Raw genomic sequence first — 222,132 nt, 5'->3', positions numbered from 1 at the left:
CTCGATTGCCGCCTGCAGCGCCGTGATGCTCTGGCTGGTGAAGGTGACGCGATGCTCCCGGCCGGCCGCCGCCAGCGCCTCGATCATGCGCCGGCGCCACAGGCAGGGCGCGGTGAAGGCGACGAGGTCGAGCGGCCGGTCGGGATCCGGGGCATGGTCGGGCGCGCACACCCATGGCAGCTCGACCGTCCAGGCGGCCAGGGCGTCGGCCTGCACCACCGAGGTCGGGCCGAGCATGATATCCAGCCCGTCCTCGCCCCACAGCTTGCCCAGCGCGACGCTGTGCTCGACCACCACGTCGAGGCGGATGTCGGGATAGGCGCGGTGCAGCCGCCCCAGCGCGGCCGGCAGCGCCGTGGTGGCCACCTCCTCGGCCAAGCCGATGCGGACGCCGCCTTTCATTTCCTTCTGCTGCAGCCGGGCCGCGGCCTCGTCGCCGAGGGCCAGCATGCGGGTGGCATAGCCGAGGAAGATCTCGCCCTCCGCGGTCGGCACCACGCCGCGGCCGGTGCGCTGGAACAGGTGCCGCTCCAGCAGCCCCTCCAGCCGGCGCATCTGCATGCTCAGCGCCGACTGGGTGCGGCCGGTCTGGGCCGCGACCTTGCTCAGGCTGCCCTGCCGGCACACCGCGACATAGGTGCGGAGAAGGTCGAGGCCGATCTGCTCGGATATCATCTTTGCTGAACTCAGATGTTGCCGATATCAGGCTACAGCGAAGTCCCACGGCGTGCCATCTCCCGGTCCTGAGCAGCGCAACGAGGGACCCATGAAAGCGATCCGAGTTCACCGCCACGGCGGCCCCGAGGTCCTGAGCTATGAGGAGGTCGCGATCGGCCGGCCGGGCCCAGGCGAGGTGCTGGTCCGCAACCGGGCGATCGGCCTCAACTTCGTCGACACCTATTTCCGCAGCGGCGCCTATGCCCCGCCGGGCCTGCCCTTCATCCCCGGCAATGAGGGCGCCGGCGAGGTCGTTGAGGTCGGAGAGGGCGTCGCCGGCTTTGCCCCCGGCGACCGCGTGGCCTATGTCGAGACCCTCGGCGCCTATGCCGAGCAGCGCATCGTGCCGGCGCATTTCCTGGTGCACCTGCCCGACACGATCGACTTCGAGACCGGCGCGGCGATGCTGCTGAAGGGGCTGACGGCGCAGTCCCTGCTGCGCCGCACGTTCAAGGTCGCGCCCGGCCACACCATTCTGATGCATGCGGCGGCGGGCGGCGTCGGGCTGATCCTGACGCAATGGGCGAAGCATCTCGGCGCCACCGTCATCGGCACGGTCGGTTCGCCCGAGAAGGCCGATCTCGCCCGCGCGAATGGCTGCGATCATGTCCTCGACTACCGGGATTTCGCCGCGCGGGTGCGGGAGATCACGGGCGGGCAGGGCTGCGACGTGGTCTATGACGGCGTCGGCCGCGCCACCTTCGAAGGCTCGCTCGACAGCCTGCGGCCCTTCGGCACCTTCGTCAGCTTCGGCTCGGCCTCCGGCCCGATCCCGCCCTTCGACATTACCCTGCTGATGCAGAAGGGCTCGCTCTTCGCCACCTGGCAGCTGCTGTTCGAGCATCTCCGGAAGCGCGAGGAGGTGCTGGCGATGAGCCGTGAGCTGTTCGACGTGGTCGCCGGCGGCGCGGTGACGGTCCCGGTCCACGCCCGCCTGCCCTTGGCCGAGGCCGCCGAGGCACACCGCCGGCTCGAGGCGCGCGAGACGACCGGAGCGACGGTGCTGCTGTCTTAGCGGTGGAATTGCCATGCCCCGTCCTCTCGGGCGAGGGGCATGACGCCTTGGCTTGCGTTCGTTCTCTATATGTTCCATACTAAGTCAACACTGACAACAAAGGAAGCGGAAGGCGAGCTCACTCTAGGAGGCTGGATATGCAGCACGTCTTCGATTTTCTGGGCCCTCCGACGAACCGGGATCGGCTGTTCTTCTGCGTGATGCCGGACGAGGCGGCCGGCGGCAGGGTCATGCGGCTCGGCGACCACATCTTCCTCCAGCATCGCCTGGACGGATCACGGCTGCGGCGGGACCGCCTGCACATGTCGTTGCACCATGTCGGCGACTATCCGCACCTGCCGAGCAAGGCGGTCTATGCGGCGCGCCTGGCCGCGAGGGCCGTGATGTTGGCGCCGTTCGACATCTGGCTCCGCGCCGTGCACAGCTTCGAGCCCGCGCCGCACAGGCAGAACCGGCGACCGCTGGTTCTGCTCGGCGACGGCGGCGAGGCCCTGATGATGCTGTTCCGCACCCTCGGCGCGGCCATGCTTCGGAATGGCTTGAAGGCGGCGGCCACGATCACACCGCACGTGACCCTGTCCTATGGCCCGCAACCGGTCCCGACGCAGTTGATCAAGCCGATCCGCTTTCAGGCGAGGGACTTCGTCCTGATCCGCAGCCGGCTCGGCCTCACCCAGTATGACGTGATCGACCGCTGGCCGCTGGGCACCTGATGCTCCAGCCGGATACCCGGGACCATGGACGGTCCCGGGCCGGCACCAGTCAGCCCGGGCGGGACTCCATCACCACCGAGCCGGTCTCCAGCAGCGACTTCAGGTTCGACAGGATCAGCGGCCAGCCGCCGGACACGGACTCGATGAGCTTCGAGCCCTCGCGGTCCATGCTGTGGGTCACGGTCAGCTTGACCGCCTCGCCGGCCGGTTCGATGTCCATGGTGCAGCGCGACCAGCCCTCTTCCTTCAACTCCGGCAGGAACTCGTTGCGCCAGCGCAGCGCCAGGCGCCGCGGCGGGTTGAACTCCAGGACCTCGCCGGTGTCGGCGACCCGGCCGTCCGGCAGGATCAGTTTCCAGGCGCCGCCGGCACGCCATTCGGCCTCGTGGCGGACGCCCAGCCAGTATCGCGGGGTAGCCTCCGGGTCGGTCAGCGCCTGCCACAGCGCGGCCGGCGTGGTGCGGATGAAGGTGACGTAGACGAAGGTGCTTCCAGCCATGACGTCGTTCCTTGCTGTTGTCTTGGTTGTTCGCGAGGCCGGGGTCAGGTGTCGTCGCTCTGCCGTTCGAGCCTCTGTTTAAGTTCCGACAGCGCTTCCAGCCGCGGCTGCTCGAATTTGCGGATCCAACGCTCCGCGATCTCGTGGATCGGCACGGGATTGATGAAATGCAGCTTCTCCCGGCCCTGCCGCTTCGAGGAGATCAGGTTGGCCTCCTCCAGGATCGCCAGGTGCTTGGTCACAGCCTGCCGCGTCATCTCCAGCCCGCGGCAGAGCTCTCCCAGCGTCTGGCCGCTCTCCGCATGCAGCCGGTCCAGCAGCTCCCGGCGGCTGGCATCCGCCAAAGCCCGGAACACGGCATCGTCGTCGCTCAGCATCATCGCAATATGCAACCTTTTGGTTGCTTGTCAAGATCAGGCGGGGTTCTATCGGCTGGGGCTGCGCTCCTGGGCCGGGCCGGGATATGCTCCGCGGATGCCGCTTCGCCTGCCGCCGCTCGCCGCCCTTCGCTTCTTCGAGGCGGCCGGGCGCCATCTCAGCTTCAAGCTCGCCGCCGCCGAGCTGAACGTGACGCCGAGCGCGGTCAGCCACGGCATCGTCGGGCTGGAGCGGACGCTGGGCGTCGCGCTGTTCGTGCGTGAGCCGCGCCGGCTGTCGCTGACGCCGGAGGGGGCGGATTACCTGCCCTATGTCTCCGAGGCGCTGTCGCTGATCGCCATCGGCACTCAGCGCCTGCCGCATCACCGCGAGCGGCGCACCATCACCGTCAGCTGCGCCCCGACCTTCGCCTCGCGCTGGCTGCTGCCGCGGCTGCACCGCTTCGGCGAGCGCTGGCCGACCATCGGCGTCACCGTCGACACCTCGCGCCGGCAGGTCGGCTTCCCGGTCGACGGCTTCGACTTCGCCATCCGCATGAGCCGCGCCGCCGGTGCCACCTGGACCCGGCTGTTCGGCGAAAGCCTGGTGCCGGTGTGCAGCCCGGCCTATCGCGAAACCATCCTCGGTGAGGATGGGGCCGTCGACCTGCGCCGGGCCGCGCTGATCCATGTCACCCCGGCCAGCGAGGACTGGCAGGCTTGGGCGGAGCGGACGGGCACCGAAGGCGTCGGCCTCGCCGGCGGCCTGCGGGTCGACACCATCCAGATGGCGTTCGAGGCGGCGGCCATGGGGCTCGGCATCACCCTCGGCCGGCGGCCGCTGGTCGACCAGGACCTCGCCTCCGGCGGCCTGGTCGAAGTGGGCCTGCCCACGATCGAGGCCGAGACCGCCTATTGGCTGGTCGCCTCCGAGGGGGCGGAGCGCCGGCCGGATCTGCTGGGCTTCCAGCGCTGGCTGCTGCATGAGGTCGAAGCGGCCGGGCAGGGCGCGGCCGGGAGCGGGCGCCGGACCGCCTGAGGCTGCCCTACACCGTCATTGCGAGCGCAGCGAAGCAATCCAGGGCAGCAAGAGCGGAGGCATGGATTGCTTCGTCGGCTTCGCCTCCTCGCAATGACGGTTGGGAGTTGCTTCTCGACATGGAAGACCAGACGAACGGGTGAAGATCCTTCACCCTTCGTCGAAATCTTCTCTTTTGCCGGCCTGTCCGTCGCTCACCATTGTCAGGTCGGGCGAGGAGGGCCCGGATGATGACGGCGATCGAAGGCAGGCGGCTGGCAACTCCCGGCATCCAGGCCGGGCTGGTGATCCTGGCTGGGGCCCTGATCATGAGCGCCGCCATGGGCTCGCGGCAGACCTTCGGGCTGTTCATCGGGCCGTTCTCCTTCGACCGCGGCATGCCGGTGACCCTGACCGCCTTCGCCATCGCCCTGCACAACCTGGTCTGGGGCTTCACCCAGCCCTTTGCCGGCGCCGCCGCCGACCGCTGGGGCTCGGCGCCGGTGGTCGCCTTCGGGGCCGTGGCCTTCGCCGCCGGCCTCGTCCTCACCGCCCTGGCCTCATCGGGCCTGATGCTGGTGCTCGGTCTCGGCATCCTGGTCGGCATCGGCATCAGCTGCACCACCTTCGGCGTGGTGCTGACCGCCCTGAGCCGCGCCGCGCCGCCGGAGAAGCGCAGCATGGCGATGGGCCTGGCGAGCGCCGGCGGGTCGCTCGGCCAGGTGCTGCTGGTGCCGCTGTCGCAATGGGTCACCGATCTCTCCGGCACCGCGGCGTCGCTGCTGGTGCTGGCCGCCTGCCTGCTGGCCGTGGCGCCGTTCGGGCTGGTCCTGGACCGGCAGGGCCAGAGCGCTCCGGCCCGGGCCGAGCCGGCGATGCCGCTGCGGGCGGCGGTGGCGCGGGCGCTCGGTCATCGCGGCTACCGCCTGCTGACTCTCGGCTTCTTCACCTGCGGCTTCCAGCTCGCCTTCATCGGCACGCATCTGCCGAACTACCTGCTGCTGTGCCACATGCCGGCCGGGCTCGGCGCCACCGCGCTGGCGCTGGTCGGGCTGTTCAACATGGCCGGCAGCTGGGGCTGTGGCTGGCTCGGCGGGCGGTTCCGGCAGCAGCAGGTGCTGGGCTGGCTGTACCTGATCCGCGGCGCCGCCATCGCCGCCTTCTTCCTGGCGCCGAAGAGCGAGGCGTCGGTGGTGCTGTTCGCCGCGGTGATGGGCCTGACCTGGCTCGGCACCGTGCCTCTGACCAGCGGCCTGGTGGCCAAGGTGTTCGGCACGCGCCATCTCGGCACGCTGTTCGGCGTCTGCTTCCTCAGCCACCAGATCGGCTCGTTCCTCGGCGCCTGGGCCGGCGGCTTCGTGTTCGACGTCACCGGCTCCTATTCCCTGGTCTGGATCGCCACCGCGATCGCCGGGCTGGTGGCGGCGGCGCTGCATTTCCCGATCGACGACAGGCCGGTGTTGGTCGCCGTTCCGGTGCGCCCTTGAATCTGCGCCCGAATCGCGATTGGGTTCCCACCCATGAGCGAATACCAGTACTACGAGTTCCAAGCGGTCGATCGGCCCCTCGACAGGGCGGCGCAACAGGCGCTGCGGGCGGTGTCGTCACGGGCGCGGATCACCGCGACGAGCTTCACCAATGAATACAATTGGGGCGATTTCCGGGGCGATCCGCGCCAGTTCATGGAGCGCTGGTTCGACCTCCACCTCTACTTGGCGAATTGGGGCACGCGACGGCTGATGCTGCGGGTGCCCGGCCGTCTGCTGAGCGTCTCCGACCTCGACCCCTTTCTCGGCGGGAGCGAGGACGTCAAGGTCTGGGCCTCCGGCGATAACCTGATCGTCGATATCGCCCGTGATGAGGTGGAGATCGAGGATCACTGGGAAGACGATAGCGACCGGCTGGCCGCAATCGCGCCGCTGCGGTCCGACGTGCTGGCGGGCGACCTGCGGCTGTTCTACCTGCTGTGGCTGGCGGCGGTGCAGGACGAGGTGGTCTCCGATGACGAAATCGAGCCGCTTCCGGGCATCGGCCCGCTGACCGATCCGCTCGAAGCGTTCGCCCGGTTTTTCGACATCGATCCGGATCTCCTGCAGGCGGCCGCCGAAACCGGCACGGCCGCTGCGGCGATGTCCCGGGACAGCCTGCGGGATGCCTTGGCGTCGATCCCCGCGGCCGAAAAGACCGAATTGCTGCTGCGGGTCGTCGACGGCGATGGCCACGTTGTCGCCGCCGAGCTCAAGCACAGGTTTCGCAAGCGCCCGGTGTCATCTGCACCGCGTCGCACGGCCGGTGCATTGCGGGTTCGGGCGCAGGAGATCGCGGCTGCCCGCGAACGCGCCGAGGCCGAGCGCCTGGAGAAGGAACGGCGCCGCCAGGCGGAAGAGGCGGCGAAGGCGCGCCGTGCCCGGATCGTCGTTCTCCGGCAGCGCGGCGCCGCCGTCTGGCGCGAGGTCGAAGTCGAAATCCAGCGTTGCAACGCCTCCGGCTATGACTGCGCCGTCAATCTGCTCCTCGACCTTCAGGCGCTGGCCGCGGAGGATGGAAGCCGGAGCGATTTCGATCGACGCCTCGCTGCCATCCGGGCTGCGCACGAGACCAAGCGGAAGTTCATCGAGCGGCTGGTCGTATTCGAAGGGGAGGAGAGGTTGGTTTGAGGCCTGCGGCGCCGTTCCGGGGCGCCGTCCCGTCTAGAACTCCTCGTCCATCAGCGGCCGCTTTTTCTTCTTCGGCCCGGTCCACACCACGCCGGGAAAGCCCTTCAGCGGCCGCAGCTTCTCACCCCTGTAGGTCCATTCCCGAGCCTGCTCGATGGCGATGTGGTACAGCGGTTCGCGGCCGGTGCGGGTCTCGAACAAAGCGCGCGGGATGTTCACCATCTGCGCCGCGTGCGGCCGCTCATACAGCACCGGCGTGCCGCAATGGCGGCAGAAGCTGCGAATCCGCCCGGTGTCCTCCTCGGTGAAGCGGGTGAGGGCGCTCTCGCCCTTGACGATGCGGACCCGGCTGCGCCAGCACCCGACATAGGTGGCATAGGCGGCGCCATGCGCCAGCCGGCTGTCCCTGGAATGGTCGTGCCAAGCCCAGCGCGCCGGAACCCCGATCTCGATCCGCACCCGGCCGCACAGGCACCGCCCTTCAGCCACCTCCGCCGGCGTCTTCCGAACCTTCCCGAACGTCTTGTTCATTCTGGCCTCGTCTGCTGCATCCGGAGAGAATACCGGGCCTCACCTGTCACGGAGTGTCAGCTATTCCGGGTCACCGGACCATCGCACCGGCGTATCCTGGCGGCGTCGGGCTGCGTAACGACGGCATCCACCCTCAAATCCGGATGGCGGCTTCATGGATTTCACCTCGGATCTCGACCGGCTCGGCCTGTTCGACACGCGCTACGCCGCCTTCCTGGCGACCGTGACGCATCTGCGCCCGCGGCTGCACCGGTACTGCGCGCGGATGACCGGCTCGGTGCTCGACGGCGAGGACGTGATGCAGGAGGCGCTGTTCGACGCCTTCCGCCGGCTGGACCGCTATGACGACAGCCGGCCGCTCGGCCCCTGGCTGTTCCGCATCGCGCACAACCGGTGCATCGACTTCCTGCGCCGGCGCGGGGTGCGGCAGGATGCGGAGGCGGCCGCCGCCGAGCCGGACATCGTGCTGCCCGTCGACCCGCCCGGCCTGGCGGTCGGACGCGCGGTCGAGCGGCTGGTGCTGCATCTCCCGCCCAAGGAGCGAGCCTGCGTGCTGCTGAAGGACGTGTTCGACCATTCGCTCGAAGAGATCGCGGAGTTGGTCGATTCCACCGTGGGCGGCGTGAAGGCGGCGCTCAGCCGCGGCCGGGCCAAGCTGGCGGCGCTGCCGGACACGCCCGCGGCACCGCCGGCCGCAGTCCCCGGGATGGCGAAGCTGCTGCGCCTCTATGTCGACCGGTTCAACCGGCAGGACTGGGACGGGGTTCGCGCCCTGACCAGCGCGGATGCGCGACTGCGCGTCGCCGACTGCTTCGCCGGACGTCTTGCAGACTCGCCCTATTTTATCGAGTACGAGCGCGGCGCCATCCCGTGGCGCATGGCACCGGGCGAGCTGGATGGCGTGCCGGTGGTGGTCGTGCTGCATCGGGATGCGGTGGGGGAGTGGGAGCCGGCCTCGGTGGTCCGCATCGGCGCGACGGATGGGCGGATCAATCGCATCGCCGATTACTTCAAATGCCCGTGGCTGCTGCCGGCCGCGGCGTCCGTATCCTGCCCGCCGCGGGAGCCGTAACGGAAGCGCAACCATCGCCGGCCGTGGTCGGCGACAGCAGGAGAGCGCCTCGATGCCCACCCGGATCGACTTCTATTTCGACTTCGTCAGCCCGTACTCCTATCTCGCCAGCACCGTCCTGCCACGCCTGGCGACGGAGCACTCCGCATCGATCCGCTATCGGCCGTTCGGCCTTGTCGATCTGATGCAGCGCGTCGGCAACCGCCCGACCACGCTGGAATGCCGCAACAAGTTCGCCTATGCCATCGCCGATCTGCGGCGCTGGGCCGGCAGCTATGGCGTGGCCTTTGCCCCGACACCTCATTTCGAGAGCATCGATTTCGCCCTGCTGGGCCGCGGCGCGCTGGTCGCGATCGACGAGGGCAGGGGCGCCGATTATGTCGGGGCGGTCTATGCCGCGGTGTGGGCCCACAGTGTCGATCTCGGCCGGCGGCCCGAGCTGGTCGCGGTGCTGGATCAAGCCGGCTTGAACGGCACCCGCCTGCTGGAAAGCGCGGGGTCCGAGGCGTACGGCGAAAAGCTGGCGGCGAACACCGCCGAGGCGGCCGAGCGCGGCGTCTTCGGCTCACCCACCATCTTCATCGGCGATGAGATGTTCTTCGGCAATGACCGCTTCGATTTCGTTGCCGAGGCGCTGAAGGCGGCCTGAGACGGCCGCGATAGGCTTTTGTTGCCTGACGCCGGGGGCTGCCCGTTGGGAGGATGACGGCAGCCCCCACCGCCCTTATCGTCGCTGCGGGATTCGAGAGAGCGAGCGGAAGCATGGCGAAGGCGGTCACGATCTACGGCATCAAGAATTGCGACACGATGAACAAGGCGCGGGCCTGGCTCGACCAGCGCGGCGTCGCCTATGCCTTCCACGACTACAAGGCGGCGGGGATCGACCGCGCCACGCTCGAGGGCTGGGCGCGGCAGGCCGGCTGGGAGGTGCTGCTGAACCGCGCCGGCACCACCTTCCGCAAGCTGCCGGACGCCGCCCGCGAGGGGCTGACCGAGGCCAAGGCGATCGGGCTGATGCTCGACCAGCCCTCGATGATCAAGCGGCCGGTGCTCGACATCGACGGCACGCTGCTGGTCGGCTTCAAGCCGGAGCAGTACCAGGCCGCGTTCGGCTAGGGCCCGGCGATCCGGCCTCCGGACGCGCTCACCCGGGCGGCCACAAGCTCGATGAAGGCCCGGACCAGGGGCGAGAGGTGCTGGCCGCTCGGGTAGACGGCGTGAAGGCTGCTGCCCGGCATTTCGTGCTCGGGCAGGACGTGGCGCAGCCGGCCATCTGAGACCGCGGCCCCGGCGATGCCGAACGGCAGCTGGGCGATGCCGTAGCCGGCGACCGCGCCGGCGAACACAGCCTGCATCTCGTTCGCGGCGAAGCGCCCCGACACCGCGACCGTCTCGCGGCCCTCCGGCCCCTCCAGCACCCAGGCGGCGCCCGCCGCCGACGGGCCGGCGATGACGCAATCATGGCGGGCGAGATCCGCCGGCATCGCCGGCACGCCGCGGCGTTCGAGATAGTCCGGGCTGGCGCACAGGATTCGGTGCGTCGAGCCGAGCCTGCGGGCGATCAGCGTGGAATCCGGCAGCACCCCGGTCCGGAAGGCGAGATCGATGCCGTTCTCGACCAGGTTCAGCCTGTCGTCGGTGAGGCGCAGCTCGACCCTGGTCTTCGGATGGGCGGCCAGGAAGTCGAACACCATGGCGGTGAGGAAGTGAGCGCCGAATCCAACCGGCGCCGAGATCCGGATCGTCCCCGACGGCTCCGCCCGCGCTTCCGCCAGCCGCAGATTCGCCTCTTCGATCAGCCGCAGCGCCTGGCTGCTCTGCTCGTAGTAGAGGCGTCCCGCATCGGTCAGGCTGAGGCTGCGCGTCGTCCGCTGCAGCAACCGCACTCCGACCGCGCGCTCGAGCGCGGCGATGCGGCGGCTCACCGTGGTCTTGGGCATGCCGAGCAGGCGCGCGGCGGCGGTGAAGCTGCCGGCCTCGACCACACGGGCGAACACCTGGACGTCGTTGAGATCGAGCATTGTATGTAGAAATGGGACAGCGTTTCCCGATTATCCTTCATTATGGACCGATAGGGGAGGCCCCAATTCTGCTCCGTTGGGAAACGAAGGAGCCAACCCATGAGCACCAAGCGACATGTCCTGGTCACCGGCGCGACCGGCCAGCAGGGAGGGGCGGTTGCCGCCGCCTTGCTGTCCCGGGGCCATCGCGTCACGGCGCTGACCCGCAAGCCGGACGGCGAGGGTGCCCGGCGGCTGGCCGCGGACGGCGCCGAGATCCTGGCGGGCGATCTCGGCGACGCGGCCTCGGTGCGGCAGGCCGCCGCAGGCGTCGACACGATGTTCCTGATGGGCAACAGCTATGAGGCCGGGCCGGAGGAGGAGACCCGTCAGGGGATCGTCGCCGCCGATGCGGCCAAGGCGGCCGGCATCGGGCATCTGATCTATTCGTCGGTCGGCGATGCGGACAAGAACACCGGCGTCCCGCATTTCGAGAGCAAAGCGCAGGTCGAGCGGCATATCGCCGGGCTCGGCATCCCGTACACCGTCAGCGCGCCGGTCGCTTTCATGGAGAATGCCGTCGCGCCCTGGGGGATCGGCGGGCTGCGCCAGGGGGTGCACGCCTTCGCTTTGCCACCCAGACGCGCCATCCAACTGGTGGCCGTGGCCGATATCGGCGCCTTCGCCGCCGTCCTGGCGGAGCGGCGCGAGCAGGTGTTCGGCCGGCGCATCGATATCGCCGGGGACGAGCTGACGGGCGAGGACGAGGCGAAGATCCTGTCGCAGGCCATCGGTCGCCCGATCGCCTATCAGGAGCTCCCGATCGCCGCGATGCGCGCGCAGAGCGAAGACATGGCGCTGATGTTCGAGTGGTTCGACCGGACCGGCTATTCCGCCGATATCGCCGGGTTGCGGCGGGATTTCCCCGAGGTCGGCTGGCACAGCTTCGCCGACTGGGCGCGCGGGTTCGACTGGAGCGTGCTCGACCGGGCGTCGTAGACGCTCATCGCCATCGCGAACCACGCAGCGGCGTGACGGCCTGAGCCGCGGGTGACAGCGCCGCGGTTCAGCCGGCCTTCCACTTGATCGAGCAGCCCATCGACGGCACCTGGTCGGCGGGGGCCTGGCCGGTCTCGGCGATCCGGATCATCGCCTCGACCAGCTCGCGCCGCGCATGCGGCGGGAGCGGGCCGGTGCGGCCTTCGTCCAGCCGGCCGCGATATTTCAGCTGCCGGTGCGAATCGTAGCCGAAGAAGTCCGGGGTGCAGACCGCGCCATAGGCCCGGGCCACCGACTGGTCCTCGTCATGCAGATAGGGGAACGGCAGGTCGTGCGCCTCGTCGAAGGCCTTCATCTGCTCGAAGCCATCCTCCGGATAGGCGGCGGCATCGTTCGAGCAGATCGCGGCGAAGCCGATGCCCTCGGCCAGCAGCGACATGGCGTCGTCCACCAAGCGGTCGATCACCGCCTTCACATAGGGGCAGTGGTTGCAGATGAAGACGATCACCGTGCCGCGCGGCCCGGCGACGTCGTCCAGCGAATAGGTCCGGCCGTCGGTGCCGGGCAGGCGGAAGCCGGGGGCCGGCAGGTCGAGGGCAAGGGGCGGGGGCGTGGTGGCCATGGCGCGTCCTTCGCTTCGAGGTCCGTGCCCTCAGTCTACCCGCAACCCGGCCTTCAGCGCCAAGCGCAGATCCAACTGGTCCCAGTGCCGGTCCTGGACGTTGCGGCCCTTGCCCTCACAGATCCAGGCCTCACGCAGGTTCGGGGTCGGCCGATGTCGCTGGTTCGGAGGGCAAGCCGGCGCGGCTCAAGCCGTCGAGATAGCGGCGCAGCAGGTCCGGCTCGAAATAATGCAGGGCGTCGGCCACGGCCGAGGCGGTGATCCCAGGTCTGGAAGCCATGAACTGCGCCAGCGCCGCCCGTGCCGGTTCGATCTGACCGGCATGGGCCAGGAAGGTGGCGAGGTCGCGAAACATCCAGGTCGCTGCCGGCTTCTGATGCAGTGCCTTTCGGGTCCAGCCGACCGCTTCGTCGGGGCGGCCCTCGGCGAAGGCGGCCAGGCCCAGGCCGATGAAGCAGTTGAAGCTGAACGGGTCGAGGGGGCTGAGCCGGATCGCCCGTTCGAAGCAGGGCCGGCCCGCGGCGGGATTGCCGCGATAGACGTGCAGGAAGCCGCGGCGCGTCCAGGCCCAGGCATGGTTCGGGTCCAGCGCCAGCGCCCGATCGACGAACTGCTCGGCCCGGCCGATGTCGCCGAACAGCAGCATGGTCGCCGTGGCCAGGGCGCTCAGCGCCGTCGCATCGTCCTGGGATCCCTCCGAAGCCTGCTTGATCAGGAGATCGCCGGCCGTCCGTTCGGCCGCATAATCCGCGGCCCAGTTGTAGGTGACCTGCTGCCCATGCGCCCAGGCGGCGAGGGCCGCGGCCCGACTGTATTCCGGATCGAGCCGTAGCGCTTCCCGCAGCAGCCGGATCGCCTCGGCATTCTCCGGCTTGCGATGGGCCCAGAGATGCGGCAGGGACCGCAGCATCAGATCGTAGGCCGCCAGGCTGTCGGGCCGCTTGCTCAGCGCCAGTGCGATCTCCGCCGCCCGGATCGAAGGGTGCAGCGCGCCGGCGACACCCTCGGCGATCCTGTCCTGCAGGTCGAACACCTCCTCGACCGTGCCGTCGAAGCGCCCGGACCACAGATGCAGCGCGCTGGCGGCATCGATCAGCTGGGCCGTGATCCGCACCCGGTTTCCCGATTTCCGCACGCTGCCTTCCAGCAGGTAGCGGACCTCGAGCGTCCGCGCGATTTCGCGGGGATCGGCAGGCCGTCCCGTGGCTCGATACGCCTCGGCCGAATGGCGGGCGATCACGGTGAAGTCGCGGATGCGGGAGAGCGTGGCCGTGATTTCTTCGACAGCACCGTTGGCCAGGACGGAAGCAGCGGGATCGTCCGACAGATTGTCGAACGGCAGCACGACGATCGACGGCAGATCATCTTCGTCATCCTCCGCCGCTGAGTCTGCCGTGGCCCGCTCGATTTCTGTCCCGGGAGGCGCCCAGATCCACACCTCCATCGGTTCTTCCATGTCTTTCAGCGTTTTCATGACCCGGACGAACGGCGCTGACAATGACTTGCCCAACTGCCAGCGCACGGAATGGGTGATGGCGATCCCGCCCGGCGGTGCCGCCTGCTGCAGGCGGACGACGAAGGCGACGGCCGCGCCGAAGCGATCCTCACCTTCGATGAAGACGTCGGCGAGTGCGATGCCGGCGCGCACCAGGATCGGCCGCTTGGGTCGCCGCGCGTTGCGGACCGCCATCGCCTCCTGGAACTCGACCGTCCAGCACACGGCGTCCTCGATGTTCGAGAACTCGATCAGAACGCCGTCGCCCATGGACTTGAATACATGACCATGCCGGGCCCGCAGTGTCGCGCCCAGAAATTCACGGCGGATTGACGCCAGCGCCGCCAGCGTGGCGCGCTCATCCTCCTGCACCAGCCGTGTGAAGCCGGCGACGTCGAGAGAGACGATGACGGTCAGCCGGCGCTGGGGAGTCATGGGCGGGGGTCTCCAGCAGCTGTATCAGCTTGATATGTGCCTACCGATCTCGCAACGCCGGAGAGTCGGTCCGGCGCTGCAGTGCATTCATCCAATAGTCGTAGTCGTGACCGGCGCCGATCACATATGCCAGCCGTGCTGCGGATCGGCCGTCGCCGGGTCGTAATGCTGGTCGATAAGGTCGATCAGCGCGCGGACGGTGAAGACCGACGCCAGCTCGTCGCGCGGCAGGTCGACGCCGAGCGTCTGCTCGATGTCCCAGGCCAGCCGCGTGACATCGGCGGGGGCGAGGCCGAGATCCTCCAGCAGCCGGTCGTCCGGCGTGACGGCGCGGCCCGCCGGCGCCGCCGTGCCCAGCACCCGCAGCACCTCGGCCTCAGCCCGGTCGCGCCCGCTCATGAGGCCGGCTCCAGCGACCCGAGCAGGGTCGGCAGCAGTTCGGACACCGTGGGGTGGATCGGCATCGAGCGCTGCAGCACGTCGTAGGGCGCCTTGGCGTACATCAGGTCCAAGAGCCCGTGCACCACCTCGTCGCCGCCGGTGCCGAGGATGGCGGCGCCCAGGATGTCCCGCGTCTCGGCGTCGACCACGACCTTCATGAAGCCTTCGGTCTCGCCCTTCTCGACGGCGCGGCCGACCCGGGTCATCGGCCGCTTGGCGACCAGGATGCGGCGGCCGGAGCGGCGCGCCTCCGCCTCGGTCATGCCGGCGCGGCCCAGCGGCGGGTCGGTGTAGAGGGCATAGGCCGTGATCCGGTCGCTGAGGCGGCGGGTGTCGCCGTCCAGCAGGTTGGCGGCGACGATCTCGAAGTCGTTATAGGCGGTGTGGGTGAAGGCGCCTCGGCCGTTGCAGTCGCCCAGCGCCCAGATGCCCGGCACGCTGGTCTGCAGCGTGTCGTCGACGGTAATGTAGCCGCGCTCGTCGGTGGCCACGCCGGCGGCCTCCAGCCCCAGATCGTGGGTGTTCGGCCGCCGCCCGACCGCCAGCAGCAGATGCGAGCCGGCGACCACCGGCGCGCCGGCGGTGCAGTCGACCGTCACGGCCACGCCGTCGCCGTGCCGCGCCAGGCTGATGCATTTCGCGTTGGCGCGGATCGCGACGCCCTCCTTCTCCAGGAAGCCGGCGACGGCGGCGGAGACGTCCTCGTCCTCGCGGCCGATCAGCCGCGGTCCCATCTCGATCACCGTCACCTGGGAGCCGAAGCGGCGGAACATCTGGCCGAATTCGAGCCCGATATAGGACCCGCCGACGATCACCAGATGCTCCGGCAGCGTGTCCAGGTCCATCATCGTGCTGTTGGTCAGGAACGGCACGTCCTTGATCCCGGGCATCGTCGGCACCGTGGCCCGGCCGCCGACATTGAGGAAGATCCGCTCGGCGGTCAGGGTCTCGTCGCCGACCTGGACGCTGCGTGGCCCGGTCAGCCGGGCATGGCCCTGGATCACGGTGCTGTTCGCCATGCCGCGGACCCAGCCCTCGACCCCGACCCGCGACTGGCCGGAGACGGCGTCCTTGCGTGCCTTGACCTGCCTCATGTCGACCCGCGGCGGGCCGGGCAGCACCACCCCGAATTCGGCGGCGCGCTGCGCCATCCGGGCGGCATAGGCGCTGGCGACCATGGTCTTGGTCGGGATGCAGCCGGTGTTGACGCAGGTGCCGCCGAAGCGCGCGCGCTCGATCACCGCGACGCGCTGGCCGGCGCGGCTCAGCCGGTCCGCCAGCGCCGGTCCGGCCTGGCCCGTGCCGATGATGATGGCGTCATAGCTGGTCATCGCCGCCTCCCTGTTGCCGGGGAGAAGGATAGCGCATCCGGCGGCCGGTGACCGGTCTCGCTTCGTCGGGTCCCGATTGAATTTTTACGACGATCCGTGGCGTTTCGCTATGATGTGCGGGTCCACGAGCGAAGGAGGCATTGCCATGGCCAAGGGTCAAGTGCGCAAGCCCAAGGAAGCCAAGAAGCCGAAGAAGAGCGCCCCGGAAAAAGCGAAGCCCGGTGCGCCCTCTTCGGTTGGCCTGACATCCAAGAAGGCCTGACATCCGCGGAGAACCGGGGCCCGGGCAACCGGGCCCCGGCCGCCGTCGGTCACAGGCTAGGGGCGGGGGGACTCTTGCTTGAGCGCTCTCGGGGTGATTGTGACGTAGCGATTCTGCGGCTCGGCTAGTCCATCCGCCGTCGGGACGAGCGGGTCGTCTTCGCCGGCCCCGCTGACGACAAACAGACTTTCCGGAGCGCCCCGGGCCACCAGGGCATCGCGCACCGTCTCTGCCCGGCGCAGCGACAATTTCAGATTTCTGGCGGCCGATCCTGTCCGATCTGCATGGCCAACGATCTCGACGCGGTCCATCCCTTTGAACCATTCGGCCGGCTGCGACGCGTCCAGCACCTGCGTCGCCAGGAGGTTCAGGCGAGCGCTGCCGGCGTCGAAGAACACCAGCCCGTTGTCGACAATGCTGATGACTTCCCCGGGTTTCAGGTTCTGCTCGAAGGGATCGGGCTTATCGGCATGTCCACAGCCGGAGAGCCCGGCGCAGATCAGTGCTATTGCAATTGAATGCCGCATTGTTTTCTCCCCCTGCGCGACGGTGAGAGGCGGCCGACCCGGTGTCAATCAGCGGCGCCCGCCTCACCCCCAAGGAATCGCTCCAGCAGCCGGCGCGCCGCGGCGGTCGGCAGCAGGCGGCCGGCGGCGACCTCGGCTTCCAGCGCCGGCAGGGCCTTGGCCACCGAAGGATGGCCACGCAGCGCGTCCAGCAGGCCATCGCCCAGCTCGCGCCACAGCCAGGATCGGGCCTGTTCGGCACGGCGCTCGGCCAGGGCCTCGCCCATCTGCGCGCGGAACGACCCGATGGTGTCCCAGACGGTGTCGATGCCGCGATTCTCCAGCGCCGAGCATTGCAGCACCGGCGGGGTCCAGCCGCCGCTGCCGCGCAGCAGCGCCAAGGCGTGGCGGTATTCGGCGGCGGCGTGGTTGGCGGCACCCTTCTGGCTGCCGTCGGCCTTGTTCACCACCAGGATGTCGGCGACCTCGACGATGCCGCGCTTGATGCCCTGCAGCTCGTCGCCGGCGCCGGGCAGCAGCAGCAGCACGAACACGTCGACCATCTGCGCCACCGCGGTCTCGGACTGGCCGACGCCGACGGTCTCGACGATGACCACGTCATAGCCGGCGGCCTCGCACAGCAGCATGGTCTCCCGCGTCCGCCGCGCCACCCCGCCTAAAGTGGAACCGGCCGGGGAGGGGCGGATGAAGGCGGCGGGGTCGCGGGTCAGCAGCTCCATCCGCGTCTTGTCGCCCAGGATCGAGCCGCCGGAGCGCTGCGACGACGGGTCGACCGCCAGCACCGCGACGCGGTGGCCCTGGCCGGTCAGGTGCAGGCCGAAGGATTCGATGAAGGTCGACTTGCCGACGCCGGGCGGGCCGGAGATGCCGATGCGGACGGCGCCGCCCGCAGCAGGCGCCAGCACCTCGAGCAAAGCCTCGGCCCGCTCGCGATGATCGGCGCGGCGGGATTCGACCAGGGTGATGGCGCGGGCCAGGGCCCGACGGTCGCCGCCCCGGATCCGCGCCGCCATGCCCTCGATCGTCTCCACCGTCACCCGCCGAATCCTTACATGCGTCGTCCCGCGCAGGGAGGCTAGGCGATTTGGCCCGCCCACGTCCAACCTCAGCCGGGCAGCCCGCCGATCTGTTCCGAGATGCGCCTGGCCGCGTCCTGCAGCGCGGCCAGGGCCCCCGCCGGCGAGATCGTGTTGCCGCGCTGCGGCAGGAAGGGCAGGGTCAGCGCGGCGACCGCCAGCCCCGAGGGGTCGAGGATGGGCGCGCTCATGTCGGTCAGGCCGGGCGCCGTCTCGCTCGGCGCCAAGTCGTGGCCGGCCGCAGCGATGGCCTCCAGCCGCGCCAGGATCTCATCGACCGGCAGCGCATCCCGCTGCGCCATCATCCGCACCATCTCGCCGCGCCGCGGCTCGCGCTGGAAGGCGGTCAGGATACGGGCGGAGACCAGATGCATCGACAGCGGGAAGACCGCGCCCAGCTTCACCGTCCAGCCCATCGGCCGGTCCGGCTCGGCCTGGGCCAGAATCAGGAAATGCTCGCCGCTGGCCATGCTGAGATGGCAGGCCAGCCCGACCTGGGCGGCCAGCCCCTCCATGACCGGCAGCGCCGCCTGCTGCAGCCGGCGGGTCGGCGGATGCTGGGTGCCGAGCTGGAACAGCCGCAGCGTCAGGCGGTACTCGCCGGTCTTCGGGTCGCGGGCGACATAGCCGCGCCGCTCCAGCACGCCGAGCATGCGGAAGATCTCGCCGACCGACCGGCCGACCCGCGCTGCCAGGGACTTCTGGTTGATGCCGCCGGGCTCGGCCGCCAGCGCCTCCAGCAGGTCCAGCCCCTTCTCCAGTGCAGGGGCGCCGGGCTTGGCCGCGTCCCGGTCGTCGGCGTTGACATCCTGGCTCATATGGCTTTCCATATTTGAAATCATACAAACACCAGTGGAATTGGTGCATCGCAAAGATGCCCGACATCGGAGGAGCCGCCATGAAGATGCTGTGCCCGGCCGCGGTGGAGCATCACCGCACGCATGGCTATGTCGCCCCGATCCGGGTGATGCCGGCCGACGAGGCGGCGCAGATCCGCCACCATCTCGAAGCGCATGAGAGCGTGCACGGGACACTAAAGGGGCCGATGCGCCACAAGAGCCATCTCCTGTTCACCTGGCTGGACGGGCTGATCCGCCACCCCGCCATCCTCGACGTGGTCGAGGACATCATCGGCCCGAACATCCTGGTCTGGGGTTCGAGCTTCTTCATCAAGGAGCCGCGCGATCCCGGCTTCGTCTCCTGGCACCAGGATTCGACCTATTGGGGCCTCGACCCGGCCGACATCGTCACCGCCTGGGTGGCGCTGTCCGAGAGCACGGTCGAGAACGGGGCGATGCGGGTGATCCCGGACAGCCACTTGCTCGACCAGGTGCCGCATCGCGACACCTTCGCCGCCAACAACCTGCTGTCGCGGGGCCAGGAGATCGCGGTCGAGGTCGACGAGGCGAAGGCCCGGATGCTCGAGCTGCAGCCCGGCGAGATGTCGCTGCATCATGTCCGATTGATCCACGGCTCCGACCCCAACCCGTCGGACAGGCGCCGCATCGGCTTCGCCATCCGCTACCTGCCCACCTATGTCCGCCAGATCGTCGGCACCCATGATGCGGCGACCCTGGTTCGCGGCGTCGACGAATTCCACAATTTCGAGCCCGAGCAGCGGCCTGAGGCCGACCTGTCCGAGGCCGCGCTGGCCTTTCATGCCCAGGTCACCGGCGCGCATCAGCAGATCCTGATGCGTGGCACCGCCCGCCCGCCGGCCGCCTAGCGGCCAAGGCACGCCGGCCGCGTCAGCTGCGTGGCCGCTCGATCACCCCGAGATCCGCCGTCAGGGACACGACCTGTCCGGCATCGTCGAAGCCGAAATAGGAGATGTAGTAGCCGTCGCCGAAGCCGGTCTCGAACATCGCGATGCTGCCCGGTCCAGAAGGCCGGACCAGCCAGGCCACGCCGCTTGCCTGGCGCTCGTTCAACGCTGCAATGAGCTGTTGCTTGGTGTTCCGGTCGGCGGCCGCCGTCAGATACGGCCCCTGGACGGCTGCATCCATGAAGCTGCCGGTGCCGGTCTCGACCGGGAAGCCGAAGGCGTAGTCCGTCTGCGAGCCGTCCAGGGACTCGCCCGGTGGCAGCGCCATCTCCCAGCGCACCGCCGGCCTGTCAGAAAACAGGATGCGGGCATAGGCAACCCGTTGCTCGCCCGATGGCGTCCGGGTCACCGCAAGCTGCACCGGGAACCGGCCGGTGGGAACGCGCCTGGTGAAGGGATTGCCAGGTTCGCAGGCGAACGGATCGCAGACGACCATGCGACCGCTGGGGATGTCGAGATCGCCGATGGCGACCATGGAAAACTCGACGGTCTTGCCGTCGGCGATGACCCGGGCTCTGGCTCCGCCCTCGAAGGCGCTGCCGATCAGGGCCGATGGCGGTATCTGTCCGTTCTCAGAGGCAACGCAAGCCGAGACCAGGGGTAGCCCCGCCAGGAGCGGGGCACGCCCTACCCATTCCAGAATGCTGTTCCCCACAATACCTCCCGACAAGCAACCCCATCTCTGACGGATAGGTCTGCCGAGACTATTTCCCCGCGCGCCACTCCACCACGCCGAAATCGGTGACCAGCGCGACCACGCGGCCGGCGCTGTCGAGGCCGAAATAGGACGCGTATAACCCGTCGCCGAAGCCCGAGGAGAACATCGCGACATTGGCATGCCCGTATGGGCGCAGCAGCCAGGCCCGGCTGCCGACCGGTGCATCGCTCAGGGCGTCGACCAGCCGCATCGTCGCGGCTTCGTCCGCTGTCGCAGCCAGATAGGCGGTCCGAGTGGCGGCGTCCATGAATGCGCCGGTGCCGGTGTCGACGCCGTAACCATGGATGTATCCCGGCCGGAGATCCTGCAGAGTCTGTCCGGGCCGCAGCGCCATCTCCCAGCGCACGGCCGGCCGGTCGGCGAAGAGAATGCGGGCGAAGGCCACCCGTTCGTCATGCGGCAGCTGCGCCATGGCCAGCTGGACCGGGAACTTGCCCGCCGGCAGGCGCCGGCCGAAGGCCTCGATGCCGTCACAGATGAAGGGGTCGCAGGCCACGATCCGGCCGCTCGGCACGGCCAGCTTGCCGATCTCGAGCCCCGAGAGCTGGATCGGTCCATCAGGGGGCGTGACGGTGAAGCCGGGGCCGAAGGCCTGCGAGAACAGCTCCGATTGCGGCAGCGGCCATGACGCCTCCACCGCCGGGGCCGGCGGGGAGCAGGCCATCGCGAGCAGCAGCAGGCACCAGGCGAAGGATCGGCTGGAAGGACGCATCAACCGGCTCCTGCTGCCGCCGCGCCGTCACGACGCCGAGACCATCTCCGGGTCGCGGTTCGGCCGGTCCGGCGTGACCAGCTCGCCGCGTTCCGCCGCCTCCTGCTGCCGGCGCCACATCTCGGCGTAGCGGCCGTCCTCGGCCAGCAGCTGGGCGTGGCTGCCGCGTTCGGCGATGCGGCCGTCGGCCAGGACGATGATCTCGTCGGCATCGATCACGGTCGACAGCCGGTGGGCGATCACCAGCGTGGTCTTGCCGCGGCTGACCTCGCGCAGATTGGCCTGGATCTCGCGCTCGGTGTTGGTGTCGAGCGCCGAGGTCGCCTCGTCGAACAGCAGGATCGCCGGGTCCTTCAGGATGGTGCGGGCGATGGCCACGCGCTGCTTCTCGCCGCCCGACAGCTTCAGCCCGCGCTCGCCGACCTTGGTCTCGTAGCCGTCGGGCAGGCGCAGGACGAAGTCGTGGATGCGCGCCATCCGAGCGGCGGCCTCCACCTCCTCGTCGCTGGCGCCCGGGCGGCCATAGGCGATGTTGTAGCGGATGGTGTCGTTGAACAGCACGGTGTCCTGCGGGACGATGCCGATGGCGGCGCGCAGGCTGGACTGGGTGATCTCGCGGATGTCCTGGCCGTCGATCCGCACCGACCCGGCGGTGATGTCGTAGAATCGGAACAGCAGGCGGCTGATGGTCGATTTGCCGGCCCCGGTCGGGCCGACGATGGCGACCGTGTGCCCGGCCGGCACGGCGAAGGTGACGCCCTTGAGGATCGCGCGGCGCGGGTCGTAGCCGAACTCGACATCGGTGAAGCTGACCGTGCCGCCCTGCACCTGCAGCGGCTGGGCGCCGGGCGCGTCCGTCACCTCCTGCGGCACGCCGAGCAGCGAGAACATCTTCTCGATATCGACCAGCGCCTGCTTCACCTCGCGATAGACGAAGCCGAAGAAGTTCAGCGGCAGGTACAGCTGGATCAGATAGGTGTTGGCCAGCACGAAGTCGCCGAGCGTCAGCCGACCCTCGACGATGCCTGCCGCGGCCATCCACATCACCGCGGTCAGGCCGATGGCGATGATCGCGGCCTGGCCGATGTTCAGCAGCGACAGCGACACCTGGCTGCGCACCGCCGCCCCTTCGTAGCGGATCAGCGACGCCTCGTAGCGCCGCGCCTCATGATCCTCGTTGCCGAAATACTTGACCGTCTCGAAGTTCAGCAGGCTGTCGATCGCCTTGGTGTTGGCTTCCTGGTCGGTCTCGTTCATCTGCCGGCGATACTTGGTCCGCCATTCGGTCACCCAAAGGGTGAAGGCGAGGTAGAGGGCGACGGTGGCCAGCGTCACCAGGGCGAACCACAGGTCGAGAATCCACCACAGCACGGCGACGACGAACAGGATCTCGACGAGTGTCGGCAGGATGTTGAACAGCATGAAGCGCAGCAGCGTGTCGATCGCCGCATTGCCTCGTTCGATCGCCCGCGACAGGCCGCCGGTCTGGCGGTCGAGATGAAAGCGCAGCGACAGGGCGTGCAGGTGCTGGAAGGTGGCGAGGCCGGTGCGGCGGATGGCGCGCTGCGCCACCTTGGCGAAGATCGCGTCGCGCAGCTCGCCGAAGGCCAGGCTCAGCACCCGGGCCGCGCCATAGGCCAGGATGATGCCGGCCGGCAGGATCAGCGGCAGCCCGCCCTTCACCGACAGGGCGTCGATCGCGCCCTTGTAGAAGATCGGGGTGTAGACGCTGGCGACCTTGGCCGCGATCAGCAGCACCACCGCCAGCACCACCCGGGTCCGCATCTCCAGCTGGCCCGCCGGCCAGAGATAGGGGGCGAGCGAGCGCAAGGGATGGCGGCCCTTGGCGGCGTCGAGGACGGAAGGGGGCGTGGCGGCGTTCATGGTGGGCACCCTAAGCAAGCGGCCCACGGGCGGGAAGGGCAAAGCCGCTTCGCCGATCCCGATCCAATATAGATAAAACTGCACGTATATGTTGCTCTAGGGCAACGCTGTGTGACTTTCACGATCGCTTCACGCCATAAGGACTCCTCTCTGTCCCGTGCCGCGCTACGTATCTGAAGATTGCTGGAGATCCATTGATGCGACGCTTCGTTGTCCCGCTATTGTCCCTGCTGCTCGGTGCGGCAGCCCTGCCGGCTGCGGTACAGGCCGGGCTGACGCCGGCGGCCGCGTCGCTGGACACCGCCTCCCTGTCCGACCCGCGCGCCGCGATCGAGGCGGCGATCGGCGATGCCGACACCATCACGGTCGGCGGCGTGGTGTTGAGGGCGCGCGAGCTGCGCGGCCTCTATGCGGGCCGCGGCTGGTTCCCGCTGTGGATCGACATGGACGGGCGGCTCGACCCGCGCGTCGGGCCGATCGTGGCGCGCCTGGCCAAGGCGCGGGAGGAGGGGCTGGTCCCGGCCGACTACTATGTCGATTCGCTGAAGGAGCTGGTCCGCTCCGCCGATGCCGACGACGTCGTCGCGACCGAGATCCTGCTCAGCGCCGCGGTGATGCGCTATGGCGTCGACGTCCATGCCGGTCGGCTGGTGCCGCGCGAGATCGATCCGACCTTCGACATCACGCCGAAGCCGGTCGACCGGGCGGCTTTGACCACCGCCGCCTCGATGCTGCCCGATCCGGACCGGTTCCTGGCCGATCTGGCGCCGAAGCATGCGCTGTATCAGCAGTTGAAGGGCGCGCTCAGCGGCTTCGAGACGCTGGCCGAGGCCGGCTGGCCGACCATCCCGGCGGGCAACAGTGTGCGTCCGGGTGAGGAGAGCGACCGGGTGCCGGTGCTGCGCGCCCGCCTTGCCGCCACCGGCGAGCTGGTCGGCGATCCCGCGGACCGGAGTCACCTCTACGACCCGCAGCTGGTGGCCGCGGTCGAACAGTTCCAGACCAAGCACGGGCTGAAGCCGGACGGCATTCTCGGCCGAGCCACCCTGGCCATGCTGAACCGACAGGGCCCCGAGCGGATGAACCAGATCGTCGCCAGCATGGAGCGGCTGCGCTGGCTGCCGGACGATCTCGGCCCCGACTACCTGATGGTCAACATCGCCGGCTTCACCATGGACATCGTCGCCGACGGCCAGCTGGTGCGGACCATGGACGTGGTGGTCGGCCAGCCCAAGAACCAGACGCCGCTGTTCAACAGCGCCCTGACCTATCTCGAGTTCAACCCGACCTGGACCATACCGCCGTCGATCGCCGCCAAGGAGTACCTGCCGAAGCTGCGCAACAACCCGGGCTACCTGGCCAGCCGCAACTACCGGCTGTTCTCCGGCTGGGGCGGCGGCTCGCGCGAGATGAGCGCCAACTATGTCGACTGGTACGGCGTCGGGTCGGGCACCATGCGGTCGATGCGCATCCGGCAGGACCCGGGGCCGGGCAACGCCCTCGGCAAGGTCAAGTTCATGATGGCGAACAACTGGAGCGTCTATCTCCACGACACGCCGTCGAAGAGCTACTTCCAGCGCGACAACCGCGCCCTGTCGCATGGCTGCGTGCGGCTGCAGGATCCGATCTGGCTGGCCGACTACCTGCTCGACGGATCGCCCGACTGGTCGCCGGCGCGGCGGGAGCGGGTGATGGGCAGTTGGACTCCGACGACTCGGATCAACCTGCCCGCTCCGATGCCGCTCTACCTCGTCTACCAGACCGCCTGGATCGATAAGAGCGGCGAGGTGGCGTTCCGCGACGACATCTACGGCATCGACGCCAAGGTCATCGCAGCGCTCCAGGCCCGTGAAACCCGGCGCGAACAGCTCGCATCTTCACGCTGAAATCATCGTACGATTCTAACGTTGCTCCAAAGGGCGGCCGAATTTCGGTCGCCCTTTTTTATTTCATCTTGATGATCTTGAGTTCGGGTAAAGTATATATTATGATTTTCTGAGTTTATACTTGTTCCTTGACCAAAAGTGCGACAGATCTACCACAATGTTGCCATTATGGCACAGAGTTTCTTTGTAGATCCGCGAAGAAACTGTTGATTCCCGCTTCGCCCTGCTTCACAAAGGACCGCATCGAACGGCCGGCGCCCAATACAGGCGTGTAAAGCGTCAGAAATGCCGGACGCGTAAAGAGTGATCGTTAGGAGCAGCGGGAACGATGCAGAGACGGCAATTCCTCAGGTTGTCGGCCGGGGCTGTTGCAGCCGCCGCCGTCGCGCCAATGGCACCACTCTCAGCCCTGGCCGCCACCAACCGACGAACGCTCCATCTCTACGACGCCCATAATCTCGTTGAAATCAAGGAAGAGTACTTCGTCGACGGCTGGTACAATCCGGACGTCCTGGCCAAGTTCAATTACTTCCTGCGTGACTGGCGGTCGGACGAGGTCCGGGTCATGGACCCGAAACTGCTCGACATCCTGAACTCGCTGCAGCGCAAAGGCGGGTCGAACGAGCCGATTCATGTCGTCTGCGGCTACCGCTCCCGCGCCACCAACGCCATGCTGGCCCGCCGCAGCCGCGGCGTCGCGCGCAATTCCCTGCACATCCAGGGCCAGGCGGCGGACATCTTCATGCCGAATATGAGCCTGGCCAGCCTGCGCCGGAACGCGGTCGGGCTCGAGGCCGGCGGCGTCGGCTACTATCCGCGCTCGAACTTCGTCCACGTCGACACCGGCGACATCCGCACCTGGTGACGATCCGGGATTGACGGGCAGGGGCCGCCGCAGGGCGGCCTTTTCCGTTCGGGCCTGGGCCGTCATGGCGAGCCCCGAAGGGGCGTGGCCATCCAGAAATCGAGCCGCTGGATCGCCCCTTCTGAACTCAACGGGGCGCTTCGCTCCTCGCGATGAAGGGGAAACAACCACTGTCCGGCTCATAGATCGATCAGCGCGTAGGGCCGGCCGCTCGGCTTCTCGATCGCCCAGGCAACGTTGTAGACCGGCGCCCCGGCGGGGGTGTGGCCCTGATACACGCCGCGATGAGCGTGGCCATGCACCACCGCGCTGACGGTGAACCGGTCGATCGTCTCGGCCAGGCGCGACGAGCCGAGAAAAGGATAGATCTCCAGCGGCTCCCCCTCGATCGTCTCGGAGATCGGGGCGTAGTGCAGCACCACCATCGCCCGCTGCGTCTTCACCGTCCGCATCGCATTCTCCAGCCGCATCGCCTCGGACACGGCCACGGCGACGAACTCCTTGGTCTCCGGCTCGCCGAAGGAGCCCAGCATCCGCCGGCCGAAGCCGCCGGCGAATCCCTTGACCCCGACGAAACCGACGCCGTCGATCTCGACCGCGTTGCCGTCGAGCAGCTTCAGCCCCGCCTCGGTCAGGATCGACTTCACCGTTTCGATCTCGCCGCATTCATAGTCGTGGTTGCCCAGCACGCCGATCACCGGGATCGGGCAGGCGCGCAGGTCCTCGGCCAGCCGCTCCGCCTGACGGACCGCACCGGTGTCGGTCAGGTCGCCGCACAGCACCAGGGCGTCGGCCGCCTTGGCGATCTCACCGAACATCTCGCGCAGCGGATCGGACTGGTCTTTGACATGGATGTCGCCGATCGCGGCGACGGTGAATTTGCCGTTCTTCGCCATGAGTCGGTCCCGTTCTCCCGTCTCGTGTCAGGCATCGCGCCATTCGCCCTCGCCGCCGACATCGGCGAAGCCCCATTCCTCGACCGCCATGGCGTAGTCGATCCGCGACAGCATCCGGCCGCGGCAGACCTTCATCTGCGGCGGCGGCAGGTCGAGCTGATGGCGCAGCCGGTCCATCAGCTCGTCCATCAGCCAGCGCGGCACCCGGTTGCGCTCGGTCGGGTAGGCCCAACGGAAGTTGAGCAGATGGACCAGCAGCATCTCCCAATGCAGCTCCATGTAGCCGAGCAGCCGCTGCCAATCGATCTGGTCGTGCTGCTTCAGGATGACATGGATGACGTCGGCGCCGTCGTAGCGGTGGCGCATCTGGATGAAGGCCTTGGACCAGACCAGCTCGGTCGGGGCGACGATCTGGACCTGGCTGCCGAAGACCTCGATCTCGCGGGCGTGCTCGAACCACTGGTCGTTCACCGGCATGGTGCCGTTCGACGAGGCGTAGATCACGTCGAAGAAGTGCCGGCCCTTGTGCACCTTGCCGAGCCACCGTTCGTCCTCGATCTCGATCGAATAGCCGAGGTCGTGGAACAGCCCGAGGATGCGCGGGCTGTCGCCGGCCTTGCAGAAGATGTCCAGGTCCTTGGTCGGCCGCGAGATGCCGGTATAGGCGCTGACGGCATAGGTGCCGGCCAGCAGGAAGGGCAGGCCGGTCGCCGCCAGCTCACGCAGGGCATCGGAGTAGAACGCCTCGGCCTGCGGATCGTGCAGCGTCGGCGCGGCGGCGGCGATGATCGAGGTAATCGGCCGGTCCTCCCGGTTGCGGCAGCAGGCGTTGCAACAACCGGATGTCGAGGGGATCGGTTCCGTCGGCCGTTCAGCCCCCGGCTGCGTGCTTGGCGCAGAAGCCTTCGGCGTCGAGCGTGCGGAAATCCTGCAACGCGTCGCGCAACCGGTCATGCGGCCAGTCCCACCAGCTCAGCGCCAGCAGCCGCGCCTCCACCGCCTCGGTCACCCGGCGGCGGATCGGCCGGGCCGGGCTGCCGGCGACGATGGTGTAAGGGGCCACGTCGCGGGTGACCACGGCGCCGGCGCCGATCGCCGCCCCGGTGCCGACCGTGACCCCGGGCAGCACGATGGCGCCATGGCCGATCCAGACGTCGTGGCCGATCGTCACCCGATGGTCGCGGCGCCAGGCGAAGAAGTCGGTCTCGTCGGTGTCCGCGAGGCCATAGGCGGAAGAGCGGTAGGTGAAATGATGCTGCGTCGCCCGCCAGGTCGGATGGTTCGGGGCGTTGAGCCGCGTGTAGGCGGCGATCGAGCAGAACTTGCCGATCTCGACGCACCAGGCCATCGCCCCGTCCATCAGATAGCTGTAGTCGCCGAGCGTGACCTCGTTCAGCACGGCGTTGGTGCCGATCTCGGTATAGATGCCGAGGCTGCTGGCGGAGATACGGGCGGTCGGGGCGATCAGGGGTTCAGGCCCCAGGGATTTGGCGCTCATCGGTCTCTCCGGGCGAGTGTCGTATAGAGGTCTAGACAAATTAGATGACGATTCTGCTGTCGTCCGGGTGACAATCCCGACGCCCCGCTTGTGCCGCAGGCGGTCTTCCCATTGAGTGCGCGAATGCCCGCATCCTCCCATCTCGGCCTGCCGCCGCTCAACGCCCTGGTCGTGTTCGAGGCGGCGGCCCGTCTGGCCAATTTCTCCCGCGCCGGCGCCGAGCTCGGCCTGACCCAGAGCGCGGTCAGCCGCCAGATCCTGAAGCTCGAGGCCTTCATCGGCGGCAAGCTGTTCCAGCGCACCCCGTCGGGCGTCAGCCTGACCCCGCTGGGCGAGAGCTATGTCGCCGAGGTCCGGCGCATCCTCGGCGATCTGATGGCGGTGACGCATGGTGTGCGCGGCTCGGCCGGGCCGCGCCAGGTGACCCTGGCCTGCTCGCACGGCATCGCCGATCTCTGGCTGATGCCGCGGCTGAAGGCGCTCGACGCCGCCCTGCCGGGGATCGAGCTGCGACTGCGCGTGACCGACGACGTCGTCCATCTCAGGCTCGACGAATTCGACCTCGCCATCTTCTACCGGCGCGAAAGGCCCAGCGGCGTGGCGCTGCATGTGCTGGGCACCGAGGAGATCGTGCCGGTCGCAGCGCCGGGCCGGCCGGCGCTGCAGGACGATCCGGCGCCGACCCTGCTGGCGATCGAGGATTCGCTGCGCGAATGGATGGACTGGCCGCACTGGTTCGGTGCCGCGGCCATGACGATACCCGCAAAGGCCCGGTTCTGGCGGCTCGGCTCCTACGCCCTGGCGGTGCAGGCGGCGTCACAGGGGCTGGGCACGGCGCTGGGCTGGACCTGGCTGCTGCGCGACCAGCTGGCCTCGGGCGCGCTGGTGCCGGCGCATGGCTTCCACCTGCGCTCGGAAGGCTCTTTCTACCTGATGCGGCCCTTGGACCGTCATGTCCGCCGGGTGGTGCGCCAGACCATGGACTGGCTGGTCGCCAGCAACGCCGGCTAAGCGGTCGCCGCCGGCCGCGTTCGCATCCGCCGCGCCTTCACCAGGCCGATGATGGTGAACAGCATCCAGAAGATCTGGGCCACGAAGGAGGCCAGGTTGAAGCTCCACAGCAGCGACTACATCACCAGCACGCCGCCGACGATGTTCAGCAGGGCAGTGCGCCAATCGGTAATCGCGAGGATCTGCAGCTGGGCCAGGGCATAGGCGTGCAGATAGGCCAGGACACCGACCAGGCCGACCACATCCGGCAGACTCACGATTCGACCTCGGGGCAACGAAGGCGCCCTGCATGGGGGCGGCTCCGGCAAACGGCATCGACTCCTGCTCATGAGGTCATGTCCAAAAATCATGTCCGACTTATTGCCGTCATCCACTAGGGTCCGGCGCTCAAGGCAGCGCGACGCAACGGCTGCCGCACCGGGCGCCGTCGAGCGTCCGATCATCCGCAAACAGGGATCGGCCATGACACGCAGCGACCTCCCGCAACTCGAAACCACGCGCCGCGGCCTGCTGCTGGGCGCCGCCGGCCTCGGCCTCGCCGCCGGTCTGGGTGGCCGCGCCTTCGCCCAGGACACGCCGCGCAAGGGCGGCGTGCTGAAGCTGGGCATGGGCGGCGGCGGCACCACCGACACGCTCGACCCGCGGGTGATGACCGACTGGGTGCCGCTGAACCAGGCCTTCATGCTGATGAACGGACTGGTCGAGATCGACCGCAACAACCAGGCGGTGCCGGAGCTGCTGGAGAGCTGGGAGGCCAAGCCGGGCGCGACCGAATGGGTGTTCACCCTCCGCCGGGGAGTGACCTTCCACAACGGCAAGGCGCTGACGGTCGAGGACGTGATCTACTCGATCAACCTGCACCGCGGCGAGACCAGCTCCGCCGCCCGCGCCATCGCCGAGCAGATCAAGGACGTCCGCAAGCTCTCCGACAACCAGATCGCGATCGAGCTGGCCGGCGGCAACGCCGACCTGCCGTTCCTGCTGTCCGACTACCATTTCCTGGTGGTGCCGGAGGGCTTCACCGACTGGTCGAAGCCGATCGGCACCGGCGCCTTCGTCTATGAGAGCTACGAGCCCGGCGTGCGCTCGCGCTTCACCCGCAACCCGAACTACTGGAAGCCGGGCTGCGCCAATGTCGACGCGGTCGAGGTCATCGTCATCAACGACGTCGCCGCCCGCACCAACGCGCTGATGTCGGGCCAGGTCCACGCCATCAACCGGCTGGACTTCAAGACGGTCGACCTGCTGAAGCGCAACCCGAAGCTGCAGATCGTGCAGTCGGCCGGCGGCCAGCACTTCACCTTCCTGATGGACTGCACCAAGGCGCCGTTCGCCGACGTCAATGTCCGCCTCGCCATCAAGCACGCTATCGACCGCGAGCAGCTGCTCAAGGTGGCGCTGCGCGGCTATGGCCAGCTCGGCAACGACCATCCGATCCCACGCACCGACCGCTTCTTCAACAGCGAGCTGCCGCAGCGCGCCTACGACCCGGACAAGGCGAAGCACTATCTGCAGCAGGCCGGGATGAGCGACCTGAAGGTCGAGCTGTCGGCCTCCGAGGCCGCCTTCGGGGGGGCGGTCGACGCCGCCGCGATCTTCCGCACCGCCGCGGCCAAGGCCGGGATCGACGTCTCGATCAAGCGCGAATCTCCCGACGGGTACTGGGAGAAGGTGTGGATGCAGGCGCCGTTCTGCATGGCCTATTGGGGCGGCCGCCCGACCGCGGACCAGATGCTGTCCATCGCCTATGCCTCCGATGCCAAGTGGAACGACACCCATTGGAAGAACGAGCGGTTCGACAAGCTGCTGCTGGAGGCGCGGTCGCTGTTGGATGACGCCAAGCGCAAGGAGATCTACTGGACGCTGCAGGAGATGATCTCGAATGAGGGCGGCGCCATGATCCCGATGTTCGGCGATTATCTGGATGGCGTGTCGACCCAGGTGCAGGGTGTGGCCCCGCATCCGATGTTCAACTTCATGGGCGGGCGGCTGGCGGAGCGCGTTTGGCTGGCGGCCTGATGACGGCCCTGATCCTGAAGCGGATCGCGCTCGGACTCTTCACCCTGTGGCTGGTGTCGGTGCTGGTCTTCGCCGGCACCCAGTTGCTGCCCGGCGACGTCGCCTCGGCCATCCTCGGCCAGTCGGCGACGCCGGAGTCACTGGCCGCGCTGCGCCGGGACCTCGGGCTCGAGGTGCCGGCGCTGCTCCGCTATGGCCAATGGCTGTGGGGCTTCGTCCAGGGCGATCTCGGCCGGTCGCTGGCCAACCAGCAGCCGGTGGCCGACCTGCTGTGGCCGCGCTTCTGGAACACCATGTTCCTGGCCGCCTATGCCGCCGTGATCGGCGTGCCGCTGGCGGTGGGCCTGGGCATCCTGACCGCGGTCTGCCGCGGCGGGGTGTTCGACCGGCTGGTGAACATCGTGGCGCTCGGCACCGTGTCGCTGCCGGAATACTTCCTGGGCTTGGTGCTGATCCTGGTCCTGGCGGTGCAGAATCCGGTCTTCCCCAGCCTGGCCGACGTCTATCCCGGCATGGGCTTCGCCGAGCGGCTGGACGCGACCACGCTGCCGATGCTGACCCTGCTGCTGGTCACCGTCGCCCAGATCATGCGCATGACCCGGACGGCGGTGCTGGCGGTGATGGATTCGGCCTATGTCGAGACCGCCTACCTCAAGGGTCTGCAGACCGGCCGGGTGGTGCTGCGCCACGCGCTGCCGAACGCGGCGGCGCCGGTGGTCAACGTCGTCGCCTTCAATGTCGCCTATCTGATCACCGGCGTGGTGCTGGTCGAGGCGGTGTTCAACTACAACGGCCTGGGCCGCTTCATGGTCGACGCGGTGGCCAAGCGCGACCTGCCGATGGTGCAGGCCTGCGCCATGGTGTTCGGCGCCGCCTATGTGCTGCTGAACATGACGGCCGACATCGCCGCCATCGCGCTGAACCCGCGCCTGCGGCATCCCCGATGAGACGCATTCCCCTGACGGCCTGGATCGGCCTGGCGATCATCGCCCTCAACCTGGCCGCGTTGCTGTTCGGGCCGCTGCTGGCCCCCTATGGCGAGGAGGACATCCTCGGCGGTCCGTTCGACCCGGCCACCGCGCTGAACTGGTTCGGCCTGGACCAGAACGGCCGCGACATGCTCTCGCGCCTGCTGTACGGCGCGCAGATGTCGATCGGCGTGTCGCTGGCCGCCTCGCTGCTGTCCTTCTCCGTCGGCCTGCCGCTCGGTTTCCTCGCCGCGCTGCGCGGCGGCTGGGTCGACACCGTGCTGTCGCGGCTGGTCGACACCATCATGTGCGTGCCCGTGCTGATCTCCGCTTTGGTGGTGCTGCAGGCGCTCGGCTCCTCGCTGCCAGTGCTGGTCGTGACCATCGCGCTGCTGGATTCGACCCGGGTCTTCCGCCTGGCCCGGATCCTGGGGCAGGGGATCAACGTGATGGAATATGCCGAGGCGGCGCGGTTGCGCGGCGAGGGCAGCTGGTGGCTGATCCGCAAGGAGATCCTGCCGAACGCGGCGGCGCCGCTGGTCGCCGAATTCGGCATGCGCTTCTGCTTCACCTTCCTGTTCGTCGCCGGCTTGTCCTTCCTGGGCCTGGGCATCCAGCCGCCCTATGCCGATTGGGGCGGCATGGTGAAGGACAACCAGCAGGGCATCCTCTACGGCCTCTACGCGCCGCTGTACCCGGCCGCGGCCATCGCGCTGCTGACCATCGGCGTCAACCTGGTGGTCGACTGGCTGCTGGCCGGCCGCAGCCGGCCGCAGGGAGAGGGACGATGAGCGACATCCTCACCATCCGCGGCCTGCGGGTCGAGGCGCCGGACGGCACCGTGCTGGTGCACGGCATCGACCTCGACCTGAAGCGAGGCGAGGTGCTGGGCCTGATCGGCGAATCCGGCGCCGGCAAGTCGACCATTGGCCTGGCCGCCATGGGCTGGGGCCGCGGCGGCTGCCGCATCGCCGGCGGCACCGTGGCGATCGGCGGGCAGCCGGTGACGGGAGAGAGCTCGGCCGGCCGCGCCAGGCTGCGCGGTGCCCGCATCGCCTATGTGGCGCAGAGCGCGGCCGCCGCCTTCAATCCGGCGCTGACCATCGGCCGCCAGGTGCTGGAGGGTCCGCGGCACCACCGGGTAATGGGCAAGGCCGAGGCCCGCGGCTGGATGCTGGAGCTGTTCCGGGCGCTCGACCTGCCGGAACCCGAGCGCTTCGGCGACCGCTACCCGCACCAGGTCTCGGGCGGGCAGCTGCAGCGCGCCATGGTCGCCATGGCGATGTCCTGCCGCCCCGACATCCTGGTGCTGGACGAGCCGACCACGGCGCTGGACGTCACCACCCAGATCGAGGTGCTGGCCCTGCTGCGTCGGCTGATCCAGCGTCATGGCACGGCCGCGCTCTACATCAGCCATGACCTCGCCGTGGTGGCGCAGATCGCCGACCGGATCCAGGTGCTGCGCCACGGCAAGCCGGTGGAGCTCGGGCCCACGGAGCAGGTGCTGGAGGCGCCGCGCGAGGACTACACGCGCCGCCTGGTCGGCGAGCGCCAGGCCAGCCTGTCGGGCGAGCCGCGCCGGCATGAGGGCGGCGCCGAGTTGCTGACCGTCGACGGCATCTCCGCCGCCTATCACAAGGTGCCGGTGCTGGCGGATGTCTCGCTGTCGCTGCGCCGGGGCGAGACCCTGGCGGTGGTCGGCGAATCCGGCTCCGGCAAATCGACCCTGGCGCGGGTGATCACTGGCCTGCTGCCGCCGACTTCCGGCACGGTGCGTCTGGACGGGCAGGCGCTGCCGTCCTCCTACACCGCCCGCAAGCGCGACCTGCTGCGCCGCATCCAGCTGGTCTACCAGCTGCCGGACGTGGCGCTGAACCCGCGGCAGACTGTGGGCGAGGCGATCGGCCGGCCGCTCGGCTTCTATTTCGGCCTCGAGGGGCGGGAGCAGAAGCAGGAAGTCGGCCGGCTGCTCGGGCTGATCGGCCTCGACCCGGATTTCGCCGGCCGGCTGCCCGGCGCCCTGTCGGGCGGACAGAAGCAGCGCGTCTGCATCGCCCGGGCCCTGGCGGCGAAGCCGGACCTGATGATCTGCGACGAGGTGACCTCGGCCCTCGACCCGCTGGTGGCGGAGGAGATCCTGCGCCTGCTGCGCCGGCTGCAGGACGAGCTGGGCGTCGCCTATCTGTTCATCACCCACGACCTCGGCGTGGTCCGCCGCCTGGCCGACCGCACCGCGGTGATGCAGCGCGGCCGGGTGGTCGAGCAGGGGGCGACGGCGGAGATCTTCACGCCGCCCTTCCACGACTACACCGGCCGGTTGCTGGCCTCCGTCCCCGAGCTGCGCCGCGACTGGCTGGACCAGGTCCTCGCCGCGCGCACCACCGCCTGACCCGCTTTCCCTGGAGACCCCGACATGCCGATCCGCGTCGAGGAGAACATCTGGATCCCGCTGGCCGACGGCACTCGCCTGGCCGCCCGGCTGTGGCTGCCGGAAGGGGCGGAGACCGCGCCGGCCCCGGCGGTGCTGGAGTACATCCCGTACCGCAAGCGCGACGGCACCCGCGGCCGGGACGAGCCGATGCATGGCTGGTTCGCCGGCCAGGGCTATGCCGCCATCCGCGTCGACATGCGCGGCACCGGCGAATCCGACGGCCACATGGCCGACGAGTACCTGAAGCAGGAGCAGGACGACGCGCTGGAGGTGATCGCCTGGATCGCGGCGCAGCCCTGGTGCACCGGCGCGGTCGGCATGATGGGCAAGTCCTGGGGCGGCTTCAACGCGCTGCAGGTGGCGGCACGCCGGCCGCCGGCGCTGAAGGCGATCATCACCGTCTATTCGACCGACCACCGCTATGCGGACGACATCCACTACCAGGGCGGCTGCCTGCTCAACGACAATCTGTGGTGGGGCGCCATCATGCTGGCCTATCAGGCCCGGCCGGCCGACCCGGCGATCGTCGGCGATGGCTGGCGCCGGCAATGGCTGGAGCGGCTGGAGCGGATGCCCTTCTTCCCGGCACTGTGGCTGCGCCACCAGCGCTATGACGAGTACTGGAAGCATGGCTCGGTCTGCGAGGACTGGTCGGCGATCCAGGTTCCGGTCCTGGCCGTGGGCGGCTGGGCCGACAGCTACACCAATGCCGTGCCGCGCCTCTTGGCTGGGCTGCAGGTGCCGCGCCGCGGCATCATCGGCCCCTGGGGCCATGTCTATCCGCAGGACGGCGCGCCGGGCCCGGCAATCGGGTTCCTGCAGGAGGCGCTGCGCTGGTGGGACCAGTGGCTGAAGGGCCACGACACCGGGATGATGGCGGAGCCGATGCTGCGCGCCTTCGTCGAGGACTGGAACGCGCCGGCCGGCACCCGCGCCGAGACCGAGGGCCGTTGGGTCGGCGAGGCGGAGTGGCCGAGCCCGGCGATCCGGCCGCGGCGCTGGGCCCTGAACGCGCCGGCCGCGCTGGCCGACGCCGCCGGGCCGGAGGCCGAGATCCTGGTCCGCTCGCCGCTCAGCCACGGCAAGGCGGCCGGCGAGTGGATGGCCACCGGCTGCCCCGGCGAGCTGCCGGTCGACCAGCGCCTGGACGACGGCGCGGCGCAGCTGTTCGACACCGCGACGCTGGACGAGCCGGTTGAGATCCTGGGCGCGCCGGAGCTGCTGCTCGACCTCGCCTCCGACGCGCCGGTGGCGCAGCTGGCGGTGCGGCTGTGCGACGTGGCGCCGGACGGGCGCTCGGCCCGGGTCAGCTACGGCGTGCTGAACCTGACCCATCGCGACGGGCATGAGGCGCCAGCGCCGCTGGAGCCCGGACGGCGCTATCAGGTGCGGATGAAGCTGAATGATTGCGGCCACCGCTTCCCCGCCGGGCACCGCATCCGCATCGCCGTCGCCACCAGCTATTGGCCGACCGTCTGGCCGGCGCCGTACGCCGCCACCCTGACCCTGCGGGCCGGGGCCAGCCATCTCGACCTGCCGGTGCGGCAAGGCGGGGCAGGGGATGCCGTGTCCTTCGAGCCGCCGGTCCGGGGCCCGGCCGCGCCGGCCACCCAGCTCTCGCCCGGCACGATCCGGCGCTATTCCAAGCAGGACCACGTCAGCGGCGAGACCACCTATGTCACCGAAGGCATCGGCGGCCTGTTCGGCGAGGGCATCCTGCGCTTCGACGAGATCGACACCATGGCCTCGCACAGCCTGAAGCGCGAGCTGGTAATCCGCGACGACGACCCGCTGTCGGCCCGCTATGTCCTGACCCAATCCTACGAGATGGGGCGCGAGGGCTGGCGCATCCTGATCGAGAGCCGCTCAGTGCTGACCGCTGATCTCGACCGCTGGCACCTGACCACCGAGCTGACGGCGAAGGAGAACGGGCAGGTGGTGACCGAACGCGCCTGGTCCGAGGACATTCCGCGCGACCTGGTTTAGGGGCGGACCGTTTACGCTGTATCGAGAGGCGCTAGAGTTGTCGGCCTGAAGCCAGCGGAACCACGTATGCCAGCCAGCGACGACAGCCTTCGTCCCGACGAGGGGCCCATACCGAGCCCTATCGAGGCCGCCTCTTCGGCCTTGTCCTCGTCATGGCGAGCGAAGCGTGGCCATCCAGTCGCGCCGTCTGAGCAGGCCCCGCCAACCTGGATGGCCACGCCCCTGCGGGGCTCGCCATGACGGGTCAAGGTGGCCTCACCATCCTCAGCGGGACCGCCAGCGGTCCCGTCGTCGCCATGGACGAAGGGTTGAGCTTCTGGGGCGGGGTCGACGCCGCCACCGGGATGGTGATCGACGTGCACCATCCCCGGCACGGCGTCTCGCTGGCCGGGGCGGTCGTGCTGATGCCCACCAGCCGCGGCTCCTGCTCGGGATCGGGCGTGCTCCTCGAGCTGGCGATGGCCGGCCGGGCGCCGGCGGCGCTGGTCTTTGCCGAGCCGGAGGACACGCTGACCCTGGGCGCGATCGTCGCCGCGGAGATGTTCGGACGGGTTATCCCGGTGCTGCGCCTGCCGGCCGAAGCCTTCGCGGCCGTGGCAGCCGCCGGGACGGCATCGATCACTCCGGAGGCGATCGAGATCGAGGGCTGGCGGATCCCGGTCGCGCTGCTGCCTGCCGACGCGCTGGCGCTGGAGGCGCGTGATCGCGTCATGCTCGACGGCGCGGAGGGCCCCGCCCTGCAGCAGGCTATGCGCATCCTCTGCGCCATGGCGCGTCAGCAGGGGGCGACTGCCCTGACCGACGTGACGCGCGCCCATATCGACGGCTGCATCTATGCCGGGCCGGCGAACCTGGTCTTCGCCGAGACGATGGAACAGCTGGACGCACGCGTCCGCGTCCCGACCACGATGAATGCCATCTCGGTCGACCGGCAGAACTGGCAGATCCAGGGCGTGCCGCCGGAGTTCGGCGGGCCGGCGGCACGGCTGGCCGACAGCTATGTGCGTATGGGGTGCCGGCCGACCTTCACCTGCGCCCCCTATCTCCTGGACGATCCGCCGAGCTCGGGCGAGCCGATCGGCTGGTCGGAATCGAATGCCGTGATCTTCGCCAACTCCGTGCTCGGCGCGCGAACGGCGAAGCACCCGGATTTCCTGGACCTTTGCATCGCGCTCACCGGCCGCGCGCCTTTGGCCGGCGCTTTCCTGGACGAGCATCGGCGGGCCAGGCGGATCATCGATGTGAAGCTTCCCGGTGGCGCCGGGCCGGAGGCTTGGCCGCTGATCGGCTATCTCGCCGGCCACGTCGCGCCCGACCGGGTGCCGCTGCTGCGCGGGTTGGCCGGGGCAAGGCCCACTCCGGATGATCTGAGGGCGCTCTGCGCCGCCTTCGGGACCACCTCGGCGGCGCCGATGCTGCATGTCGAGGGCGTCACGCCGGAGGCGGGGACCATGATCGATGCCAGCGCCGACCATGTCGCCATCACCTGCGCGCAGCTGGCCGAGGGCTGGGCTCGGTTGAACCAGGGGCCGGAGGCGGTGAATCTCGTCGCGATCGGCAGCCCGCACGCCTCGCTCGCGGAATGCCGCGCGCTCGCCGACGGCCTAGCCGGCCGCCGGCGGAAGCCGGATGTCGCGGTGATCGTCACCGCCGGACGGCAGGTGATCGCCGCCGCCGAGGCGGACGGCATGCTGGCGAGACTGCGGGCCGCGGGCGTCGACGTGATCCCCGACCTGTGCTGGTGCTCGATCTCGCGGCCGGTGTTCCCGGTGGGCGCGAAGACGGTCATCACCACCTCCGGCAAATACGCCCATTACGGGCCGGGCCTGTCGGGCTGCGCCGTGCGCCTCGGCACCCTCGACGACTGCATCGAGGCCGCGCTCACCGGGCGCGTTCCGCCGCGACGGCCAAGTTGGCTGTCCTAGGTTTTTAGTCGAGGTGCAACCATCCTGGGGCTGGGTTGCACCTTTTGCCCTTTTGATGGTACTACTCTCGCAGAACAAGCGCGGAGCAGGGCTATGGGCAGCACGACATTCGGCGTGAAGATCGATGACGAGCTGCGGGCACGGCTGAAGGCGGCGGCAGAAAAGCAGGGCCGCACCCCGCACTGGCTGGTCAAGCAGGCGATGCTGACGATGCTCGACCGGGTCGAGCGCGGCGAGACCTTCGGCGGGCCGGACGAGGCCGATGCCGGCGATCCGGCCGACGCGACGGCGGCAGAGGAAGCCGGGCCGCAGCCCTTCCTGGAATTCGCCCAGTCGGTGCAGCCGCAGACGGTGCTGCGCGCCAAGATCACCGCCGCCTACCGCCGGCCGGAGGAGGAGTGCCTGCCCTTCATCCTGGCCGGCGCCACCCTGCCGAAGCCGGTGACCGACGGGGCGCGGGGCATCGCCCGCACGCTGGTCGAGGCGCTGCGCGCCAAGGGCGTCGGCGCCGGCGTCGAGGGGCTGATCCAGGAGTTCTCGCTCTCGAGCCATGAGGGCGTGGCCCTGATGTGCCTGGCCGAGGCGCTGCTGCGCATCCCCGACCGCGCCACCCGCGACGCGCTGATCCGCGACAAGATTTCGTCCGGCGACTGGCAGTCCCATGTCGGCCAGAGCCCGTCGATGTTCGTCAACGCCGCCGCCTGGGGCCTGGTGGTGACCGGCAAGCTGGTCACCACCAGCAGCGAGGCCGGCCTGTCCGCCGCCCTGACCCGGCTGATCGGCCGCGGCGGCGAGCCCCTGATCCGCAAGGGTGTCGACATGGCGATGCGGATGATGGGCGAGCAGTTCGTCTCCGGCCAGACCATCTCCGAGGCGCTGGCCAACGGCCGCAAGCTGGAAGCAAAGGGCTTCCGCTACTCCTACGACATGCTCGGCGAGGCGGCCACGACCGCGGCCGACGCCGACCGCTATTATCGCGACTACGAGCAGGCGATCCACGCCATCGGCAAGGCGGGGGAGCGGCGCGGCATCTATGAGGGGCCGGGCATCTCGATCAAGCTGTCGGCGCTGCATCCGCGCTATTCCCGCGCCCAGGCCGACCGGGTGAAAAGCGAGTTGCTGCCGCGGCTGACCGCCCTGGCCGTGCTGGCCCGCAGCTACGACATCGGCCTCAACATCGACGCCGAGGAGGCCGACCGGCTGGAGCTGTCGCTCGACCTCTTGGAGGCGCTGTGCTTCGACCCGGCGCTGTCCGGCTGGAACGGCATCGGCTTCGTGGTCCAGGCCTACCAGAAGCGCTGCCCCTTCGTGATCGACTACATCGTCGACCTGGCCCGGCGCAGCGGCCATCGGGTGATGGTGCGGCTGGTCAAGGGCGCCTATTGGGACAGCGAGATCAAGCGCGCGCAGGTCGATGGTCTCGAAGGCTTCCCGGTCTACACCCGTAAGATCTACACCGACGTCTCCTTCCTGGCCTGTGCCCGCAAGCTGCTGGCGGCGCCGGACGCGGTGTTCCCGCAATTCGCCACCCACAACGCCCAGACCCTGGCGACCATCTACAAGATGGCCGGCGAGAACTATTATCGCGGCCAGTACGAGTTCCAGTGCCTGCACGGCATGGGCGAGGGGCTGTACGAGGAGGTGGTCGGCCGCGACAAGCTTGACCGGCCGTGCCGGATCTACGCTCCGGTCGGCACCCATGAGACGCTGCTGGCCTATCTGGTGCGGCGTCTGCTGGAGAACGGGGCCAACACCTCCTTCGTCAACCGCATCGGCGACCCGGGCGTCTCGATCGACGAGCTGATCGCCGACCCGGTCGAGGCGGCGCGCAAGGTGCAGCCGCTGGGCGCGCCGCATGCCAAGATCGCCCAGCCGCGCGCCCTGTTCGGCGGCAGCCGCGACAACTCCGCCGGCATCGACCTGTCGAACGAGCAGCGCTTGGCCTCGCTCTCCGCCGCGCTGCTCTCCGGCGTAGACGCCGTGGTCCGCGCCGTGCCGATGCTGGGCGACGGCGACCGCGACGGGCCGGCGCGGGAGGTCCGCAACCCGGCCGACCGGCGCGACGTCGTCGGCACGGTGGTCGAAGCGTCGGTCGATCAGGTCGACGAGGCCATGGCCCAGGCTGCCGCGGCCGCCCCAATCTGGCAATCCACCCCGCCGGCCGACCGCGCCGCCTGCCTGCTGCGCGCCGCCGACCTGATGGAGGCGCGGATGCCCACCCTCTTGGGCACCATCATCCGCGAGGCCGGCAAGACCCTGCCAAACGCGATCGGCGAGGTGCGCGAAGCGGTCGACTTCCTGCGCTACTACGCCGCCCAGGTGCGCGACGGCTTCTCCAACGACACCCATCGGCCGCTCGGCCCGGTGGTCTGCATCAGCCCGTGGAACTTCCCGCTGGCGATCTTCACCGGCCAGGTGGCGGCGGCGCTGGCCGCCGGCAACACCGTGCTGGCCAAGCCGGCGGAGGAGACGCCGCTGATCGCCGCGACCGCCGTGCGGCTGCTGCGCGAGGCCGGCGTGCCGGCCGGGGCGATGCAACTGGTGCCGGGAGCCGGTGAGGTCGGGGCGCGGCTGGTCGCCGACGGCCGCACCCGCGGCGTCATGTTCACCGGCTCGACCGAGGTCGCCAAGATCATCCAGAAGGTGCTGGCCGACCGGCTGGACCCGGAAGGCCGGCCGATTCCGCTGATCGCCGAGACCGGCGGCCAGAACGCGCTGATCGTCGACTCGTCGGCGCTGCCGGAGCAGGTGGTGGGCGACGTGCTGGCCTCGGCCTTCGACAGCGCCGGCCAGCGCTGCTCGGCGCTGCGCGTGCTGTGCCTCCAGGAGGATGTGGCCGACCGCGTCCTCACCATGCTGAAGGGGGCGATGGCCGAGCTGGCCGTCGGCAACCCGGACCGGCTGGCGGTCGATGTCGGCCCGGTGATCACCGACGAGGCGCGGACGATCATCGCGAAGCACATCGAGGCGATGCAGGCCAAGGGCCGCAAGGTCCAGGCCCTGCCGCTGCCCGAGGCGGCGAAGCACGGCACCTTCGTGCCGCCGACCCTGATCGAGCTGGACTCGATTGCCGAGCTGAAGCGCGAGGTGTTCGGGCCGGTGCTGCATGTGCTGCGCTACCGCCGCAGCCAGCTCGACCAGCTCTTGGACGCGATCAACGCCACCGGCTATGGCCTGACCTTCGGCGTCCACACCCGGATCGACGAGACCATCGCCCGGGTGTCGCACCGCGCCACGGCCGGCAATGTCTACATCAACCGCAACCTGATCGGCGCCGTGGTCGGGGTGCAGCCCTTCGGCGGCCACGGCCTGTCCGGCACCGGCCCCAAGGCCGGCGGCCCGATGTACCTGTACCGCCTGCTCTCGGTCCGGCCCGAGGCCGGGCCGGTGGCGCCCGATGCCGACGGCGCCGCGGCGGAGAAGCGCTTCCGGCCGCTACGCGACTGGGCGGCGGCCCTGCGCAAGGCCGGCCGGACGGCGGAGGCCGACCGCGTCGTCGCCTATGAGGCGCGCAGCCCGCTCGGCGTGACCCTGGAACTGCCCGGCCCGGTCGGCGAGAAGAACAGCTACAGCGTCGAGCCGCGCGGCACGGTGCTGTGCCTGGCGCAGACCGCGCCCGGCGCGGCGCTGCAGATCGGCGCGGCGCTGGCCACCGGCAACAAAGCGGTGCTGTCGGCCCCGAAGGGTGTCGCCGACGCCCTGCTCGGCGCGGCGCCGCCGTCGCTGAAGTCCTTGTTGTCCCGCGCCGACGACTGGGCCTCGGCGCCGGCCGACGCGGTGCTGTTCGAGGGCGACAGCGACGCGCTGCATGCGGTCAATCAGGCGGTCGCGGCCCGGCCGGGCCCGCTGGTGCCGGTGCAGGGCGTGACCCGCGACGATCTCGCCGATGGCCGCGCCGGCTACGCCCTGGAATGGCTGCTGCTGGAACGGTCGGTCAGCAACAACACCGCGGCGGCCGGCGGCAATGCCAGCCTGATGACGATCGGGTGAACGATGCGCGACGGGGAGCGTTGCCGCTCCTGCATCGCGGAGTCTCGCCGTTCCGGCAATTCTGAGTCCTGAATCGCGCGGAGATTGACATAATTTAAGCTTAGTTGTTTTCTAATATTTCCAAATAAATTGATAGATCAGAGGAAGATATCCGCATCCTGTGGATTTTCTCTGCAGAACAGAGAGAATTCCTGAAGCCCGAAGCTTCGGCCGTCTTTTCTGATGATTGGTGGTTGGCTTCGTTGCTGACGACTTTCTCTGCCGGGAATGTAAGGCGACGGTCATGGATATGGGGGCGGGCGGCTTTGCGCTGAAGCTCTTCGGGAATCCGCGGCTGGTCGGGCCGGACGGGTCCGATCGCACGCCGCGTTTGAAGAAGGCGTTCTGCCTCCTTGCCTATCTTGCCCTGCAACCGAACGGCCAGGCTCGCCGCGAGCGTCTGATCGGGCTGTTCTGGGGCGATCGCGGCCAGGCCCAGGCACAGGGTTCGCTGCGTCATGCGCTGCTGGAGCTCCGGCAGAGTCTCGACGACCAGGCCGACGACCTGCTCACGGCCGACCGTCTCTCCGTGCGGCTCGATATACGTGCCCTGGCCGTGGACGCGTTGGAGATGGACCGCCTCCTGGCGGTCGGGGCCGTTGAGGCGGTGCTGCAGGCGAGTGCCGGCTGGGCGGGGGAGCTGTTCGATGGGGTCGGGTCGGCCGGCACGGCCTTCGACCATTGGTTGGCGGCCGAGCGCGCCTCCCGTCAGGCCACCATTCTCCGCGTGCTGGAGGAAGCCGTCACGGAGGCGGAGAGATCCGAGCGCGACCGGGATGTGGAGGCGCTCGCCCAGGCGCTGCTCCGCGTCGATCCGGCTCACGAGCGCGGGCACCGGGTCTTGATCGATCTGCATGCGCGCAAGGGGGCCGTCGGGGCCGCGCTCCGCCAGTTCGAGCAGTGCTGCAAGGCTCTCGCCCATGCGCTCGACATCGAACCCTCCGCCGAGCTCCGGTCGCATATCGACGCCCTCCGGCGTGGGGAGGCGTCGCCTTCGAGCCCGACACGGGCTATCCCGCACCGCACGCCCGTGGTGGCGGTGTTCGTCCAGCCCGCCATCGGGCCGCCGGAGCTGGTCCGCGACCTGTCGCAGCTTCTGGAGGACGAGCTCGTCACCGCGCTGTCCCGGTACCGGACCTTCTCGACCCGCCTGATCGCCTCGCCCGAGCAGGCGGCCGAGGCCGGTCCCTATCTGCTGCGGATCGGCCTCCGGCACGACGGAACCGCCTGCCGATACGGCCTGCGCCTGTGCGACACGGCGACGAACCTGCAGCATCTGGTCGAGGTGCTCGCCTTTCCCTCGGCCGCGGATCTCGCCTCGGTGCTGCCGGACCTGACGAGCTTCGCGCATCGGGTCGACCATGTGGTCCGGACGGCGCGCATCCCCCAGCTTGGTGAGACCGCAGAAGCGTATGACCTCTGGCTGGCCGGCGACCGGATGGTAGAGACGTTCAGCAGCGAGGCGTTCGACGCCGCCATACCGCTGCTGAACCGCGCGGCAGCGGCGGATCCGGGCTTTGCTCGCCCGCTGTCCGGCCTTGCCTCGATCGAGCTCTCGCGGCAGCAGCTGGTGCCCGGCTCGCGCTGCGACCCCGAGACCTTCGCGCACGCGACCCGGCTGGCCCGGGACGCCATCGCGATCGATCCATGGGACAGCCACGGCCATATCATCGCCGCCTGGGCCTATCTGCGCCAGCGCATGCCGGAGCAGGCGCGGCGCCATTTCGAGCAGGGACGCGCGCTGAACCCCGATGACCCGATGACTCTGATCGCCTGTGCCGAAGGGCTGGCGCATCTCGGCTCGATCGACGATGCGATCCGATGCGGCGAGCGCGCCCTTGAGATCCATCCGGCCCCGCCGCCCTATTTCTACTGGTACCTGGCCGTCGCCTGCACGCATGCCGGGGCTTACGAACGGGCGCTGACATTGACCCGGCTCGGCCCGGACACGGTTCCCGAGCTGGTCGCCTGGCGGGCGGTGGCCCTGGCCTCTTCGGGGCGCGCGACGGAGGCCAGATCGGCAGGCGAAGAATTCTTCCGGCGTCTCGGTCGGACCTGGGGAGGCGAGGAGCCGTTCACACGGGAACGCGCCCTCTGCTGGCTCGACGAGGTTGTGCTCATCCCCGACGAAGCCAGACGACGGCAGTTCGTCGATGCCGTCTCGCGGATCACCTCATCCCGAGACGGGCCGGTCTCCTACCGGCATCCGCAGAGGACGATGAACCCGATCCTCCTGAGGTAGTCCTCCTTCTCCTGCGGGGTCCTTGAAGGTGGTCTGGACCTGCGGGATGACGACGTTGATCACGTCATCGGTGTCGACGACCACGTTGATGCTCTTGCCGGCGACGGCCTTGGGATCGAGCCCCTTGGCGAGGTTGGGCTGCTGCAGGATGGATTTCGCGTTGAGGATGAAGTTGGCCAGATCGGTCGGGCTCGTCGCCGCCTTGAAGACCTCCTCGCCGACGGCGAGCAACTGGTCCCGGTTGCCCAGGTCGATCACGGAAAAATCGTGCGGGGTGGCGATTGGATCGAAGCGCGGCATGGTCGTTTCCCCTGGCGCTTGTCAAATGAGATGACGGTGCGGCAGTCTGCCGGAGATGGAAAGCTCTCCAATGGGATGCGCGGGCCATATTCGGAAGAGGCTGGCGGCCGGAGGCTATGCATCGGGATCTTCATCAGCCCGTCAATGCGCTGCGGGCGATCCGATAGACGCCGATCGGTTCGGCCATGTTCCTGAGCAGGCATCGTCCGAGGGCCTCGAAGCCTATCCCGGTCGTGTCGGCAACCTCGGCGACCACGGTCTCGGACAGGTAGACATCCCCGGGCTCGGCCAGCGCTTGGAGACGGGCGGCGACATTCAGAGGATGCCCGAACAGCTCGCCATCGACGGCGATGCTGTCGCCGGTGCTGATGCCCATGTGCAGGCGAAGGCTCCGGTCGATGCCGGCTCCCGCCGGCTCGGCGTTCACGCCGCGCTGAAGTGCGACGGCGCAGTTCACGGCGTCCACCGGGCGCGGGAACGCGATCAGCGCGCCGTCGCCCGCGGAGCTCACCAGCCGCCCCCGATGGGCGAGGACGGTCGGCAGGATGAAACGTCGCCGGAGCGCACACAGATCGAGCGCCGTGGCGAGGGCGTCGAGCTCGACGAGCCGGCTGAACCCCACGACATCCGCGACCAGGATGGTGAGGCGTCGCCGCTCGATTCTGGGAGCATGGCGCAAGCCGTGCCGATGGCTGTATGTCGCGCCTTCTGGTGGGGTTAGGGGCCTGCTGATCGATCTGGTCGTGTACAAGAGAACCTCCCTGTCTCGGCATTCCCCTTGTCTGGGGTGTTGACAGGAGTCTCTCCGGAACAGCGGCACGCTTCGTGTATCGACCGGCCGTTCAGCGTGAAAAATGCGTGAGCCGAGGGGCGAAGCGGTCAATCGCCTCGCCCCCGAAAGATCCCGCCCTCGCGATCCGCTTGGATTGTCATTCCGCCGGCATCGGCGGCGCGGCGGTGTTGCGATCAGCCGTGTTCTCAACGGACCTCGAGCGCCGTGCCGGATTGAGCCGTTCGAAGGCCGCTAGCCCGGCCTGCAGGACGCGCTCGAGATGGGTCGCCAGCCTCGGCCAGAAGCGGCGGTCGAAATGCGAGGCGAAGTCCCGGTTGATTCGCACGACGCGCCAATACGTCTCCTCCCAGTCGTGGTACGCCTCGGTCAGCTCGCGGCTCTGCTGATACGAGATGCGAAGCAGGGCGCAGTCGCACTCCGCTTCGATCCGGGCGCTGCCGCCCAGCGGGTCGAATATCACTCGATGGCCGCTGGGCTTGTGGCGCAGCAGCCCGCGGCGGAGATCGAATTCGGCCGGGGAGGTGCGCAGTGCGACGATCATCGGGCTCACATCGAGATATGCCATGTCGATCCTCCTGAAATGCCTCGCGGCGGTGGAGGTGCTCAACCCACGGGAGATGCCGCCAGCATCTCCCCAACGGCGACGACGGGTTGCCCCGCATCGCGAGGCCATGGTCCCGGCCGGATCGTTCGAAGACGGGTTTCGATCCCGGCTTGTGATGGGCTCGGCCGCTATAGCCCAGTCGCACCCGCCCCCCCGACACGGGCCGAAGCGATGATGCCGTGGATGAAAGATCTTGGATCTGGAGTCGTCCGAGTCAATCGGCTTCGACCGTCGACGAGAACCATCGAAATTGAAGTCCTTGAACAAAACACATTGCGGCCACGTCTAATACAGAAGATTGACATTTTCTGCTGCACGATTATGTGGTTCTGACCGCCGCCCTGACGGCGGCAGCTTCCGGATTCATGCGATGTCGACGATCACCTTTCCCGGCGGCCAGACCGCTCCCCGCCTTGCCCCGGCGATCAATCTCCGCGTCGCCGGCCTAGCCGGGTTGGTGCTGCTGGCCGGAGTGCTGCTGCTCTCTGCGGTGATCGATGCCCGCCAGGCGGCGCTCTACGCCCTCGGTGCGGCGCTCGGCGTGGTGCTTTATCACGCCGCCTTCGGCTTCACCTCGGCCTGGCGGGTGTTCATCGCCGACGGCCGCGGCGCCGGGCTGCGGGCGCAGATGGTGATGCTGGCGGTCGCCGTGCTGCTGTTCTTCCCGGCGCTGTCGGCCGGCACCCTGTTCGGCCAGCCGGTCAGCGGCAACGTCTCGCCGCTCGGCGTCTCGGTGGTGGTCGGCGCCTTCATCTTCGGCATCGGCATGCAGCTTGGCGGCGGCTGCGCCTCCGGCACGCTCTACGCGGTCGGCGGCGGATCCACGCGCATGGTGCTGACGCTGGCGTTCTTCATCGCCGGCTCGGCGATCGGCGCCGCCCATCTGCACTGGTGGGCGGCGCAGCCATCGCTGCCAGCCGTGTCGCTGGTCACCAGCCTAGGCCTGTGGCCGGCGCTGCTGCTGAACCTTGCCGTCTTCGCCGCCATCGCGGGCCTGACCGTGCTGCGCGAGCGACGCGTGCATGGCGCCCTGGTGGCGCCCGAGCCGCCGGCGACGCGCGGCTTGCAGCGGCTGCTGCGCGGCCCCTGGCCGCTGGTCTGGGGCGGCGTCGCCCTGGCGGTGCTGAACTTCGTCACCTTGGCCCTGGCCGGGCGGCCCTGGGGCATCACCTCGGCCTTCGCCCTCTGGGGCTCGAAGGCGGCGGCGCTGGTCGGCTTCGACCCGGCCAGCTGGCCTTACTGGTCGAAGCCGGCCAGTGCCGCGGCGCTGAACGGCAGCATCCTGTCGGACGTCACCTCGGTGATGGATATCGGCATCGTCGTCGGCGCGTTGCTGGCCGCCAGCCTGGCCGGGCGCTTCGCCCCAGTCTGGCGGATCCCGGGCCGACAGGTCGCCGCCGCAATCGTTGGCGGGCTGCTGCTCGGCTACGGCGCCCGCCTGGCCTATGGCTGCAACATCGGCGCCTATTTCTCCGGCATCGCCTCTGGCAGCCTGCATGGCTGGCTGTGGCTGGTCGCGGCCTTCTTCGGCAATGTCGCCGGCACGTATCTGCGGCCGGCCTTCGGGCTCGAGGTCGAGCGGACGCCGCGCCTGACCGGCTGCTGACGTCCGCTCTAGACCGCTACAGCACGAAGTCGCCCGCGACCAGGTGGACCGCCCCGGTCAGCAGGATGTGGAAGTCCGAGGTGCCATCACCGTCGACATCGCCGGCGATTGTCGTGGCGCTGGCGGAAGTGGAATAGCGCAGCTCGCCGGCATGGTGGGTGTAGAGGCCGGTGCCGATGAATCGGAAGGCCTGGTTGCCGGAGACGTCCACATTGGCGTCGATCCCCGACAGGTCGATGCGGTCGCCCTGGGCGTGACCGAAGTCGGTGATCCGGTCGGCGCCGGACCCGGTCGGGCTCTGCGCCGCGCTGCTGTAGACGAAGCGATCGGCCCCGGCGCCGCCGGTCAGCGTGTCCGTCCCGCCGGCCCCGGTGAGGGCGTCGTTGCCGTTCCAGCCCTGCAGCGCATTGGCCCGGCTGTTGCCGGTGAGGGTGTCGCTGCCCTGGCTGCCGGAGAGGTTCTCGATGCCGGAGAGGGTATCGCCCTGCGCTTCGCCGCCGCGGCCGGTGCCGGTGGTCAGGCTGACCGAGACCCTGATCGCGCTGCTGTAGTAGCTCGCCGTGTCGATGCCGGCGCCGCCCGTCAGCACATCGGCCCCGGCGCCCCCGCGCAGCACGTCGTTGCCGACGCGGCCCTCGAGCGTGTCGTTGCCGGCGAGGCCGTTGAGGGTGTCGTTGCCGGCCAGGCCGAGCAGTAAATCGCCCTTCTGCGAGCCGGTCTGGGTATCGTTGCCGGCGAACAGGCTGTTGGCCAGGCCGGTGAAATCGCCGTTGCTGATCTGCGAATAGGTGGTCGCGGCGCTGAGCGACGTGCCGGTGATGGTGGCGATGGCGACGCCGTCCTGGGACAGCACCAGCCCGGTCACGATGCCGGTGACCCCGAACAGCCCGACGCCGAGGCCGGCGCCGGTGAGGTCGATCGACACGCCGTCGAACTCGATATGCCCGGCGGTGGAGGTGAGGGAGGTCACCCGTGGATTGTCGAAATCCAGCTGCGCCAGGGCGTCGAACGAAAACCCGGCGCCGTTGATCCCGTTCGGCGCGTTCACCGTCAGCGTCGTCATCTGCAAACCCCTCCTGGCCCCGGCCATCCGGGGCTCTCGTTTCGAATACGGGGATATGCTAGCGAGACCGGTCAGGAATCGCCATCGTGATTGCTGCGATGCGGCAATTAAATCTTCATGATCCTGATTCAAAATCATAAATATTTTGCTGCAATGCAAAATTTAGATGATTTTAAATCTTCTGAACTCTGGCTCTGGTTCGGCAATCCTTCCTCGCGGAGACCGGCGATACGGCTGCTGACATCAGGCCGCGATCCTCGCTAGTCTGGCGGCCAAGGATCCAGATCACGGGCGGTACCACGATGAGCTCCGAGACGCAGACCTCCGCCAACCCGCTGCTCGCGGATTGGGACACGCCGTTCGGCAGTCCGCCTTGGGAGCGGATCACGGTCGAACACTTCCGCCCGGCCTTCGACGCCGCGCTGGCCGAGCATCTCCGCGAGATCGAGGCGATCGCCGGCGACCCGGCCGAGCCCAGCTTCGACAACACCGTCGCGGCGCTGGAGCGCAGCGGCCGGGCGCTGCGCCGGGTCGCCGCCGCCTTCTTCAACCTGACCTCGGCGCACAGCAGCGACGAGCTCGAGGCGGTGGAGCGCGACGTCGCGCCGCTGCTGGCCCGGCACCACAACGCGATCCAGCAGCACCCGGCGCTGTTCCTCCGGGTCGACGCGCTGTTCGCCCGTCGCGGCGAGCTGGGCCTGACGCCGGAGCAGGACCGGGTGCTGGAGCGCTATCATCTCAGCTTCACCCGCAGCGGCGCCGGGCTCGACGAGGCGGCGAAGCGCCGGCTGTCCGAGATCGTCGAGCGCCTGGCCACGCTCGGCACGCAGTTCGGCCAGAATGTGCTGGCCGACGAGAAGGCCTATGCCCTGGTGCTGGACGGCGAGGCCGACCTGGCCGGCCTGCCGCAGGAGCTGCGCGATGCCGCGGCGGCCGCTGCGGCCGACCGCGGCCAGCCGGGCAGATATGCGATCACGCTCGGCCGGTCCAGCGTCGAGCCGTTCCTGCAGTTCTCCGCCCGGCGCGACCTGCGCGAGACGGCGTTGAAGGCCTGGCTCGCCCGCGGCGAGGGCGCCGCCGCCGACAACCGGCCGATCATCGCGGAGACCGTGGCGCTGCGGGCGGAGCAGGCGCGGCTGCTGGGCTACCCCAGCTACGCCCATTTCCGCCTGGCCGACACCATGGCCAAGACGCCGGAGGCGGCGCTGGGCCTGCTGAACTCGGTCTGGGCGCCGGCCCGGTCCCGCGCTTTGCGCGAGCAGGAAAAGCTGCAGGCGCTGGTGGCGGAGGAGGGCGGCAATTTCGAGGTCGCCGCCTGGGACTGGCGCTACTACGCCGAGCAGCAGCGCAAGCGGGAATTCGACCTCGACGAGAGCGAGCTCAAGCCCTACCTGCAGCTCGAGCGCATCATCGAGGCGGCCTTCGACACGGCGCATCGCCTGTTCGGCCTGTCCTTCAAGGAGCAGAAGGACGTGCCGGTGTGGCACCCCGACGTCCGGGCCTGGGAGGTGACCGGCCGGGACGGCCGCTTCATCGGCCTGTTCTACGGCGACTATTTCGCCCGGCCGTCGAAGCGCAGCGGCGCCTGGATGGAGGCGATCCGCGAGCAGGAGAATTTCGACGGCGAGGTGCGCCCGATCGTCGTCAACGTCATGAACTTCGTCAAGGCGGCGGAGGGCACGCCGAGCCTGCTCAGCTTCGACGACGCCCGCACCCTGTTCCACGAGTTCGGCCACGCTTTGCACGGGCTGATGTCCGACCTGACCTACCCGGCCATCGCCGGCACCAATGTGGCGCGCGACTTCGTCGAATTCCCGTCGCAGCTGTACGAGCATTGGCTGGAGCGGCCGGAGATCCTGCGCCGCCACGCGCTGCACTACCGCACCGGCGAGCCGATGCCGGAGGAACTGCTGCAGCGGGTGCTGGCGGCGCGCACCTTCAACCAGGGCTTCTCCACCGTCGAGTTCATCTCCTCGGCCCTGGTCGATCTCGACTTCCACGCCGCGGGCGCCGATGCGTCCGACCCGGCAGCGTTCGAGCGTGCGACGCTGCAGCGGATCGGCATGCCGTCGGCGATCGTGATGCGGCACCGGCCGCCGCATTTCCAGCACGTCTTCGCCGGCAGCGGCTATTCCGCCGGCTATTACAGCTATCTGTGGTCGGAGGTGCTGGACGCCGACGGCTTCGGCGCCTTCGAGGAGGCGGGCGACATCTTCGACCCGGCGGTGTCAGGCCGGCTGGCGGAGTTCGTCTATTCCGCCGGCTACCGCCGCGATCCGGCCGAGGCCTACCGCGCCTTCCGCGGCCGTCCGCCGGAGCCGGCGGCGCTGCTGAAGAAGCGCGGCCTGGCCGACGCCGCTTAAGCCTTATTTCGTCATGGCGAGCCCCGAAGGGGCGTGGCCATCCAGGGCCGCTCGCATCGGCCCCTGGATGGCCACGGCGCTGCGCGCCTCGCCATGACGATTCATTTCAGGCCTGCTCCTCCGCCCAAATCGCATCCAAGCCTTCCCGATAGCTCGGATAGGCGAGGTGCACTCCGAGCTCATCGATGATGCGGTCGATCTTCAGCCGTTTGCACTCGGAGTAGAACTCGCGGCCGAGCGGCGACAGGCCGGCCTGCTCGAACGGCACCAGCGGCGGCGGGTCGATGCCGAGCAGCTTGGCGGCATGCTCGATCGGGTCGTTCGGGCTGGACGGGTGGCCGTCGGCGACGTTGTAGACCGCGCCCGGACCGGGCTGGCGCATCGACGCCATCAGCACCGAGCCGATGTCGTCAACATGGATCCGGTTGAACACTTGGCCAGGCTTGTCGATGCGGCGGGCCCGGCCGTGCCGCAGCTGGTCGAGCGCGCTGCGGCCGGGCCCGTAGATCCCGGCCAGGCGGAACACCTGCACCGCCACGCCGGTGTCCTGGAACGCCGCGAACCAGGCGCGCTCCGCCTCCAGCCGCTTCCAGCCGCGCGGCGAGCCGGGGGTCGGATCGGCGCTTTCGTCGATCCAGGCGCCGCCATGGTCGCCATAGACGGCCGGGGTCGAGAGATAGCCGGCCCAACGCAGCGCCGGCAGTGCCCGCAGCGCCTCCGCCAGCGCCGGCACCGTCGGGTCGCCCGATTCCTCCGGCGAGATCGACTGGATCAGATGCGTGGTCCCGGCCAGGGCGGCGGAGTCGAGCGGCTGGTCCGGGCCGAAGGCATGGGTGTCGAATCCCTCGTCCTGCAGCCGCTCCAGGCGGTCGGCGTCGCGGGTGGTGCCGGCGACCTGCCAGCCGAGGTCGCGCAGCCGCCGCGCCAGCCGGGTCATGCTGTAGCCGAGGCCGAAGACGAAGAGCCTTCCGGGTCGCAGATCGTGCATGAGATGTCGCGTCGCCTGTTGCTTTCCAGGGCAACGCTATAGCAATGTGCCGGCCGGGACGTCGACGGTGCGTCCCGCGACGCCCCCGGAATGCTCGAAGCAACGGGGTTCCATCGGACGGATAGATCCAAGCGATATCCGCGCGTGCCGCCCACCGTCCGCTGCCGGTCCCTCGGGTCCGGCCGTGCCGGCATGGCGTGGAGCCAGGAGGCATGATGGCGGGCAAGCTGGGCGTGATGATCTGCGGCCATGGCAGCCGGGACCAGGGAGCCGTGGACGAGTTCGCCGCCGTGTCGCTGCAGCTGCGCCGCCGCCTGCCGCATTACGAGGTCGACTACGGCTATCTCGAATTCGCCCGGCCGATCATCCGCGACGGGCTGGACCGGCTGCGCGCCAAGGGCGTGACCGAGGTGCTGGCGATCCCGGGCATGCTGTTCGCCGCCGGCCACGCCAAGAACGACATCCCTTCGGTGCTGAACACCTACCAGGCGCAGCATCCTGGCCTGACCATCCGCTACGGCCGCGAGCTGGGCATCGACGTGAAGATGCTGCGCGCCGCCGGCGAGCGGGTGCAGGAGGCGGTGGAGATCGCCGATGGCCGGCGTGAGGATGGGCCGATCGCGCGCCACGAGACCATGCTGGTGGTGGTCGGCCGCGGCGCCTCGGACCCCGACGCCAACTCCAACGTCGCCAAGGTCATGCGGATGCTGTGGGAGGGCATCGGCTTCGGCTGGGGCGAGACTGCCTATTCCGGCGTCACCTTCCCGCTGGTCGAGCCGGCGCTGGAGCACGCGGCGAAGCTGGGCTACCGCCGCATCGTCGTGTTCCCGTATTTCCTGTTCACCGGAATCCTGGTCGACCGGATCTACGACGCCACCGACGCCGTCGCCGCCCGCCATCCGGGCATCGAATTCGTCAAGGCGCGCTACCTGAACGACCACCCGCTGGTGCTGCAGACGCTGGAGGAGCGGATCGCCGAGATCCTCGACGGCACCGGCAACATGAACTGCCAGATGTGCAAGTACCGGATGCAGGTGCTGGGCTTCGAGGCCGAGGTCGGCCTGCCGCAGGAAAGCCATCACCACCACGTCGAGGGCATCGGCGGCGGGGCGGCGCATGAGCACCACGACCACGGCCACGATCACCACCATGGCCATGGGCACGATCATCACCACCATGGCGATCACGACCATCCTCATGGCGACGGTCACCATCATCACGACCATTCGCACGGCCACGGTCATGAGCATGGCCACGACCATCCGCACAGCCACGATCACGGCCACCACCATCATCCCTATCCCCATGCCGATCACCCGCTGGGGCCGAAGAGTCTGAAGAAGGCCGGGTGAGGGGCGGGATGGCGCACGCCTATCTCCGCGACCCGGAGGCGATCTACCGGCAGTCCTTCGCCACCATCCGGGCCGAGGCGCGGCTGGAGCGGTTTCCGCCGGACGTCGCTGGGCTCGCGGTCCGGGTGGCGCATGCCTGCGGCATGGTCGAGGTGGTGGACGACCTGCTCTTCACCCCCGACGTCGCCGCGCGCGGCCGGGCGGCCCTGGTGGCCGGCGCGCCGGTGCTGGTCGATTGCCGCATGGTCGAGGTCGGCATCATCCGCACGCGCCTGCCGGCGGAGAATGAGGTGGTGTCGCTGATCGGCGACCCGTCGCTGCCGGAGCTGGCCCGCCGTCTCGGCACCACCCGTTCGGCGGCGATGGTCGAGCTGTGGCGCGACCGGCTGGAGGATGCGGTGGTGGTGATCGGCAACGCCCCGACCGCCCTGTTCCGGCTGCTGGAGCTGCTGGAGGAGGGGGCGCCGCAGCCCGCCGCCATCCTGGGCTTCCCGGTCGGCTTCGTCGGCGCCGCCGAATCGAAGGCGGCGCTGGCCGCAAGCGACGTGCCGTTCCTGACCCTGCCGGGCCGGCGCGGCGGCAGCGCCATGGCCTCGGCTGCGGTCAACGCCCTGGCGCGGGAGGGCATCTGATGGCCGCGCCCTGGCTCAGCGTCATCGGCATCGGCGAGGACGGGCTGGACGGCCTGTCACCGGCGGCCCGTGCGCTCTATGACGGCGCCGAGATCGTGGTCGGCGGCAAGCGGCACCTGGCGATGGTGCCGGAGGACGGCCGCCGCCGCATCCCCTGGCCGCCCCAGCTCGTGGCCCTGGTGCCGGAGATCGAGGCGCTGCGCGGCCGCCGGGTCTGCGTCCTGGCCAGCGGCGACCCGATGTGCTTCGGCGTCGGCGTCACCCTGTCGCGCCGCATCCCGATCGCCGAGATGGTGGTGCTGCCGGCGCCCTCGGCCTTCAGCCTGGCCTGCGCCCGGCTCGGCTGGCCGCTGGTCGAGGCCCGCATGGTGACGCTGCACGGCCGGCCGCTGGAGCTGGTGGTGCCGCACCTCCAGCCCGGCGCCAGGATCCTGGTGCTCAGCGCCGACCGCACCACCCCAGCGCTTCTGGCCGACCTTCTGCGCCGCACCGGCTGGGGCCGCAGCGGCTTCGCCGTGCTGGAGCGGATGGGCGGGGAGGGCGAGCGCACCACCCGGGCCACCGCCGCGGAGTGGGGCGATCGCGAGGTCGACGATCTCAACACCATCGCCATCGACTGCGTCGCCGGGCCGGAGACGCGGGTGCTGCCGGCCGTGCCCGGCCTGCCGGATGACGCCTTCGCCCATGACGGCCAGCTGACCAAGCGCGAGGTCCGGGCCATCACCCTCGCGGCGCTGGCGCCGTCGCCCGGCCAGCTGCTGTGGGATGTCGGTGCCGGAAGCGGCTCGATCGCCATTGAATGGATGCGCAGCGACCCGCGCTGCCGGGCCGTGGCGGTCGAGCGCGACGACGGCCGCCTGGCCCTGATCGCCCAGAACGCGGCGGCGCTGGGCACGCCCTTCCTCAAAGTGGTGCGCGGCGAGGCGCCGGGCGCGCTGGCAGGCGATCTGCCGCGGCCGGACGCGGTGTTCATCGGCGGCGGCATCACTACCGAAGGATTGGTCGAGTCCTGCTGGTCTGCGCTGCCGCCGGGCGGCCGGCTGGTCGCCAATGTGGTGACGGCGGAAGGCGAGGCGGTGGTGATCGGCCACCAGTCCCGGCTCGGCGGCGCCCTGTCCCGCATCGCCGTGTCGCGGGCCGAGCCAATCGGCGGCTATCACGGCTGGCGCCCGCTGATGCCGGTGACGCAATGGGCCGTCACGAAGCCGTGGGGAGCGAGTTGATGATTCTCTCCGGCTGCTTCGAAATCGGAGCCGAGCCCAACGAGTCCCCCCTCCCCCTGCGGGAGGGGGGTAGGGGGAGGGGGTTCTCTCGGTTTGCCCAGGCGGCGAGTTCTGGCGCATCGGAGATGCGGCGAGTCGGATTCCTTGCTCATTCGCGCGCGGACGCGCGCAGACCCCTCCCCCTATCCCCCTCCCGCAAGGGGCAGGGCTATCGCATGTGTGTAAAGAGTTCGAAGAAGAATTCTTTGCTCCATTTTGCGCGGCGCATTTTGCTGGCGAGAGGCTTGTCGAGGGGATGGGTCCGCAAGATGTTGTGGGCGAGCCGGCGGATGATGGCCAGGTTCTCCGGGCCGTTGTTCTTGCGGGTGCGGGCATCGTCCTCGTCGAAGACGACGTCGAGGGTCCAGTGGAGCTGGTTCTCGATAGTCCAGTGGGTGCGCACGACTTGGGCAAGCCGACGCACGGACAGAAGTTTCGACAGGGCGATGTATCGCACCGCCCGTTTGACCTTGCCGTCGCCGCCGGTGCGCTCGGCCTCGATGCGGCCGATCGCCTTGAGCCCGGGGAAGGACGGCGGATCGGCCAGCCGGTGGACCGGCAGCACCGATACCCGCCGCCATTCGGACCGCCCATGCGCCCGCTCCCGGGTCTCGAAGAAGGCGAGATCGCCGGCAGCCGCGAATGCCGCCTCGGCCGCGGCAAACAGCGGTCCGTGGTTGCCCTTCAGCCCCAGGGCATACTGCGCCTTGGCCGCCAGCACCGCTTTGGCCATGGCCGGATGGCAGTGCAGGGCATCGGCCGTCACCGTGCAGCCCTTCAGCGTCAAGCCTTTCAGAAGGTCGAGGGTGGCCTTCACCTCCGAGCCGCCCGGCGCCCGCGCCGCGGCCACCGCCAGCCGCGTCTCGCTGTCCCACACACTCACCATCAAGGGCGGCAGATGGGCCTTGCCCTTCTCGTATCCACGCCGCAGCGTCTTGCCGTCGATCGCCACCACCCCCTGCGGCGGCGGCAGCCCGAGCCCGCGCCGCAGCGCCGTCATGAAGGCCGCAAAGGCCCGCGACAGCTCCGCCGGATCGAGCAGCCGGAACACCCGGCTGAAGGTGTCGTGGCTCGGCACCCCATGCTCGAGCACCAGGATCTCCCTCAGCTCGTCTTCCCGACCCTCGCCGAACTCGGCGATCTCCACGCAACTCTTCGCCCCGCACAACGTCGCCGCCAGCGCCACGAACAACAGCTCCGCCAGATCGTGCCGGGCGTTCGCATCGCGCGGATCGCGAACCTCGCGCAGGATTGTAATCAGCGACGACATCGGGCCTCCTCCGCAAGAGAAAGCCTCTACAGAATCGATCCCTCTTCCTCCCGCAACTCCCTCCTTCATTCAAATGCGATTCCCCTGCCGCAAGGGGAGGGGGGACAAGGAAGGAGTAAGCCTGTGTGAGACTTCACGGGACGTCGGAAGCGCAAAGGAATTCGGCGCAACTGATCTGCCCCGGAGGAGGTCCGCATGACCGGCACCCTCTACGGCCTCGGCGTCGGGCCGGGCGATCCGGAGCTGGTCACGCTGAAGGCGCTGCGGCTGCTGCGGGCCGCGCCGGTCCTCGCCTATCCGGCGCCGGATGTCGGCGACAGCTTCGCCCGCTCGATCGTGGCGCCGCATCTGCAGGGCGGCCAGACCGAGATCGCCATCCGCGTGCCGATGCGGGTCGACCCGGCCCCGGCTCAGGCAGTCTACGACGCCGCGGCCATCGAGATCGGCGCCCATCTCGATTCCGGCCGCGACGTGGCGGTGCTGTGCGAGGGCGACCCGTTCTTCTACGGCTCCTTCATGTACCTGTTCGGCCGGCTGGCGGAGCGCCACCGGGTCGAGGTGGTGCCCGGCGTCTCCTCGCTGACCGCCTGCGCCGCCGCCATCGGCCTGCCCCTGGCCGCCCGCAACGACGTGCTGACGGTGCTGCCGGCGCCGCTGCCGGAGGACGAACTGCGGCCAAGGCTGCAGGCCGCCGAGGCCGTGGCGATCATGAAGCTCAGTCGACACTTCAAGAAGATATCACAATTGCTTGAAGAGAATGGATTGTATGACGATGCGCGCTACGTCGAGCGGGCCACGCTGGGCCATCAGCGCGTGCTGAAGCTGAGCGAGGTTGACCCCGAGACCGTGCCCTATTTCTCGATGATCCTGGCGCATCGGCGCGGGGCGGCGTGGCGATGACGGCGCTGATCACCTTGACCGCGGGCGGGCTTGCCACCGCGCAACGCCTCAAGCCGCTGCTGCCGGGGGCGACGATCCATGCGCCGTCCTGCCGCGTCACCGGCCCCGACATCGCCTTCGGCAAGCTGGCCGACCATCTGCGCACCCTGTTCGCGGCGGGCGAGCCGATCATCGGCCTCTGCGCCGCCGGCGCGCTGATCCGCATCCTGGCGCCGCTGCTGTCCGACAAGCGCAGCGAGCCGCCGGTCCTGGCGGTGGCGGAGGACGGCAGCGCCGTGGTGCCGCTGCTCGGCGGCCATCACGGCGCCAACGACCTGGCCCGGCAGGTGGCGCAGGCGCTCGGCATCGCCCCGGCCATCACCACCGCCGGAGACCTGCGCTTCGGCGTCGCGCTGGACGACCCGCCACCCGGCTGGCGGCTGTCGGACTCCAGCGATTACAAGAGCTTCGCCGCCGATCTTCTGGCCGGCGAGACCGTCCGCCTCGACGGCGACCTGCCCTGGCTGGCGGAGGCCGGCCTGCCGCTCGACCCCACCGCGCGCAAGACGATCGCCGCCAACACCCGGGTCCTGCCGGCCGATCCGGACAGGCTCGTGTTCCACCCGGCGGTGCTGGCAGTCGGCGTCGGCTGCGAGCGCGGCGCCGAGGCGGCGGAGATCGAGGCGCTGATCCGCGACACCCTCGCCGCGGCCGGGCTGGCCCTGGAGGCCGTGGCGGCCCTGATCTCGGTCGACCTCAAGGCCGACGAGGCCGGGCTGCAGGCGGCGGCCCGGGCGCTCGGCCTGCCGCTGCGGGTGTTCGATCCGGCGACGCTGGAGGCCGAGACGCCGCGCCTGGCCAACCCGTCCGAACTGGTGTTCCGCGAGATCGGCTGCCATGGCGTGGCCGAGGCGGCGGCGCTGGCCGCGGCCGGTCCGCAAGGCCGCCTCGTCGTCGAGAAGCACAAGTCGCGCCGCGCCACCTGCGCAGTGGCCGAGACGCCGGCGATCCTCGACCCCGACCGGATCGGCCGCAAGCGCGGCACGCTGGCGCTGATCGGCATGGGCCCGGGCCGGGCCGACTGGCGGGCGCCGGAGGCCGACCGGCGCATCGCCGCCGCCACCGACCTGGTCGGCTACAGCCTCTATATCGACCTGCTCGGCCCGGCCGCTTCCGGCAAGGCGCGGCACGACTACAAGCTCGGGGAGGAGGAACTGCGGGTGCGCGCGGCCCTGGACCTGGCGGCGGAGGGGCGGGACGTCGCCCTGATCTGCTCCGGCGACGCCGGCATCTACGCCATGGGCAGCCTGCTGTGGGAGCTGATCGAGCGCGGCGGCCGGCCGGACTGGCGGCGGGTCGAGGTCACCACCGTGCCCGGAATCTCGGCGATGCAGGCGGCCGCGTCCCGGATCGGTGCGCCGCTGGGCCATGATTTCTGCGCCATCTCGTTGTCCGACCTGATGACGCCCTGGCCGGCGATCGAGCGGCGGATCGCGGCGGCGGCGCAGGGCGATTTCGTGGTCGCCTTCTACAATCCGGTGTCGCAGCGCCGCCGCTTCCAGCTGGCGCGGGCCTGCGAGATCCTGCTGGCGCATCGGCCGGCGGCGACGCCTGTGGTGCTGGGCCGCAATCTCGGCCGCGACGGCGAGACCCTGACCGTGACCACGCTCGGCGCGCTGACCGTCGAGATGGTCGACATGCTGACTCTGGTGCTGGTCGGTTCCTCGGAGAGCCGGGCGCTGGTGCTCGGCGACGGCAGCCCGCGCGTCTACACGCCGCGCGGCTATGGCGACAAGCCGGAGGCGCAACGGGCATGAGGGGCTTCCAGCGATCCCTTCTTACTTCTGTCATTGCCGGGCTTGACCCGGCAATCCAGGGACCACCGAGAGCGGCTCTTGCCGCCCTGGATGCCCGGGTCAAGCCCGGGCATGACAAGAAGGGTGGGCCCAAGGCAATTCTCCAGGACGCGCACTCATGACCGTGCATTTCATCGGCGCCGGCCCCGGCGACCCGGACCTGCTGACCTTGCGGGGGCGCGACCTGATCGCCCGCTGCCCGGTCTGCCTCTATGCCGGCTCGCTGGTGCCGGAGGCGGTGGTGGCGCATGCGCCGGCGGAGGCGCGGGTGGTCGACACCGCGCCGCTGCACCTCGACCAGATCATCGCCGAGATCGAGGCCGCCCATGCCGAAGGTCAGGACGTCGCCCGGGTGCATTCCGGCGACCCGTCGCTGTACGGCGCGATCGCCGAGCAGATCCGCCGGCTGAAGGCGCTGGGCATCCCCTACACCATCACCCCCGGCGTGCCGGCTTTCGCGGCGGCTGCCGCGGCCCTGGGCACCGAGCTGACCCTGCCGGACGTCAGCCAGACCGTGATCCTGACCCGGACCACGATGAAGGCCTCAGCCATGCCGCCGGGCGAAGAGCTGGAGACGCTCGGCCGATCCGGCGCGACGCTGGCGATCCACCTCTCGATCCGCAACATCCCGGCGGTGCGGCGGGCGCTGGAGCCGCATTACGGCGCCGGCTGCCCGGTGGTGGTGGTCTACCGCGTCACCTGGCCGGACCAGCAGATCATCCGCGGCACCCTGGCCGATATCGGCGCCAAGGTGCGCGCGGCGAAGATCACCCGCACCGCGCTGATCCTGGTCGGCCGCGTGCTGGGCGACGATACCGAATTCACCGACAGCGCCCTCTACGATCCGGCGCATGTCCATGTGCTGCGCCCGAAGCGCGGCACGAAAGTTGCCTCGGTATGAAACGGATTGCCCCCCTTTTGTCATTGCCGGGCTTGACCCGGCAATCCAGAGGCCACCGAGAGCTGTTCGGGCCGCCCTGGATGCCCGGGTCAAGCCCGGGCATGACAGGAGTGGGGATTGCCTTGATGTCTGCATCCTGACCCTGGAGACCCTCGATGAAACTCGCCAAGACCCTTGCCCTGACCGCCCTGGCGACGCTGCTGCCGGTGGCGGCCTATGCCCATCCGGGGCATGACGTGGTCGGCTTCTCGGCCGGCTTCGCGCACCCGTTCTCGGGCCTCGACCACATCCTCGCCATGGTCGCGGTCGGCATCTGGGCCGGCCAGGTCGGCGGCCGCTACATCTGGCAGGCGCCGCTGGCCTTCCTGACCCTGATGGCGGTCGGCGGCATCGCCGGCATCCAGGACCTCGGCCTGCCGATGGTGGAACTCGGCATCGCCGGGTCGATCGTCGTCTTCGGCGCGCTGATCGCGCTGGCGGTGCGGCCGGTGGCCTGGGTCGGCATGGCGGTGACCGGGGTCTTCGCCGTGTTCCACGGCTACGCCCATGGCGCCGAGATGCACCCGGATTCCTCGGCCGTGACCTACGGACTCGGCTTCATTGCCGCGACCGCGATCCTGCACGGCATCGGCATCGGCGCGGCGCTGGGCCTGAACCGGCTGCGCTTCGCCCCGGTGGAGCGCGCGCTCGGTGCGGCCATCGCCGTGGCCGGCGTGGTCATCGCGGCCGGCTGAGCCAGTCGAGCGCCCCGGCGATGTCGGCCACGGCCCCAGTGGCGTCCGACATCGCCGGGGGCGCCGGGCGCCGGATCATGAGCACGGGGATAGCCGCCTCGCGCGCCCCCGCCAGCTTCGCCGCCGTGGCGTCGCCGCCGGCATTCTTGGCGACGATGGCGCGGATGCCGTGCCGGTCGATCAGCGCACGCTCGCCGTGCAGCGTGAACGGCCCGCGCTCACTCAGCAGCAGGCAGTCCGGCGGCAAGTCCTGCGCCGCCGGCGCCTCGATCGAGCGCAGCACGAAGCGCAGATCCGGGCAGCGTTGGAAGGGCGCCACCTCCTGCCGGCCCAGGGTCAGCAGCACGGCCGAGCCGGCCGGCAGCGCTGCCACCAGCCAGTCGGCCGCCGCGCCGGCATCGGCGACATCGATCCAACGGTCGCCCGGCGCCGGAGACCAGGCCGGGCGCTCGATCCGCAGCAGTGGCAGGCCGAGCCGGGCGCAGGCCGCCGCGGCGTTGGCGGACATCGTCGCGGCGAAGGGGTGGGTGGCGTCGATCACCCGGTCGATTCGTTCCGCGCGCAGATACGCCGCCAGCCCGTCGGCACCGCCGAAGCCGCCGATCCGCACCGCCCCGGGTAGCGCCGCCGGCGTCCGGGTGCGGCCGGCCAGCGAGGTGGTGACCGCCCAGTCCCCGGCCTCTGCCAGGGCCCGGGCCAGCGCCGACGCCTCGCCGGTGCCGCCGAGGATCAGCAGCCGCCTACCAGCCATCGGCGGCCCCCACCAGCCCGCCTTGGTGGTCGAACACCAGGATCTCGACTGCGACGCCGCTGCCCTCGACGACGCCCTGCGCCGTCGCCTGGGCCCGCCGGGCGACGAGGTCGGCCAAGGCGATGCCGGCGCCGGAGGCCAGGTCCAGCACCTGCTTGGCGGTGTTGGCCCGCCGTGCCTGCTCGACCATGCCGGCCGTGGCGCCGGCCTCGGCCAGCCGGTCGGCCAGCCAGTCGAAATCGACCTCGCTGCGGCCGGAATGGAGATCGAGGAACCCTTGCGCCAGCTTGGTCAGCTTGCCGAAGCCGCCGCCGATGGTCAGACGCGGGATCGGGTGCGCCTTCAGGTACTTCAGCAGCCCGCCGGCGAAGTCGCCCATGTCGAGCAGCGCCATGTCCGGCAGGCCGTAGCGGGCGACGACCGCGGCCTCGGAGGTCGCCCCGGTGCAGCCGGCGACATGGGGCAGGCCCAGCGCCCGGGCGACATCGATGCCGCGATGGATCGAATGGATCCAGGCGGAGCAGGAGAACGGCACGACCACGCCGGTGGTGCCCAGCACCGACAGTCCGCCGACGATGCCGAGCCGCGGGTTCCAGGTCTTCTGCGCCAGCCTCTCGCCGTCCGGGATCGAGATCTCGATCACCATGTCGCCGGGGTCGCCGTGCTCGGCGGCGATCCGGGCCACGGCCTCGGTCATCATCCGCCGCGGCACCGGGTTGATCGCCGGCTCGCCGGGCGGAATCGGCAGGCCGGGCAGGGTGACGGTGCCGACTCCCGGGCCGGCCTTGAAGGTGACACCCGATCCGGCCGCGCCGCGCCGCACCTCGGCGATCACCAACGCGCCATGGGTCACGTCGGGGTCGTCACCGGCATCCTTGATGATGCCGGCACGGGCCCAGCCGTCGCCGCGGCCTTCCAGCGCCAGGGCGAAGGCCGGAGTCTCGCCGCGCGGCAGGGTGATCGCCACCGGGTCCGGGAAGCGGCCCGTCAGCAGCGCGGTATAGGCGGCGGCGGTCGCGGCGGTGGCGCAGGCGCCGGTGGTCCAGCCGCGCCGCAGCGGTCCCTCAGGTTTACGGGCCATACGGGTTTCGATACAGGATGCATCGCAACCTGCCTAGCGGCGTCGCCGCATGGCTTCTAAGGTTCCGCTGATGGTTGATCTTCCCTTGTCCTTTCCAGAATTCCAGCCCGGTTGGGTCTGGCTGGTCGGTGCCGGCCCCGGCGATCCCGGCCTCCTGACCCTGCACGCGCTGCACGCGCTGCGCTCGGCCGATGTCGTGGTCTACGACGCGCTGGTGTCCGACGCGATCATCGGCCTGGCCGCGCCGGGCGTGGAGCTGGAATTCGCCGGCAAGCGCGGCGGCAAACCGTCGCCGAAGCAGCCCGACATCACCGCCAAGCTGATCCAGCTGGCCCGCGCCGGCAAGCGCGTCCTGCGCCTGAAGGGCGGCGACCCCTTCGTCTTCGGCCGCGGCGGGGAGGAGGGGCTGGCCCTGGTCGAGGCCGGCATCCCGTTCCGCATCGTTCCCGGCATCACCGCGGGCGTGGGCGGCCCGGCCTATGCCGGCATCCCGGTGACCCATCGCGACACCAACCACGCCGTCACCTTCCTGACCGGCCATGATGCTAGCGGCGACGTCACCGCCGGCGTCGCCTGGGACGCCATCGCCCGCGGCTCGCCGGTGATCGTGGTCTATATGGCGATCAAGCACATCGCCCGGATCGCCGCGCATCTGATCGAGGGCGGCCGCTCTCCCGCCGAGCCGGTGGCGGTGATCAGCCGGGCGACGACGCCGCAGCAGCGGGTGCTGGAGACCACGCTGGCCAAGGCGGCGGAGGATGTGGTGGCCCAGGGCATGGAGGCGCCGGCGGTGGTGGTGGTCGGCGAGGTGGTGCGGCTGCGCTCGGCGCTCGACTGGCTGGGCGCGATCGAGGGCAAGGCTCTGACTCCGGACCCGCTCGGCACCCGCTCGAAAGGCGAGGCGGCCTCCTAGCCATGCCTGCTCCCGCCCTGATGATCGCGGCGCCGGCCTCCGGCAGCGGCAAGACGGTGGTGACGCTCGGCCTGCTGCGCCATCTGCGCGACCGCGGCATGGCGGTCGCCTCGGCCAAGTCCGGGCCGGACTACATCGACCCCGCCTTCCACGCCGCAGCCAGCGGCCTGCCCTGCGCCAACCTCGACGCCTGGGCGATGCGGCCGGAGACGCTCGATGCGCTGGCGGCGCGGCAGGCCGAGGGCGCCGATCTCCTGATCGTCGAGGCGGCGATGGGGCTGTTCGATGGCGCGCCCGGCCCCGGATCGGTCGGCGACGGCTCGGCCGCCGACCTCGCCGCCCGCTTCGGCTGGCCGGTGGTGCTGGTGCTGGATGCCGGCGGCCAGGGGCTTTCGGCCGCCGCGGTGCTGGCCGGGTTCAAGAGCTTCCGCGAGGACGTCCGGATCGCCGGCGTCATCTTCAACCGGGTTGGCAGCCCCCGGCACGAGGCGATCCTGCGCCGCGCCGCGGCCCATGCCGGACTGCCGGTGCTCGGCCTGGTGCCGCGGCTGCCGGCCCTGGCGCTGCCCTCCCGCCATCTCGGCCTGGTCCAGGCCGGCGAGCATGCGGGATTGGAAGCGTTCTTGGCCGCGGCCGGAGAGGCGGTCGGGGCCGGGGTGGATGTGGAGGCGCTGACACGCATTCCCCATACTGTCATGCCCGGGCTTGACCCGGGCATCCAGGGCGGCTCGTTGTGGCCCCTGGATCGCCGGGTCAAGCCCGGCGATGACAAGAGGGAAACGGGGGCGCTCATCATCCCACCCCTCGGCCAGCGCATCGCCGTGGCGAAGGACACCGCCTTCGCCTTCGCCTATCCGCATCTCCTGGCGGCCTGGCGCGAGGCGGGGGCGGAGATCCTGCCGTTCTCGCCGCTGGCCGACGCGGCGCCGGATCCGTCCGCCGATGCGGTCTACCTGCCCGGCGGCTATCCCGAGCTCCAGGCCGGCCGGCTGGCGGGCAATCGCCGCTTCCTCGACGGGCTGCGCGCGGCGGCGGGGCAGGGCCGGGCGGTCTATGGCGAATGCGGCGGCTACATGGTGCTCGGCACCGGCCTTACCGATGCCGAGGGGCACCGCCACGCCATGGCCGGGCTGCTGCCGGTCGAGACCTCCTTCGCCGAGCGCAGGCTGCATCTGGGCTACCGCCGCGCCGCGCTGGCCGCCGCGACACCGCTCGGCGCCGCTGGCACTCTGTGGCGCGGCCACGAGTTCCACTACGCCTCGATCCTGTCCGAAGGACCGGGCGAGGCGCTGTTCGAGGCCTGGGATTCGGAGGGCGCGCCGCTCGGCCGCCTCGGCCGTCGCGCCGGCTCGGTCTTCGGCTCCTTCTTCCACCTGATCGACCGGGCATGAGCATGGTTCCGCATGGCGGCGATCTGGCCGCGGCCGAGGTTCGCTGGGGCCGCCCCGCCGAGGGCTGGCTCGACCTCTCCACCGGCATCAACCCGGTGCCCTATCCGATCCCGGCGATCGACCCCGCCGCATGGCAACGGCTGCCGCAGCACGACCGGCTGCGGCAACTGCTGGAGACCGCGCGGTCCTGCTACGGCGTCCCGGCGGACGCACCGGTCGTCGCCGCGCCGGGCACTCAGATCCTGATCCAGCTGCTGCCGCGGCTGCGCCCCAGAGCCAGGGTGGCGATCCTCGGCCCGACCTATGGCGAGCACGCCGCCTGCTGGGCCGCCGAGGGCGCGGCAGTGGCGACCGTCGGCTCGCTCGAGGAGGCCGCGGCTGCCGAGGTCGTGGTACTGGTCAACCCGAACAACCCGGACGGCCGCATCGTCGATTCCCGGCGCCTGCTGGCCCTGGCCGACACACTGGCGGCGCGTGGCGGCCTGCTGGTGGTCGATGAGGCCTTCGCCGAGGTCACGCCGGGCGCGAGTGTCGCGTCCGAGGCCGGACACCCCGGGCTTTTGATTCTCCGATCGTTCGGTAAATTCTTCGGCCTGGCCGGCATCCGCCTCGGCTTTGCCCTGGGCGCGGCGGCCGAGATCGAGCGGCTGGCGCGGTGGCTCGGTCCCTGGGCGGTGCCGGGCCCGGCGATCGAGATCGGCATCGCGGCCTTGTCGGACCGCTGGCAGGACGAGACCCGGACGCGGCTTTTGGCAGCTGCCAAAAGGCTCACCGATCTGCTCACAGCCCATGGCTTCGCCGATCGTGGCGGCACCGACCTGTTCCGGCTGGTGGAGCACCCGCAGGCCGCAAAAGTCTGGGACCGGCTCGGCCGCGCCGGTATCCTGGTCCGGCCCTTCCCGGAGCGGCCGACGCTGCTGCGCTTCGGCCTGCCCGGCGACGAGGCCGATTTCGCCCGGCTCGCCGCCGCGCTCGGCTAGGAGTCCGCCTCGGGCCGTGGCCAGGCGTTGCGGGCCCAGTTGCCGACATAGCAGGCCAGGACCAGCGAGACGCCGGTGCCGATCCAGGTCGACTGGCCCTGCAGGTGGAACCAGATGACGAAGACGGCGAGCCCGGCCGAGGCCGCAAACAGGAACAGCGCGGGCAGGCGGCTGCCGACCCGGATGTCGGCGGAGGCGGACATCTCGGCGCCCGGGCCGGTCAGCCGCGTCGTCCGGCGCGGTTCGCTCTCCTGCAGCTCGACCGTCACCCGGCCTTTTCGGGCCCTGGCCGTGCGGCGGCCGCGGTCCGAGGTGAGCGAGACCAGGATCATCGACCCGACCATCGCCGCCACCGCCCAGTCGAAGGCGATCACCATCACCAGCGCGGTCGACGGGCGATGCTCGGTCCACCAGAGGTGCCGCGCCAGCAGGAACAGCAGGATCGCGCCGACCGTGAACATGCCGCCGACCAGCAGCATCGCGGAGGGCATGCGGGGTTTCGTTCGCTTCGGCATGCTGCGACCATAGTCTTGCCGGCCGCCGGCGCAACCCGAAGCAAATCTGTTTTAACCTTAAAGCATTTCATGATTAGATGGATGCAATCGCTTCCGCCCGACGGAGGCGCGTGAAAGACTGGCGGCGCGATCGGCGGCCCACCGCCGGCGCGACGGAAAAACGGGGGAGAGCATCATGGCGAGACGCATTCCGGCCCTGCTGGCGGCCGCACTGCTGGCGACGGTGTCGTTCGCGGCGCAGGCCGAGGAGGGCAAGCTCAAGGTCGGCTTCATGGCCACGCTCTCCGGCCCGCCGGCGGCGCTGGGGCAGCACATGCGCGACGGCTTCCAGCTCGGGATCAAGGAGCTGGGCGGCACGCTCGGCGGCCTGCCGACCGAGGTGGTGGTCGAGGATGACGAGCTGAAGCCCGACATCGCCGTCAACAAGGTCCGCAAGCTGCTGGAAAGCGACCAGGTCGACATCGTCGTCGGCGTCGTCTTCTCCAACGTCATGATGGCGATCGCCAAGCCGGTGACCGACGCCGAGAAGATCCTGATCAGCCCGAATGCCGGGCCGTCGCCGCTGGCCGGCAAGGGCTGCAGCCCGTACTTCTTCTCAGTGTCCTACCAGAACGACCAGAACCACGAGGTCATGGGCAAGTACGCTCAGGACAAGGGCTGGGCCAAGGTGGCGCTGATCGCCCCGAACTACCAGGCCGGCAAGGACGCGCTGGCCGGCTTCAAGCGCCACTACAAGGGCGAGGTGGCCGAGGAGATCTACACCCAGGTCAACCAGCAGGATTTCTCGGCCGAGCTGGCGAAGATCGCGGCGGCCGAGCCACAGGCGGTGTTCGTGTTCATGCCCGGCGGCTCCGGCGTCAACCTGGTGCGGCAGTACCGCCAGGCCGGCCTGGCCGAGCGCATCCCGTTCCTGTCCGCCTTCACCGTCGACGAAACCACGCTGCCGGCCACCAAGGACGCGGCGCTCGGCCTGTTCGCCGGGGCGCAATGGGCGCCGAACCTCGACAACCCCGCCAACAAGGCCTTCGTCGCCGCCTTCGAGAAGGAATATGGCTACGCCCCGGCGCTGTACGCCGCCAACGGCTATGACGCGGCCAAGCTGATCGACGCCGCCATCCGCCAGGCCGGCGGCAAGACCGACGCGGAGACGCTGAAGACCGCCATCCGCGACGCCAAATGGACCAGCGTCCGCGGCGATTTCGCCTGGAACAAGAACAACTTCCCGATCCAGGACTTCTACCTGACCGAGGTGGTGAAGCGCGACGACGGCAAGATCGTCACCAGCCGGGTCGAGACCGTCTTCCCGCATTACGGCGACGCCTACGCCGACCAGTGCAAGATGGATTGATCGGGTCGGCGCGCTTTCCATGACCCCGCTGTTTCCCCCGCCGTCATTGCGAGGAGGCGAAGCCGACGAAGCAATCCATGTCTCCGCTCATGCGGCCCTGGATTGCTTCGCTGCGCTCGCAATGACGGTTTTGGCAGGCGGGATCGCTCCGCCATGAGCACCACTCTCCTGGTCGTCCAGGCCCTGAACGGGCTGCAGCTCGGCGTGCTCTTGTTCCTGATCGCGGCCGGGCTGACGCTGGTGTTCGGGGTGATGGACTTCATCAACCTGGCGCATGGCGTGCAGTACATGCTGGGCGCCTATTTCGCCGTCGCCTTCTACGGGCTGACCGGGCATTTCCTGCTGGCCCTGCTGCTGGCGCTGGGGGCGGCGCTGCTGCTGGGCCTGGTGCTGGAGGTGCTGGTGTTCCGGCACCTCTACGGCCGCAGCCATCTCGACCAGGTGCTGGCGACCTTCGGGCTGATCCTGTTCTTCAACGAGGCGGTGCGGGCGCTGTGGGGCTCGTCGCCGCTGAGCATGCCGATGCCGGAGGCGCTGTCGGGGTCGATCGCGCTGATGCCGGGGCTGCTGTATCCGGTCTATCGCCTGGCCGTGCTGGCGGCCGGGCTCGGCGTCGCCCTGCTGCTGTGGCTGCTGATAGCGCGCACCCGGGTCGGCATGCGCGTCCGGGCCGGGGCCAGCAATGCCGACATGGTCTCGGCCCTGGGCGTCAACATCCGCCGACTGTTCATGATCGTGTTCGGCGTCGGCACCATGCTGGCGGGCTTCGCCGGCGCCCTGGCCGGGCCGATCTTCGCGGTCGAGCCGAGCATGGGAGACAACTTCCTGATCCTGGCCTTCGTCGTCATCGTCATCGGCGGCATCGGCTCGATCAAGGGCGCCTTCATGGCCTCGCTGCTGGTCGGGCTGGTCGACACGCTCGGCCGGTCCTTCGCCACCGACCTGTTCCGGCTGGTGCTGGCGCCCGCCGCGGCCAACCAGGTCGGGCCGGCCCTGGCCTCGATGCTGATCTACCTCTTGATGGCCGTGATCCTGTTCTGGCGCCCGGCCGGGCTGTTCCCCGCCCATGGCCAGTGACGCAATGACAGGGGTGGTGCCCCCATCCTCCGCGCTGCGCACGGTCTGGCCGGCGCTGCTGATCTTCGCCGTGCTGGCGCTGGTGCCGGTGGTGGCGCCGCTGCTGGGTGGCGGCAGTTATCCGCTGACCGTGGCCGGCCGGATCATGATCTTCGCCATCGCCGCGGTCAGCCTGGACCTGATCCTGGGCTATGGCGGGCTGGTCTCCTTCGGCCATGCCGCCTTCATCGGCCTCGGCGCCTATGCCGTCGGCATCCTCGCTGACGCCGGGTTTGAGGAGGGGTTGCTGCTGCTGCCGGCGGCGATGCTGGCGGCGGCGGTCTTCGCGGCCCTGACCGGCGCGGTGTCGCTGAAGACCCGCGGCGTGCACTACATCATGATCACCCTGGCCTTCGGCCAGATGGCCTATTTCACCATGACCAGCCTGTCGGCCTATGGCGGCGACGACGGGCTGACGCTGTGGTCGCGGCCGCTCGTCGCCGGCTTTGATTGGCTGAACGACCGGTCAGCCTTTTACTACATCGTCCTGCTGCTGCTGGTGGCGGCCTGGGCGCTGTGCCGCGCCGTCACGCGGTCGCGCTTCGGCCGGGTGCTGCGCGGCTGCCGCGAGGATGAGGAGCGGATGCGCGCCCTCGGCTACTCCCCCTTCGCCTACCGCCTGGCCGCCACCGTCATCGCCGGGGCCATCGCCGGCCTGGCCGGGGCGCTGCTGGCGGTGCAGACGGAGTTCGTCAGCCCGGCCTACATGTCCTGGCAGCGCTCGGGCGAGCTGATCGTGATGGTGGTGCTGGGCGGCATCGGCAGCCTGCACGGCGCCATCGTCGGCGCCGCCGCCTTCCTGCTGGCCGAGGAACTGCTGTCCGGCGTCACCGAACATTGGCGGCTGATCTTCGGGCCGCTGCTGATCCTGGTGGTGCTGTTCCTGCGCGGCGGGCTGGGCGGCCTGCTCGGCAAGGTGCGGCATGACTGAGTCGGTGTTGCGGGTCGAGGGCCTGTGCAAGCGCTTCGGCGCGCTGACTGTCACCGACAGCGTCGGCTTCGACGTCCGGCCCGCCGAGATCCACGCCCTGATCGGTCCGAACGGCGCCGGCAAGACCACGCTGATCCAGCAGATCTGCGGCCGGCTGGCGCCCGATGCCGGCAGCATCCGCTTCCTCGGCGAGGACATCACCCGCCTGCCGACGCATCGCCGGGCCCAGCGCGGCCTGGCCCGCACCTTCCAGATCGCCCGCCTGCTGCCCGGCTTCACCACGCTGCAGAACGTGGCGACCGCGGTGCAGCGCCGGCGCGGCTCCAGCTTCCGCTTCCTCCGCCCGGTCGGCCGCGAGCGCGAGATCGAGACGGCGGCCCGGGCGCTGCTGCAGCGCACCGGGCTTGGCACCCGTGGCGAGGTGCCGGCCGCCGCCCTGAGCCATGGCGAGAAGCGCCAGCTCGAGCTCGCCATGGCCCTGGCGCTGGAGCCGAAGCTGCTGGTGCTGGACGAGCCCATGGCCGGCACCGGGAGCGAGGAGACGGCCCGGCTGGTCGAGCTGCTGCGCGGCCTGGCCGGCACCCTGCCGATGATCCTGGTCGAGCACGACATGAGCGCGGTCTTCGCCTTGGCCGACCGCATCTCGGTCCTGGTCTACGGCCGCGTCATCGCCACCGGCACGCCGGCCGAGATCCGCGCCAGCCCGGAGGTCCGCGCCGCCTATCTCGGCGAGGAGGCGGCGTGAGCGCTCTCCTGGAGATCGACGGGCTGGAGGCCGGCTATGGCGGCGCCCAGGTGCTGTTCGGCATCTCCCTCAGCGTGGCGGCGGGGGAGATCGCGACCCTGCTCGGCCGCAACGGCATGGGCAAGACCACGACGATCCGCAGCCTGCTCGGCCTGCTGCGCCCCGGCGGCGGCCGCATCCGGTTCGACGGGGCCGACATCACCGGCCTGCCGCCCTACCGCATCGCCCAGGCCGGCATCGGGCTGGTGCCGGAGGGGCGGCAGATCTTCCCGACCCTGACCGTCGAGGAGAACCTGGTCGCCACCGCCGCCGACCGTTTTGGCCGTGCCGCGCCCTGGACGCTCGACCGGGTCTATGCCGTCTTCCCGCGGCTGGCGGAGCGGCGACGTCATCGCGGCAGCCAGCTGTCCGGCGGCGAGCAGCAGATGCTGGCGATCGGCCGGGCGCTGATGACCAACCCGAAGCTCCTGGTGCTGGACGAGGCGACCGAGGGGCTGGCGCCGCTGATCCGGGCCGAGATCTGGGACTGCTTCGACCGGCTGAAGCGCGAGGGCCAGTCGATCCTGATCGTCGACAAGACCCTCGACGCCCTGCTGCGCTTGGCCCAGCGCCACGCCGTGATCGAGAAGGGGCGGGTGGTGTGGACCGGCAGCAGTGCCGAACTCGCCGCAGCCGAGGGAACCCGGGAGCGCTATTTGGCGCTATAGTCGAAAACAGTGCCGTCCAGCCCGGGAGTGCCAGATGAACACCGCCAACCTCCAGCTCGAAGGTGTCTACGCCGCCATGACGGCGTTGATGACGGCGCTGCGGGACAAGGGGCTGCTCAGCGTCGACGAGATCGACCAGGCCCTGGCGAAGGCGGAATCGGGCCTTGTCGCCGATGTCCGGCGCCCGGCCGGGGTCAGCGCCGCCAATGTCGAGGCGATCTGCTTCCCGCTGCGCTATCTCCGCCTGGCCAACCGGGCCGCGGCGGAGGAACCGGCGCCCGCTTTCTCCGTCCTGGCGGCCCGCGTCGGGCAGAACAAGGTGCGGATCAATCTGTCTGACAAATAGCCGTTGCGTCGCCTCCCGACCGCTGCCAGAGTTTCGCCGGGGCTCGGAAGAAGCCCCGGGTGACTGTGTTTCGACAGCACGATTTGGGAGGACGTTCATGGGCGACCGCGAGCATCGCAGCCGGCGTGATTTCATCATGGCCGCTGCGGCCACGGCCGGCGCGGCAGCCGCGCTCGGCGGGCTGGATTTCAAGATGGCGGCCCAGGCGGCGGAAGCTGCGGGCCGGTCCGAAAAGCCGCTGAAGGCGGCTTTCTCCAACGCCGGGCTGCAGGCCACTTGGTGCGCCCAGGGCAAGCAGGCGGCGGAATATTGGGGCAAGCTGTTCAACGTCGAGATCACCTGGTTCGACGGTGAGCTGGCGGCACCGAAGCAGCGCACCGCGATCGACAACATGGCGTCCCAGAAATGGGATTTCGTGGCGATCCAGGCCTTCGGCATCGGCACGCTGACCCAGCCGGTGCAGAAGATGATCGACGCCGGCATCCCGGTGATCGACATGGACACGCTGATCGCGCCGCTTGACCAGCTCAACGTCCACTCCTTCCTGGCCCCGGACAATGAGTTCATGGGCGGTGCCGTGACCCAGGCGCTGTGCAACGCCATCAATGGCGAGGGCACCATCATCATGACTCAGGGCGCCCTCGGGCACACCGGGGCGCAGGGCCGGGCCCGCGGCTTCGAATCGGTGGTCAAGCAGTTCCCGAAGGTCGAGGTGCTGAACACCGACCCGGCCGACTGGGACGTGTCGAAGACGGCGCGCCTGTGGGAAACCCACCTGACCAAGTATCCGAAGATCAGCGCCGCCTTCTTCCACAACGACGACATGGCGCTGGCCGCCTACAACGTGATGAAGGCCCGCAACCGGACCGACATCCTGATCGGCGGCGTCGACGCCATGCCGCCGGCCATCCAGGCGGTGGCGGACGGGCGCATGTTCGCCACCGTCCGCAACCCGTCCTGCCGCATCCATGGCGGCGCGGTGATCGCCGGGGTCGCGGCGGTGACGGCCGGCGAGAAGAGCGGCGAGGGCGGCATCCCGAAATCCGTGGTCACCGACGGTCCGGTCGTGACCAAGGCGAACGCGGCCGGGATGCAGTGGATGCAGGATCACTTCCTGATCTGATCGCGGGGGCCGGTCGAGCGAGCCATGCAAACAGCCGATCGACTCTGGACCCAACGTCGCAACTTTAGACTGTCATGCCCGGGCTTGACCCGGGCATCCAGAGGATGTCGAGACCCTCTGGATTGCCGGGTCAAGCCCGGCAACGACAATGGGGGCTTGGGGCGAACCCTCGGCCGGACAGCAGTGGACAGACCTGGCCAATGACCCAAACCCCTGTGCTCGAGCTCAGCGGCATCTCGAAGGCGTTCGGCGGCGTCCGGGCCCTTCGGGATGTCGACTTCGCGCTCAAGGCCGGCGAGATCCATGGCCTGGTCGGCGAGAACGGCGCCGGCAAGTCGACCATGATGAAGATCATCGCCGGCGTGCATTCGGAGTATGAGGGCCGGATGCGGATCGACGGCCGCGACGTGCGCTTCCGCTCGGCCCGCGACGCGCTGGCGGCCGGCGTCGGCATGGTGCATCAGGAGCTGAGCATCGTGCCGGATCTCAGCGTGGCCGAGAACGTGTTCCTGGGCGCGCAGCCGCTGACCCGGCTCGGGATCGTCGACTGGGCCGGCATGCGGCGCGCGGCGGGAGAGCAGTTGCGCCGCCTCGGCATCGATCTCGACCCGCGCACCCCGGCCGGCGCTCTGCCGATCGGCCTGCAGCAGCTGATCGAGATCGCCCGGGTGCTGTTCTCCGGCGCCCGCATCATCATCCTGGACGAGCCGACCTCCGCCCTGTCGCCGCCGGAGATCGAGCGCCTGTTCGGCGTGCTGCGGCGGCTGCGCGACGAGGGGCGCAGCTTCGTCTTCATCTCCCATTTCCTCGACGACATCCTGCGGATCTCCGATTCGGTGACGGTGTTCCGCAACGGCCAGCGCGTCATGACCGCCGCCGCGGCCGGGACCGACAAGATGATGCTGATCGACCGCATGATCGGCGCCGGCCATGACGAGCTGGAGGAAAGCTACACCGGCGAGTTCAAGCTCGACCCGAAGCCCGGCCATCCGGTGGTGCTGTCGGTCGACGGGCTGTCGCTGGCCGGCCGCTACCGCGACGTCTCGCTCGAGGTGCGGGCCGGCGAGGTGCTGGGCATCTACGGCTTCATGGGCTGCGGCCAGCTCGAGCTGGCGCGCACCATGTTCGGCAAGCTGCCCTCCGACAGCGGCCGGATCTCGGTCGCAGGGCAGCCGGTGCGGCTGTCCACCACCGCCAAGGCGCGGCGGGCCGGCATCGCCTTCGTGCCGGAAAGCCGGCGGGCGATGCTGTTCCACCATGAGCCGATCTACAAGAACGTCTCGATCAGCATCCTCGACCGGATCTCGCGCTGGCTGCTGAAGCCTGAGTCCGAGCGCGGCATCGCCCGCAGGCATGTCGAGGCGCTGCGCATCCGCACGCCGCATGTCGATGCCGAGCTCGGCGCCCTGTCGGGCGGCAACCAGCAGAAGGTGGCGCTGGCCAAGTGGCTGACCTACCCGCCGCGCGTGCTGATCCTCAGCGAGCCGACCCGCGGCATGGATGTCGGCGCCAAGGAGGATGTGGTCGGCATCGTCCGGGGCCTGCGCGACCAGGGCATCGGCGTCGTGGTGGTCTCGGCCGAGCCGGAGACGGTGCTGGCGCTGGCCGACCGCATCCTGGTGATGCGCAAGGGCCAGATCGCCCGTGAATTCGCGGACGGCACGGTCAGCAAGGACCGCCTGCTCGAGGCGGCGTGACAGGGGACGGAAATCTTATGGATGCGCAGACCACACCGACCCGCAGCGCCGGAAGCCGGCTCGGCGCCATGCTGGGCAGCCAGCTGCGCAACATCGCGCCCTTCATCACGCTGATCGCCCTGCTGGTGTTCTTCGGCGTCGCCAGCCCGTCCTTCCTGTCGGTCGACAATTTCAGCAACATCCTGAACCAGGTCTCGGTCACCGCGATCATGGCGGTCGGCCTGACCTTCGTCATCCTGTGCGCCGAGATCGACCTGTCGGTCGCCGCCATCGCCAACGCCGCCGGCATCGTCGTCGCCTTCTTCACGGTGCAGGAAGCCTATGTGAACATCGCCAATGTGCCGCTGCCGGGCTGGGCCGCGATTCTCGTCGCGCTGGCCAGTTGCGCGGCGCTGGGCCTGGTCAACGCCTTCGGCGTGACCCGAATCGGCATCCCGTCCTTCATCATGACGCTGGCGATGATGCAGATCGGCGCCGGCATCTGCGCTATGCTGGTGCGCGGCCAGATCGCCTATGCCGTGCCGCCGATCCTGGTCACCCTGGGCTCGGGGTCGATCGGCGGCATCCCCTGGATCGTGATCGTGGCCGGCATCACGCTGCTGGTCGCCCATCTGGTGCTGACCTATACGCGCTTCGGCCGCTACGTCTACATGGTCGGCGGCAACCGCGAGGCGGCCGAATTCTCCGGCGTCAATGTCCGGGTCGTCATCGGCGCCGTGATGGTGATCTCGGCGGTCTGCTCGGGTCTCGCCGGCATGCTTGGCGTGGCGCTATTTCGGCAGCGCCCAGCAGAACGAGTTCGACACCTTCCTGCTCGACGCCATCGCCGCGGTGGTGGTCGGCGGCACCAGCCTGTTCGGCGGCCGCGGCGGCATCGGCAACACCATCATCGGCGTGCTGATCCTGGGCGTGCTGAACAACGGCCTGGACCATGTCGACATCGACAGCTTCCTGAAGATCCTGATCCGCGGCCTGATCCTGCTGGCAGCCCTGGTGATCAACGTCTATGCCCAGCGCCTGCGGACGGTGCGCGGCGCTGCTTCCGCTTGACGGCGGCGCACCGATCCCTATCTAGGGGACGCCCGGCGCCCCTTCGTCGAGGTCGATGCACCAGTAGATGACGGAGCCCATGAGCATCCCGCGGACCGATCCGGACGACGCCTCGCACGGCCACGAGGACATCCTGTATCCGGAGGCGGTCCCCTTCGTCCTGCTCCATCTCGCTAGCTTCGCGGCGATCTGGACCGGCGTCACCTGGCAGGCCGTGGCGATCTGCGTGGTGCTGTATTTCCTGCGCATCTTCGCGATCGGGGCCGGCTATCACCGCTATTTCGCCCATCGCGCCTATTCCACCGGCCGGGTGTTCCAGTTCATCCTGGCCTTCCTGTCGCAGAGCACGGCACAGAAGAGCACGCTATGGTGGGCCGCCAAGCACCGGCACCACCACCTGCATTCCGACACCGAGCAGGACGTGCATTCGCCCCGGCACCGGGGGTTCGTCTACGCCCATCTCGGCTGGATCTTCTCGACCCGCCATCGCACCACGGATCTGAGCAAGATCGCCGATTTCGCGCGCTACCCCGAGCTGATGCTGCTGCACAAATACGAGCTGACCCCGGCCGTGATTCTGGCCGCGATCACCTTCCTGATCGGCGGCTGGCCCGGGCTGGTGGTCGGCTTCGTCTGGAGCACGGTGCTGGTCTATCACGGCACTTTCTGCATCAACTCCCTGGCCCATGTGCATGGCCGCAAGCGCTATGTCACCGGCGATGATTCCCGCAACAACTGGCTGCTGGCCCTGATGACTATGGGCGAGGGCTGGCACAACAACCACCACGCCTATCAGAGCAGCGTGCGCCAGGGCTTCAGATGGTGGGAGGTCGACCCGACCTTCTACATCCTGAAAGGCCTGTCCTGGTGCGGCGTGGTCTGGAACCTCAAGACTCCGCCCGAGGCCGTGCTGCGCAACGAGCAGCGGCTCGGCACCAAGATCATCGAGCGGGCGGCCGCCGAGCTGGCGGCCAGCTTCCCGACCGAGCGGATCGCGACGGCGCTGCACGAGGCGCTGGCCCACGCCCATGCGCCGACCCTGGCCGACCTCCGCGACGCCCTGGCGACCGCGCAGCACAAGACCGCGGACCTGCTGGCCAAGGCGCATCTGCCGAGCTTCCCGACGCGCGACGAGATCCGGGCGCGCGCCGCGTCCATGTTCGCCAAGACCCGGTCGATGGAGGACATCGTCGAGCGGGCCCATCACCTGGTGCTCGAAGCGGTCAGCAAGCGCCTGGCCGCGGCCTGAGCCCGCGGCGCCGATTGACCCTGCGCCACGCGCCGCCTACTGTGCCGCCATCGCGCAACCGGTTCCCCGAAGGCGGACGCCAGAGGGGATGAGAGGCCTTTTGAAAATGCGCTGGTGTGAGTCGGATGGTGGTGGTTGCGAGAACCGGAGCGCAGCGGACGCTTGAGTCCGTGAGCACCGGAAGCGCAGCAACCGCCGCCAGACGGCCGCGCCAGTAGCATTTGCGAAGGCCTCGGAAAAGGGAACGCGGGACGGCCTGTCCTCTCAGGCCTGATCCGCGGCTGCCCCCGCAACTGTAGGCGGCGAGCCCACCTCCGACAGCCACTGGCCGATTGGCCGGGAAGGCGGAGGCGGGCGACGACCCGCGAGCCAGGAGACCTGCCGGCGAGGCGATGCATGCGAACCGCCGGGCGGGGTGAACCGGTGGCGCGGGATGCGCGGCGCCTCGAGGGCACCGTCTCCGGCGTCCAAGCCCTGTCCGGCCGAGCGAGGGGCGAGGGCGTGTTGCACCGACCGATCCATGGCTAAAACCCGCATGGCTCACCCCCCTTGTGCCCTGCGCCGGTTCAACATGCCGACAGGGCAGGAGGGCGGCGCAGCGCGATGCAGCGCATCGCGCAAGCCGTTCGACGCACCAAGTCGGCATGTTCAACCGGCCCGAAGGGTCGCCTTGCGGCGGCCGCCTGCGGGCGCGGGCCGCTCGACCGTATGTCCCGATACGCTCTTCGCGGCCTGCGCCCTCATTCGACTCACCGCAAGGCGACGCAGGGCGCAAGGGGGGTGAGCCATGCGGGTTAAACTGCCGGCGGCGACGCTGGTGCTGGGCGGCGCCCGCTCGGGCAAGAGCCGCCATGCCGAGGCGCTGGTCGAGAGCCAGCCGGGCGACTGCGTCTATCTCGCCACCGCCGAGGCCTGGGATGCCGAGATGGTGGAGCGCATTTCCCGCCACCAGGCGCAGCGCGGCTCGCGCTGGCGCACCGTCGAGGCGCCGCTCGACCTGGTCGAGACCCTCGGCCAGGTGGCGGGCCCCGGCCGCGCCGTGCTGGTCGACTGCCTGACGCTCTGGCTGTCCAATCTCATGCATGCCGACCGCGACATCGCCGCCGAGACCGAGCGGCTGGTGCGCTGGCTCGCGGCCCCGCCCGGCCCGGTGGTGCTGGTGTCGAACGAGGTCGGGCTCGGCATCGTCCCCGACAACGCCCTGGCCCGCGCCTTCCGCGACCATGCCGGGCGCCTGCACCAGGCCGTGGCGGCCGTCGTGCCCTTCGTGATCTTCGTCGCCGCCGGCCTTCCCCTGACCCTGAAATCCGCCTGAGGACCCCGCATGCCCGCCAAAATTCCGGCCACCGTCATCACCGGCTTCCTCGGTGCCGGCAAGACCACGCTGATCCGCCACCTGCTGCAGACCGCCAATGGCCGCCGGCTGGCCCTGATCATCAACGAGTTCGGCGATGTCGGCGTCGATGGCGACCTGCTGCGCAGCTGCGGCGACGCCACCTGCCGCGAGGAGGATGTGGTGGAGCTGGCCAATGGCTGCATCTGCTGCACCGTGGCCGACGACTTCATCCCGACCATCGAGAAGCTGCTGAACCGCGCCGATCCGCCGGAGCACATCGTGATCGAGACCAGCGGCCTGGCCCTGCCGAAGCCGCTGGTGAAGGCCTTCGGCTGGCCGGAGATCCGCACCCGGGTGACGGTCGACGGCGTCATCACCGTGATCGACGGCGCCGCCATGTCCGAAGGCCGCTTCGCCCCGGACGAGGCGGCCCTGGCGGCCCAGCGCGCGGCCGACGAGGCGCTGGACCATGACAGCCCGCTGGAGGAGCTGTTCGAGGACCAGCTGGCCTGCGCCGACATGGTGATCCTGAACAAGACCGACCTGCTGGACGAGGCCGGGCTGGCGGCGGTGTCGTCCGACCTGGCCGCCCAGCTGCGGCCGGGGGTGAAGGTGGTCAAGGCCCGGCACGGCGCCATCGACGCCGCGGTGCTGCTGGGCCTTGGCGCCGCCGCCGAGGACGACCTGGCGGCGCGCCCCTCGCATCACGATGCGGAGGAGGAGCACGACCACGATGATTTCGAGAGCTTCCATGTCGACCTCGGCACGGTGGCCGACCCCGACGCCCTGGCGCGCAAGCTGAAGCCGGTGATCGAGGCGCATGACATCCTGCGGCTGAAGGGCTTTGCCGAGGTCGCGGGCAAGCCGATGCGGCTGGTGGTGCAGGCGGTCGGCGGCCGCATCCAGCATTATTACGACCGCGCCTGGCGCGCCGACGAGGCCCGCGGCACCACCCTGGTGGTGATCGGCGAGCGCGGCCTCGACCGCGCCGCCATCACCGCGGCCCTGGCGGCCTGATGCATCTCCTCGCCACCAGGCCGGGCAGCATCGCCGACGGGTCGGAGGCGGTCGATCTGGGCCAGAGCCCGGGCGACATCGTCGTCCTGACCGCGGCGGACACCGAGCTCGCCTGCCTGTCGGCGGCGCGGGCCGGATTCGGCGAGGAGTTCCCGCGGCTGCGCCTGGCCAACCTGCTGCAGCTCGGCCACAACCTGTCGGTCGACACCTATGTCGACGACGTGGTCGGCCGGGCGAAGCTGGTGGTGGTGCGCCTGCTGGGCGGCGCCGGCTACTGGCGCTACGGCATCGAGCAGGTGCATGCCGCCTGCCGGCGCGAGGGCATCGCTCTGGCCGTGCTGCCGGGCGACGACAAGCCGGATGCCGATCTCGACGACCTGTCGACCCTGCCGGCGGAGGCGAGGGGGCGGCTGTGGCGCTATCTGACCGAAGGCGGCATCGAGAACGCCCGCAGCTTCCTGGCCTATGCCGCCACCCTGGCCGGCCACGACCTGCCCTGGGCCGAGCCCCGGCCGCTGCTGCGCGCGGGGCTGTACTGGCCGGATCTGCGGCACCCGTCGTTTGGCGAGATCGAGCGGCGGTGGAAACAAGCAGAGGCGGCCCAACCAAACACTCTCCCCCTCCCCTTGCGGGAGGGGGGAAGGGGGAGGGGGCTCGCGCCGTTGGAGCCGGGCCAGAAGGCCGCGTCCGATACCGGCCTCGACAAACCCCTCCCCCTACCCCCTCCCGCAAGGGGAGGGGGAGGATCTAAAGAGGACGTTCCGCACGCCGAGCCGGCCCCCGTCATCGGCCTTGTCTTCTACCGCGCCCTGGTGCAGGCGGGGAACCTGGCGCCGGTCGATGCGCTGGTGGCCGCCTTGCGCGAGCGCGGGCTGAACCCGCTGCCGGTCTTCGTCTCCAGCCTCAAGGACGCGGTCTCGGCCGAGCTGATCACCGACGCCTTCGCCCGCCACCCGCCTGCGGTGATCCTGAACGCCACCAGCTTCGCCGTCTCCAGCCCCGGCGGGCCGGCCCAGCCGACGCCGTTCGATGCGGCGGACTGCCCGGTGCTGCAGGTGGTGTTCGCCGGCGGCGCCGAGGCGGTGTGGCGCGACGGCACGCGCGGCCTGTCGGCCCAGGACCTGGCGATGAACGTCGCCCTGACCGAGATCGACGGCCGTGTCCTGACCCGCGCCGTGTCGTTCAAGTCGGAGGCGCGCTGGGACCCACTGACCGAATGTACCGTGGTGGCCTACCGCCCGGTGCCCGACCGCATCGATTTCACCGCCGACCTCGCCGCCGCCTGGGCCGGGCTGCGCCGCACGCCGGCGGCCGGGCGCAGGGTCGCGCTGGTGCTGGCCAACTACCCGAACCGCGACGGCAGGCTCGGCAACGGGGTCGGCCTCGACACCCCGGCCGGGACGGTCGAGGTGCTGCGCGCCCTGGCCGCGTCCGGCTATGCCGTCGAGGATGTGCCGGAGGACGCGGCCGCGCTGATGGTTCGGGTGACCGCCGGGCCGACCAATGCGCTGGAGGACCGGGCCGGCCGCTCCGGCGGCGTGTCGTATCCCCTGACCGATTATCGCACTTTCTTCGCCGGCCTGCCCGAAGCGGTCCGGACCGCGGTGACGGCCCGCTGGGGCGCGGCCGAAGCCGATCCCTTCGTCGAGGGCGGCGCCTTCCGCCTGGCGGTCCACCGCTTCGGCCATGTCGTCATCGGCGTGCAGCCGGCACGCGGCTACAACATAGACCCGCAGGCGACCTATCACGACCCGGCGCTGGTGCCGCCGCACGGCTACCTGGCCTTCTACGCCTGGCTGCGGCGGGGCTTCGGGGCCCAGGCCATCGTTCATATGGGCAAGCACGGCAACCTGGAATGGCTGCCGGGCAAGGCGCTGGCGCTGTCGCAGGACTGCTTCCCGGAGGCCGCCTTCGGCCCGGTCCCGCATCTCTACCCCTTCATCGTCAACGATCCCGGCGAGGGCACCCAGGCCAAGCGCCGCACGGCCGCCGTGATCATCGACCATCTGACCCCGCCGCTGACCCGGGCCGAGAGCTACGGCCCGCTGAAGGACCTCGAGGCGCTGGTCGACGAATACTACGAGGCCGCCGGCATGGATCCGCGCCGGCTGGCCCATCTGCGCGACCGCATCCTCGACCTCGCCCGGTCGACCGGGCTGGACCGCGACTGCGGCGTGGCGGCGGATGCCGATTCCGACTCCGCTCTGGCGCAGATCGACAACCATCTCTGCGAGCTGAAGGAGATGCAGATCCGCGACGGGCTGCACATCTTCGGCCGCTCGCCCGAGGCCGACCAGCGCACCGACCTCTTGGTGGCGCTGACCCGGGTGCCGCGCGGGACGGGGCAGGGCGGCGACGCCTCGCTGATCCGGGCTCTGGCGAATGATCTCGGCCTCGGCTTCGACCCGCTCGACTGCCGCTTCGGCGACGCCTGGGCCGGGCCGCGGCCGGCAGTGCTGGGGCCGGAGAAAGGCTGGCGGACTTGCGGCGACACGGTCGAGCGGCTGGAGGGGATCGCGCGGGATCTGGTCGCCGGCCACCGGGCGCCCGAGCCCGGCTGGACCGCCACCGTCGCAGTGCTGGTGGAGATCGAGGCCGCGGTGGCGCCGTCCGTCGACCGCTCCGGCGCTGCCGAGATCGACGGGCTGCTGCGCGGCCTGGATGGGCGCTTCGTGCCGGCCGGCTCTTCCGGCGCGCCGACCCGCGGCCGGCTGGATGTGCTGCCGACCGGCCGCAACTTCTACTCGGTCGACAGCCGCACGGTGCCGACCCCGGCCGCCTGGCATCTCGGCTGGAAGTCAGCGTCACTCTTGGTCGAGCGGCACCGGCAGGAGCATGGCGACTGGCCGCGCACCATGGCGCTCAGCGCCTGGGGCACCAGCAACATGCGCACGGGCGGCGACGACATCGCCCAGGCGCTGGCGCTGCTGGGCGTGCAGCCGCGCTGGGATCCCGCGTCGCGCCGCGTCACCGGCTTCGAGGTCATGCCCGAGGGCGTGCTGGGCCGGCCGCGGGTCGATGTCACCCTGCGCGTCTCCGGCTTCTTCCGCGACGCCTTCCCCAGCCAGATCGACCTGTTCGACAGCGCCGTCCGCGCCGTCGCCGCGCTGGACGAGCCGGAGGAGGCGAATCCGCTGGCCGCGCGCGTGCGGGCCGAGACCGCCGCGCTGGTCGAGGGCGGGGTGGCCGAGGCCGAGGCCCGCCGCCGTGCCGGCTTCCGGGTCTTCGGCTCCAAGCCGGGGTCCTATGGTGCCGGGCTGCAGGCGCTGATCGACGAGAAGCTGTGGCGCGACGAGGCCGATCTCGGCCGCGCCTATCTGGAATGGGGCGGCTGGGCCTATGGCGACGGCGCCGAGGGCGCCGCGGCGCATGATCTGTTCGCCCGGCGGCTGGAGCGAGTCGAGGCGGTGGTCCACAACCAGGACAACCGCGAGCACGACCTGCTCGATTCCGACGACTACTACCAGTTCGAGGGCGGGCTGGCGGCGGCCATCCACCATTTGTCCGGCGCCCGGCCGGCGGTCTGGCACAACGACCATTCGCGCCCCGAGCGGCCGGTGATCTGGACCCTGCGCGAGGAGATCGCCCGCGTCGTCCGCGCCCGGGTGGTCAATCCGAAATGGATCCGCGGCGTGATGCGCCACGGCTACAAAGGCGCGTTCGAGATGGCGGCGACGGTCGACTACCTGTTCGCCTTCGCCGCCACCACCGACGCCGTGGCCGACCACCAGTTCGACCTGGTCTACGATGCGATGCTCGGCGACCCCGAGGTGCGCGCCTTCCTGGAACAGGCCAACCCGGCGGCGGCGCGCGAGATCGCCGAGCGGCTGCAGGAGGCGCTGGACCGCGGCCTGTGGCAGCCGAGGGCGAACGCCGTTTACCATGAGCTCGATGTGCTGACGAAGGAGCCCCGCCCGTGAACACCGACGGCATGACCGAGGACGAGATCAACGCCCGCCACGCCGAGAAGATGGCCAAGAAGAAGGCGGTGCGCGACCGGATGCTGGCCGGCAAGACCATCGAGAAGGGCCTGCTGATCGTCCACACCGGCAAGGGCAAGGGCAAGTCGACCGCCGCCTTCGGCATGGTGCTGCGGTCGATCGGCCACGGCTTCCGCACCGGCGTGGTGCAGTTCGTCAAGGGCAGCTGGGACACCGGCGAGCGCCATGTGCTGGAGCGGTTCCCGGATCTCGTCACCATCGCCGCGATGGGCGAGGGCTTCACCTGGGAGACGCAGGACCGCGAGCGCGACATCGCCGCCGCCCATGCCGCCTGGGAGGCCGCCAAGGTGATGATCCGCGATCCGTCCTACCGTCTGGTGCTGCTGGACGAGTTGAACATCGTGCTGCGCTACGACTACCTGCCGGTGGCGGAGGTGGTGGCCTTCCTGCGCGACGAGAAGCCGGCGGACACCCATGTCATCGTCACCGGCCGCAACGCCAAGGACGAGCTGATCGAGATCGCCGACCTGGTCACCGAGATGACCCAGATCAAGCACCCGTTCCGCGACGGGGTGAAGGCGCAGGCCGGGATCGAGTTCTGATGGGCCCTGGGGGCCGTCCGCCTGCCTTGATGATCCAGGGAACCGGCTCCGATGTCGGCAAGTCGCTGATCGTCGCCGGGCTGTGCCGGGTCTTCGCCCGGCGGTCCTTGAGGGTGCGGCCGTTCAAGCCGCAGAACATGTCGAACAACGCCGCAGTCACCGTTGATGGCGGCGAGATCGGCCGGGCCCAGGCACTGCAGGCGCGGGCCTGCGGCATCGACCCGACCGTGCACATGAACCCGGTGCTGCTGAAGCCGGAGACCGAGACCGGCGCCCAGGTGATCGTCCAGGGCCGCCGCGTCGCCACGCTGAAGGCCCGCGACTATGCCGCCCATAAGCCGCAGCTGCTGGCGGCGGTGCTGGACAGCTTCGGCCGGCTCTCGGCCGAAGCCGACCTGATGCTGGTCGAGGGCGCGGGCAGCCCGGCCGAGGTGAATCTTCGCGCCGGCGACATCGCGAACATGGGCTTCGCCGAGGCGGCCGACCTGCCGGTGGTGCTGATCGCCGACATCCATCGCGGTGGCGTCATCGCCAGCCTGGTGGGCACCCATGCGGTGATCGCGCCGGAAGAGGCCGCGCGGATCCAGGGCTTCATCATCAACCGCTTCCGCGGCGATGCGGCGCTGTTCGCCGACGGCATGCGGATCGTCGCGGACCGCACCGGCTGGCGCGGCCTCGGCATCGTGCCGCACTGGCCGCAGGCGTCGCTTCTGCCGGCCGAGGACGCCAACGCGCTGGCCGAGATCGAGACGCCGACAGGCCGGGCGATCACCATCGCCGTGCCGGTGCTGTCGCGCATCGCCAATTTCGACGACCTCGATCCGCTGCGGCTGGAGCCCGACGTGGCGGTGCGCATGGTGCCGCCGGGCGAGGCGCTGCCGGGCGACGCCGACCTGGTGCTGCTGCCGGGGTCGAAATCGACCATCGGCGACCTCGCCTTCCTGCGCGCCCAGGGCTGGGACATCGACTTGATCGCCCATGTCCGGCGCGGCGGCAGGGTGCTGGGCCTGTGCGCCGGCTTCCAGATGCTCGGCCGAAGGCTGCACGACCCGGACGGCATCGATGGCGCTCCGGGCTCGGCCGACGGGCTCGGGCTGCTCGATCTCGAGACGGTGATGACGCCGGAGAAGAGCGTGGTCGCCGTCGCCGGTACGCATCGGCCGACCGGCACCGCGATCCGCGGCTACGAGATGCATGTCGGCCGCACCGAAGGCCCGGCCCTGGCGCGGCCGCTGCTCGACCTGGAGGGCCGGCCGGACGGCGCCGTCTCTGCCGACGGCCGCGTCGCCGGTTGCTACGTCCACGGCCTGTTCGCCGCCGACGGCTTCCGCGCCGCCTTCCTGGCCGGGCTCAAGCCGCGTGCAGAGGCCGGCTTGGCCTATGACGCCACGGTCGACGCCACGCTGGATGGGCTGGCCGACCATCTGGAGCGGCATCTCGATCTTTCGGCGCTGGCGCGGATCGCCGGTCTTCCGGGCTGACACAGTCGCTTTGCGATAGCCTATTGCCTTAATTCGCGGTCTTGTTCATGCTATGTTCTATGGACAAGGCGCAGACCGATTCGGGCGTGGAGAGGCCCGCTTCCACCGGGGAGCGGACCGAGCGGCAACTGCGCCTGCTCGCCCGTCTGACCGAGATCGGCATGGAGATCGCCGAGAAGACCCGCACCGACGCGGTCGAGGCGCCCGAGCCCGGGATCGACTACTGCGCCCGCTTCGCGACGGCCGCCCGCGCGGTGCGGCTGTCGATGCTGCTGGAGGACAAGCTGTCCCGGCAGCGTCCGGCTTGGTCGACGGCGGCGATGCAGTCGGCGCTCGACGCCCCGAGCAAGGCCGAGGGCTGGAGCGAGGAGGAGACCGATGACCGCGACGGGGAGCTGGTCGAGCGGCTGGAGCAGCCCGAGATCGAGGAGATGATCGATCGCCTGCCGGCGGAGGTGGCGATTGCGCGGCTGTGCCGGAAGTACGACCTGCCGGACGACGCGCAGCGCTGGCTGCAGGAGGCGATGGAGTTCGAGGCGCAGCTGGCGCGGGAGGACGCGGAGGACGAGAAAGGCTGGGACGACGACGAGGAGCCTCCGCCGTTCGATCCGCCCGCGCCTCGCGCCGCTGCCCCTGGCCGCAAACCCAGCCCACCGGACACCGGGTGACCGCGTCGGGTTCGCCCTGGGCGAACCCGACATGCCGCCGCCGTCGCGGCCCCGATCCTCCTGGGTTCGCTGCCGCCAACCCAAACCACCGAGAACCGGAGTATTTTGCCTCTCCGCCCTGCGGGAGAGGACGGATGCGCTTGCGCCTCCGGGGGAGTGTGTGGAGGCCGGAACTGGCCTCCCGGGATCGCCGCGTCCTACAGCAGCAGCGCCAGCGCGGCCATCGTCAGGACCAGAATCGCCCCCGCACCGCTGGTGACCGCCAAGGCCCGGCGGATGTCTCGCGGCCTCGCCTCCGCTCGGCCGCCGTCGCCCATCCAGGCGTCCGTCACCACCGTGCCGTGATACTGGCGCGGACCGGCCAAAGCGAGGCCGAGGCCGCCGGCCATCGCCGCCTCGGGCCAGCCGGCATTGGGCGAGCGGTGCTTCGGCGCGTCGCGCAGCATCGCCCGCCACGCCGCTCCGACGCGGCCGCCGCCGAACGGCGCGGCCAGGGCCAGCAGGGCGCCGCACAGCCGGGCCGGGATCAGGTTCAGCACATCGTCCAGCCGGGCCGCGGCCCAGCCGAAGGCCTCGTGCCGGGCGGTGCGGTGGCCGATCATGCTGTCGGCGGTGTTGACCGCCTTGTAGACCAGGATGCCGGGCAGGCCGAGCAGCGCGAACCAGAAAGCCGGCGCGAACACGCCGTCGGAATAGTTCTCCGCGTCGCTCTCGATCGCGGCGCGGCACACGCCCGCCATGTCCAGGCTCTGCGGGTCGCGGCCAACGATCATCGACACCGCGCGGCGGCCGCCCTCCAGCCCCTCCAGGTCGCAGGCGGCGGCCACGGCGGCAACATGGTCGTGCAGGCTGCGCTGGGCCAGGAAGATGGCGGCGACGATGATTTCCAGCACCCAGCCGAAGGGCAGGGTGTGCAGCAGGGCGGACACGCTCCAGCCGATCCCGCCGGCCAGCAGCACCAGCAGCAGCGTTGCCACAACGCCGGCGGCCCGGCGGCGGGCCGGCGCGTCGCCGTCATGGTTCAGGCGGCGGTCCAGCCAGCCGATCAGCCGGCCGGCCAGCGCCACCGGATGCGGCAGCCGCCGCCACAGCCAGGGTGGGTCGCCGACCAGCGCGTCGAGCAGCAGGGCCGCGGGCAGGATCCAGAGATGGTGGGAGAGGTCGAGCATCCCCACGCTCTGGCCGTCCCGGGCGCCGGGGTCAAGCCCGGCCTGACGGAGCGGCCGTCAGGCGAGGGCGTCGGCCGGAGGTGGCTGCAGCCGTCGCCACATCGTCCAGCCGATGACCGCCAGGCCGCCGATGATGCCGGAGCCGTAGCTGGCCAGATGCGCCCAGGCGGCCGCCGAGAAGGCGACATGGATCTCCGGCGGCAGCAGCGGTCCCCAGCCGCCGGGCACCGGCGACCACCCCGACGCCACCGACCAGGCGCCCCACGCACCGGCGACCACGGCGCAAAGCGCCATCGCGACCAGCAGCCGGAGAATCGCCGGCCGGAGATCGACGAGTCTCAGCCGGTTGCTTCGGCCCAGCCGCGCCGCGACGGCGAGCATCAGGCCCAGCGGCAGCCCGACCCACCAGGTCGCCAGCACGCCCCAGCCGATCGCCAGCAGGAACGGCGACTCGGTCGGGAACACCGGCGGATGGGCAATGGTGAAGTATTCGACGCAGAGATGGGCGGTGACCTGGTCGTGCAGGATGCCGTAGGCGATGGCGGCGCCAAGACCAAACAGGACGATCCGTGGGTCTCCATCAGCGCTTGTCCATCAGCATCACGACCGCCAGCACGACAGCGGCAGCGGCCAGCGCGACGAGGCCGATCTTGAACCAGCTCCAGGGTCGCTGGCCCTGCACCTCGCCGGTGCGGCCGTTGATCACGAAGCTGTAGGTCTTGCCGCCGTAGCGAAAGCTGTTCAGCCAGATCGGCAGCAGCACATGCTTGAAGGTGACGCCGGAATAGGTCGTCTCCTGGCTGCGGATGGCCTGCTTGTCGCCGCCGATATCGGCGCAGATGTCGCGGCGGATCGGCGCCGCCATCTTCTCCTGCGCCCGGCCGAATCCGCCGGCCAGGTCGAGCTGGTAGTGCTGGGCGCCAAAGCCGCGCAGATAGCTCGGGTCATAGGGCGCGAGCTCGCCGAGATCCCAGGGCTCGAGCTTGTCGAGATATCCCTCCGGCAGGGACCGGCTGGCCACCACCGTCACGTCGTCGAAGTCGCGCGCCACCCGGCCGCTGCAATTGGTCCAGCGGGTCTCGATGATGGTGCGGGTCTTGCCGCCCTGGCGAACCGTCCGGCTGTAGTTGATGCCGCGCTGGCCGGTGTAGTCGGTGCGGGTCGCGGCATCGAAGGTCCAGTACGGCACATACATGCCGATGAAGCCGGCATCGGTCTTGGCCAGGCGCTTGACGTCGTTCGGCGCGAACCAGAGGCCGGACAGCCAGGATTCGTATTTCGACCGTGCCGCCTTGGCGTCGAAGCCGAAGGGCAGCAGCGCTCCCGGCCGCAGATGGGTCAGGGCGCGCGGCTCCAGCACGATCGGCGTGCCGCAGAACGGGCAGCGCGACGCCTGGATCGCGGGGTCCAGCTGGAACTCGGCGGCGCAGCGCTTGCACGAAACCACCAACACCGTCTCGGTCGGTGCCGACTGCTCGGCTTCGGCCAGGCCGGTGGCGTAGTCGATCTCCTCGACCCTGGACCAGGGAGAGGCCTCGATCGCGTTCTGATGTCCGCAATAGGGGCATTTCAGCGCCCGGGTGCCGGGCGCGTATTCGAGCTGCGCGCCACAGGACGCGCAGGCGAAGGCCATGTCCGCCATGATCCGGGATCAGGCGGCCGGCGGCAGCGGCGGCGGCTGGTCGGCGAACAGCGCGGCCAGGCCTGCGACCTCGCCGGCCTTGCTCCAGCCCGCCATGCCCTGGGTCCAGACCAGGCTGTCGCGGCTCAGGCGCCCGTCGCGCACCATTCCCTGCAGCTCGGCGGCCGGGAAGGGGCCGGCCTGCTTGCCGTCGACGGCAACATGATAGGCCTCAGCGCCCGGCAGGGGCGGCGCCGACCCGGCGGCCGGGACCTGCTGGCCGGCCTGCTGCACCGCGCCGCCCATGGCGGAGGCGAGGCCCCCGGCCGTCGCCATGCCGATGCCGATGCCGGCGGCTCCGCCCGGATTCTCGGCCGCGGCCTTGATCGCCTCGGCGGTCTGGAACTGGGTGTAGCGGCCGAGATCGCCGACCACGCCCATGCTGCTGCGGCGGTCCAGCGCCTGCTCCACCTCTTCGGGCAGCGAGACGTTCTCGACCAGCAGCGTCGCGATCTCCAGGCCGTAGGCGTCGAACTCCGGCTGGATCGCATCGCGGATCACCTGGCCGACCTTGCCGTAGTTGGACGACAGGTCGAGCACCGGGATGCCCGACGTCGCCACCGCCCCGGCGAAGCTGGTGACGATCAGGTTGCGCAGCTGGTCGGTGATCTCGTCGGTGGTGAAGCGGCCGTCGGTGCCGGCGATCTCGCGGATGAAGGCGGCCGGGTCCTTGACCCGGATGGCGTAGGTGCCGAAGGCGCGCAGCCGCACTGGCCCGAATTCCGGGTCGCGCAGCATCACCGGGTTCATCGTGCCCCATTTCAGGTCGGTGAACCGCTTGGTGTTGAGGAAATAGACCTCGGCCTTGAACGGGCTCGAGAAGCCGTATTTCCAGCCCTGCAGCGTCGACAGGATCGGCAGGTTCTTGGTCTCTAGCGCATACATGCCGGGCTGGAAGACGTCGGCCACCTTGCCTTCGTTGACGAAGACGGCGACCTGGCTCTCACGCACCGTCAGCTGGGCGTTGTACTTGATCTCGTTGTTGTGCCGCTCGAAGCGGTAGACGATGGTGTCCTGGGTATCATCGGTCCATTCGATGATGTCGATGAATTCGCCGGCAATCTTGTCCCACAAGGCCATGGTCCCCTCCGTCCGCGGGCCTCATGGGCCGATCGCGCAGGGACGATACTATCAGCTTGGGACGAAAAAGAGGCGGGCCGGGACGGAACGCCCCGGCCCGCCTCGATGTCAGCTGCGCGAGTTCGGCTGCGGCGCCCGGGCCGCCGGCGGCGCCAGCTTCACGCCCGGCATGGTGCGGGGCAGAGCGCGCGGATCGAGCCGCAGGTCGTAGCGCTCGGCCAGCAGCGCGGTGCCCATGATCAGGAGCCCGGTGCCGGACACGACCAGGAACGGCAGGTACCAGGCCAGGTCGGTCAGCACCATGCCCAGCAGCACCACGCCGGCCGCCGTCTCCGGGATGCCGCTGCCGGTGCCGCTGCGGTAGCCGGAGCGGCGCGAGCTGCCCTTCTTCGGCGTGCGCACGAAGCCGCTGCGCCGGCCGAGGAAGGCCTCGATCACGCCCACCGAGTTCGACAGCGACAGGCCGGCGTTCAGCGCCATGGTGGCGAGAATGTCCATCGCCGCCTGGCCCAGCCGCTCCCGCCGCACGGCGCAGCGGCCGGAGATCAGGAAGGCGGCGGTGCCGGAGATGCCGAGCACCGTCGAGACCACGCCCAGCACGGTCAGCGCCACCGGCTGGTCGAAGCCGATGCTCAGGAACATCAGCGTGTTGATCATCGCCAGCGCGCCGAGCGGGTAGAACAGGCACTGCAGCAGCTGCAGGCTGACCACGACCTTGGTCTTGCGCGGCAGGGCCGAGCGCCAGACCGTCGGCAGCAGCTTGCAGGCGACCTGGGCGAAGCCCTTGGTCCAGCGGAACTGCTGCACGCGCCAGGCGGCGATGCTCGACGGCAGCTCGCCCGGCACGGTGATGTCGGACAGGTAGCGGGCGCGCCAGCCCTTGAGATGGGCGCGCAGGCTGAGGTCGAGGTCCTCGGTCAGCGTGTCGGCTTTCCAGCCGCCGGCGTCCTCGATCGCGGCTCGGCGCCAGATGCCGCAGGTGCCGTTGAAGGGCAGGGGCAGGCCGGTCATGCTGCGGGCCGGCTGCTCGACGCCGAAATGGGCATCCAGCATCAGCGTCTGGGCGCGGGTCAGGCGGTTCTCGTCGCCGTTCAGATGCTCCCATCGGCCCTGCACGAAGGCCAGGCGCTTGTCGTTCTCCAGCACCCCGACGGTGCGGCGCAGGAAGTCCGGCCGCGGGATGAAGTCGGCGTCGAACATCGCGACGTAGGGGTGGTCGGTGACGCCCAGCCCGGCGTGCAGCGCCCCGGCCTTGAAGCCGGTGCGGTCGACCCGGTGCAGCCGGTGGGCGTCGACGCCGGCGGCGCGCAGCTCCTGCACCGCCGCCTCGGCGATCTCGCGGGTCTCGTCGATGCTGTCGTCGAGCAGCTGGATCGTCAGCTTGTCCTGCGGCCAGTCCAGGGCCGCGGCGGCGCCGAGGATGCGGCGCACCACATGCCGCTCGTTGAACACCGGAATCTGGATCAGGACCCTGGGCAGGTCAGCGTCCGGGGTTGCGACCATCCCCTGATTCGGCAGGCTCTGCCCCTGCGGCTGATGCCGCCAGAAGGTGATCGCGAGCCAGAGCAGGTTGCATGACAGGAGGCACAATAGCGTCAGCGCGATGGTCAGTAGACCGTAGACGCTGAATTCGAAGATCTCTAAGGGGGTCAAGATGGCCCGGCCTTTTCTTGCGTATATTCAGAACTGAAAACAGCCGACTCATGTCGTTGTTCCGTCATACTACCGGATCGGCCGCTTGCCGACATCAAACGCAGCGGAACGTGGCGTCAGCATGGCAGCCATCGGGCGGCTGGTGGAAGCGGCCGTCGGAAGGCCTTGAATCGTCGGACTTGTACGATAGGCTGGGCACCGGCCCGCCGTCCCCGGGGGCGCGAGAGGAAACCGCCATGTCCAAACCCGTCGTCCTCGCCCTGGCCGGTCTGATGCCGGGCCCCTTCGCCGAGCTGGAGGCGAACTGCACCGTGCACCGGCTGTGGGAGGCCGAGGACCGCGAGGCGCTGATCAAGCGCGTGGCGCCGGAGGTCCGCGGCATCGTCACCGGCCCGGGCGTCTCGGCGGAGCTGATGGACCAGTTCCCGGCGCTGGAGATCATCGGCAATTTCGGCGTCGGCTACGACAAGGTCGACACCGGCCATGCCAAGAGCCGCGGCGTCCGCGTCACCAACACCCCCGGCGTGCTCGATGACGAGGTCGCGGATCTCGGCCTGTTGCTGATGCTGGCGACGGCGCGGCGGCTGTGCGTCGGCGACCGCTTCGTCCGCGCCGGCAAATGGACCCAGGGCGGCCTGCCGCTGGCCCGCAGCCTGCGCGGCAAGCGCCTCGGAGTGGTCGGCATGGGCCGGATCGGCCAGGCGGTGGCGGAGCGGGCGCAGGTCTTCGGCCTGTCGATTGCTTGGCACGGGCCGCGGGCGAAGCCGGAGATCGACCATCCCTATTATCCGGACCTGGTGGAACTGGCGCGGGACAGCGACGTGCTGGTGCTGTGCTGTCCGGGCGGCGCCGCCACACACCACATCGTTAACCGCGCGGTGATGGAGGCGCTGGGGCCTGAGGGCATCCTGGTCAACATCGCCCGCGGCACGGTGGTGGACGAGCCGGAGCTGGTCTCGGCCCTGGTCGACGGCCGCCTGGGCGCCGCCGGGCTCGACGTGTTCGAATACGAGCCGAAGGTGCCGGAGGCGCTGTACGGCCTCGACAATGTGGTGCTGCAGCCGCATGTCGGCAGCGCCACGGTCGAGACCCGCAACGCCATGGCCGACCTCGTCGTCCGCAACCTGCTGGCCCATTTCGCCGGCCAGCCGCTGCTGACCCCGGTGGTGTGAGGGGAGGGGGCGGCCGCGCCGCCCCCGGTCCTGCCTACCGGCCGTTCGCCTTGCGCCAGGCGGCGAAGTCGGTCTTGGTCTGCTCCTCGGTCGCCGGGTAGAGGCCGAGGATCGAGCGGCCCTTCATCACCTCCTCGGTGACGAAATCCTCGAAGGCGGTCATCTCGACCGCCTCGTCGGCGATCTCGTCGGCGATGTTCGCCGGAATGATCACCACGCCCTCGCCGTCGCCGACCACGATGTCGCCCGGGAACACCGGCGCGTCGCCGCAGCCGATCGGCACGTTGATATCCAGCGCCTGGTGACGGGTCAGGTTGGTCGGCGCCGCCGGGCGGTTGTGGTAGGCGGGGATGTCGAGCTTCGCGATTTCCGGCGAATCACGGAAGCCGCCATCGGTGACCACGCCGGCGACGCCGCGCTTCATCAGCCGCGCCACCAGGATCGACCCAGCCGAGGCCGCCCGCGGGTCCTTGCGGCTGTCGATGACGAACACGGCGCCGGGCGGGCAGTCCTCGACCGCCTTGCGCTGCGGATGGGCGCGGTCCTGGAACACACTGAGGGGGTTCAAATCCTCGCGCGCCGGGATGTAGCGCAGGGTGAAGGCCTCGCCGATCATTGGCGCGCCCGACGGGTTCAGCGGGTGCACGTCCTGGATGAACTGATTGCGCAGGCCGCGCTTGAACAGGGCCGTGGTCAGGGTGGCGGTGCTGACGGTCTTCAGCTTGTCCCGGGTCTCGGGCTTCAATCCGGTCATTCGATCATCCTCGTTCGGAAGGGTCAGCCGCCGGCGGCGCCCTGGGTGCCCACATACAGCGCGTATACGGATTGGCTGGCGGCCATGAACAGGCGGTTGCGCATCTCGCCGCCGAAGCACAGGTTGGCGCAGCGCTCGGGCAGGGCGATTCGGCCGATCGGCTTGCCGTCGGGGTTGAAGATCATCACTCCGTCCAGTTCGGCGCTGCCCATGCCCCAGCCGCACCAGAGGTTGCCGTCAACATCGACGCGCATCCCGTCCGGCGTGCCGGGACCGGCGTCGATCAGCACCCGTCGGTTGGCGATGCGTCGGCCGCCGTCGACGACGTCGAAGGCCGTGATCAGCCGGTTCGGCACGGCGCGGGATTCGACGAGGTAGAGGATCGATTCGTCGGGCGAGAAGCACAGGCCGTTCGGCCCCTTGACGTCCTCGGCGACGACCGCCACGGCGCCCGTCTCCGCATCGATCCGGTAGACGTTGCCGGGAAGCTCCGCCTCCGCCTTGCGGCCTTCGTAGTTGCCGGTGATGCCGAAGGGCGGATCGGTGAACCAGACCGACCCGTCGGACTTCACCACGACGTCGTTCGGCGAGTTCAGCCGCTTGCCGTCGAAGCCGTCGGCCAGCACGGTGATGGTGCCGTCATATTCGGTTCGGGTGACGCGACGGCCGAGATGCTCGCAGGTGACCAGCCGTCCCTGGCGGTCCCGCGTGTTGCCGTTGGCGTTGTTGGAAGGCTTGCGGAAGGCACTGACCGCCCCGGTCTCCTCATCCCATCTCAGGATCCGGTTGTTCGGGATGTCGCTCCACAGCAGGGCGCGGTGGTCGCCGATCCAGACCGGCCCCTCGGCCCAGCGGCAGCCCGTGGCGATGCGCTCCACCGCGGCGCTGAAGATCCGGTAGGGCGCGAAGCTGGGGTCCAGCACCTGCACCGCCGGGTCGGGATACCGGGACGAGGGCGTCCAGCCGCCCTGGATTTCGTCCTGTCCGCTCATCGCCGCTCTCCTCAGTAGATGTCGGGCTCGGCCACCGGGGCGCCGAAGCCGGTCTCGAGGAAGTCGAAGTCGCAGCCCTCATGCGCCTGGCGGATGTGCCGGTTGAACATCCAGCCATAGCCGCGCTCATAGCGGGGCTGCGGCGGCTGCAGCTCGGCCTGGCGGCGCGCCAGCTCCACCTCCGGCACCTCCATGTCGATGCGGCGGGCGGCGACGTCGAGGGTGACGATGTCGCCGGTGCGCAGCAGCGCCAGCGGGCCGCCGACATAGGATTCGGGCGAGACATGCAGGATGCAGGCGCCGTAGCTGGTGCCGCTCATCCGCGCGTCGGAGATGCGGACCATGTCGCGGATGCCCTGCTTCACCAGCTTCTTCGGGATCGGCAGCATGCCCCATTCCGGCATGCCCGGCCCGCCCTGGGGACCGACATTCCGCAGCACCAGCACATGGTCCGGCGTGACGTCGAGGTCGTCGCTGTCGATCACCGCCTTCATCGCCGGATAGTCGTCGAACACCAGGGCCGGGCCGCTGTGCTTCAGGAACCGCGGCTCGCAGGCGCTGGGCTTGATGACGCAGCCATCCGGCGCCAGGTTGCCGCGCAGCACCGCCAGCGCGCCCTCGGCATAGAGCGGGTTGTCGATCGGCCGGATCACGTCCTCGTTATAGATCTCGGCGCCGGCGATGTTCTCGCCCACGGTCCGGCCGCTGACGGTCAGCGCGTCGAGCTTGAGGTGGCCGCGCAGCCGCGTCATCAGCCCCGGCAGGCCGCCGGCGTAGAAGAAGTCCTCCATCAGGTACTGATCGCCGCTGGGGCGGACATTGGCGATCACCGGCACCGTCCGGCTGGCGGCGTCGAAATCGTCCAGGCCGACGTCGTGGCCGGCGCGCCGCGCCATGGCGACGAGATGGATGATGGCGTTGGTCGAGCAGCCCATCGCCATCGCCACCACAATCGCGTTCTCGAAGGCGGCGCGGGTCTGGATCCGGGCCGGGACCAGGTCCTCCCACACCATCTCGACGATGCGGCGGCCGCAGGTCGAGGCCATGCGGATGTGGCCGGCATCGGCAGCCGGGATCGAGGAGGCGCCGGGCAGGGTCATGCCGATCGCCTCGGTGATCGCGGTCATGGTGCTGGCCGTGCCCATGGTCATGCAGTGGCCGTAGCTGCGGGCGATGCCGCCCTCGATGTCGACCCAGTCCTGGTCGCTGATGTTGCCGGCCCGGCGCTCGTCCCAGAACTTCCAGGCATCGGAGCCGGAGCCGAGCACCTTGCCCTTCCAGTTGCCGCGCAGCATCGGGCCGGCCGGCATGAAGATCATCGGCAGGCCGGCGCTGGTCGCGCCCATCAGCAGGCCCGGCGTGGTCTTGTCGCAACCGCCCATCAGCACCACGCCGTCGACGGGATGGGAGCGCAGCAACTCCTCCGCCTCCATCGCCAGCATGTTGCGGTACAGCATGGTGGTCGGCTTGACGAAGCTCTCCGACAGCGACAGCGCCGGCAGCTCCATCGGGAAACCGCCCGCCTGCAGCACGCCGCGCTTCACATCCTCGACCCGCGTCTTGAAGTGGGCGTGGCAGGGGTTGGCGTCGGACCAGGTGTTGAGGATCGCGATCACCGGCTTGCCGGCCCATTCCTCCGGCGCAAAGCCCATCTGCATGGCGCGGGATCGGTGGCCGAAGGAGCGCAGGTCGTCGGGCGCGAACCAGCGGGCGCTGCGGAGGGTGTCGGGCGTCTTGCGGGGCGTGTCGGTCATGATGATTCGCTGCCGTCTGAAGGATCGGTGGCTGCAGAATGGACTCGGATCGTCGCAACACTAATGCATTAGTGCACCGGCATCCAGGCAGGTATGATCGGCTTCGGCAGAGACGCGAACGAGGATTCTTCGCAGCATGACCGTGGCGATCCCGCTCGACCGCGCCCGGCAGGCGGCGCCGCAGGTCTATGAGCGGCTGCGCGAGCAGATCATCGGGCTGGCCCTCGCGCCGGGCTCGATGCTGGCGCGCAACGAGCTGATGGCCCAGTTCGGCGTCAGCCAGACGCCGATCCGCGATGCCCTGCTGCGCCTGGCGGAGGAGGGGCTGGTCGACATTTTCCCGCAATACGCCACAGTGGTCAGCCCGATCGACCTGGCGGCGGCGCGGCAGGCGCATTTCCTGCGCCGGTCGGTGGAGCTCGAGGTGGTGCGCAGCCTGGCGCAGCGCCAGGACCGGTCCTTCGTGCCGCGGCTGCAGGCGCTGATCGCCCGCCAGCGCGGCATGCTCGACGCCCAGGATTTCGAGGCCTTCGCCGAGACCGACCAGTCGCTGCACCGCCAGCTATGCGAGGCGGCGGAGGTGCCGGGCCTGTGGGCCTTGATCCGAAGCCGCAGCGGCCATCTCGACCGGCTGCGGCGGCTGCACCTGCCGGCGCCGGGCAAGGCCCAGTCGATCCTGGACGACCACGCCCGGATTCTCGATGCCATTGCCGACGGCGATGCCGACCGGGTGCAGGAGGTGCTGCGCCAGCACCTGTCCGGGACGCTGGCGCAGGTCGATGAGATCCGCGCCCGATTCCCGGACTATGTCAGGGGATAGGCTCAGCCCGGAACCCGCTGCTCCCGCCACCAGACATAGGCGCCGGCGGCGACGATGACGGCACAGCCCAGCAGCGGGCGGGCGCCGATCACGTCGCCGAACACCACCCACCCGAGGGCCAGGCCATAGATCAGCTGGCTGTACTGGAACGGCGCCAGGGTCGAGGCGGGGGCCTGGCCGAAGGCGGCGATCAGCAGGGTGTGCGACAGCAGGCCCAGCAGACCCATGGCCAGCATCAGGCCCCAGCCGGCGGCGTCGGGCGGCGTCCAGACGAAGGGCTGCGCCAGGCTCAGCAGCACCGCCCCGACCAGCGCGGTGATGAACAGGGTGGTGCGGGGATCCTCGCCGTCCAGGCGCCGCGTGGCGACCAGGCCGATCGCCCAGAACAGCGCTGCCCCGAAGGCGACCAGGCCGCCGAGGACCCCGACGCCGTCGCCGCTGGGCCAGACGATGATCAGCATGCCGATGAAGCCGGCCGCCACCGCGGCCCAGCGATGCGGGCCGACATGCTCGCCCAGGAACAGCACCGACAGCACGATCACCAGCAGCGGTGCGATGAAGTTGATCGCGAACAGGTCGGCCAGCGGCATCAGGCTGAAGCCGAGGATGGCGAACATGGCCGAGGCCAGCAGCGCCAAAGCGCGCGCCAGCTGCAACGCCGGCCGGGCCGTCGCTGCCATCCGCCGGACACTGGCGGGGCCTGCGATCAGCAGCATCGGCAGCGCATGAAAGGTGTAGCGCGCCCAGGTCACCTGGACCGGGTCGTAGTCGTCGGTCAGCACCTTGGACACGGTGTCCATGGCGGTGAAGCTGCCCATCGCCGCCAGCATGAGCAGCATGCCGGCGGCGGGGGCGGCCGCTGTCCGCGGCAGGGCGGTCATGACCTGCGGGGCGTCAGGGCGTCTGCACGCCCCGCGTGTTCAGGTAGACCGAGCGTAGCGAGGTGGTAGCGCAGATGAACAGGCGGTTCTTCTTGACGCCGCCGAAGCAGACATTGGCCACCACCTCCGGCACCTTGATCTTGCCGATCAGCGCGCCGTCCGGTGCGTAGCAATGCACGCCGTCACCGGCGCTGGTCCAGATGTTGCCATGATGGTCCAGGCGAAAGCCGTCGAACAGGCCGAAGGTGCAGTCGGCGAAGACCTCGCCGCCGGCCAGCGTGCCGTCGTCGCGCACCTGGAAACGGCGGATGTGCTTGGGTCCGTCCGGATCGTGGCTGGCGCCGGTGTCGGCGACATAGAGCAGCTTCTCGTCCGGCGAGAAGGCGATGCCGTTCGGCTTGACGAAATCGGTCGCGATGGCCTTCAGCGCCCCCGATTTCGGGTCGAAGCGATAGACGTGGCAGCCATCCTGCTCGGGCTCGGACTGGTGGCCTTCATATTCCGACAGGATGCCGTAGGACGGGTCGGTGAACCACACCGTGTCGTCCGACTTCACCACCACGTCGTTGGGCGAGTTCAGGCGCTTGCCGTTGTGGCTGTCGGCCAGGACGGTGACGCGGCCGTCATATTCGGTGCGGCTGACCCGGCGGCCGCCATGCTCGCAGGAGATCAGGCGGCCCTGCCGGTCACGGGTGTGGCCGTTGGTGTAGTTCGACGGGTTGCGATAGACGCTGACGCTGCCGTCGGTCTCGTCCCAGCGCATGATCCGGTTGTTCGGAATGTCGCTCCACAGCAGGTAGCGCCCGTCGCCGAACCAGACCGGCCCTTCCGACCAGCGCAGCCCGATGTCGCTGGCCAGCACGTCGATATGGACATTGCCCATGACATAGCCCGCGAAGCGCTTGTCCAGCACTTCGAAACAGGGGTCGAGCATCCCGGATTCCTCCCTTTGCCCAGTTTGGCCAGGCAGCCCATTGATCGGACATAACTGGCCGGAGTGTTGCGCCCGGCTGCGGGAGCCGTCAACGATTCGGCGGATGAAAAATCGGTCAGGCCGCGGACCGGCCGCCGCGCCCGTACAGCACCAGCATCAGGATGATCACCAGGCCATAGATGATCTGCCGCCCGGCCTCCGGCATCTGCATCACCGACAGCACGCTCTGCAGCAACACGATCAGGATGGTGCCGACCACGGTGCCGGCGTAGCGGCCCTGGCCACCCAGGATGTTGGTGCCGCCGATCACCACCGCGGCGATGGCGGGCAGCAGATAGGGGTCGCCCATCGCCTGGTAGGCCTTGCTGGAGTAGCCGGCGAGCAGGATGCCGGCCAGGGCCGAGCACAGTCCGCACAGGGTGAAGGCGCCGAGGATGACCAGCCGGGTGTTGACGCCGGACAGGTAGGCCGCGGATTCGCGGTTGCCGATGGCGTAGATGTAGCGGCCCATCGGCGTGCGGGTCAGCAGGAAGACGATGCCGAACGACAGCAGGGCCCAGACGAACACCGCCATCGGGATGCCCAGCACCTCGGTCTTGGCCAGGAACTGCATCGGCGGGGTGGCCATGGTGGTCGGCGAGAAGCCGCCGGTCAGCATTACCATCAGCCCGCGCAGCACGGTGTTGACGCCGAGGGTGAAAATCATCGACGGCACCCGGAGGAAGGCGACCCCCAGCCCATTGAACAGCCCGACCAGGGCGCCGACGGCCAGGCCGACCGGGATCGCCTCGGGTCCGCCGATCGCGGTCGCCAGCATGGCCGAGGCGGCGACGGTCCAGGGCACCGACAGGTCGATATGCCCCATCAGGATCACCAGCATCATCCCGGCGGCGACGACACCCAGGAAGGAGGCGACCTTGAGCTGCTGCAGCAGATAGGTCGGCGACAGGAAGGTGGCCGTGCCCTGGGTGACCGCGGTGTAGGCGGTGCCCGCCGCCAGGATCAGGATGACGAAGCCGCAGGCCACCAGGATCGGCCGGTCGATGGAACGGACATAGGCTTGCATGGGTCCTCCGCTACCCGAACAGCTGCAGGCGGTTCTTGACCGTGAACACCCGGGCGGCGCCCAGCGAGACCGCGGCCAGCAGGATGATGCCCTCGGACAGCGGCTGCAGCAGCGGGTTGGCCAGGAAGCCGACGATGCTGTCCTCCGGCACCACGCGGAAGCAGAAGGAGATGGCGCGCAGCACCATCACGCCGATGATCGAGGCGACGGCCCCGCCCGACCCGCCGAACAGCGAGGTGCCGCCGATCACCACCGCGGCGATCGAGTTCAGGGTGTAACCGCCGGCCATCGGCATGTCGGCGTTGCCGCTGCCGGTCTGCAGCGCCAGATAGATTCCGGCGATCGCGGCGAACAGCCCGGCCAGGGTGAAGGCGGCCAGCTTCGATCGGTCGATGGCGACGCCGGACATGAAGGCGGCCTGCTCGGACGAGCCGATGGCGTAGCAGCCGCGCCCGGTCACCGAATTCTTGAACGGCAGCCAGACCAGCAGCACCACCAGCACGATCAGAATCATCGGCACCGGGATGGACTGGATCGCCTGGAACCAGCCGGGCAGGTCGCCGCCCCACCAGCCATAGGTGTCGGCCACGTCGAACAGCGTGTTGGTGGCCGCCCAGGACAGGTCGCTGTCGACCGCGCCGCCGGGGGTCGGGCGCAGGAACAGGGCGATGCCGATCAGCACCGCCCCGGTCGCCAGGGTCGCGATGATCGGCTGGATCCGGCCATAGACGACCAGCGCGCCGTTGACGAAGCCGGCCAGCAGCCCGGCGCAGAGGCACAGCACGATGCCGAAGACCAGCTCCCAGCCGCTGCCGGTCAGGAGATGCGAGGCCAGGCAGTTCACCATCGTCATCAGCGGTCCGACGGACAGGTCGAGCCCGCCCAGCAGCACCGGCACGGTCTGCGCCATCGCCACCAGCGCCAAGGTGAAGGTCTCGTTGGCGTTCTGGACGATCAGATCGGCGCTGCCGCCGCGCGGATGCTGGTAGGAGTAGAGGCCATAGAACAGCACGAACAGGGCGATGGCGATCAGCAGGCCGCCCTGGCGTGAGAGGCGGTGGAGAAGGGGGATCATGCCGGCACTGCCTCCGCCGCCTGGCCGTTGGTCTCGAGGTTGAGGGCGCTGGAAACGATGTTGGTCTCGGTGATGGCGTCGCCCTCCAGCGTCCGGATCACCCGCCCGCCATACAGGATCAGCACCCGGTCGCAGCAGCCGATCAGTTCGTCATAGTCGGTCGAATAGAACAGGATCGAGGTGCCGGCGGCGGCCAGGTCGTGCAGCAGCTGATAGATCTCCTGCTTGGTGCCGACATCGATGCCGCGGGTCGGGTCGTTCAGCAGGACGATGCGGGCCTCAGTCAGCAGCCATTTGGCGATCGCCACCTTCTGCTGGTTGCCGCCGGACAGGGTGCCGACCGCGGCGTCGGCGGAGCCGATCTTGATCCGCAGCGCCTCGACCATGCGGGCGATGCTGTCGCTCTCGCGCTTGCGGTCGATGACGCCGCCCCGGGTCATGCTGCCCAGCGCCGCCAGCGTGATGTTCTCGCCCACCGTCATCGGCAGCAGCAGGCCCTCGGTCTTGCGGTCCTCCGGGATCAGCGCCATGCGGATGCCGGCGCTCTTGGCTTTGCTCGGGCTGCCGATCCGCACCGGCCGGCCATCGACCAGCACGCTGCCCTCGACCCCGCGCAGCACGCCGAACAGCGCCAGCAGCAGCTCGCGCTGGCCCTGGCCGTCCAGACCGCCGAGGCCGACGATCTCGCCACGGCCGACGGTCAGCGAGATGTCCGTCAGACGCTGGCCCCAGCGCAGGCCGCGGGCTTCCAGCATCGCGGGCGGCGTCTCGGTCCGGACCGGCTTCGGCGGATAGACGTTGTGGATCTCGCGGCCGATCAGCATCCGCACCACCTCGTCATCCGTGCGCGCGCCGGAGGGGAAGGTGTCGATGTGCCGGCCGTTGCGGAACACCGAGCAGGTGTCGCACAGCGCCTTGATCTCCGGCATGCGGTGGGAAATGTAGAGGATCCCCAACCCCTCCCGGCGCAGCCGGTGCAGCAGGGCATAGACCTTCTCCACATCCGCCGCGGTCAGGGCCGAGGTCGCCTCGTCGAGGATCAGCAGGCGCGGATCGCGCCCCAGCGCCTTGGCGATCTCGACCATCTGCCGGCGCGACAGGGGCAAGGCCTTGACCGGCAGCCGCGGGTCGATGTCGGCGCAGCCGATCCGCGCCAGCAGCTCCTCCGCCCGCCGCCGCTGGGCCCCGCGGTCGATCAGGCCCAGGCGCCGGGGCGGCCGGGTGATGCAGATATTGTCGGCGACCGACAGATCCGGCAGCAGCGACAGCTCCTGGAACACGCAGACGACGCCGGCCGCGTTCGCCGCCTGCGGCGAGGCGAAGCTGGCCGGGCGGTCGTCGATCAGCATCTCGCCGGCGCTGGGCTGCACCACCCCGGCGATGATCTTGATCAGTGTGCTCTTGCCGGCGCCGTTCTCGCCCAGGACTCCGTGGATCGACCCAGCCCGGGCCGCGAACTCCACCTCGCGCAGCGCGTGCACGCCGCCGTAATGCTTGCTGACTCCCGTCAGGCGCACCAACGGCGGCGTGTCCGCGGCGACGGTCATTCCCGACGCCACCACCGCGCCTACTTGTTTTCGGCGGTCTGGGCCATGATCTGCGGCGCCGTGAAGGTGATGCCGCAGGGTTCGAACGCGTTCGGCGCGAAGAAGTCGACCGTCAGGTCCGACCAGTAGTTCTCGCCGTCCTTCAGCGTCTTGTAGTCCGCGACCGGGATCGGGATCGACACCATCTGCGGCAACGCCTCGCCCTTCAGCGCGGCGATCGCCGCCTTGGTGGCGATGGCGACGAGAGCCGGGGACTGCCCGTAGGACAGGCCCTTCAGCCCCTGGCCCTGGTACTGGGCGATCTGCTGGCGGAACAGGTTCTCACCTTCGCCGGCCATAGGCACGAAGGGGTGCTTGGCGTCGATCAGCGCCTGCACGGTGCCGTTCGATCCGCCCTGGGTGAAGATACCGTCGAAATGCCCGTGCACGGCGAGCGCGTCGGCGGTGGCCTTCTGCGAATCGCCCGGCGCCCAGTTGCCGACGACCTCGACGATGTCGAAGGTCTTGCCCGACTCCTTCATCGTCTTCTGGAAGCCCTCGTGCCGGTCGCGGTCGACCGAGTTGCCGGGCAGGCCGCGCACCTCGAGGATCTTGCCGCCATTGGGGATGTGCTCGATCAGGAACTTGGCCGACATCACCCCCATTTCCCACTGGTCCTCGTTGACCTGCATCACCTCTTTGGTGTCGAGGACGTTGTCGAACGGGATCAGCACGACGTTCTTGCGGTTGGCCAGCTTGATCACCCGGTCGAAGCCGGTCGGGCTGACCGCGATGGTGACGATGGCGTCGAAGCCCTGGTTGATGAAGTCCTCGATCGTGCCGAGCTGCGCCGCCGCGTCGGTGCCGGTGGAGACGACCTTGAACTCCTTGATGTCCTTGGCGACGTCCGGCAGGGCGGCATAGGCCTTGGCGGTCTGGATCATCTGGATGCGCCAGATGTTGCCGACGAAGCCGTTGACCAGCGCAATGCGGTACGGCCCCGGGCGGGCGTCCCATTTGAAGTACTTGGTGTCCTTGGCCCAGGGCGCGAAGCATCCGGGCAGATAGCCCGGCCCGTCCACCGTCTTCGGCGCTGCGACGGCAGGGGCAGCGAGGGCGGTGGTGGACAGAAAGACAGCCGCGGCGACCGCGGCAAAACGGTTCAACAGCATAGGGTCCTCCCTGATGGGTCTGTGCCCGCGAACGATTCAAACTCGTCCGACATTTCTTTCGGGTATGATGTTGCGCTGAATTCTCGTCCAGCGTCAATCATCAGACGGATAGGCCGATGTCCCCTCCGGCCGCTGTCGTTCCCAATCTCTTCAGGAGGATGGCGCGGCCCAAAAGTCCGACGTAAAGTAGCGTCCGCCCAAGATCCGCCAGGCAAGCCCAAGAACGCGTGCAAAACCGATGCCCAGCCCCAGCCTCTTCATCCGCCTGAACCGCGACGACAACGTCGTTCTCGCCCGCGCCGACATCACGCCGGGCACGCCGATCCCGGAGGAGGGGGTGACCACCGCCGGCCACATCCCTGCCGGCCACAAGATGGCCACCCGGCCGATCGCGGCGGGCGAGCCGATCCGGCGCTACAACCAGATCATCGGCTTCGCCACCGAGGCGATCGGCACCGGCGAGCATGTCCATGTCCAGAACTGCGCCATGGGCGATTTCGAGCGCGATTACGCCTTCTGTGCCGACGCCAAGCCGACCGACTACCTGCCGGAAGCGGAGCGCGCGACCTTCCAGGGCTACCGCCGGGCCAACGGCAAGGTCGGCACCCGCAACTACATCGGCATCCTGTCCTCGGTGAACTGCTCTGCCACCACCAGCCGGATGATCGCCGCGCATTTCGAGCGCTCCGGCGTGCTCGAGCAGTTCTCCAATGTCGACGGCGTGGTGGCGATCACCCATTCCACCGGCTGCGGCATGGCGGATTCGGGCGAAGGCTACGACAACCTGCAGCGCACCCTCTGGGGCTATGCCCGCAACCCGAACTTCGCCGGGGTGCTGATGATCGGCCTGGGCTGCGAGGTCAACCAGATCGACTTCCTGCTCGACGCCTATCAGATCGAGCGCGGGCCGCTGTTCCAGACCATGAACATCCAGAACCTGGGCGGGACCCGGAAGACGGTCGACCATTGCATCGCCAGGGTGATGGAGATGCTGCCCGAGGCGGACCGCGCCCGGCGCGAGACCGTGCCGGCCAGCGAGCTGATGGTGGCGCTGCAATGCGGCGGCTCGGACGGCTATTCCGGCATCTCGGCCAACCCGGCGCTGGGCGCCGCGGTCGACCTCTTGGTCCGCCATGGCGGTAGCGCCGTGCTGTCGGAGACGCCGGAGATCTACGGCGCCGAGCACCTCCTGACCCGGCGCGCGGTCAACCGCCAGGTCGGCGAGAAGCTGATCGCCCGGATCAAGTGGTGGGAGGGTTACACCAGCCGCAACGGCGGCGAGATGAACAACAACCCGTCGCCTGGCAACAAGCGCGGCGGCCTGACCACGATCCTGGAGAAGTCGCTGGGCGCCGCGGCCAAGGGCGGCACCACCAACCTGGTCGAGGTCTACAAATACGCCGAGCAGATGACGGCCAAGGGCTTCGTCTTCATGGACACGCCCGGCTACGACCCGGCCTCGGCCACCGGCCAGGTGGCGGGCGGGGCGCAGATCGTCTGCTTCACCACCGGCCGCGGCTCGGTCTCCGGCTTCAAGCCGGCGCCCTGCATCAAGGTCGCCACCAACTCCACCATGTACCGGCACATGGAGGAGGACATGGACATCAACTGCGGCACCATCATCGACGGCGACGAGTCGATCGAGCAAGCCGGCCGCCGCATCTTCGAGATGTTCCTGGCCGTGGCCTCGGGCGCGGAGACCAAGAGCGAGGCCCAGGGCTTCGGCGACAACGAGTTCGTGCCCTGGCAGATCGGCGCGGTGATGTAAACGGCAGGTTCGGCAAGGCCGCTCCCCTGGATGCCCGGGCTTGACCCGGGCATCCAGGGGACGCCGGAGCCGTCTTCGAAAGCCTCTGGATCACCGGGTCAAGCCCGGTGATGACAATTGTGTGAGCGGGAAGGGACACCCATGAAGGACTACATCTCCGTCGCGGCCTGCCTGCCGGCGGATGCCGACCGCGCCACGCTGGTCGGCCGGGTCTGGCTGCCGCAGGTCGAGGGACCGGCGGTGGTGGCGCTGCGCGGCGGCCAGGTGATCGACATCACCCGGGCCGCGCCGACCGTCGCCGACCTGATCTCCGCCGCCGACCCGGCTGCGCTGGCCAAGGCGGACGGCCCGGTGATCGGCAGCATCGCCGACCTGCTGGCCAATGCCGACGAGACCACGCGCGACGCGTCGAAGCCCTGGCCGCTGGCGCCGATCGATCTGCAGGCGGTCAAGGCCGCGGGTGTCACCTTCGTCGCCTCGATGCTGGAGCGGGTGATCGAGGAGCAGGCGCGCGGCGACGCCACCAAGGCCGACGCCATCCGCCAGCGCATCGTCTCGATCATCGGCGACGACCTCGCCGCGATTAAGCCCGGCTCGGCCGACGCGCAGCGGATCAAGGACGTGCTGCTGTCCCAGAACGCCTGGTCGCAATATCTCGAGGTCGGCATCGGCCCGGACGCCGAGATCTTCACCAAGAGCCAGCCGATGTCCTCGGTCGGCCTGGGCGCCGAGATCGGCATCCTCCCGATCTCGACCTGGAACAACCCCGAGCCCGAGATCGTGCTGGTGGTGGCGCCGAGCGGCAAGGTGGTGGGCGCGACGCTCGGCAACGACGTCAATTTGCGCGATCTCGAGGGCCGCAGCGCGCTGCTGCTCGGCAAGGCCAAGGACAACAACGCGTCTTCCGCCATCGGCCCCTTCATCCGGCTGTTCGACGGCGGCTTCGGCATCGACGACATCCGCAAGGCGGACCTGGCGATGGCCGTGCACGGGCCGGAGGGCTACACGCTGCAGGGCCACAGCTCGATCTCCAAGATCAGCCGCGACCCGCTCGACCTCGCGGGCCAGCTGCTGGGTCCGAACCACCAGTATCCGGACGGGGCGGTGCTGTTCCTCGGCACCATGTTCGCGCCGACCGACGACCGCGACGCGCCGGGCATGGGCTTCACCCACAAGATCGGCGACATCGTCACCATCTCGACGCCCACGCTCGGCACGCTGGTCAACCGGGTGAACCACACCGACAAGATCGCGCCCTGGACCTTCGGCGCCCGGGCGCTGATGGCCAGCCTGGCGAAGCGCGGGCTGCTGTAACGGCAGCCCCCTGACCGGCCACTGGCCTTTTCCGTCATGGCGAGCCCCGCAGGGGCGAGGCCATCCAGTGATGCGCCAGGCATGGCGCGTATGAGCCGAGAGGCTCTGTTCGGCCGGGGTGGTATCCGGCCGATGACTTGGAAGTGAGAGTCCTACCTCGGGCCCCGGTGATGGGAACCGATAGCTGAACAGCAAGGGCGTCGTCGCGAGGCCCCCTCCTACCCGATGCTCGATCTCTGGATGGCCAGGCGCTGCGCGCCTCGCCATGACGGAAAAGGGCGGAGAGTGGATTTCAAACGCCGCTGGCATTGCGCCTCGGTCTATGACCGCCGGGTTATTTCTCCGCGGCGATGGTTTCCCCGGCCCAGCCCTCGGGCGGTGGGCTGTGCTCATGTTCCGCGATGCGCACAGCGTAGAGATCGTAGAGCGCCGACAGTGACGGCTCGATGTCCCGGCACCGCAGGAAGGCCGCCCGCGCCTCGTCCCAGCAGCGGGCGCGATAGGCGGTGAGCGCCGCCTCATGCTCGCCGGTCAGCGCCTGATAGGCGCCGTCCTCGGCGCTGCGATGGGCCAGCAGGGTGAAAACCGAGGCCGACTCTCGCCGGCCCTTGACCACCAGCCGGTCGAGCTCGATCAGCGCCGCCCGGCCATCCAGGGCCTGGGCGGTGTCCGGCCCGATCACGGTGCCGACCCCGTAGCGCTTGCAGGCGCCTTCCAGTCGCGAGGCAAGGTTGACGCTGTCGCCCAGCGCCGAATAGTCGAAGCGTCGGTCCGAGCCCATGTTGCCGACCACGCAGGTGCCGGTGTTGATGCCGATGCCGATCGCGATCGGGCTGGCCATTCCCTCCCGCTGCAGCTGCTCGTTCAGCGCCGCCGTTTCCGCCAGCATGCGGCGGGCGGCCTCGACCGCATGGGCGGCGTGGTCCGGGTCGTCCAGCGGCGCGTTCCAGAACGCCATGACGCAGTCGCCGATGAACTTGTCGATGGTGCCGCCGGTCGCCAGCACGGCCTCGGACAAGGGCGTCAGGATCCGGTTCAAGAGGCGGGTCAGGCCCTGGGGATCCTGCTGCATCCGCTCCGACAGGGTGGTGAAGCCGCGGACGTCGCAGAACAGCACGGTCAGCACCCGCGTCTCGCCGCCCAGCTGCAGCTGGTCCGGCTCCTGCGCCAGCCGCGAGACCATGGACGGCGCCAGATAGTGCTCAAAGGCGCGGGTGATGCGGCGGCGCTGCGCCTGCTCTCGGGCGAAGCCGTAGCCGCCCTGGACGATGATGGCGGCAGTCGTGCCCAGCATCGGCAGCACCGGCGGCAGCCACACCCGGCCGAAGCGCAGCAGGGCATAGCTGCCGGCGGCGATGGCGATCGCCAGCAGCGCCAGGGCCGCCAGCGACGGCACCGGCCCCAGCCGGCGGGTGCCGAACAGCGCGACCAGCAGCAGCACGGCCAGCACCGCCGGCGGCAGCCACGCCGGCGCCGGCGTGATCCACAGCCGGTGCACGAGGTTGTCGAGGATGGTGGCCTGTACCTCCGCCCCGGCGGTCAGGCGCCCGGTCTTCACCGTATAGGGCGTGACGTAGGCGTCGGCGCCGCCGCTGGTGATGGTCGGCACGGCCTGCAGGCTGAAGCCGATGATGGCCGCCTTGCCGGACAGAAGACCCGGCGGCAGCATCGTCGCCGGCTCCAGCGCCTGGTAGTAGGACACGGTCGGATAGCTGCGCGGCGGCCCGAAATACTGCAGCAGCGCACCGGGCGGCGGCACGGCTTCGTGCCCGGCCAGGCGCGCCAGGACTCCGGCGAAGGGGTCGGGCACGTTCGGCAGGCGGCGCAGCACGCCGTCGGCATCGAGGTCGACCGAGGCGACGCCGGAGCGGGCGCCGCCGGCCAGCAGCGGCGCCAGCGGCTCGGTCCGGATCCTTTGCTCGAAGCGCTGGTCGGCGATGGCGGTGATGTCGGCCGCCAGCACGGTGTCGCCCGCCAGGGCGGCGGCCAGGGCGGCGTCCTCAGCCGGCTGCGACGGCTCGGCGAAGACGATATCGAAGCCGATCGGCCTGGCGCCGGCCCGGCGCAGCGCCTGGGCCAGCCCGGCATGGACGCTGCGCGGCCAGGGCCATTGCCGGCCGATCTCGGCGAAGGACGGCTCGTCGATCGCCACGATCACCGCGCTGTGCGCGGCCGGCCGCAGCGGGTCATAGGTCGAGAACAGGTCGAAGGCCCGGTTCTCCACCACCTGCCAGCCATTCGACGCTGCGAGGGGCACGAGGCCGGCCAGGAGCAGCGCCGCCAGCAGCAGCGGCAGCCACAGGCTCCCATGGATCCGGCCTCTTGCCATCTAGAACCGGATCGACGCGGTGGCGGCGATCAGCCGGCCCGGCGCCTCGACCCCGAAGGCGGTGTCGTACTCCTCGTCGAACAGGTTGCGGATGGCGAAGCCCAGGGCGAGGCGCTTCTCCACCGGTTCCCAGCTGATCGCGATGTTGGTGCTGCCGAAGCCGTCGATCTCCGGCAGCCCCGGCCCGCTCGATTGCGGCCCGGCCCAGACCCGCTCGATCTGCGCCCGGATCTGCAGCGGATGCACCCAGACCGCGCCGATCCGCGCCGTCCAGTCCGGCACGAAGGGGATCCGCTTGCCCTCGTCGAGACCCTCGGTGACCTCGGACCGGATCAGCGAGGCCGAGCCGTAGACGCCGATGCCGCCGTCGAACCAGATGTTGCCCGCGGCGGTGACCCGGTCGGTGCGGCCGCGCTCGACCTCGACCGTGTTCAATTGGGTCGACGGATAGGCGAAGGACAGGTTCTCCAGCTCCTGGTGCTGGCCCTCCAGGCTGGTGAAGATGTGCGGCGTCCACTCCGCCTCCCAGCGGGCGGTATAGCTGGTGGCGACGCCGCCGGCGTCCAGGGGCAGGGTGTCGGCCAGGATGCCCACGGTGTCGACCGGGGCCAGGGTCAGGTTGCCCGGCGTCTTGGCGCCGCGCTGAACGGCGGCGCGCAGCCAGTGCCCCTCGACCGGCGACCAGGCCACGCCCAGCCGCGGCTCCAGCACCACGTCGGGCACCGGCCCGCCCTCGTCGGCGCGGACGATGCCGGTGCCGAAATCGATCCGCAGGTCGGGGGAGGGGGTCCAGCGGCCATAGGCGAAGACGCGGCCCAGCGTCTGCTCGACCTCGGACCGGGTCGCGTCATGCTCCCGGTCGGTCTGCAACTCCCGGCCGAACAGCTTGATCGTGGTCCAGGCGGTCTGGTCGAAGGCCAGGGTCGACCGCGTCGACAGCACCTCGAAGCCGTACTGCACCGTGATGTCGCCCGTGCCCCACAGATGGGCCAGGCCGCCCATGGTGGTGTCGCTGCGCTGCTTGATGATGTCGTCGGCGCGGATGTCGTAGCTGACGATCTCCGGGAAATCCCGGTCGGGGATGTCGCTCAGCAGCGTGCGGTTGGTGTCCCGACGCTCGACATGGCTGCGCTGGACCATGGCGGTCAGGCGGCTGCGCTCGCCCAGGCGATAGCCGAAGGCCAGGCCGCCGGACACCGCCCTGGTGCGCTCGCTGGCGAAGGGGGTGGGCGCGAACAGCGTCCCGGCGATCTCGTTGCCGGCCTCGCCGCCGTCGATCCAGGCGGCGAAGCTGCCGCCCAGCCCCAGCCGTCCGGCCAGGCGGGCGCTGCCGGTCCAGCTGTCGCTGTCGTCGCCATGGTCGTCGCCGTCATTATCGACCCGGGCGAAGCTGGCCCGGAAAGCCAACGGGATCGGGGCGATGGTGTAGGCGTCGATGTCCACCCCTTCGCTGTGGCCGATCGTGTCGCCGACCGCGATGATGCCGCCGGTCAGCTGCGCATCGAGGAAGGGCCGGGGCAGCAGGTCGGTGCGGCGCTGCCGCGACGAAGCCAGGGTCGGGTCCAGCAGCAGGGCCTGGATCTCCGACGACAGCGCCGCCGCGTCCGGCACGGCCAGGTCGCTGCCGAACACGGTCGGCTGGGCGATCACCGAGCGGCCGAGATAGCTGGCGGCGCTGAACGGGTCGTCGGTGCGGTCGTTGTAGTAGCGGCCCCAGTCGATCAGCCCGAGATTGGCATAGGCCGCCAGCAGCGGCGGCCCCAGCCGGTTGCCGAGATTGGCGGTGCTCAGCGCCAGGCTGCCCTGGTTGGCGCGGGCCGCGATCTCGCGCGCGTTGCGGATCGCCTCGTCGGCCTCGGCCCCGTCGATGGCGATGATGGTCCGCAGGCTGGGCACCATCGGATCGTTCGGGTCCAGCCGGTCGGCATTCTCCAGCGTCTGCTTCGCCTGCTCCGTCTCGCCGAGCGCGTACTGCGCTGCCGCCAGCCCCTGCAGGTTCTCCGAGGCGGCGGGGTTGGCGGCCGAGGCGGCGAGGAACTTCTCCAGCGCGCCGTCGATGTCGCCGGTCTCGAAGGCCAGGATGCCTTCGCCGACCAGGGTGATGCCGGACTCGGGATCGATCGCCCGGGCCTGGCCCAGCAAGGCCCGGGCCCGGTCGAGCATGCCGGCCTCGAGATACAGGATCGCCTGATTGACCCGGATGTTGGCGGCGTCGGGGTTGAGCGTCGCGGCCTTCTCCAGCGCGGCATCGGCCTCGACCAGCCCGCCGCGGATGTCGTGCAGCATGCCGAGGTCGTTCCACGCATCCGCATTGCCCGGCGCCTCGGCGGTGGCGCGGCGCAGCAGGGCCAGCGCCCCGTCCGGGTCGTTGGCGAAGGCGACCTTGTAGTTGGCGGCCATGCGCAGGGCCTCGGGATCATCCGGGTCGATCGCCAGAGCGCGGTCGACCGCCTGCCGCATCCCCTCGCGGTCGCCCAGCACTTGCGCCGCCGTGGCTTCGCTGACGGCGATGTCGAGGTCGCCGGGAAAGCGGCGGCCGCCCGCCTGCAGCGTGGCGTAGGCAGCCGGCAGGTCGCCGCGGATCGCCTGCAGCCAGGCCAGCCCGTCGGCCGCGAGCGGGTCGTCGCCGGCCGCGAGCTCGCGCTCCATTGCCGCCGGGTCGACAGCCTCGCCGGAGGCGCTGCCGGCGAAGAAGCGGCCCAGCCGGGCCAGCAGGCGCTGCCGGCCGGTGCTGCCGGATTCGGCGGCGGCGAAGGCGCGCGCCGCCTCCTCGTCGCGCCCGGCCCGGCCGGCCAGGATGCCGTCCAGCAGGTCGGCCCGCACCGCCTGGGCCGGCGTCAGCCCGGCCGCGCGGGCCTTGGCCAGGTCGGCCTCCGCGGCCGCGGGGCCGGCGATGTCGAGATCGGCCTCGGCCAGGGCCAGCCAGTCCTCGGCCGAGCGCTGCGCCTCCGGCACCGCCATGACGCGGCGCTGCGCCTCGCGCCGGATGCGCGAGGTGGTGTCCGAGGCGGGGAAGGCGTCGAACACGCTGCCCGGCGCCAGCCAGAACAGCATCTGCTCGCGGTCCTTCGGCGTGGTGACGATGATCTTGGCCGGCGCGCTGCCGACCGCCGCCACCGCCGCCTCGCCGCGGCCGACGCTGACCCGGCCGAACTCGTTGCTCAGCTCGACCACGCCGGACAGCACCACCAGCGTGGTCTTGCCGTCCGGCCCGACCGCCAGCGACCAGTCGGTGCCGCGGATCGCCGCGGTCGCGGCCGGTGTCGCGATCTCGACACCGCTGCCGCCGGTGACCGCCCGGGCCCACACCGCGCCGGAATCGAGCTCCATCCGCGCCGGCCCGCCGTCGCCGCCGACGTCGCGGACCAGCAGTTGGGAATTGTTGTGGACGCGGATCTGGGTCTGGTCGGCGAACAGGATCGCCAGCCCGCCCAACGGCCCGGTGCGCAGGGCGTCGCCGCCCAGCAGCACCTGCTGGATCTCCGCATCCTGCCACAGATCCGCGGCGGTGAAGCGGATCTCCGACTCCCCGTTGGTCTGGACGATCGACCCCGCGGCCCTGCCGTCGCGCGGCACCGCCGCCGCATCGGCGGCATCGAAGCTGAAGAGTGGAAGGGCGAGGCCCAGCGAGCCCAGCAGGATCCGCCGAAGAACACGGCGGTGCATCGAACAATCCCGGTCCATCAAATACCCTGAGACAATGGCGACGGTCGGCCCCCCAACCGGCAGACAGCAAAACAATAAAGCGAAAAATGCCCGCGATCTCCCCTCCAATTGGAGGGTGCCGGGAGATATTAAACCGTCATGGCGAGCCCCGAAGGGGCGTGGCCATCCAGCTGCACGGACCACTGGATGGCCACGTCGGCTTCGCCTCCTCGCCATGATGAAGAAAAGAGAGGCGGCCCGCCCTCGGCTTCACCGCCGCAGCTTCTTGCGGTCCAGGAACGCCTCGTTGACGCAGTTGCGCAGGGCGCCGCTGCGCAGATAGGCGACGGTGGTCTCGGCCGACAGATGGCGGGCGTCGGCCTGGCTCTCCGGGCTCGACCACGCCGCGTGCGGGGTCAGGATCAGCCGGCCGCGCAGCCAGTCCGGTTGCTCGTGATACGCCGCCAGCAGCGCCGGCAGCGGGTCGGGCGGCGGCTCCTCCGGCAGCACGTCCAGCGCGGCCCCGGCGATCCGCCCGGCCTGCAGCGCAGTGTGCAGCGCGTCGAGGTCGACGATGGCGCCGCGGGCGGTGTTGATCAGCACCGCATGCGGCCGCATCACCGAGAAGGCGGCGTCGCCGAACAGCCGGTGCGTCTCCGGCGTCAGCGGCGCATGGATCGACACGATGTCCGAGGCCAGCAGCAGGTCCGACAGGGTCTCGACCCGGCTGATGCCCAGCGCGATCTCCACCCCGCGCGGGATGTAGGGATCATAGGCCAGGACCTCCAGCCCGAAGGCCTTGGCCCGCATCGCCGTGGCGGTGCCGATTCGGCCCAGACCGACGATGCCGATGCGGGTGCCACGGATCCGCCGGGTCAGGCGCCCGGCCTCCAGCGTGTAGTTGCCGGCCGGGTCGGCCTGCAGCGCCTGGTCATAGGCCGGGATGCCGCGCAGCAGCGCCAGCATCAGGCCGATGGCATGGTCCGCGACCTCGCTGGTGCCGTAATCCGGCGTGTTGGCCACCGGGATGCCGGCGCCGCCGGCGGCGGCCAGGTCGATATGGTCGAAGCCGACCCCGGCCCGCACGATGATGCGGCAGCGGGTCAGCTTGTCGATCACCGACTGGTCGACCTTGAGCTCATGCCAAGTCAGCAGCGCGTCACACTTCGCGTAGACCTCGTCCGGGATCTTCTTCCGGTCGCGCTCGCGCCGGATCACGAACTCGACATCGGCGCCGCCGACCTGCCGTTCGATCACGGCGTCGTCGGTATATTGCGCGTCGGGCGTCAGGATGGTGAAGCGGGGCGCCATCTGGGTCCGGCCGGTCAGTGGTCGGCGCGATGCAGGATCGAAGCCGCCAGGCCGGTGTCGTAGGCCAGGCCGTCGGCGGTGACGATGGCGGCGCCGGGGAAGCCGGAGCGGATCAGCCCCTTGCGCTCCAGCGCCGCGAACACCGCGATGTTGTGCAGCCCGGTCATGTCCCGGCCCATCACCACCGCGTCGCCGACATGGTAGTGGTCGCCATGCGGCGGCGGGAAGCTGGAGACCAGCACCGTGCCGTCCTCCTGCTGCGTGGCGAAGCGGGGAGTCTGGGCCATCTGCTGCAGCACGGTCAGGGTCTTCAACTGCAGCGGGTTGAGGCCGAGGGGATTCGTCTTGGCGGGCATCGGGCGTCGTCGGTTGTGAGACAGGGCAGGCCGTCGCAGGCCCGTCACGGAACGGTAGCAGTGCCCGCCGCCGGCCGCCACTGCACGTTAGACCCCGCCTGGAGCGATGCCCTCGCGCATCAACAGCCGGCGTAGCGGCGCCACCCGCTTCACCGCCTGCAGCGCCAGGGCGCGCAGGGCGAGGGCAGGGGCCGCGTCGGTCAGAAGCGACCGGTTCAGCAGGTCGACCCCGGTGGTGCGGCTGGCGACGTCGCCGCGCCGCCTGGCCTCGTAGCGTGCCGTCACCGCCGCGGCGCCCGGATCGGCGCCGGTGCGGCGGGCTTCGCCCGCGACCTCGGCGATGGCCGCGGCGTCGCGGAAGCCGAGATTGAGGCCCTGGGCGCCGATCGGCGGCAGCGCATGCGCCGCCTCGCCGACCAGCGCGGCCCGCGGCACCGCCAGGCGCCGCGCCGCCAGGCCGGACAGCGGAAACACCTGGCGCGGCCCGTCCAGCGTCACCGCGCCCAGGATCGGCTCGGCCCGCCGCCCGATCGCCCGGGCCAGGGCCGCGTCGTCCAGTGCTGCCAGTGCCGCGGCCTCGGCCGGCCGGGTCACCCAGACCAGGCTCGACCGCCGGTCGCCCAGCGGCACCAGGGTGAACGGGCCGGCCGCCGTATGGATCTCGGTCGAGATGTCGTCATGGCCGCGGGCATGGCGCAGCGTGGTCACCAGCGCCGCCTGGTCGTAGCCCCAGCGCCGCACCCCGATGCCGGCCGCCGCGCGCACGGCGGAGCCGCGGCCGTCGGCGCCGACCACCAGCCGGCCGCGCAGCGTCTCGCCGGCACCCGTCCGCACCGTCACGCCGCCGATGCCGATGCGGATCTCCGCGGCCGTGTCCGACACCCGCCGCAGATTTGGCGTCTCGACGGCGGCTTCGGCTAAAGCGGCGACCAACTCCCGGTTGGCGATGTTGTGGCCGAACGCCTTCCGGCCGATCTCGGCGGCGCGGAACACCACCTCTGGCCCGCTGATGCGGCGGCCGCCATCGTCGATCAGCCGGATCGCCCGCATCGGCGACGCCGCCGGCAGCAGGGCCGGCCAGATCCCGGCGCGCTCCAGGATCGCGACCGACCCGGCCAGCAGGCCCGTGGTGCGGTGGTCCTCCGGCGCCGGCGGGGCGACCAGCACGGTCGCGACGCCACCCTGGGCCAGCAACAGCGCGGCCAGCAGCCCGGCCGGGCCGCCGCCGACCACGATCGCGTCGGCCTCGGCCTCGGCCTCGGGTGTCTTGCGGGTGCGAGTCATGCGCGCACCATAGCAGGCGATCGCGGCGTTCGGCCTGCGGCCGAAGCAGCCCTGGCCTTCGGCGCCTCCATGGGCTAAAACCCGGGCCTCTCCAGACCTGTATACGCGGAGCGGCTTCCGATGGCCTCCTACCAGTACGTCTTCGTGATGAAGGACATGACCAAGGCCTATCCAGGCGGCAAGGTCGTGCGTGGAGAAGATCTGGCTGTCCTTCCTGCCGGGGGTGAAGATCGGCGTGCTCGGCCCCAACGGTTCGGGCAAGTCGACCCTGATGCGGATCATGGCCGGCATGGACAAGGAGTTCACCGGCGAGGCCTGGGTCGCCCAGGGCGCCACCGTCGGCCACCTGTCGCAGGAGCCGGAGCTGGACCCGACCAAGACCGTCGCCGAGAACGTCATGGAGGGCCTGGCTCCGATCAAGGCGCTGGTCGACCGCTTCAACGCCGTCAGCGAGGCGATGGGCGAACCCGACGCCGATTTCGACGCGCTGATCGCCGAGCAGTCCGAGCTGCAGGAGAAGATCGACGCCGCCGACGCCTGGGACCTCGATCGCACGGTCGAGATCGCCATGGACGCGCTGCGCTGCCCGCCCGGCGACAGCGCGGTGACCAACCTGTCCGGCGGCGAGCGGCGCCGCGTGGCGCTGGCCAAGCTGCTCCTCGCCAAGCCGGACCTCCTGCTGCTCGATGAGCCGACCAACCATCTCGACGCCGAATCCGTGGCCTGGCTGGAGCACCATCTCGAGGACTACAAGGGCACCGTGGTCATGGTCACCCATGACCGCTACTTCCTCGACAACGTCACCGGCTGGATCCTCGAGCTCGACCGCGGCCGCGGCATCCCCTACGAGGGCAACTACTCGGCCTATCTCGAGGCCAAGGAGAAGCGCCTGGCCCTGGAGGCCAAGGAGGAGTCGGGCCGGCAGAAGACGCTCGCCAGCGAGCTGGAGTGGATCCGGCAGGGCGCCCGCGGCCGCCAGGCCAAGCAGAAGGCCCGTATCCACGCCTATGAGGAGCTGATGGCGCAGAGCCGCGAGCAGGCGCCGGGCCAAGCCCAGATCCTGATCCCGACGCCGGAGCGGCTGGGCGACAACGTGATCGAGGCCCAAGGCCTGGCCAAGGGCTTCGGCGACCGCCTGCTGATCGACGATCTCAGCTTCCGCCTGCCGCGCGGCGGCATCGTCGGCGTGATCGGTCCGAACGGCGCCGGCAAGTCGACCCTGTTCAAGATGATCACCGGGCAGGAGCAGCCGGATGGCGGCGTGCTCAAGGTCGGCGAGACGGTGAAGCTCGGCTATGTCGACCAGAGCCGCGACGACCTGGCGCCGAACAAGACGGTTTGGGAGGAGATCTCCGGCGGGCTCGACGAGATCGACCTCGGCAAGCGCAAGATGCCCAGCCGCGCCTATGTCGGCGCCTTCAACTTCAAGGGTGGCGACCAGCAGAAGAAGGTCGGCCAGCTGTCGGGCGGCGAGCGCAACCGCGTCCATCTGGCGAAGATGCTGAAATCCGGCGCCAACGTCCTGCTGCTCGATGAGCCGACCAACGACCTCGATGTCGAGACGCTGCGGGCGCTGGAAGAATCGCTGCTGACCTTCCCGGGCTGCGCCATCGTGATCAGCCACGACCGCTTCTTCCTCGACCGCCTGGCCACCCACATGCTGGCCTTCGAGGGCGACAGCGAGGTGGTGTGGTTCGAGGGCAATTACGAGGATTACGAGAAGGACCGCCACCGCCGCCTGGGCACCGAGGCGGACCAGCCGCACCGCATCAAGTACAAGCCGCTGACGCGCTGACGCGGGTCCGGCCCGAATGCCCGCTGTTATCTCGCGCGCTTGATCTGCGGCAGGTCCCGGGTGAACGCGCGGAAGCCAACGCCATAGTACAGGTTCCGGGCGGCCGGGTGCGCCGGCGCGCCAAGACAGGCGACCAGCATGCGGTTCGCGCCGGCCACCCTGGCCAGATGCATGCCGTACAGCTGCAGCGCGGTGCCCAACCCCCGTCGGCGGAAGTCCCGGTGCGTGCCGACGGGCTCGAACTCGGCGGTTCGCGTCGGCTCGTCCAGCCAGATGATCTCGGTCGCGGCCAACGTGCCGTCCGGTGCCGCGATCAGCGGATGCAGATCGGCCCGATACGGCCAGGTCCGCCGGACCCGCTCGAACGCCGCCTCGGCGAGGCTGGCCGGATGCCACGCATCCCGATGCGCCTTGACCGCGTCCGCCACCGAGACGTCCGCGGCCGTCAGGAACCGGAATCCCTCGGGCAGCACCGGGTCCGGCACGTCCGTCAGCTCGCGTCCATTGAACTGCACCCACGACCCGTCATCCGAACCGGCTTCCGCATCGAAGGCGTATCCGTGCGCGGCGACGATGGCCTGCGCCTGGACATCCGCGGACTGGATCGTCAGCAACCGGTCGACGCCGCCCGCCGCATCGTCGTACCAGTCCAGGATCTCGGTCAGCAGCTCCGGCCAGTCCGGATGCGTCTGCCAGATCAGGTTGGCTGTCTTGGCCTCACGGAACGTGCCGTCGCTGCGCGGGACCCGGTACGGCAGATGCGCCCAGCCCCACGCGGCCAGCCGGCCGTCGACGAACCACAGCCGGTGCCGCCAGAACCGGCCGAGCGCGTCGACATCTTTGGCCCAGACCCAGGCCAGCTCGCCGACGGTCGCATCGCCGTTCACCAGCTCCGGCCGCAATGCGATCACCTGCTGGGCCAGGCCCTGCATCAGCCGGAGTTCGGTCGAGCCAAGATCTTCCATCCGAGCACGTTGGCAAGGCCGGGCCGTCCTGTCGAGGGACCGCGGGCGGTCAGAACCGCATCGACCGCATTCCGCACCTTGCGGGCGATCAGGCTTCTGCCAACCAGGCCGGTGCCCGCCCGAGGGCTGGTGTTAACGCAATGTTCATTGCGTGGCCTCGTGTTTTTCGTTCATGCTATGTTCCATGAAGAAGGCACCAGCAGATCTCGACATCCAGGCCTACTGCCGCGACCTCGCGCTGCAGCAGGTCCAGATGCTCACGCGCCTGGCCGAGATCGCCATGCAGCTGGCGGAGGGCGAAGGCGTCCGCGCCATTGCAGCGCAGACCCGCGCCGCCCAGCCGAAGGCCGACGAGGCCGCGGTGCAGGCAGCCAGGGCCGAGGCGCAGGAGGCTGGGATGGCCTTCAGCCGCTTCTCCCGCTCGGTGCAGCGCTCGCTGGCCTTGCGCAGCCGCGCCGCCGCCGACCTCTGCGCCGGCGACAAGGCCGACCGCAAGGCCCGCCGCGCCCGCCAGCGTAACCATGTCGCCGACGCCCTCGAAGCCCTGGTCTGGGATCCGGAGCTGTCGCCCGGAGAGCGCATCCGGGCCGAGGAACACGATCTGCAGGAGCATCTCGACGCGCTGTATGAGGACGAGGACAGCCGGATCGAGGACCGGCCGGTCGGCGCGGTCATCGCCGGCCTGGCCTGCGGCCTCGGGCTCTCCGACGCATGGCGCCGCCGGGCCGCCGACTGCTCGGACCCGCCCTATCCGCCGCCGCTGACCGAGACCCCGGACGAGATCCGGGAGCAGCGCCGGCCCCGGGTACTCGAACTGCTGAGCCAGCCGCTCCGCACCATGGATCGCGACGAGATCCCCGCGCTGATGGCCGGGATCGAGACCCGGTTGCGGGAGCCCGATGTCCCGGCGATGATCGACGCCGAACCGCCGATGCGGGTCGCCGCACGCCTCTGCCGGTCGCTCGGCCTCGAGCCCCATCCCGATCTCGACCGGGCGGACAAACCCGACACCGGGTGAGAGCCCGGCGTCTCAGGCCGCGGCGCAACGGTCCGGATTTTTCCTCTGGATCGATGCGGAGGGAGAGGCTCTCCTGTCCGCCTGCGCCGAACCGAAGGAATGCGGGCATGGGTGATTTCGCCAAGATCGTCGCGCTGGCGGCCGAGCGCCGCGGCGGCATGGACGTGCTCGAACGCGCCCTTGCCGAGACGAAATCGCGGATCCCCGCGGAGATCGCCGCGACGCCGGACGACCGCATCCTGGCGGAGATGACTCGGCGCATCTTCAATGCCGGCTTCGCCTCCAAGGTGATCGCCGCGAAATGGGACGGCTTCGAGTCCGCCTTCGACGGCTTCGATCCCCACCGCTGCGCCGCGTTGTCGGAGGAGCGGTCCGATGCGCTGTTGAAGGACAGCCGCATCGTGCGGCACGGCGCCAAGATCCAGTCGGTCGTGGCCAACGCGCAGTTCCTGCTGGACCTGGCGGCCGAGCACGGCAGCGCCGCGAAATTCCTCGCCGACTGGCCGGATGCCGACTATGTCGGCCTGCTGGAGATCCTGAAGAAGCGCGGCAGCCGCCTGGGCGGCGACACCGGCATGCGCTTCCTGCGCGCGCTCGGCAAGCCGGCCTTCATCCCGACCGGCGACGTCGTGGCCGCGCTGATCCGCGAAGGCGTCCTGACCAAGGCTCCGGGCGGCAAGGGCGACTTCAAGGCCATGCAGCAGGCCTTCAACCGCTGGTCGGCGGAATCGGGCCGCAACCTGACCGAGATCAGCCGCATCCTGGCCATGAGCATCGGCGACGTCGGCCACGGCCGCCGATAGGACCACCGGCGCCCCTTACGGAGCAAAGCGGGTGAAGACGTAGTCGTGGTCCTTCACCCCGGCCTCGTGGCAGGCGAAGCAGGTCTCGTGCTGGGCCTGGTCGACCGGCTTGCCGTCGATGAAGCGGCCGAAGCCCCAGCCGCCGGTGTCGGGGTAGCGCTTCGAATCCTTGACCATGACCTGCACCGTCGTCGCCGCGCCGGGCACATATGCCGGTGCGAACTCGGTGGACTGGACATGCTTCCAGGCCAGCTTGACCAGGATGGTGCCGTCGGGGAAGGGCAGGGTGCCGTCCTGATAGGCCTTGATCGCCGTCGGGTTGCCGACCACGACGCGCAGCTCGTTCAGCGGATCGGTCTCATGCGCCGGCGCGATGAACGGCCATTGCCGGTAGCCCTCTGGGATCGTGACCCCGTAGATCGGCGAGGCATTGCCCGGGCCGCCGCCCGGCGCGGCCAACGCGACAGCGGCGACCACGGAGGATGCGAGGACGGCCCCGAACAGGGCGATACGGGCGGGTTTCATCGGGCGACTCCTGCTTGGCGTGCGGCGTCATCCAAGCAGGAGTGGAGAAGAACCGCCCGTTAGGAGTTGTGAGCGGCGTGAGCCGCTCAGTTCAGCGGGATCGAGAGGTTCAGCGTCAGGGTCTCGACGCCCGGGTTCACATCGCCGATGCCGGCATTGGAGATGTGATGGAAGGCCGCGCCGATCCGCATCCGGTTGTCGAACTCCCAGGCCGCCTCGACACCGGTGCGGAATTCGACGGTCGAGCCCATGTCCCGGCCGTCGCCGTTGAAATAGGCGCCGACCGCGGCATTCGGCGACAGGATGAAGTGCGGGCCGAAGCGGACGTCGAGCATGCCGCCGCCATAGATGTAGGTGGCCGACTCGGTGTTGCCTTCGATGCCGATAAAGGGCCGGATGCGAAGGAACTCCTGGTTGAACCGCAGCTCCACCCGGCCGATGCCGGCGCCACCCTTGTCGCGGTCCTCGTGGCCCGGCTCGCCCTTGTCGTTCAGGATGTTGTAGTAGCCCGCCCCGAGCGTCAGCGACAGCGGCAGGTCGGTGGCGCCGTTGCCGACGCGGATGTCGCCGATGTCCGAATTCTCGCCGAGGATGCCGGCGGCGAGGATCGCGGCCGAACCGATGCCGATCCAGATGGGCACCGAAGCGGCCTGCGCCGTCTGCACGGATCCGAGCACGACGGCAGCCACCGCGACGCCGGTCAGGAGCTTCTTCATTCTGCACCCTTCATTCCTGCCCGGACTGCGGCCCCGGGGTCCGGGATGATTACGGGCGTGCGAAACCCGACGCAACGGTTTTCCGCCGGTTCACTGCCCCGCGGCCGTGCTGTCCGGGCCGCTGTCGCCGCGCTGGTCGAGGCGCAGCTCGATGCGGCGGTTGCGGCGATAGGCCTCGGGCGTGTTGCCGGTGTCAAGCGGCTGCCACTCGCCAAATCCCGCGGCCGCCATGCGCTGGGGCGGGATACCCTGGGTCGCCAGGAAGTTCAGCACCGACAGGGCGCGGGCGGTCGAAAGCTGCCAATTGGTGGGGAACGGTCCGCCGCTGATCGGCTGCCGGTCGGTGTGGCCGTCGATCCGCAGCAGCCAGTCGACATCCGGCGGGAACTGGGCGGCGATTCGCTTCAGCGTCCCGGCGAAGGTGGCCAACTGCTCCTCGCCGCCCGGCTGCAGCTCGGCCGAGCCGACCGGGAACAGCACCTCCGACTGGAACACGAAGCGATCGCCGACGACGCGGACATCCTGCCGCTCGCCGAGCACGTCACGGAGCTTGCCGAAGAAGGCCGAGCGGGAGCGGCTGAGCTCGTCGACCCGACGCACCAGTGCCTGGTTGAGGCGCGAGGTCAGATTGGCGATCTCGACATCCTTGTCGCTGACCGTCTTCTCCGAATCGCGCAGCGTGCCCTCGATGTCCGACAGCTGCCGGCGCAGCGCCGCCGCCTCGGCCGCCAGCTGCTCGCCACGGCTGCGCTCGCTTTCGCTGGTCGACTTCTCGGTCGCCAGCGCTGCGGTGGCGCGGTCGAGCGTGCCGCTGAGCTCGGCGATGCGGGAGTCGAGCTGCGCGATCCGTGCGGTCAGGTCCTGCACGTCCTTCTGCGAGGCGGCAACCTGGGACTCCAGCGCTTGGGCGCGCTCCTGTCCGGCCTTGACGTCCTGCTGCGAGGTGGCGAGCTGGGACTCCAGCGCCTGGGTGCGCTCCTGTCCGGCCTTGACGTCCTGCTGCGAGGTGGCGAGCTGGGATTCCAGCGCCTGGGCACGCTCCTGCCCGGCCTTGACGTCCTGCTGGGCACGGTCCCGCTCGGACTGGATGCGGCCCAGTTCCGTGCGGGTGCGGTCGAGCTCGGTGCCGAGATCCGAGGCCTCCTTGCGGCTGGCCTCCAGTGCGGCCGAGAGCTGGCCTGCGGTCAGGTCGCGGTCCTGGGTACCGGTGCGCAGCGTCGCCAGGTCGGATTGCAGCTGGGCCAGTTCGCGCCGCTGCCGCTCGATCGTTGCCTGGTTGTCCTGGATCACCCGTGCCGCCTCCTGCAGCTGGGCGTCGCGGTCGGTGGTGCTGCCGGCCAGGGTCTCGACCTGGGCGAGGGCGTCGCGCAGCTGCCGGTCGATGGCGTCGCGCTCCTGCTGGACGGCGGCAAGGCGGTTGCCGAGATCGGTCCGCTCGCGGGCGCTGCCGTCGAGGTCGGCGGACAGGCGGTCGATCCGGGTCTTCAGGTCGCGCCCGCTGTCCTGCTCCAGCGCCAGCCGGTCGGTCAGCTCGGACACCTGGCGGTTGAGGCGGCCGACGGTCTCGTCGCGGCCGCTGACCACGGTCGACAGGTAGAACTGCGAGGCCAGGAACACCATCAGCAGGAAGATGACGACCATCAGCAGGGACGACAGCGCGTCGACCCAGCCGGGCCAGACATCGATCTGGCGCCGCTCGTTGAAGGAGAACCGGCCGCGCATCGCCATCGTCCGTCAGCGCCCCTCGGTGCCTTCGGCCAGGGCGGCGATGGTGCGGGCCAACAGCTTGATCTCGCCCCGGATCTCGCCGGACAGCTGGATCCGGCCGGTCGACATCTCCTCGATCATCCGCCGCATCGTCGTGTCCAGGCTGCGGATGTGCTGGCGGGTCGGTTCGTCCATGCCGAAGCGGTCGGATTCGAGCGTGGCGGCCAAGCGGGTCAGCACCGCGGCGGTCGCCGACTGGCCGTCCGCCAGCCTGGCGGTCAGCGCCTGCTGGTTCTGCAGATGGTCGTCGATCGCCGCCAACTGGGTCGCGACGGCGCCCAGCACGCCGCCCTGGCCGCGGCGCTCCTCCTCCGCCTGCACGGTCAGGCGGCGCAGCGCGTCGAGATTCTCCGCGGTCTGGGCCACCACCGATTCGATATAGGCTGGGAACACCGGCTCGCCCGCCTCGATTGCGGTGCCGCCCTGCTGCGGGCCGGCGGAGAGGCGGGTGTTGGCCGACAGCCAGTCCTCGAGCTCGTTGTAGAAGCGGTTCTGCGCCTGGCTCGCCTGCAGCTCGAGGAAGCCCAGGGCCAGCGAGCCGGCGAGGCCGAACAGCGAGGCGCTGAAGGCGGTGCCCATGCCGGTCAGCGGTGCCTCCAGCCCGTGCTTCAGCGTGGCGAAGGCGGCGGTGGGATCGGCGGCCTCCATGTCCAGCCCGGCGATCACGCCGCTGGCCGAGCGCACCGTCTCCAGCAGACCCCAGAAGGTGCCGAGCAGGCCGAGGAAGATCAGCAGGCCAATAAGGTAGCGCGAGATCTCGCGGCTTTCGCTGAGCCGGGCGCCGATGGCGTCGAGCAGGGAGCGCAGCGCCAGCGGCGACAGGCTGAGCTCGCCTTGCTGCTCGGCGATCACCCGGGCGATCGGGGCCAGCAGGCGCGGCTGCACCGGCGCGATGCGGCCGCCCTGGGCGCGCTGCGCCAGATGTGCCTCGATCCAGCGGATGTCGGGCTCGAGGTTCAGCACCGCCCGGAAGCAGAACACAATGCCGAACACGGTGGTGGCCAGGATCACGCCGTTCAGCGCCGGATTGGCCATGAAGGCGGAGGACACGCCCGGCCCCAGCACGGCCGCGACGATAGCGACGATGACGACGAAGGCCGTCATCCGGACCAGGTACCGCCGCGGGCTGGACATCGCCGGGCGTATCGAGGTCGGGCGGGATGCCAGGGCGGTGATCGACATCGGGGGCTTTCTACTGGATCCGGAGGTCGACGCGATCCGCGGGCTGGTCCGGCGGCGAGGTGTTGCCGAGCGCGCGCAGGGCAATGCGCTTGCTGTCGACGCCGCGGTCGATCAGGAAGGCGCGGATGTTGAGCGCCCGGCTGAGCGAGATGCGGCGCGCATTGGCGGGGTCCGGCTTCGCCCCGGCATACGCCCGGATCTCGATCTGGCTGGCGCCGTCTGAGGCCAGCTTCTCGACCAAGCCGGACAACAGGTCGCCGGCCTCGGTGCCGATCTCCTCGGTGCCCGGGTTGAAGCGGATGCGGAAGCCGTCGCCGACGACCAGGCCGACCATGTCGCCCGGGGCCATTCCCGGCACGGCCTTGGCCTTGACGTTCGGGTCGGCGAAGCCGGCGCCCCTGACCACCACGTCGGCGTCATAGGCCGGCGCCGGCTCGTCGACCAGGCCGGGCAGGGACGGGATGGCGGGCTGGTCCGGCTCCAGGAACGGGATCGGGCCGGTCACCGGCCCGGCCGAGGTCGGCACCGGCAGCGCCGCCGGCGGTGCGGTCTCGCCGCGGGTCAGGATGCGGGTGTCGAGCGGCAGTTCGCCCGCGGCGAGCGGATCCTCCGCCCTCGCGGTCGCCGCTCCCAGGATCAGGGCGGCGGGAAGGACCAGGACCGCCATGCGGTCCCATATCCGATGGCCAGTCTGCTGACGGTGGGCCAAGCCGAACCTCACAACGCTACGGACCATGGATCATACACCCGCATGCAATCGGGCGGACCATAGCTCAGCGGATGAGGACGAAACAATCGCCAAGCAGCGTCAGGACAAGGCTATCGATCGAAGGACTACAGCCTTACGACGAATGCTCAACGTCAGGACGCCGCGGCGGCCTTCGGCGCGCGCGGGGCGCGGGCCTTGGTCATCGCCATGGCCAGGGTCTTGTGGATCAGCGCGTTGCCGGCCACCACCGTGTCGGCGGTCAGGGCCGGGCCCTTGCCGTCGATGTCGGTGACGAAGCCGCCCGCCTCCTGCACCATGACGATGCCGGCGGCGATGTCCCACGGGTTCAGCCCGGCTTCCCAGAAGCCGTCGAAGCGGCCGGCGGCGACATAGGCGAGGTCGAGCGACGCCGCGCCCATGCGGCGGATGCCGGCGACATGCGGCATGATCATCGCCAGCTCGCGCTGATAGGCGACGCTGTCGCCACGGCCCATGAACGGCATGCCGGTGCCGATCAGCGCGTCCGGCAGGTTCTTGCGGGCGGAGACGCGCATGCGCCGGTCGTTCAGGAAGGCGCCGGCGCCCTTCTCGGCCCAGTACAGCTCGTCGCTCACCGGGTTGTAGATCACCCCGGCCACCGGCACGCCTTCCTGCTCCAGCGCGATCGAGATCGCGAAATGCGGGATGCCGTGCAGGAAGTTGGTGGTGCCGTCGAGCGGGTCGACGACCCAGCGCCGGTCCTTGTCCTCGCCCTCGACCACGCCGCCTTCTTCCATCAGCCAGCCGAAGCGCGGGCGGGCGCGGGTCAGCTCCTCGCGCAGGGTCGCCTCGGCCTTGAGGTCCGCGGCCGAGACGAAGTCGGCGGGGCCCTTGCGGCTGACCTGCAGGTTTTCGACCTCGCCGAAATCGCGGACGAGGCCGCGCCCGGCCTTCTGGGCCGCGCGGATCATGACGGTGATGAGGGGGGAACGTCCGGCCATAAGGGGAGATCAGTCCTTCGCGCGCTCGAGATAGGTGCCGTCCGCCGTGTTGATGACGATCCGGGTGCCCGAGGCGATGTGCGGCGGCACCATGACGCGCGTGCCGTTCTCCAGCACCGCCGGCTTGTAGGAGGAGGAGGCGGTCTGCCCCTTCACCACCGGATCGGCCTCGGCGATCGTCATGGTGACGGTCTGCGGCAGCTCCAGCGACAGCGGCGCGCCTTCATACATCGTCACGGTGCAGACCATGCCTTCCTGCAGGAAGCGCGCCGGCTCGCCGACCACGTCGACCGGGACCTGGGTCTGCTCGAAGCTCTCATTGTCCATGAAGGTGAAGTGATCGCCTTCCTGGTACAGGAACTGCATCTCGTGCTCGTCCAGCCGGGCCCGCTCGACCGTCTCCTGGGTGCGGAACCGCTGCTGCGTCTTGGTGCCGGTGCGGGCGTCGCGCATCTCGACCTGGATGACGGCGTTGCCCTTGCCCGGCTGAATGATCTCGATCTTGGTCACCAGCATCAGCTTGCCCTCGTATTCGAGGACGTTGCCGGGCCGGATCGTGATGGCGTTGACCTTCATGGCGGATCTTCTGCAGATAAATGCGTTTCGCGCCCCACTGGCGCGCCGGGGCGGCACGACAGGGCGGCGCGATGGGCGCGGACCCTAGCAGCAAGTCCAATGAAGGGCAACGTCGAGTCGGGAAATCCTGTCAGCGGTCGTCCGCGAGCAACGCCGATGCGACCGTGGATCAGCGGCGCAGCCGGAGCAGCCGGCAGACCGCACCAGCAGCGAAGAACGCGAACAAGACCGCGCCAGCGACCGTGGCGCTCCAGCCCAGGAAGATCTTCGAAAGGGCGAAATAGTCGACCCGACCCGTCTCGGTGTCGACATAGAGACCTTGGGGGTTGTGCTGCATGGCGATGCTGACCATCAGCCCGCCAACGATGCCTCCCAGGATGAGGCCGGCGAGAATAGCGTAGCGGAGGCTGCGGGTTACAACGGCCATCATCGATGCGGAGAGCTGTGGCTGGCGTCCGGCATTCTACAATGCTTCCGAGGACGGCGGCAGTTCCAAAGTCTCCGGCGGCACGGCGAGGCATGGCGGCCGGGTGACCGAATTTGCTATCGAAGCGGCATGACTGGATCGGACAAGACCATGGCGACGGAACCGGGCATTCGCGGCTTGCGCAGCCGCTGGTGGCAGAGCGGCGTCTATGCCCGCAAGCGACCCTATCTGGAGGCGCGGGCACGGATCACCGCCGCCGTACGGCAGGTCTTCGCCGAGCGCGGCTTCCTCGAGGTCGACACCCCGGCGCTGCAGGTCTCGCCGGGGCTGGAGCCGCATCTGGTCGCCTTCGCGACCGAGCTGCGCGGGCCGCATCCGGACGACGCCCAGCGCCTGTACCTGCACACCAGCCCCGAATTCGCGATGAAGAAGCTGCTCGCGGCCGGGCTGGAGCGGATCTTCCAGATGGGCCACGTGTTCCGCAACGCCGAGCGTTCGGCCACCCATCACCCGGAATTCACCATGATCGAATGGTACCGGGCGGGCGAGGGGTACCGGACGCTGATCGACGATTGCCGTGCCCTGTTCCAGGCGGCGGCGCGGGCTGCAGGGAACGACCTGCTGCAATGGCGCGGGCAGTCCTGCGATCCCTTCGCCGAGTGGCGGGTGCTGACGGTGCAGGAGGCGTTCCTGGAGTTCGCCGGCATCGACCTGCTGGCGACAGCGCCGGACCCGCTGAACCCCGACCTGGGCCTGCTGGACGCGGCGACCACGGCGATCGGCATCCCGGCGCGCGACGGCGACCGCTGGGACGACCTGTTCTTCCGCGTGTTCCTGGAGCGGATCGAGCCCCGGCTCGGCCTCGGCAGCCCCTGCGTCCTGACCGACTACCCGCTGTCGATGGCGGCGCTGTCGCGGCCGAACCCGGCCGACCCGCGAACCGCGGAGCGATTCGAGCTCTATGTCGCCGGGCTGGAGCTGGCCAACGCCTTCGGCGAGCTGACCGATGCCGCCGCCCAGCAGGCGCGGTTCGAGGCCGACATGGACCTGAAGCAGCAACTGTACGGCGTGCGCTACCCGATCGACGAGGACTTCCTGGCGGCGCTCGACCCGGACCGCGGCGGCGGTCTTCCCGATTGCAGCGGGATCGCGCTAGGGTTCGACCGCCTGGTGATGCTCGCGACCGGGGCTGACCACATCGACGACGTGCTCTGGGCGCCCGTCATCGGAACGATGGTCGCACGCTGAGCGTTTCGGCCGGGCACCTGAGAGCCGTTCCGTCGATCCGGAGTTCTTGATGATCCTGCATCCCGACTGCGAGGCGTATCTGGAGGCGATGGAGCGCTGGCGGGAGAAGACGAGCATCCAGTCCTGGGCCGATATCGGGGCGGACCGGGCCAGGGCGATGTTCAGCGAGCTGACGCTGTCGCGGATGCCGAAGCTGCCGGAGATGGACCTCGTCGAGGATTATGAGATCGAGGGCCGGGCCGGGCCCCGCCGGCTGCGCATCCTGCGGCCGCGGGGGGCGGGGACGCGCCCGCTGCCGGTGGCGCTGTATTTCCATGGCGGCGGCTATGTCCTCGGCGGCATCGAGGAGAGCGAGGACGAGGCCCGGAGGATCGCCGCCAACACCCCGGCCCTGGTGATCTCGGCCAGCTACCGCCTCGGCCCCGATCACCCGTTCCCGGCGGCGATCGACGACGCCTATGACGCGCTGCTCTGGGCCGCGCATCACGCCGCCAGCTTCGGCGGCGATCCGCGCCGGCTGATGGTCGGCGGCACCAGCTCCGGCGCCGGCCTCGCCGCCGCGATCAGCCGGCTGGCGGCGACCGAGAACGGGCCGCGCATCGCCCTGACCTATCTGCTGTGCCCCTGGCTCGACATGACCATGAGCCAGCATTCCGTGCTGGACTATGGCGAGGGTTACGGCCAGGACCGGGTCGACCTCGAATGGTTCCGGCAATGCTATCTCGGGTCGGACGAGGCGCCGGACCACCCGCTGGCCTCGCCGATCCTGCACCCGATTCCGCCGCGGCTGCCGAAGACCTTCGTGCTGGCGGCGGAATGCGACCCGTTGCGCGACGAGGCGCGGGTCTATGCCCGGATGCTGAAGGAGGCGAAGGTGCCGGTGACTTATGTCATGGCGCCCGGCATGATCCACGCCTTCAACGCCCTGATCCACCTGATCCCTGGTGGCCTGCCGCAGATCGCCGCGATCGACGAGGCGTTGCGAGGAGTGTAGCCCTGCGGCCTACCCGAAATCCTGCTCGACCCTGAACCGGGTCCCGACCACGGCGGCGATGCGGATGCGGGTGCCGGCGGGCAGGTCCGGGCCTTCCACGCCCCAGGTCGCGTCCGCGATCCGGATGCGGCCGACGCCGTTGGCGATCGGCTCGGTCAGCGTCACGATGCGGCCGACATACTGCTCGCCACGGCGGTTCAGCGTCGGCTGGTCGCTGGCCTCGGTGTGCGGCTTCAGCCAGACGCGCCAGGCCACGACGCTGACGATCGACAGCACGGCGAAGATCAGCACCTGGAATTCCCAGCCGATCGACGGGATCACCCAGGACAGCAGGCCGACGACACCGGCGGCGATGGCGAGCCAGAGGAAGAAGGTGGCGGGCGCCATCACCTCAAGGATCAGCAGCACCACGCCGGCGATCCACCACCACCAGAATTCCGGGCCCTGGACGATCATGCCTTCGGCCCCCACGGCCCGCCTTCGGGCGCCGGCGCGGCGGGATCGGCCGGCGGCCTGCGGGGCGCCGGCAACTGGGCACCATCACGGCCGAAAGCTTCCCGCGCGATCTCGGCGATGCCGCCGATGGCGCCGATCACATTGGCCGCCTCGAGCGGCATGAACAGCACCTTCTGGTTCGGCGCGCTGGCGATCGCCTTCAGCGAATCGACGTATTTGGTGGCGACGAAGTAGTTGATCGCCTGGACGCTGCCGGCGGCGATCGCCTCGCTGACCGCGGTGGTCGCCTTGGCCTCGGCCTCGGCCGAGCGCTCGCGTGCCTCGGCGTCGCGGAAGGCGGCCTCGCGCCGGCCCTCGGCCTCCAGGATCGCCGCCTGCTTCAGGCCTTCCGCGCGCAGGATCTGCGCCTGCCGGGTGCCTTCGGCCTCGAGGATGGTGGCGCGGCGGTCGCGCTCGGCCTTCATCTGCCGGCCCATGCTCTCGACCAGGTCGCGCGGCGGCGTGATGTCGCGGATCTCGATGCGGGTGACCTTCACGCCCCAGGGCTCGGTGGCGTCGTCGACCACCTTCATCAGCTTGACGTTGATCTGGTCGCGGTTGGACAAGAGCTCGTCCAGGTCCATGGAGCCCATCACCGTGCGGATGTTGGTCATGGTCAGGTTGATGATCGCCGATTCGAGGTTGCCGACCTCATAGGCCGCCTTTGCCGCGTCCAGCACCTGGTAGAAGATCACGCCATCGACCGTCACCATGGCGTTGTCGCGGGTGATGATCTCCTGCTGCGGCACCTCCAGCACCGTCTCCATCATCGACAGCTTGGCGCCGATCTGGTCGACGAAGGGAATGATCAGGTTCAGGCCCGGGCGCAGGGTGCGGGTGTAGCGGCCGAACCGCTCCACCGTCCATTCGCGGCCCTGGGGCACCGATTTGACTCCCATGAAGATGACGACGATCGCCAGGACCAGGATGGCCAGGACGATGATCGCAAACGGCGAGATCGGCATGATGGAGTTCCGCTCCTCTTGGCGCGGCCGCAGTGTGCCATAGCGGCCACAGCGCCGGCCGGATTATTTCATCGGAACTTTGTGGCGGAATCGCAGCCGGGTCCGCCGGCTCAAAGCAGGAACTCCGCGGCGCCGAGGTCCTGCACGATCGAGACCAGGATGGCGAAGTCCGGGATCCGGTTGCCGTCGATGTCGGCCAGCACCTGGAACACGCGGATGGTGGCCGTCGGGACGATCCTGAGCTCCGCCCCGGCCCCGGTGAAGCCGCCGGTCCCGAAGACGAAGGCGGTGTCGCCATTGACCGCCTTGCCGTCGGCATCGATGAGCCGGAGATCGATCTTGTCGCCCTCGCCCGACCAGAAGCCGACGATCGTGTCGCGGCCGGTCCCAACGGTGCTGTCGCTCGCGGCGGCGTAGACGAAGCGGTCGCCATGGCCGCCGCCGGTGAGGATATCGGCGCCGGCATTGCCGCGAAGCACGTCGTAGCCGTTGTTCCCGGTCAGGGTATTCGCCCCGGCATCGCCGGTCAGGACGTCGTCATAGCCCGACCCCAGGATCCGTTCGATGCCTTCGAGCCGGTCCCCCGCGGCAACGCCGCCCGAGCCCAAGCCGGTGGAGAGATCGACGATCACCCCTGCGGCTGTCGCCGCGTAGGTGGCGGTGTCGATGCCGGCTCCGCCGCGCAGGAAATCGGCGCCGGCGCTGCCCTCCAGGATGTCCGAGCCGTCGCCCCCGTCGATCGTGTCGGCGCCGTACCCGCCGAAGATCGTGTCATGCTCGGCGCCGCCGGCGAGAATGTCGTCACCTATGCCGCCGTCGATCGAATCATTGCCGCCGCCGCCCTCGATCCGGTCCTGTCCGGTGCCGCCCGTGAGCCGGTCATGACCGGCGCCGTCGATCAGGATGTCGTCGCCGTCGCCGCCATGCAGGGCGTCGTTCTCGCTGTTGCCGGTCAGCCGGTCGGCATGGCGCGACCCGATCACGATCTCGATTCCGCTCAGCACGTCGCCGGCCGCGTCGCCGCCGGTATTCGTGCCCAGGAGCAGGTCGATCGTGACCCCGGCGGCTGAGGTTTCGTAGCTCGCCTGGTCCAGCCCGGCGCCGCCATCCAGGCGGTCGCCACCGGCCTCGCCGCGAAGCACGTCGTTGCCGCCGTTGCCGAGCAGCGTGTTGGCCCCCGCACTGCCGGTGATGCGGTCGTCGCTGTTCGAGCCGTGCACCTCCTCGATCGGCGACGGGTCGGCGCCGGGATAGATGTAGATGTTGTAGCCGCGGGCGTTGACGCTGGAGAAGGTGCCGGGGCGGACATCGATCCGGCAGCCATAGAGCGAGCCGGACAGATCGAGGATGTCGTGGCCGCCGGTGTCGTGGATGGTGAAGCCGGCATTGCTCGCCAGCCCGTCGGGGCCGAAGCGGAAGCCCTCCCGGCCGCCGAAGCCGTAGATGTCGTCGCCGGTGTTCATGGCGACGACCGCGCCGCGGGGCAGGTATTTCTGCAGGATCGCGGCGATGTCGGCACCCATCGGCGAGGTCGCATAGGCGGAGCTGCCGAGCCCGGCGTCCTGGCCGCTGAAATAGGACATCACCGAAAACGGCCAGACATCCTTGGTGAAGATCGCATCGGTCCAGTAGTAGCCGCCGGTGTTGTATGGGCCGCCATGGCCGAGGCCGAGGGCGTGGCCGATCTCGTGCAGGAAGGCCTGGAAGCCGTAGCCGCCCGGCTCGAAGTTGCCGCCCCAGAAGGTCTGGCCGACGTTGAGCAGCTTCGATCCCTGGGTGAAGAAGGCGCCGGGCGCGATGTTCTCGAAGATGATGTCGGCGCCGGTGGTGACCTCGTGGAAGGTGACCGGGACGACGGCGCTCCACTGTTGCATCGCCAAGCGGGCCGTCGCGAGCTGGGCCGGGTTGTCCTCGAGCCCCCTGAGATCCACCGCCACGTCAAGGTCCGGAAGCTTATAGTCCCGCCCTTGAGAATACATCCAGTAACCGGTTTTCAGATAGTCAATATAGTCCTGGAGCGAGGTGTTTGTGGGCGCCACGTGAAAACCTCCCGTTAAAAAATCCCCGCACGATGAATGAGTGGCGGGGTTGCCATAAGCGATCCGTCCCGAAAGACCGAAGGAACCATAGAATACTTCAGGCCGCGAGGAAAACAGGGTTGGACGGCGCCTAGGGCTCGAACTGCTCCTTAAGGATCCGTTCTTCCAGCGTCTTGCCCGGATCGAACAGCAGGTGCAGCGACACTGAGCGGTCCTCGGCGATCTCGACCCGCGCCACATCGCGCACCTCGGTCGAATCGGCGACGGCGCTGACCGGGCGCTTCGGCAGCTCCAGCATGTCGAGCACGATCTTGGCACGCTGCGGCAGCAGGGCGCCGCGCCAGCGCCGCGGCCGGAAGGCGCTGATCGGGGTCAGCGCCAGGATGCCGGCGCTGAGCGGGATGATCGGGCCGTGCGCCGAAAGGTTGTAGGCGGTGCTGCCGGCCGGGGTCGACACGATCGCCCCGTCGCAGATCAGCTCCGGCATGCGCACGATACCGTCGACCGTGATTCGCAGCTTCGCCGTCTGCCGCGTCTGGCGCAGCACCGAGACCTCGTTGATGCCCAGCGCCTCGTGCACCGTGCCGTCGACCGTGGTCGCCCGCATCCGCAGCGGGTGCAGGATCACGGTGCGCGCCGCCGCCACCCGGCTGGCCAGATCCTCCTCCTGGAAATCGTTCAGCAGGAAGCCGACCGAGCCGCAGTTCATGCCGTAGATCGGCCGGCGCCGCTCGACGCAGCGATGCAGCGTCTCCAGCAGGAAGCCGTCGCCGCCCAGCGCGACGATCACATCCGCCGAATCCGGGGCGTGCTGGCCCCAGCGGGCGACGAGCCGCGCCTGGGCCGCCAGGGCCTCGGCGGTGTCGGCGGCGAGGATCGCCATGCGCGGCGGGGCCGGATCGGGGGAAGCGAGGGTCATGGCCGGTGACTGTAATCGAAGTGGAGCCGCGGTCCACCCCGGCCGTGAGGCAGTGTGAATGGGCCGTTCACGGTCGTTTCACGGAAGGTGCGGCAGAGTGGCCGGGTCATCAACGGGAAATGCCGCAGAGAGAGGGTAAGGGGATGATGGTTCCGGCTTTGATGGGAGTGTTCGTGACGATCGCCGTGCTGTCACGGTGCGGCTTCCGCTTCGCCGTGGTGACCACCGGCACGGCGCTGTCGGGGACCATCCTGATGCTCACCCTGTGACCGACGGGACTATCCGCCGGTCACGCTCATATGCCGCGCCACGGCGGGCTGCGTGTGGCGGCGGTCGATGAAGAAGTCGTGTCCCTTCGGCTTGCGCAGGATGGCCTCGCGAATCGCGGCCTCCAGCGCCGCATCGGTCGGGTCGGCGCGCAGCGGCGCCCGCAGATCGGCGGCGTCGTCCTGGCCGAGGCACATGTAGAGGGTGCCGGTGCAGGTCAGCCGCACCCGGTTGCAGCTCTCGCAGAAATTGTGGGTGAGCGGGGTGATGAAGCCGAGCCTTCCGCCCGTCTCTTCGACCCGGACGTAGCGCGCCGGACCGCCGGTGCGGTAGTCGGTCTCGGTCAGGGTCCAGCGCCGGGCGAGATCGGCCCGCACCTGCGACAGCGGCAGGTACTGGTCCAGCCGGTCCTCGCCGCCGATGTCGCCCATCGGCATCACCTCGATCAGCGTCAGGTCATGGCCGTTCTCGCCGCACCAGCGGATCAGCGAATCGAACTCGTCGTCGTTAACGCCCTTCAGCGCCACCGCGTTGATCTTGACCTTGATGCCGGCGGCCTTGGCCGCGGCGATGCCGTCCATCACCTTCTCGAACTTGCCCCAGCGGGTGATGGCGAGGAACTTGGCAGGGTCCAGCGTGTCGAGGCTGACGTTGATCCGGCGGACGCCGCAGGCAGCCAGGTCCGCGGCATGGCGGGCGAGCTGGCTGCCGTTGGTGGTCAGCGTCAGCTCCTCCAGCGCGCCGGTGCCGAGATGCCGCGACAGGCTGCGGATCAGCGTCATCACGTCGCGCCGGACCAGCGGCTCGCCGCCGGTCAGGCGCAGCTTGCCGACGCCGAAGCGGATGAAGCTGCTGCACAGCCGGTCCAGCTCCTCCAGCGTCAGCAGCTCGGCCTTCGGCAGGAAGGTCATCTCCTCCGCCATGCAGTAGACGCAGCGGAAGTCGCAGCGGTCGGTCACCGACACGCGCAGATAGCGGATGGCGCGACCGAACGGGTCCACCAGCGGGGCGGCGCTGGAGGCGGGGGACGGATCGATCCGGGGTGTCGGCGTCTGGAGCGTCATATACGGCAATATAGTGCGCTCGCCCGGCGAACGCGATAGGCCGCTCTCCGCCGAACGCGTATGATTTTCCGCAATGTGAGAAGACGGCAGGGACCGATGATCCGCAGATGGGTGGGTGTGCTGCTGCTGGGGGCCGGCGTGTTCCTGGTGTTCGGGGCCGTCGCGGGTGCCTGGGACAGAGAGCAGTGGCGCGAGGATGCGGTGGCGGTCCAGGGCCTGGTTGTGCCGCCCGGGGCGGGGGACCGATCGTCGCCGGTGCTGGCCGGGGCGCGGACGGTGGTGCGGCTGGGCACGCTGCGCGCCGTCTACGCCGCTCTCGACACCGGCCTGGCGACGGCGCCGCAGCCGGGCCAGCGGGTGACCGTGCTGATCGATCCCGACCAGCGGGACCAGGCCGTGCTGGACCACCCGCTGGCGATCTGGAACGACCAGCTGATCGCCGGCGGATTCGGCCTGCTGCTGGCCCTCATCGGCTGGCTCTGGATGCGCTCGCGGTCGAGCGGGCCGGTGCCGACCGGCACCGCCGCAACCGCGATCGCGGCGGCGTTGCGCCAGGTCGCGGTGCGGCACGCGGATGCCAAGGCCAAGCCGACATCGCAGAGGGCGGCAGCGTCTCCTCCCGCCGGTCGCCCGGCCTATGGCGGCGTGGTGCAGCGCCTGCGCGACAGCCCGGTCACCGTGCAGCGGACCAGCGGCCCGGCCGTGAGCCGCATCGTCGAGCGGCCGAGCGGCGTCGGTCCGATTCTGATCGCCGCCCTGGTGGTGGTGGTGCTGGCCGTCGTCCTGGTCGCCGTGGCATGAGCCCGGCCGGCGCGGTCCCGCCGGTGCTCGGCGTGATCCTGGCCGGCGGCCTGGCCCGGCGCATGGGCGGCGGCGACAAGGCGCTGCGGCCGCTGGCCGGCGTCACGCTGCTCGACCGGGTGATCGCCCGGGCGGCGCCGCAGGTGGCGGCGCTGTGCCTGAACGCCAATGGCGACCCGTCCCGCTTCGCCCAATGTGGCTTGACGGTGGTGCCGGACGATTTGCCCGGCGCGCCGGGGCCGCTGGCCGGTATCCTGGCGGCGCTGGACTGGGCGGCCAAGACCAGGCCGGAGATCGATCTGGTGGCGAGCTTTCCCTGCGACGCGCCCTTCATCCCGCGCGACCTGGTGGGGCGGCTGGCGGTGGCGCGGCGCGACCAGGGGGCGGAGATCGCGGTCGCCGCCTCGGGCGGCCGGACCCATCCTGTGGTGGCACTGTGGCCGGTGGCTTTGCGCGGCGACCTGCGGCGGGCCCTGGTCGAGGCGGAGATCCGCAAGGTCGACCGCTGGATCGCGGGCCACCCCACCGCGGTGGTCGAATTCGCCCGCGACCCGGTCGACCCCTTCCTCAACGGCAACACGCCGGAGGATCTGGCGGAGGCGGAGCGGCTGCTGGCGCGGCATCCGGATCTGGCATGACGGCTGAGCCGGTCTGCGCCGGCGACGCGCCGGTCCCGGTCGAGCTGGCCGAAGGCCAGGCGGTGCGCTGGTGCGCCTGCGGCCGCAGCGCCGCCCAGCCTTTCTGCGACGGATCGCACCAGGGCTGCGGCCTCGGCCCGATCGCCTTCGTCGCGCCGCGGGCCAAGACCTATTTCTTCTGCACCTGCAAGCGCAGCGGCCGGCAGCCCCTCTGCGACGGCCGCCACAACTTCATGGCGCCGGCTGGAGAGAGCTGACGATCATCGAGACTGGAGAATGAAGGGGAAGGCATAGTTGGCCATGCGCGCCGGGGGGGCCGGAACCGGTGACGCGGCCCGCACCTTCCGCAGCAGTTCCCTGTCTACGGTGCTGGACCCTGAGGACTGGGTCAGCTCCACCGAGCTCAGGCTTCCATCGGCTTCGATGGTCACCGTGACCGTGGCCATCGTCTGCTCCCGCACCAGCGAGTTGACCGATCTGATGCGCGGCCGAAGGTAGGCGGAGAGCCGGCTCGCGTAGGTGGCCTTCGCCTGAGCGCTGGGCGCGGATGCAGCGGCGGGCGGGGGAGAAGCCTGCGGCGGCAGCGCCGTGGTCTGGGTTGGCGCTTCGGCCGACTGCTCCGTCCGGCGTGGCTGCTCGCGCCGCGGCCGCCGCTCGGCGCGGGGCGTCGGCCTCTTCGGCGGCGGCTGCACCAACTCAGGCTCGGCCGCCTGCACCGCCTCCGGCTCCGCGGCCTGGACGGTATCCGGCACGGCGGCGACCACGGCCTCGGTCTCGCCGGTCGTGGTCACCAGCTCCGGCGGTGGGGTTTCCGGCGCCGGTTCCGGCGGCTGGATCTCGGTCGTCTCGGTCACCGGCGTCTCGGCCGGCGGGGGCGGTTCCTCGACGACAGTCTCGACCGGATCGGGCTGGGCGGTCTCGACCGGCTGGGTCTGCGCCGTTTCGACGGGCACCGCCTCGGTCGGCTCGATCTGGTCCGGCTGCGCGGTCTCGACCGGTTCCGCCGTGTCCAGCGCCTCCGCCGGCCCCCCGAAGCCGGCCATCTCGATCGCCATAGGCGTCTCGGCCGGCACCGGCTCGGCCGACCCGGTCAGGCTGGGCAGCAGCACCGCGACCACACCGGCGTGAATCAGCGCGGACGCGGTATAGGCGACGCCGCGTCCGGTCACCCGCAACCGGGTCATGGCGTGGTCGGCGCGGCGCCGGCCCCGGCTGCGGCAGGAACGCCGGCGGCGCTCGGCTGGGGCGGCGCCCCCTGGGCGATCAGCGACACCTTGGTGAAGCCGGCCTGGCCGACCACGCCCATCGCTTCCATCACCTTGCCATAGGGCACGTCGCGGTCGCCGCGGACATAGACCACCGCCTCCGGATTGGCCTGATAGGCCGCCGCCAGCGCCGCGGGAGCGGTCTCCGGCGTCAGCACCTGGCCGTTCTCGATCGACCAGGTGCCGTCCTTGTCGACGGTCAGGATCACCGGCTTCTGCGGCTGGCCGATCTTGGCGGCGCTGGTCTTCGGCAGGTCGACCGGCACGCCGACCATCATCAGCGGCGCCGCCACCATGAAGATGATCAGCAGCACCAGCATGACGTCGACCAGCGGCGTGACGTTGATCTCGGCCAGCGGCGCATAGTCGTCGCCGCCGTCGCCGGAATCGAGCAGGGCGCCGGCCATTACTCGGCGGCCTCTCGCCGGGCAGTGGCGGCGCGCCGCCTGCCGGACAGATGCTCGGCCATCTGGCCGATCGCGGTGATGAAGGTCTGGTTGATCCGGCGGAGATCGGTCGAGAATTTGTTGTAGGCCATCACCGCCGGGATCGCGGCGACCAGGCCGATCGCGGTGGCGAACAGCGCCTCGGCGATGCCGGGGGCCACCACCGCCAGGCTGGTGTCCTGCGAGCTGGCGATCGAGGTGAAGCTGTTCATGATGCCCCAGACCGTGCCGAACAGCCCGACGAAGGGCGCGGCCGAGCCGATGGTGGCCAGGAAGGGCAGGCCCAGCTCACGCCGGCGGATCACTTCGCCGGCGGCGCGGCGCATGGCGCGCTCGATCCGGTCGCGACACTCGGCCCGGCTCTCCTCGGGGTCGACTGCCCGCCACTGGGCCAGGCCGGCCTCGACGATCGGCTTGGCCGGATCGGCCGGGATCACGTCGACCTCGTGCTCGGTGTCGACCCGCCGGCGCAGCGCGGCGGCGGCGCGGCGCAGCCGGCCGATGGTGAACATCTTGTCGATGACGATGCCCCAGCAGCCGATGGACGCCAGCACCAGCAGCGCCAGCACGCCCTGGACGATGATGTCCGCCTGCTGCACCAGGGCGATGATCGAGAGATCGTGCGACATTGATGACCTCCTCAGCGCATCAGGGCGACGGGCAGGCGCGACTTGGTCTCGACCCGGTCGATGCAATCGGCCACCGCGCCGGCCCCGGTGCGGCAGTCGAGCACGTCGTTGACCAGGACCGAGCCGATCGCGTCGCAGGCCAGGCCCGAGACCTCGAAGGCCTTGACGCTGGTCTTGCGGGCGCGGAGCGGCGCCGCGTCGACCGCCAGGCGCTTGCGGATGGCGCCGTCGGTGCCGAAGAAGACGAGGTCCAGCTTGAACGACTGGTAGGCGTCGCCGGCGGTGCCGAACACCATGTTCACGGCGCAGTTCTGGCCGCGCGGCTCGAGCGTGTTGAGCTCCAGGCTGACGCCGTTCGGGGCCGCGGCGGGGGCTGCGGTTTCGGCCAGGGCCGGCGCCGCGGAGAAGGCCAGGAGCAGGGCGGAGAGCGCGGACACTGATTGGCGTCGGCAATGGGGGCTAACCATGATGTCCTCAAAGCGGAACAAGGAAGGGCCTGTCGGATGTCGGGTGTGGAATGACCTCGACCGGGCAGCCGAACACGGCCTCCACGATCGCGGCGGTGAGCACCTCGGCCGGCGGGCCGGCGGCGAAGACCCGGCCGCGGCGCAGCAGCACGACCTGGTCGGCGAAGCGGGCGGCCTGGTTCAAATCGTGCAGGATGGCCAGCACGCCGGTGCCGGCATCGGCCAGGCCGCGGGCGACGCGCAGCACCCCGGATTGATGCGCCAGGTCGAGGCTGGCGGTGGGTTCGTCCAGCAGCAGATAGGTCGGCGCGGCAACGGTCCCGTGGATCTGGGCCAGCGCCCGGGCGAACTGGACGCGCTGCTGCTCGCCGCCGGACAGGGTCGGGTAGGACCGGTCGGCCAGGGCCGCCACGTCGGCCGCGTCCAACGCCGCCTCGACGGCCCGGCGGTCGGCGGCGGCATCCGTGACGCCGCGATGCGGACCCCGGCCCAGCGTCACCACCTCGCGGACGGTCAGCGGGAAGTCCAGCGTCACCTGCTGCGGCAGAACCGCCCGGCGCCGGGCCAGGGCGACCAGGTCCCAGGCCGCGATCGGGGTACCGTCGAGGGTGACCCGGCCGGCCGCCGGCGCGATCTCGCCGCACAGGCAGCGCAGCAGCGTCGACTTGCCGGCGCCGTTCGGGCCGATCACGGCGGTGAAGCGGCCGGGGGCGACGGTGAGGTCGACGCCGTCGAGCAGGGTGGTGCGACCGATGCGGAAGGCGAGGGAGTCGGCCCGGATCATGGCTCGGACCTCCGCCGGCGCAGCAGCAGCACCAGGAACACCGGGGCGCCGAGGCCGGTGGTGACGATGCCGATCGGCAGCTCGGCCGGCGCCACCGCGACCCGGGCGACGAGGTCGGCGCCGAGCAACAGCGCCGCGCCCAGCAGGGCCGTGGCCGGCAGCAGGCCGCGATGATCGGCGCCGATGAACAGCCGCAGCATGTGCGGCACCAGCAACCCGACGAAGCCGATCATGCCGCTGACCGCGACCGCGGCGCCAACCGCGAGCGCGACGGTGCCGACCAGCAGGCGCGTCAGCTTTTCGACCGGGAAGCCCAGATGCAGCGCCACCGCCTCGCCCAGCAGCATCCCGTTCAGCGCCCGCGCCGCCAGGGCCACGGCGGCCAGCAGCACCAGGGCGAAGGGCAGCACGGCCAGCACCGAGGTCCAGGTTGCGCCGCTGAGGCTGCCCAGGGTCCAGAAGGTGATGGTGCGCATCGCGTTCTCGTCCGCCTTGAACACGACGTAGCCGGTGCCGGTGGCGACCAGCGCGTTCACCGCGATGCCGCCCAGCAGCATCATGGTCACCGAGACCCGGCCCTCCCACTTCGACAGGCGATAGACCGCGAGGGTGGCGACGAGGCCGCCGAGGAAGGCCGCCAGCGGCAGGGCGTAGATGCGGAGGAAAGGAATGCCGGCCAGCGCCGCCGGCAGGCCGAGCGAGATCACCGATACGCCGGCGAAGGCGGCGCCGCCGCTGACCCCGATCAGGCCCGGATCGGCCAGCGGGTTGCGGAACAGCCCCTGCATCATCGCGCCGGAGACGGCGAGGACGGCGCCGACCATGGCCCCGAGCAGCGTGCGCGGCAGCCGGATGGCGGAAATGATGGAGGCGTCGCGCGCCGTCACCGCGTCCAGGCTGCCGAATCCCAGATGATGGCCGAGGATCGCCAGCACATGGCCGACCGGAATGTCCGCCGGCCCGATGCTGATGCTGGCGAGCACCGCAGCCGCCAGCAGCAGTGCCAGCCCGGCCAGGGTCAACGACAGGCGCCGTGCCTGCCGCCGTTCGGCCGAGGGCGCGATCGCGCTGCCTGCGGCCAGGATGCTCACGATCCGGTGCTCCACGCCCGGTCGGGCAGGGACGGCGGGGTCCAGCCGGGGTGGATCGCGATGGCCAGATCGCGCACTGCCTGCGGCGTGCGCGGCCCGAAGCCGAGCAAATAGAGCGAATCCATCGCGATGATCCGGCCGGTCTTGGCGGCCGGGGTCTCGGCGAAAACCGGCAGCTGGGCGATCTTCTCCATGCCGCCATTCGGCTCGACGGCGTGGCTGGCGATCACCACCAGGTCGGGGGCCGCGGCGGCCACCGCCTCCGGCGACAGCGGCTTGTAGCGCTCGACCTCGCCGATCGCGTTGGCGCCGCCGGCCAGGCGGATCATACCGTCCGCCGCGGTGCCGCTGCCGCCGCCGAGCGGCGCGCCCTGGGTGATCGACAGCACGAACAGCACGCGTGGCTTCGACGGGACCTTGGCGACGGCGTCGGCCACCGTCGCGAAGTCGGCGCGGACCGCCTGGCTCAGCCCCTGGTCGGGCAGTCCGAGCGCCTTCTCCACGCCTTCGATCTTGGTGACCACGCCTTCGGCGGTGAAGCTCTCGGGCAGGATCGCGAGCGGCGTGCCGGCGGAGCGGATCTGCTCCAGCACTGCCGGCGGGCCGGCCGACACCGTGGTCAGCACCAGGTCCGGACTCAGCGACAGGATGCCCTCGGCCGAGAGCTGGCGCAGATAGCCGACATCCGGCCGCTCTCGGGCCGCGGGCGGGTACAGGCTGGTGGTGTCGACCCCGGCGATGCGGTCCTCGGCGTGCAGGGCGTAGACGATCTCGGTCAGGTCGCCGCCGGCGATGACGACCCGCTTCGGCTCCGCCCGGGCGGGCAGGGCGATCGCGACCAGCGCCGCGGCGGCGAGCGTGAGGAGCGTGCGCATCAGGCGGCGCCCAGGGCGCTGACCCGGGCCACCAGCTCGCGCCAGTCGGCGCGCTCCGGCTGGCCCGGCTTGCGGGCGCCGAACAGCATCGCCATCAGCGTGCCGTCGACGTCGAACAGCTCCAGCGAGGTGACGACGCCGTCCTTGGTCGGCTTGCGCACGACCCAGGCGCTGTCGATCCGGTCCTCGCGCAGATGCAGGTTGAAGCCCGGGTCCAGCACGTTCAGCCAGGGCCCCATGTCCTGCAGCCGGTGCACCGGGCCGGTGTGGATCTGCAGGCAGCCGGGATTGCCGACGAAGACCATGATCGCGGCGCCGGTCTCGGCCGCGTCGGTCAGCACCCGGCGCAGCGCGTCGCGGCCGACCGGCTCGGCCCGCGGCGGCCCAGCCAGGCGCATCGCCTGCAGCCGGTCGAGCCGGTGCGACTTGAGCAGGCCGAAGAACTGGTGCGTGTCCTCCATCGCGTCCCAGCCGGCGCGGAAGCCGGCGACGTCGATCTCGGCATCGTCCAGCACCGCCGGACGGATGATCTCCTGCGGCGCCAGCAGCGGCGCCTGGTCGGCATGGCGGAAGCGTTCGACCAGGGCGGCGAAGGCGGCGCGGTCGCTGCCCTCGGTCAGGAAGATCTTGTGGATCGCGGTGCCGGCGGCGTCGAAGAACTGCAGGCTCGGCTTGGGATGATTGGCGTCGCCGACGGCGAAGCCGTGCGCCCAGCAGGTGTAGAACAGCCGCAGGTCGATGTCGGGGCCGAGCGCCAGCCCGACATGGCTGCCGGCCGAGACGTTTTGGTAGGTGCCGGTCTTCTCATGCACCACGCTCTCGTTGCGGGTCAGCGCCATGACCGGGCCGAGCGCTTCGACCGCCTGAAGGATCGTGCTCCAGTCGCCGCCGATGCGGGTGGTGCCGGCGCCGATCTGCGAGGCGACGAGCTCACCCTCGCTGACGCCCAGCGCCGCGGCGGCATCGCGGGCGCGAAGCTGCGGCTGCTCGGCGCGCAGCGCTGCCCAGCGCGCAGCGAGGGCGGTCGGCGGGGATTGGAGATCAGGGTCGAGGCTCTGCATCATGCTTTCCGATCACCGGTGGCGAGGGGCGCCGGCGGCCGGCGGGGTGCGACAGGACATGCGAAAACGCGGCCGAAACATGGGCCGCCCGGGCTGCAGAAGCATGACGAGAACCTGTTCGAACGACGGGTCCTCGCGCAGACCTGGCGGCGGGCGGTGCCCGGCTTGCTGGGGGCGCGAGCGAGAGAGGGCTACTTGGTCAGGATCAGCTTGCTGTTGCGGGTGATCCGCAGGCGGTAGACATCGTCGCCGTGCTGGATCGTCAACTCACGGCGGGCGCCGAACAGGTCGCGCGTGTCGAGGCTGGCAGTGGCGGGCCGCTGCGGCGGCTCGACGGCATGCGCTGTGGGTTGATCCAGCATGGTGTCCCCATCCACGGTGAGATTGATCGGACAATCGATGTTGAGAGTCATTCTCACATCCGCGTCTGCTGGTCAAGCAAATGCGTGTCATTCCTAATTGCATTTGTCGAAAACGCCGGCCATCGATCGGAGAGGCCGAGGCCGGAAACCTTACGAAACGCGATATTTGGTGCCGTCGGCCCGGGTGCGCCTATAATGCGGCATCAGCGGTGGCCGGTGAGGGCGGTGCGGATGGAGACAGGGCTGGCGATGACCGAGGTTCAGGAGATCGAACGCAGGCCTGCTGAGCGGCCGGTCCAGCCTTCAGCCGGCCTCCCGGTCTGCGAGGACCGCGTGGTCGAGCGCTTCCTCGACCGTCCCGCCGCCCTGCGCAGCGACACCGAGTTCCTGCGCAAGCTCAACCGCAGCCTGTTCGACGAGCCGGAATACCGGCCGAGCGTGCCGAGCCTGCGCAGCCTGGTCATGGTGGCGGTGGTGGCGCTGCTGGCCGTGGGGGCGGCGGCGCTGATCGGCACCGCCTGGCACGATCTGGGCGGCGGCCGGGCCGCGGAGCAGGAGGCGCGCTGATCCGCGGATCCGGTCCGATGGCCTCAGCTGTCGTATTGCAGCAGCGAGATGATCGGCGCATCGACCTTGTCGCGGCCGCCGAGGAAGGACAGCTCGATCAGGCAGGCGGCGCCGCGGACATCGGCGCCGACCCGGCGCAGCAGCTGGATCGCAGCGGCCATGGTGCCGCCGGTCGCCAGCAGGTCGTCCAGCACCACCACCTTCATGCCCGGCTTGATCGCGTCCGCCTGGATCTCGATCGCGTCCGACCCGTATTCGAGCTGATAAAGATGGCCGATCGTCTCGCCCGGCAGCTTGCCGCGCTTGCGGCACATCACGAAGCCGCAACCTAGTACATAGGATAGTGGTGCCGCCGCCAGGAACCCACGAGATTCGATGCCGACCAGCATGTCCGGCTGCCACTCACGGACCTTGGTCGCCAGGCTGTCGACGGCATGGCGCCACGCTTGCGGATGGGCCAGAAGCGGCGAGATGTCGTAGAACAGGATGCCTGGCTTGGGAAAATCCGGGATACCGCGGATGTGCGACTTGAGATCCATGAGACGTCCTTGGTTGCGGGCCGGAGCGGCCCTGCATCGTAGTGCCTGCGGCCTGAAAGGCAATTCGCAGGTGCGGCAACCGGTTGGCCGGAGGGCTGCGCGGTGACGACGGCGGCGGCCGCGGACGCCGAGGCACGGATCGACAGCAGCGTCGAGCGCGGCGTCACCCGGCTGCGCCTGGAGGGGCCGTGGGTGACGCGGGCGGCGGCGCCGCTGGACCGCGAGCTGTCCGAGCTGGTGCAGTCGTCGGTGAAGGGCGAGGTGGTGCTGGACCTGTCCGGCGTCACCCGGCTCGACACGGTCGGCGCCTGGCTGGTGCACCGCACCCAGGAGGATCTGGCGGCCGCCGGTGCCACGGTCCGGGTCGAGGGCGTGTCGGATGACCAGAAGGGCCTGCTGGAGGCCGTGTCGCGGGTCGAGCGCGACGAGCCGATCAAGCGCCCCCACCGCAACATCCTGTACGAGCTGGCGCTGCGCACCGGCAAGTCGACCTACCATTTCCGCGACGAGGCGCTGGAGCTGCTGAGCTTCCTCGGCATGCTGGTGGTCAAGAGCATCGCCACGCTGCTGCACCCGAGCCGGATCCGCATCACCGCGCTGGCGCACAACATCGAGGCCACCGGCCTCAACGCCATGCCGATCGTCGGCCTGCTGTCCTTCCTGATCGGCGTCGTGCTCGCCTATCAGGGGGCGGACCAGCTCAGCCGCTTCGGCGCCCAGATCTTCGTGGTCAACCTGCTCGGCGTCTCGGTGCTGCGCGAGCTCGGCGGCCTGATCACCGCGATCATCGTCGCCGGCCGCTCCGGCTCGGCCTTCACCGCGCAGATCGGCACCATGCAGGTCAACCAGGAGGTCGACGCGATGGAGACGCTGGGCCTCGATCCGATCGAGGTGCTGGTGATCCCGCGGGTCTTCGCCCTGGCCATCACCCTGCCGCTGCTGACCTTCTACGCCAGCATGATGGCGATCTTCGGCGGCGCGCTGATGTCGTATTTCGTGCTGGACATCAGCGGGCCGCAGTTCCTGCAGCAGTTCAAGGCGGCGATCACCGTCGGCACCTTCTGGGTCGGCATGGTCAAGGCCCCAGTCTTCGCCTTCGCCATCGCCATGGTCGGCTGCTATGAGGGGCTCAAGGTCTCCGGCAGCGCCGAGAGCGTCGGCCGGCTGACCACCCAATCCGTCGTCGTCTCGATCTTCCTGGTGATCGTGCTCGACGCCTTGTTCTCCATCCTGTTCGCCACCCTGGGAGTCTGATCATGCACAAGGACCCCCAGGCCCCGCCGCCTGACGCGCCGGATGACGACGTCGTGATCCGCGTGCGTGGGCTGAAAACCCAGTTCGGCGCCCAGGTGATCCATGACGGGCTGGACCTCGACGTCCGGCGCGGCGAGGTGCTGGGCGTGGTCGGCGGCTCCGGCACCGGCAAATCGGTGCTGCTGAAGGAGATCATCGGCCTGATCCGGCCCGCCGCCGGGTCGCTCAAGGTGCTCGGCATCGACATGGACCAGGCCGACGAAGCGGAACGCCGCTCGGTGCAACGGCGTTGGGGGGTCATGTTCCAGGACGGCGCCCTGTTCAGCTCGATGACCGTGGCCGAGAACATCCAGGTGCCGATGAAGGAGTATACCCGGCTGTCGCACCATATGATGGACGAGCTGGCGCGGGTGAAGATCGCGATGGCCGGCCTGGCCTGCAGCGCCGGCATCAAACATCCCTCCGAGTTGTCCGGCGGCATGCGCAAGCGCGCGGCGCTGGCGCGGGCGCTGGCGCTTGACCCGGAGATCATCTTCCTGGACGAACCGACCGCCGGCCTCGACCCGATCGGCGCCGCCGCCTTCGACCAGTTGATCTCGGAGCTGCAGCGCAGCCTGAAGCTGACCGTGTTCATGGTCACCCACGACCTCGACAGCCTGGTCACGATCTGCGACCGCATCGCCGTGCTGATCGATAAGAAGGTCGTGGTCGACACCTACGAGAACCTGCTCAAGGTCGACCATCCCTGGATCCAGGAGTATTTCCACGGGCCGCGCGGCCGCGCCGCGGCGGCCGAGCATGCCGCCCTGGAGCGAGCGCAGATGGGGGCGGAGGGCTGAGATGGAGACGCGTGCGAGCTATGTTGCCGTCGGCAGCTTCGTCCTGATCCTGATGGTCGGGCTGGTGGTGTTCGCCGTCTGGCTCGGCGGGTCGGGGCTGCGCGAGAATGCCGAGCGCTACCTGATCTACTTCTCCGGCAACGTCACCGGGCTGCAGGAAGGCAGCCAGGTGCGCTATCGCGGCATCCCGGTCGGCGCGGTCGAGGACATCCAGATCGACCCGTCCAATGTCGAGCGGGTGCAGGTCCGGATCGCGGTCCGGCCGAACACGCCGATCGTCAAGGGCAGCGTGGCGTCGCTCGAGATCCAGGGCCTGACCGGCGGTGCCTTCGTCCTGCTCAGCGGCGGCGTCCAGGGCGCGCCGCGGCTAGAGAAAGAGGAGGGCAAGGACTACGCGGTGATCCCGTCGCGCCAGTCCGGGCTGCAGGCGATCGTCGACACCGTGCCGCAGCTGCTCGACCGGCTGTCCGACATCTCGCGCGAGGTTCAGCGGATCTTCTCCGAGGACAACGTCCGCAACATCTCCGAGGTCCTGGCAAATGTGAACACCCTGACCGCGGCCCTGGCGCAGCGCTCGACCCAGCTGGCGAGCACAATCGAGCGGATCGACACGCTGACCCGGAATGTCGACGGGCTGGTCACCGACGCACGGGCGGACCTGAGCAAGCTCACCACCGGCGCCACCGGCTTCCTGTCGACCACCGATGCCCAGGTGAATGCGGCGGTGACCGATGCCCGGGCGATGATCGCCTCGCTGCGCCAGAGCGCCGACGGCGTGGCCCGGCTGCTGAAGCAATCCGGCCCGGGGGTGGAGAGCTTCTCCACCGACGGGCTCTACGAGATCACCCAGCTGATCACCCAGCTCCGGCAACTGACCGACAACCTGAACCGGACCCTGTCGCGGCTCGACCGCAGCCCGGCGCAGTTCCTGTTCGGCGGCTCGTCCGGCGGCGTCGCGCCGGAAGGTACCTCGAGGTGAAGATGAGTTTCTCCCCCCTGTCCCGGCGCCTCTTCCTCCGGCAGGCCGCTGTCTCCTCGGCCGCGGTCGGCCTTGCCGGCTGCGGCGGGATCAGCGCCCTGGCCCCGCCGGCGCCGCAGGTCTACGAACTGACGCCGAAGAACACCTTTGACCCGGGCCTGCCGAAGGCGACTTGGCAACTCCTGGTCGACATGCCGAGCGCCAATGCCGGCATCGATACCGACCGGATCGCGATCAGCGAGAGTCCGACCAAACTGGACTATTTCGCCAAGGTGGCCTGGGTCGACCGGGCGCCGGCGATGGTCGTCGGGCTGCTGGTGGAGAGCTTCGAGAACACCGGCAAGATCGTCTCGGTCGGCCGGCAGATCTCCGGCCTGCGCGCGAACTACGTGCTGCAGCCCGAGATCCGCGAGTTCCGGGCCGAGCGCTGGGAAGGCCAGCCCTACCGGGTGAGGGTGCGGATCGGCGCCAAGCTGGTGCGCTTCCCGCAGCGGACGATCATCGGCGGCGAGAGCTTCGAGCGGGTGGTGGACGTGCAGGGGCCGGAGTTCACAGATGTGATCAGGGCCTGGGACGAAGCCCTGGGCGGCGTGCTGAAGCAGGTGGTCGAATGGACCCTGCGCACCGGCGAACGCGACGACCGCGCAGCCGGCCGGCCGCGACGGCAGGTCTAGGCAAGAACCGGAGCAGGGGTGAAAACCGTGCCGGCCCTCTCAGGGCCGGCGCCGTGCGTCAACGGATTGGCTGCGTCGTCAGCGGGTGACGGTCTGCCAGAAGAAGAAGGCGATGACGCCGATGATAATGACCCACTCTGCACCCATGATCCGGTCCATCCCCGTGTTCGTTGCAGCCTTTCATAGCACGGCATGGCGCGATCGCAAGGCGCTCGCGGCTGCGTCGTGCCGGGCCGATGTTCGTAAGTGAAAATATTGGCATCGTTTCCGCTTCCCGATTAGCATTCTCGTTCGTCCAGCCACGGGAAGAAGAGCGGCCATGAACGCCACGGCGCGGCAGAGCCAGATCGTCGATCTGGTCCGCCAGGAGGGCTATGTCACGGTCGAGGCCCTGGCCGACCGCTTCCAGGTGACGCCGCAGACCATCCGACGCGACATTTCGCTGCTGCAGGACCGGGCCCTGCTGCGGCGCTTTCATGGTGGCGTGACCGCGCCGGGCAGCGTCGAGAACTTCGCCTATTCGACCCGGCAGGTGCTGTGCCTGGAGGAGAAGCGCCGGATCGCCCGGCTGGTGGCGCGGCAGGTGCCGGACAACGCCTCGCTGTTCCTCAACATCGGCACGACGACGGAGGAGGTGGCCCGGGCGCTGCTGGGCCATCGCGGCCTGCGGGTGATCACCAACAACATCAATGTCGCGAACATCCTGTATTCGAATGCGAGCTGCGAGGTGATCGTCGCCGGCGGCGTGGTGCGGGCCCGGGACGGCGGCATCGTCGGCGAGGCGACGCTCGACTTCGTCCGCCAGTTCAAGGTCGATGTCGGGATCATCGGCATCAGCGGCATCGACGGCGACGGCACGCTGCTCGACTACGACTACCGCGAGGTGCGGGTGGCGCGGGCGATCATCGACAATTCGCGCCAGGTGTTCCTGGTGACCGACCACACCAAGTTCGGCCGCAACGCCATGGTGCGGCTGGCCTCGATCGGCGAGATCCACGCCCTGTTCACCGACCGGGCCCCGCCGGCGCCTTTCAGCGAGGCGATCGCCGCCACCACCTGCCGCGTCCACGTCGCCGACTAGCGCCGAGTCGGGCTTTTCAGATCACCTTGTCCTGCTGCAACCGGGAGACCAGGTCCCTGGCCGCCCGGGCGGCGAGATCGACGAAATTGCTGTTCGAGCCGCCGCGCGCGACGGCCTCGCCCTTCCAGATGGCGGCACCGCCGCCCGCCTCCTGCAGGGTGGCGTCGTAGCGGGCCGTGGGCTCCTCGATCCAGCGGCCGCCCGTCGTCAGCCCGGCGAAGGGGCCGGGGTAGTACCCATAGCCATAGCCGTAATACGGGAAGAACGGGTCTCCGACATAGGTCGGCGGGAGGTAGCGGGCGACCGTGGCGCGCTGGTCGACGACGATGCGCAGCACGGCGCGCACGCCGGCTGCGCGGATCGCGGCGGTCTCGGCGGCTGGGCCGCCGGGGCGGGTGGGCGGCGCCAGGTCGATCATCCGCCGGGCCTGCACGCCGCGGGCGGCGAGCTCGGCGACGGCCGCGCTCTCCAGCGCTTCGCGTTCCCCGAGCCGCGGCGTCTCCGCCACCACCACGATCGAGCGGATCGGCGCCCCGCCGCGATAGGCGGGGTCGACATAGCCGGCCACCTGCGTCTGCGCGCAGGCGCCGAGCAGCAGGGCGGTCAGGGCGAGGACGAGGACGCGCATCACGCCTCCTGAGAATCGGTCTCGAAGAGATGGCGCAGCGGACCGCGGCCGCCAAGGACCGTTGTTACGATTGTGACAAATTTGTCGCTCACCAGAGGGGACCGTGGCGGAGAAGCATCTATTAAGCTACGCGGCGGCTGGGCTTAGGGGGGCTTCTTGTGTATTAGGGCGAGGTATTCGGGGCCGTCCGGGGGGAATAATGGCCGTTGCGAGGAAGATAGCCATAGCCGTTGCCGCTGCCGTGATTTCGGCCAGCGCCGTGGCAGCGACGACGGGAACCGCCACGGCCAGCCCGTGGGCGGAGCCGGGCGACTCGACTCTGCGCAACGACATCCACATCCTGGAGAACTTCCGTCTCATCGACGGCGTGCTCAGCGCCTGGCCGCTTCCCTGGGCCCAGATCACCTATCGCCTGGCCAAGGCCGACCGGGACGCGCTGCCGGCCTATGCCCAGGCGGCGCTCGACCGCGTCCGGGCGCGGGCCGCGGCCGAGACCCGGCAGGGCCAGCTGCATGCGGAGCTGCGGGCCGACCTGACCAACCAGCCCGCCTTGGTGCGCGGCTTCGACTACACTGCGCGGCAGCGGGGCGAGATCTCCACGTCCTTCGAGTATATGGGCGAATCGACCGCGCTGCGGCTGTCTGTGGGCGCCTATTCCCGCTTCGCCAAGGGCGACAGCCCCTGGTACTACGCCGGCCAGGATTCGTTCCAGGCGTCGCTCGACGGCACCTACCTCGCGCAGCGGATCGACAACTGGATTCTCTATGCCGGCTGGCTCGACACGTGGTGGGGGCCGGGCGAGACCACCAGCCTGATCCTTTCGACCAACGCGCGGCCGTTCCCGAAGGTCGGCTTCATGCGGTCCAACCCGCATGCCTTCGAGACGCCATGGCTCAGCTGGATCGGCCCCTGGCAGTTCACCGGCTTCCTCGGCGTGCTGCCGGACGACCGGCTGGTCACCAACCCGCTGATGTTCGGGCTGCGGCTGTCGATCAGCCCGATCCCGGGGCTCGAGCTCGGCGGCTCGCGCATCATGATGTTCTGCGGCAGCGGCCGGCCGTGCGGCCCCGGCACCTTCTTCGACGGCTTCTTCGGCAACACCAACGTCGATGATCCGGCGCTGCAGGCCCTGGACCCGGCCAACCAGATCGCCGGTTTCGATGCCCGCTACAGCAACCAGATCTTCGGCCAGCCCTTCGAGATCTATGGCGAGCTGACCGGTGAAGACGCGGCCTATTCCGACATCGGCCTGCCGCTGCCGTCGCGGAACGCCGGCGTGCTCGGCGCCTCGGTCTGGAACGGCTGGGGGGACGAGGGGGCGACGTGGAAGGTCAATGTCGAATATTCGAATTCGACCGCGAACTTCCTGAACGACAAGCTCTACGGCTACTTCTACGAGAGCGGCGCCTATCCGGACGGCTACCGCTTCTACAAGCGCTCGATGGGCGACAGCCTCGACAGCGACGCGGAGCTGTTCGGCGTCACCGGCACCTTTGTCGACACCGACGACTGGACCTACAAAGTCTCCTATTCCCACGCCTATCTGAACCCGAAGAACAACCCGAACAACACGGTCACCCAGACCAAGGAGACGATCAATATGGTCGATCTCGGCGTCTCGATCCCGATGCGGCGCAACACGGTCGGCATCAATCTGCGGTTTCAGGACGACTCGCCGAACAGCCCGGGAGAGCAGAAGCCGATGGCGGCATTGGGCGTGTCGACGACGATCCGCTTCTGAGACCTGTCGAGTGGCTTGGGTTCGCCGGGGCGAATCCAGGCTACGAAGCCTCTCGCAACCGCCGCAGCAGGAACGCCCGCATCGCCGGGTCCTCGCACAGGCCGATGGCGCGCTCGTAGGCCGCGCCCGCCGGCTGGCCGAGCCGCCGCAGCAGATGGGCGGCCAGCGCCCAATAGGGCTGATAGCTCGCCACCGCCTCGGCCGGGATCGCCTCCAGCAGCGCCCATCCGGCCGTGGCGCCGCGTGCCTCGGCGATCGCGGCGGCCTGGCCGACCCGCGCACCGATGGTCGGCGCCAGCCGCACCAGCCCCTCATACAGCAGGGCGATCGCCTCCCAGTCGGTGCGGCTGGTCCGGGCCCGCTGGGCGTGCACCGACTGGATCGCGGCCTCGAGCTGGAACCGCCCGAAGCGCTGGTCCTGGGCGGCGGCCGACAGGATCCGCTCGGCCTCCGTCAGCATCGGCCTCGACCAGCGCGCCGTGTCCTGCTTCGACAGTGGGACATAGTCGCCCTCCGGGCCGCGGCGCGCCTCGCGCCGGGCCTCGCAATGCAACATCAGCGCCAGCAGCCCTTCGACCTCCGGCTCGGCCGGCAGCAGCGGCCGCAGCATCCGGCCGAGATCGATCGCCTCCGCCGCCAGCCCCCGGCGGCGCGGATCGGCGCCGGCAACGTCGTCCCAGCCGCTGCCATAGGCGGCATAGATCGCCTCCAGCACCGCGTCGAGGCGTGGCGGCAGCTCCTTCACCTCCGGCAGCTCGAAGCCGATGCCGGCGTCGCGGATCTTGACCTTGGCGCGCGACAGCCTCTGGCCCATGGCAGCGGGGCTGACCAGAAAGGCCGAGGCGATGCGCGCAGCATCGAGGCCGAGCACGGTCTGCAGCATCAGCGGCGTGTGGATCGCCGGGTCGATCGCCGGATGGGCGCAGACGAAGAGCAGCTTCAGCCGCTCGTCCGGGAAGCGGTCGGCCTCGGCCAGCGCCTCGGCCTCCTCCGCCGCGATGCGGAGATCGGGCACCGCCTCCGCCCGCACCTGGAGATGCCGGGCGCCGTCGATCAGCCGACGCCGCGCCGCGGTCAGCAGCCAGGCCTCCGGCCGGTCCGGCACGCCATCGCGAGGCCAGGTCTCCAGCGCCACCCGGAAGGCGTCGGCCAGCGCGTCCTCCGCCGCCGCGATGTCGCGCGACCGGGCCGCCAGGAAGGTCACCAGCCGGCCATAGGAGTCACGCGCCGCCCGTTCGACGGCGCGGCGCGTGCCCATGCTCACTGCTGCGGCTTCGGCGGCGCCACCGGCCGCACCTCGACCCCGCCGCCCGGGCCGCCCGGATAGCGCGAGGCCCAGTCGAGTGCCACGTCCAGGTTCGGCACCTCGATGATGAAGAAGCCGGCGAGCTGCTCCTTGGTGTCGGCGAAGGGACCGTCCTGCACCTGTCGCCCGCCGCCGCCGATGCGGATCGAGGTGGCGGTGGCCGGCGGCTCCAGCCCGGCGCCGGCGACCACGATCCCGGCCTCCTTCAGCGCCGTCATATACGGCATGAAGGCGGCCCAGAAGGCAGCGTGCTTTTCCGGGTCGCGGCGGGCGGCAAATTCCTCGGGAGTCTGCTGGAACAGCAAGGCGTACTGCATGATCGTCTCCATCGCACGGGGTCGAGCGCATCTCGCTCACCCCCATGACGGGCCGGCAGAGGGCCTTTCGACATCGTCCGCGAAAAAATCGGCGGCGGCTACACCCGCCGGCGGCGCGATTTGGCGAAGGTGTCGAAGGCCACGGCCAGCACGATGATCACGCCGATGATGATCTGCTGGATGTAGGAGGAGACGTTCATCAGCACGAGCCCGTTCAGCAGCACGCCGATCAAGACGGTGCCGATCACCGTGCCGAAGATGGTGCCGATGCCGCCGAACAGGCTGGTGCCGCCGATCACCACCGAGGCGATCACGGTCAGCTCGTAGCCTTGCCCCGCCACCGCCTCAGCCGAGTTCAGCCGGGCCGACAGCACGAAGGCGCCGAGCCCGACGAAGAAGCCCATGATGACGTAGACGCTGAGCAGCACCCGCCGCACCTTCAGCCCGGACAGCCGCGCCGCCTCCGGATTACCGCCGACGGCATAGACCTGGCGGCCGAAGCGGCTGTAGCGCAGCACCAGATGGGCCAGCACGGCGAAGCCCAGGAACACCAGCACCGGCACCGGGATCTCCAGGATCTTGCCCTGGCCCCAGTAGCGGAAATCGGCGTCGAAGCCGCTGATCGGCCCTCCGCCGGACAACAGCAGCGCGGCGCCGCGGAAGGCCGACATGCCGCCCAAGGTCACCACGAAGGGCGGCACCTTGAGCCGGGTGATGGCAAAGCCCTGCACCCCGCCTGCAACCATGCCGAGCAGGATCGAGACCAGGGCGGCGGCGCCCCAGCCCCAGCCTTGAACTTCGTCCGAGCCCAGCGCGAAGTTGCCGGTGGCGCTGCCCTTGGCGACGATGGCGGCAGCGAGGCCGCAGAAGGCCAGGACGGCGCCGACCGACAGGTCGATGCCGGCGGTCAGGATGACGAAGGTCATGCCGATCGCCAGCAGCCCGTAGATCGAGACCTGGCGCAGCACGTTCAGCAGGTTGACGGTGGAGATGAAGCGCGGCTCGGCGATGGCGAAGCCGGCCATCAGCACCACCAGGAAGATCAGCGGCGCGAACCGCGCCAGAAGCCCGAACAGGTCGAAGCCGCCGCGGTCCGGAAGTGTCGTGCCCTGCGCCATCTTGATCTTTCCTATGCCGCCCGGCGGCGAGTCATCAGCCGCATCAGCGTTTCCTCGTCGGCCTCGGCCCGGCCCATCTCGCCGGTGATCCGGCCTTCGCACATGGTGACGATGCGGTCGCTGATCGCCAGCACCTCCGGCAGCTCGGAGGAGATGGCGATCACCGCGATGCCCTCCCGCGCCAGCCGGCCCAGCAGCTGGTGCACCTCGGCCTTGGCGGCGACGTCGATGCCGCGGGTCGGCTCGTCGACGATCAGCACCTTCGGCCGCAGCGCCAGCCAGCGCGCCAGCACCACCTTCTGCTGGTTGCCGCCGGACAGGTTGGCGATCTGCTGCTCCGGCCCCGCCATGCGGATGCCGAGCGCGCGGCGGTATTCCTCGACCAGTCCGCGCTCCTTGCTGTCCGAGACATAGCCGAACAGCCCCGCCAGCTTGCCGAGCGCGGCGATGGCCAGGTTGCTGCGTATCGCCAGCGACAGGAACAGCGCCTGCTGCTTGCGGTCCTCCGGCACCAGGCCGATGCTGTGGCGGATCGCGTCGGCCGGGGATCGGATCTCGACCGACTTGTCCTCGATCAGGACGCGGCCGCCGGTGCGGGCATCGGCGCCGAAGATGGCGCGGGCCAGCTCGGTCCGCCCGGCGCCGACCAGCCCGGCGATGCCCAGGATCTCGCCGCGCCGCACCGCCAGCGACACGTCGTGCAGCACCGTGGCGTGCGGGTTCAGCGCGCTGCGCTCGGTGGCGATGCCCTCGGCCCGCAGCGCCGGCGGGCCGGCCTGGGCCGCCCCGCCCTCAATCCGGGCCAGGGCGCCGAGATCGCGGCCGACCATCATGCGGATGATGTCGTCGACCGTGATCTCGGCCACCTGCGCGCTGCCGACCAGCCGGCCGTCGCGCAGCACGGTGACCCGGTCGCAGACCGTCATCACCTCGTCCAGCCGATGGGTGACGTAGATCACGGCGATGCCCTGGCCACGCAGCGTGCGGATGATCGCCATCAGCCGGTCGACCTCGGTGGAACTGAGGGCGGAGGTCGGCTCGTCCATCACGATCAGCCGCGATTCCATCGACAGGGCGCGGGCGATCTCGACCATCTGCTGCTCGGCGACGCTCAGGTCGCGCACCAGCCGGCGCGGATCGATGGCCAGGCCGATCCGGTCCAGCGCCGCCTTCGCCGCCCGGTGCATCGCCGACCAGTCGACCAGCCCGGCCCGTCCCGGCTCGCGGCCGATCAGGATGTTCTCCCCGACCGTCAGGCTCGGGATCAGGTTGAACTCCTGATAGATCGTGACGATGCCGCGCCGCTGCGCCTCATAGGGCGCAGCGAAGCTGACCGTCTCGCCGGCGAAGACGATGCTGCCGCCGTCCGGCGCCTGCGCCCCGGACAGGATCTTCAGCAGCGTCGACTTGCCGGCGCCGTTCTCGCCGAGCAGGCCATGCACCTCACCGGCCGCGACCTCCAGCCCGACGCCGTCCAGGGCGACGACGCCCGGGAAGCGCTTGGTGATCGCGGTCATGCGCAGCAGCGGTTCGGTCATCCGTGTCCTCTCCCTCTTGTCATGCCCGGGCTTGACCCGGGCATCCAGGGCGGCAAGAGCAGCTCTTCATGGCCCCTGGATCGCCGGGTCGAGCCCGGCGATGACAGGATTGGGAAAGTACTACTTCACCTCGCCGATGCGCTCGGCCTTGTCGAGATTGGCCTTGGTGATGGCGATCGGGGTCAGCAGGATCAGCGACGGATCCGGCTTCTTCTCGGTCTTCAGGTAGTCGACCAGCACCTCGACCGCCTTACGGCTCTGGCCGCCCGGGAACTGCTCGATGGTGCCGGCCAGGCCGCCGTCGCGGATGCTGCCCAGCGCCTCCGGCAGCGCGTCGAAGCCGATGATCTTGATCTTGTCCTGCAGGTTGCGGCCGCGCACCGCCTCGAGCGCGCCGAGCGCCATGTCGTCATTGGCGGCGACGATCACGTCGGGCGGCGTCGACAGCCCGGCCAGGATCGATTCGGTGATGCTCAGTCCCTGGTCGCGGGCGAAGTTGGCGGTCTGCTCCGCCACGAACTTGTACTTGTCCTTGTGGGCGTCGAGGACGTTGTGCACGCCCTTGTTGCGGTCGATCGCCGGGCTGGCGCCCGGCTGGCCCTGCAGGTTCACGATGGTGGCGCCGTTCGGATAGCTGTCCATCAGCCATTTCGCCTGGGCCTCGCCGCCCAGCACGTTGTCGGCACCGACATGGGCCAGGATGCCGTCGACGCCGGTGACGCGGCGGTCGATGGTCACCACCGGCACGCCGGCCTCCACCGCCTCGCCCAGCACCGGCGCCATGGCGTTGACGTCGATCGGGCTGATCACGATGCCGTCGACCTTCTGCACCATCGCCGCCTCGACATCGGCGGTCTGCTTCGGCGCGCTGTTCTGGCCGTCGGATTCGACCGACGCGACGCCCAGCTTCTCCGCCTCAGCCTTCAACTCCTTCATCATATGGACGAAGAACGGGAAGCCCAGGCTGGGCACCGATGTCAGGATGGTCTTCTTGTCCTGCGCCGCCGCCGGCAGGGCGACCGCGATCGCCAGGACCGCGCCCAGCAGGGCGCGCTGCAACGTACCAGTCATGAGCTCTCCTCCACGGCGATTTGGTTGCCGGGGGCGGTGCCGCGCCGCGATCCCGACTCTTTGTTCAGCTCAAATTGTCGGATGATTGATCGGCCACTGTCAACGGAGTGCTCGGGAGCGGCGGCGTTGGACAGAACGGGGGCGGATGGCGGATAAGCGTCGTGATCGGGGCCGCACGGGACGAGTGACGATGACGAAGGCGAAAACGGTCGACCTGCCGGCGACCGCGACGCAGCCCGGCAGCCCGCTGGTGGTGCCGGTGGTGTTGTCCGGCGGTTCGGGGACGCGGCTGTGGCCGCTGTCGCGGGCCGGCTATCCCAAGCAGTTCCTGCCGTTGGTGTCGGACAGCACCATGATCCAGGAGACGGTGGCCCGGGTCGGCGAGGCCGACGGCTTCGCGCCGCCGGTGTTCATCTGCGCCGACGACCACCGCTTCATCGTCGCCGAGCAGATGCGCCAGATCGGCGTGGCGCCCGACGCCATCATCCTCGAGCCCTCGGCCCGCAACACGGCGCCGGCCGTCGCCGTCGCCGCCCGCTTCCTGGCCGACCGCGACCCCGACACCCTGATGCTGGTGCTGCCGGCCGACCACCACATCGCCGATCCGAAGGGCTTCCGCGCCGCCATCGCCATCGCCGCCCCGGCCGCCCGCGCCGGCCATCTGATGACCTTCGGCATGCGGCCGACGGCGCCCGAGACCGGCTTCGGCTACATCCTGCCCGGCGACGCCATCGCCGAGGCCCCCGGCGCCCGCACCGTCGCCCGATTCATCGAGAAGCCGCCGCTCGAGACCGCCGAGCGCTTCCTGGCCGAAGGCCAGCACCTGTGGAACGCCGGCATCTTCCTGTTCACCGCCGGACAGTATCTGGCCGAGTGCGCCCGCCACGCGCCGGCCGTGCTGGCCGCCGCCGACGCCGCGCTCAAGGCCGCCTCGCGCGACCTCACCTTCCTGCGCCTCGACGCCGCCGCCTTCGTCCAGGCCCCGTCGATCTCGATCGACCATGCGGTGATGGAGAAGACCGACCGCGCCGGCATCGTCCCGGCCTCGATCGGCTGGACCGATGTCGGATCCTGGTCCTCGCTGTGGGAAGTCGGCGACCGCGACGCCGACGGCAACCTGACCCAGGGCGATGCGCTGACCCTGTCCTCGCGCAACTGCCTGGTCCGCTCCGACGGCATCCTCACCGCCGTGATCGGCCTCGAGGACGCCATCGTCATCGCCACCGACGACGCCGTGCTGGTCGCCGCCAAGGACCGGGTCCAGGACGTCAAGGCGATCACCGACCGGCTCAAGGCCGCCAAGCGGCCCGAAGCCGTGATCCACCGCGAGATCTACCGGCCCTGGGGCACGGTCAAGTCGCTGCATGCCGGCGACCGCTTCCAGGTCAAGCGCGTCCTGATCCATCCCGGCCAGGCCGTCGCCCTGCAGCGCCACTACCACCGCTCCGAGCACTGGGTCGTGCTGTCCGGCACCGCCCGCGTCACCATGGAGGGCCAGTCCCGCATCCTGCGCGAGAACGAGGCCGTCTACCTGCCGATCGGCACCGACCACAAGCTGGAGAACCCCGGCAGGATCGACCTCGAGCTGATCGAGGTCCGCACCGGACCCTATCTCGGCGAGGACGACGTCGTCCGGCTCGAGGAGCCCTGAGGCGGAAGTCGCAGGTTGAGTTCGCCACGGCGAACCCAGCCTACGGGTGCCACAACGCCATGGTGTCCGTGATCCGCTGCCGGGCCGTGGCGACCACCGCGTCGGACACCGTCGGTCGGGTCAGGAACTCGGCCCAGCTGAACAGGTCCGCCAGCGCCGCCATCCGGCGCCATTCCGCCGGCAGGTCGCCGCCTGCCGCGCGGTAGCCGGCGGCGACGGCATCGGCGAAGCCCGGGCGAGGTCCGAGCGGCGGCCGCAGCAGGTTGCCGAAATCGAAGAACGGGCTGCCGGCAAAGGCGAACTCCCAGTCCAGCACGGCGGCGACGGCCCAGCCGCTGGCTTCCGAACGGACCAGGATGTTGGTGCCGCCGAAATCGGAATGGGTCAGGCAGGGCGGGCCGGGCCAGCGGTCGAGCAGCCCGGCCTCGCGCTCTGCGAAGGCGATCAGCCGGCCGGCCAGGTCGCGGCCCAGGCGGTCGCCGCCAGGGCCGTCGACCAGCACATGGCGCAGGAAGCCGATCAGCCCGGCACCGCCGGCATCGACCGGCTCGGCCACGGCCAGCGACCCGTCGAGGAAGCCGCTGCGGTCGAAGCGCGCGGCATGGATCGACGCCAGCGCACCGCCGATGGAACGGCCGAGCGGCAGCAGCGCCGAATCGTCCAGCTCGCGGGCAGCCTCGTCCAGCTGCCGGCCTTCGACCCATTCCAGCAGGGCGAAGGGCAGGCCCGTCACCGGGTCGTCGCCGCTGCCCAGCAGCCGGGGGACCGGGATGCCGTGCTCGGCGGCCAGGGCATGGATCGCCCGTTCCTTCGCCGCCTGCGCCGGGTCGCGCTGGAACAGCCGCAGCACCACCGGCGGATGGCCGTCGAGGTCCAGGCGGAGATTGGTGTTGGCCAGGCCGCCCGACAGCTCGGTGACCCGCAGCACCGCCGGCCGGCCGGGCAGGGACTGGACCATCGCCAACGCCTGGTCCGGGCTGAGGACCGCCGCCGGATACGGCCTGGACCAGCTCTCGCGCATTACCGGGCCAGGGCGCGGACCACGCGGTCGGCCATGGCCGGCACCTCCGCCAGGTCGTGATAGAGGCCGAAGCCGAAGCGCAGCCGGTCGTCGCGGTGGTCGACGACGATGCCGGCCGCCCGCAGCCGATCGTCGATCCCGCCGGCGGCGTCAGTGCGGTAGGTCAGGAAATGGCCACGGACCGGCGTGTCGAGCGGCACCAGGAGCCGGTCGCGGGTCAGCACCCCGGCCCGGCCCAGCGCTTCGGCGAAGGCCTGCTGCAGCGCGAGCACGTGATCGTGGATCGCCGGCACGTCGATGCCGTGCGCGTCCAGCAGGTCGAGCACGGCGAGCAGGCGGTACAGGCCGGAGGGGTCGAAGGTCGAGCCGAGGAAGCGGCTGCCGTCGGTGCCGTAGGGCACGCGCCCGTCCTGCGCCCCGGCCAAGGCGCCGAAGGCGGCATACCAGCCGGTGTCGCGCGGCCGCGGGCCGTAACCGGGCGGCACATGCAGGAAGCAGGCGCCTTCGCCGGCCATGGCGTATTTGTAGCCGCCGGCGATGTAGAAGGCGCGGGCCGCGATGGCGGACAGGTCGGTCGGCAGCGCCATGAAGCCGTGATAGCCGTCGACCGCGACCAGCGTCTCCCGGTCCGGCACCGCGGCCACCAGCGCCGCCAGGTCGGGCACGGCATAGCCGGAGTTGAAGAACACCTGGCTGAAGAACACCAGGTCGTGGCCGCCGGCTCCGGCCGCCGCGGCGAAGCGGGCGGGGAAGTCGGCGGTCGGCTCCTGCGCCACGCGGGTGACCTGGACCAGCCCGTCCTCCTCCAGCCTTGCGATCTGCCGGCGGAAACTGTGGAACTCGGAATCGGTGGTCAGCGCCCGGGCTGGCCGGTTCGTGGGCAGGCAGGACAGCAGCCGCCGCACGAATTCATGCGTGTTCGGCGCGAAGGCGAGGGAGGCCGGGTCGGGCAGGGTCAGGATCGCGGCGATCCGAGCCTGCAGCCGCGGCACCACGTCGCCGAACACCAGCTCCCATTTGTGGTCGGCCAGGCGGGCGGTGTCTTCGACATAGCGAGCCTGCGCCTCGAACACGACATCGGGCCACAGGTGATGGCTGTGCGCGGCCAGATGCAGCCGCTCCGGCGCCGCTGCCAGGAAGCGGGAGAACAGCGGCTTGAAGCTCATGCCCCGGCCTCCTCGCCATAGGAGAGCCCGGTGCGGCGGGTGATCTCGTCCGGCAGCGGCGGCAGGGCCGAGCGCGGGATCAGATAGGTGGAGAGGGTGAACAGGTCGCCGAACACCCGGTGCCGCTCGGCGGTGCGGGCCAGGTAGTCATGGCCGGACGATCCGCCGGTGCCGGTCTTCAGCCCGATCATGCGCTGGACCATCAGCGCATGGCGGTAGCGCCACAGCGTCATGGTCTCGTCGAGGTCCATCAGCAGGCTCAGCAGCCCAAACGGCACCTGCAGCGCCGGCTCGTCCCGGTACAGGTTGATGAATAGCGCCGCCTGCAGCGCCCGCCAGGACATCCGCCAGGATCCCTGCGCCGCCTCCTCGGCATGGCGGGCCTCGTCGAACAGCGCGTCGAAGCGCGACAGCGCCTGGCGCAGCGCCGCCACCTCCTTCTCCCGCGCCGTCTCGTCCAGCGTCGGATGGGCGGTCAGGTGGCCGATATCGCCCTCCAGCATCGCCACCACGGCCTGGCGATAGGCCTCGCGGAAGCGGTAGCCGCCGAGCTCGATGAACGGCGTGCGGGCCAGCCAGGCGTCGAGCTGCTCGAACAGGCTGGGCTGGCCGCCTGCCGCTTCGACCTTCTCGCGCCCCGGTGATTCCAGCCGGGCCTCGAAGGACCGGCCCTCATAGGCCAGCCGGTCGGCCGCGCGCAGGCCGAGGCGGATCTCGATCAGCCGGAACTGCGCACTCTGGAAGCCGGAGGCCGGGCGCAGCAGGTCGCGGAAGTCGAGGAAGTCTAGCGGCGTCATGGTCTCGAGCACGTCGAGCTGGTGCACGCCGAGCTTCAGGATCTCGTGGATGCGGCGCAGGGCCCGGCTGGCCCGGCCGACGGCACGGTCGTCGACCCGCTCGGCGGCGAATACCCCCTGCACGGCGTCGAGCTCGAACAGGATCTGCTTGAACCACAGCTCGTAGGCCTGGTGCACGATGATGAACAGCATCTCGTCATGCGCCGGCCGCCCGGCCTTCTCGCTTTCGCGGGCCTGCAGGTCGAGCAGTTTGTCGAGCTGGAGATATGATCCGTAATGGACGCCTGGTTCGGCCATGGCGCGCCTCCCGGTGGCTATGCCTGCCGGTTGCCGACCGGAGTCGACCGCGGTCCAGTGCTGGTGGTGACCGGAAGCTAGCGCGGAGGCGGCGCGGACGGCAAGTCGTCAGCCGCCGGTCAGGGCCAAGGATAGCCGGCGACGGGAATGCCGGCCTTGACCATCTCGGCCGCCACCTCGCGTCGATATGCGACGACATCCGGCACCGGCACGGCACGGAGGCGGTCGACCTCCTCGGCCGTGAAGGGCGGGACAACGGCCTGGGTCTCCGGCGCGCCGAAGCTGGCGATGACGTGGTTCATTACGGCGGCGATGCGGCCGTTCGACAGGCTGGAATTGACCACGCCCGGGACATGCATGACGTAGATCCGGCCCGCCTCGGTGCGGCCGAAGCCGTCGACATAGCCGTGGAAATCGGGGATGCCGCGGTCCGGGCTGCCCGATCCGTCGGCGCCGTGGCAGCCCGAGCATTTCAGCATGTAATCGATATGGGCCGTGCGGGCGTCCTGAGCCCAGGCGGGGGCGGCCAGCAGCAGCGCGGCGAGGGAGGCAAGGACAGGCCGCAGGGCCGTCATGAGCCCTTGCGCAGCGTCTGCAGCGCCGAATGGGATGGCAGCGCCGCGCGGGTCTTGGCGATCAAAGCGGGGTCGATCGCCCGGCCGGTCTGGTTCAGCGTGCCGAGCAGGTAGGAGCCGATCGCCGCCAGCTCCTCGTCGGTCATCGGTTGGGGCGGCATGACCAGCCCGGCATAGATTTGGCCGCCGGACCGGATCGTGCCGGACAGGCCGGCCGCCATCACCCCGGCGACATAGCCGGGGGCCGAGTCGCCCAGGCTCCGCCACAGGGCGGCGTCGTTGAGCGGCGGGGCGATGCCCGGATTGCCGACCCCGCCGGCCTGGTGGCAGGCGGCGCAGACGGAGTCGAACAGGGCCTTGCCGTCCTGCGCCTGCGCAGGCGCTGCGATCGCCGCCAGCAGGATTGTCGCCGGCACGATCCTCATTCGGCGATGCCCACCAGCGCGGCGACGGTGCAGTGATAGCCCTGCGAGGTGTTGGCCATGCACCAGTTGATGTCGTTGTGCAGGCCCATGCGGTAGCCCGGACGCTCGCGCTCATTGGTGTTGCAGAACGGGGCGTTGTCGCAGATCGCCTTGCCGCAGCAGTCGTTGTAGGACACCAGATAGTCCTTGTCGTCGGTCGGGTTGCGGCAGGTGCCGACCCAGGTGACCTTCGAGATCTCCGACCCGGGCGGGCACTGGTTCACCGAGCCGCCGCAGCTGCTGCAGAGATTGCCGTCCAGCGCGCAGTAGCGCCAGTACTCGCAGGCGGTCGGGTCGTCGATCCCTCCGACGGCCGCGTGGGCCTGGCCGAAGGTGCGGTCGAAGGGCAGGACCGGCAGCAGCATGCCGCCGACCAGCGCGGTGCCGGATCTGGCCAGGAAGGAGCGGCGGCTGCTGCCCAGAGCCAGCCGGCGGCTGCCGGTCTCGGCGATCCGGTCGATGAAGCCGGTGAGCGTGTCGAAGAGCGTGATCACGGGGTGCTCCTTTCCGGCGTCAGCTGCGGGCCGGGGCGGTGCCGTCCAGGAAATCCTGGATTGAGGCGACGCCCATCTCCTTGGCGTTGAACAGGCTCTCGAGCTGCTCGCGGCTGTTGACCAGCCCCTTGGAGAGGACGGTGCCGTCCTCGCCGAGCAACACGGCGAAGGGCAGGCGCGAGACCCGGTAGGTGAGGCCGAGCTCGGTCGAGTTGACATAGGGGAAGGCAGTCAGCCCGGCGGTCTGGATGAAGCGGCGCTGCTTCTCCTCCTCGCCGTCGCTGGCCAGCACCACATCCAGCCACGGGCGCTCCGCCTCGCGCACCGAGCGCAGCACCGGCAGCAGCTTCTTGCAGATCGGGCAGGTCGGCGACAGGAAGAAGACCAGCGTCGAGCGGCCGGGCCGCGGCCCGATCGCGACCTCGCCGCCATTCAGGCTGGCCAGGGTGACGCGCGGCGAGACATCGCCGATCTTCGGCCCGGAATCATTGACCAGGGCGCCGAGCGGGGTGATGCGCTCATACAGCACGCCGATCTGCCGCGACAGGGCGAACAGGGCGACGATCAGGCCGAGCACGACGGCCCAGAGCAAGGCCAGCGCGAAGATCATCAGAGTCATGGAATGCCCCTTCCTTGAACGTCAGCGCCGGATGCCGATGAATGCGGCGTTGGCGAGGATCTGCTCGGCCAGCAGATAGGCGGCGAATCCGGTCAGTCCGCCGAGGGTGACGACCAGCGTCCCGGCGAGGCCGGGGACGGAGAGCGGGACGGCCGCCGCGGCCCCGGCGATCACGGCCAGGACCAGGTTGCGTCCGACCAGCAGCCAACCGAGGGGCTGGGGCGCGCCGCCGCAGCCGCATTCGATGCGGTCGCGGCCGCGCCGGAGGTTCACCGCCATGCCGCCGGCATAGGCCAGCAGCAGGGCGGCGGCGAGCAGGGCGCCGACGGTCTGGCCGCCGGGCACGATCAACGCCAGGACGACGGTGAGCTCGACCGCGGTGACCAGCGCCGCGAGCGGCCGCGCCATCGATTCCGGCACCAGCCGATAGTCGGCGACGAAGCCGGTGAAGGCGGTGAAGTCGAACACCTTGTGGATCGCCGCGCGGGCGAAGATCAGGGCGATGAAGGCGATCGCCGTCGCCGGGGCGAGGGTCTCCATCACTCGACCACCGCCAGCATCATCGGGAACCCGGTGACGCCGGCCTCTCCGGCCGCCTTGAGGGCATAGCCGGCGGCCGGATCGGTGGTGAAGCGCAGCAGCGATCCTGTCTCGGTGGTGCCGAACAGCACCGGCGTGTCGCCGCCGTTGACGGCGATCGAGACGACATGCTCGACCGGCGAGCGCGACAGCAGCTTCCTGGCCTTCAGGTCATAGGCCCAGATCTCATGAGCGGCCGCCTTGTGGCTGCCGTCCTTGGCGTCCGGATGCATGGTGACGAACAGGATGCCCTTGGCGGCGTTGACCGCGGCGATGCCGTAGCCGCCCGGCGCCCAGCCGCCAGCGACCCCGCCGGTCAGGTCGAAGGTCTCGGCGGTCTTCATCGGGCCGCCGTCGTCCTTCAGCAGCAGCGCCTTGCCGCCATAGGTCACGAACACCCGGCCACCGTCGTAGGCGGCGGGGGCGATGAAGACCGGGTCGGCATCGGCGTCGAACAGCGCCGCGCTCGGCACCTTCTCCTCCGCCTTGCCATCCGGCCCAAGGCTGATGTCCTGGAAGGTGCCGTCGCCGCAGGCGGTGGCGAAGCGGTCGCCCTGGGCCGAGGGGTAGATGCCGTAGCAGCCCGGTGTCGGAATCTCCTCGGTGACGCTGCCGGCGGTCAGGTCGACCACGGTGACCGAGGTCGCCGGGGTGGCGTTCTGCACCAGCAGGAACCGGCCCGTCGCGGTCCGCTGCAGGAGAGGGGCATAGCCCAGCGCCATGGCGGCCTTCGACGGCAGCACGATCTCCTTGGTCATGGCCAGCCCGGGGACGTCGTAGATCTCCACCACCTGCTCGTTCGGGCCGTGGGTGATCCGCTTCAGGTAGCTGGACTGGCCATAGGCCGTCTTGCCGTCCGGCGCGATCAGCATCTGGCCCATCGAGCCGGAGGCCATCAGCCCCTTGAAGGCGAGGTCGGCCTGGCCGAAGACGGCGATGCTGCCGGCGCCCTTCCATTCCTGCTGGTAGACGAAGACGTTCGGCCCCGGATCGATCGCTGCCTTGACGGTCACGACCTCCGGGGTGAACTCCGCCGCGAAGGCGGCGGGGGCGAGGGCCAGGACGGCGGCCCCCAGGACGAGTCGGCTCGGAGTTGCCACGTCGTGATCTCCCCCTCTGTCGGTCGCGGCAACGATAGCGACGGATTTTCTGTCGCCGCTATCCAGTTTACCGGGGGAGATTGCGCAAAAATTGGGCCGTCACCGGCATTGACCGAAATCTGGGCTCGTGATCCGATCATGCCGATTGGCTGGACGAGCGGCCCTGATGCCCGAGGTCGTCTACACCCGTCGCGATTACACCGACGCCTGCGCCCAGGAAGGTGCGCTGCTGGGCTGGCAGCAGCGCTATGCCCAGTTGAACCCCGGCCCCTATCGCGGCGCGGTCGAGATGCTGCGGCTGGCCGGCGTCTGCCTCTGGCGGGAACGGGTCAGCGTCGCGGTCGAGGAGGCGACCGCCGCCCCGGACGGGCAGGTCGTGTTCGTGCGCGCCCTGGCGGATCGAAACACCTACCGGATGAACGCGGTGCCGGTCGGCAGCGGGGAGGTGCTGGTGATGCGGGGCGGCGAGGAGCTCCACGCCAGCCTCGCGCCGGACAGCGACATCCTGATCGTCTCGGTCGAGGCGGAGAAGGTGTTCGGGGCGTCGGCGCTGCAGGCCCCGGCCTTGGCGGCGCCGACCTTCCCGGACATGGAAGCGACCACCCAGTGGTTGGTTGGGCTGATGGTGCTGTTCTCGAGCGCGATGGCCTTGCCGGGCGAGGATCTGGCCCGGCTGCTGCCGGAGTTGATCGCCGACAAGCTCGGTTTCCTCTATGCGCAGATCCTGCACCGCACGCGGGGAACGCGGCCGCTGCGGTCCGGCGACCACAGGCTGTACCGGCGGGCGCGGGAGATCGTCGACGACCAGCCGGACGAGCCGATCGGCGTGACCCAGCTCGCTCGCCGGCTCGGCGTCTCGAGCGAAATCCTGCGCTCCGCCTTCAAGGAGACGGTGGGGGTCGGCCCGGGCCTGTGGCTGCGGCTGAAGCGGCTGGACGGCGCCCGGCGCGACCTGCTGGCGGCGGACGGCTCGGACCGCACGGTCTCCGACATCGCCATGAAATGGGGCTTCTGGCATCTCGGCCGGTTCTCGGCCTACTACGCCGCACTCTACGGCGAATCCCCGTCCAGGACGGTGCGCAGCCGCGGGTGACGGCAACCGATGCGAGCAAAGGGAGGCAGACATGTCGATCACCCGCCGCGCCATCCTGGGCACCGCTGCGGCTGCCATGGCCGGGGCCACGCCCGCCATGGCGCAGCAGTGCGAGATCGGCCCGCCGAAGCATCCCAAGGGTCCGCTTGTTTTCATGGATTACGACCAAGTCGAGCTCGACGCCGCCTACCGGCAGGAGCTGTACCAGCCGCTGGGCGAGCGAGTGCGGGACCGCCTCTACGTCGCCAGCGGCGATGCGCGCGACCGCATCGGCGAGCCGCTGCGCCAACGCTATGGCCAGGCCGAGGTGGAGACGCTGGACATCTACCGCACGGATCGCGCCAAGGCGCCGATATTCGTTTTCATTCATGGCGGCACCTGGCGCTCCGGTTCGGCCTGGGAGGCCGGTTATCCCGCGGAGATGTTCGTCAACGCCGGCGCCCACTACATCGCCGTCGATTTCGCCTCGGTGACGACCGTAGACGGCGATCTCGGCGTGCTGGCGGCGCAGGTCCGCCGCGCCATCGCCTGGGTCCACCGGAACTCCTCCAGCTTCGACGGCGATCCCGCACGGCTTTATGTCGGCGGCCATTCTTCCGGCGGCCATCTCTGCGCCGTTGCGTTGGTCACGGACTGGCAAGCGGAATTCGGCCTGCCTGCTGACGCGATCAAGGGCGGGCTCTGCATGAGCGGCTTGTATGAGATGGAGCCGGTGCGCCTGTCCTATCGCCGTGAGTACATTGCCTTCACCGACGAAGTGGCTGACGCAATGAGCCCCCAGCGCCACATCGACAAGCTGGCCGCCCCGATCGTCGTCTCCCACGGCACCTTCGAAACGCCTGAATTCCAACGCCAGGCCCGAGACTTCGCCGCCGCCGTCGAGGCGGCCGGCAAGCCCGTCAAGCTCATCGAGGGCAACTACCACCACGACGAGATGGCCGAAACCCTCGGCAACCCCTATGGCCCCAATGGCCGCGCGGCCCTGACGATGATGGAGCTAGCCAAGGCATAGCCTTGATGCCTGCCTGGAACAGCAGCTCACGCGGCTGGATTGTCGCGCTGCCTTGGGATCCACAATGACGGATCGCCCAGCCTCACACGAGTTTGCGCGTGTCTTCGATCACCTTGCCGTCATTCGGCAGGCTGCCCGGCGGCACCGCCGACACCGCGGCGCGGACCTTGGCGACGTCGAGCATCGTGTCGGCCACGGCTTCGGCTACCGCGGCATCGGCACTTTCCACCTGCAACACCACGTCGTCGATGCCCTGGCGGCTCGACACCACCAGCCTTCCACGCTCCAGCCCGTGGCGCTTCAACACCTCGGCGATCTGGCCGGGATGGACGAAAAGGCCGCGCACCTTGGTGCTCTGGTCGGCCCGGCCGAGCCAGCCGCGCAGCCGCGGCGCGGTGCGGCCGCAGGGGCTGCGCCCGGGCAGGATGGCGGACAGGTCGCCGGTGGCGAAGCGGATCCAGGGCGTGCTGCGGTCGAAGCTGGTGACCACGACCTCGCCGACCTCGCCCTCGGGCACCGGGTCGCCGGTGCCGGGGCGGACGATCTCGACCAGGATGCCCTCGGCCAGCACCAGCCCCTGATGCGCCTCGGTCTCGTAGGCGATCAGGCCGAGATCGGCGGTGCCGTAGCTCTGGAACAGGTCGATGGCGCGGGCCGCGTAGAACTCCCGCAGCGGCGGCAGCAGCGGCCCGCCGGAGACATGGGCCAGTTTCACCGAGCTGCTGTCGTGGCCGAGCTGGTCGGCCTTCTCCAGGATCAGCTTCAGGAAGTCGGGCGTGCCGACATAGCCGCGCGGCTTCAGGTCGGCCATGGCGCGGGCCTGCAGCTCGGTGTTGCCGGTGCCGGCCGGGATCACGGCGCAGCCCAGCGCCTCCGCGCCGGTCTCGAACATCGCCCCGGCCGGGGTGAAGTGGTAGGAGAAGCAGTTCTGCAGGATGTCGCCCTCGCGGAAGCCGCTGGCGAACAGGGCGCGGGCGGTGCGCCAAGTGTCGATGCCGTGCGCCTCGCCCTCGTAGATCGGGCCGGGCGAGGCGAAGATCCGGCGGAACTGCCCCGGCCGAACCGTGATCAGCCCGCCGAAGGGCAGGTCAACCGCCTGAATCGTCGGCAGGTCGGACTTCCGGGTCAGCGGCAGCTCCGCCAGCTCGGTCCGGCTGGTCACCGCCGCCGGGTCGAATTCGGCCAGGCGCTTGGCATAGCCGGGGGCGGCGGCCTTGGCATGGGCGATCTGGGCCGGCAGCTCGGCCAGCAGCGCCGCCTCGCGCGCCTCGGGCGGGCGGGTCTCGAGATCGTCGTAGTGCTCGGCCATGGGGCTGCCCCACCGTGTGTCGTGTCGAAGCTTCAAGCATGACGCCGCCCGCCGGGGCAGACAATGCCGGGAGGTGGATACCGCTATAGCCAGCGCTTGCGGCGCTTGAAGCTCTTCAGGTTCTTGAAGCTCTTGCGCTGCTCGCCGCCGCCGCCGAGGTAGAACTCCTTGACGTCCTCATTGGCCGCCAGCGCCTCGGCGGTGCCGTCCAGCACCACCTTGCCGTTCTCCATGATGTAGCCGGTGTCGGCGCAAGAGAGCGCCATCCGGGCATTCTGCTCGACCAGCAGGATCGAGATGCCGAGATCGGTGTTGAGGCGGCGGATGATGCCGAACACCTCCTTCACCATCAGCGGCGACAGGCCCATCGACGGCTCGTCCATCAGAATCAGCTTCGGCCGCGCCATCAGCGCCCGGCCGATCGCCAGCATCTGCTGCTCGCCACCGGACAGGTAGCCGGCCAGGCCGTTGCGCTCGCGCAGCCGCGGGAAATAGCCGTAGACCCGGTCGATGTCGTCGGCCACCCCGCGGTCGCGCCTGGTGTGGGCGCCGAGCCGGAGATTCTCGATGCAGGTCATGTCGGCGACGATGCGGCGCCCCTCCATCACCTGGAAGATGCCCCCGCGCACCACGGCGCCGGGGTCGAGGTCATGGATCGGCTGGCCCTCGTAGCGGATGGCGCCGCGGGTGACCGCCCCGTCCTCGGTGCGCAGCAGGCCGGAGATCGCCTTCAGCGTCGTCGACTTGCCGGCCCCGTTGGCGCCGAGCAGCGCCACGATCGCTCCCTGCGGCACGGCGAGGCTGAGGCCCCGCAGCACCAGGATGACGTCGTTGTAGACGACCTCGATGTTCTCGACCGAGAGCAGCGGCGGGGCGGTCATGCAGCCACCAAGAGCTTCCGGCTTCCTTCCTTGTCATCCTCGGGCTTGACCCGAGGATCCAGGGGCCACCAAGAACCGCTCTGGCCGCCCCTGGATGCCCGGGTCAAGCCCGGGCATGACAGGACTGGAACGGAAGAGCCAGAAGCGCTCAGCACATCAATACCCCAGCCATTCCGGGCGGCGGGGCAGGGTGATCTCGGCCACCTTCTCCAGCGACATGGTGCCGTCGGCCATCAGCGCCGTGACCTCCTTGCCCTGGGTCGCGCCCTTCACATGGCCCTGGTAGATCGGCACGGTCATCAGCCCGCGATGGTCGGTCGCGGTCCAGGTCGAGGGCAGGCACACGCCTTCAAGCCCGGCCGGCACCCAGTCCTTCCTCTCATACATCGCATCGCGGATAGCGACGCCGGTGATCGTGCCCTTGGCCTTCGCCGCCTTGACCGCCTCGACCATATAGGAGGTGGCGCAGACGCCGGCGATGTAGCTCAGCGGTCGATAGGTCTCGCCGCTCGAATCGCTGACCTTCGAGATCTCTCGCACCCGGTCCATGCCGGCGCTCTTGTCGGTCCAGATCGCGCCGGTGCGGACCGCGACCACCACGCCGTCGGCGTTCTGGCCGGCCGCCTTCATGATGTTCTCGTCATAGCCCCAGACATTGGCCACGAACTGCACCTTGGTGCCGGCGGTGGCGCAGGCGTTCAGCAGCGATGGGGTCGAGCCGGCGATGTTGGCGATATAGGCGTAGTTGGCACCCTTCTCCTTCAGCGTCAGGCATTGCGGCGTGAAGTCGCCCGGCGCCATGGTGTACTGGATCGGGTCCAGCACTTCGAAGCCCAGCTCCTGCGCATATTCGTTGCAGGCCACCTTGGGCGAGTTCGGATACGGGTGGTTGTCGCCCATATGGACCCATTTCGCCTTGCCCTGGCTGCCCTTCTTCTTCCAGTCGTCCGCCGCCCATTGCGCCAGCGCCCGGCAGGCGTCGGAGTAGGAGGGGCCGTAGAAGAAGTTGAACGGCGTCGCCTTGGTCGCCTTCGGCGCCTTGCCGGTCGGGTCGGTCAGCGCCCCGGAATAGGAGCCGGAGTAGTAGGGGATCTGGTCCTTGCCGATGAACTCGATCAGCGCCTCGGTGTCGGCCGTGCCCCAGCCGGCGATGGCGACGACATGCTCGTTCGCCACCAGCCGCTGGTATTCCGAGACCGCCTGCGGCGCCTTGTAGGCGTAGTCATAGGTCTCGAAGGCGATATCGTCGCCGTCGACCCCGCCATTCTCGTTCACCCAGTTCAGCGTGTCGGCCACGCCGTCGGCATAGGGCACGCCGATCGACGCCGTCGGGCCGGTCAGGTCGGCGATGTGGCCGACGGGAATGTCTTCAGCGAACGCCGGGGCGGCGCAGAGCGCGATCAGCGCGGTGGCGGTGAGCAGGGATCGCATCGGTGTCTCCTCCATGGCGGCCGTTCTGTCGCGGCCGGGTTCAGTACGAGAAGGGATACAGCTTCCACCAGGCCTTGATCTGGCGCCAGCGATGGGCCAGCCCGTCCGGCTCGAAGATCAGGAACAGGATGATGGCGATGCCGACCGCCATCTCCTTCAGGAAGTTGATGCCGACGCGCAGGTCCAGCGTCTTGTACAGCCAGGTGCCGCGGATCAGCCGCACCAGCCAGTCCATCACGTCGGGCAGCGACACCATGAAGACGGTGCCGAAGATGGTGCCCATGATCGAGCCGAGGCCGCCGATGATGATCATGCCGAGGAACTCGATCGACTTCAGGATCGTGAACTCCTCGACCGAGACCACCTGCAGGTAATGGGCATAGAGAGCGCCGCCGACCCCGGCATAGAAGGCGGCGATGCCGAAGGACAGCACCCGGTACTTCGTCAGGTTGATGCCCATGATTTCGGCCGCCAGGTAGTGGTCGCGCACGGCGACGAAGGCGCGGCCGTCGCGCGACCGCATCAGGTTGGTCGCGGCCAGGTACAGCAGCGTTCCCCAGAACAGCACGATGTAGAAGTAGTTGATGCGGTCGACCTCCCAGCCGAACAGGGAGACCGGGGCGGCATGGGCGCCGGCGACGCCGCCGGTGAACCAGCCGGCGCGGGCGAAGAAGTCCTCCAGGATGACCTGGGCGGCGAGGGTGGCGATGGCCAGGTACAGGCCCTTGATCCGCGCCGCCGGGATGCCGAAGACCAGGCCGACCGCCGCGGTCATCACCCCGGCGATCGGGATGCAGAAGAACACCGGGATGCCGGTGGTGCGGTTCAGCCAGGCCGAGGCGAAGGCGCCGAAGCCGAAGAACACGGCATGGCCGATCGAGATCTGGCCGGTGAAGCCGACCAGGATGTTGAGGCCCAGCGCGGCGACGGCCAGGTAGCCGATCTCGATGAAGCTGTCGATCCAGCCCTTGGACAGCCAGCCGAGCTGTACCGCGACCGGCGAGAACGCCAGCAGTGCCAGGATGACGATGACGCTGCGCCGGCTGAAGGCGTCGGTGAAGATCGTGGTGTCGGCGGCGTAGCCGGTGCGGAAGTCGCCGCAGGGGCGGGCATAGGCGTTCGCCATTCAGATGGGGCCTCCGGCGACGGGACGGGACGGTGCTATGATGGCGCCGCGGGCGGATCGAGAGGGGGCCTCATGCATCGCCGATGGGCTGCGGCCCTGTTGCTGGCGTTCACCGTGCTGCTGCCGCACGTGTCGCCGGCCCAGACCGACGCCGAGAAGGGAATCACCTGGTTCGACCGGTCTGACCCCGAAATGAACCGGGCCATGCAGAAGGCCCGGGACACGCTGCCGGTGTTTCGCAAGTACCTGTCGCATCCGCCTGCCGGGGTCACCTCGCTGCAGCTCAAGGTCGCGCTGCGCCAGGGCGACGAGGTCGAGCATGTCTGGCTGGCCGATCTCTCGATCAAGGGCGAAGCCTTCTCCGGCACGATCGCAAATCAGGTCGAGTTCATCCCTTGCTACCAGAAGGGCCAGCGGATTACAGTCCAGCCCGGCTCCGTCTCGGACTGGATGGTGGTGCTGACCAACGGCATCCGCGGCGGCTATTCGATCCAGGTGATTCTGGCGCGGGAAAAGCCGGCCGATCCGCACGACCTGATCGGCGACCTGGCCGACCTGCCGTTCCTGGATCATTGATCGCTGCGGTCCCGGCATCTTCACACTCTCTCGATGTCGCGGGTACCGAACAGGCCGTAGGGCTTGATCATCAGGATCACGATCAGGACGTAGAAGGGCGCGATCTTCAGCATGTTGCCCCAGCCCAGGAAGGTGACGTCGAGCCAGTGGGCGAAATGCTCGAGGATGCCGATGATCAGCCCGCCCAGCACCGCGCCGACGACGCTGTCCAGCCCGCCCAGGATCACCGCCGGGAACACCTTGATGCCGAAGCCGGAGAGGGCGGAGGACACGCCGTTGACCACGCCGACGACGATGCCGGCGACCGACGACACCATCGCCGAGATCGCCCAGGCCATGGCGAAGACCTGTTTCACCGAGATGCCCATCGACTGGGCCACCTGCTGGTCGAAGGCGGTGGCGCGCATCGCCAGGCCCATGCGCGAGAATTTGAAGAACCAGGCGAAGCCGCCCATGATGAACAGGCTGATCGCCATCGACAGGATGTAGACGGTCTGCACCTGCAGCCCGAAGATGTTGACCGACTGGGTCTCGAACACCGGCGGGAAGGGCTGGGCCGAGACGCCGAAGATCCAGGCCATCATCGGCTGGAACACCAGCGACAGTCCGATCGTGACCATGATCACCGAGATCACCGGCTCGCCGATCAGGGGCCGCAGCACCACCACCTGCAGCAGGATGCCGAACACCAGCATGAAGGCCAGGGTGATGGCGAAGCCGACAACGAAGGGGACTTCGTACTTGGTCAGCACCCACCAGCAGATCCAGGCGCCGATCAGCAGGAACTCGCCCTGGGCGAAGTTCACCACCCGGCTGGCCTTGTAGATCAGCACGAATGACATGGCGACGACGCCGTACAGCGTGCCGACGATCACGCCGTTGACCAGCAACTGGAACAGGAAGGCGAGGTTCATGGGCTACTCCGCCGCGTGGCGCTGCCCGGCGCGGCCGGGCGCGAGGTCGACCACCTTGAGCGTGGTGCGGATCCGCTGCCTCGTGCCGTCCTGGAAGGCGATGGTGGTGTCGACCGGGATCGCCGGGTCGCCGCGATAGATCGCGTCGATGATGTCGCCGTATTTCCCGCCGATCACGCCGCGGCGCACCTTGCGGGTGCGGGTCAGCTCGCCGTCATCGGCATCCAGCTCCTTGTACAGCAGCAGGAAGCGGCGGATGCGCTGCGCCTCCGGCAGGCCGGCATTCACCGTCTCGACCTCGCGGCGGATCAGGCCTTGGACCTCCTCCCGTGCCGACAGGTCGGTGTAGGTGGTGAAGGCGATGCGGCTCTTCTCCGCCCATTTCGAGACGATCGGGAAGCGGATGCAGATGATCGCCGCCAGGTCCGGCCGGCCATGGCCCAGGATCACCGCCTCGCCGACATAGGGCGAGAATTTCAGCTTGTTCTCAATGTATTGCGGGCTGAACCTGTCACCGCCGCTGGTGACGGCGAGATCCTTGATCCGGTCGATCACGACCAGGTGGCCCTTGCCATCGACATAGCCGGCGTCGCCGGTCGCCAGCCAGCCGTCGCGCAGGTCGGCCCTGGACGCCTCCTCATTGCGGTAGTAGCCGAGGAACATGTTGGGGTGGCGGGTGACGATCTCGCCGACGCCGTTCGAGTCCGGCGCCTCGATCCGCAGCTCGACGCTGTCGTCGAAGCCGATTCCGACCGTGTCGAAATCGACATCGCCCTCCCGGTGGATGGTGTAGGCGCCCAGCAGCTCAGTCTGGCCGTAGAGCTGGCGCAGCGGCACCCCCATGGCGAGGAAGAAGCGGAAGGTCTCCGGCCCCAGCGCCGCCCCTCCGGTCGCGGCCGAGCGCAGCCGGGAGAAGCCCAGCCGGTCGCGCAAAGCGGCGAAGAGCAGGATCTTCGAGAGCGTCGATTTCTTCTTCTGGTCAAGTGCTTTCAGGCCGATCTTCATGCCGAGGTCGAACAGCCGGCGCTTGAGCCAGGAGGCGTCCATCATCCGGCTGCGAACGTCGGCGGCCAGCCCCTCCCACACCCGCGGCGCCAGCAGCACGAAGGTCGGGCCGATCTCGCGGAAATCCGTCCAGCTGGTGCTCTGCTCCTCGACGAAGTTCACCACCATCCGGCACTGCAGCGCTTTCCCGAAGACGTAGACCTGCTCCATGATCCAGGGCAGCGGCAGGACCGAAACGTATTCGTCCTGCGGCCCCTGCGGGTCGACCGCCAGGTAGCTGGCGGTGTGCCGGATCACCGACCCGGCCGAAAGCATCGCCAGCTTCGGCTGCGCCGTGGTGCCGGAGGTGGTGCACAGCACCGCAACATCCTCGCCGCGCGTCTCCGCCACCATGCGGTCGTAGAGGCCCGGATCGGCAGCGAGCAGCGGGGTGCCGAGGGCGATGAACTCGTCGACCGGCAGCAGCCGCGGATCCTCGTATTTCCGCATGCCGCGCGGGTCGGAATAGACAATGTGGCAGACACTCGGGATGCGGTCGCCGAGGCCCAGCAGCTTGTCGACCTGCTCCTCGTCCTCGGCCAGCACGATGGCGACCGAGGCATGGCCGATCAGATAGGCCACCTCCTCGTCCAGCGCGTCGCGGTACAGGCCCAGGCTCATGGCGCCGGCGGCATGGGCGGCGATCTGGCCGGCCACCCAGTCCGGCCGGTTGTCGCCGATCAGCCCGACCACGGCGTCCCGCCCGATGCCCAGCGCCCGCAGCGCCAGGGCGAAGCCGCGCACCCGGGCGTGGAAGCCGGCCCAGCTGATCTCCTGCCAGATGCCGAAATCCTTCTCGCGCAGCGCCACCTCACCCGGCCATTGCGCGGCGTTGCGGGCCAAGAGCTTGGGGAAGGTGTCGAATGCGTCGGTCATGCGGGACCGTTCCCGGCCGCCCCCTCACCCGAAATCGCGATGCGATTTCGACCTCTCCCCAAGGAGAGGTGAAGGGGGCCACGCGTCCTTTCCCTCTCCTCGGGGAGAGGGAGGGGCCCGGCGCGCAGCGACGGGAGGGTGAGGGGGATGGCGCCGCCCCTCACGCCGCCTCCTCATCATCGACTTCGCCGAGATAGGCGCGGCGGACATGGGCGTCGGCCAGCACCTCCTCGGGCGTGCCCTCGGCGATCTTGCGGCCGAAATCCAGCACCATGACGCGGTGCGAGATGTCCATCACCACGCCCATGTCGTGCTCGATCATGATCACCGTCATGCCCCATTCGGCGTTGAGGTCGACGATGTAGCGGGCCATGTCCTCCTTCTCCTCGAGGTTCATGCCGGCCATCGGCTCGTCCAGCAGGATCAGATCGGGCTTCAGCGCGATGGCGCGGGCCAGCTCGACCCGCTTGCGCAGCCCGTAGGACAGGGTGCCGGCCAGGGCGCGGCGGATATGCTGGATCTCGAGGAAGTCGATGATCTCCTCGACCGCGCGGCGGTGCCGCAGCTCCTCCTGCCGGGCGCCGCCCAGCCACCACAGCGCGCCGGTCAGCACGTTGTTCTTCAGCAGGTGGTGGCGCCCGACCATGATGTTGTCGAGCACCGACATATGGGCGAACAGCGCCAGGTTCTGGAAGGTGCGGCCGAGGCCGAGCTCGGCCCGGGCGCTGGGCCGCAGCCGGGTGATGTCGCGGCCCTTGTAGTGGATGCGCCCGGCGGTCGGGCTGTAGCGGCCGGAGATGCAGTTGACCATAGAGGTCTTGCCGGCGCCGTTCGGGCCGATGATCGAGAACAGCTCGCCGCGGCGGACGGTGAAGCCGACATCGGTCAGGGCCTTGACCCCGCCGAAGGCGAGGCTGACCGAGTCCGCCGTCAGTAGCGCATCTCCCGGTGCGGGCGCAGCGGCGCCAGCTTGCATGCTCTCTCCCCCTGTGCGCGTCCGGCACCTCTGGCGGGTGCCTTGTCCTGGCCAGTGTCGTGGAAGCGGCCGGAAACGCAATCGGCAAAACGTCTACAGGACGCCGATCGCGACATCGCCTATGGCGTGATCGTCCTCCGCGCCGGCCCCGGCGACGCCGAGGGCACCGACCATGGCACCGGCGTCGCGCCAGGGGAAGCCGCCCGGCTGCACCAGGATCTTGCCCAGACCTGCCAGCTGCGCCGCCTCGGCCGGGTCACGGGCGAGGCGAAGGGCAGGCTCGCGGGTCGCCTCGCCGAAATGGAGGGCCGCGGCCGCCCGGCGCCGGGCGATCTCCAGCGTCAGGTGGCCGACGCCGTCCATCCGTGCCGCGGCGACGATGTGGCCGCCGCGGTCGACCACCACTGCCGCGATCTGCTGCTCGCGCCGGCCGGCCTCGGCCAGGGCGGTGGCCAGCGAGGCCTGGGCTTCGGCGAGGGCAGGGGCGAAGTCTGGCATGGCGCTCTCCAGCGGAATCGGCGCGGCCAGCATAGCAGCCTCGGGACCGTCCCGCCGCAGCGCGAAAGAATCGTACGCACGCCCCTTGATCCCGCGGCCGGTTGCGGCCACGCTCATTCCATGAGCTTCACGCTGAACGCCGATCAGGACGCCATCCGCGATGCCGCGCGCGCCTTCGCCGCGGAGCAGATGACCCCCCATGCCGCCCGCTGGGACGAGGAGCAGATCTTCCCGGTCGACACGCTGCGCCAGGCCGCGGCCCTGGGCTTCGCCGGCATCTATTGCGGCGAGGCGCATGGCGGCAGCGGCCTGACCCGGCGCGACGCCGCGATCGTGTTCGAGGAGCTGTCGGCGGCCTGCGTCTCCACCGCCGCCTACATCTCGATCCACAACATGGTCGGCTGGATGATCGACAGCTTCGGGTCGGAGGAGCTGAAGGCGCGCTTCCTGCCGTCGATGATGACGATGGAGCGCTTCGCAAGCTACTGCCTGACGGAGCCTGGCTCCGGCTCCGACGCCGCCTCGCTGCGCACCCGGGCGGTGCGCGACGGCGACCACTACGTGCTGAACGGCACCAAGGCCTTCATCTCCGGCGGCTCGACCTCCGACGTCTATGTCGTGATGGTGCGGACCGGCGAGGCGGGGCCGAAGGGCATCTCGGCGGTGATCGTCGAGAAGGGCACGCCCGGCCTGTCCTTCGGCAAGAAGGAGAAGAAGCTCGGCTGGAACAGCCAGGTCACCACCATGGTGATCTTCGAGGATTGCCGCGTGCCGGTCGCGAACCGGCTGGGCGAGGAAGGGCAGGGCTTCACCTTCGCGATGAAGGGGCTGGACGGCGGCCGGGTGAACATCGGCGCCTGCTCGCTCGGCGGCGCCCGCGCCTGCCTGGAGGCGGCGCGCAGCCACATGCTGCAACGCAGCCAGTTCGGCCGGAAGATCGCCGAGTTCCAGGCGCTGCAGTTCAAGCTGGCCGACATGGCGATCGACCTGGACGCGGCCCGGCTGATGATCCACCGCGCCGCGGATTCGCTCGATCGCCGCGACCCGGACGCGACCCAGCATTGCGCCATGGCCAAGCGCTTCGCCACCGACGCCGGCTTCCGGATCTGCAACGATGCGCTGCAGCTGCATGGCGGCTACGGCTACATCAAGGACTATCCGGTGGAACGCTTCCTGCGCGACGTCCGCGTCAACCAGATCCTGGAAGGCACCAACGAGATCATGCGCCTGATCGTGGCCCGCCGCCTGCTGGCGGAGTAGGGGCCGGAAGACATTGCCATGACCGATGAGATCCTGTTCGACCGCGAAGGGCCGATCGCCATCGTGACGCTGAACCGGCCGAGGGCGCTGAACGCGCTGACGCTGGCGATGTGCCGCGCGCTGCTGCCGAAGATCGCGGAGTGGGCGGAGGATCCGGATCTTCATGCCGTGGTGCTGCGCGGCGCCGGCGACCGCGCCTTCTGCGCCGGCGGCGACATCCGCGCGGTTTATGAGCGCGGGCCGCAATCGGGCGTGCCGGACGGCGACCAGGATTTCTTCTGGGTCGAATACCGGCTGAACCACGCCATCCACCATTTCCCCAAGCCCTGGATCGCGCTGCTGGACGGCGTCACCATGGGCGGCGGGCTCGGCCTGTCGGTGCACGGCTCGCACCGGGTGACGACGGAAAAGACGCTGAGTGCCATGCCGGAATGCGGCATCGGCCTGTTCCCGGACATCGGCGGCGGCTGGTTCCTGTCGCGCTGCCCGGGCGAGACCGGCACCCATCTGGCCCTGACCGGGGCACGCATCGGTGCCGCCGACATGATCTTCACACGGATGGGGACGCATCACGTCGCCTCGGCCCGGGTCGACGACCTGGTTGCCGCCCTGGCCGATGCCGAATGGATCGGCCAAGGCGGGCTGGTGGCGGAGTCAGTGCTGCAGAATTTTGCCGCCGATCCCGGCGATCCGACCCTGTTGCCGCTTCGCCCGGCGATCGACCGCTGCTTCGGCCATGACACGGTCGAGCAGATCCTGGCGGCGCTGGATGCCGACGGCGGCGCATGGGCCCAGGCCGCGGCGGTGCAGATCCGCGCCGGGTCGCCGACCAGCCTGAAGGTGACCTTGCGCCAGATCCGCCAGGGCAAGACCATGATCTACGACGCGGTGGCGGCGATGGAGTACCGCATGGTCCATCGCTTCCTGGCCAAACCCGACTTCTTCGAGGGTGTCCGGGCGCAGCTGGTCGACAAGACCCGCGACCCGAAATGGCGGCCGGCGACGCTGGCTGAGGTGGACGACGCCGCGGTCGCCGCCTATTTCCAGCCGCTGCCGGGCCATGAGCTGAGCTTCGACTGAACCAATGACGGGCGGTGAACGCCCGGGTGTGAGGAGACCTCGATGTCGCTGCGAATCGCCTTTCTCGGGCTCGGTCATATGGGCCGGCCGATGGCGCTGAACCTGGTCAAGGCCGGGCACAAGGTCTCCGGATTCGACCCGGTGGAATCGGTCCGAGAGGCGGTGGCGAAGGAAGGGATTGCCGCCAAGCCCTCGATCGCCGCGGCGGTGGAGGAGACGCAGGTGGTGGTAAGCATGCTGCCGACCGGCGGCCATGCCCGCGAGGCGTATCTCGGCGAGAACGGGGTCTGCGCCAGCGCACCGCGGGGGGCCTTGCTGATCGACTGCTCGACCATCGATGTCGACAGCGGGCGGTTGATTGCAAAGGAGGCGGCGGCGCGCGGCTTCGCCATGGTCGACGCGCCGGTCTCGGGCGGCACCGGCGGCGCCGCGGCCGGCACCCTGACCTTCATGGTCGGCGGCCCGGACAAGGCCTTCCAGCAGGCCGAGCCGGTGCTGCAGGCGATGGGCAAGGCCGTGATCCACACCGGCGGGCCGGGCACGGGTCAGGCGGCGAAGATCTGCAACAACATGGTGCTCGGCATCTCGATGATCGCGGTGTCGGAGGCCTTCGCCCTGGCCGACAAGCTGGGGCTGGAACGGCAGAAGCTGTTCGACGTGTCGTCGAAGAGCTCGGGCCAGTGCTGGTCGCTGACCACCTACTGCCCGGTGCCGGGGCCGGTGCCGACCTCGCCGGCCAACCGCGACTACAAGCCCGGCTTCACCGCGGCGATGATGCTGAAGGATCTGCGCCTATCGCAGTCGGCCGCCCAGGCAGCCGGCGCCGCCACCCCGCTCGGCGCCGCGGCCGCCGCGCTGTATACCCTATTCGTCAACGAAGGCGCGGCGGACACCGATTTCTCCGGCATATTCAAGATGATCTCCGGCGAGAAATAGGCAGGCTTTCCCGTTTGTCGGGCATAATCGCAGCCCAAAGACTCGGGAGGGACTCCATGCGCAAGTTCGCCGCCTCGATCGCGGTTCTTCTGTCGTTGAGTGGAGCACCGTCGATGGCCGCCGATCCCGGCATTCCCGCCCTGCCGCCGACCGACAAGCCGCTGCGCGACTTCGTCACCCGGGTCGAGGCGGACCGCCGCATCACCTTCCGGCTGTTCGCGCCGGAGGCGAAGGCGGTCTCGGTCATGTTCGGCTCGATGGACCCGACCGAGGTCAAGGCGACGCCTATGACGACGGACGGGCGTGGCGTCTGGTCCGTCGCGGTCGGCCCGGTCGCGCCCGACCTCTACGAATACTATTTCAACGTCGACGGCTTCCGCACGACCGATACGGGAACCAACGCGCCGAAGCCGCAGCGCCAGGTCAACACCAGCCTGATCCTGGTGCCCGGCAGCATCGTCGACACCAAGCCGGTGCCGCATGGCGACCTGCGGGTCGTGACCCTGGCCAGCGCGGCGCTGGGTTCCGAACGGCAGATGCTGGTGTGGACGCCGCCGGGCTATGGCGACGGCTCGGCGCCGCTGCCGGTGCTGTACCTCTATCACGGCTTCGGCGACACGGTCTGGTCCTGGGTCACCCAGGGCCGGGCCCCGCAGATCCTCGACAATCTGCTGGCCGAGAAGAAGATCGTGCCGATGATCGTGGTGATCCCGGACACCGAGACCGACATCGCCGCCGCGGTGCCGGAGGACTTCCCGGGCGCGACCCGGCGCCAGACCTTCTATCCGGCGAACGCAGCCGCGGCCGACCGCGAGCTGATCGGCGACATCATCCCGTATATGGAGGCGCATTACCGGGTCCGCACCGATGCGGCCGGGCGGGCGCTGGCCGGGCTGTCGCAGGGCGGCTATCAGGCGCTGGTGTCCGGTCTCGGCCACCTCGGCACCTTCGCCTGGCTGGCGACCTTCAGCGGCGTGTCGCAGACCACCGTGCCGGAGGCCGGCATCGCTGCGGCGCTCGCCGACCCGGCCAAGGTCAACGCCAGCCTGCGCGGCTTCACCGTGACGGTCGGCAGCGACGACACCATCACCGGCAAGGACATCGCCGGGCTGCGCAAGGACCTCGACGCCGCCGGCATCCGCTACGACTACAAGGAGTATCCCGGCCTCTACCACGAGATGGCGGTATGGCGCCCCTCGCTGGCGGATTTCCTGCAGAAGATCTTCCGGGACTGATCGAGGATCAGAGCGAGTCGTCCTGCCGCTCGACGAGCTGCCAGCCCTCCTGCCTGCGAAAGACATAGGTCAGCTGCAGATCGGTGTCCGGCTTCACCAGCCGCAGCACCGCCCGCTGCTCGCCGCGTTCCAGCCAGCGCGCCTCGAGGCCCAGCGTGGCGCGTTCGCTGCGGGTCGGCATCACCGGGAAGTGCAGCGCGGCGCCGGACAGCATCTGGGTGACGGGACGCGGCTCGGGCTCCGCGGTGTTGTCGACAGACTGGTCCCGCAGCGGCTGCGCGGTGAAGGCACGCTGCACGGCGACATCGTCGATGAAGGCCTTGAGGAAGGCGTCGAGATCGGTCGACGGGCAGGCCGGGTCGGCGGCGATGGCGGGGCCGGCACCGGCGATGCCGGTCGCGAGCAGCAGGGCAGGGAGCAGGCGGCGCATCAGCGGAAATCCTGGGTCAGGTGCCAGCAGCCATCGCGCGGCTCGAACAGATAGGCGCCGGGCTGGCCGTAAGTGCGGATCAGATCGCCATATTCCTCGTCCTCGCCGGGCGGCCCGTATTCGGCCTTCACATAGGCCACGCGATAGGCACCGCCGGGCTGCTCGGTGATGTCGAGCTTGAGGGATTCCAGCGCCTCGGACTGCCCGGCGTCGAAGCGATCGGCCGATTCGGCGTCGAAGAAGCTGTAGTCGATCATCGCGATCTTGAAGTCGCGATACTCGGCGCCCTTGAGCGTGCGCTGGACCTGCCCCGGCCGGGCAAGGCTGCGGATCTGCACCTCGGGTGCGGTGAGGGCGGCCCGCACGCCCTCGTTCTGGGCGAAATAGCCGAACATCAGGGAGAAGTCCTGCGCCTTGCAGGCATCCTTGGCCAGCTGCAGGATCTCGGCCTGGGACAGGGCCTGCGCCCCCGCCGGGCCGGCCGCCAAGGCCAAGGCCAGCGCAATCGTCGTTCGTCTCATCTCGCCGTTCTCTCCCCCCACGGAACCGCGGACAATCTTCAGCGCAAATGTGAAGAGATTATGGGTCTCGCGACGCCGGTCGCGGACGCTAGTCCCAGTCCACGACCTTGCCGGGGGTGAGTCCGTCCCCGGCCACGAGCCGGGCGAGGAGGCGGTCGGCGGCGGCATCGGGTGCCGGCTGGGCGCCGGAGGCCTCGCCCGGGAAGCCCTGCTCGCGCAGCCGGGTCGCCATCGGGCCAGGATGGAACAGCGCCACCCGCAGCTCCGTCTTCGCCGTCTCGGCCGCGTAGAGGCCGGCCAGGGTGTCGAGCCCGGCCTTGGCCACTGCGTAGGCGCTCCAATAGGCGATGCCGCTGCGGGCAATACGGTCGGTGACGAACACCGCGCGCGGCGCCTCGGCGGCGCGCAGCAGCGGGTCGACCGAGCGGATCAGCCGGTAATTGGCGTTCAGGTTGAGGTCGAGCACCCGGGCCCAAACCTTCTCGTCGCTGTAGGCGACCGGACCGAGATGGCCGAGCATCGCGGCGTTGGCGACCAGCAGGTCGAGCCTGCCGAAGCGCTGCGCCAGCGAGCCGCCGAGCAGGTCGATCTGCTCGAACTTCGACAGGTCCATCGGCACCAGCGTGGCGCTGCCGCCCGCGGATTTGATGGCGTCGTCGGTCTGCTCCAACCCGCCGACGGTGCGGGCGGCGCAGACGACGTGCGCGCCGGCGGCGGCGAGCCGCACCGCGACCGCGGCGCCGAAGCCGCGCGACGCACCGGTGATGAGCGCGATCCGGCCTTCCAAAGGCCTCTTAGCCCCGGTCATCGGGTCAGACGCGCTCGGAGAGGGCGGAACTGCGGCGCGGCGCCGCCGCATGGTCGGTCAGCGGCGTCGGGTAGTCGCCGGTGAAGCAGGCGTCGCAGAACTGGCGGGCGTTGCCGGCCCGCTTCGGCGCGCCCATGGCGCGGTACAGCCCGTCGATCGAGATGAAGGCCAAGCTGTCGACGCCGATCAGCTCGGCCATCTGCGCGACCGAGTAGTTGTGCGCCAGCAGCTTCGACTTCTCCGGCGTGTCGACGCCGTAGAAGCAGGGGTTGGTGGTCGGCGGGCTGGAGATCCGCATATGGACCTCCTTGGCGCCGGCCGCACGCACCATCTTCACGATCTTCTGGCTGGTGGTGCCGCGCACGATCGAATCGTCGACCAGCACCACCCGGCGGCCCTCGATCATCGCCCGGTTGGCGTTGTGCTTCAGGCGCACGCCGAGATGGCGGATCTGGTCGGTCGGCTCGATGAAGGTGCGGCCGACATAGTGGTTGCGGATGATGCCGAGCTCGAACGGCACGCCGCTCTGGGCGGCGAAGCCGATGGCCGACGGCACGCCCGAATCCGGCACCGGGATGATGACGTCGGCCTCGACCGGCGATTCGACCGCCAGCTCGGCACCGATCCGCCGCCGCGCCTGGTAGACCGAGGAGCCCTCGACCACGCTGTCGGGGCGGGCGAAGTAGATGTACTCGAAGATGCAGAAGCGGCGCTCGGCCGGCTGGAACGGCTTGATGCTGGTCACGCCGTCGGCGCTCAGCACCACCATCTCGCCCGGCTCGACGTCGCGGACGAACTCGGCATCGATGATGTCCAGCGCGCAGGTCTCCGACGCCAGCACATGGCTGGTGCCGGACGCGGTCTCCAGCTTGCCCAGCACCATCGGGCGGAACCCCATCGGGTCGCGGATGCCGATGACATGCTCGGACGACAGGGCGATCAGCGAATAGGCACCCTCGACCTGGCGCATCGCTTCGACCAGCCGGTCGATCACGTTGCCGCCGCGGGCGGTCGCCATCAGGTGCAGGAACACCTCGGTATCCGAGGTCGACTGGAACAGGCAGCCGCGGCTGACCAGCTGGTGCCGCAGGCGTCCGGCATTGGTCAGGTTGCCGTTGTGCGAGATGGCGAAGCCGCCGAACTCGAAATCCGCGAACAGCGGCTGGACGTTGCGCAGCCCCGCGCCGCCGGTGGTGGCATAGCGGTCATGGCCGATCGCGGCATTGCCCTTGAGCTGGCCGACCACCGCCTGAGACGAGAAGGCGTCGCCGACCAGGCCGTTGGCGCGGTGGACGTAGAACTGCTCGCCGTCATGGGAGACGATGCCGCAGGCCTCCTGGCCGCGATGCTGCAGCGCGTGCAGCCCCAGCGCGGTCATCGCGGCGGCCTCGGGGTGCCCGATAATGCCGAAGATGCCGCACTCCTCACGGAGCGTGTCGCCGTAGAGGTCGAAGGGATCTGTCGTCAGCATGTGGCCGCGAGGGCTCCTGATCCTGGGCGCCATCGGCGCCAGTCGGCCCGGCGCCACTTACAACGTCTGGCGCCTATATAGTGTCAACCGCCACCGGTTGCACCCGCGTTCGACGGGGGGGCCGGATGCGTCTGCGTCGGGTGTGTCGGGGTGATGCCGGGCGGGGCCGGCGCCGGAGCGGGCGGCTGAGCCGGCTGAGGCTGGGTCGGTTGCGGCTGAGCGGGGGCCTTGTTCTGGTTCAGCAGGCTGCCGATCGGGTCGGCGATCTGCGGCGCCAGGGCCGGAGCCTCCTGCTTGGCTTTGTCGATCGCGCCGGCCAATGCCTCCTGCGGCACCAGGCTCTTCAGGTATTCGGCGCCGGCCTGCACCCAGGGCAGCATCCGGGCGTTCTCCAGCCAGGGCGGCCGCCGGGTCTCGGGGAACACCCAGGTCAGCAGCAGATAGGCCAGGCAGACCAGCACGGCGCCGCGGACCACGCCGAACACGAAGCCGAGCGAGCGGTCGACGGCGCTGAGCGCCGAGCCCTTCACCACCCGGGCGATCAGGTGGCTGATGGTGGAGAAGATCACCAGCGCCACGACGAAGATGGCGACCCCGGTCAGGATGTCGGCCAGCAGTTGCATCTCGATGTACTGGCGCAGATAGGGCCGGGCGTCGTTGAAGGTCCACAGCGTCACCAGCGCCGCGCCGAGCCAGCCGGCGATCGACAGCACCTCGGCCACGAAACCGCGCGCCAGCGCCAGGAAGGCGGAGATGGCGAGGATGATCAGGATCGCGATGTCGCCGGCGGCGATGGGAAGGCTATCCAGGATCGGTCTCCTCAAGACTCCTGCGGCGGCCTGCTGACGCGCCGCGCCCGTCGGTGCTGAACAGGGCCACCAGCTCCTCCAGCCGGGCGATGCTGCGCCGTTCGATCGGCGATGCCTCACGGCTGGCGGCGCGGCCCCGCTTCGGGTGACCTTGTGGCACGATCGCGGCGGCGAATCCAAGCTTCGCCGCTTCCTTCAGCCGTGCGTCACCCTGGCCCACGGCGCGGATCTCGCCGGACAGGCCGATCTCGCCGAACACCACCGTGTCGCGCGGTACCGGCACGCCGGTGAGGGAGGACAGCAGGGCGGCCGCCACCGCCAGGTCGGCCGCCGGCTCGGCGATGCGCAGGCCGCCGGCGACGTTGAGGTAGACGTCGTTCATGCCGATGGCGACGCCGCAGCGCGCCTCCAGTACCGCCAGCACCATGGCCAGCCGGGCGCTGTCCCAGCCGACCACGGCGCGGCGCGGGGTGCCGAGCGACGAGGGCGCGACCAGGGCCTGGATCTCGACCAGCACCGGCCGGGTGCCTTCGAGCCCGGCGAAGACGGCGGCGCCGGAGACATCGCCGCTGCGGTCGGCCAGGAACAGCTCGGACGGGTTGCTCACCTCGGCCAGGCCGACATCCGTCATCTCGAACACGCCGATCTCGTCGGTGGCGCCGAAGCGGTTCTTCACCGCGCGCAGGATGCGGAACTGGTGGCCGCGCTCGCCCTCGAAATACAGCACGGTGTCGACCATGTGCTCGAGCACGCGTGGGCCGGCGATGGCGCCGTCCTTGGTGACATGGCCGACGATCAGCAGCGCCGTGCCGCGGCGCTTGGCATGGCGGATCAGCTCGGCGGCGGAGGCGCGGACCTGGGCTACAGTGCCCGGCGCGCTCTCCAGCGCCTCCAGGAACATGGTCTGGATCGAATCGATCACCACGATCTTCGGCCCGTCCGGCCGGTCCATGGCGGCGATGATGTCACGGACGTTGGACGAGGCGGCGAGGCGGACCGGCGCGTCGGCCAGGCCCAGGCGCCGGGCCCGCATCCGGATCTGGTCGACCGCCTCCTCGCCCGAGACATAGGCGCATTCGATGCCGCCGGCCAGGCGGCACAGCACCTGCAGCAGCAGGGTCGACTTGCCGATGCCGGGATCGCCGCCGATCAGGATGGCCGAGCCGGCGACGATGCCGCCGCCGCAGACCCGATCGAACTCGTCATTGCCGCTGCGCCAGCGCGGCTCGTCGATCGTGGCGGCGGCCAGGTCGGTGAAGGCGACGGCGCGGCCGCCGCCGGCCTTGGCCCCGCCGAACGCCTTCGGCGCGGCCTCGACGACTTCCTCGACCAGGGTGTTCCACTCGCCGCAGGAATCGCAGCGCCCTGCCCAGCGCGAATAGCTGGCGCCGCAGTTCTGGCAGATGTAGCGGGTCGCGTTCTTCGCCATGGGCGAACCCTACGTCAGGAAACCCGGACCTGCATCTGGATTGGCCCGTCCGCGCGGCCGTGCACGAACTGGTCGACATAGGCGTTGCCGGAATCATCCACCTGCGCCGCCGGCCCGGCCCAGATGATCCGGCCTTCATAGATCATGGCGATGCGGTCGGCGATCTTGCGGGCGCTGGCCATGTCGTGCGTGATCGACAGGGTGGTGGCGCCCAAATCGCGGCGGCATTTCACGATCAGGTCGTTGATCACGTCGGCCATGATCGGGTCGAGGCCGGTGGTCGGCTCGTCGAAGAAGATGATCTCCGGCTCGGCCGCGATGGCGCGGGCCAGGCCGACGCGCTTTTGCATACCGCCCGACAGCTCGGCCGGATAGAGCGTGGCGACCTCGGGGCCGAGGCCGACCTGGGCCAGCTTGTCGACCGCGATCTCCTTGGCCCGCTTGCGGGATTCGCCGCGGCCCTGGATCAGGCCGAAGGCCACATTCTCCCAGACCTCCAGGCTGTCGAACAGGGCGGCGCCCTGGAACAGCATGCCGAAGCGCTTCATCAGGTCGACCCGGTCAGTGCCGGACAGCCGGATGGTGTCGGCGCCGTCGACCAGGATCCGGCCGCGATCCGGGCGGATCAGGCCCAGGATCGACTTCAGCAGCACCGACTTGCCGGTGCCGGAGCCGCCGATCACGACCAGGGATTCGCCGGACGCGATCTCCAGGTCGATGCCGCGCAGCACCTGCTTCGGGCCGAAGCCCTTGTGCACGCCTTCGATGCGGATCTTGGGGGTGGCGGGCGTCATGATACGAACAGACCGGTGATCACGAAATCGAGCAGCAGGATCAGGATCGACGAGGAGACCACCGCGTTGGTGGTGGCCGCGCCGACGCCCTGCGCGCCGCCGCGCGAATTGTAGCCGTGATAGCTGCCCATCAGCGCCACGACGAAGCCGAACACCGCGGCCTTGACCAGGCTGAGCACGATGTCCTCGACCTCGAGGGCCTGCCAGGTCGCCGCCATATAGGCCGAGGGATTGTCGCCCAGCCGGTAGACGCTGATCAGGAAGCCGCCGAACACGCCGATGATGTTGGCCACGATCACCAGGCAGGGCAGCATCAGCAGGCCGGCGATAAGCCGTGGCGCCACCAGGTATTTGTACGGGTTGGTCGACAGGGTGCTGAGGGCGTCGATCTGTTCGGTCACCCGCATGGTGCCGATCTCGGCGGCCATGGAGGCGCCGATGCGGCCGGCAACCATCAGCCCGGCCAGGACCGGCCCCAGCTCGCGCACCACCGACAACAGGACGACGCTGGCGCCGAATCCTCCAGCGCCGAAGCGGGCGAAGCCCGCCTGGGTCTGCAGCGCCAGCACCATGCCGGTGAACAGCGCCGTCAGCCCGACCACCGGCAGCGAGTAGTAGCCGATATCGACGATCTGGCGCAGGTACAGCCGAGGATACAAAGGCGGCCGCAGGCACTGCGCCAGCGCGGTCCCGGCGAACAGGGCGATGCGGCCGACGGCGGCCAGGAAGGCGAGGAAGGTGCGGCCGATCGCGGCGAGGAAGTTCATTCGGCCCCGCCGAGATAGCGCCGTGCATAGCGCCGGCCGAGGCGGGTCAGGATCTCGTAGCCAATGGTGCCGGCGCTCTCGCCCAACTGGTCGGGCGGCAGCTCCGGGCCGATGATCTCGGCCAGCGCGCCGGGCGTGACCAGCGGTTCGGGAATGTGGGTCACGTCCACCGTGATCAGATCCATCGAGATGCGGCCGGTGATCGGCGCGGTGAAGCCTGCGATGCGCACGGCGCCGCGACCACTCGCCGCTCGCGGAACCCCGTCGGCATAGCCCACGGCGATCGTCGCGAGCCTGGCCGGACCCTCCACGCGGTGGGCGGCACCGTATCCAACGGTCATGGGGGTGTCAACGCGGCGGATCTGCAGGATCCGGGCCTCGAGCCGCACCACATCGGCCATCGGATTCGGCCGCCCCGGCGTGGGGTTGATACCGTACAGCGCGGCGCCCGGGCGGGTCAGGTCGCCATGGAAGTCCGAGCCGAGGAAGATGCCGGAGGAGTTGGCGATGCTGACCGGCGCCTGCGGCAGCGGCGTCACAGCCCGGCGGAAGCGGTCGAGCTGGGCCCGACTCATCGGGCTTTGCGTTTCCTCGGCGCAGGCGAGGTGGGTCATCCAGGTGATCGGACCGATGCCGTCGAGGACGCTCAGGTCGGCGGCCAGCCGCTCCTGGTCCTCCGGCATCAGGCCGAGCCGGTTCATGCCGCTGTCGAGATGGACGAAGCCGGGCAGGGCGGAGCCGAGGGTCCTGGCGTGGCCGGCCCAGGCGGCGATCTCCCCCGGATCGTTCAAGGCCGGGATCAGATCGTGGGCCGTGTAGTCGGCCGCCAAGCCCGGCAACAGGCCGTTGAGGACGATGATGCGGGGAGCGGGTTCTGTGTTGCCTCTCCCGCTTGCGGGAGAGGTCGGAGACGCGTTAGCGGCTCCGGGTGAGGGTTCTTCTTCGAGGCCCGGGCCAGCCCTCACCCGGTCGTCCTGCGGACGCCCGACCTCTCCCGCCAGGCGGGAGAGGCGACGCGAACTGGTGAGTGCTGCTCGGAGTGCGATCCCCTCTTCGAGATGGGCGACGAAGAAGCTGCGGGCGCCAGCGGCGAACAGGGCCCGGCCGACCGGGGCTGCGCCCAGGCCGTAGGCATCGGCCTTGAGCACGGCACCGCATTCCGCCGGGCCGCCCAGCGCCTGGAGCCGGCGCCAGTTCCCGGCGATGGCGTCGAGGTCGATGGTCAGCAGGGCGCCGGCCCGGCCGAGCGCGACCTCACTGGTCATCGAAGCTGGGATCGGACTGCAAGTTGGAGAACTTGGTGTACTGGCCTTCGAAATGCAGCCGCCTTGTGCCGGTCGGGCCGTGGCGCTGCTTGGCGACGATGACCTCGGCCACGTTGTGCACCCGGTCCATCGCCGCCATCCAGTCCTGGTGCTCCGGCGTGCCCTCGGGCGGCTCGCCCTTCGACAGGTAATAGGCCTCGCGATAGACGAACATGACGACGTCGGCGTCCTGCTCGATCGAGCCGGATTCGCGCAGGTCCGACAGCTGCGGCCGCTTGTCCTCGCGGTTCTCGACCTGGCGCGACAGCTGGGACAGGGCGATCACCGGGATGCTGAGGTCCTTGGCCAGGATCTTCAGGCCGCGGGTGATCTCGGAGATCTCCTGCACCCGGTTCTCGTTCTTCTTGGTTGACCCGGCGCTCATCAGCTGGATGTAGTCGACCACCAGCATGCCGAGATTATGCTGCCGCTTCAGGCGCATGGCGCGCGTTCTTAAGGTACTGATCGAAACGCCGGCGGTGTCGTCGATGAAGAACGGCGTCTGCCGAATCAGGTTTGCCGCCTCGACCACGCGCGGGAAGTCGGACCGCTTCATGTCGCCCTTGCGGATCCGTTCCGAGGCGATCTCGGCGACCTCGGACAGGATACGGACGGCGAGCTGATCGGCCGACATTTCCATCGAGAAGAAGCCGACCACGGCACCTTCCTTGCCGTTCTTGCGCAGATAGGCGGTGGCGGCGTTGAAGGCCATGTTGGTGGCCAGCGCCGTCTTGCCCATGCCCGGCCGGCCGGCCAGGACGATCAGGTCCGAGGGCTGCATGCCGCCCATCATCTTGTCGATCTCGGCCAGGCCGGTGGTCACGCCGGTTAGCGGCGTGTCGCGCTCCAGCGCCTTGCCGGCGGCGTCGACCGCGCGCGCCAGGACGTCGCCGAAGGGCTCGAAATCCTTGCGCAGCACGCCCGAGCTGGACAGCCGGTACAGCTTCTCCTCGCCCTCCTGGATCTGGGCCGGGCCGTCCATCTCGTTTTCGAGCTTGTAGGCGTCGTTGACGATCTCCTCGCCGGCGAGGATCAACTGGCGCCGCAGCGACAGGTCGTAGATCGTCTGGGCGTAGTCCTCGGCGTTCATCACCGAGACGACGCTGGCCGCCAAGTCGGTCAGGTACTGGGCGCCGCCGACGCCCTCCAGCTCGTTGTCGGTCTCGAAATACTGCTTCAGGCTGATCGGGTCGGCGATCCGGTTCTGCTCCGCGAGTCGCAGCGCCGCGCCATAGATCCGACCATGCGCCGGGACATAGAAATGCTCCGGCCGCAGGAAGTCCGATGCCTTCTCCAGCGCGGCGTTGTTGGCCAGGATGGCGCCGAGCAGTGCCTGTTCGGCCTCCTCGTTCGCCGGCATGCGCCGGTATGTCGGGCTCGCCGTCTGGTCGGCGCTGTGAACGAGGGTGAGGGGGGATTCGGGGCGGAACTTCTCCATCGGCCCAACCTACCGCAGCCGGGCATGGCACCGCCATAACCACCGAGACCTTCCGCTGTGGATAGCGGGATCAAATGTGGACGGATCTGTGGGCAACAGGATTAAAGTTGATAGATCAAGGACTTGCTGGCTTGGTAGCAGCAGGCGAAAGGGCCGTCTTCTGACGCATTGCGGCGCCGTCCATGATGACCTGCGCGAGGCTGTCGTAATCGCCGTCGAAATGGTGCCCGCCGGTGGTCTTGATCACCTCGGCGCCGGCCATGGCGGGGGTTGGGCAGACGGTGTCGTCCTCCTCCTCGCCGTAGAAGCACTGGATCCGGGCCGGGTCGATCGACTTCAGCTCCGGCGCCACCGGCGGCGCGTCGTCATCGGCGCTGACGCCGAGCCAGCCGGTGACCCGGATCTCGAAATCAGTCCGCTCGGCCAGGCCCAGCAGACTGATCTGGTCGACCTTCGCCTTCTCCGTCGCCGGCAGCCGGTTGTAGGCGAAGGGCAGGATATTGGCGCCGAAGGAATAGCCGACCAGGATCACGCGCTGGGCGCCCCAGGCCTTGCCGTAATGGTCGATGATATGGGCCAGGTCCTTGGCCGTCTGTTCCGGCGTCTGCTGGCTCCAGAAATAGCGCAGGCTGTCGACGCCGACGACGGAAACCCCTTTGCTCTGAAGAGCTTCGCCGATGGTCTTGTCGAGATCCTGCCAACCGCCATCGCCGGAATAGATGATCGCCAGGGTGGGCGAGGGGCCGGACGCCTGCAACTCCTCCAGCGGCAGGCTGCTGACGGCGGAGGCGTCGGCATCCGCCGGCGCGTCCTGATGCAGCATCGCCACGACCTGGTCGGCCAGCGGCGCATCCTGCGGCAGGGTCACCACCTCGCCGCCCGAGGCCGCGGCAAGGTCGCTCGCGGCCGCATCCGGCTGCTGCAGGCCGATGCGCCACCAGCCGGGGATGTGCGGCTGCGGCCCATAGGTGAAGCCGCCGCCCGGGGCCGCCGTCGCCACCGGCGTGTCGGCCGGGCCGGAGCACAGCGGCAGCTTGGTCTTCAGCGGCGGCAGCGAGCCGATGCTGGCGCCGCCCGCGATCGTGGTCTTGGCCGCCGCCTGGGCCACCGCGCCATAGGCCACGGTCGCGCCCTCGCCCCGCCCGACGACGACCGGGGCGTGGTAGGCGGCGAATTTGAACTCGCGCTCGAGCCGCTGGCTCAGATCCTCGAAATCGCCGGCCGGGGAGTGGCAGTCCTCGTCGTCGCTGTGCTCCAGCCCGTCGAGATAGCTCTTAAGGTCGACGCCGACGACGAAGGCGCCGCTGCCCTGCAACTGCTGCGCCGCCGCGTCGAACTCCGGAGTCCAGCCGGTATCGTCCGACAGCAGGAACACCATGGAGCCCGGCTGCCCCTCCGGCTGCCACAGCCGGACCGAGCCGAGGGTGCCGCCGTCATAGCTGCGCGTCGGCGCGGCCGAGGCGCGCTGGTCGGGGATCAGCCAGGCCGCGGCGGCCAGGGCGACCCCGGCCGTCACCGCCAGCCCGGCGGCGACCAGCCAGGAGGTCCGTTTCATCGTGCCACCAGCCCCTTGATCCCGCCGCCGATCAGCGCCGCGATGTCCGAGATGGCCAGGGCCGGGGCCAGGCCGCTCGGCGTCGCCAGGTAGCGCGGCTCCCACACCGGGTCGTATTTCTGCTTGAAGGTGCGCAGCCCCTCGAAGTTGTAGAAGCGCGCGCCGCTGCGGTAGACGAAGCGGCCGATGCGGTGCCACAGCGGGGCCAGCGGGTGGCTCTCCAGCCCCGACAGCGGCGCCATGCCGAGACTCAGCGTCTCATAGCCCTGATTCTTGAAATGCACGATCAGCTTCGTGATCAGGAACTCCATCACCAGCTTGGAGTTCGCCTCGGTATGGCGCATCAGGTCGATGGCGACCTCGCTCTTCTCGTCGGTCACCATCAGCGTGGCGAAGGCCACCAGCCGGCCGTTCTCGCGCACCAGGGCCGTGGGCGAGCCGTGGACGTAGTCGGGGATGAAGGCGCCGAGCGAGAACCGCTTTTCCTTTGCCGCCTGCTTGTGCAGCCAGTCGTCGGAGACGGCGGCGAGCTCGCTGATCAGCCCCACGCCGGAGCCGGCCGGAACCATCTCGAAGGTCAGCCCGTCCTTCTCGCCGCGCGACAGCGCGTAGCGCAGCGCCTTCTTGCGGCTGCCACCCTCCAGCGTGAAGGCGCGCAGCGGCACCCGCGCCTCCTCGCCCAGCTTCGACAGGGTCATGCCGGTGTCGAGATAGAGCGGCAGGGTCTCGGCCCGGACGCCGTAATAGGCCGGGCGGCCGCTGGTGGCCTCGGTCATCTCGCGGAAGCGCCAGATCAGCTCCGGCCAGTCCTCGCGCGCGCCGACCGGATCGCCCAGCGCGGCCCAGGTCCGGCCCTGGATGGCGTACATCAGGAAGGCGCGGCCGCTGTCCGAGAACAGCAGCGCCTTGTCGCCCATGCGCACCAGGTTGGCCTCGGCGCGGGGCTGCTGCCGCAGGATCTGCTCGGCCTGGTGTAGCTCGGCCTCGGTCGGCGCCGTCATCCGGCCGTGATGGGCCCGGACCAGGTGCCACAGGCCGTACAGCGTGGCCAGCAGGCTGACCGCGACCATGGCGCGCAGGGCGCGCGACGCTTCCTCATGGACCTCGAAGGTCCACCACAGGTCGTTGGCATAGGCGACGTGGCGGAAGGAGAAGAAGGTCAGCCAGGCCATGCCGCCGACGACGCCGCCGACCGCGACCAGCCAGCCCGGGGTCATCGGCTGGTCGAACAGGGCGGAGCGGCGCCAGAACTCCTCCCGGCAGGGCAGCATGATGACCAGGCACAGCAGCAGCAGCAGCGCCTCGCGCCAGGCGAAGCCCTTGCCCAAGGCCAGCACGGCGCTGACCGCGAGCAGCAGCAGGGTCAGCCAATAAGCCGCGATCAGCCGCCGGAACAGGCCCCAGGCGACGACCAGCAGCGCCAGACCGGTCACAGCGGCCAGGATGTGCGACAGCTCGACCACGGCGATCGGCAGATCTTCCAGGATCTCGATGCGGCTCTTCAGCGTCGGCGTGGCGGCCGAGATCAGCAGCAGTGTGCCGACGACGAAGATCAGCGCCGCCATCACCGACGGCATCAGCCGGCCGGCGACGTCGAGTGTCAGCCGGGTCGGGGCGTGGCTCTGCAGCCGGCGCAGCCCGCGTGCCGTCTCGGCGCTGGCGAGGATGCTGACGGCCAGGATCACCGGGATCAGGAAGTAGACCGCGCGGTAGACCACCAGCGCCGCGGCGATGGCCTGCGGCGGCAGCACCGAGCCGAGGCCGAGCAGCATTACCGATTCGAACACGCCGACGCCCCCCGGCACGTGGCTGAGGATGCCGGCCACGGTGGCGACGACGAACACGACGAAGAAGGCGCCGAACGGCACGCTGCCATGCGGCAGCAGGACCCAGAAGGCGAAGCCGGCGAACAGCAGCTCGACCGTCGAGATCACCAGCTGGCCGGCGGCGATGCCGAAGCTGGGCAGCGGGACCCGGCCCAGGAAGGGCTGGCCGGGCCGGCGAAGGGCGCAGAGCAGCAGGAACAAAGCGGCGCCGGCCAGGACGATGCCGGCCACGGCGGTGCTCCAGCCGCTGTGGATGCCGAGCGCGCGGGTCAGCAGATGCGGCTGCAGCAGCATCCCCGCGGCGCCGACGGTGGCGATGCCGAAGCCGAAGGCGAGGGCGCAGAAGCCGGCGACCTTGGCGATGTCTCCGAACTCCAGCCCGGTCGCGGTGTAGACCCGGTAGCGCACCGAGCTGGCGGTGATCAGGCCGCCGATGGTGTTGCCGACGGCGTAGCCGCAGAAGCTGGCCAGCGCCATGGTCCGCAGCGGCACCCGGGCGCCGACATAGCGCAGCGCCGACCAGTCATAGCCCATCAGGGCGATGAAGCTGCCGATCGTGCCCATGAGGGCCAAGCCGACCGAGGTCCAGGGCAAGGCGCGGATGCGGGCGATCAGGTCGTGCCAGCTCATCGTCGCCAGCTCCTGCCGGATCGCATAGGCGGCGCCGGCGAACAGCAGCAGGGTGACGATGGTCAGCAGGGCCGGCTTCAGGCGCTGGTGCATGGGTCGAAGGGTCAGGCCGCCGGTGACGGCGGCCGCGTCGGCAGTCGGAATGGAAACCGCCTGCGGCTGTGCCGTGGACATGGAGGGGAACTCGATTGGACCGGATCGGCCGGACGCTAATCCCGCCCAGGCTCCGGATCACGTTAAGAGTTTGCAACCTGTTGTTCAGGTTGGGCGGGTGGCGCTCCCCAACAAAAAAAAGCGCGGACCCGAAGGTCCGCGCCTTTTCGATACAGAACGAACCGGGCTGGTTAGGCCGGCTCGCCCTCGGTGGTCTCGGCTTCGGCCTCGGCGAAGGCGGCCTCGGCAGCGGCTTCAGCCGCCGCTTCTTCCTCTTCGAGGACCGAGGCGACGACCATGCCGCCGCGCTGACGCTGCATCTCGGCCTCTTCGGCCGAGCGGGCGACGTTCACGGTAACGATGACGCTGACCTCGGGGTGCAGCCGGATCCGGATCTTCTCCAGGCCCAGGGTCTTGATCGGCTGCTCGATCGCGACCTGGCCGCGAGAGACGGTGTAGCCCGCCTCGGTCAGGGCTTCGGCGATGTCACGAGCCGACACCGAGCCGTAGAGCTGGCCGGTGTCGCCGGCCTGGCGGATGATGACGATCTGCACATCGTCCATCCGGCCCGCGACCTTCTCGGCCTCGGCCTTGGCCTCGAGGTTGTTGGCCTCGATCTGAATCCGCTGCTTCTCGAACACGGCCAGGTTGGCCTTGGTCGCGCGCAGCGCCTTCTTCTGAGGCAGGAGGTAGTTGCGGGCGAAGCCGGGCTTCACCTTCACCACGTCGCCGATCTGGCCGAGTTTCTCGACCCGCTCCAGCAGGATGATTTCCATGGCTGATCCTCCCCTTACTTCACGATGTAGGGCAGGAGGCCGAGGAAGCGCGCGCGCTTGATGGCGCGGGCCAGCTCACGCTGCTTCTTGGCCGAGACCGCGGTGATGCGGCTCGGGACGATCTTGCCGCGCTCGGAGATGAACCGGCCCAGCAGCTTGGTGTCCTTGTAGTCGATCTTCGGCGCGTTGGCGCCGGAGAACGGGCAGGTCTTCCGGCGGCGGAAGAACGGACGGCGTGCACCCATCGCGCTCATGCCTGGGCTCCTTCACCTTCGGCCTGTTCACGCGGGGCACCGAAGCCGCGATCCCGGCGCTCGCCACGATCACGATCGCCGCGGGGGCCATCGCGGTCGCCACGGCCATCGCGGTCGCGACCGTCACGGTCCCGGCCGGCCCGGCTCTGCATCATCGCCGAGGGGCCTTCCTCGAGAGCGTCCATGCGCAGCGTCAGGGTGCGCAGCACGTCCTCATTGATGCCCATGAGGCGCTCCATCTCGGCCACGGCGGCCGCGGGAGCGTCGATGTTCAGCAGGACGTAGTGGCCCTTGCGGTTCTTCTTGATCCGATAGGCGAAGCTCTTCAGGCCCCAATACTCGGTCTTGGTGACCTTGCCGCCATTCTCGGTGAGGATGGTGGAGAAGCCCTCGGTCAGGGCCTCCACCTGCGCGGCGGACACGTCCTGCCGCGCGATGTACACGCATTCGTAAAGTGGCATTGTGACTCCTTATGGCTGTTCCCGACATGGCGCTGCGCGGGGACCGCCAGCCGCCCATGTCAAAGCCGGCCGCTATGCCAAGCGACCGGCAAGGAGCATCGACGAAGCCGCGCACTATACTCGGGAACGCCCGAAGATCAAGCGCGATCGGAACCCGATATCGCCGATCAGGCTTGACTTGCTATGGCGAGGCTCTAAGACCAGCGCCCTCATTGTGATGCGGGGATCGCCGCCATGGCGCGCGCTTTCGTGTTTCCGGGACAGGGCAGCCAGGCTGTCGGCATGGGCAAGGCGCTGGCCGAGCGTTCGGCCGCCGCACGCGAGGTTTTCGCCGAGGTCGATGCGGCCCTGGGCCAGAAGCTGTCCGAGCTGATGTTCGACGGCGACATCGAAACGCTGACGCTGACCGAGAACGCCCAGCCGGCGCTGATGGCGGCCTCGGTCGCCGCGGCGCGCACGGTGGCGGAGCGGTCGGGCAAGTCGCTCGCCGATCTCGCCGGTTTCGTCGCTGGCCACAGCCTGGGCGAGTATTCGGCCCTGGCCGCGGCCGGCGCGGTCAGCGTCGCCGATGCGGCCCGGCTGCTGCGCCTGCGCGGCCGGTCGATGCAGAAGGCCGTGCCGGTCGGGATCGGCGCCATGGCGGCGCTGCTGGGCCTCGACCTGGACCAGGCGCGCGACGTCGCCGCCCGCGCCTCGACCGCGGATTCGATCTGCAGTGCGGCCAACGACAACGCGCCGGGCCAGGTCGTGGTCAGCGGCCACAAGGAAGCGGTGGAACGGGCGATGGCGCTGGCGGCCGAGCTCGGCGCCAAGCGCAGCATCCTGCTGCCGGTCAGCGCGCCCTTCCATTGTCCGCTGATGGCGCCGGCGGCCGAGGCGATGCGCGCGGCGCTGGCCGAGGTCGAGATCAAGGCGCCGGCCGTGCCGGTGGTGGCCAACGTCACTGCTGCCCCGGTCACCACGCCGGACGAGATCCGCCGCCTGCTGGTCGAGCAGGTGACCGGCACCGTGCGCTGGCGCGAGTGCGTGCTTTACATGAAATCCGCGGGCGTGCAGGAACTGGTCGAGCTCGGGGCCGGCAAGGTGCTGGCCGGCCTCGCCAAGCGCATCGATCGCGACCTCGCCGCGGTGTCGCTGCAGACGCCGGAGGAGATCGACGCCTGGATCGCATCGGCCGGCGCCTGAAGCACAGGGCCGCAGCACAGGGGATAGAAAGCATGTTCGATCTGAACGGCAAGTCGGCGCTGGTCACCGGCGCTTCGGGCGACATCGGCCGCGCCATCGCGACCCTGCTGCACGCCCAGGGTGCCACCGTGGCGCTGTCAGGCACCAAGGTCGAGAAGCTGGAGGCGCTGGCCCGTGAGCTGGGCGAGCGCGCCCATGTGACCCCGGGCGACCTGTCGAGCGCCGAAGGCGCCGAATCGGTGGCCAAGGCGGCCGAGGCTGCGACCGGCGGCATCGACATCCTGGTCAACAATGCCGGCCTGACCCGTGACGGCCTGGCGATGCGGATGAAGGACGATGATTTCGAGACCGTCCTCGACGTCAACCTGGTGTCCGGTTTCCGCCTGGCGCGCGCGGCCCTGCGCGGCATGATGAAGAAGCGCTGGGGCCGGATCGTGTCGATCACCTCGATCGTCGGCCATACCGGCAACCCCGGCCAGGTGAACTACGCGGCGTCCAAGGCCGGCCTGACCGGCATGACCAAGGCGCTGGCGCAGGAGGTTGCGAGCCGCGGCATCACCGTCAACTGTGTCGCCCCGGGCTTCGTCACCAGCGCCATGACCGAGGCGCTGAACGACGAGCAGAAGGCGCGGATCTCGGCCACCATCCCGATGGCGCGGATGGGCGACCCGGCCGAGATCGCCGCGGCGGTCCTCTATCTCGCCAGCAGCGAGGCGGCCTATGTCACCGGCCAGACCATCCATGTGAATGGCGGAATGGCGATGGTTTGACGTCGCCGGGCTGGACATGGCCAGATGCTTGGCCATGTTCGATCAGGTGTGTTATGTGACCGCGGGTTACGGGGCGGTCACTCGTGCGGGGGTTCAGCACTGCGGAATTCAGCCCCGTTCCGCTCTCTTGAAAGGTAGAACGAATGAGCGACATCGCCGAGCGCGTTAAGAAGATTGTCGTCGAGCATCTCGGCGTCGAAGAAGGCAAGGTCACCGAGTCGGCCAGCTTCATCGACGATCTGGGCGCCGACAGCCTCGACACCGTCGAGCTGGTCATGGCGTTCGAAGAGGAGTTCGGCTGCGAGATTCCGGACGACGCGGCCGAGAAGATCCTGACGGTGAAGGACGCGATCCAGTTCATCGAAGCGCATTCGGCCGGCTGATCGCTGGCCCGTGCCACACGTTCCGCCGCAGAACCGGATGAAATGATGCGACGTGTCGTAATCACCGGCATGGGGATGGTCACGCCTCTCGGTGCCGGTGTGAAGACCAATTGGGATCGCCTGATCGCCGGCCAGTCCGGCATCGGGGCGATCTCGACCTTCGAAGTCTCGGATCTGCCGGCGCGGATCGCGGGCATGGTGCCGCGCGGCACCGGCCCGGGTGATTTTGACGTCGACAGCGCGGTCCCGCCCAAGGACCAGCGCAAGAACGACGTCTTCATCCATTATGCGATCGCCGCGGCCAACGAGGCGATCGTGAATTCCGGATGGCAGCCCCCGGATGACGAGGCGCGCGAGCGCACCGGCGTCATGATCGGCTCGGGCATCGGCGGCCTGCAATGGATCGCCGAGGGGTCGCTGACCCTGGAGGAGAAGGGGCCCCGGCGGATCTCCCCCTTCTTCATCCCGGCGGCGCTGATCAACCTGGCCTCCGGCCAAGTCTCGATCCAGCACGGCTTCCGCGGCCCGAACCATGCCGTGGTCACGGCCTGCTCGACCGGCGCGCACGCGATCGGCGACGCGACGCGCCTGATCATGTGGGACGATGCCGACGTCATGGTGGCGGGCGGGGCGGAGGCGGCGGTGTGCCGGCTCGGGCTCGCCGGCTTCGCCGCGGCCCGGGCGTTGTCCACCGGCTACAACGAGACACCCGACCGGGCTTCGCGCCCCTATGACAAGGGCCGCGACGGCTTCGTCATGGGCGAGGGCGCCGGCGTGGTCGTGCTCGAGGAGCTGGAGCACGCCAAGGCGCGCGGCGCCACGATCTATGCCGAGGTGGTGGGCTACGGCCTGTCCGGCGACGCCCATCACATCACCGCCCCGCCGGAAGACGGCAATGGCGGCTTCCGGGCGATGTCGGCGGCGCTGAAGCGTGCCGGCCTGACTCCGTCGGACATCGACTACGTCAATGCCCACGGCACCTCGACGCCGCTCGGCGACGAGATCGAGCTCGGCGCGGTCAAGCGCCTGTTCGGCAACGCCATCGAGACCGTGTCGATGTCCTCGACCAAGTCGGCGATCGGGCATCTGCTCGGCGCGGCCGGCGCGGTCGAGGCGATCTATTCGGTGCTGGCGATCAACCACGATGTTGTGCCGCCGACGCTGAACCTCGAGGACCCGTCGGACAGCTGCCTCGGCGTCGACCTTGTGCCGAAGCAGGCCAAGGAGCGGCCGGTGCGCGCCGCGCTGTCGAACAGCTTCGGCTTCGGCGGGACCAACGCGTCGCTGGTCTTCCGCGAGTATCTCTGAGGGCATGCTTCGGGCCCTTGCCCGCGCGCTCGTCTTCCTGGTGGTCCTGGCGGCCGTCATTGGCGGCGGCGTCGCCTGGTTCCTCCATGCCTACCGCGCGCCGGGGCCGCTGACGGCTCCGGCGACGCTCGTCATCGACCGGGGCAGCGGCCTGGCCGCGATCGCGGCGCAGCTTGAGGCCGCGGGAATCGTCGAGAACCGGTGGGTGTTCCTGGCCGGAACCACGCTGGACGGCGGCGACCGCGCCCTGAAAGCCGGGGAATACGCCTTCGCGCCCAGAATCTCGCCGGCCGAAGCGGCCGACCTGCTGGCCCGCGGTAGCAATGTCTCGCACAAGATCACCATCCCGGAAGGCCTGACCTCGGCCGAGATCGTGGCCCTGGTGCAGGCCGAGCCGCTCTTGACCGGCGAGGCTGGGGACATCCCGGCCGAAGGCTCGCTGCTGCCGGAGACCTACCAGTTCATCCGCGGCGACACCCGCACGGCGGTGATCGACCGGATGCGCAAGGCGATGCGGCAGGAGATCGACGCGCTGTGGGTCAGGAAGGTCGGCGGCCTGCCCGTCAAGTCGCCGCAGGACGCCGTCACCCTGGCCTCGATCGTTGAGAAGGAGACGGGCGTGCCGAAGGAGCGGCCGGTGGTCGCCAGCGTGTTCCTGAACCGGCTGCAGGCCGGCATGCCGCTGCAGTCGGACCCGACCGTGATCTATGCCCTGACCGAGGGCAAGAAGCCGCTCGGCCGCCCGCTGACCCGGGCCGACTGGAAGCTCGATTCGCCCTATAACACCTATGTTGTGGCGGGCCTGCCGCCGGGGCCGATCGCCAATCCCGGCCGCGACGCACTTGCCGCAGTGCTCAAGCCGGCGGTTACGGACTATTATTACTTCGTAGCCGACGGCTCTGGCGGGCACGTCTTCGCCAGGACGCTCGAGGAGCACAACCGCAACGTCGCCGAATGGCAGAAGCGACGGCAGGCCGCATCACCCAATCCCGGCGACGCGGCCCCGGACACCGGAGACAAAACGCCGTGAAGGGTAGAGACGACCCCCATCTTCTGCACACGATCCGCGGGGTCCTGGTGCCGATTCACCCGGCCGGCTACCCGTTCATCGGTGTGTTCGCCGTCGCCACCGTGATGCTGTTCATGCTGTGGGAGCCGCTGGGCTGGCTCGGTGTGCTGGCGACCGCCTGGTGCATCTACTTCTTCCGCCACCCGCCGCGGGTGACGCCGAACCGGCCCGACCTGGTGGTGGCGCCGGCCGACGGCGTGGTGCAGATGGTGGTCCAGGCGACGCCGCCGGCGGAGCTCGGCCTCGGCAACCGGCCGCTGACCCGGATCAGCATCTTCCTCAACGTGTTCAACGTGCATGTGAACCGGGTTCCGGCCGACGGCGCGGTGATCGACGTCAAGTACCGGCCCGGCAAGTTCCTGAACGCCAATCTGGAAAAGGCCAGCGAGGAGAATGAGCGCAGCGCCGTCTCGCTGCGCCTGCCGGACGGGCGGATCCTGGTGTTCGTCCAGGTCGCGGGGCTGGTGGCCCGGCGCATCATCTGCGACCTGTCCCCGGGCCAGCCGGTGGTGGCGGGCGAGACCTATGGGCTGATCCGCTTCGGCAGCCGCACCGACATCTACCTGCCGGACGGGGTCGAGCCGCTGGTCTCGGTCGGCCAGACCATGATCGGCGGCGAGACCGTGCTGGCCGACCTGGCGGCCGCCGCCGTCGCCAATCCGGTCGCGATCGCCCGATGATGAAGCCCGAGCACCGCCGGCACAGGCGACCCTTCCGCCGCCGTCCGGTCGTCCGCATCCGCGGCCTGACGATCAACCGGCTGCTGCCGAACATCCTGACGACGCTGGCGCTGTGCGCCGGGCTGACCGCCATCCGCTACGCCGTGCACGAGCGCTGGGAGCAGGCGGTGACGGCGATCCTGGTGGCGGCGGTGCTGGATGGTCTCGACGGCCGCGTCGCCCGGCTGCTGCGCGGGTCGAGCAAGTTCGGGGCGGAGCTGGACAGTCTGGCCGATATCGTCAGCTTCGGCGTCAGCCCGGCGATCATCCTCTATCTCTGGATGATGCAGTATGCCGGCAGCCTCGGCTGGCTGGCGGTGATGGCCTATGCGGTCTGCGCCGCGCTGCGCCTGGCGCGCTTCAACACGGCGCTGGACGACACCACCCTGCCGCCCTTCGCCTACAACTACTTCACCGGCGTGCCGGTGCCCGCGGGCGCCATCCTGATCCTGATGCCGGTGATGATCAGCTTCGAATTCTCGTCCGGATTCTGGGTGGCGCCGCTGCTGGTCGGGATCTGGACCGTCTTCGTGGCGCTGCTGCTGGTCAGCCGGATCCCGACCTTCTCGATGAAGGTGGTGCGGATTCCGCAAGAATACATCGTGCCGGTGCTGGTGGGAATCGGACTGGTGGCGACGCTGCTGGTCACCGCCACCTGGCCGACGCTGGTCGCGCTGGGCCTGATCTATGTCGGCAGCATTCCCTTCAGCATCCAGCGCTACGCCCATCTCAAGCGCCAGGCCGCATTGATGATGGGAGAGCTGGACGAGGAGGCCGTACCGGCTGCCGACCCGGCGCAACAGCCCCCAGATCGGCCGGATCAGCCGAACGCGGCGTAGGCGACCAGCAGCAGGGCGAAGGTGGTCGCCACCCAGCCGACGATGGTCACGATCTCGCGGATCAGGTCAAACGGGCTGTCGGTGTCTTCGTCGTCATGGATCAGGTGCATGGTCGTGCTCTCACTCTGCGTGACGGCACCATGCCTGATCTTTCGTGAACGCACCGTGACGGCAGTCACACCCGCGTGACGCGGCGGATCAGGGCGTCGGCCCAGGCGGTCGGCAGGGCGGCAAGGATCCGCGTGCCGGCATGAACCGGCCAGGGAAAGGCGACCAGCGGCCGGCCACGCGCCAAGCCGCGCCGGATCGCGTCCGCCGCGTCCCCGACCTCCATCAGCATCGGCATCGGGAATCTGGCGCCGTCGGTCATCGGCGTGCGCACGAAGCCGGGGCAGATCACCGAGACCCGCACGCCGCTCGGCCGCAGCTCGACCCGCAGGGCCTCACCATAGATCCGCACCGCCGCCTTCGACGCGGCATAGGGCCCCATTCCGGGAAAGCCGCGGAAGCCCGCCAGCGAGCTCATCAGCGCGATCTGCCCGGCACCCCGCGCTGCCATGCGCGGCCGGATCGGGTCGACGGTGTTGAGCACGCCGTCGAGATTGACCGCCAGGATCCGCCGGCCCTTCGCCGCAGCGTCGGCCCCCTCGGCTCGGCCCGGGGCGACGCCGGCATTGGCGATCACGAGATCGAGCGGCCCGGCCTCGTCGGCCGCCGTTACCGCCGCCGACATCGCCGCTTGATCGGTGACATCGACCGCGGCTGTTTCCACTGTCGCGCCGAGGGCCCGCGTCGCCTCGGCCACCGCCTCCAGCCGGGCCGCGTCGCGCCCGAACAACGCCAGCCGGACGTCCGGCGCGGCATAGGCTTTCGCCAATGCGGTGCCGAGGCCGCTCGAGGCGCCGGTGATCAGGATTGCGGCCGGCGCCGTCATGGGGTTCTCCTATGAGCGAAATGGATATTTCCGATCGGCGGGAAGCGGAGTCAGCCGGGAAAGTGGACTTTTCCGTATGGCGACCCGTCCGGTCGGCGGCTATAAGCCCGCTATGACTCAGGATAAGACCGTCTCGGCCCAGCTTTCCAGCATGACCGGCTTCGCCCGCAAGGACGGCGGCGTTGAGGGCGTGTCCTGGGCGTGGGAGGCTCGCAGCGTCAACGGCAAGTCGCTCGACCTCCGCCTGCGCACCCCGGCCGGCTTCGAGCGGCTGGAGGCGGCGGCGCGGGTCGAGCTGGCCAAGCGCTTCCGCCGCGGCAACGTCACCCTGAACCTGTCGCTCGGCCGCAGCGAGTCGGCGCCGCAGCTGCGCATCAACCGCGAGGTATTGGACCAGCTGATCGCGCTGGTGCGCGAGGTCAATGGCGACACAGCGCCGGTGCAGGTCGACGCGTTGCTCGGCGTCCGCGGCGTGGTCGAGAACGGCGACTCCGCCTCGGCCGAGCTGAACGGCGCCGTCGAGGCCGAGGCCGGGGCGGCGATCGCGCCGCTGCTCGACGAGCTGCTGGCGACCCGACTGGAGGAGGGCGGACGCCTACGCGACGTCCTGGCCGGCCAGATCGACCAGATCACCGGGCTGGTGAACCAGGCCCGGGCTTCCGCTGCCGCCCAGCCGGAGGCGCTCAAGGCGCGGCTCAAGGCCCAGCTCGACCTGCTGCTGGAGGCGCGTCCGCCCTTGGCCGAGGACCGGCTGGCGCAGGAGGTGGCGGTGCTGGTCGGCCGCTGCGACGTGCGCGAGGAGCTCGACCGGCTCGACGCCCATATCGGCCAGGCGCGCGGCCTGCTCGCCGTCGGCAGCGGCGTCGGGCGCCGGCTCGATTTCCTGTGCCAGGAGTTCAACCGGGAGGCCAACACGCTGTGCTCGAAGGCGGCGGATGTGGCGCTGACCCGGATCGGCCTCGACCTCAAGGCCGTGATCGAACAGTTCCGCGAGCAGATCCAGAACATCGAATGACCACGGATATTCCTCGGCGCGGGCTCATGCTCGTCCTGTCCTCGCCCTCGGGGGCGGGGAAGACCTCGATCACCCGGGCCGTGCTGGCGCAGGACCCGAACCTGACGATCTCGGTCTCGGTCACCACCCGAGCCCAGCGGCCGGGCGAGATCGACGGCACGCATTATCATTTCATCGATCAGGCGGCCTATGACGCCATGGTCGCCAATGACGAGCTGCTCGAGCGCGCCAAGGTCTTCGGCAACGGCTACGGCACGCCGCGGGCGCCGGTCGAGGCGGCGCTGGCGGCCGGCCGCGACGTGATCTTCGACATCGACTGGCAAGGCACCCAGCAGCTGGCGCAGAAGGTGCGGACCGACTTGGTCAGCGTGTTCGTGCTGCCGCCGACGGTGGAGGCGCTGGAGCAGCGGCTGCGCGCCCGCGCCCAGGACAGCGACGAGGTGATCGCCGGCCGCATGGCCAAGGCGGCGGACGAGATGAGCCACTGGCCGGAATACGACTACGTGATCGTCAACCGGGATCTCGATGCCAGCATCGCCCAGGCGCAGGCGATCCTGGCGGCGGAACGGCTGCGCCGCAGCCGCCAGACCGGCCTGCCGGACTTCGTCCGCGCGCTGCAGGCCAGGCTTTAGCCTTTCGCCGGCCGCGCCCCCACCGCGCGGGCCAGGCGGACGAAGCCGGCGATGTCGATCTCCTCGGCCCGCGCGGTCGGCGGCAGGTCGGACTCGGCCAGCAGCGCCTCGGCGTCGCCGAGGCTGCGCAGGCTGGCGCGCAGCATCTTGCGGCGCTGGCCGAAGGCGGCGGCGGTGACGGCCTCCATTGTCGCGAAGGGGACCTCCTCGCGATCGGAACGGGGGCGGAAGCGGACCACGGTCGAATCGACCTTGGGCGGCGGCGTGAAGGCGCGGGCCGGCAGGGTCAGCAGCGGATCGACCTCGGCGCACCATTGGGCGATCACCGACAGCCGGCCATAGGCATGGCTGCGCGGCTCGGCGACCATCCGGTCCGCCACCTCCTTCTGGAACATCAGCGTCAGCGACCGGAACTGGTCGATCCGGCGCAGCCAGCCGATCAGCAGCGGCGTCGCCACGTTGTAGGGCAGGTTGGCGATCACCGCGCGCGGCGCCGGCACCAGGGCAAGGATGTCGGTCTTCAGCGCGTCGGCCTCGACGACCCGCAGCCGGTCGCCGGCGACTGCCGCCAGTTCCTCCAGCGCCGGTTGGAAGCGCCGATCGCGCTCGATCACCGTGACGCTGGCGGCGGCGGAGGCCAGCAGCGCCCGGGTCAGCCCGCCCGGGCCCGGCCCGATCTCGACCACATGCACGCCGACCAGGTCGCCGGCCTCGCGGACGATCCGGGCGGTGACGTTGAGGTCGAGCAGGAAGTTCTGGCCGAGCGACTTCTTGGCCGCCAGGCCGTGCCGCGCGATCACGTCGCGCAGCGGCGGCAGGGCGGCGATCGCGTCGCGGAGGGCGTCGCCGGACAGGGTCAGAGACCCCTCAGAGCCGGATGTCGATGTAGGCATTGCCGCGCAGGTCGCGCAGCAGCCGGCGCTGCATCATGTCGATCTTCTGGTCGGCCAGGGCGCCGCGAATCTGATCGCGGTCGACACCGTCGGTCGGGGCGTCCTGGCGGGAGCAGACCATCATGACGGCGACGCCGTTCGGCACGCGCAGCGGCGAGCTGACCTGGCCGTCGGGCAGGGCGCTGACCACCTGGCGCATTGCGTCGGGCAGACGGTTGAGCATGACGTCGCCCAGATCGGTATTGGCGGTCACGCCCAGTTCCTTGGCCTTGGCCTGGAAGGCCTCACAGCCGTTCACGCTGGAGAAGTCGTTGCGCATCTGCGAGACCACCGTCTCCACCCGGTTGCGCGGGGCGGTCGGCGGCACCGGGACGACGATCTGGTTCAGACGGACCTTGACGCCCGTCGCGGTGGCGGCGTTGACCGTGCGCTTGTCGCGCAGCAGCAGGATGTTGTAGCCGCCGAGGGTGCGGATCGGGTCCGACACCTGGCCCTGCTGCATGGTGCCGAGGACCTGGTCGAGCGCGGGTTCGAGCTGTCCGGCCAGCACCCAGCCCATGTCGCCGCCGCCCTGGGCGCCGGCGGCCTGGCTGAACTGGCGCGCCACGGCGGGGAAGGGGGCGCCGCGCCGGATTTCGGAGACCAGCCGGTCGGCCAGGGCCTTGACCTGTCCGTCGCCGGCATCCTGGTCGACCGCCAGGAAGATCGTGGCGACGAGATATTGCGGCTTGCCCTGGTTGGCCTTGAGCCGCTCCACCACCTCGTCGATCTGGGTGTCCGAGACCTCGACCTGGGACAGGAAGCGTCGCTGGATCAACTGGCGCCAGCCAAGTTGGGCCCGCACCTGGTCCTCCAGCGCGGTCTGCGGCACGCCGGTGGATTTCAGCATGGCGAACAGCTGCTGCGTCGACATCTTGTTCTGGCCGGCGATCGTCGCCAGCGCCCGGTCCACATCCGCGTCCGGGACGGCGATGCCGGAGCGCTTGGCCTCCTGGCCCTGGAGCTTCTCGTCGATCAGCAGGCGCAGCACCTGTGGCACCAGCCGCTGCTGGGCGTCCGGCGTCGCCGGCAGGCCGCTGCTCATCAGCGCCAAACGCATGCGCATCTGCAAGTCGGCCACGGTGATCACGTCGTCATTGACCACCGCGGCGATGGTGCCGACGGCGGAGGCCGGGGCGGGGCGGGTCTGAGCCATCGCCGTGGGACCGGCGAGAGAGGTGATGGCCAGAACCAGGGCGACAATCGGGGCCGACAGACGACGGATCATGAGGGCGACACGGCCTCGCAGTTGAAAGGCGCAGATACAGCACGTGACTTTGGCCGACTCAAGGCAAAAGCGGCCGGACCCATAATGGGCTACCCATCCTCGAGATGGAGCAGGGCGGCGACGCCGAACAGGAGGGCGACGCCGGAGGTGGCCCAGGCGGCCATCGGCACCGGCAGGGTCCCGGCCCGGCCGAGCGCCGCGACGATGTCGCCGAGCACGAAGATCGAGAAGCCGGTGACGATGGCGCCGACGATCATCAGCACGGTGTCGACCCGGCGCCCCGGCCGCAGGCTGAAGGCTGCGGCGACCAGGATCATCGCCGCCATCAGCAGCGGCTGCGACAGCAACCCCTGATAGGCGATGCGGTAACGGGTCGAGGAGAAGCCGGTGGATTCGAGGTTGCGGATATAGTCCGGCAGGTCCCAGAACGAGATGGTCTGCTGCGAGGCGAACCGTTCCTGGATCCCGTTGCGGGTCAGGTTGCTCGGGATCGAAGTGGTGTCGACATGCTCCGCCGGCGTTTCGCCCTTCATCACCCAGGCGTCGCTGATCACCCATTTGCCGTCCTGCAGCTGGGCGCTGGCGGCGTCGATCCGGCCGCGATAGCTCTCGTCCGGGTTCAGCAGCAGGAACATCGCGCTCTGCAGCTGGTCGCCGTTGCCCCCGACCTTCTCGGCATGGATGACGACGATCCCGCTCTCGTCCTTCTGGCGCAGCCAGAAGCCGGTCCTGGCCACCTTCATGACGTCACCGGTGCCGCCCAGGAAGTCGAGGTCCAGCCGCTCGAAGCGGCTGTACATCGCTGCCGAGATCGGGTTGACCACGGTGATCTTGAGCACGCCCAGCACCATCGCCACGGCGATCACCGGCGCCAGGAACTGCCAGGCCGACAGGCCGGCGGCGCGGGCCACCACCAGCTCGCGGCTGCGGGTCATGCGCCAGAAGGTCACCATCGCCGCGATCAGCACGGCGAAGTGGAACAGAATCTCGATGTCGCTCGGCAGCTTGAAGGCGGCCAGGGTGAAGGCCAGGCTGACCGGCAGCTCGGGGATGGAGCTGACCTGACGCACGAACTCAACGAATTCGAACACCGCGATCACGCCGCTCAGCACCAGCAGCACGGCCATGAACCAGAACAGGAACTGCCGCACGATATAGGCGTAGAGGGTGGGGGAACGAACCATCGGGTGCGGGCTGGCCTGTGGGTGCCGGTTGGGCGGGTCGGCGGATCTTCTACAACAGACGGCCCGCCGCGGCGACAACCAAGGAGGTCGCAGCTGGGCGGCGGGGCCGTTTTCGACCGGTGACGGCTGTGAAACCCGCTGTTACCTTGCAGGTTCCGCCGCCTTGGCCGCGGCCATCGGAAATCGCCCGGAAGACGACAAGATGCAGATCTCCTTCGCCCCGCCCGCTTCCGTGGAAGCCGGCGCCCTGGTGCTCGGCGTGTTCGCCGACGGAGTCCTTTCGACGGCTGCCGCCGCGGTCGACAAGCGGTCGAAGGGGGCGCTGTCGCGGGCGCTGAAGGCCGCGCCGAAGTTCAAGGGCGGCCGTGACGAGACGCTGGCGCTGTATGGCGTCGCCGGCACCGACCAGATCGTGCTGTTCGGCCTCGGCAAGCCGGAGGAGGTCGACGCGGTCCGGCTGCAGCGGGCGGGCGGCGCGGTCGCCGCGCTGCTGAACCAGGCCCGGATCAATGAGGCGACGGCCCAGTTCGACGGCATCGTGCTTGCCGGCCAGGGCGCGGGGGCCGCGGCCGCCGAATTCGCCTTCGGCGCCCGGCTGCGGGCCTGGCGCTTCGAGCGCTATCACACCAAGGAGAAGGCGGAGGCGAAGCCGACGCTGACGAGCCTGACGGTGCAGACCGGCGAGGCCGCGGCGGCGAGGAAGGCCTTCGCCCGCGCCGATGCCGTCGCCCAGGGCGTGTTCCTGACCCGCGAGCTGGTGTCGGAGCCGGCCAACATCCTCCATCCGGAGAGCTTCGCCGCCAAGGCCAAGGAGCTGGCGGATCTCGGCGTCGAGGTCGAGATCCTGGGCGAGAAGCAGATGCGCAAACTCGGCATGGGCGCGCTGCTCGGCGTCGGCCAGGGCTCGGCGCGCGAGAGCCAGTTGGTGGTGCTGCAGTGGAAGGGTGCCGGCGGCAAGCGCAAGGACGATGCGCCGATTGCCTTCGTCGGCAAGGGCGTGACCTTCGATACCGGCGGCATCTCGCTGAAGCCCGGCCAGGGCATGTGGGACATGAAGTGGGACATGGGCGGCGCCGGCGTGGTCACCGGGCTGTTCAAGGCGCTGGCGCTGCGCAAGGCCAAGGTCAACGCGGTCGGCGTGCTCGGCCTCGTCGAGAACATGCCGTCCGGCGACGCGCAGCGGCCGGGCGACATCGTCACCTCGATGTCCGGCCAGACCATCGAGGTCTGGAACACCGACGCCGAGGGCCGGCTCGTCCTGGCCGACGCGCTCTGGTACACGCAGGACCGGTTCAAGCCGAAGGCGATGATCAACCTGGCCACCCTGACCGGCGCGGTCATCATCGCGCTGGGCAGCGACCATGCCGGACTGTTCGCCAACGACGACGCGCTGGCCGAGAAGCTGACCGCCGCCGGCAAGGCGGTCGAGGAGAAGCTGTGGCGCCTGCCGCTGGGCGACGCCTATGACAAGCAGATCGACAGCGACATCGCCGACATGAAGAACATCACCGGCAGCCGCGATGCCGGCTCGATCATCGGCGGGCAGTTCCTGCAGCGCTTCGTCAACAAGGTGCCCTGGGCCCATCTCGACATCGCCGGCACCACCTGGTCCAGCAAGGACACGCCGACGGTGCCGAAGGGCGCCACCGCCTTTGGCGTGCGGCTGCTGGACCGCTTCGTGACCGACAATTACGAAGGCTGATGGCCGAGATCCGCTTTTATCATCTGACCGCGCGGACGTTCGAGCAGACCCTGCCGGTGCTGCTCGACCGGACGCTGCAGCGCGGCTGGCGGGCCGTGGTCAGTGTCGGCTCGGAGGAGCGGGTGGAGAGCCTGGCCGGCCATCTCTGGACCTACTCCAAGGAAGGGTTCCTGCCGCACGGCACCAAGCGCGACGGCTTCGCCGAGGAACAGCCGGTCTGGATCAGCGACCATGTGGAGAACCCGAACGCCGCCCAGGTGCTGTTCCTGGGCGACGGCGCGGAGTCGGACGGCGACGGCGGCTTTGCCACGGTCTGCGACCTGTTCGACGGCAACGACCCGGAGGCGGTGCAGGCCGCCCGCGGGCGCTGGAAGCGGTTGCGGGACGCCGGCCACACCCTGGTCTACTACCAGCAGGACGAGGCAGGGGCCTGGAGCGAGAAGCAACGGGTGGGCGGGTGACGCCGCGCACGGCGCTGTGGCTCGCAGTCGCTCTCTGTGCCCTGCTGGTCCTGGTGCCCGGGATCGACCTCGTCGTCTCCGGCTGGTTCTATGCCCCGGGTAGCGGCTTCGCCTGGGACGGAGCGCCGCTGGCCGAGGCGATCCACGAGGCGGTGCAGATCCTGGTCCGCACCGCCGCCGTGCTGCTGCTGCTCGCGGCGCTCTGGACCTGGCTGCGGCAGCAGCGGCTGCTCGGCCTCGACGCGCGGCGCTGGACCTTCCTGGCCCTGGCGCTGGCACTTGGGCCGGGGCTGGTGGCCAATGCCGTGCTGAAGGACCATTGGGGGCGGGCCCGGCCGCGCCAGGTCGAGGCCTTCGGCGGCAATGCCGTCTTCACGCCGCCGCTGATCCCGGCCGGCCAATGCGCCCGCAACTGCTCCTTCGTCGCCGGCGACCCGACCGTCGGCTTCGTCGTCCACAGCGTCGCCTATGTCGTGCCGGCCCGGCGGCGGCGCCGGATCTTCTGGGGATCGATGGCGCTGGGCGGCCTCTTGGGTCTGCTGCGCATCGGCATGGGCGGGCATTTCTCCAGCGACGTGGTCTTCGCCGCCGCGGTGATCCTGCTGATCAGCGCCGGGCTGCACGCCCTGCTGTTCGACCGCTGGAGCACGGCCGCCGCCTGGCGAAACTTCACCCGCGGCCTGATCCGCTGGCCCGAGCCGCGTTGAGTTGCAGGCGTAGCCAATCTGTCCGGTAGGTGATGCGCGGCCGCAATTTGCGACCATATAAAGCCAAGGCCGCCGCGGGTCAGCGATCCGGGCGGTTTCCCAGCAAAGGTGACAAGTGATGACGGACGGATCGACTGTCGGACGGTTCGGCAGCGGGCGCGAGGTGCGGCGGATCGAGGATGCTGGGCTGCTGGCCGGCGCCGGCCGCTTCAGCGACGACATCTCCCTGCCGGGACAGACCTATCTCGGCTTCCTGCGCTCGCCGCATCCGCATGCCCGGATCGTATCGATCGATGCCTCAGAGGCGTTGGCGATGCCGGGCGTGGTGGTGGTGCTGACCGGCGCCGACCTGGTGGCGGACGGAGTGCAGCCGTTGCCGCTGGCGCCGATCTTCAAGCGGCCGGACGGATCCCCCGGCGCGTCGCCGCTGCGGCCGGCGCTGGCGCATGAGGTGGTGCGCTTCGTCGGCGAGGCCGTGGTCGCGCTGGTGGCCGAGAATCGCGCGCTGCTCAAGGATGCGCTCGACACCATCGTGGTCGAATACGACGAGTTGCCCGCCGTCACCGGGGTGACGCAGGCCCTGACGCCGGATGCGCCGCAGGTCTGGCCGGCGGCGACCGGCAACATCGCGGCGCAGATGCGGCACGGCGATGCGGCGGCGACCGAGGCGGCTTTCCAGGCCGCCGCCCATATCGTCTCGCTCGACCTCGTCAACCAGCGCCTGGCACCGACGCCGATGGAGCCGCGCAGCTCCCAGGCCGAGTATGATTCGGAGACCGACCGGCTGACCCTGCGCCTGTCCAGCCAGATGCCGTCCGGCGCCCGCGACACGCTGTGCGACGCGGTGCTCGGCATCCCGCGCGAGAAGGTGCGGGTGGTGGTCGACGACGTCGGCGGCGGCTTCGGCATGAAGACCGGCCTCTACCCCGAGGACATCATGGTCGCCTATGCCGCGCGCAAGCTGCAGCGGCCGGTGAAATGGACCGCCGAGCGGATCGAGGAGTTCCTGGCGGCGACCCATGGCCGCGATGTCGAGAGCCATGCTGAGCTGGCGCTGGACGCGACCGGCAAGGTGCTGGGCTACCGGGTGCGTTCGCACGCCAATGTCGGCGCCTACGCCACCACGGCGGGGATCATCATCCAGCTGATGATCGGGCCCTGGGTATCGACCAGCATCTACGACATCCGCACCATCGATCTCGAATTCACCGCCCTTCTGACCCATACGGCACCGACGGCCGCCTATCGCGGGGCCGGGCGGCCGGAGGCGATCTATCTGATCGAGCGGCTGTTCGACGCCGCGGCGCGCCAGCTCGGCCTGGACCCGGTCGAGATCCGGCGCCGCAACCTCATCCACCCCGAGCAAATGCCCTACACCAACGCCATGGGGCAGACCTATGACAGCGGCAGGTTCGGCTCGATCATCGACCAGGCCGTGGACCTCGCCGACTGGGACGGATTCGCCGCGCGCGAGGCCGAGTCCCGGGCGCGCGGCAAGCTGCGCGGCCGTGGCCTGGCCTCGTTCCTGGAATGGACCGGCGGCAATGTGTTCGAGGAGCGGGTGACGGTCCAGGTCTCGGGCGACGGCGATATCGAAATCTATGCCGCGACCATGCCGATGGGGCAGGGGATCGCGACCTCCTACGCCCAACTGGTGGTCGACGTCTTCGGCGTGCCGATCGACAGGATTCGCATCGTCATGGGCGACACCGACCGCGGCCAGGGCTTCGGCAGCGCCGGGTCGCGGTCGCTGTTCACCGCCGGCTCGGCGATCCGTCACGCCTCCGAACGCGCGGTCGACACCGGGCGCGAGCTGGCCGGCGACGCGCTGGAGGCAGCGGCCGCCGACATCGAATATGCCGAGGGCGAGTTCCGGATCGCCGGCACCGACCGCGGCATCGGCCTGTTCGAGCTGGCCGACCGCCAGCCCGACCGCCGCATCTTCATCGACGCGACCAGCACGGTGAAGGGGCCGAGCTGGCCGAATGGCTGCCATATCTGCGAGATCGAGCTGGATCCGGAGACCGGCACGGTCGACATCGTCTCCTACGTCTCGGCCAATGATGTCGGCCGGGTGGTCAATCCGATGATCGTGCGTGGCCAGCTCGACGGCGGCGCGGTCCAGGGCATCGGCCAGGCGCTGGGCGAGCACATGGTCTACGACCGCGAGACCGGGCAGGTCATGACCGCCACGCTGATGGATTACGGCGTGCCGCGCGCCGACGTCATCCGCGGCTTCGTCCATGTGCTCGACGAATCGACGCCGTGCCTGAACAACCCGCTCGGTGTGAAGGGCGTGGGCGAACTCGGCACCATCGGTGCCACGCCGGCCGTGGTGAACGCCGTCGCCGACGCCCTGGCGCGGGCCGGCAATGGCGCGGCCGCCGACCGCCTGCAGATGCCGCTGACCCCGGCGACGGTGTGGGAGGCGCTGCGGTAGCGGAGAGGGCGGGACCACCCCTCACCCGAAATCGCTACGCGATTTCGACCTCTCCCCAAGGAGAGGTGATGGGGCGCGGCTCCGTTTCCCTCCCCTCGGGGAGAGGGAGGGGCCCGCCGCGTTGGCGGCGGGAGGGTGAGGGGGATGGCTCCGCCTCAGCCCGCCAGCGCCTGCGCCGCCTCCAGCTTGCCGTTGGCCTCCAGCCAGGCTTCCTCGGCGGCGTCGAGCTTGCTCTGCACGTCGTGCAGAGCGATCTGCTGCTCGGTCGCTGTCGAGGGATTGTTGTAGAGGGCGGTGTCGGCCAGCTTCGCCTCGATCGCCTTCTTGTCCCGCTCCAGCCCCTGGATCCGCTTCTCGATGTCGCGGATCGCCAGGCGCAGCGGCGCCAGCTGGGCGCGGGCCTCGGCGGCGGCGCGGCGCTGCTCCTTGCGGTCGGCCTGGCTCAGCTTGTCCCCCTGCCGCCCGGCGCGCTCTTGCCGGCGCTGCTCGTTCAGCAGGCGGCGATAGTCGTCCAGGTCGCCTTCGAACGGGCTGACCGCGCCGTCCTTGACCAGCAGCAGCCGGTCGGCGGTCAACTCGATCAGATGCGGGTCGTGGGTGATCAGCACCACGGCCCCATCATATTCGTTCAGCGCCTGCACCAGCGCCTGGCGGCTGTCGACGTCGAGATGGTTGGTCGGTTCGTCGAGCAGCAGCAACTGCGGTGCCTCGCGCGCCATCAGAGCCAGGAGCAGCCGCGCCTTCTCGCCGCCCGACATGTCGCCGATCCGGGTCTCGGAGCGGCGCTGGACGAAGCCGAAGCGGCCGAGATGGGCGCGGATCTTCTCGTCGGTCGAATTCGGCATCACCCGCCGTGCCTGGGCGATGGCGTTCAGCGACAGGTCCAGCTCCTCGGCCTGGTGCTGGGCGAAATAGCCGACCTTGAGCTTGTTGGACTTGCGCAGCTGCCCGGACATCGGCTGCAGGCGGCCGGCGAACAGCTTGACCAGCGTCGACTTGCCGTTGCCGTTGGCGCCCAGCAGCGCGATGCGGTCGTCCATATCGATCCGCATGTCGAGATTCTTCAGGACCGGGCGCTCGTCATAGCCGACGGTCACCTTGTCCAGCACCAGGATCGGCGGCGCCAGCTCCTCCGGTGGCGGGAAGTCGAAGCTGATCGACTGGCCCTCGACCAGGGCCACGATCGGCTCCATCTTCTCCAGCGCCTTGACCCGGCTCTGCGCCTGGCGGGCCTTGGTGGCCTTGGCCTTGAAGCGGTCGATGAAGCTCTGCATGTGGGCGCGCTGGGCGATCTGGCGCTTCTGCAGCGCCGCCAGATGCTCCAGCCGCATGCGGCGCGTCTGCTCGAACTGGTCGTAGCCGCCGGTGTAGGCGGTCAGCTTGCCGTTCTCGAGATGGATCGTCGTGTCGACCACCCGGTTCAGCAGGTCGCGGTCGTGGCTGACCATCAGGATGGTGTGCGGGTAGGTCTTCAGCCAGGTCTCGAGCCACAGCGTGGCCTCGAGGTCGAGATGGTTGGTCGGCTCGTCGAGTAACAGCAGGTCGGGCTGCAGGAACAGCGTCGCCGCCAGGGCCACGCGCATGCGCATGCCGCCCGACAGGTCGCCGACCGGCCGCGCCTGGGCCTCGGTGTCGAAGCCGAGTCCGGCGAGGATGGTGGCGGCGCGGGCCGGGGCGGTGTGGGCGTCGATATCGACGAGGCGGGCGTGGATCTCGCCGATCCGGTCCGGATCCTCGGCGGTCTCCGCCTCGTCCATCAGGGCGGCGCGCTCGGTGTCGGCGGCCAGCACGGTGTCGAGCAGGCTGGCCGATCCTTCCGGTGCATCCTGGGCCACGCTGGCCATCCGCCAGCGCCCGGGATAGCTGATCTGGCCGCCGTCGAGCCCGATCTCCTTGCGGATCGCGCGCAGCAGCGTCGACTTGCCGGTGCCGTTGTGGCCGACGAGGCCCGCCTTGTGCCCGGCCGCGACCGACACCGAAGCGGAGTCGAGCAGCACGCGGCCGGCGATGCGGATGGTGATGTCCTGGATCTGAAGCATGGCGGCGGGGTCATAGCACGACCGGGCCGGATTCGGGCCTGCGGATTCGGCTTCGGTTGCCGGATCGGGGCCGCCCGTCTATAAGGCCGCGCAATTCCGATCGCCAACGCCTGAAAAACCGAGGATCCAATGGCCGAGCGCACCTTCTCCATCATCAAGCCGGATGCCACCCGCCGCAACCTGACCGGCAAGATCAATGCCAAGTTCGAGGAAGCCGGCCTGCGCATCGTCGCGCAGAAGCGGGTTCAGCTGAGCCGCGCCCAGGCCGAGGCCTTCTACGGCGTGCATGCGGCGCGGCCGTTCTTCAATGACCTTTGCAACTTCATGATCTCGGGCCCGGTCGTGGTCCAGGTCCTGGAGGGCGACAACGCCGTGGCCCGCAACCGCGAGATCATGGGCGCCACCAACCCGGCCAATGCCGAGCCGGGCACCATCCGCAAGGAGTTCGCGGAATCGATCGAGGCGAATTCGGTGCACGGCTCCGATTCGGCCGAGAACGCGGCGATCGAGATCGCCTTCTTCTTCGCCGGCACCGAGATCGTCGGCTGATCCGAGGACTTTCGGCCGTCTCCGCTCCGGCGGGGACGGCCGGATGCCGCCTCCGGGCAACAAAAAAGGCCGGTCCCCACGGGGCCGGCCTTCTTTGCGCCGATGGCGAAAATCAGAGCAGGAACAGCGCCATGCCGATCAGCAGGATGGCGACGGCGACAATGCCCCAGGTGCTGAAACGCACGAAGCTGACATACATCTGCTTGCGTGAAGCCAGCAGTTCTTCCGGAACCTGATTCGTGCCTTCGCTGGCCATCGCGCCCATCCTCGTCACGCTTTCGTATGTTTGCGATCGAGGCACCATTTACGGGTGCCCCCCGGCCTTGTCCAGTGAAATAGGGTTTAATTGTCGCAGCGTCGAGTTGGACTTTGTGACAATTATCACAATGGGTTGCGGATCGCGCCTGCGGCGGCGTCCGCACCCGCGATCCGGACCCGTCCGTCCTCGATCCGGACCCGCCCCTCGGCGACCCAGCGCAGGGCCAGCGGATAGCAGCGATGCTCCTCCACCAGGATGCGCGCGGCCAGGCTGGCGGCATCGTCGCCGTCGAGCACTGGCACCGCCGCCTGGACCAGGATCGGACCGTCATCGACCACCGGGCGGACGATGTGCACGGTGCAGCCGGCCAGCCTGACGCCCGCCGCCAGAGCCCGCTCATGCGTGTGCAGCCCCGGGAAGGCCGGCAGCAGCGACGGGTGGATGTTGAGGATGCGGTCGTGCCAGCGTCCGACGAAATCGGCGCTCAGCACCCGCATGAAACCGGCCAGGCAGATCAGCTCGACCCCGGCGGCGCGCAGCGCCTCGTCCATCGCCGCCTCGAAGGCGGCTTTGGAAGGGTAGGCCTTGCGGTCGACCGCGGCGGTGGCCAGACCCTGACCGGCCGCCACGGCCAAGCCGCCGGCGCCGGGGATGTCGGACAGCACCAGCGCGACCTCGGCCGGGAAGTCCGGCACGGCGCAGGCCTCGGCCAGGGCCGCCATGTTGCTGCCTCGGCCGGAGATCAGGACACCGACCTTCAGACGGCCCATGCCGCCTCCGTGCCCGCAATGACCACCGAATGCCCGGCATCGGCGACGACCCGGCCGATGCGGTGAACCGTCTCGCCCAGGCTGGACAGGATGGCCGACACCGAATCCGCCTGCTCTGGCGCCACGACCAGCACCATGCCGATGCCGCAGTTGTAGGTGCGGGCCAACTCGGCCGCGTTGAGGCCGCCCTGCGCCTTCAGCCAACGGAAAACGGGGGGCAGGGGCCAGGCGCCGGCGTCGAGGGCGACACCCAGCCCATCCGGCAGCACCCGCGGGATGTTCTCGGTCAGCCCGCCGCCGGTGATGTGGGCCAGGGCGTGGACGCCGCCGGCGCGGATGGCCGCGAGGCTGCTCTTCACATAGATCCGGGTCGGAGTCAGGAACGCCTCGCCGACCGTGGTGTCGTTGGCGAAGGGCGCCGGCGTGTCCCAGGCCAGGCCGGCATCGGCGACGGTGCGGCGGACCAGGGAATAGCCGTTGGAATGCACGCCGGTCGAGGCAAGGCCCAGTACCACGTCGCCGTCGCGCACGTCGCGGCCGGTCAGGGCTTGGTCGCGCTCGACCGCACCGACGGCGAAGCCGGCCAGGTCGTAGTCGCCGGCGGCGTACATGCCCGGCATCTCCGCCGTCTCGCCACCGATCAGGGCGCAGCCGGCCTGGCGGCAGCCCTCGGCGATGCCGCGCAGCACGCCGCCGCCGACCGAGCGGTCGAGCTTGCCAGACGCGAAGTAGTCGAGGAAGAACAGCGGCTCGGCGCCCTGCACCACCAGGTCGTTGACGCACATGGCGACGAGGTCGATGCCGATCGTGTCGTGCCGGCCGGTCTCGATCGCCACCTTCAGCTTGGTGCCGACGCCGTCGGTGGCCGCGACCAGGATCGGGTCGCGGAAGCCGGCCGCCTTCGGGTCGAACAGCGCGCCGAAGCCGCCCAGCCCTTCCATCATGCCGCGCCGGCGGGTGCTCTCGGCCAGGGGCTTGATGTCGCCGACGAAGGCCTCGCCCTCGGCGATGTTCACGCCGGCCCGGCTGTAGGCGTCAGAGGCTTCCTTGGGGTCGACCGGCGGGCACATGATGACCTCGCAGAGAGGGGTGCTATATAAAGGCGGATTATCCGTGCGGATGGGCGCGGACCATAGCGAAACCGGAAGGCATTGCAATGATGCTTCGCATCGGATCGACCCTGGCCCTGGCGGCCGCGCTTCTCTGCGCCGGGCTGGTGCCGGTGCGGGCCCAGACCCCCGGCGGCGCGCCGATCGCGGGCAGCACCTCCGGCTATTCGGTGGACAATGTCGCGGTCGAGGCCAGCGCCGGGAATGCGACCGAGGCCCGCGCCAAGGCCTTCGCCCAGGGGCCGCGGAAGGGGCTGCAGCAGCTGCTGCAACAGATCGGCGCCGATCCGAACCGCGTCTCCGGCATGTCCGACGCCGATGTCGAGCGGCTGGTGCAGAGCTTCCAGGTGAAGTCGGAGCAGGCCTCTCCTGGGCACTATTCCGCCAATCTGGCCTACACCTTCCGCAGCTCCGGCGTGCAGCAGCTGCTGGCCGGCAGCTCGCAGGACCATATCGCGGCCCTTCCGGGCACGGCGCCGGGGACCGCGCCGCAGCCCGGCGCAACCCCCGGTTTCGAGGCGCGGGGATCGGTCACCGTCACCGTGCCGATCGCGGCGCCGGCCGACTGGTACGATGTGCAGGGCCGGCTGACCCGCCTCGGCGGCGTGGTCTCGTCCTCCCTGGTCAGCCTGACGGCGCGGCAGGCGGTGCTGGAGCTGCGCTTCCCCGGCGACCAGACCCAGCTGAACCAGATCCTGGCGCAGCAGGGCCTGACGGTGCAGCAGGGCGCCCAGGCGCTCGAGCTGCACCGCGCCGGCGGGCAGTAGCCTCCGGCGTGACCACATTCTTGCCATCGAGGTCAGGCCTTTTGCGCCGCATGGTCCGATACCTGCCGAACCTGCTCAGCCTGGCCCGCCTGGTCGTGGCCCCGGTCACCATCTGGCTGATCCTGGACGACCGCCTGGTCACGGCCTTCTGGATGTTCTCGGCGGCGGCAGTGACCGATGCACTCGACGGCATCCTGGCGCGCTGGCTGCAGGCGCGCACGGCGCTGGGCAGCTATCTCGACCCGATCGCCGACAAGTCGCTGCTGGTCGGCACCTATCTGGCCCTGACCTGGACGGCGGAGCTGCCGGTCTGGCTGGTGGTGCTGGTGGTGGCGCGCGACATCGGCCTGGTGCTGGGCGTGGTGGTGCTGCATTTCGCCGGCCGCGGCACCCGCTCGCTGACCCCGTCGATGATCAGCAAGCTGAACACGGTGATGCAGATCGCGCTGGTGGTGCTGGTGATGGCGGCGCCCGGGCTGGATGTCGACGCCAGCGGCGTGATCGCGGTCCTGGTCTGGGTCGTGGCCGGGACCACCACCTTGTCGGCGATCGGCTACCTGCGGGAGACCGTCCGCCGCTTCTTCACACCGGCCGGGGCGCACGCGTGAACGGGTCTTCCCAAATCCGCTTCTGGCTGATCGGCTTCGTCGTCTTCTGCCTCCTGGTGTGGCTGCTGAGCGGCGTGCTGGCGCCCTTCGTCACCGGCATGATCATCGCCTATCTGCTGGATCCGGCCTGCGACCGGCTGCAGCGGCTGGGCATGCCGCGCTGGCTGGCGACCACGGTGCTGTTGCTGCTGTTCGTGATCGTGGCGATCCTGGCGGTACTGATCGTGGTGCCGATCCTGGTGACCCAGGTGACCGGGCTGATCTCGGCCGTGCCCGACTATGTGGCCCGGGCGACGGCACGGCTGCAGCCGCTGATCGCCGATCTGCGCCACCGCGTGTCGGCGGCGAACTTCAACGAGCTGCAGAAGGCGGTCAGCCAATATGCCGGCAATGCCGTGTCCTGGATCGGCACGGTGCTGGGCAGCCTGTGGCAGGGCGGCATGGCGCTGATCGACCTGCTGTCGCTGCTCTTCATCACCCCGGTTGTCGCCTTCTACATGCTGCGCGACTGGGACCACATGATCGAGGTGATCGACCACAACCTGCCCGTGGCGCAGCGCGAGACCATCCGTAG

At 69.7% G+C, this 222,132-nt stretch carries 210 protein-coding genes, 2 pseudogenes and 1 riboswitch (2 of these 213 running past the window's edge); of the genes and pseudogenes, 94 read left to right on the top strand and 118 right to left on the bottom strand.

All coding sequences use genetic code 11. The features are described 5' to 3' along the window. Positions 1–675 carry the 5' portion of a LysR substrate-binding domain-containing protein gene (locus QFZ27_RS27475; protein ID WP_429229647.1) on the bottom strand. Its footprint begins 189 nt before the window's first position, so 675 of the gene's 864 nt are visible here — the first part of the coding sequence; it begins with the start codon at positions 673–675; its stop codon lies off the left edge, out of view. 91 nt (positions 676–766) lie between these two features. Between QFZ27_RS27475 and QFZ27_RS27470 the strand changes: the two genes are divergently transcribed. Beyond that, positions 767–1,732: a quinone oxidoreductase family protein gene (locus QFZ27_RS27470; protein ID WP_429229646.1), complete on the top strand. Its 966-nt coding sequence runs from the start codon at positions 767–769 to the stop codon at positions 1,730–1,732. Between the two features lie 137 nt (positions 1,733–1,869). After that, positions 1,870–2,445: a 2'-5' RNA ligase family protein gene (locus QFZ27_RS27465; protein ID WP_429229645.1), complete on the top strand. Its 576-nt coding sequence runs from the start codon at positions 1,870–1,872 to the stop codon at positions 2,443–2,445. Between the two features lie 49 nt (positions 2,446–2,494). Here the strand turns inward: QFZ27_RS27465 and QFZ27_RS27460 are convergent, their stop codons facing one another. Beyond that, entirely contained in the window at positions 2,495–2,944 is a 450-nt protein-coding gene (locus QFZ27_RS27460; RefSeq protein WP_429229644.1) for an SRPBCC family protein, read from the bottom strand. Positions 2,945–2,988: 44 nt separating this feature from the next. After that, positions 2,989–3,324 carry an ArsR/SmtB family transcription factor gene (locus QFZ27_RS27455; protein WP_429229643.1) on the bottom strand — a complete coding sequence of 112 codons (336 nt, stop codon included), beginning with the start codon at positions 3,322–3,324 and terminating at the stop codon, positions 2,989–2,991. 94 nt (positions 3,325–3,418) lie between these two features. Here QFZ27_RS27455 and QFZ27_RS27450 point away from each other — a divergent pair, with 94 nt between their 5' ends. The 3 genes from QFZ27_RS27450 to QFZ27_RS27440 all read left to right on the top strand — a co-directional run bounded on the left by QFZ27_RS27450 (position 3,419) and on the right by QFZ27_RS27440 (position 6,975). Next, positions 3,419–4,339 carry a LysR substrate-binding domain-containing protein gene (locus QFZ27_RS27450; protein ID WP_429229642.1) on the top strand — a complete coding sequence of 307 codons (921 nt, stop codon included), beginning with the start codon at positions 3,419–3,421 and terminating at the stop codon, positions 4,337–4,339. A gap of 227 nt (positions 4,340–4,566) precedes the next feature. Then, positions 4,567–5,805: an MFS transporter gene (locus tag QFZ27_RS27445; RefSeq protein ID WP_429229641.1), complete on the top strand. Its 1,239-nt coding sequence runs from the start codon at positions 4,567–4,569 to the stop codon at positions 5,803–5,805. A 33-nt stretch (positions 5,806–5,838) separates the two neighbouring features. Continuing rightward, positions 5,839–6,975: a hypothetical protein gene (locus QFZ27_RS27440; protein WP_429229640.1), complete on the top strand. Its 1,137-nt coding sequence runs from the start codon at positions 5,839–5,841 to the stop codon at positions 6,973–6,975. A gap of 33 nt (positions 6,976–7,008) precedes the next feature. Here QFZ27_RS27440 and QFZ27_RS27435 read toward each other — a convergent pair whose 3' ends face one another. After that, complete coding sequence (locus QFZ27_RS27435; RefSeq protein WP_429229639.1) at positions 7,009–7,506, bottom strand: GFA family protein; 498 nt, start codon at positions 7,504–7,506, stop codon at positions 7,009–7,011. A 154-nt stretch (positions 7,507–7,660) separates the two neighbouring features. On the opposite strand from QFZ27_RS27435, the gene QFZ27_RS27430 reads away from it, so the two are divergent. From QFZ27_RS27430 to QFZ27_RS27420, 3 genes are all read left to right on the top strand, one after another. Further along, positions 7,661–8,578 carry an RNA polymerase sigma factor gene (locus QFZ27_RS27430; RefSeq protein ID WP_429229638.1) on the top strand — a complete coding sequence of 306 codons (918 nt, stop codon included), beginning with the start codon at positions 7,661–7,663 and terminating at the stop codon, positions 8,576–8,578. 52 nt (positions 8,579–8,630) lie between these two features. After that, the gene (locus tag QFZ27_RS27425) at positions 8,631–9,227 is read left to right on the top strand and encodes a 2-hydroxychromene-2-carboxylate isomerase (protein ID WP_429229637.1); all 597 of its coding nucleotides are present in this window, start codon (positions 8,631–8,633) and stop codon (positions 9,225–9,227) included. Between the two features lie 113 nt (positions 9,228–9,340). Then, positions 9,341–9,694, top strand: a complete 354-nt coding sequence (locus tag QFZ27_RS27420) for an ArsC family reductase (protein ID WP_429229636.1) — start codon at positions 9,341–9,343, stop codon at positions 9,692–9,694. On the opposite strand, the gene QFZ27_RS27415 is transcribed toward QFZ27_RS27420, so the two are convergent. After that, positions 9,691–10,599, bottom strand: a complete 909-nt coding sequence (locus tag QFZ27_RS27415; protein ID WP_429229635.1) for a LysR family transcriptional regulator — start codon at positions 10,597–10,599, stop codon at positions 9,691–9,693. The two genes, QFZ27_RS27420 and QFZ27_RS27415, sit on opposite strands and share 4 nt — an antisense overlap. A gap of 99 nt (positions 10,600–10,698) precedes the next feature. Here QFZ27_RS27415 and QFZ27_RS27410 point away from each other — a divergent pair, with 99 nt between their 5' ends. After that, positions 10,699–11,577 (top strand): NmrA/HSCARG family protein, encoded by an 879-nt coding sequence (locus QFZ27_RS27410; protein ID WP_429229634.1) that lies wholly within the window; start codon positions 10,699–10,701, stop codon positions 11,575–11,577. A gap of 67 nt (positions 11,578–11,644) precedes the next feature. Here QFZ27_RS27410 and QFZ27_RS27405 read toward each other — a convergent pair whose 3' ends face one another. The 7 genes from QFZ27_RS27405 to QFZ27_RS27375 all read right to left on the bottom strand — a co-directional run bounded on the left by QFZ27_RS27405 (position 11,645) and on the right by QFZ27_RS27375 (position 18,584). After that, positions 11,645–12,199 (bottom strand): thioredoxin family protein, encoded by a 555-nt coding sequence (locus QFZ27_RS27405; protein ID WP_429229633.1) that lies wholly within the window; start codon positions 12,197–12,199, stop codon positions 11,645–11,647. 130 nt (positions 12,200–12,329) lie between these two features. After that, on the bottom strand, positions 12,330–14,129 hold the full coding sequence (locus tag QFZ27_RS27400) for an adenylate/guanylate cyclase domain-containing protein (RefSeq protein ID WP_429229632.1): 1,800 nt from the start codon (positions 14,127–14,129) through the stop codon (positions 12,330–12,332). A gap of 120 nt (positions 14,130–14,249) precedes the next feature. Beyond that, entirely contained in the window at positions 14,250–14,528 is a 279-nt protein-coding gene (locus tag QFZ27_RS27395; RefSeq protein WP_429229631.1) for an acyl carrier protein, read from the bottom strand. Continuing rightward, a complete protein-coding gene (locus tag QFZ27_RS27390) occupies positions 14,525–15,901 on the bottom strand; it encodes an FAD-containing oxidoreductase (protein ID WP_429229630.1) in 1,377 nt (458 codons plus the stop codon). The genes QFZ27_RS27395 and QFZ27_RS27390 overlap by 4 nt, the downstream gene beginning before the upstream one ends. A 318-nt stretch (positions 15,902–16,219) precedes the next feature. After that, positions 16,220–16,690 (bottom strand): OmpA family protein, encoded by a 471-nt coding sequence (locus tag QFZ27_RS27385; protein ID WP_429229629.1) that lies wholly within the window; start codon positions 16,688–16,690, stop codon positions 16,220–16,222. 44 nt (positions 16,691–16,734) lie between these two features. Continuing rightward, positions 16,735–17,727, bottom strand: a complete 993-nt coding sequence (gene meaB / locus QFZ27_RS27380; RefSeq protein WP_429229628.1) for a methylmalonyl Co-A mutase-associated GTPase MeaB — start codon at positions 17,725–17,727, stop codon at positions 16,735–16,737. A gap of 68 nt (positions 17,728–17,795) precedes the next feature. After that, a complete protein-coding gene (locus QFZ27_RS27375; RefSeq protein WP_429229627.1) occupies positions 17,796–18,584 on the bottom strand; it encodes an IclR family transcriptional regulator in 789 nt (262 codons plus the stop codon). An 80-nt stretch (positions 18,585–18,664) separates the two neighbouring features. Here QFZ27_RS27375 and QFZ27_RS27370 point away from each other — a divergent pair, with 80 nt between their 5' ends. Then, complete coding sequence (locus tag QFZ27_RS27370) at positions 18,665–19,492, top strand: phytanoyl-CoA dioxygenase family protein (RefSeq protein ID WP_429229626.1); 828 nt, start codon at positions 18,665–18,667, stop codon at positions 19,490–19,492. Between the two features lie 22 nt (positions 19,493–19,514). Here the strand turns inward: QFZ27_RS27370 and QFZ27_RS27365 are convergent, their stop codons facing one another. From QFZ27_RS27365 to QFZ27_RS27355, 3 genes are read right to left on the bottom strand one after another with little or no spacing between them, the layout of a single operon-like run. Next, positions 19,515–20,246, bottom strand: coding sequence for a DUF4241 domain-containing protein (locus tag QFZ27_RS27365; RefSeq protein ID WP_429229625.1), 732 nt, complete (start codon positions 20,244–20,246; stop codon positions 19,515–19,517). 49 nt (positions 20,247–20,295) lie between these two features. After that, positions 20,296–21,021, bottom strand: a complete 726-nt coding sequence (locus tag QFZ27_RS27360; protein WP_429229624.1) for a DUF4241 domain-containing protein — start codon at positions 21,019–21,021, stop codon at positions 20,296–20,298. A gap of 27 nt (positions 21,022–21,048) precedes the next feature. Further along, positions 21,049–22,905 carry an ABCB family ABC transporter ATP-binding protein/permease gene (locus QFZ27_RS27355; RefSeq protein ID WP_429229623.1) on the bottom strand — a complete coding sequence of 619 codons (1,857 nt, stop codon included), beginning with the start codon at positions 22,903–22,905 and terminating at the stop codon, positions 21,049–21,051. A gap of 197 nt (positions 22,906–23,102) precedes the next feature. Between QFZ27_RS27355 and QFZ27_RS27350 the strand changes: the two genes are divergently transcribed. Then, the gene (locus QFZ27_RS27350; RefSeq protein ID WP_429229622.1) at positions 23,103–24,791 is read left to right on the top strand and encodes a L,D-transpeptidase family protein; all 1,689 of its coding nucleotides are present in this window, start codon (positions 23,103–23,105) and stop codon (positions 24,789–24,791) included. 328 nt (positions 24,792–25,119) lie between these two features. Next, a complete protein-coding gene (gene mepK / locus QFZ27_RS27345) occupies positions 25,120–25,656 on the top strand; it encodes a peptidoglycan L,D-endopeptidase MepK (RefSeq protein WP_488168133.1) in 537 nt (178 codons plus the stop codon). A 179-nt stretch (positions 25,657–25,835) separates the two neighbouring features. Here mepK and QFZ27_RS27340 read toward each other — a convergent pair whose 3' ends face one another. From QFZ27_RS27340 to QFZ27_RS27330, 3 genes are read right to left on the bottom strand one after another with little or no spacing between them, the layout of a single operon-like run. Next, positions 25,836–26,552: a metallophosphoesterase family protein gene (locus QFZ27_RS27340; RefSeq protein ID WP_429229620.1), complete on the bottom strand. Its 717-nt coding sequence runs from the start codon at positions 26,550–26,552 to the stop codon at positions 25,836–25,838. A gap of 27 nt (positions 26,553–26,579) precedes the next feature. Further along, entirely contained in the window at positions 26,580–27,506 is a 927-nt protein-coding gene (locus QFZ27_RS27335; protein ID WP_429229619.1) for a nucleotidyltransferase family protein, read from the bottom strand. Beyond that, positions 27,424–28,050 (bottom strand): DapH/DapD/GlmU-related protein, encoded by a 627-nt coding sequence (locus QFZ27_RS27330; protein ID WP_429229618.1) that lies wholly within the window; start codon positions 28,048–28,050, stop codon positions 27,424–27,426. Before QFZ27_RS27330 ends, QFZ27_RS27335 begins: the two co-directional genes overlap by 83 nt. A gap of 123 nt (positions 28,051–28,173) precedes the next feature. On the opposite strand from QFZ27_RS27330, the gene QFZ27_RS27325 reads away from it, so the two are divergent. After that, positions 28,174–29,061, top strand: coding sequence for a LysR substrate-binding domain-containing protein (locus tag QFZ27_RS27325; RefSeq protein WP_429229617.1), 888 nt, complete (start codon positions 28,174–28,176; stop codon positions 29,059–29,061). Here QFZ27_RS27325 and QFZ27_RS27320 read toward each other — a convergent pair. Then, positions 29,058–29,303 (bottom strand): annotated as a pseudogene (locus QFZ27_RS27320) (CBU_0592 family membrane protein). The gene QFZ27_RS27325 and the pseudogene QFZ27_RS27320 sit on opposite strands and share 4 nt — an antisense overlap. A 220-nt stretch (positions 29,304–29,523) precedes the next feature. Between QFZ27_RS27320 and QFZ27_RS27315 the strand changes: the two are divergent. From QFZ27_RS27315 to QFZ27_RS27280, 8 genes are all read left to right on the top strand, one after another. Further along, complete coding sequence (locus QFZ27_RS27315) at positions 29,524–31,080, top strand: ABC transporter substrate-binding protein (RefSeq protein WP_429229616.1); 1,557 nt, start codon at positions 29,524–29,526, stop codon at positions 31,078–31,080. Further along, positions 31,080–32,027, top strand: a complete 948-nt coding sequence (locus tag QFZ27_RS27310) for an ABC transporter permease (RefSeq protein ID WP_429229615.1) — start codon at positions 31,080–31,082, stop codon at positions 32,025–32,027. Before QFZ27_RS27315 ends, QFZ27_RS27310 begins: the two co-directional genes overlap by 1 nt. Then, entirely contained in the window at positions 32,024–32,839 is an 816-nt protein-coding gene (locus QFZ27_RS27305) for an ABC transporter permease (protein WP_429229614.1), read from the top strand. The genes QFZ27_RS27310 and QFZ27_RS27305 overlap by 4 nt, the downstream gene beginning before the upstream one ends. Then, positions 32,836–34,437, top strand: a complete 1,602-nt coding sequence (locus tag QFZ27_RS27300; RefSeq protein ID WP_429229613.1) for an ABC transporter ATP-binding protein — start codon at positions 32,836–32,838, stop codon at positions 34,435–34,437. Before QFZ27_RS27305 ends, QFZ27_RS27300 begins: the two co-directional genes overlap by 4 nt. A gap of 24 nt (positions 34,438–34,461) precedes the next feature. Next, positions 34,462–36,465, top strand: a complete 2,004-nt coding sequence (locus QFZ27_RS27295; protein WP_429229612.1) for a CocE/NonD family hydrolase — start codon at positions 34,462–34,464, stop codon at positions 36,463–36,465. A gap of 236 nt (positions 36,466–36,701) precedes the next feature. Next, positions 36,702–38,390: a cis-3-hydroxy-L-proline dehydratase gene (gene lhpI, locus QFZ27_RS27290; protein WP_429229611.1), complete on the top strand. Its 1,689-nt coding sequence runs from the start codon at positions 36,702–36,704 to the stop codon at positions 38,388–38,390. Between the two features lie 93 nt (positions 38,391–38,483). Continuing rightward, positions 38,484–42,380, top strand: a complete 3,897-nt coding sequence (gene putA, locus QFZ27_RS27285) for a trifunctional transcriptional regulator/proline dehydrogenase/L-glutamate gamma-semialdehyde dehydrogenase (protein WP_429229610.1) — start codon at positions 38,484–38,486, stop codon at positions 42,378–42,380. 283 nt (positions 42,381–42,663) lie between these two features. Continuing rightward, entirely contained in the window at positions 42,664–44,661 is a 1,998-nt protein-coding gene (locus QFZ27_RS27280) for an AfsR/SARP family transcriptional regulator (RefSeq protein ID WP_429229609.1), read from the top strand. Here QFZ27_RS27280 and QFZ27_RS27275 read toward each other — a convergent pair. The 3 genes from QFZ27_RS27275 to QFZ27_RS27265 form a co-directional block, all read right to left on the bottom strand. Further along, complete coding sequence (locus QFZ27_RS27275) at positions 44,593–44,961, bottom strand: hypothetical protein (RefSeq protein ID WP_429229608.1); 369 nt, start codon at positions 44,959–44,961, stop codon at positions 44,593–44,595. The genes QFZ27_RS27280 and QFZ27_RS27275 overlap by 69 nt on opposite strands. Before the next feature lie 133 nt (positions 44,962–45,094). Next, positions 45,095–45,712: an adenylate/guanylate cyclase domain-containing protein gene (locus QFZ27_RS27270; RefSeq protein ID WP_429229607.1), complete on the bottom strand. Its 618-nt coding sequence runs from the start codon at positions 45,710–45,712 to the stop codon at positions 45,095–45,097. A 178-nt stretch (positions 45,713–45,890) separates the two neighbouring features. Beyond that, a complete protein-coding gene (locus tag QFZ27_RS27265) occupies positions 45,891–46,295 on the bottom strand; it encodes a hypothetical protein (RefSeq protein WP_429229606.1) in 405 nt (134 codons plus the stop codon). A 433-nt stretch (positions 46,296–46,728) separates the two neighbouring features. Here QFZ27_RS27265 and QFZ27_RS27260 point away from each other — a divergent pair, with 433 nt between their 5' ends. Beyond that, complete coding sequence (locus QFZ27_RS27260) at positions 46,729–47,964, top strand: YeeE/YedE family protein (RefSeq protein ID WP_429229605.1); 1,236 nt, start codon at positions 46,729–46,731, stop codon at positions 47,962–47,964. A gap of 16 nt (positions 47,965–47,980) precedes the next feature. On the opposite strand, the gene QFZ27_RS27255 is transcribed toward QFZ27_RS27260, so the two are convergent. Next, positions 47,981–49,027 (bottom strand): calcium-binding protein, encoded by a 1,047-nt coding sequence (locus QFZ27_RS27255; RefSeq protein WP_429229604.1) that lies wholly within the window; start codon positions 49,025–49,027, stop codon positions 47,981–47,983. A 302-nt stretch (positions 49,028–49,329) separates the two neighbouring features. Between QFZ27_RS27255 and QFZ27_RS27250 the strand changes: the two genes are divergently transcribed. Then, positions 49,330–51,390, top strand: coding sequence for a M3 family metallopeptidase (locus QFZ27_RS27250; RefSeq protein ID WP_429229603.1), 2,061 nt, complete (start codon positions 49,330–49,332; stop codon positions 51,388–51,390). Positions 51,391–51,496: 106 nt separating this feature from the next. On the opposite strand, the gene QFZ27_RS27245 is transcribed toward QFZ27_RS27250, so the two are convergent. Further along, on the bottom strand, positions 51,497–52,378 hold the full coding sequence (locus QFZ27_RS27245; protein WP_429229602.1) for an SDR family oxidoreductase: 882 nt from the start codon (positions 52,376–52,378) through the stop codon (positions 51,497–51,499). 212 nt (positions 52,379–52,590) lie between these two features. Between QFZ27_RS27245 and QFZ27_RS27240 the strand changes: the two genes are divergently transcribed. Genes QFZ27_RS27240 through cbiE form a run of 3 tightly spaced genes read left to right on the top strand, consistent with a single transcriptional unit; the run spans position 52,591 to position 55,585 of the window. After that, positions 52,591–53,730 (top strand): sirohydrochlorin chelatase, encoded by a 1,140-nt coding sequence (locus tag QFZ27_RS27240; RefSeq protein ID WP_429229601.1) that lies wholly within the window; start codon positions 52,591–52,593, stop codon positions 53,728–53,730. Between the two features lie 8 nt (positions 53,731–53,738). After that, the gene (locus tag QFZ27_RS27235; protein WP_429229600.1) at positions 53,739–54,362 is read left to right on the top strand and encodes a precorrin-8X methylmutase; all 624 of its coding nucleotides are present in this window, start codon (positions 53,739–53,741) and stop codon (positions 54,360–54,362) included. Next, entirely contained in the window at positions 54,362–55,585 is a 1,224-nt protein-coding gene (gene cbiE / locus QFZ27_RS27230) for a precorrin-6y C5,15-methyltransferase (decarboxylating) subunit CbiE (RefSeq protein ID WP_429229599.1), read from the top strand. Before QFZ27_RS27235 ends, cbiE begins: the two co-directional genes overlap by 1 nt. Positions 55,586–55,793: 208 nt before the next feature. Here the strand turns inward: cbiE and QFZ27_RS27225 are convergent, their stop codons facing one another. Next, positions 55,794–56,894 carry an ISAs1 family transposase gene (locus tag QFZ27_RS27225; protein WP_429229598.1) on the bottom strand — a complete coding sequence of 367 codons (1,101 nt, stop codon included), beginning with the start codon at positions 56,892–56,894 and terminating at the stop codon, positions 55,794–55,796. A 195-nt stretch (positions 56,895–57,089) separates the two neighbouring features. Between QFZ27_RS27225 and cobI the strand changes: the two genes are divergently transcribed. The 4 genes from cobI to QFZ27_RS27205 all read left to right on the top strand — a co-directional run bounded on the left by cobI (position 57,090) and on the right by QFZ27_RS27205 (position 61,264). Next, the gene (gene cobI, locus QFZ27_RS27220; RefSeq protein WP_429229597.1) at positions 57,090–57,794 is read left to right on the top strand and encodes a precorrin-2 C(20)-methyltransferase; all 705 of its coding nucleotides are present in this window, start codon (positions 57,090–57,092) and stop codon (positions 57,792–57,794) included. Beyond that, positions 57,791–59,590, top strand: a complete 1,800-nt coding sequence (cobJ, locus tag QFZ27_RS27215; RefSeq protein ID WP_429229596.1) for a precorrin-3B C(17)-methyltransferase — start codon at positions 57,791–57,793, stop codon at positions 59,588–59,590. The genes cobI and cobJ overlap by 4 nt, the downstream gene beginning before the upstream one ends. 157 nt (positions 59,591–59,747) lie before the next feature. Continuing rightward, positions 59,748–60,530: a precorrin-4 C(11)-methyltransferase gene (gene cobM / locus QFZ27_RS27210; protein WP_429229595.1), complete on the top strand. Its 783-nt coding sequence runs from the start codon at positions 59,748–59,750 to the stop codon at positions 60,528–60,530. A 155-nt stretch (positions 60,531–60,685) separates the two neighbouring features. Then, on the top strand, positions 60,686–61,264 hold the full coding sequence (locus QFZ27_RS27205) for a HupE/UreJ family protein (RefSeq protein ID WP_429229594.1): 579 nt from the start codon (positions 60,686–60,688) through the stop codon (positions 61,262–61,264). On the opposite strand, the gene QFZ27_RS27200 is transcribed toward QFZ27_RS27205, so the two are convergent. Together QFZ27_RS27200 and QFZ27_RS27195 are read right to left on the bottom strand one after the other, a co-directional pair. Next, complete coding sequence (locus QFZ27_RS27200) at positions 61,248–62,015, bottom strand: cobalt-precorrin-6A reductase (protein ID WP_429229593.1); 768 nt, start codon at positions 62,013–62,015, stop codon at positions 61,248–61,250. The genes QFZ27_RS27205 and QFZ27_RS27200 overlap by 17 nt on opposite strands. Beyond that, positions 62,005–63,096 (bottom strand): cobalt-precorrin-5B (C(1))-methyltransferase, encoded by a 1,092-nt coding sequence (locus QFZ27_RS27195; RefSeq protein ID WP_429229592.1) that lies wholly within the window; start codon positions 63,094–63,096, stop codon positions 62,005–62,007. Before QFZ27_RS27195 ends, QFZ27_RS27200 begins: the two co-directional genes overlap by 11 nt. Positions 63,097–63,166: 70 nt before the next feature. Here QFZ27_RS27195 and cobA point away from each other — a divergent pair, with 70 nt between their 5' ends. The 3 genes from cobA to cobD are packed head-to-tail and all read left to right on the top strand — an operon-like array spanning position 63,167 to position 66,380. Then, entirely contained in the window at positions 63,167–64,009 is an 843-nt protein-coding gene (gene cobA / locus QFZ27_RS27190; protein ID WP_429229591.1) for a uroporphyrinogen-III C-methyltransferase, read from the top strand. 2 nt (positions 64,010–64,011) lie between these two features. Beyond that, positions 64,012–65,400 carry a cobyrinic acid a,c-diamide synthase CobB gene (locus QFZ27_RS27185; protein WP_429229590.1) on the top strand — a complete coding sequence of 463 codons (1,389 nt, stop codon included), beginning with the start codon at positions 64,012–64,014 and terminating at the stop codon, positions 65,398–65,400. Further along, positions 65,397–66,380, top strand: coding sequence for a threonine-phosphate decarboxylase CobD (gene cobD, locus QFZ27_RS27180; protein WP_429229589.1), 984 nt, complete (start codon positions 65,397–65,399; stop codon positions 66,378–66,380). Before QFZ27_RS27185 ends, cobD begins: the two co-directional genes overlap by 4 nt. Here cobD and QFZ27_RS27175 read toward each other — a convergent pair. Then, a complete protein-coding gene (locus QFZ27_RS27175; protein WP_429229588.1) occupies positions 66,377–66,871 on the bottom strand; it encodes a hypothetical protein in 495 nt (164 codons plus the stop codon). The genes cobD and QFZ27_RS27175 overlap by 4 nt on opposite strands. Before the next feature lie 199 nt (positions 66,872–67,070). Here QFZ27_RS27175 and QFZ27_RS27170 point away from each other — a divergent pair, with 199 nt between their 5' ends. The 16 genes from QFZ27_RS27170 to QFZ27_RS27095 all read left to right on the top strand — a co-directional run bounded on the left by QFZ27_RS27170 (position 67,071) and on the right by QFZ27_RS27095 (position 86,252). Further along, the gene (locus tag QFZ27_RS27170) at positions 67,071–68,243 is read left to right on the top strand and encodes an ABC transporter substrate-binding protein (RefSeq protein WP_429229587.1); all 1,173 of its coding nucleotides are present in this window, start codon (positions 67,071–67,073) and stop codon (positions 68,241–68,243) included. Between the two features lie 153 nt (positions 68,244–68,396). Then, positions 68,397–69,320, top strand: a complete 924-nt coding sequence (locus QFZ27_RS27165) for a branched-chain amino acid ABC transporter permease (RefSeq protein WP_429229586.1) — start codon at positions 68,397–68,399, stop codon at positions 69,318–69,320. A 16-nt stretch (positions 69,321–69,336) separates the two neighbouring features. Beyond that, on the top strand, positions 69,337–70,290 hold the full coding sequence (locus QFZ27_RS27160) for a branched-chain amino acid ABC transporter permease (RefSeq protein WP_429229585.1): 954 nt from the start codon (positions 69,337–69,339) through the stop codon (positions 70,288–70,290). Continuing rightward, positions 70,283–71,035: an ABC transporter ATP-binding protein gene (locus QFZ27_RS27155; protein WP_429229584.1), complete on the top strand. Its 753-nt coding sequence runs from the start codon at positions 70,283–70,285 to the stop codon at positions 71,033–71,035. The genes QFZ27_RS27160 and QFZ27_RS27155 overlap by 8 nt, the downstream gene beginning before the upstream one ends. Next, positions 71,032–71,742, top strand: a complete 711-nt coding sequence (locus QFZ27_RS27150) for an ABC transporter ATP-binding protein (protein ID WP_429229583.1) — start codon at positions 71,032–71,034, stop codon at positions 71,740–71,742. Before QFZ27_RS27155 ends, QFZ27_RS27150 begins: the two co-directional genes overlap by 4 nt. A gap of 34 nt (positions 71,743–71,776) precedes the next feature. Further along, positions 71,777–72,088, top strand: coding sequence for a hypothetical protein (locus QFZ27_RS27145; protein WP_429229582.1), 312 nt, complete (start codon positions 71,777–71,779; stop codon positions 72,086–72,088). Between the two features lie 97 nt (positions 72,089–72,185). Beyond that, positions 72,186–73,211 carry a sugar ABC transporter substrate-binding protein gene (locus QFZ27_RS27140; protein WP_429229581.1) on the top strand — a complete coding sequence of 342 codons (1,026 nt, stop codon included), beginning with the start codon at positions 72,186–72,188 and terminating at the stop codon, positions 73,209–73,211. 200 nt (positions 73,212–73,411) lie between these two features. Then, a complete protein-coding gene (locus tag QFZ27_RS27135; RefSeq protein WP_429229580.1) occupies positions 73,412–74,908 on the top strand; it encodes a sugar ABC transporter ATP-binding protein in 1,497 nt (498 codons plus the stop codon). A 17-nt stretch (positions 74,909–74,925) separates the two neighbouring features. After that, complete coding sequence (locus tag QFZ27_RS27130) at positions 74,926–76,029, top strand: ABC transporter permease (protein WP_429229578.1); 1,104 nt, start codon at positions 74,926–74,928, stop codon at positions 76,027–76,029. 8 nt (positions 76,030–76,037) lie between these two features. Continuing rightward, positions 76,038–77,207, top strand: coding sequence for an acyl-CoA desaturase (locus QFZ27_RS27125; protein ID WP_429229577.1), 1,170 nt, complete (start codon positions 76,038–76,040; stop codon positions 77,205–77,207). Positions 77,208–77,402: 195 nt separating this feature from the next. Beyond that, a riboswitch (cobalamin riboswitch) is annotated at positions 77,403–77,607 on the top strand. A 387-nt stretch (positions 77,608–77,994) separates the two neighbouring features. Further along, positions 77,995–78,522, top strand: a complete 528-nt coding sequence (cobU, locus tag QFZ27_RS27120; RefSeq protein ID WP_429229576.1) for a bifunctional adenosylcobinamide kinase/adenosylcobinamide-phosphate guanylyltransferase — start codon at positions 77,995–77,997, stop codon at positions 78,520–78,522. Between the two features lie 9 nt (positions 78,523–78,531). Then, positions 78,532–79,560 carry a cobalamin biosynthesis protein CobW gene (gene cobW, locus QFZ27_RS27115; RefSeq protein ID WP_429229575.1) on the top strand — a complete coding sequence of 343 codons (1,029 nt, stop codon included), beginning with the start codon at positions 78,532–78,534 and terminating at the stop codon, positions 79,558–79,560. Next, positions 79,560–83,480, top strand: a complete 3,921-nt coding sequence (cobN, locus tag QFZ27_RS27110) for a cobaltochelatase subunit CobN (protein ID WP_429229574.1) — start codon at positions 79,560–79,562, stop codon at positions 83,478–83,480. The genes cobW and cobN overlap by 1 nt, the downstream gene beginning before the upstream one ends. A gap of 11 nt (positions 83,481–83,491) precedes the next feature. Further along, the gene (gene cobO, locus QFZ27_RS27105) at positions 83,492–84,103 is read left to right on the top strand and encodes a cob(I)yrinic acid a,c-diamide adenosyltransferase (RefSeq protein WP_429232497.1); all 612 of its coding nucleotides are present in this window, start codon (positions 83,492–83,494) and stop codon (positions 84,101–84,103) included. Between the two features lie 29 nt (positions 84,104–84,132). Then, a complete protein-coding gene (locus tag QFZ27_RS27100; protein ID WP_429229573.1) occupies positions 84,133–85,584 on the top strand; it encodes a cobyric acid synthase in 1,452 nt (483 codons plus the stop codon). A 59-nt stretch (positions 85,585–85,643) separates the two neighbouring features. Continuing rightward, a complete protein-coding gene (locus QFZ27_RS27095; RefSeq protein WP_429229572.1) occupies positions 85,644–86,252 on the top strand; it encodes a hypothetical protein in 609 nt (202 codons plus the stop codon). A gap of 197 nt (positions 86,253–86,449) precedes the next feature. Here QFZ27_RS27095 and cbiB read toward each other — a convergent pair whose 3' ends face one another. The 5 genes from cbiB to QFZ27_RS27070 all read right to left on the bottom strand — a co-directional run bounded on the left by cbiB (position 86,450) and on the right by QFZ27_RS27070 (position 91,685). Then, positions 86,450–87,421: an adenosylcobinamide-phosphate synthase CbiB gene (gene cbiB, locus QFZ27_RS27090; RefSeq protein ID WP_429229571.1), complete on the bottom strand. Its 972-nt coding sequence runs from the start codon at positions 87,419–87,421 to the stop codon at positions 86,450–86,452. 57 nt (positions 87,422–87,478) lie between these two features. Then, positions 87,479–87,886: a hypothetical protein gene (locus QFZ27_RS27085; RefSeq protein WP_429229570.1), complete on the bottom strand. Its 408-nt coding sequence runs from the start codon at positions 87,884–87,886 to the stop codon at positions 87,479–87,481. Between the two features lie 115 nt (positions 87,887–88,001). After that, complete coding sequence (locus QFZ27_RS27080; protein ID WP_429229569.1) at positions 88,002–89,063, bottom strand: TFIIB-type zinc ribbon-containing protein; 1,062 nt, start codon at positions 89,061–89,063, stop codon at positions 88,002–88,004. 9 nt (positions 89,064–89,072) lie between these two features. Beyond that, a complete protein-coding gene (locus tag QFZ27_RS27075) occupies positions 89,073–90,182 on the bottom strand; it encodes an SPFH domain-containing protein (RefSeq protein ID WP_429229568.1) in 1,110 nt (369 codons plus the stop codon). A 108-nt stretch (positions 90,183–90,290) separates the two neighbouring features. Next, positions 90,291–91,685, bottom strand: coding sequence for a glycosyltransferase (locus QFZ27_RS27070; RefSeq protein WP_429229567.1), 1,395 nt, complete (start codon positions 91,683–91,685; stop codon positions 90,291–90,293). Between the two features lie 386 nt (positions 91,686–92,071). On the opposite strand from QFZ27_RS27070, the gene QFZ27_RS27065 reads away from it, so the two are divergent. Next, the gene (locus QFZ27_RS27065) at positions 92,072–93,007 is read left to right on the top strand and encodes a 2-hydroxyacid dehydrogenase (protein ID WP_429229566.1); all 936 of its coding nucleotides are present in this window, start codon (positions 92,072–92,074) and stop codon (positions 93,005–93,007) included. A 34-nt stretch (positions 93,008–93,041) separates the two neighbouring features. Here the strand turns inward: QFZ27_RS27065 and QFZ27_RS27060 are convergent, their stop codons facing one another. Genes QFZ27_RS27060 through araD form a run of 3 tightly spaced genes read right to left on the bottom strand, consistent with a single transcriptional unit; the run spans position 93,042 to position 96,507 of the window. Then, a complete protein-coding gene (locus QFZ27_RS27060) occupies positions 93,042–93,761 on the bottom strand; it encodes a ribonuclease activity regulator RraA (protein ID WP_429229565.1) in 720 nt (239 codons plus the stop codon). 23 nt (positions 93,762–93,784) lie between these two features. Beyond that, positions 93,785–94,753 carry an SMP-30/gluconolactonase/LRE family protein gene (locus tag QFZ27_RS27055; protein WP_429229564.1) on the bottom strand — a complete coding sequence of 323 codons (969 nt, stop codon included), beginning with the start codon at positions 94,751–94,753 and terminating at the stop codon, positions 93,785–93,787. Between the two features lie 11 nt (positions 94,754–94,764). Then, positions 94,765–96,507, bottom strand: coding sequence for an L-arabinonate dehydratase (araD, locus tag QFZ27_RS27050; protein ID WP_429229563.1), 1,743 nt, complete (start codon positions 96,505–96,507; stop codon positions 94,765–94,767). A gap of 136 nt (positions 96,508–96,643) precedes the next feature. Between araD and QFZ27_RS27045 the strand changes: the two genes are divergently transcribed. Continuing rightward, positions 96,644–97,327, top strand: a complete 684-nt coding sequence (locus QFZ27_RS27045) for a GntR family transcriptional regulator (RefSeq protein ID WP_429229562.1) — start codon at positions 96,644–96,646, stop codon at positions 97,325–97,327. Between the two features lie 2 nt (positions 97,328–97,329). Here QFZ27_RS27045 and QFZ27_RS27040 read toward each other — a convergent pair whose 3' ends face one another. The 6 genes from QFZ27_RS27040 to QFZ27_RS27015 form a co-directional block, all read right to left on the bottom strand. Then, positions 97,330–98,208, bottom strand: a complete 879-nt coding sequence (locus QFZ27_RS27040; RefSeq protein WP_429229561.1) for a DMT family transporter — start codon at positions 98,206–98,208, stop codon at positions 97,330–97,332. A gap of 13 nt (positions 98,209–98,221) precedes the next feature. Continuing rightward, positions 98,222–99,142, bottom strand: coding sequence for an SMP-30/gluconolactonase/LRE family protein (locus tag QFZ27_RS27035; RefSeq protein WP_429229560.1), 921 nt, complete (start codon positions 99,140–99,142; stop codon positions 98,222–98,224). A gap of 115 nt (positions 99,143–99,257) precedes the next feature. Beyond that, complete coding sequence (locus tag QFZ27_RS27030; RefSeq protein WP_429229559.1) at positions 99,258–100,208, bottom strand: ABC transporter permease; 951 nt, start codon at positions 100,206–100,208, stop codon at positions 99,258–99,260. Positions 100,209–100,218: 10 nt separating this feature from the next. Further along, positions 100,219–101,283: an ABC transporter permease gene (locus QFZ27_RS27025; RefSeq protein WP_429229558.1), complete on the bottom strand. Its 1,065-nt coding sequence runs from the start codon at positions 101,281–101,283 to the stop codon at positions 100,219–100,221. Further along, positions 101,280–102,830: a sugar ABC transporter ATP-binding protein gene (locus tag QFZ27_RS27020; protein ID WP_429229557.1), complete on the bottom strand. Its 1,551-nt coding sequence runs from the start codon at positions 102,828–102,830 to the stop codon at positions 101,280–101,282. The genes QFZ27_RS27025 and QFZ27_RS27020 overlap by 4 nt, the downstream gene beginning before the upstream one ends. Positions 102,831–102,850: 20 nt before the next feature. Further along, positions 102,851–103,981: a sugar ABC transporter substrate-binding protein gene (locus QFZ27_RS27015; RefSeq protein WP_429229556.1), complete on the bottom strand. Its 1,131-nt coding sequence runs from the start codon at positions 103,979–103,981 to the stop codon at positions 102,851–102,853. A 238-nt stretch (positions 103,982–104,219) separates the two neighbouring features. On the opposite strand from QFZ27_RS27015, the gene QFZ27_RS27010 reads away from it, so the two are divergent. Further along, positions 104,220–105,749: a UxaA family hydrolase gene (locus QFZ27_RS27010; protein ID WP_429229555.1), complete on the top strand. Its 1,530-nt coding sequence runs from the start codon at positions 104,220–104,222 to the stop codon at positions 105,747–105,749. Between the two features lie 141 nt (positions 105,750–105,890). After that, complete coding sequence (locus QFZ27_RS27005) at positions 105,891–107,063, top strand: fumarylacetoacetate hydrolase family protein (protein ID WP_429229554.1); 1,173 nt, start codon at positions 105,891–105,893, stop codon at positions 107,061–107,063. Between the two features lie 334 nt (positions 107,064–107,397). Here QFZ27_RS27005 and QFZ27_RS27000 read toward each other — a convergent pair whose 3' ends face one another. From QFZ27_RS27000 to QFZ27_RS26980, 5 genes are all read right to left on the bottom strand, one after another. Next, positions 107,398–109,392 carry a CHASE2 domain-containing protein gene (locus tag QFZ27_RS27000; protein WP_429229553.1) on the bottom strand — a complete coding sequence of 665 codons (1,995 nt, stop codon included), beginning with the start codon at positions 109,390–109,392 and terminating at the stop codon, positions 107,398–107,400. Next, positions 109,393–113,058, bottom strand: coding sequence for a TonB-dependent receptor domain-containing protein (locus tag QFZ27_RS26995; RefSeq protein ID WP_429229552.1), 3,666 nt, complete (start codon positions 113,056–113,058; stop codon positions 109,393–109,395). Positions 113,059–113,307: 249 nt separating this feature from the next. After that, positions 113,308–114,348, bottom strand: coding sequence for a C-terminal binding protein (locus QFZ27_RS26990; protein WP_429229551.1), 1,041 nt, complete (start codon positions 114,346–114,348; stop codon positions 113,308–113,310). 14 nt (positions 114,349–114,362) lie between these two features. Next, positions 114,363–114,704 (bottom strand): hypothetical protein, encoded by a 342-nt coding sequence (locus QFZ27_RS26985; protein ID WP_429229550.1) that lies wholly within the window; start codon positions 114,702–114,704, stop codon positions 114,363–114,365. Positions 114,705–114,791: 87 nt separating this feature from the next. Then, positions 114,792–115,988, bottom strand: a complete 1,197-nt coding sequence (locus tag QFZ27_RS26980; RefSeq protein WP_429229549.1) for a UbiH/UbiF family hydroxylase — start codon at positions 115,986–115,988, stop codon at positions 114,792–114,794. A gap of 120 nt (positions 115,989–116,108) precedes the next feature. On the opposite strand from QFZ27_RS26980, the pseudogene ettA reads away from it, so the two are divergent. Further along, a pseudogene (gene ettA / locus QFZ27_RS26975) lies at positions 116,109–117,783 on the top strand (energy-dependent translational throttle protein EttA). A gap of 26 nt (positions 117,784–117,809) precedes the next feature. On the opposite strand, the gene QFZ27_RS26970 reads toward ettA, so the two are convergent. Continuing rightward, positions 117,810–118,748 (bottom strand): GNAT family N-acetyltransferase, encoded by a 939-nt coding sequence (locus QFZ27_RS26970; protein ID WP_429229548.1) that lies wholly within the window; start codon positions 118,746–118,748, stop codon positions 117,810–117,812. A gap of 184 nt (positions 118,749–118,932) precedes the next feature. Between QFZ27_RS26970 and QFZ27_RS26965 the strand changes: the two genes are divergently transcribed. Both QFZ27_RS26965 and QFZ27_RS26960 read left to right on the top strand, forming a co-directional pair. Next, complete coding sequence (locus tag QFZ27_RS26965; protein ID WP_429229547.1) at positions 118,933–119,766, top strand: hypothetical protein; 834 nt, start codon at positions 118,933–118,935, stop codon at positions 119,764–119,766. A gap of 107 nt (positions 119,767–119,873) precedes the next feature. Further along, entirely contained in the window at positions 119,874–120,569 is a 696-nt protein-coding gene (locus QFZ27_RS26960; RefSeq protein WP_429229546.1) for a DNA-3-methyladenine glycosylase I, read from the top strand. 15 nt (positions 120,570–120,584) lie between these two features. On the opposite strand, the gene QFZ27_RS26955 is transcribed toward QFZ27_RS26960, so the two are convergent. The 8 genes from QFZ27_RS26955 to QFZ27_RS26920 all read right to left on the bottom strand — a co-directional run bounded on the left by QFZ27_RS26955 (position 120,585) and on the right by QFZ27_RS26920 (position 127,451). Beyond that, positions 120,585–121,094: a cytochrome P460 family protein gene (locus QFZ27_RS26955; protein ID WP_429229545.1), complete on the bottom strand. Its 510-nt coding sequence runs from the start codon at positions 121,092–121,094 to the stop codon at positions 120,585–120,587. An 86-nt stretch (positions 121,095–121,180) separates the two neighbouring features. Beyond that, a complete protein-coding gene (locus QFZ27_RS26950) occupies positions 121,181–121,810 on the bottom strand; it encodes an acyloxyacyl hydrolase (RefSeq protein ID WP_429229544.1) in 630 nt (209 codons plus the stop codon). 90 nt (positions 121,811–121,900) lie between these two features. Further along, positions 121,901–123,532 carry a peptidoglycan -binding protein gene (locus QFZ27_RS26945; RefSeq protein ID WP_429229543.1) on the bottom strand — a complete coding sequence of 544 codons (1,632 nt, stop codon included), beginning with the start codon at positions 123,530–123,532 and terminating at the stop codon, positions 121,901–121,903. Between the two features lie 12 nt (positions 123,533–123,544). Further along, complete coding sequence (locus tag QFZ27_RS26940) at positions 123,545–124,759, bottom strand: flagellar motor protein MotA (RefSeq protein ID WP_429229542.1); 1,215 nt, start codon at positions 124,757–124,759, stop codon at positions 123,545–123,547. A gap of 10 nt (positions 124,760–124,769) precedes the next feature. Continuing rightward, entirely contained in the window at positions 124,770–125,426 is a 657-nt protein-coding gene (locus QFZ27_RS26935; protein ID WP_429229541.1) for an OmpA family protein, read from the bottom strand. Positions 125,427–125,620: 194 nt separating this feature from the next. Further along, a complete protein-coding gene (locus tag QFZ27_RS26930) occupies positions 125,621–126,448 on the bottom strand; it encodes an inositol monophosphatase family protein (RefSeq protein ID WP_429229540.1) in 828 nt (275 codons plus the stop codon). 9 nt (positions 126,449–126,457) lie between these two features. Beyond that, positions 126,458–127,024, bottom strand: a complete 567-nt coding sequence (gene efp / locus QFZ27_RS26925; RefSeq protein ID WP_429229539.1) for an elongation factor P — start codon at positions 127,022–127,024, stop codon at positions 126,458–126,460. Positions 127,025–127,193: 169 nt separating this feature from the next. After that, entirely contained in the window at positions 127,194–127,451 is a 258-nt protein-coding gene (locus QFZ27_RS26920; protein ID WP_429229538.1) for a hypothetical protein, read from the bottom strand. Between the two features lie 150 nt (positions 127,452–127,601). On the opposite strand from QFZ27_RS26920, the gene epmA reads away from it, so the two are divergent. Both epmA and QFZ27_RS26910 read left to right on the top strand, forming a co-directional pair. After that, the gene (gene epmA / locus QFZ27_RS26915) at positions 127,602–128,699 is read left to right on the top strand and encodes an EF-P lysine aminoacylase EpmA (protein WP_429229537.1); all 1,098 of its coding nucleotides are present in this window, start codon (positions 127,602–127,604) and stop codon (positions 128,697–128,699) included. A 49-nt stretch (positions 128,700–128,748) separates the two neighbouring features. Next, on the top strand, positions 128,749–129,693 hold the full coding sequence (locus tag QFZ27_RS26910) for an alpha/beta hydrolase (RefSeq protein ID WP_429229536.1): 945 nt from the start codon (positions 128,749–128,751) through the stop codon (positions 129,691–129,693). 9 nt (positions 129,694–129,702) lie between these two features. Here QFZ27_RS26910 and QFZ27_RS26905 read toward each other — a convergent pair whose 3' ends face one another. From QFZ27_RS26905 to QFZ27_RS26890, 4 genes are all read right to left on the bottom strand, one after another. Beyond that, positions 129,703–130,149: an NfeD family protein gene (locus QFZ27_RS26905; RefSeq protein WP_429229535.1), complete on the bottom strand. Its 447-nt coding sequence runs from the start codon at positions 130,147–130,149 to the stop codon at positions 129,703–129,705. After that, positions 130,146–131,153, bottom strand: coding sequence for an SPFH domain-containing protein (locus tag QFZ27_RS26900; protein WP_429229534.1), 1,008 nt, complete (start codon positions 131,151–131,153; stop codon positions 130,146–130,148). Before QFZ27_RS26900 ends, QFZ27_RS26905 begins: the two co-directional genes overlap by 4 nt. A gap of 110 nt (positions 131,154–131,263) precedes the next feature. Further along, positions 131,264–133,090: a M10 family metallopeptidase C-terminal domain-containing protein gene (locus QFZ27_RS26895; protein WP_429229533.1), complete on the bottom strand. Its 1,827-nt coding sequence runs from the start codon at positions 133,088–133,090 to the stop codon at positions 131,264–131,266. 232 nt (positions 133,091–133,322) lie between these two features. Beyond that, complete coding sequence (locus tag QFZ27_RS26890) at positions 133,323–134,111, bottom strand: NAD kinase (RefSeq protein ID WP_429229532.1); 789 nt, start codon at positions 134,109–134,111, stop codon at positions 133,323–133,325. Between the two features lie 143 nt (positions 134,112–134,254). Here QFZ27_RS26890 and QFZ27_RS26885 point away from each other — a divergent pair, with 143 nt between their 5' ends. After that, the gene (locus tag QFZ27_RS26885) at positions 134,255–134,380 is read left to right on the top strand and encodes a hypothetical protein (RefSeq protein ID WP_429229531.1); all 126 of its coding nucleotides are present in this window, start codon (positions 134,255–134,257) and stop codon (positions 134,378–134,380) included. A gap of 9 nt (positions 134,381–134,389) precedes the next feature. On the opposite strand, the gene moaA is transcribed toward QFZ27_RS26885, so the two are convergent. Then, positions 134,390–135,442: a GTP 3',8-cyclase MoaA gene (moaA, locus tag QFZ27_RS26880; protein WP_429229530.1), complete on the bottom strand. Its 1,053-nt coding sequence runs from the start codon at positions 135,440–135,442 to the stop codon at positions 134,390–134,392. A gap of 96 nt (positions 135,443–135,538) precedes the next feature. On the opposite strand from moaA, the gene QFZ27_RS26875 reads away from it, so the two are divergent. From QFZ27_RS26875 to QFZ27_RS26865, 3 genes are read left to right on the top strand one after another with little or no spacing between them, the layout of a single operon-like run. Then, positions 135,539–136,243, top strand: a complete 705-nt coding sequence (locus QFZ27_RS26875) for a DUF3592 domain-containing protein (RefSeq protein ID WP_429229529.1) — start codon at positions 135,539–135,541, stop codon at positions 136,241–136,243. Next, positions 136,240–136,881: a molybdenum cofactor guanylyltransferase MobA gene (gene mobA / locus QFZ27_RS26870; protein WP_429229528.1), complete on the top strand. Its 642-nt coding sequence runs from the start codon at positions 136,240–136,242 to the stop codon at positions 136,879–136,881. Before QFZ27_RS26875 ends, mobA begins: the two co-directional genes overlap by 4 nt. Continuing rightward, a complete protein-coding gene (locus QFZ27_RS26865; RefSeq protein WP_429229527.1) occupies positions 136,878–137,138 on the top strand; it encodes a CDGSH iron-sulfur domain-containing protein in 261 nt (86 codons plus the stop codon). The genes mobA and QFZ27_RS26865 overlap by 4 nt, the downstream gene beginning before the upstream one ends. A gap of 3 nt (positions 137,139–137,141) precedes the next feature. Here QFZ27_RS26865 and QFZ27_RS26860 read toward each other — a convergent pair whose 3' ends face one another. The 9 genes from QFZ27_RS26860 to hemP all read right to left on the bottom strand — a co-directional run bounded on the left by QFZ27_RS26860 (position 137,142) and on the right by hemP (position 143,912). Further along, positions 137,142–138,065 carry a TonB family protein gene (locus QFZ27_RS26860; protein WP_429229526.1) on the bottom strand — a complete coding sequence of 308 codons (924 nt, stop codon included), beginning with the start codon at positions 138,063–138,065 and terminating at the stop codon, positions 137,142–137,144. Then, complete coding sequence (gene tolR, locus QFZ27_RS26855) at positions 138,062–138,553, bottom strand: protein TolR (RefSeq protein WP_429229525.1); 492 nt, start codon at positions 138,551–138,553, stop codon at positions 138,062–138,064. Before tolR ends, QFZ27_RS26860 begins: the two co-directional genes overlap by 4 nt. Beyond that, positions 138,553–139,221 (bottom strand): MotA/TolQ/ExbB proton channel family protein, encoded by a 669-nt coding sequence (locus QFZ27_RS26850; RefSeq protein WP_429229524.1) that lies wholly within the window; start codon positions 139,219–139,221, stop codon positions 138,553–138,555. Before QFZ27_RS26850 ends, tolR begins: the two co-directional genes overlap by 1 nt. 11 nt (positions 139,222–139,232) lie before the next feature. Next, positions 139,233–139,658, bottom strand: coding sequence for a Tat pathway signal sequence domain protein (locus tag QFZ27_RS26845; protein ID WP_429229523.1), 426 nt, complete (start codon positions 139,656–139,658; stop codon positions 139,233–139,235). A gap of 37 nt (positions 139,659–139,695) precedes the next feature. Then, the gene (locus QFZ27_RS26840; protein ID WP_429229522.1) at positions 139,696–140,472 is read right to left on the bottom strand and encodes a heme ABC transporter ATP-binding protein; all 777 of its coding nucleotides are present in this window, start codon (positions 140,470–140,472) and stop codon (positions 139,696–139,698) included. After that, positions 140,469–141,563 (bottom strand): FecCD family ABC transporter permease, encoded by a 1,095-nt coding sequence (locus QFZ27_RS26835; RefSeq protein ID WP_429229521.1) that lies wholly within the window; start codon positions 141,561–141,563, stop codon positions 140,469–140,471. Before QFZ27_RS26835 ends, QFZ27_RS26840 begins: the two co-directional genes overlap by 4 nt. Beyond that, the gene (locus tag QFZ27_RS26830) at positions 141,560–142,438 is read right to left on the bottom strand and encodes a heme/hemin ABC transporter substrate-binding protein (RefSeq protein ID WP_429229520.1); all 879 of its coding nucleotides are present in this window, start codon (positions 142,436–142,438) and stop codon (positions 141,560–141,562) included. Before QFZ27_RS26830 ends, QFZ27_RS26835 begins: the two co-directional genes overlap by 4 nt. Continuing rightward, positions 142,438–143,502 (bottom strand): hemin-degrading factor, encoded by a 1,065-nt coding sequence (locus QFZ27_RS26825; RefSeq protein ID WP_429229519.1) that lies wholly within the window; start codon positions 143,500–143,502, stop codon positions 142,438–142,440. Before QFZ27_RS26825 ends, QFZ27_RS26830 begins: the two co-directional genes overlap by 1 nt. Positions 143,503–143,690: 188 nt before the next feature. Continuing rightward, positions 143,691–143,912 carry a hemin uptake protein HemP gene (gene hemP / locus QFZ27_RS26820; protein WP_429229518.1) on the bottom strand — a complete coding sequence of 74 codons (222 nt, stop codon included), beginning with the start codon at positions 143,910–143,912 and terminating at the stop codon, positions 143,691–143,693. A gap of 198 nt (positions 143,913–144,110) precedes the next feature. On the opposite strand from hemP, the gene QFZ27_RS26815 reads away from it, so the two are divergent. Beyond that, the gene (locus QFZ27_RS26815; RefSeq protein ID WP_429229517.1) at positions 144,111–144,428 is read left to right on the top strand and encodes a hypothetical protein; all 318 of its coding nucleotides are present in this window, start codon (positions 144,111–144,113) and stop codon (positions 144,426–144,428) included. A 23-nt stretch (positions 144,429–144,451) separates the two neighbouring features. Here QFZ27_RS26815 and QFZ27_RS26810 read toward each other — a convergent pair whose 3' ends face one another. Next, positions 144,452–144,967, bottom strand: coding sequence for an adenine phosphoribosyltransferase (locus QFZ27_RS26810; RefSeq protein WP_429229516.1), 516 nt, complete (start codon positions 144,965–144,967; stop codon positions 144,452–144,454). A gap of 102 nt (positions 144,968–145,069) precedes the next feature. Between QFZ27_RS26810 and QFZ27_RS26805 the strand changes: the two genes are divergently transcribed. The 5 genes from QFZ27_RS26805 to QFZ27_RS26785 all read left to right on the top strand — a co-directional run bounded on the left by QFZ27_RS26805 (position 145,070) and on the right by QFZ27_RS26785 (position 149,794). Then, complete coding sequence (locus tag QFZ27_RS26805) at positions 145,070–146,221, top strand: ABC transporter permease (RefSeq protein WP_429229515.1); 1,152 nt, start codon at positions 145,070–145,072, stop codon at positions 146,219–146,221. A gap of 2 nt (positions 146,222–146,223) precedes the next feature. After that, a complete protein-coding gene (locus QFZ27_RS26800; RefSeq protein WP_429229514.1) occupies positions 146,224–147,060 on the top strand; it encodes an ABC transporter ATP-binding protein in 837 nt (278 codons plus the stop codon). Position 147,061: 1 nt separating this feature from the next. Then, entirely contained in the window at positions 147,062–148,039 is a 978-nt protein-coding gene (locus QFZ27_RS26795) for an MlaD family protein (protein ID WP_429229513.1), read from the top strand. Positions 148,040–148,041: 2 nt separating this feature from the next. Next, positions 148,042–148,713: an ABC-type transport auxiliary lipoprotein family protein gene (locus QFZ27_RS26790; protein WP_429229512.1), complete on the top strand. Its 672-nt coding sequence runs from the start codon at positions 148,042–148,044 to the stop codon at positions 148,711–148,713. A gap of 319 nt (positions 148,714–149,032) precedes the next feature. Further along, a complete protein-coding gene (locus tag QFZ27_RS26785; RefSeq protein ID WP_429229511.1) occupies positions 149,033–149,794 on the top strand; it encodes a DeoR/GlpR family DNA-binding transcription regulator in 762 nt (253 codons plus the stop codon). Between the two features lie 16 nt (positions 149,795–149,810). On the opposite strand, the gene QFZ27_RS26780 is transcribed toward QFZ27_RS26785, so the two are convergent. Then, positions 149,811–150,422, bottom strand: a complete 612-nt coding sequence (locus QFZ27_RS26780) for a hypothetical protein (RefSeq protein ID WP_429229510.1) — start codon at positions 150,420–150,422, stop codon at positions 149,811–149,813. Between the two features lie 259 nt (positions 150,423–150,681). On the opposite strand from QFZ27_RS26780, the gene QFZ27_RS26775 reads away from it, so the two are divergent. Further along, a complete protein-coding gene (locus QFZ27_RS26775) occupies positions 150,682–152,163 on the top strand; it encodes a capsule assembly Wzi family protein (RefSeq protein ID WP_429229509.1) in 1,482 nt (493 codons plus the stop codon). 40 nt (positions 152,164–152,203) lie between these two features. Here the strand turns inward: QFZ27_RS26775 and QFZ27_RS26770 are convergent, their stop codons facing one another. From QFZ27_RS26770 to QFZ27_RS26750, 5 genes are all read right to left on the bottom strand, one after another. Continuing rightward, positions 152,204–153,421, bottom strand: coding sequence for an RNA polymerase sigma factor (locus QFZ27_RS26770; RefSeq protein ID WP_429229508.1), 1,218 nt, complete (start codon positions 153,419–153,421; stop codon positions 152,204–152,206). A gap of 2 nt (positions 153,422–153,423) precedes the next feature. Next, the gene (locus tag QFZ27_RS26765) at positions 153,424–153,786 is read right to left on the bottom strand and encodes a YciI family protein (protein WP_429229507.1); all 363 of its coding nucleotides are present in this window, start codon (positions 153,784–153,786) and stop codon (positions 153,424–153,426) included. Between the two features lie 98 nt (positions 153,787–153,884). Then, on the bottom strand, positions 153,885–154,904 hold the full coding sequence (locus QFZ27_RS26760) for an ABC transporter permease (RefSeq protein WP_429229506.1): 1,020 nt from the start codon (positions 154,902–154,904) through the stop codon (positions 153,885–153,887). An 11-nt stretch (positions 154,905–154,915) separates the two neighbouring features. Continuing rightward, positions 154,916–156,442, bottom strand: coding sequence for a sugar ABC transporter ATP-binding protein (locus QFZ27_RS26755; RefSeq protein ID WP_429229505.1), 1,527 nt, complete (start codon positions 156,440–156,442; stop codon positions 154,916–154,918). Positions 156,443–156,562: 120 nt separating this feature from the next. Beyond that, positions 156,563–157,513 (bottom strand): substrate-binding domain-containing protein, encoded by a 951-nt coding sequence (locus QFZ27_RS26750; protein WP_429229504.1) that lies wholly within the window; start codon positions 157,511–157,513, stop codon positions 156,563–156,565. A 190-nt stretch (positions 157,514–157,703) separates the two neighbouring features. Here QFZ27_RS26750 and QFZ27_RS26745 point away from each other — a divergent pair, with 190 nt between their 5' ends. Continuing rightward, positions 157,704–159,164 carry a mannose-1-phosphate guanylyltransferase/mannose-6-phosphate isomerase gene (locus tag QFZ27_RS26745; RefSeq protein WP_429229503.1) on the top strand — a complete coding sequence of 487 codons (1,461 nt, stop codon included), beginning with the start codon at positions 157,704–157,706 and terminating at the stop codon, positions 159,162–159,164. A gap of 40 nt (positions 159,165–159,204) precedes the next feature. Here the strand turns inward: QFZ27_RS26745 and QFZ27_RS26740 are convergent, their stop codons facing one another. The 9 genes from QFZ27_RS26740 to QFZ27_RS26700 all read right to left on the bottom strand — a co-directional run bounded on the left by QFZ27_RS26740 (position 159,205) and on the right by QFZ27_RS26700 (position 166,276). Next, positions 159,205–160,122 (bottom strand): phosphotransferase family protein, encoded by a 918-nt coding sequence (locus QFZ27_RS26740; protein ID WP_429229502.1) that lies wholly within the window; start codon positions 160,120–160,122, stop codon positions 159,205–159,207. A gap of 62 nt (positions 160,123–160,184) precedes the next feature. Then, positions 160,185–161,351 carry an aminotransferase class V-fold PLP-dependent enzyme gene (locus tag QFZ27_RS26735; protein WP_429229501.1) on the bottom strand — a complete coding sequence of 389 codons (1,167 nt, stop codon included), beginning with the start codon at positions 161,349–161,351 and terminating at the stop codon, positions 160,185–160,187. After that, complete coding sequence (locus tag QFZ27_RS26730; protein ID WP_429232496.1) at positions 161,348–162,466, bottom strand: tryptophan 2,3-dioxygenase family protein; 1,119 nt, start codon at positions 162,464–162,466, stop codon at positions 161,348–161,350. The genes QFZ27_RS26735 and QFZ27_RS26730 overlap by 4 nt, the downstream gene beginning before the upstream one ends. 98 nt (positions 162,467–162,564) lie before the next feature. Beyond that, positions 162,565–163,020 (bottom strand): c-type cytochrome, encoded by a 456-nt coding sequence (locus QFZ27_RS26725; protein WP_429229500.1) that lies wholly within the window; start codon positions 163,018–163,020, stop codon positions 162,565–162,567. Beyond that, the gene (locus QFZ27_RS26720) at positions 163,017–163,436 is read right to left on the bottom strand and encodes a c-type cytochrome (protein WP_429229499.1); all 420 of its coding nucleotides are present in this window, start codon (positions 163,434–163,436) and stop codon (positions 163,017–163,019) included. Before QFZ27_RS26720 ends, QFZ27_RS26725 begins: the two co-directional genes overlap by 4 nt. A gap of 5 nt (positions 163,437–163,441) precedes the next feature. Beyond that, positions 163,442–163,978, bottom strand: a complete 537-nt coding sequence (locus QFZ27_RS26715; protein ID WP_429229498.1) for a methylamine dehydrogenase light chain — start codon at positions 163,976–163,978, stop codon at positions 163,442–163,444. A gap of 19 nt (positions 163,979–163,997) precedes the next feature. Next, the gene (locus tag QFZ27_RS26710) at positions 163,998–164,597 is read right to left on the bottom strand and encodes a thioredoxin-like domain-containing protein (protein ID WP_429229497.1); all 600 of its coding nucleotides are present in this window, start codon (positions 164,595–164,597) and stop codon (positions 163,998–164,000) included. Between the two features lie 21 nt (positions 164,598–164,618). Continuing rightward, the gene (locus QFZ27_RS26705; protein WP_429229496.1) at positions 164,619–165,137 is read right to left on the bottom strand and encodes a MauE/DoxX family redox-associated membrane protein; all 519 of its coding nucleotides are present in this window, start codon (positions 165,135–165,137) and stop codon (positions 164,619–164,621) included. Next, the gene (locus QFZ27_RS26700) at positions 165,137–166,276 is read right to left on the bottom strand and encodes an amine dehydrogenase large subunit (RefSeq protein WP_429229495.1); all 1,140 of its coding nucleotides are present in this window, start codon (positions 166,274–166,276) and stop codon (positions 165,137–165,139) included. The genes QFZ27_RS26705 and QFZ27_RS26700 overlap by 1 nt, the downstream gene beginning before the upstream one ends. A 166-nt stretch (positions 166,277–166,442) precedes the next feature. Here QFZ27_RS26700 and QFZ27_RS26695 point away from each other — a divergent pair, with 166 nt between their 5' ends. Together QFZ27_RS26695 and QFZ27_RS26690 are read left to right on the top strand one after the other, a co-directional pair. Beyond that, positions 166,443–167,369: a helix-turn-helix domain-containing protein gene (locus tag QFZ27_RS26695; RefSeq protein WP_429229494.1), complete on the top strand. Its 927-nt coding sequence runs from the start codon at positions 166,443–166,445 to the stop codon at positions 167,367–167,369. A gap of 31 nt (positions 167,370–167,400) precedes the next feature. After that, on the top strand, positions 167,401–168,381 hold the full coding sequence (locus QFZ27_RS26690) for an alpha/beta hydrolase (protein ID WP_429229493.1): 981 nt from the start codon (positions 167,401–167,403) through the stop codon (positions 168,379–168,381). Positions 168,382–168,463: 82 nt separating this feature from the next. On the opposite strand, the gene QFZ27_RS26685 is transcribed toward QFZ27_RS26690, so the two are convergent. The 4 genes from QFZ27_RS26685 to QFZ27_RS26670 all read right to left on the bottom strand — a co-directional run bounded on the left by QFZ27_RS26685 (position 168,464) and on the right by QFZ27_RS26670 (position 173,128). Beyond that, complete coding sequence (locus QFZ27_RS26685) at positions 168,464–169,690, bottom strand: phenylacetate--CoA ligase family protein (RefSeq protein WP_429229492.1); 1,227 nt, start codon at positions 169,688–169,690, stop codon at positions 168,464–168,466. A gap of 83 nt (positions 169,691–169,773) precedes the next feature. After that, a complete protein-coding gene (locus tag QFZ27_RS26680; RefSeq protein WP_429229491.1) occupies positions 169,774–170,571 on the bottom strand; it encodes an ABC transporter ATP-binding protein in 798 nt (265 codons plus the stop codon). A gap of 156 nt (positions 170,572–170,727) precedes the next feature. Next, positions 170,728–172,002, bottom strand: coding sequence for an ABC transporter substrate-binding protein (locus QFZ27_RS26675; protein WP_429229490.1), 1,275 nt, complete (start codon positions 172,000–172,002; stop codon positions 170,728–170,730). A 40-nt stretch (positions 172,003–172,042) separates the two neighbouring features. Further along, a complete protein-coding gene (locus QFZ27_RS26670; RefSeq protein ID WP_429229489.1) occupies positions 172,043–173,128 on the bottom strand; it encodes a branched-chain amino acid ABC transporter permease in 1,086 nt (361 codons plus the stop codon). Between the two features lie 72 nt (positions 173,129–173,200). Between QFZ27_RS26670 and QFZ27_RS26665 the strand changes: the two genes are divergently transcribed. Continuing rightward, positions 173,201–173,704, top strand: a complete 504-nt coding sequence (locus tag QFZ27_RS26665; protein ID WP_429229488.1) for a DUF2314 domain-containing protein — start codon at positions 173,201–173,203, stop codon at positions 173,702–173,704. A gap of 20 nt (positions 173,705–173,724) precedes the next feature. Here QFZ27_RS26665 and QFZ27_RS26660 read toward each other — a convergent pair whose 3' ends face one another. The 4 genes from QFZ27_RS26660 to QFZ27_RS26645 all read right to left on the bottom strand — a co-directional run bounded on the left by QFZ27_RS26660 (position 173,725) and on the right by QFZ27_RS26645 (position 178,012). Further along, entirely contained in the window at positions 173,725–174,618 is an 894-nt protein-coding gene (locus QFZ27_RS26660) for a branched-chain amino acid ABC transporter permease (RefSeq protein ID WP_429229487.1), read from the bottom strand. Positions 174,619–174,621: 3 nt separating this feature from the next. After that, complete coding sequence (locus tag QFZ27_RS26655; RefSeq protein WP_429229486.1) at positions 174,622–176,538, bottom strand: long-chain fatty acid--CoA ligase; 1,917 nt, start codon at positions 176,536–176,538, stop codon at positions 174,622–174,624. Between the two features lie 160 nt (positions 176,539–176,698). Next, a complete protein-coding gene (locus QFZ27_RS26650) occupies positions 176,699–177,514 on the bottom strand; it encodes an ABC transporter ATP-binding protein (protein WP_429229485.1) in 816 nt (271 codons plus the stop codon). A 93-nt stretch (positions 177,515–177,607) separates the two neighbouring features. Further along, positions 177,608–178,012: a heme-binding protein gene (locus QFZ27_RS26645; RefSeq protein ID WP_429229484.1), complete on the bottom strand. Its 405-nt coding sequence runs from the start codon at positions 178,010–178,012 to the stop codon at positions 177,608–177,610. A 120-nt stretch (positions 178,013–178,132) separates the two neighbouring features. On the opposite strand from QFZ27_RS26645, the gene QFZ27_RS26640 reads away from it, so the two are divergent. Genes QFZ27_RS26640 through QFZ27_RS26625 form a run of 4 tightly spaced genes read left to right on the top strand, consistent with a single transcriptional unit; the run spans position 178,133 to position 182,523 of the window. Then, positions 178,133–179,272 carry an acyl-CoA dehydrogenase family protein gene (locus tag QFZ27_RS26640; protein WP_429229483.1) on the top strand — a complete coding sequence of 380 codons (1,140 nt, stop codon included), beginning with the start codon at positions 178,133–178,135 and terminating at the stop codon, positions 179,270–179,272. 18 nt (positions 179,273–179,290) lie between these two features. After that, positions 179,291–180,352, top strand: a complete 1,062-nt coding sequence (locus QFZ27_RS26635) for an enoyl-CoA hydratase/isomerase family protein (protein WP_429229482.1) — start codon at positions 179,291–179,293, stop codon at positions 180,350–180,352. A gap of 42 nt (positions 180,353–180,394) precedes the next feature. Next, the gene (mmsB, locus tag QFZ27_RS26630; protein WP_429229481.1) at positions 180,395–181,288 is read left to right on the top strand and encodes a 3-hydroxyisobutyrate dehydrogenase; all 894 of its coding nucleotides are present in this window, start codon (positions 180,395–180,397) and stop codon (positions 181,286–181,288) included. 56 nt (positions 181,289–181,344) lie between these two features. Continuing rightward, positions 181,345–182,523, top strand: coding sequence for an alpha/beta hydrolase-fold protein (locus QFZ27_RS26625; protein ID WP_429229480.1), 1,179 nt, complete (start codon positions 181,345–181,347; stop codon positions 182,521–182,523). A gap of 7 nt (positions 182,524–182,530) precedes the next feature. Here the strand turns inward: QFZ27_RS26625 and QFZ27_RS26620 are convergent, their stop codons facing one another. The 15 genes from QFZ27_RS26620 to rpsF all read right to left on the bottom strand — a co-directional run bounded on the left by QFZ27_RS26620 (position 182,531) and on the right by rpsF (position 197,949). After that, on the bottom strand, positions 182,531–182,953 hold the full coding sequence (locus QFZ27_RS26620; RefSeq protein ID WP_429229479.1) for a hypothetical protein: 423 nt from the start codon (positions 182,951–182,953) through the stop codon (positions 182,531–182,533). After that, positions 182,953–183,474 (bottom strand): hypothetical protein, encoded by a 522-nt coding sequence (locus tag QFZ27_RS26615; protein ID WP_429229478.1) that lies wholly within the window; start codon positions 183,472–183,474, stop codon positions 182,953–182,955. The genes QFZ27_RS26620 and QFZ27_RS26615 overlap by 1 nt, the downstream gene beginning before the upstream one ends. An 88-nt stretch (positions 183,475–183,562) precedes the next feature. Then, the gene (locus QFZ27_RS26610; protein WP_429229477.1) at positions 183,563–184,282 is read right to left on the bottom strand and encodes an SDR family NAD(P)-dependent oxidoreductase; all 720 of its coding nucleotides are present in this window, start codon (positions 184,280–184,282) and stop codon (positions 183,563–183,565) included. Between the two features lie 4 nt (positions 184,283–184,286). Next, positions 184,287–185,753 carry an amidophosphoribosyltransferase gene (gene purF, locus QFZ27_RS26605; RefSeq protein ID WP_429229476.1) on the bottom strand — a complete coding sequence of 489 codons (1,467 nt, stop codon included), beginning with the start codon at positions 185,751–185,753 and terminating at the stop codon, positions 184,287–184,289. 83 nt (positions 185,754–185,836) lie between these two features. Further along, positions 185,837–186,577 carry a CvpA family protein gene (locus QFZ27_RS26600; protein WP_429229475.1) on the bottom strand — a complete coding sequence of 247 codons (741 nt, stop codon included), beginning with the start codon at positions 186,575–186,577 and terminating at the stop codon, positions 185,837–185,839. Further along, complete coding sequence (radA, locus tag QFZ27_RS26595; protein ID WP_429229474.1) at positions 186,555–187,991, bottom strand: DNA repair protein RadA; 1,437 nt, start codon at positions 187,989–187,991, stop codon at positions 186,555–186,557. The genes QFZ27_RS26600 and radA overlap by 23 nt, the downstream gene beginning before the upstream one ends. Before the next feature lie 14 nt (positions 187,992–188,005). Then, positions 188,006–188,785 (bottom strand): ABC transporter ATP-binding protein, encoded by a 780-nt coding sequence (locus QFZ27_RS26590; RefSeq protein WP_429229473.1) that lies wholly within the window; start codon positions 188,783–188,785, stop codon positions 188,006–188,008. After that, entirely contained in the window at positions 188,782–189,552 is a 771-nt protein-coding gene (locus QFZ27_RS26585) for an MlaE family ABC transporter permease (protein WP_429229472.1), read from the bottom strand. The genes QFZ27_RS26590 and QFZ27_RS26585 overlap by 4 nt, the downstream gene beginning before the upstream one ends. After that, positions 189,549–190,817, bottom strand: a complete 1,269-nt coding sequence (locus QFZ27_RS26580; protein ID WP_429229471.1) for an alanine racemase — start codon at positions 190,815–190,817, stop codon at positions 189,549–189,551. Before QFZ27_RS26580 ends, QFZ27_RS26585 begins: the two co-directional genes overlap by 4 nt. Beyond that, positions 190,807–192,294 (bottom strand): replicative DNA helicase, encoded by a 1,488-nt coding sequence (locus QFZ27_RS26575; protein WP_429229470.1) that lies wholly within the window; start codon positions 192,292–192,294, stop codon positions 190,807–190,809. Before QFZ27_RS26575 ends, QFZ27_RS26580 begins: the two co-directional genes overlap by 11 nt. Positions 192,295–192,409: 115 nt before the next feature. Beyond that, positions 192,410–193,849 (bottom strand): virulence factor family protein, encoded by a 1,440-nt coding sequence (locus QFZ27_RS26570; RefSeq protein WP_429229469.1) that lies wholly within the window; start codon positions 193,847–193,849, stop codon positions 192,410–192,412. Continuing rightward, a complete protein-coding gene (gene mprF, locus QFZ27_RS26565; protein WP_429229468.1) occupies positions 193,846–196,479 on the bottom strand; it encodes a bifunctional lysylphosphatidylglycerol flippase/synthetase MprF in 2,634 nt (877 codons plus the stop codon). The genes QFZ27_RS26570 and mprF overlap by 4 nt, the downstream gene beginning before the upstream one ends. 170 nt (positions 196,480–196,649) lie before the next feature. Next, positions 196,650–197,234: a 50S ribosomal protein L9 gene (gene rplI / locus QFZ27_RS26560; RefSeq protein WP_429229467.1), complete on the bottom strand. Its 585-nt coding sequence runs from the start codon at positions 197,232–197,234 to the stop codon at positions 196,650–196,652. A 14-nt stretch (positions 197,235–197,248) separates the two neighbouring features. Continuing rightward, positions 197,249–197,479 carry a 30S ribosomal protein S18 gene (gene rpsR / locus QFZ27_RS26555; protein WP_306770208.1) on the bottom strand — a complete coding sequence of 77 codons (231 nt, stop codon included), beginning with the start codon at positions 197,477–197,479 and terminating at the stop codon, positions 197,249–197,251. Positions 197,480–197,484: 5 nt separating this feature from the next. Further along, on the bottom strand, positions 197,485–197,949 hold the full coding sequence (gene rpsF, locus QFZ27_RS26550) for a 30S ribosomal protein S6 (RefSeq protein ID WP_429229466.1): 465 nt from the start codon (positions 197,947–197,949) through the stop codon (positions 197,485–197,487). 234 nt (positions 197,950–198,183) lie between these two features. Between rpsF and fabD the strand changes: the two genes are divergently transcribed. The 7 genes from fabD to pssA all read left to right on the top strand — a co-directional run bounded on the left by fabD (position 198,184) and on the right by pssA (position 204,222). Continuing rightward, entirely contained in the window at positions 198,184–199,134 is a 951-nt protein-coding gene (fabD, locus tag QFZ27_RS26545; RefSeq protein ID WP_429229465.1) for an ACP S-malonyltransferase, read from the top strand. A 32-nt stretch (positions 199,135–199,166) separates the two neighbouring features. Beyond that, the gene (gene fabG / locus QFZ27_RS26540; RefSeq protein ID WP_429229464.1) at positions 199,167–199,904 is read left to right on the top strand and encodes a 3-oxoacyl-[acyl-carrier-protein] reductase; all 738 of its coding nucleotides are present in this window, start codon (positions 199,167–199,169) and stop codon (positions 199,902–199,904) included. 143 nt (positions 199,905–200,047) lie between these two features. Continuing rightward, positions 200,048–200,287, top strand: a complete 240-nt coding sequence (locus QFZ27_RS26535; RefSeq protein WP_034844540.1) for an acyl carrier protein — start codon at positions 200,048–200,050, stop codon at positions 200,285–200,287. Positions 200,288–200,332: 45 nt separating this feature from the next. Next, positions 200,333–201,595, top strand: a complete 1,263-nt coding sequence (fabF, locus tag QFZ27_RS26530) for a beta-ketoacyl-ACP synthase II (protein WP_429229463.1) — start codon at positions 200,333–200,335, stop codon at positions 201,593–201,595. Positions 201,596–201,599: 4 nt separating this feature from the next. Continuing rightward, on the top strand, positions 201,600–202,625 hold the full coding sequence (gene mltG / locus QFZ27_RS26525) for an endolytic transglycosylase MltG (protein WP_429229462.1): 1,026 nt from the start codon (positions 201,600–201,602) through the stop codon (positions 202,623–202,625). Beyond that, positions 202,622–203,344, top strand: coding sequence for a phosphatidylserine decarboxylase (locus QFZ27_RS26520; RefSeq protein WP_429229461.1), 723 nt, complete (start codon positions 202,622–202,624; stop codon positions 203,342–203,344). The genes mltG and QFZ27_RS26520 overlap by 4 nt, the downstream gene beginning before the upstream one ends. Then, entirely contained in the window at positions 203,341–204,222 is an 882-nt protein-coding gene (pssA, locus tag QFZ27_RS26515; RefSeq protein WP_429229460.1) for a CDP-diacylglycerol--serine O-phosphatidyltransferase, read from the top strand. The genes QFZ27_RS26520 and pssA overlap by 4 nt, the downstream gene beginning before the upstream one ends. Here pssA and QFZ27_RS26510 read toward each other — a convergent pair. Both QFZ27_RS26510 and QFZ27_RS26505 read right to left on the bottom strand, forming a co-directional pair. After that, positions 204,204–204,332 carry a hypothetical protein gene (locus QFZ27_RS26510; RefSeq protein WP_275542378.1) on the bottom strand — a complete coding sequence of 43 codons (129 nt, stop codon included), beginning with the start codon at positions 204,330–204,332 and terminating at the stop codon, positions 204,204–204,206. The two genes, pssA and QFZ27_RS26510, sit on opposite strands and share 19 nt — an antisense overlap. A gap of 65 nt (positions 204,333–204,397) precedes the next feature. After that, positions 204,398–205,156, bottom strand: a complete 759-nt coding sequence (locus QFZ27_RS26505; RefSeq protein WP_429229459.1) for an SDR family NAD(P)-dependent oxidoreductase — start codon at positions 205,154–205,156, stop codon at positions 204,398–204,400. A gap of 112 nt (positions 205,157–205,268) precedes the next feature. Between QFZ27_RS26505 and QFZ27_RS26500 the strand changes: the two genes are divergently transcribed. Together QFZ27_RS26500 and gmk are read left to right on the top strand one after the other, a co-directional pair. Next, entirely contained in the window at positions 205,269–206,171 is a 903-nt protein-coding gene (locus tag QFZ27_RS26500; RefSeq protein ID WP_429229458.1) for a YicC/YloC family endoribonuclease, read from the top strand. After that, positions 206,168–206,803 carry a guanylate kinase gene (gene gmk / locus QFZ27_RS26495; protein WP_429229457.1) on the top strand — a complete coding sequence of 212 codons (636 nt, stop codon included), beginning with the start codon at positions 206,168–206,170 and terminating at the stop codon, positions 206,801–206,803. Before QFZ27_RS26500 ends, gmk begins: the two co-directional genes overlap by 4 nt. Here the strand turns inward: gmk and rsmA are convergent. From rsmA to lptG, 3 genes are all read right to left on the bottom strand, one after another. After that, the gene (rsmA, locus tag QFZ27_RS26490; protein ID WP_429229456.1) at positions 206,800–207,696 is read right to left on the bottom strand and encodes a 16S rRNA (adenine(1518)-N(6)/adenine(1519)-N(6))-dimethyltransferase RsmA; all 897 of its coding nucleotides are present in this window, start codon (positions 207,694–207,696) and stop codon (positions 206,800–206,802) included. The genes gmk and rsmA overlap by 4 nt on opposite strands. Continuing rightward, a complete protein-coding gene (locus tag QFZ27_RS26485; protein WP_429229455.1) occupies positions 207,671–208,963 on the bottom strand; it encodes a peptidylprolyl isomerase in 1,293 nt (430 codons plus the stop codon). Before QFZ27_RS26485 ends, rsmA begins: the two co-directional genes overlap by 26 nt. 89 nt (positions 208,964–209,052) lie before the next feature. Continuing rightward, positions 209,053–210,147, bottom strand: coding sequence for an LPS export ABC transporter permease LptG (gene lptG, locus QFZ27_RS26480; RefSeq protein ID WP_429229454.1), 1,095 nt, complete (start codon positions 210,145–210,147; stop codon positions 209,053–209,055). Between the two features lie 202 nt (positions 210,148–210,349). On the opposite strand from lptG, the gene QFZ27_RS26475 reads away from it, so the two are divergent. The 4 genes from QFZ27_RS26475 (at position 210,350) to QFZ27_RS26460 (ending at position 215,457) form a co-directional block, all read left to right on the top strand. Then, positions 210,350–211,849: a leucyl aminopeptidase gene (locus tag QFZ27_RS26475; protein WP_429229453.1), complete on the top strand. Its 1,500-nt coding sequence runs from the start codon at positions 210,350–210,352 to the stop codon at positions 211,847–211,849. Then, the gene (locus QFZ27_RS26470; protein ID WP_429229452.1) at positions 211,849–212,310 is read left to right on the top strand and encodes a DNA polymerase III subunit chi; all 462 of its coding nucleotides are present in this window, start codon (positions 211,849–211,851) and stop codon (positions 212,308–212,310) included. Before QFZ27_RS26475 ends, QFZ27_RS26470 begins: the two co-directional genes overlap by 1 nt. Next, the gene (locus tag QFZ27_RS26465; RefSeq protein ID WP_429229451.1) at positions 212,307–213,017 is read left to right on the top strand and encodes a phosphatase PAP2 family protein; all 711 of its coding nucleotides are present in this window, start codon (positions 212,307–212,309) and stop codon (positions 213,015–213,017) included. Before QFZ27_RS26470 ends, QFZ27_RS26465 begins: the two co-directional genes overlap by 4 nt. A 118-nt stretch (positions 213,018–213,135) precedes the next feature. Beyond that, a complete protein-coding gene (locus QFZ27_RS26460) occupies positions 213,136–215,457 on the top strand; it encodes a xanthine dehydrogenase family protein molybdopterin-binding subunit (RefSeq protein WP_429229450.1) in 2,322 nt (773 codons plus the stop codon). Between the two features lie 155 nt (positions 215,458–215,612). On the opposite strand, the gene QFZ27_RS26455 is transcribed toward QFZ27_RS26460, so the two are convergent. After that, positions 215,613–217,496 carry an ABC-F family ATP-binding cassette domain-containing protein gene (locus tag QFZ27_RS26455; protein WP_429229449.1) on the bottom strand — a complete coding sequence of 628 codons (1,884 nt, stop codon included), beginning with the start codon at positions 217,494–217,496 and terminating at the stop codon, positions 215,613–215,615. Between the two features lie 129 nt (positions 217,497–217,625). On the opposite strand from QFZ27_RS26455, the gene ndk reads away from it, so the two are divergent. Then, the gene (ndk, locus tag QFZ27_RS26450; RefSeq protein ID WP_395675343.1) at positions 217,626–218,045 is read left to right on the top strand and encodes a nucleoside-diphosphate kinase; all 420 of its coding nucleotides are present in this window, start codon (positions 217,626–217,628) and stop codon (positions 218,043–218,045) included. Positions 218,046–218,157: 112 nt separating this feature from the next. On the opposite strand, the gene QFZ27_RS26445 is transcribed toward ndk, so the two are convergent. The 3 genes from QFZ27_RS26445 to purM all read right to left on the bottom strand — a co-directional run bounded on the left by QFZ27_RS26445 (position 218,158) and on the right by purM (position 220,144). Beyond that, positions 218,158–218,301: an aa3-type cytochrome c oxidase subunit IV gene (locus QFZ27_RS26445; protein ID WP_429229448.1), complete on the bottom strand. Its 144-nt coding sequence runs from the start codon at positions 218,299–218,301 to the stop codon at positions 218,158–218,160. Positions 218,302–218,426: 125 nt separating this feature from the next. Further along, positions 218,427–219,074, bottom strand: a complete 648-nt coding sequence (purN, locus tag QFZ27_RS26440) for a phosphoribosylglycinamide formyltransferase (RefSeq protein WP_429229447.1) — start codon at positions 219,072–219,074, stop codon at positions 218,427–218,429. Further along, a complete protein-coding gene (gene purM / locus QFZ27_RS26435) occupies positions 219,062–220,144 on the bottom strand; it encodes a phosphoribosylformylglycinamidine cyclo-ligase (RefSeq protein ID WP_429229446.1) in 1,083 nt (360 codons plus the stop codon). The genes purN and purM overlap by 13 nt, the downstream gene beginning before the upstream one ends. 86 nt (positions 220,145–220,230) lie before the next feature. Here purM and QFZ27_RS26430 point away from each other — a divergent pair, with 86 nt between their 5' ends. The 3 genes in view from QFZ27_RS26430 to QFZ27_RS26420 are tightly spaced (at most 50 nt apart) and all read left to right on the top strand, a layout consistent with a single transcriptional unit that may run on beyond the window. Further along, positions 220,231–220,950, top strand: coding sequence for a hypothetical protein (locus tag QFZ27_RS26430; RefSeq protein WP_429229445.1), 720 nt, complete (start codon positions 220,231–220,233; stop codon positions 220,948–220,950). A 50-nt stretch (positions 220,951–221,000) separates the two neighbouring features. Next, positions 221,001–221,558 (top strand): CDP-alcohol phosphatidyltransferase family protein, encoded by a 558-nt coding sequence (locus QFZ27_RS26425; protein WP_429229444.1) that lies wholly within the window; start codon positions 221,001–221,003, stop codon positions 221,556–221,558. Beyond that, positions 221,555–222,132, top strand: the 5' portion of a protein-coding gene (locus QFZ27_RS26420; RefSeq protein WP_429229443.1) for an AI-2E family transporter. 517 nt of this gene lie beyond the right edge of the window; only the first 578 of its 1,095 coding nucleotides appear in the window; the start codon lies at positions 221,555–221,557; its stop codon lies beyond the right edge, outside the window. Before QFZ27_RS26425 ends, QFZ27_RS26420 begins: the two co-directional genes overlap by 4 nt.

The organism is Inquilinus ginsengisoli (assembly GCF_050434925.1).
Lineage (GTDB): Bacteria > Pseudomonadota > Alphaproteobacteria > DSM-16000 > Inquilinaceae > Inquilinus > Inquilinus ginsengisoli_B.
This window is presented reverse-complemented; position numbering and strand designations above follow the sequence as displayed.

Excerpts from the sequence above, each read along its gene's own strand:
- QFZ27_RS27450 (WP_429229642.1), top strand. The coding sequence starts at position 3,419 with ATGCCGCTTCGCCTGCCGCCGCTCGCCGCCCTTCGCTTCTTCGAGGCG.
- QFZ27_RS26580 (WP_429229471.1), bottom strand. The coding sequence starts at position 190,817 with ATGACCAGTGAGGTCGCGCTCGGCCGGGCCGGCGCCCTGCTGACCATC.
- cobU (WP_429229576.1), top strand. The coding sequence starts at position 77,995 with ATGCGGGTTAAACTGCCGGCGGCGACGCTGGTGCTGGGCGGCGCCCGC.
- QFZ27_RS26875 (WP_429229529.1), top strand. The coding sequence starts at position 135,539 with ATGATCCGCAGATGGGTGGGTGTGCTGCTGCTGGGGGCCGGCGTGTTC.
- QFZ27_RS27185 (WP_429229590.1), top strand. The coding sequence starts at position 64,012 with ATGCCTGCTCCCGCCCTGATGATCGCGGCGCCGGCCTCCGGCAGCGGC.
- QFZ27_RS26950 (WP_429229544.1), bottom strand. The coding sequence starts at position 121,810 with ATGAAGAAGCTCCTGACCGGCGTCGCGGTGGCTGCCGTCGTGCTCGGA.
- QFZ27_RS27030 (WP_429229559.1), bottom strand. The coding sequence starts at position 100,208 with ATGCAAGCCTATGTCCGTTCCATCGACCGGCCGATCCTGGTGGCCTGC.
- QFZ27_RS27020 (WP_429229557.1), bottom strand. The coding sequence starts at position 102,830 with ATGACCGTCGCCGCGGACACGCCGCCGTTGGTGCGCCTGACGGGAGTC.
- QFZ27_RS26990 (WP_429229551.1), bottom strand. The coding sequence starts at position 114,348 with ATGGCGCCCCGCTTCACCATCCTGACGCCCGACGCGCAATATACCGAC.
- QFZ27_RS26850 (WP_429229524.1), bottom strand. The coding sequence starts at position 139,221 with ATGTCGCACGATCTCTCGATCATCGCCCTGGTGCAGCAGGCGGACATC.
- QFZ27_RS27445 (WP_429229641.1), top strand. The coding sequence starts at position 4,567 with ATGATGACGGCGATCGAAGGCAGGCGGCTGGCAACTCCCGGCATCCAG.
- QFZ27_RS26945 (WP_429229543.1), bottom strand. The coding sequence starts at position 123,532 with ATGCGCGGCCGGTTCTCCTTCAACGAGCGGCGCCAGATCGATGTCTGG.
- efp (WP_429229539.1), bottom strand. The coding sequence starts at position 127,024 with ATGAAGGTCAACGCCATCACGATCCGGCCCGGCAACGTCCTCGAATAC.
- QFZ27_RS27465 (WP_429229645.1), top strand. The coding sequence starts at position 1,870 with ATGCAGCACGTCTTCGATTTTCTGGGCCCTCCGACGAACCGGGATCGG.
- QFZ27_RS26760 (WP_429229506.1), bottom strand. The coding sequence starts at position 154,904 with ATGGCGCAGGGCACGACACTTCCGGACCGCGGCGGCTTCGACCTGTTC.
- QFZ27_RS26625 (WP_429229480.1), top strand. The coding sequence starts at position 181,345 with ATGCGCAAGTTCGCCGCCTCGATCGCGGTTCTTCTGTCGTTGAGTGGA.
- QFZ27_RS27070 (WP_429229567.1), bottom strand. The coding sequence starts at position 91,685 with ATGGTCGCAACCCCGGACGCTGACCTGCCCAGGGTCCTGATCCAGATT.
- QFZ27_RS26795 (WP_429229513.1), top strand. The coding sequence starts at position 147,062 with ATGGAGACGCGTGCGAGCTATGTTGCCGTCGGCAGCTTCGTCCTGATC.
- QFZ27_RS26955 (WP_429229545.1), bottom strand. The coding sequence starts at position 121,094 with ATGAAACCCGCCCGTATCGCCCTGTTCGGGGCCGTCCTCGCATCCTCC.
- lhpI (WP_429229611.1), top strand. The coding sequence starts at position 36,702 with ATGACGGGTCAAGGTGGCCTCACCATCCTCAGCGGGACCGCCAGCGGT.
- mobA (WP_429229528.1), top strand. The coding sequence starts at position 136,240 with ATGAGCCCGGCCGGCGCGGTCCCGCCGGTGCTCGGCGTGATCCTGGCC.
- QFZ27_RS27035 (WP_429229560.1), bottom strand. The coding sequence starts at position 99,142 with ATGCTCGACCCCTGTTTCGAAGTGCTGGACAAGCGCTTCGCGGGCTAT.
- putA (WP_429229610.1), top strand. The coding sequence starts at position 38,484 with ATGGGCAGCACGACATTCGGCGTGAAGATCGATGACGAGCTGCGGGCA.
- QFZ27_RS26785 (WP_429229511.1), top strand. The coding sequence starts at position 149,033 with ATGAACGCCACGGCGCGGCAGAGCCAGATCGTCGATCTGGTCCGCCAG.
- QFZ27_RS27100 (WP_429229573.1), top strand. The coding sequence starts at position 84,133 with ATGATCCAGGGAACCGGCTCCGATGTCGGCAAGTCGCTGATCGTCGCC.
- QFZ27_RS27000 (WP_429229553.1), bottom strand. The coding sequence starts at position 109,392 with ATGGCAAGAGGCCGGATCCATGGGAGCCTGTGGCTGCCGCTGCTGCTG.
- QFZ27_RS27305 (WP_429229614.1), top strand. The coding sequence starts at position 32,024 with ATGAGACGCATTCCCCTGACGGCCTGGATCGGCCTGGCGATCATCGCC.
- lptG (WP_429229454.1), bottom strand. The coding sequence starts at position 210,147 with ATGGTTCGTTCCCCCACCCTCTACGCCTATATCGTGCGGCAGTTCCTG.
- rpsF (WP_429229466.1), bottom strand. The coding sequence starts at position 197,949 with ATGCCACTTTACGAATGCGTGTACATCGCGCGGCAGGACGTGTCCGCC.
- QFZ27_RS26505 (WP_429229459.1), bottom strand. The coding sequence starts at position 205,156 with ATGACGGCGCCGGCCGCAATCCTGATCACCGGCGCCTCGAGCGGCCTC.
- QFZ27_RS26780 (WP_429229510.1), bottom strand. The coding sequence starts at position 150,422 with ATGCGCGTCCTCGTCCTCGCCCTGACCGCCCTGCTGCTCGGCGCCTGC.
- QFZ27_RS27195 (WP_429229592.1), bottom strand. The coding sequence starts at position 63,096 with ATGGCCCGTAAACCTGAGGGACCGCTGCGGCGCGGCTGGACCACCGGC.
- QFZ27_RS27425 (WP_429229637.1), top strand. The coding sequence starts at position 8,631 with ATGCCCACCCGGATCGACTTCTATTTCGACTTCGTCAGCCCGTACTCC.
- QFZ27_RS26985 (WP_429229550.1), bottom strand. The coding sequence starts at position 114,704 with ATGCCCGCCAAGACGAATCCCCTCGGCCTCAACCCGCTGCAGTTGAAG.
- QFZ27_RS27060 (WP_429229565.1), bottom strand. The coding sequence starts at position 93,761 with ATGACCGGATTGAAGCCCGAGACCCGGGACAAGCTGAAGACCGTCAGC.
- radA (WP_429229474.1), bottom strand. The coding sequence starts at position 187,991 with ATGGCGAAGAACGCGACCCGCTACATCTGCCAGAACTGCGGCGCCAGC.
- rsmA (WP_429229456.1), bottom strand. The coding sequence starts at position 207,696 with ATGCCTACATCGACATCCGGCTCTGAGGGGTCTCTGACCCTGTCCGGC.
- QFZ27_RS26650 (WP_429229485.1), bottom strand. The coding sequence starts at position 177,514 with ATGCAAGCTGGCGCCGCTGCGCCCGCACCGGGAGATGCGCTACTGACG.
- QFZ27_RS26740 (WP_429229502.1), bottom strand. The coding sequence starts at position 160,122 with ATGGTCCAGTCCCTGCCCGGCCGGCCGGCGGTGCTGCGGGTCACCGAG.
- QFZ27_RS26900 (WP_429229534.1), bottom strand. The coding sequence starts at position 131,153 with ATGCCGATCTCGCCGTTTGCGATCATCGTCCTGGCCATCCTGGTCCTG.
- QFZ27_RS26610 (WP_429229477.1), bottom strand. The coding sequence starts at position 184,282 with ATGACCGGGGCTAAGAGGCCTTTGGAAGGCCGGATCGCGCTCATCACC.
- QFZ27_RS27025 (WP_429229558.1), bottom strand. The coding sequence starts at position 101,283 with ATGATCCCCCTTCTCCACCGCCTCTCACGCCAGGGCGGCCTGCTGATC.
- QFZ27_RS26535 (WP_034844540.1), top strand. The coding sequence starts at position 200,048 with ATGAGCGACATCGCCGAGCGCGTTAAGAAGATTGTCGTCGAGCATCTC.
- moaA (WP_429229530.1), bottom strand. The coding sequence starts at position 135,442 with ATGACGCTCCAGACGCCGACACCCCGGATCGATCCGTCCCCCGCCTCC.
- QFZ27_RS27395 (WP_429229631.1), bottom strand. The coding sequence starts at position 14,528 with ATGAGCGGGCGCGACCGGGCTGAGGCCGAGGTGCTGCGGGTGCTGGGC.
- QFZ27_RS27275 (WP_429229608.1), bottom strand. The coding sequence starts at position 44,961 with ATGCCGCGCTTCGATCCAATCGCCACCCCGCACGATTTTTCCGTGATC.
- QFZ27_RS26655 (WP_429229486.1), bottom strand. The coding sequence starts at position 176,538 with ATGACCGACGCATTCGACACCTTCCCCAAGCTCTTGGCCCGCAACGCC.
- QFZ27_RS26640 (WP_429229483.1), top strand. The coding sequence starts at position 178,133 with ATGAGCTTCACGCTGAACGCCGATCAGGACGCCATCCGCGATGCCGCG.
- QFZ27_RS26910 (WP_429229536.1), top strand. The coding sequence starts at position 128,749 with ATGATCCTGCATCCCGACTGCGAGGCGTATCTGGAGGCGATGGAGCGC.
- QFZ27_RS26570 (WP_429229469.1), bottom strand. The coding sequence starts at position 193,849 with ATGAAACGGACCTCCTGGCTGGTCGCCGCCGGGCTGGCGGTGACGGCC.
- QFZ27_RS27295 (WP_429229612.1), top strand. The coding sequence starts at position 34,462 with ATGCCGATCCGCGTCGAGGAGAACATCTGGATCCCGCTGGCCGACGGC.
- rpsR (WP_306770208.1), bottom strand. The coding sequence starts at position 197,479 with ATGGGTGCACGCCGTCCGTTCTTCCGCCGCCGGAAGACCTGCCCGTTC.
- QFZ27_RS26980 (WP_429229549.1), bottom strand. The coding sequence starts at position 115,988 with ATGACTCGCACCCGCAAGACACCCGAGGCCGAGGCCGAGGCCGACGCG.
- QFZ27_RS27350 (WP_429229622.1), top strand. The coding sequence starts at position 23,103 with ATGCGACGCTTCGTTGTCCCGCTATTGTCCCTGCTGCTCGGTGCGGCA.
- QFZ27_RS26965 (WP_429229547.1), top strand. The coding sequence starts at position 118,933 with ATGAAGAAGGCACCAGCAGATCTCGACATCCAGGCCTACTGCCGCGAC.
- QFZ27_RS27390 (WP_429229630.1), bottom strand. The coding sequence starts at position 15,901 with ATGACCAGCTATGACGCCATCATCATCGGCACGGGCCAGGCCGGACCG.
- QFZ27_RS27415 (WP_429229635.1), bottom strand. The coding sequence starts at position 10,599 with ATGCTCGATCTCAACGACGTCCAGGTGTTCGCCCGTGTGGTCGAGGCC.
- QFZ27_RS27130 (WP_429229578.1), top strand. The coding sequence starts at position 74,926 with ATGGATGCGCAGACCACACCGACCCGCAGCGCCGGAAGCCGGCTCGGC.
- QFZ27_RS26725 (WP_429229500.1), bottom strand. The coding sequence starts at position 163,020 with ATGACGGCCCTGCGGCCTGTCCTTGCCTCCCTCGCCGCGCTGCTGCTG.
- QFZ27_RS26585 (WP_429229472.1), bottom strand. The coding sequence starts at position 189,552 with ATGAACTTCCTCGCCGCGATCGGCCGCACCTTCCTCGCCTTCCTGGCC.
- cobD (WP_429229589.1), top strand. The coding sequence starts at position 65,397 with ATGAGCATGGTTCCGCATGGCGGCGATCTGGCCGCGGCCGAGGTTCGC.
- QFZ27_RS26685 (WP_429229492.1), bottom strand. The coding sequence starts at position 169,690 with ATGGCCGAGCACTACGACGATCTCGAGACCCGCCCGCCCGAGGCGCGC.
- QFZ27_RS27095 (WP_429229572.1), top strand. The coding sequence starts at position 85,644 with ATGGACAAGGCGCAGACCGATTCGGGCGTGGAGAGGCCCGCTTCCACC.
- QFZ27_RS26575 (WP_429229470.1), bottom strand. The coding sequence starts at position 192,294 with ATGGAGAAGTTCCGCCCCGAATCCCCCCTCACCCTCGTTCACAGCGCC.
- QFZ27_RS27260 (WP_429229605.1), top strand. The coding sequence starts at position 46,729 with ATGTCGACGATCACCTTTCCCGGCGGCCAGACCGCTCCCCGCCTTGCC.
- QFZ27_RS27155 (WP_429229584.1), top strand. The coding sequence starts at position 70,283 with ATGACTGAGTCGGTGTTGCGGGTCGAGGGCCTGTGCAAGCGCTTCGGC.
- QFZ27_RS26620 (WP_429229479.1), bottom strand. The coding sequence starts at position 182,953 with ATGCGCCGCCTGCTCCCTGCCCTGCTGCTCGCGACCGGCATCGCCGGT.
- QFZ27_RS26840 (WP_429229522.1), bottom strand. The coding sequence starts at position 140,472 with ATGATCCGGGCCGACTCCCTCGCCTTCCGCATCGGTCGCACCACCCTG.
- QFZ27_RS26810 (WP_429229516.1), bottom strand. The coding sequence starts at position 144,967 with ATGGATCTCAAGTCGCACATCCGCGGTATCCCGGATTTTCCCAAGCCA.
- mepK (WP_488168133.1), top strand. The coding sequence starts at position 25,120 with ATGCAGAGACGGCAATTCCTCAGGTTGTCGGCCGGGGCTGTTGCAGCC.
- QFZ27_RS26860 (WP_429229526.1), bottom strand. The coding sequence starts at position 138,065 with ATGACCCGGTTGCGGGTGACCGGACGCGGCGTCGCCTATACCGCGTCC.
- QFZ27_RS26470 (WP_429229452.1), top strand. The coding sequence starts at position 211,849 with ATGGCCGAGATCCGCTTTTATCATCTGACCGCGCGGACGTTCGAGCAG.
- cobM (WP_429229595.1), top strand. The coding sequence starts at position 59,748 with ATGACCGTGCATTTCATCGGCGCCGGCCCCGGCGACCCGGACCTGCTG.
- QFZ27_RS27170 (WP_429229587.1), top strand. The coding sequence starts at position 67,071 with ATGGCGAGACGCATTCCGGCCCTGCTGGCGGCCGCACTGCTGGCGACG.
- QFZ27_RS26665 (WP_429229488.1), top strand. The coding sequence starts at position 173,201 with ATGCATCGCCGATGGGCTGCGGCCCTGTTGCTGGCGTTCACCGTGCTG.
- QFZ27_RS27065 (WP_429229566.1), top strand. The coding sequence starts at position 92,072 with ATGTCCAAACCCGTCGTCCTCGCCCTGGCCGGTCTGATGCCGGGCCCC.
- QFZ27_RS27325 (WP_429229617.1), top strand. The coding sequence starts at position 28,174 with ATGCCCGCATCCTCCCATCTCGGCCTGCCGCCGCTCAACGCCCTGGTC.
- QFZ27_RS27135 (WP_429229580.1), top strand. The coding sequence starts at position 73,412 with ATGACCCAAACCCCTGTGCTCGAGCTCAGCGGCATCTCGAAGGCGTTC.
- QFZ27_RS27300 (WP_429229613.1), top strand. The coding sequence starts at position 32,836 with ATGAGCGACATCCTCACCATCCGCGGCCTGCGGGTCGAGGCGCCGGAC.
- cbiB (WP_429229571.1), bottom strand. The coding sequence starts at position 87,421 with ATGCTCGACCTCTCCCACCATCTCTGGATCCTGCCCGCGGCCCTGCTG.
- QFZ27_RS26970 (WP_429229548.1), bottom strand. The coding sequence starts at position 118,748 with ATGGAAGATCTTGGCTCGACCGAACTCCGGCTGATGCAGGGCCTGGCC.
- QFZ27_RS27015 (WP_429229556.1), bottom strand. The coding sequence starts at position 103,981 with ATGCTGTTGAACCGTTTTGCCGCGGTCGCCGCGGCTGTCTTTCTGTCC.
- QFZ27_RS26690 (WP_429229493.1), top strand. The coding sequence starts at position 167,401 with ATGTCGATCACCCGCCGCGCCATCCTGGGCACCGCTGCGGCTGCCATG.
- QFZ27_RS26675 (WP_429229490.1), bottom strand. The coding sequence starts at position 172,002 with ATGCGATCCCTGCTCACCGCCACCGCGCTGATCGCGCTCTGCGCCGCC.
- fabF (WP_429229463.1), top strand. The coding sequence starts at position 200,333 with ATGCGACGTGTCGTAATCACCGGCATGGGGATGGTCACGCCTCTCGGT.
- QFZ27_RS26635 (WP_429229482.1), top strand. The coding sequence starts at position 179,291 with ATGACCGATGAGATCCTGTTCGACCGCGAAGGGCCGATCGCCATCGTG.
- QFZ27_RS26500 (WP_429229458.1), top strand. The coding sequence starts at position 205,269 with ATGACTCAGGATAAGACCGTCTCGGCCCAGCTTTCCAGCATGACCGGC.
- QFZ27_RS27255 (WP_429229604.1), bottom strand. The coding sequence starts at position 49,027 with ATGACGACGCTGACGGTGAACGCGCCGAACGGGATCAACGGCGCCGGG.
- QFZ27_RS26905 (WP_429229535.1), bottom strand. The coding sequence starts at position 130,149 with ATGATCGTCCAGGGCCCGGAATTCTGGTGGTGGTGGATCGCCGGCGTG.
- QFZ27_RS27175 (WP_429229588.1), bottom strand. The coding sequence starts at position 66,871 with ATGCCCTCCGCGATGCTGCTGGTCGGCGGCATGTTCACGGTCGGCGCG.
- QFZ27_RS27330 (WP_429229618.1), bottom strand. The coding sequence starts at position 28,050 with ATGAGCGCCAAATCCCTGGGGCCTGAACCCCTGATCGCCCCGACCGCC.
- QFZ27_RS27080 (WP_429229569.1), bottom strand. The coding sequence starts at position 89,063 with ATGGCGGACATGGCCTTCGCCTGCGCGTCCTGTGGCGCGCAGCTCGAA.
- QFZ27_RS26920 (WP_429229538.1), bottom strand. The coding sequence starts at position 127,451 with ATGGCCGTTGTAACCCGCAGCCTCCGCTACGCTATTCTCGCCGGCCTC.
- QFZ27_RS27405 (WP_429229633.1), bottom strand. The coding sequence starts at position 12,199 with ATGGCCACCACGCCCCCGCCCCTTGCCCTCGACCTGCCGGCCCCCGGC.
- QFZ27_RS26735 (WP_429229501.1), bottom strand. The coding sequence starts at position 161,351 with ATGAGCTTCAAGCCGCTGTTCTCCCGCTTCCTGGCAGCGGCGCCGGAG.
- QFZ27_RS26765 (WP_429229507.1), bottom strand. The coding sequence starts at position 153,786 with ATGCAGTACGCCTTGCTGTTCCAGCAGACTCCCGAGGAATTTGCCGCC.
- QFZ27_RS26995 (WP_429229552.1), bottom strand. The coding sequence starts at position 113,058 with ATGCACCGCCGTGTTCTTCGGCGGATCCTGCTGGGCTCGCTGGGCCTC.
- QFZ27_RS26705 (WP_429229496.1), bottom strand. The coding sequence starts at position 165,137 with ATGGAGACCCTCGCCCCGGCGACGGCGATCGCCTTCATCGCCCTGATC.
- QFZ27_RS26815 (WP_429229517.1), top strand. The coding sequence starts at position 144,111 with ATGACCGAGGTTCAGGAGATCGAACGCAGGCCTGCTGAGCGGCCGGTC.
- QFZ27_RS27385 (WP_429229629.1), bottom strand. The coding sequence starts at position 16,690 with ATGCGGCATTCAATTGCAATAGCACTGATCTGCGCCGGGCTCTCCGGC.
- QFZ27_RS26825 (WP_429229519.1), bottom strand. The coding sequence starts at position 143,502 with ATGATGCAGAGCCTCGACCCTGATCTCCAATCCCCGCCGACCGCCCTC.
- pssA (WP_429229460.1), top strand. The coding sequence starts at position 203,341 with ATGATGAAGCCCGAGCACCGCCGGCACAGGCGACCCTTCCGCCGCCGT.
- QFZ27_RS27245 (WP_429229602.1), bottom strand. The coding sequence starts at position 52,378 with ATGCACGATCTGCGACCCGGAAGGCTCTTCGTCTTCGGCCTCGGCTAC.
- QFZ27_RS26890 (WP_429229532.1), bottom strand. The coding sequence starts at position 134,111 with ATGACCCTCGCTTCCCCCGATCCGGCCCCGCCGCGCATGGCGATCCTC.
- cobW (WP_429229575.1), top strand. The coding sequence starts at position 78,532 with ATGCCCGCCAAAATTCCGGCCACCGTCATCACCGGCTTCCTCGGTGCC.
- cobN (WP_429229574.1), top strand. The coding sequence starts at position 79,560 with ATGCATCTCCTCGCCACCAGGCCGGGCAGCATCGCCGACGGGTCGGAG.
- hemP (WP_429229518.1), bottom strand. The coding sequence starts at position 143,912 with ATGACTCTCAACATCGATTGTCCGATCAATCTCACCGTGGATGGGGAC.
- QFZ27_RS26770 (WP_429229508.1), bottom strand. The coding sequence starts at position 153,421 with ATGGGCACGCGCCGCGCCGTCGAACGGGCGGCGCGTGACTCCTATGGC.
- QFZ27_RS26710 (WP_429229497.1), bottom strand. The coding sequence starts at position 164,597 with ATGACTCTGATGATCTTCGCGCTGGCCTTGCTCTGGGCCGTCGTGCTC.
- QFZ27_RS26445 (WP_429229448.1), bottom strand. The coding sequence starts at position 218,301 with ATGGCCAGCGAAGGCACGAATCAGGTTCCGGAAGAACTGCTGGCTTCA.
- QFZ27_RS27125 (WP_429229577.1), top strand. The coding sequence starts at position 76,038 with ATGAGCATCCCGCGGACCGATCCGGACGACGCCTCGCACGGCCACGAG.
- QFZ27_RS27400 (WP_429229632.1), bottom strand. The coding sequence starts at position 14,129 with ATGACTCCCCAGCGCCGGCTGACCGTCATCGTCTCTCTCGACGTCGCC.
- purN (WP_429229447.1), bottom strand. The coding sequence starts at position 219,074 with ATGGGCCGTCTGAAGGTCGGTGTCCTGATCTCCGGCCGAGGCAGCAAC.
- QFZ27_RS27280 (WP_429229609.1), top strand. The coding sequence starts at position 42,664 with ATGGATATGGGGGCGGGCGGCTTTGCGCTGAAGCTCTTCGGGAATCCG.
- QFZ27_RS27145 (WP_429229582.1), top strand. The coding sequence starts at position 71,777 with ATGAACACCGCCAACCTCCAGCTCGAAGGTGTCTACGCCGCCATGACG.
- fabD (WP_429229465.1), top strand. The coding sequence starts at position 198,184 with ATGGCGCGCGCTTTCGTGTTTCCGGGACAGGGCAGCCAGGCTGTCGGC.
- fabG (WP_429229464.1), top strand. The coding sequence starts at position 199,167 with ATGTTCGATCTGAACGGCAAGTCGGCGCTGGTCACCGGCGCTTCGGGC.
- QFZ27_RS26425 (WP_429229444.1), top strand. The coding sequence starts at position 221,001 with ATGGTCCGATACCTGCCGAACCTGCTCAGCCTGGCCCGCCTGGTCGTG.
- QFZ27_RS27460 (WP_429229644.1), bottom strand. The coding sequence starts at position 2,944 with ATGGCTGGAAGCACCTTCGTCTACGTCACCTTCATCCGCACCACGCCG.
- QFZ27_RS27045 (WP_429229562.1), top strand. The coding sequence starts at position 96,644 with ATGACCGTGGCGATCCCGCTCGACCGCGCCCGGCAGGCGGCGCCGCAG.
- QFZ27_RS26755 (WP_429229505.1), bottom strand. The coding sequence starts at position 156,442 with ATGACCGAACCGCTGCTGCGCATGACCGCGATCACCAAGCGCTTCCCG.
- QFZ27_RS27200 (WP_429229593.1), bottom strand. The coding sequence starts at position 62,015 with ATGGCTGGTAGGCGGCTGCTGATCCTCGGCGGCACCGGCGAGGCGTCG.
- cobI (WP_429229597.1), top strand. The coding sequence starts at position 57,090 with ATGACCGGCACCCTCTACGGCCTCGGCGTCGGGCCGGGCGATCCGGAG.
- QFZ27_RS26830 (WP_429229520.1), bottom strand. The coding sequence starts at position 142,438 with ATGCGCACGCTCCTCACGCTCGCCGCCGCGGCGCTGGTCGCGATCGCC.
- rplI (WP_429229467.1), bottom strand. The coding sequence starts at position 197,234 with ATGGAAATCATCCTGCTGGAGCGGGTCGAGAAACTCGGCCAGATCGGC.
- QFZ27_RS26745 (WP_429229503.1), top strand. The coding sequence starts at position 157,704 with ATGACGAAGGCGAAAACGGTCGACCTGCCGGCGACCGCGACGCAGCCC.
- QFZ27_RS27375 (WP_429229627.1), bottom strand. The coding sequence starts at position 18,584 with ATGAGCCAGGATGTCAACGCCGACGACCGGGACGCGGCCAAGCCCGGC.
- QFZ27_RS27205 (WP_429229594.1), top strand. The coding sequence starts at position 60,686 with ATGAAACTCGCCAAGACCCTTGCCCTGACCGCCCTGGCGACGCTGCTG.
- mmsB (WP_429229481.1), top strand. The coding sequence starts at position 180,395 with ATGTCGCTGCGAATCGCCTTTCTCGGGCTCGGTCATATGGGCCGGCCG.
- QFZ27_RS27335 (WP_429229619.1), bottom strand. The coding sequence starts at position 27,506 with ATGACCGGTTGCGCGACGCGTTGCAGGATTTCCGCACGCTCGACGCCG.
- QFZ27_RS26935 (WP_429229541.1), bottom strand. The coding sequence starts at position 125,426 with ATGGCGGTCCTGGTCCTTCCCGCCGCCCTGATCCTGGGAGCGGCGACC.
- QFZ27_RS26510 (WP_275542378.1), bottom strand. The coding sequence starts at position 204,332 with ATGCACCTGATCCATGACGACGAAGACACCGACAGCCCGTTTGACCTG.
- QFZ27_RS26430 (WP_429229445.1), top strand. The coding sequence starts at position 220,231 with ATGATGCTTCGCATCGGATCGACCCTGGCCCTGGCGGCCGCGCTTCTC.
- QFZ27_RS26940 (WP_429229542.1), bottom strand. The coding sequence starts at position 124,759 with ATGTCGATCACCGCCCTGGCATCCCGCCCGACCTCGATACGCCCGGCG.
- QFZ27_RS27410 (WP_429229634.1), top strand. The coding sequence starts at position 10,699 with ATGAGCACCAAGCGACATGTCCTGGTCACCGGCGCGACCGGCCAGCAG.
- QFZ27_RS27470 (WP_429229646.1), top strand. The coding sequence starts at position 767 with ATGAAAGCGATCCGAGTTCACCGCCACGGCGGCCCCGAGGTCCTGAGC.
- QFZ27_RS27165 (WP_429229586.1), top strand. The coding sequence starts at position 68,397 with ATGAGCACCACTCTCCTGGTCGTCCAGGCCCTGAACGGGCTGCAGCTC.
- QFZ27_RS26680 (WP_429229491.1), bottom strand. The coding sequence starts at position 170,571 with ATGACCGCCCCGCCGCTGCTCTCGGTCGAGAACATCGAGGTCGTCTAC.
- QFZ27_RS27005 (WP_429229554.1), top strand. The coding sequence starts at position 105,891 with ATGAAGGACTACATCTCCGTCGCGGCCTGCCTGCCGGCGGATGCCGAC.
- QFZ27_RS26695 (WP_429229494.1), top strand. The coding sequence starts at position 166,443 with ATGCCCGAGGTCGTCTACACCCGTCGCGATTACACCGACGCCTGCGCC.
- tolR (WP_429229525.1), bottom strand. The coding sequence starts at position 138,553 with ATGGCCGGCGCCCTGCTCGATTCCGGCGACGGCGGCGACGACTATGCG.
- QFZ27_RS26750 (WP_429229504.1), bottom strand. The coding sequence starts at position 157,513 with ATGACTGGTACGTTGCAGCGCGCCCTGCTGGGCGCGGTCCTGGCGATC.
- QFZ27_RS27340 (WP_429229620.1), bottom strand. The coding sequence starts at position 26,552 with ATGGCGAAGAACGGCAAATTCACCGTCGCCGCGATCGGCGACATCCAT.
- QFZ27_RS26485 (WP_429229455.1), bottom strand. The coding sequence starts at position 208,963 with ATGATCCGTCGTCTGTCGGCCCCGATTGTCGCCCTGGTTCTGGCCATC.
- QFZ27_RS27420 (WP_429229636.1), top strand. The coding sequence starts at position 9,341 with ATGGCGAAGGCGGTCACGATCTACGGCATCAAGAATTGCGACACGATG.
- QFZ27_RS26885 (WP_429229531.1), top strand. The coding sequence starts at position 134,255 with ATGATGGTTCCGGCTTTGATGGGAGTGTTCGTGACGATCGCCGTGCTG.
- QFZ27_RS26590 (WP_429229473.1), bottom strand. The coding sequence starts at position 188,785 with ATGACGCCCGCCACCCCCAAGATCCGCATCGAAGGCGTGCACAAGGGC.
- QFZ27_RS26645 (WP_429229484.1), bottom strand. The coding sequence starts at position 178,012 with ATGCCAGACTTCGCCCCTGCCCTCGCCGAAGCCCAGGCCTCGCTGGCC.
- QFZ27_RS26455 (WP_429229449.1), bottom strand. The coding sequence starts at position 217,496 with ATGCTTCAGATCCAGGACATCACCATCCGCATCGCCGGCCGCGTGCTG.
- ndk (WP_395675343.1), top strand. The coding sequence starts at position 217,626 with ATGGCCGAGCGCACCTTCTCCATCATCAAGCCGGATGCCACCCGCCGC.
- cobO (WP_429232497.1), top strand. The coding sequence starts at position 83,492 with ATGACCGAGGACGAGATCAACGCCCGCCACGCCGAGAAGATGGCCAAG.
- QFZ27_RS27310 (WP_429229615.1), top strand. The coding sequence starts at position 31,080 with ATGACGGCCCTGATCCTGAAGCGGATCGCGCTCGGACTCTTCACCCTG.
- cobJ (WP_429229596.1), top strand. The coding sequence starts at position 57,791 with ATGACGGCGCTGATCACCTTGACCGCGGGCGGGCTTGCCACCGCGCAA.
- mprF (WP_429229468.1), bottom strand. The coding sequence starts at position 196,479 with ATGTCCACGGCACAGCCGCAGGCGGTTTCCATTCCGACTGCCGACGCG.
- cobA (WP_429229591.1), top strand. The coding sequence starts at position 63,167 with ATGGTTGATCTTCCCTTGTCCTTTCCAGAATTCCAGCCCGGTTGGGTC.
- mltG (WP_429229462.1), top strand. The coding sequence starts at position 201,600 with ATGCTTCGGGCCCTTGCCCGCGCGCTCGTCTTCCTGGTGGTCCTGGCG.
- QFZ27_RS27010 (WP_429229555.1), top strand. The coding sequence starts at position 104,220 with ATGCCCAGCCCCAGCCTCTTCATCCGCCTGAACCGCGACGACAACGTC.
- QFZ27_RS26800 (WP_429229514.1), top strand. The coding sequence starts at position 146,224 with ATGCACAAGGACCCCCAGGCCCCGCCGCCTGACGCGCCGGATGACGAC.
- cbiE (WP_429229599.1), top strand. The coding sequence starts at position 54,362 with ATGGCCGCGCCCTGGCTCAGCGTCATCGGCATCGGCGAGGACGGGCTG.
- QFZ27_RS27240 (WP_429229601.1), top strand. The coding sequence starts at position 52,591 with ATGATGGCGGGCAAGCTGGGCGTGATGATCTGCGGCCATGGCAGCCGG.
- QFZ27_RS27265 (WP_429229606.1), bottom strand. The coding sequence starts at position 46,295 with ATGATCGTCGCACTGCGCACCTCCCCGGCCGAATTCGATCTCCGCCGC.
- QFZ27_RS26475 (WP_429229453.1), top strand. The coding sequence starts at position 210,350 with ATGCAGATCTCCTTCGCCCCGCCCGCTTCCGTGGAAGCCGGCGCCCTG.
- QFZ27_RS26960 (WP_429229546.1), top strand. The coding sequence starts at position 119,874 with ATGGGTGATTTCGCCAAGATCGTCGCGCTGGCGGCCGAGCGCCGCGGC.
- QFZ27_RS27430 (WP_429229638.1), top strand. The coding sequence starts at position 7,661 with ATGGATTTCACCTCGGATCTCGACCGGCTCGGCCTGTTCGACACGCGC.
- QFZ27_RS27075 (WP_429229568.1), bottom strand. The coding sequence starts at position 90,182 with ATGGCCTTGTGGGACAAGATTGCCGGCGAATTCATCGACATCATCGAA.
- QFZ27_RS27355 (WP_429229623.1), bottom strand. The coding sequence starts at position 22,905 with ATGAACGCCGCCACGCCCCCTTCCGTCCTCGACGCCGCCAAGGGCCGC.
- QFZ27_RS26460 (WP_429229450.1), top strand. The coding sequence starts at position 213,136 with ATGACGGACGGATCGACTGTCGGACGGTTCGGCAGCGGGCGCGAGGTG.
- QFZ27_RS26670 (WP_429229489.1), bottom strand. The coding sequence starts at position 173,128 with ATGGCGAACGCCTATGCCCGCCCCTGCGGCGACTTCCGCACCGGCTAC.
- QFZ27_RS27435 (WP_429229639.1), bottom strand. The coding sequence starts at position 7,506 with ATGAACAAGACGTTCGGGAAGGTTCGGAAGACGCCGGCGGAGGTGGCT.
- QFZ27_RS27250 (WP_429229603.1), top strand. The coding sequence starts at position 49,330 with ATGAGCTCCGAGACGCAGACCTCCGCCAACCCGCTGCTCGCGGATTGG.
- QFZ27_RS26660 (WP_429229487.1), bottom strand. The coding sequence starts at position 174,618 with ATGAACCTCGCCTTCCTGTTCCAGTTGCTGGTCAACGGCGTGATCGTC.
- purF (WP_429229476.1), bottom strand. The coding sequence starts at position 185,753 with ATGCTGACGACAGATCCCTTCGACCTCTACGGCGACACGCTCCGTGAG.
- QFZ27_RS26790 (WP_429229512.1), top strand. The coding sequence starts at position 148,042 with ATGAGTTTCTCCCCCCTGTCCCGGCGCCTCTTCCTCCGGCAGGCCGCT.
- QFZ27_RS27235 (WP_429229600.1), top strand. The coding sequence starts at position 53,739 with ATGGCGCACGCCTATCTCCGCGACCCGGAGGCGATCTACCGGCAGTCC.
- QFZ27_RS27455 (WP_429229643.1), bottom strand. The coding sequence starts at position 3,324 with ATGATGCTGAGCGACGACGATGCCGTGTTCCGGGCTTTGGCGGATGCC.
- QFZ27_RS27055 (WP_429229564.1), bottom strand. The coding sequence starts at position 94,753 with ATGAGCGGACAGGACGAAATCCAGGGCGGCTGGACGCCCTCGTCCCGG.
- QFZ27_RS27440 (WP_429229640.1), top strand. The coding sequence starts at position 5,839 with ATGAGCGAATACCAGTACTACGAGTTCCAAGCGGTCGATCGGCCCCTC.
- QFZ27_RS26615 (WP_429229478.1), bottom strand. The coding sequence starts at position 183,474 with ATGAGACGAACGACGATTGCGCTGGCCTTGGCCTTGGCGGCCGGCCCG.
- gmk (WP_429229457.1), top strand. The coding sequence starts at position 206,168 with ATGACCACGGATATTCCTCGGCGCGGGCTCATGCTCGTCCTGTCCTCG.
- QFZ27_RS27370 (WP_429229626.1), top strand. The coding sequence starts at position 18,665 with ATGAAGATGCTGTGCCCGGCCGCGGTGGAGCATCACCGCACGCATGGC.
- purM (WP_429229446.1), bottom strand. The coding sequence starts at position 220,144 with ATGTGCCCGCCGGTCGACCCCAAGGAAGCCTCTGACGCCTACAGCCGG.
- QFZ27_RS27360 (WP_429229624.1), bottom strand. The coding sequence starts at position 21,021 with ATGCGTCCTTCCAGCCGATCCTTCGCCTGGTGCCTGCTGCTGCTCGCG.
- QFZ27_RS27040 (WP_429229561.1), bottom strand. The coding sequence starts at position 98,208 with ATGACCGCCCTGCCGCGGACAGCGGCCGCCCCCGCCGCCGGCATGCTG.
- QFZ27_RS27225 (WP_429229598.1), bottom strand. The coding sequence starts at position 56,894 with ATGTCGTCGCTGATTACAATCCTGCGCGAGGTTCGCGATCCGCGCGAT.
- araD (WP_429229563.1), bottom strand. The coding sequence starts at position 96,507 with ATGACCGACACGCCCCGCAAGACGCCCGACACCCTCCGCAGCGCCCGC.
- QFZ27_RS26930 (WP_429229540.1), bottom strand. The coding sequence starts at position 126,448 with ATGGCCGGACGTTCCCCCCTCATCACCGTCATGATCCGCGCGGCCCAG.
- QFZ27_RS27315 (WP_429229616.1), top strand. The coding sequence starts at position 29,524 with ATGACACGCAGCGACCTCCCGCAACTCGAAACCACGCGCCGCGGCCTG.
- QFZ27_RS26865 (WP_429229527.1), top strand. The coding sequence starts at position 136,878 with ATGACGGCTGAGCCGGTCTGCGCCGGCGACGCGCCGGTCCCGGTCGAG.
- QFZ27_RS27140 (WP_429229581.1), top strand. The coding sequence starts at position 72,186 with ATGGGCGACCGCGAGCATCGCAGCCGGCGTGATTTCATCATGGCCGCT.
- epmA (WP_429229537.1), top strand. The coding sequence starts at position 127,602 with ATGGCGACGGAACCGGGCATTCGCGGCTTGCGCAGCCGCTGGTGGCAG.